Genomic DNA, 224,758 nt, shown 5'->3' on the forward strand with positions numbered 1-224,758 from the left:
GCCACCCCGAAATCCTGATCGTTTCCAACATCATCGAGAACGGCCAGAACATCGGCCTGGGTGATGCCGGCAAGTTCTGGCACTCGGACCTGTCGTACAAGGAACTGCCCAGCCTCGGTTCCATGCTGCATGCCCAGGAACTGCCCGACGAGGGCGGCGATACCTTGTTCGCCGATATGCACAAAGCCTGGGAGGTCGTACCCGCGGCCCTGCGCAAGGTGGTCGAGGGCCGCAGTGCCGCTCACTCCTACACCGCCCGTTACGCCGAGACCAAGTTCGAAGGCAACTGGCGCCCGACCCTGACCGCCGAGCAGCTGGCGCAGGTACGGGAAGTCATCCATCCGGTGGTGCGTACCCACCCGGAAAACGGCCGCAAGGCGCTGTTCGTCAGCGAAGGCTTCACCACCCGTATCGTCGGCCTGCCAAGTGACGAAAGCCGCGACGTGCTGCAACAGCTGTATGCCCTGAGCGTGCTGGAGCAGAACATCTATCGCCACCAGTGGCAGCCTCACGACCTGGTGTTCTGGGACAACCGCTCGCTGATCCACCTGGCCACCGGCTGCCCCGCACACCTGCGGCGCAAGCTTTACCGCACCACCATCCAGGGCGATGCCCCGTTCTGACGACTGAGGAAACCCATCATGCGTAAATCCATCAGCCGCCTGGCGGCAAGCATCGGCCTGGGCGCAAGCCTTGTCGTCGGCAGCCTGGCAGCCCCCGCCGCGGCGCAAGCAGAAGGCAAGATTCGCATCGCCGAACAGTTCGGCATTGTCTACCTGCTGCTGAACGTAGTGCGTGACCAGCATCTGATCGAAAAACATGGCAAGGAGCAGGGCATCGACATCGAAGTCGATTGGGCCCAGCTGTCGGGTGGTTCGGCTATCAACGACGCACTGCTGTCCGGTTCGGTGGACATCGCCGGCGCTGGCGTCGGCCCGCTGTTGACCGTGTGGGACCGCACCAAGGGCCGACAGAACGTCAAGGCCGTGGCCTCGCTGGGCAACTTCCCGTACTACCTGGTCAGCAGCAACCCCAATGTGAAGACCATTGCCGACCTCTCCGACAAGGACCGCATCGCCGTACCGGCGGTAGGTGTATCGGTGCAGTCGCGCTTCCTGCAGTACGCCGCCGCCCAGCAATGGGGCGACAAGGAATACAACCGCCTCGACAAGTACACCCTGGCCGTGCCGCACCCGGATGCCACTGCCGCGCTGCTGGCCGGCGGCACCGAACTCAACGGACACTTCTCCAACCCGCCGTTCCAGGACCAGGTGCTCGCCAACAAGAACGTGCACGTTGTACTCAACAGCTACGACCTGCTCGGCCCCAACTCGCCGACCTTGCTGTTCGCCACTGAAAAATTCCGCAAGGACAACCCCAAGACTTACAAGGCCTTCGTTGATGCGCTGGCCGAAGCCGCGGACTTCGCCCAGAAGGACAAGGCGGCCGCCGCCGACACCTATATCCGCGTGACCAAGGCCAAGATCGACCGCGACACGTTGATCAGACTGATCGACAACCCGCAGTACGAATTCACCGTCACGCCAAAGAACACCTACAAGTTGGCCGACTTCCTCTATCGGGTAGGCGCCATCAAGCACAAGCCGGAATCGTGGAAGGACTACTTCTTCCAGGATGAACGCCCGCTGCAGGGGAGCTGACCAATCATGACTGCCCCATTGCCAGGCCACACGGCCAGCAACCTGAGCCGTGTCGCAACGCCGCCTTTGCTCAAGGTGGATAACCTCAGCCTCGAATACCGCACCGCGCAACGCGTGGTGCGGGCCACCCACCAGGTCAGCTTCGAAGTCGACCGTGCCGACCGCTTCGTGCTGCTCGGCCCCTCCGGCTGCGGCAAGTCCACCTTGCTCAAGGCCGTGGCCGGGTTCATCTCGCCCCAGGAGGGGCAGATTCTGCTGCAAGGTCAGCCAGTCAGCGGTCCGGGCCCCGACCGCATCGTGGTGTTCCAGGAGTTCGACCAGCTGCCGCCATGGAAGACGGTGAAACAGAACGTCATGTTCCCTCTGCTGGTGTCGGGCCAGCTGAAACGCGCCGAGGCCGAGGAGCGGGCACTGCACTACCTGGAAAAAGTCGGCCTGGCCGCCTTCGCCGATGCCTACCCACACACCCTGTCGGGCGGTATGAAGGCGCGCGTGGCGATTGCCCGGGCCTTGGCCACGCAGCCGAAGATCCTGCTGATGGACGAACCGTTCGCGGCACTTGATGCGCTGACCCGGCGCAAGATGCAGGAAGAACTGCTGCTGCTATGGGAGGAGGTGCGTTTTACCCTGCTGTTCGTTACCCACTCCATCGAAGAAGCGCTGGTGGTCGGCAACCGCATCCTGCTGCTGTCGCCCCACCCGGGGCGGGTGCGTGCCGAAGTGCACAGCCACCAGTACGACCTGGGCAGCCTGGGTGGTAGCGACTTCCAGGCCAGTACCCGGCGCATCCATCGTTTGCTGTTCGATGAGGTGGATGCCCCCGAACAGCCCGACGATCTTGGTTTCAACGATATCCGTATCGCCTACTGACAGGAGCTTCAGCCATGACCACTACACCTGTACGCCAGGAATACGAGGTGCAGCTGGAGCCTTTGCTCAGTGTGCCTGTGGAGCGCAACCTGCCGTTGGCTCAGCGCCTGTGGCAGCACGGCTGGTTGCGCAAGGCGGTCATCCTGCTGGTGATCGCCGTGCTGTGGGAGGCCATTGCCCGCTACCAGGGCAACGATCTGCTGCTACCGACCTTCCTGCAGACGGCCACGGCGCTGTGGGACGGCATGGTCAGCGGTGAGTTGCCGGCCAAGGTTGGCGTGTCGCTGGTGATTCTGCTCAAGGGTTACCTGCTGGGAATCATCCTGGCCTTCGGCCTCACCAGCTTGGCGGTGTCGACCCAGCTTGGGCGCGATCTGCTGGGCACCCTGACCTCGATGTTCAACCCGTTGCCGGCGATTGCCCTGCTGCCCCTGGCTTTGCTGTGGTTCGGGCTGGGCGACAACAGCCTGATCTTCGTGCTGGTGCACTCGGTGCTCTGGGCGCTGGCGCTGAACACCTATGCGGGCTTTCTCGGCGTGTCGGAGACCCTGCGCATGGCCGGGCGCAATTACGGCCTGAAAGGGCTGCGGCTGGTGCTGCATATCCTGGTGCCGGCGGCGCTGCCGTCGATCCTGTCGGGGCTGAAGATCGGCTGGGCGTTCGCCTGGCGCACACTGATCGCTGCCGAGCTGGTGTTCGGGGCCAGCAGTGGCAAAGGCGGGCTGGGTTGGTACATCTTCCAGAACCGCAACGAGCTGTACACCGACAAGGTGTTTGCCGGGTTGGCGGTGGTGATCCTGATCGGCTTGCTGGTGGAAGGGCTGGTGTTCAATACCCTGGAGCGGTTGACCGTTCGCCGCTGGGGGATGCAGCGCTGACGCGCATGTGCTTGGTTGGCCCGATCGTCGGCTTGCCGGTGATCGGGCTGATGTTGTCCGCCCAAATGGCGTAGCTCTGAAACACTTTCAAATATTTTCAAGCCGACTTGTCGTATAACTTGTAAGAAAATTCCTAAATTAGCATCGATCTCCGCAGAACGATTGCGTTGGAGTTTTTCCGTGCCTAGCCTGTTCCGCTCAATTGTTTACAAGGAACAGTAACCATGGCTTTCGACGCTTATATTCAAATCGCGGAAATCGCTGGCGAAGCAAAGGACGAGCAATACAGCAACTGGATCGAGATCCTTGGCTACACGTTCGGCAGCAGCCAAAGCGCCTCCGCCACCGCCAGTTCCGCAGGCGGCGCCACTTCCGGGCGTACCACCCTGAGCAACCTCACCTTCACCAAGTACCTGGACAACGCCAGTTGCAAACTGCTCGAAGCCAGTTGCGCCGGGCAGCACCTGAAGGAGGTGAGGCTGGTTGTCTGCCGCGCCGGTGGGGACAAGCTCAAATACTACGAAGTGGTGCTCGAAGAAGTGATCATCGCCGACTATGCACAAAGCGCGCATGCCGGCGTGCCGACTGAAATCATCCAGCTCGACTACGGCCGTATCAAGACCACCTACACCCGGCAGCAACGCGCCGATGGCCGTGCCGGCGGCAATGTGACCGGTGGCTGGGACCGGATTGCCAACAAGAAGTTTGCGTGAGGAACGACCATGTCCGAGGCACGCAGCTTTATAAATCCCAAGGCGCAGAATTACGCGACCCTGAAGAACGGTACACCGATGAACGCCAACCAGCAGGCCAAGTTCGATGTGCTCAATGGGCATATCGTCAACACCGTGGTCTTGGCCGGCGAACTGGTGATCGTCGGTGACCCCGATACTTCTTCCTGCACCAGCCATGAAGCCTTTCTCATGGGCAAGGCGGCTGGCATCCACCGCGACATCATGCTCAACGGGGGCGGTGTTGACGGTTTCATGCTGGATAACTTCGAGATGCTGCAAAGTCTACTGGCCCATGCATCGATGGGGGCAGGGGCAGCGAGCGATGGCTGGGCCAGGTATCTGGATGCAATCAAGAAGACGCTGGAACAGATCGAGCTACTGCACCGCGAGCATATGAGTGGTGGTGTGTTCAGGGCGCGGGAAGAGTTCTATGCCAAGCGTGTGGAGCTGTTCAGGACGTTGGACGAACAGCTGGGGAGGACGGCCGCCTATGGCTCGGGTCTACGAAATCAGGGATCGATCAAGCGAATGCTGCAGCTTTCCACCAAGCGTTATCTGAATGCTGGGGAGATATCCGGGTATGCAGAGAAGGTAACGGGAGTGGCGAAGGCTGCGAGTCTGATCAAGAAAGGGGCCTACATCGGGGTTGCGTTGGATGTAGCCGCTACTGGGCTGGAAATTAAAAAAGCTTGTACTCTGGGGCGGGAGGAGGAGTGTGCCAGAGCTAAGTACGTAGAGGGTGGTTCTCTGTTATTAGGTTTGACTGGAAGTAGTATTGTGGGCGCTTATGGCGGTGCAATCGCCACCGGGGCATGCGCGTTTGTGCTAGGAATTACAACAGGTCCTGGCTCTTTGGTTTGCGGAGTGGTCGGCGGGGCGGTTGGGGGAGCAGTCGGCGGCGAGATCTTTGGGGGATGGGGTGAAATTGCAGGTGATTTCCTATATCGCAAGGTTTCAGAATGACTATGTTTGAGCCTGGCCTGATTGTCTTGATGATCTTTGGCTTGGGAGTAATAACTCTGCTTGTCCTGGTTTATGTTGCTTATGCATGTTTAGATAGGGCTGAATCCCTTTTGGAGAAGTCTAGATATATACAGGGCGTTAAGGAAGGCTTTTTTCATGCTGGTATGCCGGGTAAGGTTTTACGTGTGTGCAGTATTGCCTTTCTTTTGACAATGCCAGGCCCCTACGTACAGCGTGGACTAGCAAACTCCGACGAGATAAAGAGATTTCCGAGGTCGCTGAGATTTTTGTTAATTGGGCTATGGCTAGCATTGACGATTGAAGTCTTAGCTATGCTGGCGTTTCAGGCTTGGCTTTATTATGTTTGAATTGCCTTGGGTGGCAGTCGTAAGCTCTTTGGGCCTGAGAGACTTTGTGAGGGGAAAAGGGCTGGTTGATGTTCCAGAGGTACGAGCAGTAACTGAGTACATCGAAAGGCTACTGATTTCGCTGTGGCTCACGAACCTTGTCGTTGTCAGCATTTTGCATATGGGGTAGGGGCTTTACGAAACTGATTGCCAGGTGACCACTCCTACGGCGATTTGCAATAATTTACGGTGAGTAATAAAGCGTGAGCAGTCTTGAGATGAATGTGGTCGCGATTTGTTTTTTCTGCTTGGGTATGGTTGCGCTTTTAGTGAAAATATATGTCGCCATAAGATATCTTGATGAGATTGAAGGTCTGCTATCAAAAAGCAGTTTTGTATCGGGGAATAGGAAGCTTTATTTGCACGCAGGCATCATCGGTAAGATTATGCGTATCTGTACCATATCAGCACTTCTGAGCACGCCATACCTATTTGCTCGCAAGGGATTGGTTGACGAGGCGCAACTGCAGAACTTTCCGACGCGTATGAAAAGACTGCTTATAGTAACGTGGTGCACAATGTGTATTTCTTCAGTCGCATTCCTCGCGCTCGGGTCTTTTTAAGAAAGTGTTTGGAGGAAGCGCGCAGGCTGCAGTGTGATGCGCGGTGCTCCATTGCACCTTGTCTGAAGAAGCTTGCCGAGATGATGGGGGAACACTGTTGTTGGTTTGATCCGCTTGGGAGGCGAGTGTGTGGAAAGAGGATTGAATGAAATCGACAGTTGAAGTAATAGGAATGTCCATGTTGTTATTCTGGATAATGATCAGTGTGGGTATTATGATTTACCTAGCCTGCCGATATCTTGATTTGGTTGAATCGAACCTGTCGGGATGCAGTTATGTACGAGATAATCGGTTAAGTTTCTCATCGGCGGGTTTGCTAGGTAAAGTGTTGCGCATCTGCCTGGCCGCAAATATGCTTATGATGCCCGGTGTCTTTGTTAGCAAAGGTGTTGCGGATGCTTCCGAAATATTGCGCTTTCCAAAGGATCTGAAAATTAAAATTCTAGTTTCGTGGGGAGGGCTAATGATTTCTACGGTTGTTTTTGTTGTTGCCCATAATGTTCTGAAGCTTTTAAGCTTGCCCAGTTGATTATATCGGCTTAATTTATTATTAATTGGAGGGGTAAAGTGCCACTTTGCTATAAGCGGCTTGTGCTCTACTTTCATCTCGCAATTGCAGGCCAGGTTATTAGCCATGGGAAATCGAGACTTGCTGGTGGGTGAGCCTTGAGCTCAATGGCCATCCTGATACTGTGCCGCCGCTTCAACGAGTGTCCTGGCAATCTCCATGCGTAGCTGGCTGGGCTGCTCGATCACCACGCCTGCTCCCTGGCTCAGCACCCACCAGCGCAACCCCCAGCCATCCTCCACGGTGGCCCGCAGCCGATGGCCCTGCTCCAGCGCTGTCAGCTGCATATCGACACTCAACGGCGCTTCACGCAACTGTCGGGCCAGCAGGTCGCTGACCCAGGCCTGTAGCTCGACCCCTTCACCTTGCGCCGGCTGCAGCGAACCACCGCGCAAAAAACCCTGCAGATCGAAATTCCCACGCAACTCGCCAGCAACGTTCGCCGACCAGTGCCAGCCAAACGGAATGCTCTTGTCATTGCGCTCCAGCGGAAATATCAGCGACAGCTCATTGAGATCACGCTCGACAGTGCGTTTGCTGACGGTGAAGCCCACGTCACGCAGGCGCCAGACCAATTCGGCGCTGGTAATGCCTGGGGAACGGCTGGGCAGCTGGCGCAGCAGCGCCCACTGTCGGCTGAGGGTGGCGCGAGTGGTGGCGAACGGCAAAAGATAACGTCCTTGTCTAGGCTTGCCGCAATAGGATGGCGGCAGGCGTGGGTCATGGCAATTGGCCACAGCCTGCTCAGATCAAGGAAGTCGCATTTGGTTGCCTGGTGCCGAATCGTTCGCGACAGGTTTTGACGTTACGTCACGCAGAATCACGCCTCATCACAGCCGAAGGTTGGGGTTGTGTGTCGTTCAATGAGGATGAACATGTCTGCTGCCAGCAATATCCATTCGCTGCTTGCCCGCCTTCTGCCCGAGCGGGTCATTGCCCCACCGGCCGCTGTCGGGAGGCGACAGCGACTGTTTGCCGGGATAGGGTTGCCCAGCCAGCGCTCGCTGCTGGTCAGTCGCCTGGACGAAGCCAGCGACTTGCAGATGGTTTACGTCGACCTGCGCCGCCAGGCCTTGCAAGGCAATGTGGCGGCGCTCAACGACCTTGGCTGGATCTGGCTCAACGGCAAATACTGGCGTGCTGACACCGTGTTGGCCGGCCACCTGTTGCGCATGGCGGCCCTGCAAGGCAATGCCGCGGCGTGGTTCAACCTTGGGCAGCAACATTACTTTGGCAAAGGTATCGAACCCTCTTACCTACAGGCGGCGGAGTGCTACCGGCAGGCTTTCGAGCGGGGCATGCTGCATGCCGCTGCTGCCCTGGGTGACCTGTACGAGGAAGAAGTGTGCGATGGCAGCTTGCAGTGGCAGGTAGATCTTGTACAGGCCTACCAGTGGTTCCTGCGCGGGGCCGAGCAGGGCGAGGCACGCTGCCGTTTCGAGGTGGGCTACCGGTTGATGCACGGGCTGTACGTGGAGGCTGATCTCAAGGCCGCACTGTACTGGCTGGAACTGGCGGCAGCTGCGGGGGTGGTGCAGGCGGCTGAAGAGCTGGCGGTGCACTTCAGCAGCCGTGACGAGGGCCGCTACCAGGAGTGGCGTGACCGGGCGGTGCAGATGGGCAGTACATTGGCCTTGACCATGAAGCTGGAAGACCAGATACAGCCCTGAATGCTCTGTTGCCTGTCCGGGCCTCTTCGCGGGTAAACCCGCTCCCACAGGTACCGCGCATGGCTTGAATCCTATGCAGCACCTGTGGGAGCGGGTTTACCCGCGAAGAGGCCGGCACAGGCAGACCAAAACCCCAGCATGAACAACAATTCATCCGTCACCCCCGGTTGACGACAGGGGGAGGCACAGGCGTATATTGATAGTTAGCAAACTATGAATATCCTTGGTTCCTGTCATGTCCCTTGATCTCCTGCGCCTGCAAGTCAGCAGCGGCATGGTGGTTGCCGCCCGCCATTGGCGGCGTATCTGCCATACCGCCCTGACCGGTTACGGAATTTCCGAGGCTTGTGCCGTGCCGTTGCTGATGATCGTGCGCCTGGGTGACGGCGTGCATCAGGTGGCCGTGGCCCAGGCCGCCGGCCTGGAAAGCCCGTCGCTGGTGCGCCTGCTCGACCAGCTGTGCAAGGCCGGCCTTGTATGCCGCAGCGAGGACCCGTTGGACCGCCGCGCCAAGGCCCTGAGCCTGACCGCCGAAGGCCGCACCCTGGCCGAGTCTATCGAAGCCGAGCTGGTGCGCCTGCGCCGCGAGGTGCTGCATGGCATCGACCAGGCCGACCTGGAAGCCGCCTTGCGCGTGCTGCGTGCCTTCGAAGCCGCCGGCCTGGGCAACACAGGCGGGGCAGCATGAACGGTTTCTTCAGCTCGGTGCCCCCGGCCCGCGACTGGTTCTATGGCGTGCGTACCTTTGCCGCCTCCATGATCGCCCTGTACATCGCCCTGCTCATGCAGCTGCCGCGCCCCTATTGGGCCATGGCCACGGTGTACATCGTTTCCAGCCCGTTCCTTGGCCCCACCAGCTCCAAGGCCCTGTACCGTGCCGTGGGCACGCTGCTCGGCGCCGGCGGGGCGATTTTCCTGGTCCCACCGCTGGTGCAGTCGCCGTTGCTGCTGAGCATCGCCATCGCCCTGTGGACCGGCACCTTGCTGTTCCTTTCGCTGAACCTGCGCACCGCCAACAACTACGTGTTGATGCTGGCCGGCTACACCTTGCCGATGATTGCCCTGGCGGTGGTCGACAACCCGCTTGCTGTGTTCGACGTGGCGTCTTCCCGCGCCCAGGAAATCTGCCTGGGGATCGTCTGCGCGGCGGTGGTCGGAGCGATCTTCTGGCCACGCCGGCTGGCGCCGGTTGTAGTCGGTGCCACTGGTAGCTGGTTCACCGAGGCGATCCGCTATAGCGACACCTACCTGGCCCGCCAAGCCAGCGCAGACCAGGTTGGCGGCATGCGCGGGGCGATGGTTGCCATCTTCAACTCGCTGGAGCTGATGATCGGCCAGCTCGGCCATGAAGGCGCCGGTCCGCACACCCTGAAGAATGCCCGCGAGTTGCGCGGGCGCATGATCCACCTGCTGCCCGTGATCGATGCCCTCGACGACGCCCTGGTCGCCCTCGAAGGCCGCGCCCCGGCACAGTTCGCCCAGTTGCAACCGTTGCTCAATGCCGCCCGCGAATGGCTCAAGGGCACTGTCGACAGCGCCTCGGTGGCCCGCTGGACGGCCCTGCACGAACAGATCGAGCGCCTGCAGCCGGGCGCCGCTGCCCTCGACCAGCGCGCCGAATTGCTACTGTCCAACGCTCTGTACCGCCTGACCGAATGGGCCGACCTGTGGCAGGACTGCTGCAGCCTGCAGCATGCCCTGCGCAGCGACGATTCCAAACCCTGGCGCGCGGTGTACCGCCACTGGCGCCTGGGCCGCCTGACGGCGTTCTTCGACCGTGGCCTGATGCTGTATTCGGTGGCCTCAACCGTACTGGCGATCGTTGTCGCCTGCGGCCTGTGGATTGGCCTGGGTTGGAACGACGGCGCCAGTGCAGTGATCCTCGCCGCCGTGTCGTGCAGCTTCTTCGCCGCCATGGACGACCCGGCGCCGCAGATCTACAGGTTCTTCTTCTGGACGCTGATGTCGGTCATCTTCTCCAGCCTGTACCTGTTCCTGGTGCTGCCCAACCTGCACGACTTCCCGATGCTGGTGCTGGCCTTCGCCGTGCCATTCATCTGCGTTGGCACCCTGACCGTGCAGCCGCGTTTCTACCTGGGTACCTTGCTGACCATCGTCAACACCTCGACCTTCATCAGCATCCAGGGCGCCTACGATGCTGACTTCTTCACTTTCCTCAATTCCAACCTCGCCGGCCCCGTGGGGCTGCTGTTCGCCTTCATCTGGACCTTGGTGATGCGCCCGTTCGGTGTGGAGCTGGCGGCAAAGCGCATGACCCGCTTCGCCTGGCGCGACATCGTTGAAATGACCGAGCCGGCCACCCTGGCCGAGCACCGCCAGGTCGGTGTGCAGATGCTCGACCGCCTGATGCAGCACCTGCCGCGCTTGTCGCAAACCGGGCAGGACAGCGGCGTGGCACTGCGCGACCTGCGGGTGGGGTTGAACCTGCTCGACCTGCTGGCCTACATGCCGCGTGCCGGGCAGCAGGCTCGTGAGCGGCTGAACACGGTAGTCGAGGAAGTCGGCGCGCACTACGCCGCCTGCCTGCATGCCGGCGAGCGCCTGCACGCCCCGGCCGCGCTGCTGCGCAACATGGAGCGCGCGCGCCTGGCGCTGAACCTGGATGAGCTGTACGAGCGCGGCGATGCCCGCACCCACCTGCTGCACGCACTGAGCGGCCTGCGCCTGGCACTGCTGCCGGGCGTGGAGGTGATGCTCGAGCCAGCCGAACAACCGCAACTGCCCCCCGGCCTCGACGGAGCACCCCTGTGATTGGTGAACTGGATATCAGCGGGGTATTCCTGCCCACGCTGCTGGTGATGATGTTTGGCACCTACCTGCTGTTCCTCGGGGTGCACGCGGTGCTGGTGCGCCTGCATTTCTACCGCCTGGTCTGGCACCGGGCGTTGTTCAACGTTGCCCTGTATGCCGTGCTGCTTGGTGCGGTGGACCACTTTTGCCGAAACCTGATGCTGCCATGAAAAAACCTTTGCTGACCTTGGGCCGCGTGGTCCTGACCTTGCTGGTAGTGACCTTCGCCGCCGTGCTCGTGTGGCAGATGGTGGTGTACTACATGTTCGCCCCCTGGACCCGCGACGGGCACATCCGCGCCGACGTGATCCAGATTGCTCCGGACGTGTCCGGGCTGATCCAGAAGGTCGAGGTGCGTGACAACCAGACCGTCAAGCGCGGCGATGTGCTGTTCACCATCGATCAGGACCGTTTCACCCTGGCCCTGCGCCAGGCCAAGGCGACCCTGGGCGAGCGCCAGGAAACCCTGGCCCAGGCCACCCGCGAAGCGCAGCGCAACCGCAAGCTTGGCAATCTGGTGGCCGCCGAACAGCTGGAAGAAAGCCAGTCCCGCGAGGCCCGTGCCCGCTCTGCCGTCAGCGAGGCGCAGGTGGCCGTCGATACCGCCCAGCTCAACCTCGACCGCTCGGTGGTGCGCAGCCCGGTGGACGGTTACCTGAACGACCGAGCACCGCGTAATCACGAATTCGTCACCGCCGGCCGCCCGGTGCTGTCCGTCGTCGACAGCGCCTCGTACCACGTCGATGGCTACTTCGAGGAAACCAAGCTTGGCGGTATCCACATCGGCGATGCCGTGGACATTCGCGTCATGGGCGACAACACCCGCCTGCGTGGCCATGTGCAAAGCTTCGCCGCCGGCATCGAAGACCGTGACCGCAGCAGTGGCGCCAACCTGTTGCCCAACGTCAACCCCGCATTCAGCTGGGTGCGCCTGGCCCAGCGTATTCCGGTGCGCATCGCCTTTGATGAAGTGCCGCAAGACTTCCGCATGATTGCCGGGCGAACCGCCACGGTGTCGATCATCGAGGGCCAGCGCCCATGAAACAGCTGATCCTGGCGGGGCTGTGCCTGTCGTTGGGGGCCTGCATGATGGTCGGCCCCGACTATGAGGTGCCGAAGGACGCGGCGGTGCAACGCAGCGACCTCAACGGCCCGCTGCGCCAGGATGCCGACAGCGTGGTATCGGCACCGGTGCCTGAGGACTGGTGGCAGCTGTATCAGGATCAACGGCTGAACGAGCTGGTGCGCCAGGCCCTGAGTGCCAACACCGACCTGCGCGTGGCTGCCGCCAACATTGCCAAGGCGCGCGCCCAGGTCGAAGTGGCTGAGTCGCAAGGTGGCTTCAACGGCGGCGTCAAACTTGGCGCCCAGCGCCTGCAGGAATCGGGCGAGGCCTTCCTGCTGCCAGAGAAAGTGCCGGTGGCCAACATCGGCGAAGCCATCATCAGTGCTTCGTACCAGTTCGACCTGTGGGGTACTTTCAAGCGTGGCACCGAGGCGGCCAAGGCCAATGCCGACGCAGTGCAGGCCGCCGCCGATACCGCCCGCATCACCCTGGTGGCGGATGTGGTCAAGGCCTACACCCAGGTGTGCTCGGCCAACGAGGAATACCACATTGCCCGCGAGTCGCTCGACCTGCAGGAGCAGAGCGTGAAGCTTAACCAGCGCCTGCGTGATGCCGGGCGTGGCGACGAAACCCAGGTCACCCGCTCGCAGACCCAGTTCAAATCCTTGCGCGCCGAACTGCCACGCTTCAAGGCGGAGCGCGAGACCGGCATGTACACACTGGCCGCTTTGTTGGCCAAACCGGTCGATCAGCTGCCTGCCGGCACTGCCGATTGTGCCGAGCTGCCGCACCTGAACCAGCTGGTCCCGGTGGGCGATGGCGCGGCGCTGCTCAAGCGCCGTCCCGACGTGCGCCAGGCCGAACGGCAGCTGGCCGCTGCCACTGCCTACATCGGCGTGGCCACCGGCGCCCTGTACCCCGACATCAGCATTGGCGCCCAGGTTGGCACCATCGGTATCCTCGAGAACCTTGGCGAGCCGGCGACCAACCGCTGGGGCTTTGGACCGCAGATCAGCTGGACCATCCCCACCAACGGCACCCGCGCCCGCATTCGCATGGCCGAAGCCTCGACCCAGGCAGCCCTGGCGAATTTTGACGGGGTAGTGTTGAACGCCATTCGCGAGACCCAGACCCGCCTGGCGCAGTACAGCGCCCTGCTGGACCGGCGTGACGCGCTGGCCGAGGCGGAGAAGTCGGCCAAGGAAGCGGCGGACCAGACGCACCGGTATTACCAGGCGGGGCGTGAATCGTTCCTGGCCGACCTGCAGGCGACGCGGACCTATACCGACATGCGCGCGCAGCTGGCGGCGGCCAATAGTCAGGTGGCTCAGGGGCAGATTGGTGTGTTCCTGGCGTTGGGTGGGGGGTGGAAGGACACCGCCAAGCCTTGAGGCCCAATCGCCGGCAAGCCAGCTCCCACAGGTACCCCACCGCTTTTGAGGCCTGTGGCGCACCTGTGATAGCCGGCTTGTGCATGCCTCGAAGTTGGTGCGTACCCTGTGGGAGCTGGCTTGTTGGCGATCGAGGGCAAAGCCCTCGCCTAGGTTCTAGAGCTGTAAGACATTTCCGAACCAGAAACCAAATGCTTCAGTTCGGACGCCCTGTCGAATTATCCTACAGCACCTGTCGGAAGGTGCTGTCTTGGCTGGAAAGTGTTCCCGGAATACTGTCGCGGGGTCGCCTCGCAAGGCGATCGGGATTGAGACCCCCGGACTCACAGAACGCACCGCTTAATGGTGGTCGTGCGCGGGCAGGCTTTCGCCTGGTCGGGTTTTCCTGTGAGCCCGGGTCTCACCCCTCGCACGACTGCCACCCAATTCTGTGAGACGAAGAGGATTGCAGTTCATAGTTATTCACAGGGAATGCAATTATGAACAAGCTCGTCCCCGATCCACCAGTTACCGATCTGCTTCTGCTCGACCCTCCCGCGCTCTCGCTAATCGATCCACTCAGCCCCAAAGACTGCGAAGAGCTGATCAGCGCCATCACCCTGACCATCGACCACACCACCACAGTCCTGCTCGACAACCCTCCCGGCGACATGCGCAATGCCATGGGCATGAATATTCGATTGCTCTGCCGCCTGATCAATGCCGTGTGCGACCGCACCCATGCAACCCGCCACGATCAAGGAGCGACCCGATGAGCAATGACCCCAGAGACTCTGCAACCGCAGGAGTGGAAACCTTCGACTTGTTCCGCCTGCAGCCCAATGTGCCGTTCAACCATGCCTTTTCTCAGTTATCGGTGTTGCTCGGCTGTATCCGCCACCTGACCACCGAAGCGGAAATGGAAAATGACCGTATTGCTGGTAGTGCTGCGCGGATACTCAGTGAGATGGCCAAGGCGCTGATTGATGATATGGAGCGAGGAATGAGCAAGGTTCTTCAATAGCCTTCAAGCGCTTGGGGCCGCTATGCGGCCTCATCTTTTAGCCTGAATGGTCTTCCACATCTGAAATCAAATATTTCCGCTGGGTGGCGAAAGCCCGATTCAGGTCGCTGGACTGAGAGGTGATCAACCATGGCGAATGAACGCTCGGCATCTGTATGGGACGCGCTGGCTGATACGCCAGAGGAGGCAGACAACCTTCGGCTGCGCTCGCAGCTGATGCGGATTTTGGTCAAGACGGTGCGTGCCTGGGATCTACCTAAGAAGGATGCGGCGCGTCGGCTACATGTCACTCAACCGCGCTTGAGTGAGCTATTGAATGGGAAGATTGACAAGTTTTCCCTGGATGCCTTGGTAAATCTGCTGGCCAATGCCGATCTGGAAGTGGATTTCACGGTGAAGGAAAAGCTCGCCTGAATCGGTGGTTGGACCATGAGGGCCAGGCCTTGCCGTTTTCAACCCGCACCGAACTGAGGCGTCGTAAGATATTTCCGAGCCTGAAACCAAATGCTTGAAAATAAATTTCTAAAGTCAGTTGCTCCCACCTCGATCGCATCTCCCTCAAGCCATGTGCAATACCTGTGGGAGTCTGGCTTGCCAGCGATGAGGCCAGAAAAGGCACAAGACAGAATCTCCCACAGGTTCAGCGCATTCCCCCTCTTCATCTGATTTGTAGCAAGATTTTTCATGAAATCCGCCCAGCACCCTTGAGTGAAGCAAAGTGGAAGTGAACAATGTTCTCTTTCGCATTCCCTTCGAGACTGGCCATGAAAACCCGTTCCCGTCTGCTTGCCTGGCTGCCGGTTATTTTGCTCGGCCCGGTGCTGGCGCTGTGCAGCACCCTGGCGCTGGCCGAAGCCCCCGCCGAGGCCACCAAGGCCCTGCACCTGCTGGACTACATTGGCGCCGACTACCCGCCCACCGTGCAAGACGGCAAGGTGATCGACGATGGTGAATACCGCGAGCAGCAGGAGTTCAGCGCGGTATTGGCCGACTTGGTCAAAGGCCTGCCTGCGCATGCTGAACAAGCAGCCCTGGAGCAGGGCGTCCAGGCGCTGCGCCAGGCCATCGACCAGCGCCAGGACGGCCCGGCTGTTGCCAAGCAGGCCCGCCAGCTGGGTGCTCGCCTGGCGGTAGCCTATGAGGTCAGTCAGGCTCCGGTGATTACCCCGGACCCGGCCCGTGGCGCTTCGCTGTATGCGCAAAACTGCTCGATCTGCCACGGCGAAACTGGCGCCGGCGACGGCCCGGCCGGCGTGGGCCTGGAGCCTGCACCCGCCAACCTGCGCGATGTTTCGCGCCTCGACCAGTTGAGCCTGTTCGACCTCTACAACACCCTGGCCCTAGGCATCGATGGCACTGAGATGCCTTCGTTTGCCGACCAGCTGGACGACCGCCAGCGTTGGGATGTGGCTGCCTACATCGCCAGCTTCACCGCCAAACCAGAAGCCGGCAAAGGCGACAAGACCTGGAACATCGCCGACCTGGCCCGCCAGACCCCGGCCGAAGTCGCCGCCAGCGAAGGTGCCACGGCCGTGGAGGCGTTCCGCGCCCAGCGCGCCCAGCCGCCGCAGGTCAAGCGTGGCCCGGCGCAATTGCTCGAATACACCGCCAGCACTCTGGACAAGAGCCTGGCGGCCTACCGCGCAGGTGATCACGACCAGGCCTATGACCTGTCAGTGGCGGCCTACCTGGAGGGCTTCGAGCTGGTGGAAAGCTCGCTGGACAACATCGACACCCAGGCGCGCAAGGACACCGAAAAATCGCTGATGGCCTACCGTCAGTCGCTGCAGGACGGCTTGCCCGTGGCCCAGGCCGAGCAACGCCTGAGCGAAGCCAAGGCCAAGCTCGAGCAGTCTTCCAAACTGCTGGGCAGCGATGGCCTGAGCTGGTCGCTGAGCTTTGTATCCGGCTTGCTGATCCTGCTGCGCGAAGGCCTGGAGGCGATTCTGGTACTGGCGGCGATCCTGGCCTTCCTGCGTAATACTGGCCAGCAGTCGGCGGTGCGCAGCGTCAACATCGGCTGGGGCCTGGCGCTGGTGGCTGGTTTCGCCACCTGGGCCCTGGCAGCCTACGTGATCGACGTTGGTGGCGCCCAGCGCGAGCTGCTGGAAGGCTGCACGGCGCTTTTCGCTGCAGTGATGGTGCTGTGGCTTGGCGTGTGGATGCACGACCGCCGCCATGCCGCCGCCTGGCAGGACTACATCAAGAGCAGCCTGGTCAGTGGTGGTGGACGTTTCGGTTTTGCCGTGCTGGCGTTCTTCTCGGTTTACCGCGAACTGTTCGAAGTGATCCTGTTCTACGAAACCCTGTGGCTGCAGGCCGGCCAAGCCGGGCACCATGCGGTGCTGGCGGGTGGTGCCACGGCGCTGGTGCTGCTGGTGGGGTTGGCCTGGGTGATCCTGCGTGGCTCGGCCAAGCTGCCGCTGTCGCTGTTCTTCAGTATCAACGCCGCGCTGCTATGTGCCTTGTCGGTGGTGTTCGCAGGGCATGGCGTGAAGGCGCTGCAAGAGGCAGGGGTGCTGGGCACGCGCCCAGTGGCGCTCTTCGAATTCGACTGGCTGGGGATCCACGCCGACGCCTACTCGCTGTCAGCGCAGGCGGTGGCCTTGCTGGCCATCGTGTTCTTGTACGGGCGCTCGCGCCTGGCGGAAAGGCGCAGGGCAGCGGCCAATTGATCGCCTGACAGGCTGGCGCGGCCCCCTGTAGGAGCGGGTTTACCCGCGAAGCAAGCGGCGCGGTGTATGGCACCGGCTTCGCCGGTGTTCGCGGCTAAAGCCGCTCCCACAGGGACCGCGCGAGTTTCAAAGTTTGAGCAAGACCGCCATTCAAGCCGGCTGTGGCGCTTTGAGAATGTTCTGCAGCAACTGGACACTTTCGACAGCGTCATGACCCAGGCTGGTCAGGTAGCCGCCATCAGGTTGATCGGTCAGCCCCTTTTCATGCAGGCGTTGCGCGGCGGCTACCAGGGCAGGGGAAGCGTTCTTGTGAATCTTGATGCCTTCCTGGCTGCTGTCGTGCTTGAACAGCGAAAGTACTTCCAGTTCAGCGATCAGATCGGGGGTAAAAGGCATGGCGACTCCTGACTTCCAGACAAGGATGACGGCACCGTTCTACGGTGCCTGATCTTCGAGTGTAGCCGGGTTATTCGTCCTCGCCTTGATCCATCTCAGGCGGCAGCTCGGGCAGCGCACGCAGGGCGTTCTCGTACCACTCGCGGTCGAACTCGCGTTCTTCCACCAGCATGTTGTCAATTTCGAAGGCCAGTACATGGGCCATCAGGTTGAGAATGTCTTCGCGCTCGTAACCGACCAGGGTCAGTTTGTTGAACGTGGCTTTCGCCGCCGCCGGGTCGCCGCTTTCGATCTGGTTCTCGATGGCCTGGGTCAGCGTTGCCTCGGCGAAGGCTTCGTCGTCGTCATAGTCGATGTCGGTGGGCTCGCTCATGGCGGTACTCCTGTGATGGGATGCACAGTGTGCCACGCCTGTGGCGGCAATGCCCGGGCATTGACGGGGCGCATGACGCTGGTCAGCGGCGGGCGTACGGTCTATAAAAGCCGGGCCAACCCCTTACGGCCTGGAGGCTGTTACCTCATGCTCAAGCTTCATGGATTCTCGGTCAGCAACTACTACAACATGGTCAAGCTGGCCCTGCTGGAAAAAGGCCTGCCCTTCGAGGAAGTCACCTTCTATGGCGGCCAGGCGCCACAGGCGCTGCAAGTGAGCCCGCGAGGCAAGGTGCCGGTGCTGCAGACCGAACACGGCTTCCTCAGCGAAACCAGCGTGATTCTCGACTATATCGAGCAGACCCAGGGCGGCAAGGCGCTGCTGCCGGCCGACCCGTTCGGGCAGGCCAAGGTGCGTGAGCTGCTCAAGGAAATCGAGCTCTACATCGAGCTGCCGGCGCGTACCTGCTATGCCGAGTCTTTCTTTGGCATGCAGGTCGAGCCACTGATAAAGGAAAAAGCTCGCGCGGATCTGCTGGCCGGTTTTGCCACGCTCAAGCGTAACGGCCGCTTCGCACCCTACGTGGCGGGTGAGCAACTGACCCTGGCAGACCTGATGTTCTGCTTCTCGGTCGACCTGGCCTACGCGGTGGGCAAGAAGGTGCTGAACATCGACTTCCTGGCGGACTTCCCGCAAGCCAAGGCGTTGCTGCAGCTGATGGGTGACAACCCGCACATGGCGCGGATCGTGGCGGACAAGGAGGCGGCGATGCCGGCCTTCATGGAGATGATTCGCAGCGGTAAACGCTGAGAATAGTGTTGGGGCATTCGCGGGCACGCCCGCTCCCACAGAGAAACGCTGTACCTGTGGGAGCGGGCGTGCCCGCGAACGAGGGCGAAGCCCTCGCAATGGGCCTTAACGCGAAGCCAGCAGCGCCTTGCCGCGGGCGACGGCCGCACGCACCTGCGCCGGTGCGGTACCACCAATGTGGTTACGGGCATTCACCGAGCCTTCCAGGGTCAGCACGGCAAACACGTCCTGCTCGATCTGGTCGCTGAACTGGCGCAGTTCGTCCAGGCTCATTTCGGCCAGGTCCTTGCCGGTGTCCACGCCATACTTCACCGCGTGACCCACGATCTCGTGGCAGTCACGGAACGGCAGGCCGCGGCGTACCAGGTAGTCGGCCAGGTCGGTAGCGGTGGAGAAGCCGCGCAGGGCCGCTTCACGCATGATGGCGTGCTTGGGCTTGATGGCCGGGATCATGTCGGCAAAGGCACGCAGCGAGTCGCGCAGGGTGTCGGCGGCGTCGAACAGCGGTTCCTTGTCTTCCTGGTTGTCCTTGTTGTAGGCCAGTGGCTGGCCTTTCATCAGGGTCAGCAGGCCGGTCAGGGCGCCGAACACACGGCCGCTCTTGCCACGTACCAGTTCCGGCACGTCCGGGTTCTTTTTCTGCGGCATGATCGAGCTGCCGGTGCAGAAGCGGTCTGGCAGGTCGATGAACTGGAACTGCGCGCTGGTCCACAGCACCAGCTCTTCGGAGAAGCGCGACAGGTGCATCATCGCCACGCTGGCGGCGGCGCAGAATTCGATGGCGAAGTCGCGGTCCGACACACCGTCCAGCGAGTTGCCGGCCACGGCTTCGAAGCCCAGCAGCTTGCAGGTGAGTTCGCGGTCGATCGGGTAGGTGGTGCCTGCCAGCGCGGCGCTGCCCAGGGGCATGCGGTTGGCACGCTTGCGGCAGTCGACCAGGCGCTCGTAGTCGCGGCTGAGCATTTCGAACCAGGCCAGCAGGTGGTGGCCGAAGGTGACCGGCTGGGCAGTTTGCAGGTGGGTGAAGCCGGGCATGATGGTTTCGGCTTCACGCTCGGCCTGCTCCAGCAGGCCCTGCTGCAGGCGGGTGATTTCGGCCAGGATCAGGTCGATTTCGTCGCGCAGCCAAAGGCGAATGTCGGTGGCCACCTGGTCGTTGCGGCTACGGCCGGTGTGCAGCTTCTTGCCAGTGATGCCGATACGGTCGGTCAGGCGTGCCTCGATGTTCATGTGCACGTCTTCGAGGTCGACACGCCAGTCGAAGGTGCCAGCCTCGATCTCGCCCTGGATGGTCTTCAGGCCATCGATGATGGTGTCGCGCTCGGCATCGCTGAGCACGCCGACCTGCGCCAGCATGGTGGCATGGGCGATCGAACCCATGATGTCGTGGCGGTACAGGCGCTTGTCGAAATCGACCGAGGCGGTGAAACGGGCGACGAAGGCGTCGACGGGCTCACTGAAGCGGCCGCCCCAGGACTGATTGGTCTTGTCGGTGCTCATGGATTCACTCATTGCAGGCGTGAACGAAAAAGTGGCGCCGATGATAGCAGGGTTTGGGCCGGCCGCCGCAGGGCGCTGGTCGACAGAAATGCGCGGAAAACGATAGAGAAGGATTTGCAGGAATGAACGGCAGTGTTCCACGGACCGTCTACAGTTGGACAGAGGACTGGCAGTGAATCTGCCGGCCGAGTGAATCTTTGGCCTTCGCACCGGTCTAGAGCGTGACCTTAGTGTCGCTCGAACCATACCTGTCTACGCTATACCTGTGCGAGACTCATTCAGGAATCCAGCGCAATTATGAATGTCCTGATCGTTGATGACGAACCCCAAGGCCGTGAGCGCCTTAGCCGGCTGCTCGGCGAACTGGAGGGTTACACCGTGCTGGAGCCTAGCGCCACCAACGGCGAGGAGGCCTTGGCGCTGATCGAAAGCCTCAAGCCCGATGTGGTCCTGCTGGACATCGGCATGCCAGGCCTGGATGGCCTGCAGGTTGCTGCTCGCCTGTGCGAGCGCGAGGCGCCTCCGGCGGTGGTGTTTTGCACCGGGGACGATGAATACGGTGCCGAGGCTTTCAAGGACAGTACCCTCAGCCATGTGACCAAACCTTTCCAGGCCCAGGCCTTGCGAGATGCCCTGCGCAAGGCCGAAAAGCCCAACCGCGCCCAGTTGGCGGCGCTCACCAGGCCCGCCAATGAAGGCGGCGGCCCGCGTAGCCACATCAGTGCCCGCACGCGCAAAGGCATCGAGCTGATCCCTTTGCCCCAGGTGATCTATTTCATTGCCGACCACAAGTACGTGACCTTGCGCCACGAGGCCGGGGAAGTGTTGCTCGACGAGCCGCTCAAGGCCCTGGAAGACGAGTTTGGCGAACGCTTCGTGCGTATCCACCGCAATGCCCTGGTCGCCCGTGAGCGTATCGAACGCTTGCAGCGCACGCCGCTGGGGCATTTTCAGCTATACCTGAAAGGCCTGGACGGTGACGCCCTGACCGTCAGCCGGCGCCATGTGGCCGGTGTGCGCAAGATGATGCAAACCCTCTGAGCCTGTACCGGCCCAATCGCCGGCAAGCCAGCTCCCACAGGTATAGCGTCAGCCTTGAGCCTTGCACGGCTTCTGTGGGAGCTGGCATGCCGGCGATTGGGCGGTACAGGTAAGCACAGGATCCTGATCCACATCTGCTAGCGATACCGGCGATGCTGTTATCATCGACAGCATTTCTCTGGATCGGGGCGTTCCATGTCCACTCGCGAAATCCGCATTGCCACCCGTAAAAGTGCCTTGGCCCTATGGCAGGCCGAATACGTCAAAGCCCGCCTCGAGCAGGCCCACCCCGGTCTGCTGGTAACCCTGGTGCCCATGGTCAGCCGTGGCGACAAGCTGCTCGACGCGCCGCTGGCAAAGATCGGTGGCAAGGGCCTGTTCGTCAAGGAACTGGAAACCGCCCTGCTGGACAACGAAGCCGACATCGCCGTGCATTCGATGAAGGACGTGCCCATGGACTTCCCCGAAGGCCTGGGCCTGTACTGCATCTGCGAGCGCGAAGACCCGCGCGATGCCTTCGTTTCCAATACCTTTGACAGCCTCGATGCGCTGCCTGCCGGCAGCATCGTCGGTACCTCCAGCCTGCGTCGCCAGGCCCAGTTGCTGGCGCGTCGCCCGGACCTGCAGATCCGCTTCCTGCGCGGCAACGTCAACACCCGCCTGGCCAAGCTGGATGCCGGTGAGTACGACGCCATCATCCTCGCCGCCGCCGGTTTGATCCGCCTGGGCTTCGAAGACCGCATCACCTCCACCATCAGCGTCGATGACAGCCTGCCGGCTGGCGGCCAGGGCGCGGTGGGCATCGAATGCCGCAGCGCCGACCAGCAAATCCACGCGCTGCTGGCGCCGCTGCATCATGCCGATACCGCCGACCGGGTGGTGGCCGAGCGCGCCCTGAACAAACGCCTGAATGGCGGCTGCCAGGTACCGATTGCCTGCTATGCGGTACTGGAAGGTGACCAGTTGTGGCTGCGTGGCCTGGTCGGCCAGCCCAGCGGCGGTACCCTGCTGGTGGCCGATGCCCGCGCTCCACGTACTGCCGCCGAAACCCTGGGCGTGCAGGTGGCCGAGGACCTGCTGGGGCAGGGCGCCGAGGCCATCCTCAAGGAAGTCTACGGCGAGGCCGGCCACCCGTGAGTTCGTGGCGCCTGTTGCTGACCCGGCCTGCCGAGGACTGTGCGGCACTGGCGCAAAGCCTGGCAGCGGCGGGGGTAGCCAGCAGCTGCCTGCCGCTGCTGGCAATCGAGCCCGTCGCTGTGGACAACCAGCAACGCCTGTTGCTGGAAGGCCTGCAGGGCTTCCAGGCGATCATCGTGGTCAGCAAGCCGGCAGCCCGGTTGTTGCTTGAGCAACTGGCCGATGCCGGCCTGCAGCCACCCGTGCAAGGCTGGTTCACTGTGGGCGAGGCAACCGCCGCCGTGCTGCAGGGCGCGGGCCTGGCGGTGAGCTTCCCCCCACGTGGCGATGACAGCGAAGCGTTGCTGGTGCTGCCGGCCCTGCGCCAGGCAGTTGCCGTGCCGGCACCGCGGATCTTGATCGTTCGTGGTGTCGGAGGTCGCGAACTGCTGGCAGAGCGTCTTGCAGAGCAAGGTGCTAGTGTCGATTATCTGGAACTGTATCGTCGCTGCCTGCCGGCTTACCCGGCGGGCACCCTGATGCGCCGCATCGAAGCGGAACGCCTCAATGGCCTGGTGGTCAGCAGTGGGCAGGGTTTTGAACACTTGCAGCAGATGGCCGGCGCCGATTGGCCGCAGCTGGCGCGTCTGCCGCTGTTCGTGCCCAGCCCTCGGGTTGCCGATCAGGCCAGGGCCGCCGGGGCCCAACAGGTTGTGGATTGCCGTGGCGCCAGTGCCACGGCCTTGCTGGCAGCCGTGCAGCGCAGCGCTGCACCTGCCTCTTAAGGCGCTAAGCTGAACGCGATGCGCCCCCATGCAAAGGATGGATACGTGAGCGAGACTGTCTTGTCCAATAACGATCAGCCGTCGGCACAGGCGCCGGCGGAACCCGTCACCACCCCACCTGCCAAGCGCTCCGGCAGTGGCCTGGCAACGCTGGCCCTGCTGTTGGGTGCGGCCGGGGTGGCGGTAGGTGGCTGGGGTGTCTGGCAGGTGCGTCAACTGCAAGGCAGCGAATTCAACCAGGGCCAGCACATCGAGGCGCTGAACCAGCGCGCCGAGGCCCTGCAGCAGCGTGAGCAGCAGATCAGCGCGCAACTGGCCAGCCTGCCGGCAGCCAGCGAGCTGGAAGACCGCCGCCGCCTGGTGGCACAGTTGCAGGGCGACCAGCAACGTCTCAGCCAGCGCCTGGAAACCATACTGGGCGAAAGCCGCAAGGAATGGCGCCTGGCCGAGGCCGAGCACCTGCTGCGCCTGGCCACCCTGCGTCTGTCTGCGCTGCAGGACATCACCAGTGCCAAGGCCTTGGTCGAGGGGGCGGACGAGATCCTGCGCGAGCAGAGCGATCCGGGTGCCTTCGCCGCCCGTGAGCAACTGGCGCGCAGCCTGGCCACGCTCAACAGCACCCAGCAACCGGACCGTACCGGCCTGTTCCTGAAACTGGCCGCTCAGCGCGAGCTGGTGCAGCAACTCAGCGCCCAGTCGCCGGAGTTCGACACCAATGCCGATGCCTTGGGCGCGCTCACCGCCGATGGTGACGGCGCCAGTCGCCTGTCCCAGTGGTGGGCCGAAATCTCCAAGTACTTCCAGATCGACTTCAACGCCGATGACAACGTGCGTCCGCTGCTGGCCGGGCAGCAACTGAACCAGCTGCGCCTGGCCCTGAGCCTGACCATCGAGCAGGCCCAGTGGGCAGCGCTCAATGGCGATAGCAAGGTCTACACCCAGGCGCTGGACGACGCCCGCAGCGTGCTGCTGGCCAACTTCAACGCCGACAACCCGCAAAGCAAGGCCATGCTTGACAGCCTCAACGCCCTGGCCGAACAGCCGGTGTCGGTGGTTACCCCTGACCTCAGCGAAAGTCTGGCCGCAGTGCAGGCCTATATCCAGCGCCGCCACCTGCCGGCCGATGCTGAAGGGGGCAAGCCATGAAGCGTGTCTACCTGCTGGCCGTGCTGGCGATCGTGGTCGCCGCGGCGCTAGGTATCGCGGTCGCCAAGCACAGCGGCTACGTGCTGATTTCCTATGGCAGCTTCCGCTACCAGTCGGGGCTGTGGGCGGCCTTGGCCGGCTTGCTGGTTGTGGTGCTGTTGCTGTGGCTGGTGCGCTACCTGGTCGGCCTGGTGCTGACTTCCAGTGGCGTGGTCAACCCGTGGTCGCGGCGTAATCGCAGCCGGCGTGTTCGTCTGGCCATCGAGCAGGGCCAGCTGGACCTCGCCGAGGGCCGTTGGGCCAGTGCCCAGCGCCATCTGCACCGTGCCGCCGAGGCCGAGCGCCAGCCGTTGCTGTATTACCTCGGTGCCGCGCGTGCAGCCAACGAGCAAGGCCGAACCGAAGACAGCGACAACCTGCTGGAACGTGCCCTGGAGCGCCAGCCGCAAGCGGAACTGGCTATCGCCCTGACCCATGCGCAATTGCAGATGGACCGTGGCGAAAGCGACGGCGCGCTGGAAACCCTGCTGGCCATGCAGGAGCGCCACCCGCACAACGGCCAGGTGCTGCGCCTACTGCAGCGCCTGCACCTGGAACGCGGCGACTGGTCTGCCCTGATCCGCCTGCTGCCTGACCTGCGCAAGGGCAAGGTGCTGCCGGCCGCCGAGCTGGCTGCCCTGGAGCAACGTGCCTGGGGCCAGAACCTGAGCCTGGCCACCACCCGTGGCGAGGATGCGCAAAGCGCCCGTCAGGCTCTGGAGCGCGCCTGGCAGCAACTGACCGCGGCCCAGCGCCAGGAGCCACAGCTGGTGCTGGCCTATGCCGAGCAATTGCGCCAGGTGGGTGCCCAGAGCGAAGCGGAACAAGTGCTTCGCACCGCCCTCAAGCGTGAATACGAAAGCCACCTGGCCCGCCTGTACGGCCTGGTGCGCGGCGATGACCCGGCGCGCCAGCTGCAAACAGCCGAAGGTTGGCTCAAGGCCCACCCGCAAGATGCCAGCCTGCTGCTAACCCTGGGCCGTCTGAGCCTGCAGAACCGCTTGTGGGGCAAGGCGCGGGACTACCTGGAAAGCAGCCTGCGCATGGAACGCAACCCCGAGGCCTGTGCCGAGCTGGCGCGCCTGCTCGCCGGCCTTGGCGAGACCGAGCGCAGCAACCAGCTGTTCCAGGAGGGCCTCGGCCTGCTGGATGAGCGCCTGCTGGCCCTGCCTTTGCCCGAAGGCGTACGCGCCTGACCTACCCCAGGGCCCGCGCAAAGGTGCGGGCTTCGGGGGCGGGTAACTTTTCTCTCTGCGTAAGTTAAATCTGCAGTCCATTTCTTCAGACGTTTCCTACCGCATGGTTGGAAATTTCCTTCGCGATTCAGCGACTTGTCATTGCTGTCGCGCCTTGAAACAAAGCGCGTCTTTCCTCTACCGTTTCAAGCCACTTCATTATCCCGGGACCTTCACCACCCATGCTGCCGGCCCGTTTGCGCACCTTTTTCCTACCTGCCTGCCTTGCTGCACTGGCGGTACTGGCCGCGTCCTTCCACCTGGAAAGCGTCCTCGGGCTGGTGCCCTGCCCGTTGTGTTTCAGCCAGCGCCTGCTGCTTGGCCTGTACGCGCTGCTGTGCCTGGCGGCGGTGCTGCAGGCACCGGGTACGGCGGGCATTCGCTGTTACGCGCGGGCGACGCTGGGCTGTTCGCTGGCCGGGGCGCTGCTGGCAGCGCGACATGTCTGGTTGCAAGGGGATGACGGGGCCATTCCAGTCTGCCCGGTGCCGCTCGGGCGGCTGTTCGAGCAATCCTGGGGCGAGGCAGCCCGGCAATTGTTGTTCGGCGGCCCGGATTGCAACTCGCTCACCTGGAGCTTCCTCGACCTGACTCTGCCCGAGTGGAGCCTGTTGGCGTTCCTGCTGCTGGCAATGCTGCCCTTGAGTTGCCTGCTGGCGTATCGTTTCCGCACCCTGGCGAGAACATGACCTGGCGCAAGGTTGCGCCATTGGCACGACCAATGGCCGTGTAACAGGGTATTAAACACTTGTATGAACTTTGTCCGCTGCGTACCTTGAAGGGCAGCACGCGCGGGAATAATCTCCCAGCACGCATACCGAAAACACAACTGCTCGATGCCGCCTGCTGATGTCACCTTTGTGCTGCAAGGTCGTGGTGCGAGGTGCAGCGGCATCTACCCAGAAGGGAAGAGATTGCCATGCTCGATAGTTGTCAGAACGCTCAGGAACGCTGGGGTGGGGTTCACAAACTGATCGACCGCTGGCTGGAGGAGCGCCAGGAACTGGTGCAGGCTTTCCGCGCGCTGCGCGATGCCAAGCCGGCCTTCGCCGACAAGGACACGAACGGGGACTTTTGCGCGCTCCTCGTTGACTACGTTTCGGCGTGGCATTTCGAAGTCTGCGAGCAGTTGGTCAGTGAGGCCAAAGCCTTCGGCGACGAGAAGGCGCTGAAGCTGGCCGAAGAGATCAACCCACGGATCAACGACAGTACTCAGGTCGCATTAGCCTTCAATGACCATTGCGCCAAGGGTGAGTGCAAGGACACCGAACGCTTTGCCGAAAAGCTGGGCAAGCTGGGTGGCCTGCTGCACGAGCGCTTCGAACTTGAAGACTGCCTGATCGAAGTGTTGCACAACGCGCACAAGGAAGAAGGCGCATTACCGGCGTGAGTGTTGGCGTCAGTCGCCAACCGCCAGCAGTTCTATCTCGAACACCAGGGGGGTGTAGGGTGCAATCAGGTCGCCCGCACCCTCGGCGCCATACGCTAGCGCCGACGGGATCACCAGGCGCCATTTGGCGCCAGCGTGCATCTTTGGCAAGGCCACCTGCCACCCTTCGATGACTGAGTCCAGGCTGAACCACTGGGGCGTCTGGTTCTGGTCGAACACCGAGCCGTCTGGCAGCCTGCCCACATAGCGCACCTGCACCTTGCCACCGGCTTTGGGCTGCGCGCCCGTGCCTGCTTGCAGTTCGCTGTAGAGCACACCCTCCGGTAGTTCATGCACGCCATAACGACCACGCTCGTTGGCCATGAAGCGTGTTTCGGCAGCTTGCAGCTTCTGCATGGCGGCATCGCCTTCCCGTGCTTCCTGCTGCTGGAGCAAAGCCTGCATGCGTGCCTTGTCGAGTTTCAGCGGTTGCCCTTGATAGGACTGGCGCAGGCCTTCTACCAGCGCATCCAACTGCAGGCCCGGCATATCCTGGCGCAGCCGCTCACCCAGGCTGGCGCCGATGCTGTAGGCGAGGTCATGTTCTTCGCTGTCGGCCAGGGCGATGGGTGCCAGCAGGCATAAACCTAAAAGAAGATATCGAGGCATGGTCAGTTCCTGCGCCAATGAGCGGGGAAGTATGCCAGTGTTCCGTTTTGTATTGTGTGCTCGCGGTCCTTGTAGGAGCGGCCTTGTGTCGCGACAGGGCTGCAAAGCAGCCCCGGCAATATCTGCGGTGGTGCCGAAATCCAGGGGCTGCTCCGCAGCCCATCGCGACACAAGGCCGCTCCTGCAGGAGTGCTGTGCAATACAGATAACTGCCAAATATCAGCAATGATTTATTCAGCAACTACACTTGCTCGGAGCTGCAAGATAACAACTTTGCCCAGGCATGCAACGCGGCGTAAACAATACTGTCAACATGCCCTAGCGGCGGTAGCAGCAGAAGCATAGTATGAGCCGCAATCTCGTCAGCCAGGAGGTAAACCATGTCGGCTAAAAAGAAGCCAGTAAGCACGCCGTTACACCTGCTCCAGCAACTTTCGGGCAGCTTGCTCGAACACTTGGAAGATGCCTGCTCGCAAGCGCTGGCTGATGCGGAAAAACTGCTGGCCAAGTTGGAAAAGCAGCGTGGCAAGGCCCAGGAAAAACTGCACAACGGTCGCCTGAAACTGCAAGACGCGGCCAAGGCAGGTAAAGCCAAGGCGCAGACCAAGGCGCAAAAAGTCATTGGAGAACTTGAAGAACTGCTCGACTCCCTCAAAGAACGTCAAACCCAGACTCGTTCTTATATTCAGCAACTCAAGCGCGATGCCCAGGACAGCCTCAAGCTGGCCCAAGGTGTAGGCAAGGTTCGCGAAGCTGCAGCCAAGGCGCTTGACCAGCGTGCTGCCAAGACCTCCAAACCGGCAGCCGCCAAACCCGTCACCAAGGCTGCTGCGGCCAAACCTGCAGCCAAGCCGGCCGCCAAGGCCACTGCTGCTGCCAAACCTGCAGCCAAGCCGGCCGCCAAGGCCACTGCTGCTGCCAAACCTGCAGCCAAGCCAGCCGCCAAGGCCACTGCTGCTGCCAAACCTGCGGCCAAGCCAGCCGCCAAGGCCGCTGCTGCAGCCAAACCAGCTGCCAAAGCCACTGCTGCTGCCAAGCCTGCAGCGAAGCCAGCCGCCAAGGCCACTGCTGCTGCCAAGCCTGCAGCGAAGCCAGCCGCCAAGGCCACTGCTGCTGCCAAACCTGCAGCCAAGCCAACTGCCAAGGCAACTGCTGCTGCCAAACCTGCGGCCAAGCCAGCCGCCAAGGCCACTGCTGCTGCCAAACCTGCTGCCAAGCCAGCAGCCAAAGCCACCGCAGCCGCTAAACCTGCAGCCAAGCCAGCGGCGGCCAAAACGCCAGCCAAAGCCGCTGCTGCCAAGCCGGCCGCGAAACCAGCTGCCGCCAAGGCTCCAGCACGTACGGCCGCCAAACCCGCCGCCAAGCCAGCAGCTGCCAAGCCTGTTGCCAGCAAGCCAGCCGAAGCCAAACCGGCTACGCCAGCCGCCAGCACTCCGGCCGCCGCGACCAACTCGGCCACCCCGGCAGCTTCGGTAGCGCCATCGGCACCTGCCAGCACCCCGGCTCAGGCACCGTCTTCGGCGTCCTGAAGCGCTGCCGCCGCGACGCGCAACCGAACCAGCGCGTCGTGGTGGCGGGCCTGGTCCGGCGCCAGCCGGTCCAGCCAGTCTTCCATGGGCTCATGGGCGCCCACCGGCCACTGTTGCGAACGCTCCTGCAAGCGTTCCAGCAAGGTTTTCTCGGCCTGTAACTCCAACCCCTTCACCTGCTCACGCAACGCCGCCAGCTGCGCATCACTTTGCGCTGCTGCTCGCCACTGTTGGCGCAAACTACGTAATGGGTTGACCACTTCGCGCTGCCAGGGCTCGGTAACCTCGCGCAATGCCTGTACGCGTTCGTCCCGCACGGCCACGCCACGCGCCTGCAGCCAGGTTGCGCACAGCAGCAGACAGACATCGCCACCCAGCGCCTGAAGTTCAAGGCAGGCGGCTTCCACGCCGGGCCTGGCGTACAGGGCCAGGGCGTGATTCCACAGGTCGGTGTGCATGGTTCCACTCGCGCTATGGGCCGAGGAAGCTGGTAGACTCCGCGACCATCATGATCAGACTATCCAACCTCACTTTACAGCGTGGTCCGCAGCGCTTGCTAGAAGGCGCCGAGATGACCCTGCACACCGGTCACAAGGCCGGCCTGATCGGCGCCAACGGCGCCGGAAAATCCAGCCTGTTCGCCTTGCTGCGCGGTGAGCTGTCGCCCGATGCCGGCGATTGCCAGCTGCCCGGTGACTGGCGCATCGCCCACATGCGCCAGGAGGTCGATACCCTCGACCGCCTGGCCGTGGACTATGTGCTCGACGGTGACGTGCGCCTGCGCAAGGTCCAGGCCGAACTCGCTGCGGCCGAGCAGGCCCACGACGGTACCGCCCTGGCGCGCCTGCACATTGAGCTGGATAGCGCCGACGGCTATACCGCCGACGCCCGCGCACGCAAGCTGCTGGCCGGCCTTGGTTTCACCAACGAACAGATGGACCGCCGCGTCGGCGACTTCTCCGGTGGCTGGCGGATGCGCCTGAACCTGGCCCAAGCCCTGATGTGCCCCTCCGACCTGCTGCTGCTCGACGAGCCCACCAACCACCTGGACCTGGACGCTATCCTGTGGCTGGAGGACTGGCTCAAGGGCTACCCCGGCACGTTGTTGCTGATCTCCCACGACCGCGACTTCCTCGATGCCGTGGTCGACCATGTGCTGCACGTCGAGCAGCGCAAGCTGAATCTGTACAAGGGCGGCTACACGGCCTTCGAACGCACCCGGGCCGAGCGCCTGGCGCAACAGCAGCAGGCCTACGAGAAACAGCAGGCCCAGCGTGCGCACATGGAAAAGTACATTGCCCGCTTCAAGGCCCAGGCCACCAAGGCCCGCCAGGCACAGAGCCGGATCAAGGCCCTGGAGCGCATGGAGGAGCTATCGGCGGCGCATGTCGATTCGCCGTTCGACTTCGTTTTCCGCGAGTCGCAGAAAATCTCCAGCCCGCTGCTGAGCCTGTCCGAAGGCCGCCTGGGCTACGGTGACAAGGCGATCCTCGACAAGGTCAAGCTGCAGCTCACCCCCGGTGCGCGCATTGGCCTGCTCGGCCCCAACGGCGCTGGCAAGTCGACCCTGATCAAGAACCTCGCTGGCGAGCTCGAGCCACTATCGGGCCGCCTAGTGCGGGGTGAGAACCTGGCCGTGGGCTACTTCGCCCAGCACCAGTTGGACTCTCTGGACGACAAGGCCAGCCCGCTGCTGCACCTGCAGCGCATTGCCCCCACCGAACGTGAGCAGACCTTGCGCGACTTCCTGGGCGGCTTCGACTTCCATGGCGACCGCGTCGACGAGCCGGTGGTGAACTTTTCCGGTGGTGAAAAGGCTCGCCTGGCACTGGCCCTGATCGCATGGGAAAGACCGAACCTGTTGCTGCTCGACGAACCGACCAACCACCTCGACCTGGAAATGCGCCTGGCGCTGACCATGGCCCTGCAGGAGTTTGCCGGTGCCGTGGTGGTGGTGTCGCACGACCGTCACCTGCTCAAGAGCACCACCGACGACTTCCTGCTGGTGGCCGACGGCAAGGTCGACATCTTCGATGGTGACCTGGACGACTACAGCCGCTGGCTGGTCGAGTACCGCCAGCGCAGCGCGCCAGCCAGTACCACCCCGGTCAACCCGGACAAGACCGACAAGAAGGCCCAACGCCAGGCTGCCGCAGCCTTGCGTCAGCAACTGGCCCCGCACAAGAAGGCTGCCGACAAGCTGGAAGCCGAGCTCAACCAGGTGCACGCGCAACTAGCCGAGATCGAGACCGCGCTGGGTGATGGTGGCCTCTACGACGCTTCGCGCAAGGACGAGTTGCGTGACCTGCTGGCGCGCCAGACCAAGCTGAAGCAGCGCGAAGGCGAACTGGAAGAGGCCTGGATGGAAGCGCTGGAAACCCTCGAAGGCATGCAGGCCGAGCTCGAGGCGCTGTCCTGATGGAGGAACTGCGTTCGCTGCTGCCAGGGCAATGGATGGACACCTTCTGGCTGGGCTTGCAGATACTGTTGATCCTGGTAGTGGCCTTCGTCCTGCAGCGCATCGTTGCACGCGGGCTGAGCCGCCTGAGCCAGCGTTACCCGTTGCCGCCGGAGCTGTTGGTGCCGGTGCGTGGCGGCCTGCGCTGGCTGATCATGGGCAGCGCGTTGCTGTTCGTGCTGGAGCGCCTGGGTGTGTCGGCGACTGTGCTGTGGACAGCACTGTCCGGCTTCGTCGCGGTGGCAGCAGTGGCTTTCTTCGCCATGTGGAGCGTGCTGTCCAACCTGCTGTGCGCGGTGCTGATCTTCACCGTCGGGCCGTTTCGTATTGGTGATGTGGTCGAACTGGTCGACACCCTCGACAAGCCGGGCGTCAAGGGCCGGGTGATTGCCATCAACCTGCTGTTCACCACGCTGATGGAAATGCCCGAGGCGGGCGGGGCGCTGGTGCAGGTGCCCAATAGCCAGTTCTTCCAGAAGTCAGTACGGCGCTGGCGCGGGGCTGAGGTGCAGACGATGCACAAAGAGGCGCCCGCCGAAGCGGACTGATTAATCCTGTACCGTCCTCTTCGCAGCACAAGGCTGCTCCTACAGCGACCGCGTAACTCTGTAGGAGCAGCCTTGTGCTGCGAAGAGGACAGTACAGGTAGAACAAATCCTGCAAAATTTACTGGTTATTTTTTCACCAACACCTTAGCTTAACGTTTTGCAACAAATGTCCGAGCGAGGTGTGTGATGTCGATGGAAGTGTGGTTGGGCTTCTTTGCCGCCTGTTGGGTGATCAGCCTTTCACCCGGCGCCGGGGCGATTGCCTCGATGTCCAGTGGCTTGCAATACGGTTTTTGGCGTGGTTACTGGAACGCCCTGGGCCTGCAACTGGGCCTGATCCTGCAGATCGCCATCATCGCCGCCGGCGTCGGCGCTGTTCTGGCTGCCTCGGCCACAGCGTTCCAGATCATCAAGTGGTTCGGTGTCGCCTACCTCGTCTACCTGGCCTACAAACAGTGGCGTGCGCTGCCCTTGGACATGAGCGATGAATCCGCCGTGCGTCCGATCGGAAAACCGCTTAGCCTGGTGTTCCGTGGTTTCCTGGTCAACGTCAGCAACCCCAAGGCGCTGGTGTTCATGCTGGCGGTGCTGCCGCAGTTCATCAATCCGCATGAACCGCTGTTGCCCCAGTATGTGGCGATCACCGTGACCATGGTCGCCGTGGATATGCTGGTGATGGCGGGGTATACCGGGTTGGCTGCGCGGGTGTTGCGCCTGCTGCGTACGCCCAAACAGCAGAAGCGTTTGAACCGGACTTTCGCCGGGTTGTTCATTGGCGCGGCCACCTTCCTGGCGACTCTGCGTCGCGCGCCAGTCTGACAGACCGTATGTAGGCCATTCGCGGGCTTGCCCGCGAATGGGCCACCTCTATTTCTGCTTGTCCACCAACCCCTTGAGCAAATCCACCGGCAGTGGAAAGACGATGGTCGAGCTCTTGTCCCCGGCAATCGTCCCCAGCGTCTGCATGTAGCGCAACTGCATCGCCCCTGGCTCCTTGCTCAGCATCTGCGCCGCCTGCATCAACTTCTCCGACGCCTGCAACTCACCCTCGGCATGGATCACCTTGGCCCGCCGTTCACGCTCGGCCTCGGCCTGGCGGGCAATGGCGCGCACCATCGATTCGTTGAGGTCTACGTGCTTGATCTCGACGTTGGCCACCTTGATACCCCAGGCATCGGTCTGTGCATCAAGCACCTGGCGAATGTCCGAGTTCAGTTGCTCGCGTTCGGCCAACAGTTCATCCAGTTCGTGCTTGCCGAGCACCGCGCGCAGCGTGGTCTGGGCCAGCTGGCTGGTCGCGACGAGGAAATCTTCGACCTGGATGATCGCCTTCTGCGGGTCGAGCACTCGGAAGTAGAGCACGGCGTTGACCTTGACCGAGACGTTGTCGCGGGTGATCACATCCTGAGGTGGTACATCCAGCACCACGGTGCGCAGGTCAACCCGCACCATTTGCTGGATTACCGGGATCAGCAGGATCAGCCCCGGCCCCTTCACCTGCCAGAAGCGCCCCAGTTGGAACACCACGCCGCGCTCGTATTCACGCAGGATGCGGAACGCCGACAGCAACAGCATCGCCAGCACGATCAGCACCGCGCCGAAGCCCAATTGCATGAACATGGTCATTCTCCTTGCGCCGCGGGCGCGGCGGCGCTCACTTCCAGCATGACGCCATGGCGCGCGGTTACCCGCACGTTCTGGCCCGCTTGCAGTGGCGTTGCACACTGCGCCTGCCATTGCTCGCCCTGGGCCAGCACAAAGCCACAGAACGGGTTGCCCGCCATCACTTGGGTGACGGTGACCAGGCTGCCGACCAGGCCGGCGTCACCGCTGACCAGCGCCCGTCGGCGGGCTTTGAGGGCCATGCCCAGCACGCCGCCGATCAGCAGCGCCGAGAGCACCGCCAGGATGCCGATCAGGGTCAACGGGATACCGAAACCAGGGGCGTCAGTGTCGATCAGGATCAGCGCGCCGACCACGAAGGCGACAATGCCGCCAAAGCCGACCACGCCGAAACTGGGCAGAAAGGCTTCGGCAATCATGAAGGCGATGCCGAGCAATATCAGCGCCACCCCGGCGAAGCTCACCGGCAACAGCTGCAGGGCATATAGCGCCAGCAGCAGGCATATACCGCCGACCACGCCGCCGACCGTCGAGCCGGGGTTCATGAATTCGAACAGCAGGCCGTACACACCGATCATGATCAGAATCAGCGCCACGCTGGGGTTGGTGATGACCGCCAACACCCGTGTGCGCCAGTCCGGCAGGTGCTCGACCAGGTTGGCGCCGGCGGTCTGCAGTTGCAGGGGCTGGCCAGCGACAGTGAGCGTTTTGCCATCGAGCTTGTGCAGCAGGTCACTCAGGTCATCGGCCATCAGGTCGATAACGTCAAGCCTCAAGGCCTCGCTGGCGGACAGGCTGACCGCCTCGCGCACGGCCTTCTCCGCCCAGTCGGCATTGCGCCCGCGCAGCTGCGCCAGGCCACGGATGTAGGCTGCCGCATCGTTGACCTGCTTGCGCGCGAGGGTATCGTCATCGCTGCCTTTGGCCTTGTCATCCTTGGGCGTGCCTGGCGGAGCACCGACCTGCACGGGGGTTGCGGCCCCCAGGTTGGTACCGGGCGCCATAGCCGCGACATGGCTGGCATAGAGGATGTAAGTGCCGGCGCTGGCGGCGCGGGCTCCGCTGGGGGCGACGAAGGTTGCGACCGGCACTGGGCTGGCGAGAATCGCCTTGATCATCTGGCGCATGGCGCTGTCCAGCCCGCCCGGGGTGTCCATGCGGATAACCACCAGTTGTGCACCCTGTGCCTTGGCCTGGTCGAGGCTGCGCACCAGGTAGTCGACGCTGGCAGGGCCGATGGCGTCATCGACACCCAGTACCCAGACTGCACCAGGCGCTGCCTGACCGCCTGGCGTGATACCAAGCAGCAACAGCAGCAATAGCCAGCGCCAGCAGCGGGCGATCACCTGTCGTCACCTCGTTTGCCTCTATTGCACAAGTTTAGCCCTGCCTGCTGGTACCCGGCCTAAAATTGGAAATTGGGGGGCGAAACCGGAGGTGCATCATGCGTATGGCAAAGACCCTGCAGGATCGCCTGGACAAGGCCAACTGCGATTACGACATCATTCCCCATCCACATTCGGCCACCAGCCTGGAGTCGGCCCGTACGGCCGGCGTGCCCGCCGAGCGGGTCGCCAAGTCGGTGATGCTCGATGACCGTCATGGCAACTACATCATGGCCGTGCTACCGGCCAACCGGCATCTGGACATGACCAAGGTGCGCATGTCCGGGGCCTGGCAACTGACCCGTGAAAGCGGCCTGCCGAGCCTGTTCGGCGACTGCGAGCGCGGTGCCGTACCGGCGCTGGGCGATGCCTACCAGATAAAGATGCTGCTTGATTCGAGTCTTACCCGCCAAGGCGATGTCTATCTGGAGGCGGGTGATCACGATCACCTGATCCACATGAGCATGGAGCAATATCTGAAGCTGGTGCCGCGCGCCGAAGTGCGTGAGCTCAGCTGATGCTCTCAACCCATGCCGGGCCGGCATCGTCGACGACCGGTCTGGCGACGAGGAGGAACCATGGATAATACGATTCATCCTTTGTCTGAGATTTTCAAACAGCTGGGGCTGTCTGACGATCCGGTCGATATCGACCGTTTCATCACCACCCATTCGCCGCTCGATGACGATATAAAGCTGGTTGATGCGCCTTTCTGGAGCGATTCCCAGCGCGATTTCCTGAAAGAGAAGTACATCGCTGATGACGACTGGATTCCGATGATCGACCAACTGAACGAGGCGCTGCACCTGCGCAAAAAATAAAGCGCCGAGTGGTGCCTGACGAGTGATTGGCCGTTGCTATGCTCAGGAAAACAACAAGGGGATAGCGCGATGAAAGATCCCTACGCACCGGGCTTCTGGTGCTCCGTGACGATCCTGGGCACATTGACGGCCAGTTATTTCTACGGCATACGGCAAACGCAACAGATGAACCAGGCAGTGCACTTCCTGTATGCCGCTGCCGCCGTCACCGTGGCGGTTGCACTGGTGGCGCTGACCTGGATCGCCTGGCAGCAATTGCACCTGAACAAGCGCGAGGTGGTGCAGGGGCGAACGTTGCTGACCATCTGGAACACCAAAGTTGCGCTGCGCCGCGTCGAGACGGTGTTCGACCGCTACTTCTGGGGCAGCTACTGGCATTCGGGGCGCACCTTCGAAGAGGTCATGGGCGAGCTCAAGGGCACGCCGCTGGAGCAGAGCCTGGATGCCCTGAAACGCCAGTGCCGTTTGCTCGACCGCGAAATTCATGACCACCACCACCACTGGCTGGCCAATGCCCGCGACCTGTCCAGCGTGGCCCAGGCCATGGCCCGTGAACGCTACCAGCTGGATCTGGGCGAACCAACCCGCAGCGGCAATGGCAACACTGCCGTGCTCAATCGGGATCTGGAAGTGCTGGTGTACACCTGGTCGGCGCGCCTGCGCAGCTTCGACCATCAGCTGGACGAACTGGAGCGCGCCTACCATTGAGGCGCTTCATTCACCGCGGATGTATTGCTCCAGTTTCAGGATCAGGTTTGCCTGTTCGGCGATGGTTTCCTTGACCAGGTCACCGATCGACAGCAGGCCGAGCAGCTCGCCATTGCTGACCACCGGCAGGTGGCGCAGGTGGCGGTTGGTCATCAGGTTCATGCAGTACTCGAGGTTCTGCTTCGGTTCCACGGTGACCACCGGCGCACTCATGATCTCGCGCACAGGGGTGGCGGCGGACGAGCGGCCCTTGAGTACCAGCTTGCGCGCATAGTCCCGTTCACTGACGATACCCACCACCTGGTTGGCCTCGACCACCGGGAGTGCACCGACGTTTTTTTCCGCCAGCATTTTCAGTGCGTCGAGTACCGAGTCATCCGGGCCGATGGTGTACACGGTCTGATGCTGGGACTTGGTCTTGAGGATTTGTTCGACGGTCTTCATACGGGCCTCTGCTGGGAAAAAGCGATGTCTCGGAGTAAATAAAGCATCCGGCACGGCGCTCTGCACGGCAATGCAGGAAACGGCATCGAGTCGATTGAAAAACGTCATGAGTTGTCGCCTGTGCCGGCCTCTTCGCGGCTAAAGCCGCTCCTACAGGAATACGCTGTACCTGTGGGAGCGGCTTTAGCCGCGAAGAGGCCGGTACAGCCAATCAGAGCTTCGGCATCTGCCCGATCCGCGCCACCATCTCGCTCACCACCTGCAAGTCCAGCATGAACTGCTCCACGGTCTTGAACTCGTTGTCGTTGTGCCCGGTGTACTTCACATCCGGCATGGCCAGGCCGAACTGCACGCCGTTAGGCAGGTCGTGTACCGAGGTGGCGCCCGCCGAGGTACCGAACTCGTGCTTCATGCCCAGGTTCTCGGTGGCCACGTCAAGCAAGGCCTTGACCCATTCGCCCTCGGGGTTGCGGTACATCGGCTCGTCCAGGCTGTATTCGAAGGCCACCGAGGTATGGCTCTGCCGGGTCCATTTGCCCAGCTTGTCAGCCAGTTCGTCCTTGATCGTGGCGATTGGCTTGCCTTTCGGAATGCGCAGGTTCACCGCCAGTTTCAGGCCTTTTTCATCCACCCCGACAAAGGTCAGCGAGGCGGTCAGAGGGCCCATGAACGAATCCTTGAAGGCCACGCCGAGCTTGTTGCCCAGGTAGTCCAGGCCCCAGTTGTCGGCGGCGTAGCGGGCGGCATCGGTGAAGTGGTTGTGCTTGAGCGGCACATCCTTGCCCAGGCCGTTGATGAAACCGAGCATGCGCGCCACTGGGTTGACCCCGGACTCCGGTTCCGAAGAGTGGGCGGAAACGCCGGTCACGGTGAGCAACACCTGCTTGCCATCGGCCTTGGCGGCGATGCTGAAGTCGCCGCCATTGCGCTTCACGTAATCGGCGCCGGCTTTTTCCAGCTGGCTGGCCAGCTTCGCCGGGTTGTCGGTGACCAGGGTCGCGACCGAGGTTGTCGGGATCTGGTTGGTGGCCAGGCCGCCGGTCAGGTTGACGATCTCGGCACCCTTGCCACTGGCCTGGCGCTTGCTGAAGCTGGCCATGATCGTGCCGTAGCCTTTCTCGGCGATGACCACCGGGTAGCCGCCATCGAGGGCCAGGTTGTAGTCGGGCGTGGGGTTACGCTCGAAGTAGTAGGGGATGGCATCACCGCTGGTTTCTTCAGTGGTGTCGATCAGCAGCTTGAACTGGCGGGCCAGCGGCAGGTTTTCGTCCTTGGCCACTTTCAGCGCGTACATCGCCACGACAATGCCGTTCTTGTCGTCTTCGGTGCCGCGGCCGTACATGCGGTCACCGACCAGGGTGACCTTGAACGGGTCCAGGCGCGTGCCATCGGCCAGCTTCCAGTTGTCCGGGTTGACCGGCACCACGTCGGCGTGGGCATGGATGCCGACCACTTCCTTGCCGCTGCCCAGCGAAATCTCGTACACCCGGTTGTCGATATTGCGGAAAGCCAGGCCGAAGCTGTCGGCCAGGGCCTTGATCTTGTCGGCGATCCTGAGGAACTCGGGGTTCTCGTGCTGCGGCGTGCCTTCGACGTTGAAGGTGGGGATGGCCACCAGTTCACGCAGGGTTTCGCTGGCAGCCTTGCCGTACTTGATGCGGGTATACAGGCCGAGCAGGCGGTTGATCTCGTTCTGCTGCTCGGCGGTCAATGGCTTGCCGGCCAGGTAGGCATCCAGGGTTGCCGCGAGGTTGTCGGCCTTGGCCAGGTCGCTGCCTTTGAGCTTGCCGAGGAACTGCTTGAAGTCGCTTGGGTCGCTGCCGTCGAAGGCTTTGACGATGGCCGCGGACTGCTGCTGGGTAAGGTTGGCCTGTGCCGGTTGGGTGAACAGGCCGATGCTGGCCAGCAGCAGGGTGGTGGCGGTAAGTTTTTTCAGGTGCATGGTTGTGCGCATTCCTTCGCCAATCATTGTTGTGGGTTACCCGTCGGGAAACGGGAAGACGCCCACGCTAACACCAATGACCCGTGGCACGGGAGTGCCAGAAACGCGACATGTCGCACAAACGAAAAAGCCCCGGGCGCGTTGCCGGGGCCTTTCCAGTGCTTCCAACGGTGATTACAGCCCGTTGGGCAGGAACCTCGTGGCACCGCTGACATCGTCGATCTTCTTGATGCGGAAGGCCTTGATGCAGGTTTCGTTGCGGGTATTGCTGTCCGGGCAGTATTGCTGGACGAAGTCGTTGAAGGCCATGTCCTGGCCATTCACGCTGAGGACGCGCTTGAAGTACTCGCCCTGGATGCCCTGCGCCTGACGCGATGCGGTCATTTCCTGGTCTACGACCAGGCGACCGTGCAGGTCGACGGTGGGGAACTTGGCTTCTTCCTGCAGGCAGCCGCTCAGCAGCAGGCCGGCCGTGGCCAGCATGATCAGACGTAGCATGATGTTGTCTCTGCAACGGGCGGTCACGGCCTGCGGGCCGGGACCGCACCTGGATGGTTACTCGCCGAACAGGCTGCCGGCGCGTTTTACTTCCGCCTTGCCGGCGTCCTCGAGCAGCGACTTGGCGCCCGAGGTGACGTTGCGTGCGGAGTCTGCATTGGACTGGATCACGTCGGTGCGTGCAGCGCTGTCGCGCAATTCGGCATCGATGTAGTCGTTGGCGCGGGCGACCTTTGCCTTTTTCGCTTGCAGGGCCAGGCGACGCTCTTCCAGCTCCAGCGCACGCAGGTCGTCCTCGTAGGCTTCTTCGCGGGTCTGCACGCGCTTGCGCTCGGCTGCTTGCGCCTGCTGTTTCTCGGCGGCACGCTGCGCGGAGGCACGTTGGGCCGCTGCGCGCTGCTGGCGGGCAGCAGCTTCGCGAGCTTCGGCGCGCTGCTCGGCGGCGGCGGCCTGGCGCAGGCGTTCGGTTTCCAGAGCGGCTTCGGATTGCTTGGTCTGCTGTTCGATCTGGTAGAGCTGATCGAACTGGCCCGCCATGGCAGTGGCGGCAGACAGTGCGAGGGCGGTGCCCAGAACAATGTGCTTCATGTGCTCAGGCCTCAGCTCTTTTTCGGATCTGGGCAGGTCGCATTTGGCTGGATGCGGGTTTCGTTGGAGATGGTCATGACCATCAGGGAGATGCCCCCCACTTCGAAATCGCACGGGCGGCCAACCTGGGCGGAGGTGTAGATCTTGCCGTTTTCCGAGTAGCCGATCAGTACGCCAGGCACCAGCGAGGTATCGCTTACCAGAGAACCTGCCAGTGCGCCGGCGCCACCGCCTGCCACGCCGCCGATGATCGCGGTGTCTTTGTTGTGGCCTGCACCCAGCGCCGCGCCACCCAGCGCACCCAGTACACCACCCACCATCATTGCGGCTTTCTGGTTCTTCTCGTTGCTGACCTTGATCTTGGTCGGCGAGACCGTGATGATTTTCACGGTCTTGGCTTCCTGCTGGGTGTTTACCTGGCTGGCATCGAACACATCGGATTGGTATTGCTCACCGGTCGCCTGGCAACCCACGAGGGTGGCGACGATGGTCAAGGCCAGACAGTGTTTCAGCATTTTCATTCCTGATTCCCTGGAGGGTATGGTTAACCTTGCGACGATCCATCTGAAGGATGAGGCATAATGCCACTATTCTAAGCAGATGGATCCAACCAGGTAAAGCCATCAGGACTAAAGCCGGCTTCAGTAAGCGCCAAACGAAATAACGCGAGCAGGCCGACACTGTCTTGCAGAAACGACAAAGCCCGCGCAAGGCGGGCTTTGTGAGGAGTATGGCGCACTCGGCGGGATTCGAACCCACGACCCCTGCCTTCGGAGGGCAGTACTCTATCCAGCTGAGCTACGAGTGCAACGCGCACGCATGATACCCATCTGATCCGATGGCGTCCATCGCCTTGATCTGTAGCTGTTTTTACTTTCTGCCACGAAGAGGGCGAAGTGCGGCGCGGGAGCCTGGAGGGGAGGTGCTGGTGGCGCTGAGGGTGCACAGTCGACAACCAGGTAGCATGGGTTACCGGGCCCTGCTAATCGACAAGGCGTTCTGATTCATCCCTTCCTGCAAGGCCGTCGGTCCTCCCATCTCATTTCCAGCAGCTCGGTCGTCTAACCTGTATTGGCCTCTTCTTCGTGGGCAGGCCGCGAAGAGGCCGGTTGCCATTATGCAAATGATGAAATTTCCGCCAGGGTGTTCAACCATTCGTTCTTTTTTTCGAACAGCCTATTGTCCAACACCCCAGCAGCCGCTTAGCATTCGTTTGAGATTTCAAACGCTCGATGCCCTGCCTTGGGCGCTTTTCAACAATCAACAATTCGGGAAGCCGACATGCAGCTCAAAGACGCTCAGTTGTTCCGCCAGCAAGCCTACATCAATGGTGAGTGGCTGGATGCGGACAACGGCCAGACCATCAAGGTCACCAACCCGGCCACTGGTGAAGTCATCGGTACCGTGCCGAAGATGGGCACCGCGGAAACCCGCCGCGCCATCGAAGCCGCCGACAAGGCCCTGCCGGCCTGGCGTGCCCTGACCGCCAAGGAGCGTTCGGCCAAGCTGCGTCGCTGGTTCGAACTGATGATCGAGAACCAGGACGACCTGGCTCGCCTGATGACCACCGAACAAGGCAAGCCGCTGGCCGAAGCCAAGGGCGAAATCGCCTACGCTGCCTCGTTCATCGAGTGGTTCGCCGAAGAAGCCAAGCGCGTCTACGGTGACACCATCCCGGGCCACCAGCCAGACAAGCGCCTGATCGTCATCAAGCAGCCAATCGGTGTTACCGCGGCCATCACCCCGTGGAACTTCCCGGCCGCCATGATCACCCGTAAAGCCGGCCCGGCCCTGGCCGCTGGCTGCACCATGGTGCTCAAGCCTGCCTCGCAGACCCCATACTCCGCCCTGGCCCTGGTCGAGCTGGCCCACCGTGCCGGCATCCCGGCTGGCGTGCTGAGCGTGGTTACCGGCAGCGCTGGCGAAGTTGGCGGCGAACTGACCGGCAACTCCCTGGTCCGCAAGCTGTCCTTCACCGGCTCGACCGAAATCGGTCGCCAGCTGATGGAAGAATGCGCCAAGGACATCAAGAAGGTTTCCCTGGAGCTGGGTGGCAACGCCCCGTTCATCGTGTTCGACGACGCCGACCTGGACAAGGCGGTCGAGGGCGCGATCATCTCCAAGTACCGCAACAACGGCCAGACCTGCGTCTGCGCCAACCGTATCTACGTGCAGGACGGCGTCTACGACGCGTTCGCCCAGAAGCTGGCCGCCGCTGTTGCCAAGCTGAAGATCGGTAACGGCCTGGAAGAAGGCACCACCACTGGCCCGCTGATCGACGGCAAGGCTGTCGCCAAGGTCCAGGAACACATCGAAGACGCCGTTGGCAAAGGCGCCAAGGTACTGTCCGGTGGCAAGATCATCGAAGGCAACTTCTTCGAGCCGACCATTCTGGTCGACGTACCGAAGACCGCTGCCGTCGCCAAGGAAGAGACCTTCGGCCCGCTGGCGCCGCTGTTCCGCTTCAAGGACGAGGCCGAAGTGATCGCCATGTCCAACGACACCGAGTTCGGCCTGGCCTCGTACTTCTACGCCCGCGACATGAGCCGTGTGTTCCGTGTTGCCGAAGCCCTGGAATACGGCATGGTAGGTATCAACACCGGCCTGATCTCCAACGAAGTGGCACCGTTCGGTGGCATCAAGGCTTCGGGCCTGGGCCGCGAAGGTTCCAAGTACGGTATCGAGGACTACCTCGAAATCAAATACCTGTGCATCAGCGTCTGATAGCACGGTAAAGGCTTTACCTCTGCCAGCGGGGCGCGAGAGCGACGTCTCGCTGGCCTTTTTTACATCGCTGTACCTGGTGGCCAGGGCGTTCACGGCAGTCGATCAACGAATACTGTTCGCGAGCACTCCCAGCCACCCCCGAATAAAAGCGCCACTCCAAACCGGCGCAATGAGGGCATTATGAGCAAGACCAACGAATCTTTGATGCAACGTCGTGTCGCCGCCGTCCCACGTGGCGTTGGCCAGATCCACCCGATCTTCGTCGATACCGCGAAGAACTCGACCGTGATCGACGTTGAAGGCCGCGAACTGATCGACTTCGCCGGCGGCATCGCAGTACTGAACACCGGCCACCTGCACCCGAAAGTGGTTGCGGCCGTGCAAGAGCAGCTGACCAAGGTCAGCCACACCTGCTTCCAGGTGCTGGCCTACGAACCCTATGTAGAGCTGTGCGAAAAGATCAACAAGCTGGTCCCAGGCGACTTCGACAAAAAGACCCTGCTGGTCACCACCGGCTCCGAAGCCGTTGAAAACGCCGTCAAGATCGCCCGTGCCGCCACTGGCCGCGCTGGCGTAATCGCCTTCACCGGCGGCTACCACGGCCGTACCATGATGACCCTGGGCCTGACCGGCAAGGTCGTGCCGTACTCCGCTGGCATGGGCCTGATGCCAGGTGGCATCTTCCGCGCTCTGTTCCCTAGCGAACTGCACGGTATCAGCGTTGACGACGCCATCGCCTCGGTCGAGCGCATCTTCAAGAACGACGCCGAGCCGCGCGACATCGCCGCGATCATCCTCGAGCCGGTACAAGGCGAAGGCGGCTTCCTGCCAGCGCCGAAAGAGCTGATGAAGCGCCTGCGCGCCCTGTGCGACCAGCACGGCATCCTGCTGATCGCCGACGAAGTACAGACCGGCGCTGGCCGTACCGGCACCTTCTTCGCCATGGAACAGATGGGCGTTGCGCCTGACCTGACCACCTTCGCCAAATCCATCGCTGGCGGCTTCCCGCTGGCCGGTGTGTGCGGCAAGGCCGAATACATGGACGCCATTGCTCCTGGCGGCCTGGGTGGCACCTACGCCGGTTCGCCGATCGCTTGCGCCGCGGCCCTGGCCGTGATCGAAGTGTTCGAAGAAGAGAAACTGCTGGACCGCAGCAAAGCTGTGGGTGAGCGCCTGACCACCGGCCTGCGCGAAATTCAGAAGAAGTACCCGATCATCGGCGACGTCCGTGGTCTGGGCTCGATGATCGCTGTCGAAGTCTTCGAGAAAGGCACTCACACCCCGAACGCAGCTGCCGTTGGCCAGGTTATCGCCAAGGCTCGCGAGAAGGGCCTGATCCTGCTGTCCTGCGGTACCTACGGCAACGTTCTGCGTATCCTGGTTCCGCTGACCGCAGAAGATGCTCTGCTGGACAAAGGCCTGGCTATCATCGAAGAGTGCTTCGCTGAAATCGCCTGATGTGACGTGCTTCAGAAAAAACCCGCTTCGGCGGGTTTTTTTTGTGCCCAGGAAAGCCTTGGGGCGCTATCGTTGTCGAAGGATTTGCTCAGGAAGCTGCGATGGACTGTGTGGCAGGGCTATTCAGGAGTTGGCGATGAACGCTGCAGACCCCACCCCACCAAGCGTACTTATTGTCGAGGGCGACCCCTGGGTACGTGACATGCTCAGCGAAATGCTGCTGAGCGTGCGCTGTGATGCCCGCCTGCAGCTCTGCGCCGACGGCTCGCAGGCCTTGAGCGCGCTGTCGAGCAAGCCCGACCTGATCATTGCCGCGCGCGAACTGGCAGGTGTCGATGGGCTCGACCTGTTGCGCAAGGTACGCGCGAAAGGCTCGAGGTTGCCGTTCATCCTCATGAGCAACCGCATTGACAGTGCCAGTGTGCATGAGGCGTTGCCCCTGCACCCCACTGCCTACCTGAGCAAGCCGCTGAACCTGGAAACTCTTCGCAAGCGCCTGGAAGAGCTGCTGCTGGCGGTTGGCGAAGAAATCGCCTGCCCGGTGCCGGCCTTGCAGCCAGGTGCCAGCCTGCCGGCCTACCTCGAGCAGCGTCGCGCTACCGCCGATGGCGGGCCGCTGCTGGCCGATGTGCAGGTGGCGATCAAGCGCGCGCTCAACCCCCAGGGCCTGAACCTGAGAGTGCTCGAAGAGGAAGTGCAGGGCGACCCGCAGATCACCGCTGTGCTGATTGCGGCGGCCAACAGCGCAGCGCTGCACCGCGAAGCACCAGTGCAGACGCTGCTGCAGGCCTTGAACAAGCTTGGCAGCACCCAGAGCATGAACCTGATCCTTGGCATGACCCTCAAGCGCAGCGCTCGCCTCAGCGACCCGCTGCTGGCGGAGCATGCTGCCCGCTACTGGGAGTTGTCGCTGCACGCTGCCGAATATGGCCGCACCTTGGCACGCATGCTCGAGCTGGACGAAGGGCGTTGTTATTGCGCGGGGTTGCTGCATTGCCTGGGCGACCTGGCGGTGCTGCGCTGCCTGCAGGAATGGCGGCTGGCCGGGGGCGAGCTGGATGAGGACCAGGTGCAGCTGTCGCTCAATGAGTTCGGTGCGGCGTTCGGCTCGGCGCTGCGTACGCGCTGGCGGTTGCCGCTGGGGTTGCGCGAGTTGATCGCGGCGATCTACCAGCTGGGCGGCGGGGTGTACTCGCGGGAGATCCTGGCCATGAACCTGGCCGGGCAGTTGTCGCGGCTGTCGGCCGAGCAGGGGCTGGAGAAGGTGGCCAGCAGCAAGACCGCGCGCCTGCTCAAGCTTGGCCTGCCGGAGCTGAGGCGGTTGCGTAAGGTGGAGAACCCGGAGGTGAAGCCGCAGCAGGAAGAACCGCCTTTAGCTGAGGGTGAAGTTTCGGGCTGAGGTCTTGGGGCCGCTTTGCGGCCCATCGCGACACAAGGCCGCTCCTACACGGGTACGCGGTTGCCGGTAGGAGCGGCCTTGTGTCGCGATAGGGGGGCAAAGCCCCCCCCAAGGCTCAGCCGCGGACGATCTGGTTCTTGCCCTGGCGCTTGGCCTGGTACATCGCCGCATCGGCCCGGGCATACAGGCTGTCCAGCGCCACATCCTCGTCAGTCAGCCCGGTCACCCCCTGGCTCACCGTCACCCCGTAGGTCTGCTCCCCATGGCTGAAGCTCAGCCGCTGGATCTGCCGCTGCAAGCGCTCGGCAATCTGCTCCGCGACCTGGGCACTACAGCCGGGGAACACTGCCGCAAATTCCTCGCCACCAATGCGCCCGAACAGGTCACCTCGGCGTAGTACGGCCTTGCCGCTGTCGGCGATCTGCTGCAGCACCTGGTCGCCTTCCTGGTGACCGTAGCTGTCGTTGATGCGCTTGAAGTCGTCGATGTCCAGCAGCAGGAAGGCCAGTGGTGTACCGTCTTCGCGGGCGCTGTCGAAGGCTTGCTGGGCGCATTCGAAAAAGTGCCGGCGGTTGCTGCTCTGGGTCAGCACGTCGGTGGTGGCGAGGCGCTGCAGTTCACCTTCGAGCTGCTTCTTCTCGGTGATGTCTTCTGCGATGCCGACGATGATCACCCGGTCACCATCGCGTTGCTGGTTGATGTAGCACTTGTCGCTCAGCCAGCGCAACTGGCCGTCGGCATTGAGGATGCGGTACTCGCGGTCTTCCACCGAGCCCTTGAGCAGTACCTGGGCCAGGCTGCGTTCGGCGAACTCCAGGTCGTCGGGGTAGATGCTGTCTCGCCACTCGTTGTAGTCGGCCAGCACCAGGCTGGCCGAGCGGCCGAAGATGCGTTCGTAGGCGGGGCTGACGTACAGCACCTGACGGGTTTCCCAGTCGAAGGCCCATAGCACCGCATTGACGCTATCGAGCAGCGAGCTGAACAGCTGTTCGCGCTCGCTCAGGCGGGCAACCTCGCCTTGGGCGTGGAGCAGCGCAAGCAAGGTCTGGGCGGCTTCCGGAGGCGGGGTGCCGGGCAGTGTCGTCGGAATGTTCTTGGCCATGTGCACGGAGCAGATCTCGGCGTGAAAGCGTGCGGCCAGCATCTGGCCCGCCACGCGGGCGATGTGCCAGATATGAGTGTAAACGAGAGGGCGAAGTTCCGGGCGGCACGCCCAGCCAAAGGGGCGTGCCGATCAACGGCGGTCAGGCGCCGGTCGGGCGCAGGGAGTACGTCTTCAGCTGTGCCGCGAAGTCCCGCAGGGCGTGGATGCCGCTGGTTTCCGCCTCGTGTACCCAGTCCTTCATGGCGGCCAGCATGTCGTGGCCGTTGGCGCTGGTGCGCGCCCAGATCTGCTGCAGGGCCAGGCGTTTTTCGTAGATGGTCTTCAGCGCCTGGCTGTGGGCGAGCATCGACTCGATGCGCACATGGTGACGGTCTTCCAGCAGGCTGGTCTCGCGCGACAACAGGCGCTTGGCGCGGCGGAAGTGGTGACGCAGCGAAGCATCGACGCGGGCCAGCTCCTGCTTGACCAACGGGCCGATCACCAGCTTGCGGTACTGGGCCATGATCTGGAAGCGGTTGTTGAGGATGGCCATGGCGGTGTCCATGTCCAGGCTGGCCTTGCCTGCCACCCGGTGGGCGATGGGCGCCACGCGCTGTACCTTGGCCAGGCGCAGCAGGCAGAACAGGCGGATCCACGCCCAACCCATGTCGAACTCCCAGCGCTTGACCGACAGCTTGGCCGAGTTGGGGTAGGTGTGGTGGTTGTTGTGCAGCTCTTCGCCACCGATGACGATGCCCCACGGCACCAGGTTGGTCGCGGCGTCGCGGCACTCGAAGTTGCGGTAGCCGAGAGCGTGGCCCAGGCCGTTGACCACACCGGCGGCCCAGAACGGAATCCACATCATCTGCACTGCCCAGATGGTGATGCCGATGGTGCCGAACAGCAGCAGGTCGATTACCGCCATCAGCGCGATGCCGCCCAGCTTGTAGCGCGAGTAGAGGTTGCGCTCGATCCAGTCGTCCGGGCAGTTCTTGCCATAGATGCGCAGGGTTTCAGGGTTGCGCGCCTCTTCCCGGTAAAGCTCGGCACCCTTGCGCAGCACCGTGCCCAGGCCCTTGTACAGCGGGCTGTGCGGGTCGTCGGGGGTTTCGCATTTGGCGTGGTGCTTGCGGTGGACGGCGGTCCATTCGCGGGTGTTCTGCGCCGTGGTCAGCCACAGCCAGAAACGGAAGAAGTGCTTGAGCGCGCCATTGAGCTCCAAGGCCCGGTGCGCGGAGTAACGGTGCAGGTAGACCGTGACGCTGACGATGGTCACGTGGGTCATCAGCAGGGTAATGCCGACCAGTTGCCAGGCCGACAAGTCGAGCAGGCCGTTGTACCACATAGGTGTAAATACCCTCGGAATGCAGGAGGAGGGGCTGATTATCCCTTGTGCAGGAAATAAATGCAGTCACCCGTTCAGATAGGAAGTCACGACATGTTTCAGCCTTTATAATGCCCCATCATTTTTCATGGGCAATTGCACCCGACATGTCTGTTTCCGTTCGCGACGCCTTGCGCATGGCTGCGCTGTATGTGGTGCTCTCGATCCTCTGGCTGACGCTGGCCGAGGTGGTGTTGCACGGCATGACCGACGACCCCCTGGCACTCACCGTGGGCCGGCAGATCAACGTGGTGGTCTGGGTGCTGCTCAGCGCCTTTCTGATCTATGTGTCGCGGGTGCGGCTGCTTGACTTCATCGGTGTTGGCGCGCGTATGCGTGGTGAAGACCGTGAACGCCTGCGCATGGCTGCGGCAGTGTTCGACAGCACCCTCGAAGGCGTGCTGGTGACCGACCGCCATGGCCTGATCGTGCACGTCAACCGTGCCTTCATGCGTATCACCGGCTACCAGCAGGACGAGGTCATCGGCCAGCGCCCGAACAAGTTCAAGTCGGGCCGCCATGGCCTGGCGTTCTACCAGCAGATTTTCGCCACTCTGGCGGAAAAGGGCGAGTGGAGCGGCGAAATATGGAACCGGCGCAAGAGCGGTGAAATCTACCCGCAATGGCAGACCATTTGCGCCATCCGCGACGATCAAGGCGAGCTCAGCCATTACGTGGCGGTGTTCAGCGACATCAGCGCGATCAAGCATTCTGAACAGGAGCTGGCCTACCTGGCCCACCATGACCCGCTGACGGGCCTGCCCAACCGCCTGCTGTTCAACGACCGGGTCGAGCAGGCGCTGGCCGCAGCCCAGGCCAACAAGCGTGGTTGTGCCCTGCTGTTGCTGGACCTGGACCATTTCCAGAGCATCAACGACGGCCTCGGCCACACCATTGGCGACCAGTTGCTGAAGCTGGTGGGCGAGCGCCTGGCAGAGGTGCTGCGCAGCGGCGTGACCTTGGCGCGCCTGGGGGGCGACGAATTTGGCGTGCTGGCGGAAAACTGCCATGAGGTTGGCCAGGCGGGCAAGCTGGCGCAGGGCATCATCGAGCGCATGCGCGAGCCGTTCCAGTTCGACGGTCACCGCCTGTTCATCAGCGTCAGCGTGGGCATCAGCCTGTTTCCCAGCGATGCCTTGAGTGCCGAGCAGTTGCTTCGCAATGCCGACTCGGCGTTGTACAAGGCCAAGAGCAATGGGCGGGCCTGCTATGCGCTGTACACCGAAGAACTGACCGCTCACGCCCAACACCGGGTCGAAACCGCCGGCGAGCTGCGCCGAGCCTTGGAGCAGGACGAGCTGCGGGTGTTCTACCAGCCGGTGCACGACCTGGCGACCGGCCGCCAGGTCGGCGTCGAAGCCTTGGTGCGTTGGCAGCACCCTCAGCGCGGCCTGGTGCCACCGGGCGAGTTCATCCCGATTGCCGAGCGTACCGGGCTGATTGCCGAGATCGACGCCTGGGTATTACGCCAGGCGTGTCGGCAGATGGTGCGATGGCAGGGTGAAGGGCGGCAGTTGGCATTCGTGGCGGTGAACATCTCCAGCCGCCTGTTTGGCCAGCACGAGTTGTACCAGCAGGTGGCCGAGGTGCTGGACGAAACCGGCCTGGCCCCGGCCTTGCTGGAGCTGGAGGTGACCGAGAGCGCGGTGATGGAGGACCCGGAGGTGGCGCTGGAGCAGTTGCATCGCCTGCGCGAGCTGGGGGTGACCTTGGCTATCGACGACTTTGGCACCGGTTATTCATCGCTGCTGCGGCTCAAGCGCTTGCCGGTGCAGAAGCTGAAGATCGACCAAGGCTTCGTTGCCGGGTTGCCGCTGGATGAGGACGACATCGCGATCGTTCGGGTGATCATCGCCCTGGCCCGCAGCATGGGCATGCAAGTGCATGCAGAGGGCATCGAGCAGGCCGAGCAGGCCAGCTTCCTGCTGCATGAGCTGTGTCAGCTTGGGCAGGGGTACTGGTTCGGGCGGCCGGTGCCTGCCGGGGATTTGTGCTGGGGTTGAGATCGCCGGGGCCGCTTTGCGGCCCCCGAACTATCGTTTGTTCAAGCCTTTCGCCAACCGGTCGCCACCCAACTGGATCAACGCCACCAACGCCACCAGCATGGCAATCACGGTCAGCATGATCTGGCTGTCGAAGCGCTGGTAGCCATAGCGGTAGGCGATATCCCCCAAGCCCCCGGCACCGATCGCTCCGGCCATGGCCGAGGAGTTGATCAGGGTCACCAGGGTAATGGTGAAGCCCCCGACAATTCCCGGCAGCGCCTCGGGCAGCAGCACGTGCCAGACGATGTGCCAGCGCCGGCAGCCCATGGCCTGTGCAGCCTCCACCAGGCCGTGGTCGACTTCGCGCAGGCTGACCTCGGCAATCCGCGCGAAGAACGGAGTGGCGGCAATGGTCAGTGGCACCACTGCCGCCCACACGCCATACGTGGTACCCACTACCAAGCGGGTGAAGGGGATCAGCGCGACCATCAGGATCAGGAACGGGATCGAGCGGAACAGGTTGACGAATGCACCCAGCACCCGGTTCAGCAGCGGCGCCTCGAAGATCCCGCCCTTGTCGCTGGTGACCAGCAGCACCGCCATCGGTACCCCCACCAGCAGGGCGATCAGCGACGACACACCGACCATCAGCAGGGTATCGAGCAAACCTTCCAGCAGGCGATCAAACCACATGGCCCAGTACCTCCACGTCCTCAGCCCAGCGACGGGCGCGCTCCAGCAATTGATGGGTGTCGTGCGGTGAGTGCTGCACCGACAGGATCAGCTGCCCCAGGGCATGCTCGCCAATGGTTTCCACACCACCCTGCAGCAGGCGTACGCGGCCGCCAAGGTCGTTGAACAGGGCAGACAGTTCGGGCTCGCCGAGCAGGGTCAGCCTCAGCACTACGGCACTGTCGCGGCTTGCCGGGTTGGCCCGCAGGCTGGCTTGCAGCGCGGCTGGCAACCTGGCTTGCAACGGTGCCAGCAGGGTACGGGTGACTTCGTGGAGTGGTGAGCCAAACACCCGCCAGACCTCACCCTGCTCGACCACTTCTCCACGTTCAAGCACCACCACCCGGTGGCAGATATCGCGGATTACCGCCATCTCGTGGGTGATCAGCACGATGGTCAGGCCCAGGCGCTGGTTGATGTCGCGCAGCAGTTCGAGAATGGAAGCAGTGGTCTCCGGGTCCAGCGCAGAGGTGGCCTCGTCGCACAGCAGGATCTCGGGGTCATGCACCAACGCCCTGGCAATGCCCACGCGCTGCTTCTGCCCGCCGGACAGCTGCGCCGGGTACACGTGGTGCTTTTCCCGCAGGCCCACCAGCTCCAGCAGTTCGCGTACCTTGCGCTGGCGTTCGGCCTTGGCCACGCCGGCCACCTTGAGGGGCAGCTCGACGTTCTGCCACACGGTCTTGGCCGACATCAGGTTGAAGTGCTGGAAAATCATGCCGATACGCCGGCGCAGGGCTACCAGGTGCTCCTCGTCGAAGGGCGCGATGTCCACCTGGTCGATCAGCACCCGCCCCTGGCTGGGTTGCTCCAGGCGGTTGATGGTACGCAGCAGCGATGACTTACCGGCGCCGCTGCGGCCGATGATGCCGAAGATCTCGCCATGGCGGATGTTCAGGTCGATGCCTTGCAAGGCCGGTTGCGCCTGGCCCGGGTAGGTCTTGCCCAGGCCGATGAAGCGCACATGGGCTTCATTGACCTCCGGGCGCAAGGCCTGCTCCCTGGCCGTTGGCGGCAGTGGTTGTGCGGTGGGCGCCCGCAGCGCGCTGGCCTGGCTCATGTCAGCCCTCCCAACCGGCCTGGTAGAGCTTGCCGTGGGCTTTGTCCAAGGCTGCGCGCACCACTGGCGAGTGCTGGTAGATGTCGACGAACTTGGCCAGGCGTGGGTCGTCCTTGCTTTGCGGTCGAATGACGAACTGGATCACGTATTACTTGTTCTCCAGGCCGTCGAACAGTAGTGCGGAGCCGGCGTCGAAGCTGTTGGCCAGGCGGATGTAGGCCGGGTAGCCCTGCACCAGGTCGGCGTCGTCATAGGCGCGAACCAGCTGTACGGCCTCGACCTGAAGGATCTTCAGCTTTTTCGGGTTGGCGACGATGTCGTCCTCGGTGGCCTTGTAGCCGACCCCCGGCTTGAGGGTGATCAGCCCGGCCTTGGCCAGCAGCTGCAGGCCACGGCCGCTGTTGATCGGGTCGTTGGCGATGGCCACGCTGGCGCCTTCGGGCAGGTCGGCGAAGCTCTTGTACTTTTTCGAGTACAGGCCGACGTTGTTGATGATGCCCGGGGCGTAGGGCACCAGGTTGAAGCCTGCAGCCGTCTTGGCGTTTTCCAGGAACGGGATGTGCTGGAAGTAGTTCGCGTCGATGTCGCCGCTGTTGAGGCTGACGTTGGGTGCGATCCAGTCGCTGAACTCGATCAGCTTCACTTCCAGACCTTGCTTGTGCGCTTCTTCCAATGCGGCTTCCAGCGGGATGGCAAAGGCCGAAGTTGTACCGATCTTCAGCGGTTCGGCAGCCAGCGCGCTGGCGGACAGGCCGAGGGTGAGGGCAATGGCCGCGACGGGCCGGAACAGTTTATCAAGCATGGTGCAGGGCTCCAGTCGGGGCAGGGGTAGAGGTAAAGCGGTAAGCCGAGCCAGGGTGGTCGGCGGGCAAATGCGGGTGGTCGGCCTGGAACAGTTTCTCGCGCAGGGTGCCTTCGGCGTAGGCGGTCTTGTAGCGGCCACGCTGTTGCAACTGCGGGATGACCAGGTCGATGAAGTCCTCGAAGCTTTCCGGGGTTACGGTGCGGGTCAGGTTGAAACCGTCCAGGCCGGTTTCATCGACCCAGGCGATCAGCTGTTCGGCCACCTGCTCGGGCGCGCCGACCAGGGTCACGTAACGGCCACCCAGGGCGTGCTGCTGCAGCAGGCGCCGGCGGGTCCAGGCGTTGTCCTGCAACTGGCGCGTGGCCGACTGGATGGCGTTGCCCTGGCTGAAGGTAATCGGCTCGTCCAGGGCGTAGGCGGCGAAGTCGATGCCGGTGGACGCTGCGAAGTGCGCGACCCCGGCCTCGGCGCTGGCATGGCGCAGGTACTCGGCATGCTTGGCCTGGGCCTGCTGCTCGGTGGCGGCGACGATCACCGTGATGCCCATGAACACCTTGACCGCTTGCGGGTCGCGGCCAGCGGCCTGGGCGGCGGCGCGCACCTTGTCGACCTGGGCGCGGGTGGCGGCCTTGTCCTGGCCACTGATGAACACGCATTCGGCGTGGTTGCCGGCGAAGGCCAGGCCACGCTGCGAGCTGCCGGCCTGGAACAGTACCGGAGTACGTTGCGGCGAGGGCTCGGACAAGTGGTAGCCGTCGACCTTGTAGAACTCGCCCTGGTGGTTGACCTTGCGCACCCTGTCGGGCCTGGCATAGACGCGCTGCTGGCGGTCGGCGACCACGGCATCGTCAGCCCAGCTGCCTTCCAGCAGCTTGTACAGCACCTGCAGGTACTCGTCGGCCTGGTCGTAGCGGCGGTCATGCTCGGGTTGCTGCGCCAGGCCCATGGCCCGGGCGGCGCTGTCGAGGTAGCCGGTGACGATGTTCCAGCCCACCCGGCCATGGCTCAGGTGGTCCAGGGTGGAAAGGCGCCGGGCGAACAGGTACGGCGCTTCGTAGGTGAGGTTGGCGGTAAGGCCGAAGCCCAGGTGGCGGGTGACGGCGGCCATGGCCGAGACCAGCAGCAGCGGGTCGTTGACCGGCAGCTGGATCGACTCCTTGAGGGTGACGTCCAGCGACTGGCCGTAGATGTCGTAGGTGCCGACGATGTCGGCGATGAAAAGCCCGTCGAACAAGCCGCGCTCCAGCAGCCGCGCCAGACTGGTCCAGTAGTCCAGGGTCTTGTACTGGGTCGAGGTGTCTCGTGGGTGGGTCCACAGGCCGTGGTTGATGTGCCCGATGCAGTTCATGTTGAAAGCATTGAGCAGGATCTGCTTGGCCATCAGATGGTCCCCCGGCGTGGTGGGTTGGCATCATTGAGGTAGTAGTTGCCGATGGCGTGGTACTTCCAGCGCACCGGGTCGTGCAGGGTGTGCACGCGGGCGTTGCGCCAGTGGCGGTCAAGGTTGTGTTCGGCCAGGGTGGCCTGGCTGCCGCCCAGTTCGAACAGGGTGGTGCCGGCCGCGAGGGAAATCTCGGTGCTGATGGCGCGGGCCTCGGCCACCGCGATGGACGCGGCGGCCACGTTTTCGGCAGTGCTGTCGTCGCGGGCGCGGTCCAGATATTCGCCCGCGCGCTCCAGCAAGGCTTCGGCGGCGTGCAGACGGATCGCCAGATGGCCGAAACTCTTCAGCGTCAGCGGGTCATCGCTGGCCTTGTCCAGGCCGGAGTCGACCCAGGGGCGGCTGCGGGTGCGCACGAAGTGCAGGGCATCTTCGTATGCGGCGCGGGCGATGCCGGTGTCGATGGCGGCATGAAGGATCTGCGCCAGCGGGCCGACCGGGGTGGGGCGTTCGAAAGCGCTCTGGAACGGCACCACGTGAGCGGCGCTGACGTACACGTTGTCGAACACCACCGAGCCACTGCCGGTGGTGCGCTGGCCGAAGCCGCTCCAGTCGTCGATCACCTGCAGGCCCTGGCTGTCGGCCGGGACGAAGGCCAGGTGCTGCACGCCCTGTTCATCGACCACCGAGGTGGGAATGCGCTGGGCGTAGATGGCGCCGGTGGAGTAGAACTTGCGGCCGTTGATGCGAAAACCATCGCCGTCGCGGGTCAGGCGAGTGGTGCGGTCGTTGGCGGTCTTGGTGCCCAGTTCGGCCAGGGCATTGCCGAAGCGGCTGCCGGCCAGTACTTCGGCGTACAGGCGCTGTTGCTGTTCGGGTGTGCCGTTTACCCGCAGCACTTCCAGGCCGTAGAAATGGTTTTGCGGGATTTGCCCGAGCGAGCCGTCAGCCTGGGCGATGCGGGCGATGACCTTGGCCAGGGTGACGTTGGACACGCCGGCGCCGCCGAAGGCCTTGGGTACGCTGATGGCCCACAGGCCGGAGCGAGTAAACAGTTCCAGTTCGGCGTGCGGCAGACGGCGCTCGCGGTCGCGCAGGGCGCTGTCGCGGCGCAGGTGTCGGGCGACTTCTTCGGCGACGTTCAGGGCCTGGGTGTCGCTGGTGATGATGTTTGTAGTCATGGTGTTTCTCCGGGGCCTCGGGGCCGCTCTGCGGCCCATCGCGACACAAGGCCGCTCCTACAGGAGGTACGCGATCCCTTGTAGGAGCGGCCTTGTGTCGCGATGGGCTGCAAAGCAGCCCCAAGGCCCTTAAATCAGATCCAGGAATGCCGTGCAGGCAAGGTGCCGTTGAGGTGGTAAGCGCCAACCGCGTGGTACTTCCAGCGCACCGGGTCATGCAGGGTGTGCACCCGGGCATTGCGCCAGTGGCGGTCGAGGTTGAACTCGGCGAGGGTGGCGCGGCTACCGGCCAGCTCGAACAGCTTTTCGCTGGCCTGCAGGGCAATCTCGGTGGTCAGTACCTTGGCCTCGGCCACAGCGATCGAGGCCCGCGCTGCGCTTTCTGCATCGATCGGCTCGGCGTTGACCTCGTCGAGGACCCGCGCGGCCTTGCGCAGCAGGGCTTCGGCGGCGTGCAGCTCGAGCTTCAGGCGGCCGATGTCGGCGATTACGTAAGGGTCGTCGCTGGCGCGGTCGACCTTGGCTTCGATCCATGGCCGGGCCTTTTCGCGCACGAAGCTGATGGCGTCCTCGATCGCTGCTTCGGCAATGCCAGCATCGATCGCCGCCTGGATCAGCTGCGAGGCAGCGCCCTGGATGTTGGGAATGTCGCGCTGGCGCCAGTTGTCGATCACCAGGTCGGCATCCACCGGGACCTGGTCGAGCAGCACGGTGCCGCTTGCAGTGGTGCGCTGCCCGAAACCGGACCAGTCATCGACGATGCGCAGCCCCGGGCTGCCTCGGCGGACGAATGCCAGGCGCTGGCGACCTTCGTCGTCCAGTGCCTTGACCGCCACCCAGTGGGCGAACAGGGCGCCGGTGGAATAGAACTTCTCGCCGCTGATGCGATAGCTGTCGCCGACGCGGGTGAGCCTGGCCTTGAGGGTCAGGGTGTCCTTGGTGCCGCGTTCGGGGCCGGCATTGCCGATGCGCCAGCCATCGAGCACGCTGCGGAAGATCACCGCCTGCTGCGCCTCGGTGGCAGTCAGGCGCAGCAGTTGCAGCATGCCGAACTGGTTCTGCGGGATTTGCCCCAGGGCCGGGTCGGCGGCGCTGATGAGGCGGAACACTTCAGCCACGGTCTCGAACGACACCTCCGGGCCGCCATGTGCCTTGGGTACGCTGATGCTGCCAAGGCCGCTGCGGGTGAACAGTTCGATCTCGGCCCATGGCAGTTTGCGTTGCTGGTCGCGGCGGGCGGCCTGCTCGCGGGCGACCTCGGCCAGTTCGCGGGCTGCTTGCAAGGCTTCGGCGTCGTTGCGTAGAACCTTGGCCGGCAGCAGCAGGGGCGAGCTGTCGAGATCGCTGTGGAATTGGGTATCGGGTTGGCTGGACATCAGTACCGCTCCTTGGCTGCACTCAATGCCCTGGCGTTCCGCACTGGGGTGATCGTGATCCTGACCATTCCTGACCTCGCAAATGAATTATGTCGCTAACAGCTGATCGCGACAGATGTGTGCTGGTCCGGTGGTCCGGTTTATATACCCTAATGCTTTATAAAAAGTTTATGAACTAACTCTTTGGAATATGTATAGAAGGGGGATTTTGCTGCGGATGTGCCGGCCTCTTCGCGGGCACGCCCGCTCCCACAGGTACAGCACAGATCTTGAAATCGGTGCCACACCTGTGGGAGCGGGCGTGCCCGCGAAAAGGCCGCAACAGGTTTACTCGGAGGCAGCAGTCCCCAGGAACTTGCGCAAGAACTGCCGGGTACGCTCTTCCTTCGGCGCCGCAAACAGCGCCTTGGCCTCGCCCTGCTCCACGATCACGCCCTTGTCGAAGAAGATCACCCGGTTCGCCACATCCCGGGCAAAGCTCATCTCGTGGGTAACGATGATCATGGTGCGCTTCTCCTCGGCCAGGCCGCGGATGGTCGCCAGCACTTCACCCACCAGTTCGGGGTCCAGCGCCGAGGTCGGCTCGTCGAACAGGATCACCTCCGGCTCCATTGCCAAGGCGCGGGCGATGGCCACCCGTTGCTGCTGGCCACCGGACAGGCGCCGCGGGTAGGCGTCTTCCTTGCCGGCCAGGCCGACCTTGGCCAGCAGGCGCCGGCCCAGTTCGATCGCCTGCTCGCGGGGTGTCTTCTTGACGATCACCGGCCCCTCGATCACGTTTTCCAGGGCGGTGCGATGAGGGAACAGGTTGAAGTTCTGGAACACGAACCCGGCCTGCTGGCGCAAGCGGCGAATCGCACTTTGCTGCCCACCCAGCGGGCGGTTGGCGTCGATGCTGATATCGCCAATCTGGATCTGCCCGGCATCGGGTGTTTCCAGCAGGTTCAGGCAACGCAGGAAGGTTGTCTTGCCCGAGCCGCTGGGGCCGATGATGGCCACCACTTCGCCGGGTTGTACGGTCAGGTCGATACCGTTGAGCACGGTCTGGCCTTTGAACCGCTTGGTCAGGCCTTTGACTTCAATCATGCTCAATGCTCCTGGTCATGCTGGTTGACTCGCGCTTCCATGCGGTTCTGGAAGTGCGCGAGGATGCTGCACAACACCCAGTAGATGACCGCCACCGCCACGTACATGGTGAACACTTCGAAGGTGCGTGCGGTGATCAGCTGGGCCTGGCGGAACAGCTCGGGCACCTGGATGGTTGCCGCCAGGGCAGTGTCCTTGACCAGCGAGATGAAGCTGTTGCCCAACGGCGGCAGTGCGGTGCGCAAGGCCTGGGGCAGGATCGCCCGGCGCATGGCCTGGACGCGGGTCATGCCGATACTGGCGGCGGCTTCCCACTGGCCACGGTCGATCGAGGAAATCGCCGCGCGCAGGATTTCGCAGATGTAGGCGGCCATGTTCAGCGACAGGCCGATCAGCGAAGCCGGGATCGGGTCGAGTTCGATGCCGATCTGCGGCATGCCGAAGTAGATGACGAACAGCTGCACCAGCAGCGGCGTGCCGCGGAAGAACGACACGTAGACCCGCGCCAGCCAGTTCAGGGGCAATATCTTCGACAACCGCATCAGTGCCAGGGCAAAGCCCAGCACCAGGCCGAAGAACATGCCGCCAACACTGAGCAGCACTGTATAGCCCGCGCCCTTCAGCAGGAAGGGCGCGGAGTCGACAACGAGTTGCAGGCTTTCAGCGATCATTTGGTGACATCGGCACCGAAGTATTTCTCGGACAGCTTGGCCAGCGTGCCGTCAGCCTTGAGCTTGTCCAGCGCCTTGTTGATCGCTGCCAGCAGTTCCGGTTCACCCTTGCGCAGGGCCACGCCGCTTTCCAGGCGCGAGAAGGCATCGCCGGCCAGTTCGGTGTCCTTGGCTTTTTGCGCGTATTCCAACGCGGCCAGGCGGTCGATCAGGATGGCGTCGATACGGCCGTTGCGCAGGTCGGCGAACTTGCTCGGGTCGTCTTCATAGGTGCGCACATCGGCTTGCGGCACGTCCTTCTTGACCCATTGCTCGTAGTTGGTGCCCAGGCCTACACCGACCTTCTTGCCTGCCAGGTCTGCGGCCTTGTGGATGTTCAGCTGCTCGGCCTTCTTCTTCAGGATCAGCGCCTGGATGCCGGAGATAGTGTAAGGCTCGGAGAAGTCATACTTCTTCTTGCGCTCTTCGGAAATGGTCACCTGGTTGATCACCACGTCCAGGCGCTTGGATTCCAGTGCGGCGAGGATGCCGTCCCACTTGGTCGGCTGCACCTTGGCCTTTACCCCGAGCTCCTTGGCCAGCAGCTCGGACAGTTCCACTTCGAAGCCGGTCAGCTTGCCGTTTTCGTCCTGGAAGCTGAACGGTGGGTAGGTGCCTTCGAGGCCGACGTTGATCACGCCTTTTTCCTGGATGGTCTTCAGCTGCTCGCCAGCGAAGGCCTGACTGAGCAGGCCGGCACCCAGCAGGAGTGCCAGGCTGGCGTTGAGTAGCGGTTTGGCGAATTTCGACATTTCAGAGCCCCGCGCTTGTTGTGTAAGTAGTGGGTGGCGACTATAGGGTCGGCTGCTTAGGTCAGGAAATACTAAAAAATTATTTTGTTATTTCCTTTTGGTTTTTGCCAGGTGCTGGCTGCATTGAGGGTAGGCGAGGTTGCCTGCTCCGTCATCGCGGCTTATGCCTGACTTAGCGCAGGATGGAATAAAGCGTTGTTTTTTCCAAGGGATGGATTTGCCGTAGAGTGGATTGCATGTAGGCAGGTCCGGCCTCTTCGCGGGTAAACCCGCTCCTACAGAGACCGCACAGGCATCGAAACCTGTGCAGTCCCTGTAGGAGCGGGTTTACCCGCGAAGAGGCCTGGCCTGGCGATAAAAATAGTTGGCCTCTTCAGGCAGGAGAAAACCGTGAGCGAACAACCTTCATCCGGGCACTGGCAGTTGCAGAGCATCGTCACCGGCCTGCGCGGCGCCCGTGAACAATGGCGCACCCGCAATGGCCGCAGCAGCGGCGAGCAGGGCGGGCGTGAGCTGCCTTCACGCGAAGCGATGCGGCACATCCTGGAGCAACTGTGCGGCGCACTGTTCCCCATGCGCCTTGGCCCAGTCGACCTGCGCGAAGAAAGCGAAGACTTCTACGTCGGCCATACGCTGGATGCCGCCCTGACCGCCCTGCTGGCCCAGGCCCGCCTGGAGCTGCGCTACGCCGCACGGCAAAGCAAGGGCGAACTGGCCGGCGTCGATGCCCATGCGCTGAGCCTGGTGCAGGGATTCGCCGCCGCCCTGCCGGGCCTGCGCGTACTGCTGGACACAGACGTGCTGGCCGCCTATCACGGCGACCCGGCTGCGCGCAGTGTTGATGAAGTGCTGCTGTGCTACCCGGGCATCCTGGCGATCATCCACCACCGTCTGGCGCACCATCTGTACAAGGCCGGCCTGCCGCTGCTGGCGCGCATCAGCTCGGAGCTGGCGCATTCGGCCACGGGGATCGACATTCACCCCGGGGCGCAGATCGGCCCGAGCTTCTTCATCGACCATGGTACCGGCGTGGTTATCGGCGAAACCGCGATCATCGGCGAGCGTGTGCGCATCTACCAGGCGGTGACCCTGGGCGCCAAGCGCTTCCCCAGCGATGAATCGGGCACCCTGCACAAGGGCCTGCCACGCCACCCGATCGTCGAGGACGATGTGGTGATCTATGCGGGGGCCACGGTGCTGGGGCGGATCACCATCGGCAAAGGCTCGACCATTGGCGGTAATGTGTGGCTGACCCGCAGTGTGCCGGCCGAGAGCAACATTACCCAGGCCAACCTGCAGCTGGATTGCCAGGACAAGAACTGATCTGGCATTTCCTTGGCCTGTACCGGCCCTTTCGCGGGTAAACCCGCTCCCACAGGGACCCCACAGATCTTGAATCTTGTGCAGTACCTGTAGGAGCGGGTTTACCCGCGAAGAGGCCCGTGCAGGAGGGCACCAATCAGCGCCCCAATTCGCATTGAAATCCGATCCATGTTTAACTTGAACGCTTGTTCAATGAAAAAACGCTGGTCCGCTGCCGGTGTTCAACAGGAGGATTCCTTTGCTGAACCCGTTCATTCCGAGCCTTACGTCATTCGACGAGGTGCGCCCCCGATGAGTGCACCGACCCCTTCCCTTGCCAATGGCAAGATCCGCATGAACCCCCCGGTGTTCTATTTCGCGGCAAGTTTCATCCTCATCTTCGGCCTCGTGGTCATTTCCTATCCGCAAGCAGCAGGCGACTGGTTGCTGGCGGCGCAGAACTGGGCGGCCAACACGGTCGGCTGGTACTACATGCTGGCGATGACGCTGTACCTGGTCTTCGTGGTGGTCACCGCCTTGTCCGGCTACGGCAAGATCAAGCTCGGTGCCGACCACGACGAACCCGAGTTCAGCTACCTGTCGTGGGCCGGCATGCTGTTCGCCGCCGGCATCAGCATCACCTTGTTCTTCTTCTGCGTGTCCGAACCCCTGACCCACATGCTGCAGCCGCCCCAGGGCGAAGCGGGCACGGCCGAGGCCGGGCGCCAGGCGATGCAGATCCTGTTCCTGCACTGGGGCCTGCATGGCTGGGGCGTGTTCGCCTTCGTCGGCATGGCCCTGGCCTACTTCGCCTACCGGCACAACCTGCCGCTGGCCCTGCGTTCGGCGTTGTACCCGTTGATCGGCAAGCGCATCAACGGGCCGATCGGTTATGCGGTGGACGGTTTCGGCATCATCGCCACGGTGTTCGGCCTGGGGGCCGACATGGGTTTTGGCGTGCTGCACCTGAACGCCGGCCTCGACTACCTGTTCGGCATCGACCACAGCCAGTGGGTGCAAGTGCTGCTCATCACCCTGATGATGGGCGCGGCGGTGGCCGTGGCGGTCGCCGGGGTGGAGAAGGGCGTGCGGGTGATGAGCGACATCAACCTGTTCCTGGCCTGCGCGCTGTTGCTGTTCGTGTTGTTCGCCGGGCCTACCCAGCACCTGTTCAACACGCTGATCCAGAACCTCGGCGACTACCTGGGTGCCTTGCCGCGCAAGAGCTTCGACGTTTATGCCTACGGCGAGAACCGCGACTGGCTGGGCGGTTGGACGGTGTTCTACTGGGCCTGGTGGATTGCCTGGGCGCCGTTCGTGGGCCTGTTCATCGCCCGCATCTCCCGTGGCCGCACCATCCGCGAATTCGTCTTTGGTGTGCTGTTGATTCCGCTGGGCTTCACCTTGGCTTGGATGTCGATCTTCGGCAACAGTGCCCTGGACCAAGTCATCAACCACGGCATGACAGCTTTGGGCCAGTCGGCGCTGGATAACCCGTCGATGAGCCTGTACCTGCTGCTAGAGACATACCCCTGGAGCAAGACGGTGATCGCCGTGACGGTGTTCATCAGCTTTGTGTTCTTCGTCACCTCGGCCGACTCGGGCACCGTGGTGCTGTCGACCTTGTCGGCCAAGGGTGGTGATGCCGACGAGGATGGGCCGAACTGGCTGCGCATCTTCTGGGGCGCGATGACGGCGCTGATCACCAGTGCGCTGTTGTTCGCCGGCAGCATCGACTCGCTGAAGTCGGCGGTGGTGCTGACCTCGTTGCCGTTCTCGCTGATCCTGCTGTGCATGATGTGGGGGCTGCACAAGGCGTTCTACCTGGAGTCGCAACGGCAGATCGCACAGATGCATTCGCTTGCCCCGTTCGCCCAGTCACGCCGCGGCCGTGGCGGCTGGCGCCAGCGCCTGAGCCAGGCGGTGCACTTCCCGTCGCGAGATGAGGTGTACCGCTTCATGGACGACGTGGTGCGCCCGGCAATTGCCGATGTGCGTGAAGTGTTCGAGCAGAAGGGCCTGGTGCTGATTACCCAGGACGACCCGAGCCACGACAACGTCAGCCTGAAGATTGGCCATGGCGAGGAACAGCCGTTCATTTACCAGGTGCAGATGCGTGGTTACTTCACGCCATCGTTCGCCCTGGGTGGGCTGGGTACGCAGGAATTGAAGAACCGCCGCTACTACCGGGCGGAGGTGCACCTGAGCGAAGGCAGCCAGAACTATGACCTGGTCGGCTACAGCAAGGAGCAGATCATCAACGACATCCTCGACCAGTACGAACGGCACATGCAGTACCTGCATCTGGTCCGCTAGATCGCTGGGGCCGCTTTGCGGCCCATTCGCAGCACAAGGCTGCTCCTACAAGGGATCGCGCTTCCCTGTAGGAGCAGCCTTGTGCTGCGAATGGAGGCCAAAGGCCTCCCAGTTTCAGAAGGGCGCATCCCCGAGGATGGTCGCCCGATGCATCACCCGCCGGTTCGGCCGGTAGTCATCCACCGCAAAATGCTGGGTCACGCGGTTGTCCCAGAACGCCACGTCATTCTCCTGCCACCGCCAGCGAATGCTGAACTCCGGCCGCGTCGCATGGGCGAACAGCAGTTTCAACAGTGCCTCGCTTTCCAGTTCGCTCAGCTCATTGATGCGCGTGGTGAACCCTTCATTGACGAACAACGCCTTGCGCCCGCTCACCGGATGCGTGCGCACCACCGGGTGCGACAGCGGCGGGTTGTTGCGCCGGGTTGCTTCCCAGCGCGCCAGGTCTTCCGGCGTGGTACCAAAGCGCTCCAGCGGGAACGACTTGGTGAAGTCATGGGTGGCTGTCAGCCCGTCGAGCATCTCGCGCAGCGGCGCCGACAGGGCTTCGAAGGCAGCGATGCCGCTGGCCCAAAGGGTGTCGCCGCCGTAGGCCGGCAACTGCTTGGCGCTGAGTACCGCGCCCAGGGCCGGGGTCGGCAGGAAGGTCACATCGGTGTGCCACACTGCGTTGTCGCGCACATCGGTCACCGCCGTGTCGAGGATAAGCACCTGCGGGGTTTCCGGCACGTTGGGGTAGATCGGGTGGATGTGCAGGTCGCCGAAACGGGCGGCAAACCGCGCCTGCTGCTGCGGGTTGATCGGCTGGTCGCGGAAGAACAGCACCTGGTGCTGCAGCAGCGCCTGCTCGATGGCGTCTCGTTCTTCGACGGTGATATCGCGGCTGATGTCCACGCCGCTGATCTGGGCGCCGAGCGCCGGGCTGAGGGGGGTGATGGTCAGGCTCATGTCGGTCTCTTCAATCAGGCGCCAGGCTGCTGGCGTGGTCAACAGGATTCAGTGGCTCTGCCCGTGCCAAGGCACCAGTTTGCGTTGCAGGGCACGCAGGCTCATTTCCAGTGCGAAGGCGATCAGGGCGATCAGCAAAATCCCCAGCACCACCACATCGGTAACCAGGAACTGCGCCGCCGACTGCACCATGAAGCCCAGGCCGCTGGTGGCGGCGATCAGCTCGGCGGCCACCAGGGTCGACCAGCCAACCCCCAGACCAATGCGGATGCCGGTGAGGATGTCGGGCAGGGCGCTGGGCAGGATCACGTGGCGGATCAGCTGGGCCTTGGTCGCGCCGAGCGACTGCGCTGCACGCAGCTTGGCCGGGTCGACCGTGCGCACGCCGGTGGCAGTGGCAATGGCGATAGGAGCGAAGATTGCCAGGTAGATCAGCAGCACCTTGGACAGCTCGCCGATGCCGCACCAGATGACGATCAGCGGCAGGTAGGCCAGCGGCGGGATCGGCCGGTAGAACTCGATCAGCGGGTCGAGAATGCCGCGGGCCACGCGGTTGTAGCCGATGGCGATACCCACCGGGATGGCGGTGAGGGTGGCGGCAAGCAGGGCCACGCCGATGCGCCCCAGGCTGGCACCCAGGTGCTGCCACAGGCTGGCATCCATATAGCCTTGGGTCAGCAGGGTCCCTGCCTTGGCCAGGATGTCGGCGGGCGAGGGCAGGAATAGCGGCTCGATCCAGCCGGCCGCGGTCACCAGCCACCAGGCCAACAGCAGGCTGGCCAGGGCCAGGGTGCTGATCCAGCGGGTGGGCAGGGGGCGGCGCAGCTTGGTGGCTGGCCGGGGTTGGGTGTTGCGCTTGCCGGTGACCGGCAGGTCCAGGCTGCTCATGCGCGCTCCTGCAGGCTTTGGCGTTGAGAGAACACCCGCGCAAGTACGTGCTCGCGGGTTTCGATAAAAGCCGGGTCGGACTTGATAGCCCGCGCCGATTCACCCGCTGCGTAGCGCTGGCCGAAGTCCAGTTGCAGGCGCTCCACCACGCGCCCCGGGTTGGGCGCCAGCAGTACCAGTTCACTGGCGAGGAACACGGCTTCTTCGATGTCGTGGGTAATCAGGAACACCGGCTTGGCGGTGCGTTGCCATACCTGCAGCAACAACTCCTGCATCTGCTCGCGGGTGAAGGCATCAAGTGCGCCGAACGGTTCGTCCATCAGCAACACTCGTGGATCGGCTGCCAACGCCCGGGCCAGGCCAACACGCTGCTTCTGGCCACCGGACAATTGCCAGATACGCCGTTCGCCAAAGCCGTCGAGGTCGACCAGGGCCAGCATTTCGCGGGCCTTGGCCTCACGCTCGGCGCGTGGCACGCCGGCCAGTTCCAGGCCGAATGCGACGTTGCCCAGCACGTTCTGCCAAGGCAGCAGCGCATCGTCCTGGAACACTACGCCGCGCTCGGCGCCGGGGCCCTGGACGGGCACGCCGTCCAGGGTGATGCGCCCGCCGCTGGGGGCGACGAAGCCTGCGATGAGGTTGAGCAGCGAGGTCTTGCCACTGCCGGAAGGGCCCAGGGCCACCAGCAGCTGGCGTGGCCCCAGGCTCAGGTTGATGTCGGCCAGCACCGGGGTTTCGGCGCCGGGGTACTGTGCGCTGATGCGCTCCAGTTCGAGCAAGGCCATGGCAGGCTCCGGTCGGTTTCTACAGGCTTAGTTGGGGAGGTACTTGGCGCTGACGTAGGGCGAGTAGTCCGGCAGCACCGCGTCGACCTTGCCTTGCTGCTTGAGGAAGGTGGCCGTGTCGGTCAGCGCTTGGGTGGTCGGTGTGCCCAATGCATTGGCCTGGTCGACGGCCAGTGGGTACACGTTGCCCTGCAGCAGCACCGGGATGTCGGCAGGCTTGGCGCCCGAAAGTTTGGCCAGCTTGCTCACGTTGTCGGGGTTGGCCAGCCAGGCTTGTGGGTTCTTGCGGTAGTCGGCGTAGGCGTCGAGAGTGACCTTGGCAAAGGCCTTGACCACGTCGGGGTGCTTGGCGGCGAAGTCCTTGCGCACGATCCATGCGTCGAAGGTTGGTGCGCCTTTCTCGGCCAGCTCGCCGGAGGTGATCAGCACCTTGCCGTTTTCCTTGGCCACACCCAGGGCCGGGTCCCAGACGTAGGTGGCATCGATGTCGCCGCGCTTCCAGGCGGCAATGATTGCCGGTGGCGCCAGGTTGAGGATCTGCACCTTGGCCGGGTCGATGTTCCAGCTCTTCAGCGCGGCCAGCAGGCTGTAGTGGCCGGTGGAGACGAAAGGCACGGCGACTTTCTTGCCGACCAGGTCTTGCGGAGTCTTGATGCTGTCGCGGGCGACCAGTGCTTCACCGGCGCCAATCTGCGTGGCGATCAGGAAGGTCTCGACCGGCAGCTTGCGGGAGGCTGCTGCGGCCAGCGGGCTGGAGCCCAGGTAGCCGATCTGTACATCGCCGCTGGCTACGGCGGTGATCACGTCGGCGCCGTTATCGAATTTGCGCCAGTCGATGCTGGCCTTGCTGGCTTTTTCGTAATCGCCATCGACCTGCGCCACCTTGGCCGGGTCGACGGTGGTCTGGTAGGCCACGGTCAGGTCAGCAGCCTGGGCCAACCAGCTGGCGCTGGCGAGGGTCAGGGCGGCGAACAGGCGCAGCGGGGCGTGCGGGATCATGGTGAACCTCTCGTCAGGCAATCGGTGTGGTGGATGACGAGAAGGCTAATTGATCTAAGAAATGTAAAATAAATAACTTTTTTGCATTAGCTTAGGAGCCAATGGTTTGAGACGCGTTAACAGGGAAACGCTGTGATTTCGCTCAATGGTGAAATCCGAGAGTGCTGCTAGGCTTTTTCGTCCCGATAGAACGATACGGAATTAGGTTATGAGCAAACGTTTGCAAATAACTATTGGTTATGAAAAGCATGCTGCTTCTAACGAATAGCAGTAATAATTCCTAACATATTCCTTAAAAATCTTACCAATTCATAAAACGGTCATTTTGGATTTATAGGATTGTCATTATCCTGTAGCGCAGCTGGCGTCTTAGACCAAAGTCGCGAAACGTTTAGAAACGATTGACTTTACGGTCACGCTTTGGGACTAAATCGCCAATCCACGGTGAGCGGGGCAGCAGATCCCGCCACCAGAGATACACAAGAATTAGAACGTAGAGGAGCAAAACATGTACAAGTCCAGCCTGGCCCTGGCCGTGGCACTGGGGGTTCTCGCCCAACAAGCAGGCGCTGCCGGTTTCGTTGAAGACAGCAAGCTGTCGCTCAGCTCGCGCACCATGTATTACGACAACAACAACCGTGAAGCTCACGGAGCTGTTCGCCCGGATCAGCGTGAAACTGGCCAAGGTTTCAAGCTTGACTACATCTCGGGTTTCACAGAAGGAACTGTTGGTTTCGGTGTTGATGCCCAAGCACTGTGGGGTATCCACCTGGATGGCGGCCGTGGCTATCACAAAAGTGGCTTCATGCCGGATGACAGCGATGGTTCTTCTGTGAGCCAGTGGGCCCGTTTCGGCGCTAACGCCAAGGCGCGCTTCTCCAAAACCGAAGCTCATTTTGGTAGTGCGTTGGCGCCTAACCTGCCGATCCTGGTCGCAAACGATGGCCGGGTGCTGCCGCAAACCTTCGAGGGTGGCACCATTCAGTCGAAGGAAATCGACAACCTCACCATCAACGCCGGTCAGCTGACTCACGCTATGGGTCGTGCCTCCAGCAACCGTACTGGCCTGTCGGTTTCCGGTGCTACTGCTGACAGCAACAAGTTCCGCTACGGTGGACTGGACTACAAGCTCACTCCAGACCTGACCCTGCAGTACTACTATTCGAACCTGGAGGACTTCTACAAGCAGCACTTCCTGGGCGCGACCCACGTGTTCAAGATTGCTGACGATCAGTCCTTCAAGACCGACCTGCGCTACTTCGACAGCAGCAGCGACGGCAAGAATGGTAGCGGCGGTGGTTACAACTTCGACAACAACAGGGGTTACGCCAAAAGCAATGGTGAGGTCGATAACAAGACCTGGAGCGCCATGTTCACCTACACCCTGGGTGGTCACGCGCTGATGCTCGGCCACCAGCAAGTGGGTGATGATGGTGGTTTCGTCTGGCTGAACCAAGGCAGTGTCGTAGATGGTAACGGCCGTAACGAAGGCGCTGGCGGTTCCAGCTTCTACCTGTTCACCGATAGCATGATCAACCAGTTCGCCCGTGCTGGCGAAAACACCACCTTCGGTCAGTACTCCTATGACTTCGCGGCTCTGGGTGTTCCAGGTTTGAAAGCATCGGTTGCTTACCTGCGTGGTGATGACATCCGCAACCGTTCGGGTGATGGGACCTACAACGAATGGGAACGTGACGCCCGCGTTGACTACACCATTCAACAGGGCACCCTTAAAGGTCTGGGCTTCAGTCTGCGCCAAGGTGTCTACCGTGGTAGCGGTGAAAGCATTGACGACGCGGACCAGACTCGCTTTATCGTGAACTACACTTACAACTTCCTGTAAGCCGTAGCTGAACAAGAAGCCTCGCCTAGTGCGAGGCTTTTTTGTGCCTGCAATTTTGTATGTATAATGGTTATAAACAAATCAGTATTTATTCTTTTTGTTTTTAATCGAATGCAGGCACATTGAACCCACACGGTAAAGAACCCAGCACAGGAGCCGCAGCCCATGAGCCTAAAACTCGGCGATATCGCCCCCGATTTCGAACAGGATTCCAGCGAAGGCAAGATCCGCTTCCATGAGTGGCTGGGCAACAGCTGGGGGGTGTTGTTCTCCCACCCAGCCGACTTCACTCCGGTGTGCACCACCGAGCTGGGCCTGACCGCCAAGCTGAAGGACGATTTCGCCAAACGTGGGGTCAAGGCCATCGCCCTGTCGGTGGACCCGGTCGATTCGCACCACCGCTGGATCGATGACATCAACGAGACCCAGAACACCGTCGTCAACTTCCCGATCATTGCCGACGCCGACCGCAAGGTGTCTGACCTGTACGACCTGATCCACCCAAATGCCAGTGACACCCTGACCGTGCGCTCGCTGTTCGTCATCGACCCGAACAAGAAGGTGCGCCTGACCATCACCTACCCGGCCAGTACCGGGCGCAACTTCAACGAAATCTTGCGGGTGATCGACTCGCTGCAGCTGACCGACAACCACAAGGTCGCCACGCCAGGTAACTGGCAGGACGGTGACGACGTGGTAATCGTGCCCTCGCTGAAGGACGAGGAAGAGATCAGGCAGCGTTTCCCCAAAGGTTACCGGGCGGTCAAACCCTATCTGCGGCTGACCCCGCAGCCCAATCGTTAAAGGATTCCTCGTTGCATTGCTCTTAGCCAAAGCAGGGATATTCGGGCCGTTTCGACGGCCCTTTTTTATGCCTGCTGAAACTGCGTTGGCTTCTTCGCGGGTAAACCCCCGAAAGTGCCAAAACAGGCTTTTGATAAAAATGGAATAAACAAATGAATAAATATGATTTCTAGATATATGCGACGACTGCTAATGTCACCTCCAACAAAACACAAGGAAGCGCTGCAATGCTGGTCGTCTCAATCGGTGGTAGCCCCAGTACCCGTTCACGCTCCGGCGTGCTGCTGGAGCGTTCTCGCCAGTGGCTGCAGGACCGTGGCGTCGAGGTAGTGACGTTCCAGGTACGTGACTTTCCCGCCGAAGACCTGCTGCACGCCCGATTCGACAGCCCGCAGGTGCAGCACTTCCAGCAGCTGGTGGCCCAGGCCGATGGCCTGATCGTCGCCACGCCGGTGTACAAGGCCTCGTTCGCCGGTGCCCTGAAAACCTTGCTCGACCTGCTGCCCGAACGCGCCCTGGCACACAAGATCGTGTTGCCGATCGCCACCGGCGGCAGCATCGCCCACATGCTGGCGGTGGATTACGCACTGAAACCCGTGCTGTCGGCACTCAAGGCGCAAGAGACCCTGCAAGGGATCTTTGCCGACGACAGCCAGGTCGCCTACGCAGAAGGCTCCAGGCCCGCGCAACTGGCAGCGGCGCTGGAAGAACGCCTGCAGGACGCGCTGGAAACCTTCCACGTTGCACTGGCCCGCCGGCCACGCCCCGTGGCCCCCGGCGTATTGAACGAACGCCTGATCAGCGCTCGCTGGAGCATCTGACCGGCCCAACCCGCTTCACCACCTTACTCGCCCGACAACGAGGCAAGCAGGTGCAACCCGAACCCATTCGCACAGGAGAGCGCCATGCGCACAGTCTTCTTGCGTCGCGGTCTGGTCGCCCTGTTTGCGGCGGCTGTGTCCTTCGGCGCCATCACCCAAGCCCAGGCCGAGAGCCTGCGTATCGGTTACCAGAAATACGGCACCCTGGTGCTGCTCAAGGCCAAGGGCACGCTGGAAAAGCGCCTGGCCGAGCAGGGCGTGCAGGTGCAATGGACCGAGTTCCCCGGCGGCCCGCAACTGCTTGAGGGGCTGAACGTCGGCTCCATCGATTTTGGCGTCACCGGTGAAACCCCGCCGGTGTTCGCCCAGGCCGCCGGTGCCGACCTGCTGTACGTCGCCTACGAGCCGCCAGCGCCGCACAGCGAGGCGATCCTGGTGCCGAAGGGCTCGCCGATCCAGTCGGTCAAAGACCTCAAGGGCAAGAAAGTCGCCCTCAACAAAGGCTCCAACGTTCACTACCTGCTTGTTCGCGCCCTGGAAGACGCCGGCCTGAAATACAGCGACATCCAGCCGGTGTACCTGCCCCCGGCCGACGCCCGCGCGGCCTTCGAGCGCGGCAGCGTGGACGCCTGGGTGATCTGGGACCCGTACCAGGCTGCCGCCGAGAAACAGCTGCAGGCTCATGCCCTGCGTGACGGCAAGGGCCTGGTCGACAACCATCAGTTCTACCTGGCCACCCGCAACTACGCGACCCAGCACCCGGCGGTGATCAACACCCTGATCGAAGAAGTGCGTGCCGTAGGTGAATGGTCCCAGGCCAACCCGCAGGAAGTGACCGACCAGGTCGCGCCGCTGCTCGGCCTGCCCGCCGATATCACCCTGACTTCGGTCAAGCGCCAAGGCTACGGTGCCGCGCCGCTCACCCCGGAAGTGGTGGCCGCGCAACAGAAGATCGCCGACACGTTCCAGGCACTGAAGCTGATTCCCAAGCCGCTGAGCATCAAGGACGTGATCTGGACACCCCCGGCCAAGGTCGCCAGTGCGCCTTGATTGATTCGCCTGCGCCGGGGCGCCGCCCTGGCTGAGCCCCCTTGAGGAGACAACTCCAATGAGCCTTGACATCTTCTGGTTTCTTCCTACCCACGGTGACGGCAAGTACCTGGGCACCTCCGATGGCGCGCGCGCCGTCGACCATGGCTACCTGCAGCAGATCGCCCAGGCGGCCGACCGGCTCGGCTTTGGCGGCGTGCTGATCCCTACCGGGCGCTCCTGCGAGGACTCCTGGCTGGTCGCGGCATCGCTGATCCCGGTGACCCAGCGGCTGAAGTTCCTGGTCGCCCTGCGCCCCGGGATCATTTCGCCGACCGTGGCGGCACGCCAGGCAGCAACCCTTGATCGGCTGTCCAACGGCCGCGCGCTGTTCAACCTGGTGACCGGTGGTGACCCGGACGAGTTGGCCGGTGACGGCCTGCACCTGAACCATCAGGAACGTTATGAAGCCTCTGTAGAGTTCACCCGTATCTGGCGCAAGGTGCTGGAAGGCGAGGTGGTCGACTACAACGGCAAGCACATCCAGGTGAAGGGCGCCAAGCTGCTCTACCCGCCGATCCAGCAACCACGCCCGCCACTGTATTTCGGTGGTTCCTCCGAAGCCGCACAGGACCTGGCCGCCGAGCAGGTCGAGCTGTACCTGACCTGGGGCGAGCCGCCGAGTGCTGTCGCTGAAAAAATCGCCCAGGTGCGTGCGAAAGCCGCTGCTCAGGGTCGCGAAGTGCGCTTCGGCATCCGCCTGCACGTGATCGTGCGGGAAACCAACGAAGAAGCCTGGGCCGCTGCCGACAAGCTCATCTCGCACCTGGACGACGACACCATCGCTCGCGCCCAGGCCTCGCTGGCGCGCTTCGACTCGGTCGGCCAGCAACGCATGGCCGCCCTGCACAACGGCAACCGTGACAAGCTGGAGGTCAGCCCCAACCTGTGGGCCGGTGTCGGCCTGGTGCGTGGCGGTGCCGGTACCGCGCTGGTGGGGGATGGCCCGACCGTCGCGGCACGCGTCAAGGAATACGCCGAGCTGGGCATCGATACCTTCATCTTCTCCGGCTACCCGCATCTGGAAGAGTCGTACCGGGTGGCCGAGCTGCTGTTCCCGCACCTGGATGTGCAACGCCCGGACCAAGCCAAGGCCGGCGGCTATGTGAGCCCGTTTGGCGAAATGGTGGCCAACGACATCCTGCCCAAGTCCGTTGCACAGAGCTGAGGGCCAGGCCATGAGTCGTGCAACTTCCAACAACCTTGGCCAGCGCCTGGCGCCATGAGCGCTGCCGGTACTGCTGCTGGCTGCCTGGCAACTGGCGGTCAGCGCCGGCTGGCTGTCGACGCGCATTCTGCCCGCGCCCAGCGCCGTGGTCAGCGCCGGCGTCGAGCTGGTGCGCAGCGGCGAGATCTGGACCCACCTGGCCATCAGTGGCTGGCGTGCCGGGCTGGGCTTCGTCATCGGTGGCAGCATCGGCTTGGTGCTGGGCTTCATCACCGGCCTGTCGAACTGGGGCGAACGCCTGCTCGACAGCTCGGTGCAGATGATCCGCAACGTGCCGCACCTGGCGCTGATCCCGCTGGTGATCCTGTGGTTCGGTATCGACGAGTCGGCAAAGATCTTCCTGGTGGCGCTGGGCACGCTGTTCCCGATCTACCTGAACACCTACCACGGCATCCGCAACGTCGACCCGGCGCTGGTGGAAATGGCGCGTAGCTATGGCTTGTCCGGCTTCAGCCTGTTCCGCCAGGTGATCCTGCCCGGAGCATTGCCTTCGATCCTGGTAGGCGTGCGCTTTGCCCTGGGCTTCATGTGGCTGACCTTGATCGTTGCCGAAACCATTTCGGCCAATGCCGGCATTGGTTACCTGGCGATGAACGCCCGCGAGTTCCTGCAGACCGACGTGGTGGTGCTGGCCATCGTCCTGTATGCCGTGCTCGGCAAGCTTGCCGACATCGCAGCCCGGGGCCTGGAGCGAGTGTGGCTGCGCTGGCACCCGGCCTATCAAGCGGCGAAGAAGGAGGGCGCATGACCGTACTCAAGGAACAGCCGCCACGCCTGCTGCGTGGCATCCCGCTGGCTTCCAGCGGCCTGCGCAAGACCTTTGGCCAGCGCGAAGTGCTGAAGGGGATCGAGCTGCATATTCCTGCCGGCCAGTTCGTCGCGATCGTCGGCCGTAGTGGCTGCGGCAAGAGCACCTTGCTGCGCCTGCTGGCCGGTCTCGACCAGCCCACTGCAGGCCAGTTGCTGGCCGGTGCCGCGCCGCTGGAACAGGCCCGCGAAGAAACCCGCCTGATGTTCCAGGATGCGCGCCTGCTGCCATGGAAGAAGGTGATCGACAACGTTGGCCTGGGCCTGTCTGGCGACTGGCGCCCGCGCGCGCTGGAAGCGTTGGAGTCGGTTGGCCTGGCCGATCGCGCCAATGAATGGCCGGCGGCTCTGTCAGGTGGCCAGAAGCAGCGTGTGGCCCTGGCCCGGGCGCTGATTCACCAGCCGCGCCTGCTGCTGCTGGACGAGCCGCTCGGTGCGCTGGATGCATTGACCCGTATCGAGATGCAGCAACTGATCGAACGCCTGTGGCGTCAGCACGGCTTCACCGTGTTGCTGGTTACCCACGATGTCAGCGAGGCAGTCGCCGTGGCTGACCGGGTGATCCTGATCGAGGACGGCGAAGTCGGGCTCGACCTCACTGTCGACCTGGCACGGCCTCGGGCGCGTGGTTCGCACCGCCTGGCCGCGCTGGAAAGCGAAGTGCTCAACCGTGTTCTGTCGGCCCCGGGCGCTGCGCCCGAGCCGGATCCTGTAGCCCCTTTGCCCACGCAACTGCGCTGGGCGCACTGACTCACTTACCAGACTGAAGCCATAGAGAAGGAATCAAATCATGACCATCAAAGCCATCAACGTTCGCAACCAGTTCAAAGGCACCGTGAAGGAAATTCTGGAAGGCCCGGTACTGTCGGAAATCGACGTGCAGACCGCCTCGGGCATCGTCACTTCGGTCATCACCACCCGCTCCGTGCGTGAGCTGGAGCTGCAGGTGGGCAGTGAAGTGATTGCCTTCGTGAAATCGACTGAAGTGTCCATCGCGAAGCTGTGATGGGTGTGGACCATGGGGCTGCTGTGCAGCCCTTCGCGGGCACGCCCGCTCCCACAGGTACTGCGCAGGTTTCAGGTTTTGCGCGGACCCTGTGGGAGCGGGCGTGCCCGCGAAGGGCCGCACAGCGGCCCCAATGATCTCAGCTGGAACGCTTCGCCAGAAATGGCGGTAGATACAACCCCAGATACGCCTCGAACACTCGCTTGCCTTCCTCGGCCATGCGCGGGGTGATCGATTCATGCAACTGCACCGACCGCGCATACACCCGGTCGCTCAATTCCATGGCCAGGGCAAACACGTCCACATCCGCCGGCATCACGGGCAGATGAAAATGCTGGTCGAACAACTTGTGCATCAAGTCGCCCAGTTCCATGTCGTGCTGCCGGTCGGCCTGCACCACTTCGCTCAGGCCATGCTGGGCCAGGATCAGCTGCCGCGCCGCCGCGTCCTCGTTGTAGATATCCAGCATCCGCTGCTCGATCAGCCGTGACAGCTCGTGCCAGGTGTTGAACGCACTGCTGTCGATCGGCGCGCTCAGCGCTTCCCGAAAGGCCCGGTGCACATCGGCCGTCAACGCCTCCAGCAGCGCCGGCACACTGGCGAAGAAGTGGTACACCGACGACGGTGGTATCTGTGCGCGCTCGGCCACGCTGTAGATCGACAGGCTCGCCACCCCCAGCTCGGCCAGCAACTCGCGTGCAGCAGCCAGGATCGCCTCGATCCTGGCCTGGCTGCTGGCGCGCGGCTTGCGCGGGGTGGTAGTGCGGGTCATCAGTTGCTGATCGCCAGGATGCTGGCCTGGTAGGCGCCGACGAACAGGTCGAAGTCGCCGACTTCCTGCTGTTCCAGGCGCGACTGCTCGGCCAGCGAGTCGCGGGCGAGGGTTTCGAAGGCCTGCTGGCGTTCGACCGGCAGTGGCTGCTCGCGGAAGGTTTCGGCGTGAATACGACTCTGGCGCAGGGCGAACTTGACGAAGCTTTCGTTATGCTCGGTCATGCGCGCCAGCACTTGGGCCGACGGGGTCAGCGAGGCGTCGTCGACCTTGGCCTGCTGGGCATCCAGGGCATTGCCGTGCTCTGCACCGCCTTGCGCCTGGTCGAGCAGATCGGCCAGTGGCCGGATACGCTCGATCAGCTCGCTGGCCCAGGCCTTCAGGCCGATCGGCTGGCCATTGCGGCGCAGTTCCAGGCCCGGGCGACGGCCTTCCTTGACCACGGTCAGGAAGTTGTTGGTGCACTGGCCGCATTCGCCGTTGTCCAGTTGCGGGCTGTCTTCCAGCGCGCAGAACAGCAGGAACGCGTCGAGGAAGCGCGCCTCGGTCAGGTCGATGCCCACCGGCAGGAACGGGTTGATGTCCAGGCAACGCACTTCCACGTACTGCACGCCGCGCGAGGTCAGGGCCTGGATCGGCCGCTCGCCGGTGTAGGTGACGCGCTTGGGGCGAATGTTCGAGTAGTACTCGTTTTCGATCTGCAGGATGTTGGTGTTCAGCTGTACCCACTCGCCATCCACGTGCGTGCCGACTTCGACGTAAGGCGGGTAGGGCGTGCCCACCGCCTTGCGCAGGCTGTCGGTGTAGCTGGCCAGGTTGTTGTAGCACGGCGTGAGGCCGGCCTGGGCGTTGCTCTGGTAGCCCAGGTCGCTCATGCGCAGGCTGGTGGCGTAGGGCAGGTACAGGGTTTCGGCGTCCAGCTCTTCGAGCTGGTGCGGGCGACCACGCAGGAAGCCTTTGTCCAGGGCCGGGGAGGCGCCGAACAGGTACATCAGCAGCCAGCTGTAGCGGCGGAAATTGCGGATCAGCGCGATATAGGCCGACGACTGGTAGTCGCGGTCGCTCTCGTTGCCGCCTTCTGCGGCGCGCAGCAACGGCCACAGCGCTTCGGGCAGCGAGAAGTTGTAATGGATACCGGCGATGCACTGCATGGTGCGGCCGTAGCGCAGGGCCAGGCCCTTGCGGTAGACGTGCTTGAGCTTGCCGATGTTCGAGCTGCCGTACTCGGCGATCGGGATGTCCTCCTCGGCCGGCAGCGTGCAAGGCATCGACGGGCTCCACAGGTATTCGTCGCCCAGCTTGCTGTAGACGAAACGGTGGGTCTCTTCGAGGCTTTCCAGCACCTTGGCCGGGTCGGGAAGGGCCGGGGTGATGAACTCCAGCAGCGACTCGGAATAATCGGTGGTGATCTGCTCGTTGGTCAGCGCCGATCCCAGGGCTTGCGGATGCGGGGTCTGGGCCAGGCGACCTTCGTCGGTCACGCGCAGACATTCGCGCTCAATACCGTGCAGGCACTGCTTGAGCAGGGGAAGATTGGCGCCGAGCAGGCTCAGGCGGCGGTTGAGGAGGTCGCTCAAGATGTATTCCTTCACGCGTCAGTCGCCCCAATATGGGGGTAGAGATAACGGTCTACAAGGGTAGGAAGAAAGGAACTGGCGTTGTCGCCTGGTTAACGCGGATCCAGCAGTGCCAGCGCACTGCTGAAAATACCGCAGATAATGCTTGGTGAGCTAGAGAACCGCGAAGGTTCCTTGCGCTTTCGCCACCAGCTTGTCGCCCTGAACTACGTCGGCGTCGACCACCAGGGTTCGCCGCCCGGCGTGCAGCACGCGGGCGGTGCACAGCACCTCGCCGTCACTGACGGCGCGCATGTAGTTGATCTTGCACTCGATGGTGACGCTTTGCTGGTCGAAGCCATGGCTGGCCGAGCAGGCCAGGCCCATGGCGATGTCCACCAGGCTGAAGATCGCCCCGCCGTGCAGCTTCTGGCCACGGTTGCGCAAGTGCGGCTCGAGCGCCAGGGCTACCTCGGCAACACCTGTCTCCAGGCGTTGCAGGCGGCAGCCGAGGAGCTGGCTGAAGGCGCTTTCGACGTATTCGCGTGGAACGTCCATCACTTCTTCTTCAGCTGCTTGGCGTTGGCGAACAGGGCTGCCATGGCGTTGTTGGCCGGTGCTGCGGTGGCGGTTTCGCGCTGGCGCGGCGCCTGCTGCTGGCGGTTGCCGCCATTGCCACGGTTACCGCCGCGGTTGCCATCGACCTTCTCGCCAGGGGTGTCGCTCATGCGCATGGACAGGCCGACACGCTTGCGCGGGATGTCCACTTCCATGACCTTGACCTTGACCACGTCGCCGGCCTTGACCGCTTCACGCGGGTCCTTGATGAACTTCTCCGACAGCGCCGAAATGTGCACCAGGCCGTCCTGGTGCACGCCGATGTCGACGAAGGCGCCGAAGTTGGTGACGTTGGTCACCACGCCTTCGAGGATCATGCCCGGTTCCAGGTCCTTGAGGTCTTCGACGCCGTCCTGGAAGGTGGCGGTCTTGAATTCGGGGCGTGGGTCGCGGCCAGGCTTGTCCAGTTCCTGCAGGATGTCGGTGACGGTCGGCAGGCCGAAGGTTTCATCGGTAAATTTCTTCGGGTCCAGGCGCTTGAGGAAGCTGCTGTCACCGATCAGCGAGCGGATGTCACGGCCGGTATCGGCGGCAATCCGTTGCACCAGCGGGTAGGCCTCGGGGTGCACCGCGGAGGCATCCAGCGGGTTGTCGCCGTTCATCACACGCAGGAAGCCGGCGGCCTGTTCGAAGGTTTTCTCACCCAGGCGGCTGACCTTTTTCAGTGCCGCGCGAGTGGCGAACGGGCCGTTGGCATCGCGGTGGGCGACGATGTTCTGCGCCAGGGTAGCGTTAAGGCCGGAGATGCGCGTCAGCAGGGCCACCGAGGCGGTGTTGACGTCCACGCCCACGGCGTTCACGCAGTCCTCGACCACGGCGTCCAGGCCGCGCGCCAGTTTCAGCTGCGACACGTCATGCTGGTACTGGCCGACACCGATGGATTTCGGGTCGATCTTCACCAGCTCGGCCAGCGGGTCCTGCAGGCGGCGGGCAATCGACACGGCGCCACGGATCGACACGTCCAGGTCCGGGAATTCGCGGGCGGCCAGTTCCGATGCGGAATACACCGAAGCGCCGGCCTCGGAAACCATGATCTTGGTGATCTTCAGCGCTGGGTACTTCTTGACCAGCTCCGCCACCAGCTTGTCGCTTTCGCGGCTGGCGGTGCCGTTGCCGATGGCGATCAGCTCCACCGAGTGCTTGGCGCACAGCGCAGCCATGATCGAAATGGTGCGGTCCCAGTCGTTCTTCGGCGCGTGCGGGTAGACCGTGGTGTGGTCCAGCAACTTGCCTGTGGCATCGACCACGGCGATCTTGCAGCCGGTACGCAGGCCCGGGTCGAAGCCCAGGGTGGCGCGCGGGCCGGCCGGGGCGGCCAGCAGCAGGTCGTGCAGGTTGTGGGCGAACACATTGATCGCCTCGCCTTCCGCGTTGTCGCGCAGCTCGCCGAACAGGTCGGTTTCCAGGTGGGTGTAGAGCTTGACCTTCCAGGTCCAGCGCACCACTTCACCCAGCCACTTGTCGGCCGGGCGGTTGCGGTTCTCGATGCCGACGTGGTTGCCGATCATCAATTCGCACGGGTGCAAGGTGCCGGGCAGTTCTTCGCCCACCTTCAGCGAGGCGCTCAGCACGCCTTCGTTACGCCCGCGGAAAATTGCCAGGGCGCGGTGCGACGGGGCGTTGCGCAGCAGTTCGTCATGGGCGAAGTAGTCACGGAACTTGGCGCCTTCCTCTTCCTTGCCAGGCACGACGCGGGCGCTGAGCACCGACTCCTGCTTGAGGAAGCTGCGCAGCTTGTCGAGCAGGGCGGCGTCCTCGGCGAAGCGCTCCATGAGGATGTACTTGGCGCCTTCCAGCGCGGCCTTGACGTCGGCCACGCCCTTGTCGGCGTTGACGAAGCGTGCGGCTTCGCTTTCCGGGGCAAGGTCTGGGTTGTTGAACAGGCCGTCAGCCAGCTCGCCGAGGCCGGCTTCCAGGGCGATCTGGCCCTTGGTGCGGCGCTTCTGCTTGTACGGCAGGTACAGGTCTTCGAGGCGGGTCTTGGTATCGGCCAGCTTGATCTCGCGGGCCAGTTCCGGGGTCAGCTTGCCCTGCTCCTCGATGCTGGCCAGGATGCTGGCACGGCGCTCGTCGAGTTCGCGCAGGTAGCGCAGGCGCTCTTCCAGATGGCGCAGCTGGGTGTCGTCCAGGCTACCGGTCACTTCCTTGCGGTAGCGGGCGATGAAGGGCACGGTCGAGCCTTCGTCCAACAGGCCCACGGCCGCCTCGACCTGCTGGGGGCGTACGCCCAGTTCCTCGGCGATACGGCTGTTGATGCTGTCCATGTAAACCACCTGACATTTGTGAATACGGGGGTCGCCTGTGGGCCTGTCGCCCGGCGGCGCTGGATGAAAGCCGCGCATTATACCCATCGCAAACGGCTTGCGGTGATGGCGCCCGGCCAGCCGGAACTGGCGCCGGGGGAAAAATCTGCTAACAATGCTCACGCAACGTGCAGCAATGGCTACGCCATAATGCGCGGCGATATCAGAGGAGTTATTCATGACCGGCACGCCAAACACCGCTGAAGGTGACAAGATTCTCATCGTCGACGACGACCCGGGGCTGAGCAGCCTGCTGGAACGTTTCTTCACCAGCAAGGGCTACCGTGCCCGTGCGGTGCCCAACACCGAGCAGATGGACCGCCTGCTGCAGCGTGAGGTGTTCAACCTGGTGGTGCTCGACCTGATGCTGCCCGGCGAGGATGGCCTGTCGGCGTGCAAGCGCCTGCGCCAGCAGAACAACCAGATCCCGATCATCATGCTCACCGCCAAGGGTGACGAGCTCAGCCGTATCAAGGGCCTGGAGCTGGGCGCAGACGACTACCTGGGCAAGCCGTTCAACCCGGACGAGCTGATGGCCCGGGTCAAGGCCGTGCTGCGCCGCCAGGCACCGAGCGTGCCGGGTGCGCCGGGTAGCGAAGACGAGTCGGTCACCTTCGGCGATTACGAGCTGTCGCTGGCCACCCGCGAACTCAAGCGTGGCGATGAAGTGCACATGCTTACTACCGGCGAGTTCGCCGTGCTCAAGGCGCTGGTGATGCACGCGCGCGAGCCGCTGACCCGCGACAAGCTGATGAACCTGGCGCGTGGCCGTGAATGGGATGCGCTGGAACGCTCCATCGACGTGCAGATCTCGCGTCTGCGCCGCATGATCGAGCCGGACCCGTCCAAGCCGCGTTATATCCAGACCGTGTGGGGCGTGGGCTACGTGTTCGTGCCGGACGGAAACGCCGGTAAATGATGCCGCGCCGTCGATGAAAACACCGCTCTGGTTTCCGCAAAGTTTCTTCGCCCGCACCCTGTGGCTGGTGTTGATCGTCGTCCTGTTCTCCAAGGCCTTGACCCTGGTCTACCTGCTGATGAACGAGGACGTGCTGGTCGACCGTCAGTACAGCCACGGTGTTGCGCTGACCCTGCGCGCCTATTGGGCGGCCGACGAAGAAAACCGCGACAAGATCGCCGAAGCGGCAGGCCTTATCCGGGTCACCGGCTCGGGCGTGCCCGAGGGTGAGCAGCACTGGCCCTACAGCGAAATCTACCAACGGCAGATGCAGGCCGAGTTGGGTGAAGACACCGAGGTACGGCTGCGCATTCATGCGCCGCCGGCGTTGTGGGTCAATGCGCCAAGCCTGGGGCCGGGCTGGTTGAAGGTACCGCTGTACCCGCACCCGCTGCGAGGGCAGAAGATCTGGAACGTGCTGGGTTGGTTCCTGGCCATCGGCCTGTTGTCCACAGCTTCGGCCTGGATCTTCGTGCGCCAGCTGAACCAGCCGCTCAAGCGCCTGGTGTTCGCCGCCCGGCAGCTGGGCCAGGGGCGCAGCGTGCGCCTGCCGATCAGCGATACGCCCAGCGAGATGACCGAGGTGTACAAGGCCTTCAACCAGATGGCCGAGGATGTCGAGCAGGCCGGGCGCGAGCGCGAGCTGATGCTGGCCGGGGTTTCCCACGACCTGCGTACACCGCTGACGCGCCTGCGCCTGTCGTTGTCGTTGCTGGACAGCGACAGCGAACTGAGTGATGACATGGTCCGCGATATCGAGGACATGGACGCGATCCTCGACCAGTTCCTGGCCTTTATCCGCGATGGGCGTGACGAGCCGGTTGAGGAGGTCGACCTGGCCGACCTGGTGCGCGAAGTGGTGGCGCCGTACAACCAGCCGGAAGAACGGGTGCGGTTGTGCCTGGAGCCGATCCCACCGTTCCCGCTGCGCCGGGTTTCGCTCAAACGCATGCTGGGCAACCTGATCGGCAATGCCCTGCACCACGCCGGCAAAGGGGTCGAGGTGGCCGCCTATGTGTCGGGCGACGAGAGTGCGCCGTATGTGGTGCTGAGCGTGCTGGACCGCGGGACGGGGATCGACGAGTCGGAGCTGGAGACCATCTTCAACCCGTTCATTCGTGGTGACCGGGCCCGGGGGGGCAAGGGCACCGGGCTGGGGCTGGCGATCGTCAAGCGGATCGCGGCGCAGCATGGCGGGAATGTGGAGTTGCGCAATCGGTCCGGGGGTGGGATCGAGGCGCGGGTACGGTTGCCTTTGGGGCTGTTGCTACCGCGTAATGCCGTGTGATTGCCGGGGCCGCTTTGCGGCCCTTTCGCGACACAAGGCCGCTCCTACAGGGGGGCGAGATCCCTTGTAGGAGCAGCCTTGTGCTGCGAATGGGCTGCGCAGCAGCCCCAAAATCTCAGCCCTTACCCTTGGTCCGAGTCTGATTAGGCCCGCCATTCTTCTCCAGATGCTCGATGATCATGGCGGCCACGTTCTTGCCGGTGGTCACTTCGATGCCTTCCAGCCCCGGCGATGAGTTCACCTCCATCACCAGCGGCCCGTGGTTGGAGCGCAGGATATCCACACCCGCCACACTCAAGCCCATCACCTTGGCCGCGCGAATGGCGGTCATGCGTTCTTCCGGGGTGATCTTGATCAGGCTGGCCACCCCACCGCGGTGCAGGTTGGAGCGGAATTCGCCCGGCTTGGCCTGGCGCTTCATCGACGCGATGACCTTGTCGCCGACCACGAAGCAGCGGATATCCGCGCCACCCGCTTCCTTGATGTATTCCTGCACCATGATGTTCTGCTTCAACCCCATGAACGCCTCGATCACCGATTCGGCGGCCTTGGTGGTTTCGCACAGCACCACGCCGATGCCCTGTGTACCTTCCAGTACCTTGATCACCAGCGGGGCGCCGTTGACCATCTGGATCAGGTCGGGGATGTCGTCCGGCGAGTGGGCGAAACCGGTAATCGGCAGGCCGATGCCGCGCCGCGACAGCAATTGCAGTGAACGCAGCTTGTCGCGGGAGCGGGCTATCGCTACCGACTCGTTGAGCGGATACACACCCATCATCTCGAACTGGCGCAGCACTGCGCAGCCATAGAAGGTCACCGATGCACCGATGCGCGGGATCACCGCGTCGAAGCCTTCCAGCGGCTTGCCGCGGTAGTGGATCTGCGGTTTGTGGCTGGCAATGTTCATGTAGGCCCGCAGGGTGTCGATCACCACCATTTCGTGGCCCCGCTGGGTACCGGCTTCGACCAGGCGGCGGGTGGAATACAGACGCGGATTGCGCGACAGCACAGCGATCTTCATGCAGCACCTGTGGCAGTAGAAAGGGTGGCCGGGAAGGCCGGTTTGTCTTGTACGTATTTGAGGCCAGGGTTGACCACCAGCTGACCATGGATCAGGGCCTTGGAACCCAGCAACAGGCGATAACGCATGTTCTTGCGGCAGGCCAGGGTGAACTCCACTTCCCACACACCATCGCCCAGGGCCAGTGACGTGCGGATGACATAGCGGGTCTGGGCCTGGCCGTTGGAGCTCTTGATGGTTTTCATGGTCACCAGCGGTGCCTCGCAGCGGCGGTGGCGCAACTGCACCACCGAGCCAAGATGTGCGGTAAAGCGGACCCAGGGCTGGCCGTCGCGCTCGAACGGTTCCACCTCGGTGGCGTGCAGGCTGGAGGTGCTGGCACCAGTGTCGATCTTGGCGCGCAGCCCGGCCACGCCGAGGTCGGGCAGGGCGACCCACTCGCGCAGGCCGATCACAGTCAAATGGTCAAATGTCTTCACGAAACGCACCCTGCGGATGAGGTGGTGAACTGTAAGCACGGCGGGGATTTTTTGCATCCGATCGTTACGGTAGTACAGTTCGATGAAACACAGCGTTCGAGGTAACGGGATGGCACAAAAAGCCGAAGACGACGACAAGGTCCGCCTGGACAAATGGCTGTGGGCGGCACGCTTCTACAAGACTCGCGCGCTGGCCAAGGCGGCGATCGAGAGCGGCAAGGTGCATTGCCGGGGTGAGCGCTGCAAGCCGGGCAAGGAGCCGCGGGTGGGTGACGAGTTCGTGCTGCGCACCGGGTTCGACGAGCGCACCGTGGTGGTGAAGGCTCTGTCGGTGGTGCGGCGTGGGGCGCCAGAGGCGCAGACGTTGTACGAAGAGACCGAGGACAGCGTGCGCCGGCGTGAACAGGCGGCGGAACTGCGCAAGGCCGGGGCGATGGGCGTGACCACCGATGGGCGGCCGACCAAGAAGCAGCGGCGGCAGATTCACCAGTTGTATGGGAGCTTCGAATAGCCGGGGCCGCTTTGCGGCTCATCGCCGGCAAGCCAGCTCCCACAGGTACTGCGCAAGCCCTGAAACTTGTGCAATCCCTGTGGGAGCTGGCTTGCCGGCGATGAGGCAACGGCAGCCAGCACAAGGCCTAAGGCCTGCGCCCCTGTAGGAGCGGCCTTGTGCCGCGATGGGCTACGCAGTAGCCCCAAGGATCTAGCGGGTCACCGTCAAGCGCCCGACCAGCGGTACCTTGGCCATGATCGCGAACACCGGCGCCGTCCAGCGCAGCAGCACCGCACTCCCTTTGGCCGCCAGCGGCGTGAAACAACTCCAGCCCAACGCCAGCACCGCCATCAGCAGCCCGCCGATGTAGTCATCCTGCCCCCAGTGGGCACCGGCCACCAGGCGCGGCAACATGAACAAAACCGCCAACCCCCAGACCACCAGGTACTGCACCAGGCGGCGGCTGAACACGCTCATGAACAGCGCCCAGACCAGCAGCACCGAGGCATGATCCCCCGGGAAACTCTTGCTGGAACGGTCCTTGAGCTCCCAGGCCGCCTCCAGGTTCGGATAGTAGTCGCTGAGGTGCACCACCTCGTCGAACATCATCGAAGGGCTCTTGTGCTGCCAGCCGGCTGCATCCACCCACTTGGAAAACAGCGCGCGAATCACCACTAAGAGGATTAGCGTGACCAGGAAGCCGAAAAAGGCCTGGCGGACCTGGGTTGCCTTGAACACCCAGTCGCCACGGATAAGCACTGCCAGAAGGATCAGGCCGACGACGATGTCGAATGGCCGCAGGCTACCGACGGTCCAGATGTAGCGCCAGGTGGTGTTGTCGGCCAGCGGCGCATTCAGGCTGTGGAACAGCCACTCGTCGAAAGTCAGGCACAAGATCTGGCCAATGGGCCATAACCAGAAACACAGTAGAGCGATAGGAAGCAGCGTACAGGCTGCCAATGGCCCCCAGGACCACCTTGCTTGGAACAGTGGTCGATTGTCCATAAAATACCTCTATTGCAAACAGGAATCGGAGCGCCTTGTGAGCGCTCTGTCACGGGGTTCTCGCATGTTTTTCCGACAACCCTTGTAACCATTTTGTCATCATTTTTCAGATAGCCAAAACCTATGAGCGACTTGCCTGATACCGATTTCACCCAACGTTTCATCTTCGACGAGCGCGATGTGCGCGGCGAGTGGGTGTCTCTCGATGACAGCTACGCCGCGGTGCTGGCGCGTCATGAGTACCCGCAGCCGGTGCAGGCACTGCTGGGCGAGCTGATGGCCGCCACCGCCTTGCTGGTGGGGGCGCTGAAGTTCGACGGCCTGCTGATTCTGCAGGCGCGTTCCGCAGGGCCGATCCCGCTGTTGATGGTCGAATGTTCCGGTGACCGGGACATCCGTGGCATGGCCCGTTACGAAGCGGACCAGATCCCGGCGGATGCGACCCTGTCGCAGCTGATGCCCGACGGCCACCTGACCCTGACCATCGATCCGGTCAAGGGCCAGCGCTACCAAGGCACCGTCGACCTCGACGGCGCCACCCTGTCGGAGTGCTTCACCAACTACTTCGTCCAGTCGCAACAGCTCAACACGCGCTTCTGGCTCAACGCCGAAGGCGGCAAGGCCCGTGGCCTGCTGCTGCAGCAACTGCCGCGCGATCGCCAGCCGGACGATGAAGAGCGTGAAGAAAGCTGGCAGCACGTTGTGGCATTGGCCACCACGCTCAAGGCTGATGAGTGGGCGCTGGACAACGAAACTCTGCTGCACCGCCTGTACCACGAAGATGCCGTGCGCCTGTTCGATATCCAGCCGCTGCGCTTCAACTGCAGCTGCTCTCGCGAACGTTCCGGCAATGCGCTGGTCAGTTTGGGCGAGCACGATGCCAAGGCGCTGGTTGAAGAATGCGGCGGGCAGGTGGAGATCGATTGCCAGTTCTGCAACGAGCGCTATTTCTTCGACGCCAGCGATGTGGCGCAACTGTTTGCCGGTGGCGGCACTGACGTAGCCTCAGAAACTCGTCACTGAAACGTTTAACTACAGGACAATCTCCTGTCGAATTGCGCAAAAGCGCAGTTCTGACAGGAGGGGCCTACTTTTTTTGGGCGTTTCTGGCATAATCCGGCCACTTTTTTCGCTGTAGTAGTTTTTTCAAGACAACTACAAAACGTTTGGAGCACTCGGCCTCGGGCCGGATGGGGTATCTCATGACGCAAGCCAACAACACCGTGTACACCGACCTGAGCGTCGATGAGCTGGTAAAAGAAGCGCTGCAACGCGGTGAAGGCGTACTAGCCGATACTGGCGCACTGGTCGTGGAGACCGGTCACCGTACTGGCCGTTCGCCGGCTGACCGTTTCATCGTCGAAGAGCCTTCCACCCAGGACGCCATTTCCTGGGGCCCGATCAACCGCAAGTTCCCGGCCGACAAGTTCGATGCCCTGTGGGACCGCGTCGAGGCGTTCAACAACGCCCAGGATCACTTCGTTTCCTACGTTCACGTAGGGGCGGCCGCCGAGCACTACCTGCCGGTGAAGATGACCACCCAGACTGCCTGGCAGAACCTGTTCGGTCGTTGCCTGTTCATCAACCCGGAACAGTACAACCCGGCTGGCCGTGGCGAGTGGCAAGTCCTCAACGTCGCCAACTTCGTGTGCGAGCCTGAGCGTGACGGCACCAACTCCGATGGTTGCGTGATCATCAACTTCGCCCAGAAGAAGGTGCTGATCGCTGGCATGCGCTACGCCGGTGAAATGAAGAAAGCCATGTTCTCGGTGCAGAACTTCCTGCTGCCGGCTGCCGACGTGCTGCCAATGCACTGCGCCGCCAACATCGGCGAAGCAGGCGATGTGACCCTGTTCTTCGGCCTGTCCGGCACCGGCAAGACCACCCTGTCGGCCGACGAAAGCCGTTACCTGATCGGTGACGACGAGCACGGCTGGGGCGAGGGCGTGGTCTTCAACATCGAAGGCGGCTGCTACGCCAAGTGCATCGACTTGTCCGAGAAGAACGAGCCGGTCATCTGGAAAGCCATCAAGCATGGCGCCGTGCTGGAAAACGTCGTCCTCGACGCCAACAAGCACGCCGACTACACCGATGTCAGCCTGACCCAGAACAGCCGTGCGGCCTACCCGCTGGAGCACGTTGCCAAGCGTTCCGCAGCGAACCTGGGTGGCGAGCCGAACGCAGTCATCTTCCTGACCTGCGACCTGACTGGTGTTCTGCCTCCGGTTTCGATCCTGAACAACGAGCAGGCGGCCTACCACTTCCTGTCCGGCTACACCGCGCTGGTCGGTTCCACCGAAATGGGTTCGGGCAGCGGTATCAAGTCGACTTTCTCCACCTGCTTCGGCGCCCCGTTCTTCCCGCGCCCGGCTGGCGAGTACGCCGAGCTGCTGATCAAGCGTATCAAGGGCTTCGACTCGAAGGTCTACCTGGTCAACACCGGCTGGACCGGCGGTGGCTACGGCGTTGGCAAGCGCTTCAGCATCCCGACCACCCGTGCCGTGATCGCTGCGATCCAGAGCGGCGCGCTGATCGGTGCCGAAACCGAGCACCTGGACATCATCAACCTGGACGTGCCTAAGGCCGTTCCGGGCGTTGATACCGAGCTGCTCAACCCGCGCACCAACTGGGCTGACAAGGCTGCCTACGACGAGGCCGCCAAAGGCCTGGCCAAGCTGTTCATCGAAAACTTCAAGAAGTTCGAAGTTTCCGACGCCATCAAGGCCGCTGGCCCGCAGCTGTAAGCTGAGCTTGCCGGTAACGAAAAGGCCGCCCCAACGGGCGGCCTTTTCGTTTTCTACTGCCTGCACCGGCCTCTTCGCGGCTAAAGCCGCTCCTACAGGTACTGCACTGCATTCAACGTTGGTGGTGTACCTGTGGGAGCGGCTTTAGCCGCGAAGAGGCCGGCACAAGCAGCGGGAAACCGGTTTTTCTGTTTCACTGTCAGCATTCATTGCGAAGACAAGAGCCAGCCAGATGACCGAATCCCCTCAGCGCACTGCCTTCTCCCACTTCCACCCCATCCTCACTCGCCCCCAGGACAATGACCTGAATGGCCACGTCGCCGGTGCTACCGTGCACGGCTTTTTCGAAACCGCCATCCAGGCGTTCCTCGTCGAACAGGCCGAACTGGACCTGCGTGACGGCGAGCTGGCGGCCTTCGTGGTCAGTTCGGCGGCGGATTTCTACGCGCTGCCCGGCTTCCCGGATGTGCTGGAAGTGGGGCTGGGGGTGATGCGCCTGGCGGGCAGCACGGTGGAGTACCGCCTGGCCCTGTTCCGCCCAGGGGAGCCGGAGGCGTGTGCGGCAGGCACGGTGGTGCAGGTGTTCATCGAACGCGCCAGTGGCCGGCCAGTGGCATTGCCAGAGACGCTGCAGGTGATCCTGTCTGGTGTAGTGCTGGAACAGCAGGCATAAAAAAGCCCCGCTGGCAGGGGCGGGGCTTTTGTTGCCGGGGCAGGGCCCTCAGGCGTTAGTCGCGCCAGTGGCGCTTGTGCTTGCGATGGCCGTAATGATGGCCACGGTCCCAGTGGCGGCGGTCGTCGTCATAGCCACGACGGTAGCGGCGGCCTTCGTGGTAATCGTCTCTGTCGGCCTCCTTACCCATGTAGTTACCCAGTGCGCCACCGGCACCACCGCCGGCTGCCGCGCCAATGTAGCTACCGGTAGTGCCGCCCACGGAGCGGCCGACCACGTTACCGCCTGCTGCGCCCAGCGCGCCGCCGATTGCGGCTTCCCCACGCTGATGCTTGTCGGCACCCAAGGCACCGCCAGCCGCGCCGCCCAGGCCGGCACCAATGGCGCCGCCGGTGCTACCACCGATGGAGTTGCCCACCACGGAGCCCAGTACCCCACCCAATGCGCCGCCAATGCCGGCCTCGGTGGTGCCGCCTGCCATGGCAACGCCGCTGAGCAAGCTGAAAGACAACAACAGTATCGAGGAGTACTTCTTCATCAAGAGAGCCTCATTAGGATGACGGGGCGATTTTTGAGCCTTACAGGCGCGGCTGGCAACGGAAATCCGACGAGTAACACGAGTTGTACACAATTCTCTAACTTACTGTATTTACTGTGAAACTTTATCGTTTTTTCGCTGTCTGAGACCTTTATGACGAAGCCCTGAACCTTGATGGAACAGGGCTTTTTTCGTTTTTGGCGGCACGGCTTCCGGCCTCTTCGCGGGTGAACCCGCTCCTACAGGGATACCACCGCTCTCAGACCTTGAGTTACCTCTGTGGGAGCGGGTTTACCCGCGAAAAGGCCAACACCATTCTTACAGGATGCGCCCGTCATCCCGCGCCCGCTCCAGTTTGATGGCAATGAACTTCGACGTCGGCGTATGGCTGCCATCGCCAATGCTTTCCAGCGGCACCAGCGGGTTCACCTCCGGGTAGTACGCCGCCGCCTGCCCGGCCGGGATGTCGAAGGCCAGCAGGGTGAAGCCGTGCACACGGCGCACATGCTCATCCCCCCACAACGACACGATGTCGACTTGCTGCCCCGGCTGGAAGCCCAGGCGGATGATGTCGGCTTCGTTGGCGAACAGCACCTCGCGCTGGCCACGCACGCCACGGTAGCGGTCGTCCAGGCCGTAGATGGTGGTGTTGTACTGATCGTGCGAGCGCATCGACTGCATGATCAGGTCTGGCACCTGGCCGCTGGCGCGTACACGCTCGTCGAGCAGCGTGTCGGGCAGCAGGTTGGCCTTGAAGTTCGCGCGGCCGGTGCTGGTATTCCATTCGCGGCTGGCGGCGCTGTTGCCCAGGTAGAAACCGCCCGGCTCGCGCAGGCGCTGGTTGAAGCCGCTGAAGCCGGCGATGGTGTCGCCGATCAGCTCGCGGATACGGTCGTAGTCAGCCACCAGCCAGTGCCAGTCCACGGGCTTCTTGCCCAGGGTGGCGGCGGCGATACCAGCGATGACCGCCGGCTCCGAGCGCATCTGCGTCGACAGCGGCTTCAGCTGGCCATTGGAGGCGTGGACCATGCTGAACGAGTCCTCTACCGTTACCGCCTGTGGCCCTTCTGCCTGCAGGTCGATGTCAGTGCGCCCCAGGCAAGGCAGGATCAGTGCCTGCTTGCCGTGCACCAGGTGGCTGCGGTTGAGCTTGGTGCTGATATGCACGGTCAGCTCGCAGTTGCGCAGTGCCTGGGCGGTGCGCTCGGTGTCCGGCGTGGCTTGGGCGAAGTTGCCGCCCAGGCCGATGAATACCTTGGCCCGGCCGTCGAGCATGGCGTGGATCGCCTCGACGGTGTTGTGGCCATTGTGCCGGGGCACGGGGAAGCCGAAGCGCTGCTCGATGGCGTCCAGCAGGGCCACCGGCGGGCGCTCGTTGATGCCCATGGTGCGGTCACCCTGCACGTTGCTGTGGCCACGCACCGGGCACAGGCCTGCGCCTGGCACGCCGATATTGCCGCGCAGCATCTGCAGGTTGACGATTTCCTGGATGGTCGGCACCGAGTGGCGGTGCTGGGTAATGCCCATCGCCCAGCACATGATCACCCGCTTGCCACGGCAGTACATACGCGCGGCCAGTTCGATATCGGCCAGCGCCAGGCCGGACTGGGTCTGGATGTGCTCCCACGGGGTGGCATCCACTACCGCCAGGTAGTCGTCGACGCCATGGCCATGTTCGGCGATGAAGGCGTGGTCGAAGACTGCCGGTTCGCCGTTGGCCTGGGCTTCGCGTTCCCATTGCAGGACGAACTTGGCCATGCCGCGCAGCAGCGCCATGTCGCCGCCCAAGGCCGGGCGGAAGAATGCGGTGTTGGTCGGCCGGTCGCTGTTGGTCAGCATTTCCAGCGGGTTCTGCGGGTGCTGGAAGCGCTCCAGGCCACGTTCCTTGAGCGGGTTGATGCACACCACCTGGGCGCCGCGTTTTACCGCATCGCGCAGCGGGTCAAGCATGCGCGGGTGGTTGGTACCAGGGTTCTGGCCCCAGACGAAAATCGCATCGGCGTGCTCGAAGTCGTCGAAGGTGACGGTGCCCTTGCCGACCCCGACGCTTTGCCCCAGGGCCACGCCGCTGGCCTCGTGGCACATGTTCGAGCAGTCGGGGAAGTTGTTGGTGCCGTAGGCCCGCACGAAAAGCTGGTACAGGTACGCTGCTTCGTTGCTGGCGCGCCCCGAAGTGTAGAACTCGGCCTGGTCAGGGCTGGCCAGCTTGTTCAGCTCGCGAGCGATCAGGGTGAACGCGGCGTCCCAGCTGATCGGCTGGTAGCGGTCGCTGGACGCGTCATAGACCATCGGCTCGGTCAGGCGCCCCTGGTACTCCAGCCAGTAGTCGCTCTGCTGCAGCAGCGAAGTGACGCTGTAGCGGGCGAAAAAGGCGGCATCGACGCGGCGCTTGGTCGCCTCCCAGTTCACTGCCTTGGCACCGTTCTCGCAGAACTTGACCATGCCGCTTTCCGGCGAGTCGCCCCAGGCGCAGCCGGGGCAATCGAAGCCGCCGTTCTGGTTGGTCTTGAGCAGCGCGCGAATGTTCTTCAGCGCGTTATCGCTGCCAACCCAGGCCTTGGCCACGCTGCGCAGCGCGCCCCAACCACCGGCGGGGCCGTGGTAGGGCTTGTAACGAGGTGGAGAGGCTGGGGCGTTGTCCGGGAGGTGTTGGTACGAGGTCACGACTGTTACGACTCCGCCGCTGGGCTGTAGACCCGCGGTGCGCTGTGCTTGGGCAAATGAATAAGGTTGAGGTTGTGTTTGCGCGCCCATTGCAAGGCAAGGCCGGTGGGCGCCGACAGGCTGACCAGGGTCTGGATACCGGCCCGCAGCACCTTCTGGATCAGCTCCAGGCTGCAGCGGCTGGTGACGATGGCCAGGCCACCCTGGCTGTCGATGTCTTGGCGAAGCAAGGCGCCGATCAGCTTGTCGAGGGCGTTGTGTCGGCCGATGTCTTCACGGCCTAGCAGCAGCTCGCCATGGCGGTCCATGAACAGCGCCGCATGCACCGCGCCGCAGTGTTGGCCGAGGGGCTGGAAGGCATCGATGCGCTCACGCAGGCCGACCAACCATTGCGCGGGTGGCAAAGGTGCGCCAGGCAGCTTGGCCAGCTCTGGCAGTGCCTGCTCCAGCGCTTCGACCCCGCACAGGCCGCAACCACTGGTGCCGGCCATTTGGCGGCGCTGGTTTTTCAGGTTCCAGAACGCACGGCTGGAAATCTCCAGGTCGGCGTACATTGCCGAGCCGCTGCCGGAGAGTTTCAGGTCGTAGATTTCCGTTGTGCCTTCGACTATGCCGCTGCCGACACTGAAGCCGACGGCGAAGTCTTCCAGGTCGGTGGGGCTGACCAGCATCACCGCCTGGTTCAGGCCGTTGTAGGCAATGGCCAGAGCCACTTCTTCGGCCAGGGGCGTGCTGTCGCGTCTGGCATCGTTGAGCTGGACGTAATCGTAGGTGTTGCTGGCGGCGGGCATGGTCAAGGGCGATGAGGCCGCGCAGACCGGAGGCTTGCTGTTCATCGGGGCTGACTGTTCATCGGGCTATCGGCAACTTTCAGATAGCACAAGCCTAGGCGTGCGGGCCGGCGGCGTCTAATCGCTAGGGTCTATGCCTTGATAGACCGCGTCGATTGGTCGCATGGGGCGCCAGGGGAAAAGCTGGCCTAGACTGCTGTGTCCGAGGCTTCGTCAACAAGGAGAGCGTTATGAGCTTGTTCAGTTTCGTCAAGGAAGCGGGCGAGAAGTTGATCGACCTGCTGACCCCCGGCAATGCCAATGCCGAAGAGCAACTGAAGAAACACGTGGAAAGTGTCGGCCTGGGCAACCCGAATATCACGGCCACTGTAGAGGGAGACACGATCATCCTCAAGGGTGAGGTGGCCAGCCAGGAGGAGAAGGAGAAGATCATCCTGGCGGCGGGTAACGTCGCAGGCGTTGCCAGTGTGGATGACCAGATCACCGTGACCGGGCCGGTGGCCCAGGCCGCGCGGTTCGTGACGGTGGAGAAGGGGGATACGTTGAGCGCGATTTCGAAGAAGGTGTATGGCGACCCCAACAAGTACCAGAAGATCTTCGAGGCCAACAAACCGATGCTCAAGCACCCGGACAAGATCTATCCGGGGCAGGTGTTGCGCATTCCTGACTGATCTCTGCAGCCTGTACCGGCCTCTTCGCGGGTAAACCCGCTCCCACAGGGATCGCACACAGTTCAGACCTGTGGTGATCCTGTGGGAGCGGGTTTACCCGCGAAAGGGCCCTCACAGGCCTACCAATAATTCCCGGTAATCCTCGACCGCCGCAAACTCTTCGGTATCGCGCGGCCCGGCCTGGCTATCCGGCTGGCGCACCGCCAGCAGATGCCCCACGCCAAACCGTCGCGCACTGCGCAGAATCGCCAAGGTGTCATCGATGAACAGGCTGCGCTCCGGTTCAAAGCCGATGTCCGCCTGCAATGCGTCCCAGAACTGCGGGCTTTCCTTCGGGTAGCCGTAGTCATGCGAGCTGATCAGCCGTTCGAAGTACGGCGCCAGCTCCACCCGCTCCAGCTTCAGTGACAGCGAATCCCGGTGCGCATTGGTGATCATCACCACGCGCTTGCCCGCGTCGCGGATCGCTGCAAGGAAAGTGTCGGCATCCGGGCGCAGGGCGATCAGGTCGGCGATTTCCTGTTTCAGCTCACGGATCGGCAGCCGAAGTTCGCGGCTCCAGAAGTCCAGGCAATACCAGTTAAGCGTGCCGGCATTGCGTTCGAACAGCGGCTGCAGTTCCATTTCCGCCATGGCCCGGCTCACCCCGTGCAGCTCGGCATAGCGCTGGGGCAGGTGGTCCAGCCAGAAGCGGTTGTCGTAATGCAGGTCGAGCAGGGTGCCATCCATGTCCAGCAGGACGGTATCGATGGCGGACCAGGGAAGAACAGGCATGGGAAACTCTCGATCAGTCGGCAAGCCACGGTATAGTAACCCGTTCACGCCAAGGAGCCGCCCCATGCGCCAGAAACCCACCGTCCTCAGCCGCGAAATAGTCGCCAGCAGCCGCCTGTTTCGCGTCGAAGCCGTGCAATTGCGCTTCAGCAATGGCAACGAGCGTACCTACGAGCGCCTGGTGGGCCGGGGTAATGGTTACGGCGCGGTGATGATCGTGGCCATGCTCGATGCCGAGCACGCGGTGCTGGTGGAGGAATACTGCGGCGGCACCGACGAATACGAGCTGTCGTTGCCCAAAGGCCTGATCGAGCCGGGCGAGGACGTGCTGGCGGCAGCCGACCGGGAGCTCAAGGAAGAGGCCGGTTTTGGCGCGCGCCAGCTGGAGCACCTGACCGAGCTGTCGCTGTCGCCGGGCTACATGAGCCAGAAGATCCAGGTGGTGCTGGCCAGCGACCTGTACGAGGAGCGCCTGGAGGGCGATGAGCCGGAGCCGATGCGGGTCGACAAGGTTAACCTGCGCGAGCTCTCGGCCCTGGCCATGCACCCACAGTTCACCGAGGGGCGTGCCTTGGCGGCGCTGTACCTGGCGCGTGACCTGCTGATTCAGCGGGGGCTGCTGGAAGCATGAACGACCTGCAACTGATGCACGAAGTGGTCAAGCTGGCCCTGTTGGCGGGCGAGGCGATCTTGCCGTTCTGGCGCGCCGATGTGGCCGTGACCAACAAGGCCGACGATTCGCCGGTCACCGCCGCCGACCTGGCGGCGCACCGGGTGATTGCCGATGGCCTGCTGGCGCTGGCGCCGCAGATCCCGGTGCTGTCCGAAGAGGACTGCAACATTCCGCTGGCCGAGCGTCAGGGCTGGAGCCGCTGGTGGCTGGTCGACCCGCTGGATGGCACCAAGGAATTCATCGCCGGCAGCGAGGAGTTCACGGTCAACATCGCCCTGGTCGAAAACGGCGAGGTGGTGTTTGGCGTGGTATCCATGCCGACCAACGGGCGCTGCTACTTCGGTGGGCGTGGGTTGGGCGCCTGGCGTGCGGAAGCGGGTGAGGCTTCGCAGCCGATCCAGGTTCGCGACGAGCCGCCGGCAGGTGGGCGTTTCACCGTGGTTGCCAGCCGTCGCCATTCCAGCCCGGAACAGGAAGCGCTGTTGGCCGGGTTGGGGGCTGCGTTGGGGGAACTGGAGCTGGCCAATATCGGCAGTTCGTTGAAATTCTGCCTGTTGGCCGAGGGCAGCGCCGATTGCTATCCCCGCCTGGCACCGACCTCGCAGTGGGATACCGCGGCGGCGCAGGGGGTGGTGGAAGGGGCTGGTGGGGAGGTAATCGGGTTGGATGGCTTGCCGTTCCGGTACCCGGCGCGGGAGTCGTTGCTCAACCCGCATTTCCTGGCGTTGCCGGCAAATGCTGTGTGGCGTCAAGCCTTCCTGAGCCTGATCTGACAGGCGGACATGATCGTGTAGGAGCGGCCTTGTGTCGCGATCGGGCCGCAGCGCGGCCCCAGGGTTTCAGCATTGCCGCATTAATTGCCGGGGCCGCTTCGCGGCCCGATCGCGACACAAGGCCGCTCCTACAGGAGTCGCGACAGTCCATTGGTTTCAGCGGTGCAGCACGTATTGGCCGCTGAAGGTAACAGCAGGCTCGTCACTACCGGCATTGCTCACCGTGGTCTCCAGCGTCAACCGTGCCCGCCCGCGCCGCTGGTACATGGTCAGGAACCGCTCCCAGGTCTTCTCATCCGGCGGCGCACAGCGCGCCACCGCCGCCCCGGTAACCGGCAGCGGATAACTGATCTGCCCTTCCTGGATGACGATATGCCCGTCATCGATACCCGACTCGCGCAGGCGCAGGTGCAGCCAGCCCCAGCCCACCAGCACTGCGGCGCAGTACAGGCTACCGCCGAACATGGTGCTCTTGTGGTTGACGTTGGCCGCCAGCGGCAATTGCAGGCGCAGGGTGTGCTGCTGCCAATCGAGCACTTCCAGGCCCATTTCGCGGGTCAGGGGGATGTCGCCGTGCAGGACGGTCTGCAGGTACTGGCTATCGGTGTTCATTAACGGTTGTCCTCTTGATCGTCATGCCCGCCGCTACCGCCATCGAAGCTCAAGCCATGCTTGCGCAGCTTGTCGTGCAAGGTTTTGCGGGGGATACCCAGCGCCTCGGCCAGGCTGCGCATGGAGCTGTGTGGCTGGGCCAGTTCGGCAGCGATCAGCGAGCGTTCGAACTGCTCGACCTGTTCGCTGAGGTTGCCGCTCGGCATCGGTGCCGAAGGCATTGCCGCCGGCGGCGCCTGGCCGTCCAGAGCCAGTTCCAGGCCAAGGGCGAAACGCTCGGCGGCGTTCTGCAGCTCGCGTACGTTACCGGGCCAGTCGTGACGCAGCAGCATGGCGCGCTGGGCCGGCTGCAGGGAGTGTGGCGGCAGACCATGGCGCTCGCTGGCGGCGTCGGCGAAGTGCTGGAAAAGCACCAGGATGTCATCGCCGCGTTCGCGCAGCGGTGGAATACGCAGCGGCGCCACGTTCAGGCGGTAATACAAATCGGCGCGGAACCGCCCTTGGTCAGCGGACTGGCGCAGGTCCTCCTTGGTCGCGGCGATGATGCGGATGTCCAGCGGGATCAGCTGGTTGCCACCCAAGCGCTCGACCACCCGTTCCTGAAGCATGCGCAGCAGTTTCACCTGCACATCCAGGCTCATGCTCTCGATTTCGTCGAGGAACAGCGTGCCGCCGTTGGCGAACTCGAACTTGCCGATGCGGCGTTTCTGCGCGCCGGTGAACGCCCCGGGCTCATGGCCGAACAGCTCGCTTTCGACCACCGACTCGGCCAGTGCGCCGGCGTTGATCGCCACGAACGGCCCGTCGCGGCGGCTGGACAGGTCGTGCAGGGCGCGGGCCACCACCTCTTTGCCGGCACCGGTCTCACCCAGGATCAGCACGTCGGCGCGAGTGCCGGCCAAGGCGCCGATCTGCTCGCGCAAGCGCTGCATGGACGGCGACTGGCCCACCAGTCGGGTGGCCAGTTGCTGGCGGTCGCTCAGGGCCAGGCGCAAGCTGCGGTTGTCCAGCACCAGGCGGCGCAGGGCCAGGGCGCGGCGCACGCTGTCCAGCAGGGCGTCGCTGGCAAAGGGTTTTTCCAGGAAGTCATAAGCCCCGGCGCGCATTGCCTGCACCGCCAGCGGCACATCACCGTGGCCGGTGATCAGCAATACCGGCAGCTCGTTGTCACGGCCGTGCAGTTGTTCCAGCAGCTGCAGGCCATCGATACCCGGCATGCGGATGTCGCTGACCACCACGCCGGGCCAGTCGGCCTCGATGCGTTCGGCCAGGCCCTGGGCGTCGGCCAGGGCGACCACCTTGAGCCCGGCCAGGTCCAGGGTCTGGCTCAGGGCCTGGCGAAGGTGCGGGTCATCATCGACCAGGATGACCTGGGCTCGGCTGTCGATCAGTGTCTCGGTGGTCATGCCGAGGGGTCCTCCGAATTGGGCAAAGTAGCGCCAGGCGCGGCCACACGCAGCTGCAGGGTCAGCAGTGCGCCACCCTCCGGGTGGTTGGCCAACAGCAGTTCACCGCCCAGGGCGCGCATCAGGCTTTCGCAGATGGCCAGGCCCAGGCCCAGGCCCTGGGTGCGGGTCTTGGTGGTGAAGAACGGCTCCTTGGCGTGCTCCAGGGCCTGGCGGCTGAAGCCGGGGCCGTTGTCGCGAATGTACAGGTAGACGCAGTCATCGCGCTGTTCGGCACTTAGCCACAGGCGGCGCGGGTTGGCTTTTTCGGTCAGGGCGTCGAGGGCATTGGCCAGCAGGTTGCCGAGCACCTGGCGCAGGCGGGTCTCGCCGGCCTGTACCCACAAGGTGGCTTCCGGCAGGTCGCGGATCAGCTCCACGGCCATCGCCCGGCGGCGCTTGGCCAGCAGCGCCAGGGCGTCGTCCAGGGCCGGCTGCAAGGCCACGCTCTCCGGGGCATGGCGGTCACGGCGGGCGAAGGCGCGCAGGTGGGCGATGATCGAGGCCATGCGCCCGGTCAGCTCGCCAATCAGCTTGAGGTTGCCGCGGGCTTCTTCGGTTCGCTGGTGGTCGAGCAGGATCTCGGCGTTTTCCGCGTAGCTGCGGATGGCGGCCAGCGGCTGGTTGAGTTCGTGGCTGATGCTGGCCGACATGGTGCCGAGCACCGACAGCTTGCCGGCCTGTACCAGTTCGTCCTGGGCGCGCACCGCCTCCTGTTGGGCGTTCTCACGCTCCAGTACGGCGCTCTTGAGCCGGGTGTTCAGGCCTTCGAGGTCGGCGGTGCGCTCGGCCACGCGTTTTTCCAGTTCCTGGCGGCCGCGTGCCTCGAAGTCGATGCGGTCGATGTAGTGACGGCGCCGCTGCATCACCAGGCCGGCCAGCAGTATCAGCACCAGCAGGGTGCCCGCGCCGATGGCCATGACGGTTTGCACCGAACGGTCGACCAGCATGCGCGGGGCGAGGATGCTGACCTGCCAGCCGGTTTCCTTGATGTCGCGGGTCTGGCTGATCCAGGCGTCCTGGTTGAGCACCAGCGGCTGCGGGGCTTGGGTCGGGTAGGGCTGGATGGCGATGATCGCCTGACGCTCGGCCTCGGTCAGCGCGCGGGTCGCGCGGAAGCGCCAGTCGGGCCGCGAGGTCAGGATGACCACGCCATTGTGGTCGGTCAGCAACAGCTGCTCTGGGGTGCGGCCCCACAGGGTTTCGGTGTGGTCGAGGTCGACCTTGACCACCAGTACGCCAACGATGCGTTCACGGTCTCGCACGGCGGCGGCGAAGAAGTAACCGCGCTTGGCCGATGTGGTGCCCTGGCCAAAGAAGCGCCCCAGGCGGCCGGCCATGGCTTCGTTGAAGTAGGGGCGGAAGGCGAAGTTGCGGCCGACGAAGCTGTCGCGCTTGTCCCAGTTGGAGGCAGCCAGGGTATTGCCGCTGACGTCCATCAGGTACATCACCTCGGCGCCGGTCTGCTGGACGATGTCCTTGAGCAGGCGGTTGGCATTGGTCACTGCCTCCAGGCGGAGCGGGTCGGCCAGCACACCGCGCAGCGCCGGCAGGTCGCCGAGTATCTGCGGCAAGGTTTCGTAGCGGTGCAGGGTACCGAGCAGGTTGGCGACGTACAGGTCGAGGGTCTGTCGGTTCTGCGAGGCCAGTTCTTCCTGATAGTAACGTTCGGCCAGGTGATGCAGGGGCCACAACAACGGAACCAGGCACACGGCCAACAGGGCCAGGCTGCGCCAGCGGGGACGGCGTGGGGGCGTGGGTTTTGCAATCATCAGGTAAATGCGCCAGAAAGGTCTGCCGCAATTATGCGCTAGTTAAGGCAGCAGTTCCGCCTCTGCCAGCGGCAGGCCGAGCTTGTCCTTGTCCGAGAGCACGGGTGGCTGCTGCAACCCCCAGTCTATGGCCAGCGTCGGGTCATCCCAGCGGATGCAGCGGTCGGCGCCCGGGTTGTAGTAGTCGGTGGTCTTGTAGAGGAACTCGGCCGACTCGCTCATCACCGCAAAGCCATGGGCGAAGCCGGGGGGAATCCATAACTGGCGATGATTGTCGGCCGACAGCTGCACCGCGACCCATTGGCCGAAGGTTGGCGAGCTCTTGCGCACGTCCACGGCAATATCACGGATTTCCCCCTGCACCACGCGCACCAGCTTGCCTTGGGTGTTTTCCACCTGGTAGTGCAGGCCACGCAGCACACCCTTGATGGAGCGCGAGTGGTTGTCCTGGACGAACTGGACATTCACGCCGGTTTGCCGGGCGAACTCACGGGCGTTGAATGCCTCGAAGAAAAAACCACGGCTATCACCGAAAACCTTCGGCTCGATGATCAGTACTTCAGGGATCGCGGTAGGGATGATGTTCATGGCGGTTCGCTGGCCCGTTCTGCTCATGTATTGACCCTAGCCGGTCTGGCCGTTTTTTCCGCCTCGGGCTTCAACGGCGTTCACAAGGGCTGGCTATGGTAGATGTCGTGCCGTTTTGCTTCTCGTTCAAGGTTGGGGGTGTATCGATTGTTATCGATTTAATTCCCTTGCATTCTCATGATTTTCCCGATTATCGGGCTTCAAATATCGATATATATCGGTTATAAATTGACAAACGCCCCAGCACAGTCCGGCTCAGGGCCATCACAGAGGTCAATCATGAAAACCCTCAACTCCACTCCCCGTGCCGATGGTTTCCACATGCCCGCCGAGTGGGCCCCGCAAACCCAGGTGTGGATGGTCTGGCCGGAGCGCCCGGACAACTGGCGCCTTGGCGGCAAGCCGGCGCAGGCTGCCCATGTGACCCTGGCCAAGGCCATTGCCCGCTTCGAGCCGGTAACCGTCGCGGTTTCCGCTGGCCAGTACGAAAATGCCCGCCGCCAGCTCGACCAGCCGAACATTCGCGTGGTCGAGATCAGCAATGACGATGCCTGGGTGCGTGACACCGGCCCGACCTTCGTCATCAACGACCAGGGTGAAGTGCGTGGTGTGGACTGGGGCTTCAATGCCTGGGGCGGCTTCGACGGCGGCCTGTACGCACCGTGGAACCGTGACGAGGAGCTGGCGGCCAAGGTCCTGGAAATGGAGCGCTGCCAGCGCTACCACACCGAAGGCTTCGTGCTCGAGGGCGGCTCGATCCACGTGGACGGCGAAGGCACGGTGATTACTACCGAAGAATGCCTGCTCAATCGCAACCGCAACCCGCACCTGAACCGCGAGCAGATCGAAGCGGTGCTGCGCGATCATCTGGCGGTGGACACCGTGGTCTGGTTGCCGGATGGCCTGTACAACGACGAGACCGATGGCCATGTCGACAACTTCTGCTGTTACGTGCGCCCGGGCGAAGTGTTACTGGCCTGGACCGATGATTCCAACGACCCCAACTATGCACGCTGCCATGCCGCCATGGAGGTGCTGAAGAACACTCGCGATGCCAAGGGCCGCGAGTTCATCGTGCACAAAATGCCGATCCCGGGCCCGCTGTTCGCTACTGCCGAAGAGTGCGCCGGGGTCGATCAGGTGGCAGGCAGCCAGGAGCGTGACCCATCGGTGCGCCTGGCCGGCTCGTACGTGAACTTCCTGATCGTCAACGGCGGCATCATCGCGCCTAGCTTCGACGACCCGGCAGATGCCGAGGCCAGAGCGATCCTGGCTAAGATCTTCCCCGACCATGAGGTGGTGATGATCCCTGGTCGTGAGCTGCTGTTGGGCGGTGGCAACATCCACTGCCTGACCCAGCAGCAACCGGCACCGGTCAAGCGTTGAGCGCACGGTGAATCAAGAGGCCCGTCACATGACGGGCCTTTTTTGTTTCCGGGGCCGTCCGCAGGTCCGTGCTGGCATATGTTTTGTATTGTTTTCAGTCAGATAGCTCGGCCATGCCGAGCTCTCGGATCTGTAACAATCCTTACGTAGATTAGCCGCTCACGGGCCAGGGAGTACGTGTAGAAATGAACGCAGCAAGTGAGTCGGCTTTGCGCCCATCGGCAGTGAATCACCAATCGCTCAGGCTTGTGGCGAAGTGGTTGAAACACCATGGAAGCATCAGGGTCAGGACGACCGACCCACGACGTCTGCTTGCCGGACGATACCCCCAAGGGCTGATCAGCGAAGCAGAAATGCAGGCGCTGATGGCGGTGTGGCACTGATCGATTGCTTCAACCTGTGCTGGCCCCTTCGCGGCTAAAGCCGCTCCCACAGGTACCCCACTGGGCTCGATACATGTGGGGTACCTGTGGGAGCGGCTTTAGCCGCGAAGAGGCCGGCACAGGCATTAAAGATCAGAAGCTGTAGCTGCCAGTCACCACCAGGCTGCGCGGGTCACCCACCTGTATCTGCGCCGCACTGGTTGCCGAGCTGTAATAGGTCTTGTCGGCGATATTGCTCAGCGCCGCCCGCACATCCCAGTCATGCGTGCGGTACCCCGCCAGTGCATCCCAGCGGCCATACCCCGGCAGCACCGTGGTGTTCTGGTTGTCCGCATAACGCTCGCCTACCAACGTCAGGCCGGTTTCGGCGTACCAGCCCAGTTCCGGTTTCCAGGTCACGAACAGGCTGCCGTTGCGCTTGGCCACGTCATTGATACGGTTGCCTTCCTGGCCGTTGTTGTCCTTGACGATGGTCGCGTCCTGCAGGCCGATGCCACCGCGCACGTACCAGTTGCCAACGATGTTGCCGGTGGCGGTCAGCTCGATACCGCGCGAACGCTGCATGCCGCTGAGCAAGATGTTTTCCGGGACAAGCGGGTCGCGGGTGCGGCGGTTGTACAGCTCCAGCTCGTAGATGGCCAGGGTGGTGGTCAGGCGCTGGTCGAGCCAGTCGCTCTTCACGCCGATTTCCTTCTGGCGGGTTTCTTCCGGCTTGGCATCGTTACCGTTGCCTTTTGCGCCTGGGGTGATGCCGATCAGCCCGCCGCCAACCGGCGAGAAGGTCTTGCTCCATGAGGCGTAGAACGAATGGTCGCGCCACGGTGTATAGACCACACCCAAGCGTGGGCTGGTGCTGTTGCTGTCCTGTGTTTCGCGCACGCCATCCTTGTTGGTGGTCTGCACGTCGAACTGGTCGAAGCGTACGCCGGCAAGAACCTGCCACTGATCGTTCAGGCGGATCTGGTCTTGCAGATAAAGGCCGCGGCTATCGACCACGGTATGGTTGTCACTAAACAACGTCATTGGGCCATTGAGCTGCTGGTTGCGGCCGGGCTTGCCCAGGCCCTGGAGTTTCTGGTCGACCGCTTTGTACAGCACCGGGTCGCGCTTCTGGTTGCCGAACTCCAGGCCCAGCAACAGCTTGTGCTCCAGGCCTAAGGTGTCGAAGTCGCCCTCGGCCTCCAGGGTGTTGAACAGGTTTCTGGTGTTCAGGTCTTGCTGCCAGCGCTGGCGGGTCAAGGTGTCGGTGCTGGCGTCGTAGCCCGTGACGTAGGTGTTGTCGAACTCACTGTCGAGCTTGAACAGGCCAAGGGTATGGCGCAACTGCCAGGTTTCGTTCAGCTGATAGTTCAGGCGCGAGCGCAGCGACTGGGCGCGGTCGTCGATATAGTCGCGCTGTGTGTCGCCATAAGTGGTGCTGCGGCCGACATCGGCCGGGCGGCCGTTGACCCCGGGGATGCCACGGTCTGGGGTGCGGTTGTAGCGGCTGTATTCGTATTGCACCAGCCAGTTCAGGTCGGGGGTAACCTGCCAGCTGATCGACGGGGCGAACAGCTGGCGGTTGCCGTCGATGCCGTCGCGGAAGCTGTTGTTGTCCTGGTTGCCCATGTTCAGGCGCAGGCTGACGGTGTCGCTGGGGTCGGCACTGAGGTCGGCATACAGGCTGCGCAGGTCTTCGCTGCCGGCCTGCGCCTCGATGCTCGAACGGCGGCCGTGCTCCGGCGCCTTGCTCACCCGGTTGACGATACCGCCCTGGCTGCCACGGCCATAAAGCACCGCTGCCGGCCCCTTGAGCACTTCGACCCGCTCGATGTTATGCAGGTCGCGGATGTACTGGCTGTCGTCGCGAATGCCGTCCAGGTAGAAGTCGTTGCTGGCTTCGAAGCCGCGGATACGCACGCTGTCGAAGCGGGTGTCGGCACCGCTGCTGACGTTGGGGATGCCTTCCAGCGCCTTGCCCAGGGTGTTGCTGCCGTAATCCAGCACGTTGACGGTCTTTACCGTGTCGATGGCCTGCGGCACATAGCGTACTGGCGTCGAGGTGCGGGTCGCGGTGCTTACCTCCTTGACCCGCGGGTTGTCCTCTTCGCGTTCACTGTCGGCGGTTACCGACAGTTCTGGCAGGGTGGTGGTGGCGGCACTGGCCAGGCCGGCGCCGAACAGCAGCGACAGGCCAAGCGTCAGGGGTGAAAGACGGCAGGGTACAAGCATGGGCACATCCGGATCGAGCAGGTGAAAAAGAGCTGCGGATGGTAATGCTTGTTATTTGCTATTGCTTGAGTATTTGTAAAGGCTTGTCATTACATCTGTGTCAGTTTGTTACGGTCTCTGCCGCCCCGCGTTTCCTTGTAGGAGCAGCCTTGCGCTGCGAAGGCGCCCTGACAGGAAAATTGTCCGTTCGATCAAAAGGCTATTTCTCACACAAGATAAATTGTCCGCTGATAGCGCAAACCTGCATGGAAATGCACCAGGCAAGCGCGCGATTTTGGTTATATCAACCTGCATTTCACGACTTTTTGACATTTGTAATCGCACACGGCTAGGATTCGGCCAACGCCTGCTGGCCATGATCTTGGCCATGCTGCTGCCAGAGGCCGCCGTGTGATTACCGGCAGGCCTTCCAGTCTGGATCCGCATAGCGTCGAACCTACGAAGGGGCGTTGGTTCCTGGCGTCATATTGCAGAGCGTTTTTGATTAAGAAATAAGGAAAACAACATGTTGAAAACCAGGATCAGCCTGGTCGCCCTGGCGATGATCGCCGCGACCCAGGCACAGGCCAATGATCAGGCCGACAGCAAAGGCTTCATCGAGGACAGCCACGCCAACGTCCTGCTGCGCAACGCCTACATCAATCGTGACAAGAAGCACGGCACCGACGACCAGATCGAATGGGGCCAGGGCGTCATCGCCAACTTCTCCTCCGGCTTCACCCAGGGCACCGTCGGTGTCGGCGTCGATGCATTCGGCCTGTACGCCGTGCGTCTGGACGGCGGCAAGGGCCACAACGGTGGCGCCGGTGTCGACTTCTTCAAGCCTTCGGACTTCAAGGACGAGAACGGCAACGCCAACTCGCCGCACAACCTGGCCCGTGGTGGCGCTGCAGTGAAGTTCCGCATCTCCAACACCGTGCTCAAGTACGGTGACCAGATGCCGGCACTGCCAGTGCTGCAGTACGACGACGCCCGTCTGCTGCCAGAAAGCTTCACCGGTACCCTGATCACCTCCAAAGAGATCCAGGGCCTGGAACTGAACGCCGGCCGCTTCACCCAGGAAGCGCGCAAGAGCGCCGAGCGCCGTGACGGTGGTGGCCTGAAGTCGATCAACGTCCTTGGTGGTAGCTACAAGTTCACCGACAACTTCACCGCTTCGCTGTACACCGCCGACAACGAAGACGTGATGAAGAAGCACTACCTGGGCCTGAACTACGTCTTCCCGATTGCCAACGACCAGTCCCTGACCCTGGACTTCAACGGCTACAAGTCGGACATCGACAACAAGTTCGTCAAGAGCGCCAAACTCAACGGCGACTCCAACACCATCTGGAGCCTGGCAGCGACCTACGCGTTCGGTGCGCACTCGTTCACCATCGCCCACCAGCGCAGCACCGGCAGCACCGGCTACAACTACGGGTGGTACCAGAACGAGGGTGGCGTGGGTGACGGTGGTTCGACCATCTACCTGGCCAACTCGTACTGGTCCGACTTCAACGCCGAAGACGAGCGCTCCTGGCAGCTGGGCTACGGCCTGGACTTCGGTGCCTACGGCATCCCGGGCCTGACCTACAAGCTGGCCTACGTGGTGGGTGACAACATCAACACCCGCAACGTCGACAACCCGCAGGGCTTCGGTGAAGGTAAAGAGCGCGAGATCTTCAACCAGATCCGTTACGTGGTGCAGGACGGCCCGGCCAAGGACCTGTCGATCAAGCTGCGTAGCTCGTTCGTGCGTACCAACAACGCCGTGCAGCAGAACGGTTACAACGACGACGGCAACGAAGTCCGCGTATTCGTCGAGTACCCGATCAGCATCTTCTGATCCTGATCTGATGGCCTAGGGGCTGCTTTGCAGCCCATCGCGACACAAGGCCGCTCCCACACGATTCTGTAGGAGCGGCCTTGTGTCGCGAAAGGGCCGCAACCCGGCCCCCGGCTTTCACGCCGTCTCCACCACTTCCCTGCGCCGCACCCCAGCAACCTTCACCTCTCCCTCCCCAGTCTCCGGCGCAAAGCTGTCACTACGCGCCATCCGCCACATCCGCGCATAAAACTCGCTTTCAATCGAGCCACTGAGCAATTCGCCCGGTTTAAGGAACGTGTGCAGGTCCGAGAACAGCCCGATTTCGCTAGGGCTGATACGCCGCGCCAGGTGCTTGGGCTTGAGTTCCGAAGGGTGTTCCAGGCCCGCGGCAGCCAACATTTCGGCCAACGTATGCAGCGTGTTGCGGTGGAAGCTGGCCACCCGCTCGGCCTTGTCCGGCACCACCAAGGCGCGCTGGCGCAGCGGGTCTTGCGTGGCCACCCCGGTCGGGCATTTGTTGGTATGGCAGCTCTGCGACTGGATGCAGCCAATGGCGAACATGAAGCCGCGCGCGGAGTTGACCCAGTCCGCCCCGATGGCCAGCACGCTGGCGATGTCGAAGGCGCTGACGATCTTGCCCGCCGCGCCAATGCGGATGCCGGCGCGCAGGTTCAGGCCGACCAGGGTGTTGTGCACGAACATCAGGCCCTCGCGCATCGGCACGCCCATGTTGTCGCTGAACTCGCGTGGCGCCGCCCCGGTGCCGCCTTCCTTGCCATCGACGACGATGAAGTCCGGAGTGATGCCAGTGGCCAGCATGGCCTTGGCAATGCCCATGAACTCCCAAGGGTGGCCCAGGCAGAATTTGAACCCCACCGGCTTGCCGCCCGACAGCTCGCGCAGGCTGGCCACGAACTGCAGCAACTCGACCGGCGTGCGGAAGGCACTGTGCGCCGCCGGCGAGATGCAATCCTCGCCCACGCGCACGCCACGGGTTGCGGCAATTTCGGGGCTGACCTTGTGCCCCGGCAGGATGCCGCCGTGGCCCGGCTTGGCGCCCTGGCTGAGCTTGATCTCGATCATCTTCACCTGCGGCGAGCGCGCCTGCTCGGCGAAGCGCTGCGGGTCGAAGCGGCCGTCCTCGGTGCGGCAGCCGAAGTAGCCACTGCCGATTTCCCAGATCAGGTCACCGCCATGTTCGCGGTGGTACGGGCTGATGCTGCCTTCGCCGGTGTCATGGGCAAAACGGCCCATGCGTGCACCGCGGTTGAGAGCAGCGATGGCGTTGGCGCTGAGGGCGCCGAAGCTCATGGCCGAGATGTTGAAGATAGATGCCGAATAGGGCAGGCGGCATTGCGGCCCGCCAATGGCGATGCGGAACGATGCCGGGTCTGGCGTGGCCACTGGCAGCATGGAATGGCTGATGAACTCGAAGCCGGGCTTGTAGGCATCGTTGAGGGTGCCAAAGGCTTTCTCGGCGCTTTCGTTCTTGGCCCGTGCGTAAACCAGCGAACGTTGCGAGCGGGAGAACGGCAGCTTGTCGTCGTCGCCCTCGATCAGGTACTGGCGGATTTCCGGGCGGATGGTTTCGATCAGGTAGCGGATGTTGCCCAGGATCGGGTAATTGCGACGCACGGCGTGGTGGCTTTGTCGCAGGTCGTTCAGGCCGACCAGGCTGAGCAGCGCGGTGATCAGTGTCAACGGCCACAGCCAGGCATGCTGGGGTAGCAGCGGCAGGCTGGCGAAGGTGAACAGCAGGCAGAGGGCGAGGCAGGCGTAGCGGCTGGGTAGAGAGTGTTTCATGGGTCCATCGCAGGCAGGATGACCGGGCATAGGATAGGCAAAGGCGGGGAGGGGAAAACCTGGGTAATCGGTAAAAGACTGTTACCTGATTGTGGTTGTGTTGCCTGTGCTGGCCTCATCGCCGGCAAGCCTGCTCCCACCTCGACCGCACCGATTGCAAGCCATGCGCAGTTCCGGTGGGAGCTGGCTTGCCGGCGATGAGGCCAGCACAGGCGGTACAGTTCCTCCCCCCCACAAAAGTGTTAGCGAGGCAACAACACGCTGACCCGCAACCCACCCCCCTCGCGGTTCGCCAACAGCAACTCGCCCCCATGGCTGGCAGCAATCCGCTGGGCAATGCTCAACCCCAACCCATACCCCCCGGACGCCTGGTTGCGCGACCCTTCACCACGCACGAACGGGTCGATGATGCTCGCCAGCAGGCTCGGCGCAATCCCCGGCCCGCGGTCATCGATATGAATGAACACCCCCGTGGTCGCGCGCTCCAGCGTGACCGAAACCTCCTTGGCATAACGCAATGCATTGACCAGCAGGTTCTGCAGGCAGCGCTGCAGCAGCAGGGCATCGACCCGCAGGCTGCCCGCCTGGCCATGCACCGGCAACGGCTCTTCGGCAGTGGCTAGCTCCGCGCACTGGCGCACCACCAGCCGGTCCAGGTCTACCTGTTGCAAGTTCTGCTGCTCCCCCGCGCGCAGGTAATCGAGCACCTGGCCGATCATGTTGTCCATCTGCGCGATGTTCTGCCGCAGGCGTTGCCGGTTTTCGTCGTCCGGCAAGCGCTCCAGGCGCAGGCGCATGCGCGTCAGCGGGGTGCGCAGGTCGTGGGACACGGCGGCCAGGAAGTAGGCCTTGTCGTTGACCATCGCGATCAGCCGCTGCTGCATGGCGTTGAAGGCCTGGGCCGCCTGGCGCACTTCCTCCGGGCCATCCAGCGCCAAGGGCGGCTGCTCGAGGTTGCTACCCAGGCCGCGCGCGGCATCGGCCAGGCGCCGAAGCGGGCGCAGGCACAGGCGCACGGCTATCAGGCACACCAGCAATACCGCGACGATGCGCAGCGCGTACACCCGCAACAGGTAATCGCTGATCAGCACCCAGGCCGACTCGCCGCTCCAGCCTTGCAGTTCCTGGCCCTCGATGGTCAGCCAGTGCCCACCGGCCAACGGCACCGCGAACTGCAGATGCGCCTGGGCCGTGCGCAGGCCGAACAGGCTGCGCCAGACGATCGGCTGGCCCTGTTCGTCGGTCAACTGCACTTTCATCAGGCGCACGTCCTGGGCATGCCCCAACTCGTACTCGAGGGCCTGGTGCAGCAACAGCTCGACACGCCTGCGCCCGCGGCGCTCGTCCTGCACCGGCGTGGGCAGGGCTTCGCTGCAACGCAGTTGGTAATGCGCTGGCGCCTGCAGTGAACCGGCACGGCAGTCGGCCTGGGCGATCAACGGAGCGCTGCGTGCGGCAATCAGCCGGACAGGGGCCTCGAGAACCTGGGCAAAACGCACATCGAACCAGATGCTGCTGGACATCAACTGAATCAGCACGGTGCCGCTGACCATTATCAGCAGCAACTGGCCGAACAACGTGCGTGGCCACAGCCGCCGCAGCCAGCGCATGTCAGGCATCGGCCCCGTTGGCGGCGATGCTCAGCAAATAGCCTTCGTTGCGGATGGTGAGAATTTGCGCGGCACCCGCCGGCGCGTGGCGCAGGTGCTGGCGCAGGCGGCTGACGCACATGTCCACCGAACGGTCGTCGGGCAGGTGGTCGCGGCCGAACGCACTGCGCGTCAGCTGGTCGCGGGACACCACGCGGTTGTTGGCTTCCAGCAGCTCGCGCAGTACGCGGTAGTCGGAGCGGGGCAGGGTCAGGGTCTCGCCATCGGGGCGGGTGAGCAGGCGCTTCACGTGTTCCAGGCGGAAGCCGGCGAACAGCTGGGCATCTTCTACCGGCTCTTCGGCGGGGGCATCCAGGCGTTGCGGACGACGCAGCACGGCCTTGATCCGGGCGATCAGCTCGCGTGGCTCGAAGGGCTTGGCCAGGTAGTCATCGGCACCCACCTCCAGGCCGATGATACGGTCCAGCGTGCTGCCCTTGGCCGACAGCATGATCACCGCGAGCCCCGGCGTGGCTTGCAGCTGGCGGCACAGGCTCAAGCCGTCTTCGCCCGGCAGCATCAGGTCCAGCACCACCAGCTCCACCTTGTGCCGGGCCAGGTGCTCGCGCATCTGCTCGCCGTCAGCCGCTGCCAGCACGTTATAGCCGGCATCTGTCAGGTAATCACAAAGAAGTTCGCGGATCTCGTCGTCATCATCGACAACAAGCAAAGTTGTGCTCATGCAGAAAAACACCTGTTCGGTGAGGGCCGGTGGCGCTCGTTACGTTCGATTACATCCCCGTACAAGCCGGGTCTGGAGCTCGGGGGGCCGATCCCTAGAATCCTAACAAAAAATCATCTGCAAATACGAAGCCTTCCCAAATGAACTCCGAGAGCACCCCGAACGCCTTCCCCTCCATCAGCCGAGGCGGCACGCGCCTCAAACCGCTGGCCCTGTTCATTGCCGTGGCCGTCAGCGGTGGCGCGATGGCTGCCGACAGCAAGCCCCTGGAACTGGAGGCCACGCAGATCGAAGACAGCGCCCTGCTGCCTGCCGACGAAGCCGGTCAGCTGGGTTACACCGTCGAAAGCACCCGCAGCTCCACCGGCCTGGCCCTGACGCCGCGCCAGACGCCGCAGTCGGTCACCACCATTACCCGCCAGCAAATGGATGACCGCGACATCCACACCATCGAGCAAGCGCTGGAAACCACCCCAGGCGTGACCGCGAGCAAGTCGGAAGTGGGCGGGCGTACCGACTACCGTGCCCGTGGTTACTCGATCAGCAACTGGAAGGTCGATGGCCTGCAGTTCCAGGGCGGGTCCGATTTCAGTGGCGGCGGCAACGCACTGAACATGGACCTGTACGAGCGCATCGACATCGTGCGCGGCGCCAACGGCCTGCTGGGCGGTACCGGCGACCCGTCGGCCACGGTCAACCTGATCCGCAAGGCACCGACCAGGACGTTCGGCGGTAGCGCCTATGCCACCTACGGCAGCTGGGACAAGCGCCGCCTGGGCGCCGACCTCAACCTGCCGCTGTCCGAAGACGGCCGCCTGCGTTCGCGCTTCGTGATGACCCAGCAGGACGCCAACTCATTTCGCGACAACCAGTCCGAACGCTCCCGCGCCGCGCTGGCCAACTTCGAGTTCGACCTGGACGACGCCACCACCCTTGGTGCCGGCTACCAGTACGAGTACAACAAGATTGTTGGCGGTGGCTGGGGTGCGAACATCCCGATCTGGTACCGCGATGGCAGCAAGACCGACCTGCCACGCAGCACCAACGTGGTACCCAGCTGGAGCTTTGGCGAGTACACCACCCGCACCGCGTTCGGCTCGCTGGAGCACCGCTTCGACAACGACTGGACGCTGGACCTGAAAGCCGCCCAGAGCACCGCCGAAACCCTCAACCACCGCGGCCTGGCCAAGGTCAACTCGGCGGGCCGTGGCAGCTACGGCGGCTACTGGGACCAGGATGGCAGCGGCGCCGTGCTCAACGGCCTGCACAGCTCCACCGACACCACCCAGCAGTCGGCGCAGATCGACCTGTCCGGCCCGTTCCAGTTGTTCGGCCGTACCCACCAGGCGATGGTTGGCTACAACGACAGCCGCACCGTGGCCTGGTCACCGGAATACACCTGCACCATGGTTGGCGACGGCATGGCCAGTGCGCCTGCGCTGGGTTGCCAGTTCCGCGCCAACAACGGCTTCCCGCTGACCGACTGGCGCAATGGTGTGGATGACGACTACAACATCATCGCCTCGCGCACCGGCCGCCACAGCAAGACCACCACCCGCCTGCAGGGCATGTACGCGGCAACCCGCCTGAGCATCACCGACCCACTGTCGGTCATCCTCGGCGTGCGCACCAGCAACTACTCGGCCACCACCCGCAGCGTGGCTGGCGCACGTACCAGCCAGGAAGAGAACGGCATCGTCACCCCGTACCTGGGCGCCGTGTATGACCTCAACGACAACTACTCGCTGTATGCCAGCTACACCGACATCTTCACCCCGCAAACCGCTGAAACCAGCAGCGGCAGCAAGGTCGAGCCGATTCGCGGGCAAAGCTACGAGACGGGTATCAAGGGAGAGTGGTTCGATGGCCGCCTGAACGCCTCGGCGGCGTACTTCCGCACCAAGCAGGAAAACAAGGCAGTGCTCGACGGCGACCTCACCACCCCCACCGGTGGCGACGCCTACAAGGCCGGTTCCGGCCAGGAAACCGACGGTATCGACCTGGAAATCGCCGGCGCCCTGACCCCCAGCTGGAACGTGTACGCCGGCTACACCTACCTGCACTTCCGCCGCGTCGACAGCGACGGCCGCAGCGACCCGTCGCACCTGTTCAAGGCCTCGACCACCTACCGCCTTTCCGGCCCGCTCGACCGCCTGACTCTAGGCGCCGGGGTTACTGCGCAGAGCAACATCCGCGCAATCTCCAGCCCGGCGGGCCAGCCGAGCAATGGTGTGAGCACCGGTGCCACTGACGTGAATTGGTCCGGTTATGCCATCTGGAATGCCATGGCCAAGTACCAGCTGACCGACGACACCAGCGTCAGCCTTAACGCCAATAACCTGTTCGACAAGCACTACTACACCCGCTACGGGTTCTATGCCGGGGCGATTTATGGTGACCCACGCAACCTGTCGCTGACGGTCAGCACAGCGTTCTGACCAACCGCACCTGGGGCTGCTGCGCAGCCCATCGCCGGCAAGCCGGGCTCCCACAGGTATTTTGGTAGCAACTGCCTTGCTCCATTTCTAACAGGTGGCGCGATCCCTGTGGGAGCGGGCGCGCCCGCGAACACGGGCGAAGCCCGTGCCATCCACCGCAGCACCTGATTCGCTGGGTCGGCGCCAGGCTCAAACCATGCGCTGTACCTGTGGTAGATGGCCCAGCCCTTTGGGCTGCGCTGTCGCGTAGATAACTGAAATTGCAAGCAATCCGCGTACCCTGTGGGAGCGGCTTTAGCCGCGAAGAATCCAACGCGGTGTATGGCACCGGCTGCGCCGGTGTTTGCGGCTAAAGCCCACAGGGCCCCTGCTAATTCAATGAGTTATCTGCAGTTCTATGAGAGCGCGGCTTGCCGGCTATGGGCCACAAAGCTGCCCTATTTCACCTAGGGCCAGTCTCTTGCTGGCGATCAACCGACTTCTCCAGCCGGTCTTCGAAACTATCCCAGTCCTCACCAAACAGTTCCACCGGGTGCATGGTCCGGCTCGCGCCATTGCCACAGGCCAACGCCTTGGCCGGGCAATACAGGTCGCAGCCCCAGCAAATGCGCTCCGGGTGGCTGGGGTTTGTGGGGAATTTCTTGGCCATGGTCAGCTTCCCTCAGGACTATGTCCCCAACCTATACCTCGGCCCGCTACTCAGCTTGATCGACATCAATATCCAGGTGACCCTCAGCGGAGCGTATATTCCGGATCAAGATATCTGCTTGACAGATATCTGGATCCGGAATAATTTGTAGGCACCTTGGTACGCCGGGACAACACAATGCGGGTGATAACGAAAGCGGCGGTTACCAAAGCCATCGAAGCTCACGCCCAGTGGAAAGCCCCCCTGAGCCTGTGGCTCACGACCTTTGATAGGGCGACGCTGCGCTTCGAGTCTTTTGAGCAGCTAAGGAATACGTGGTCTACCGCCTCTGGCTGGAACGTTGACCGCATTCCTTGTTCAAAACTCAGACCCTCCAGCCGAAAAGGGCCGCTTGATGTCTATGTGTTCGATATCAAGAAAAACGAATGCCGTCTGATCGCATGGCTCAACACACGAACGGGCACCCTCTATATCAAGGCCATTCTGTCGCACGCGGAGTACGACAAGTGGTGCAAGAGCGATGTCAGGTAGCCGCCTGGCACTTGCCCAAAACCTACCGATTCGACAGGTGACAACCATGAAGCGGGATAAAATCGAAGCCAATGGACTAGATGCCTTCATCGCTAATATTTCACCCATGCTGGATGGCCTGAACGCCCAGATGGCAACCATGGCCCAGCTTCTTGCTGCCTGCCATGACCCTATCAAGGACGATGCAGAGCTCCAGGCGCGGATGGCATTGATCGATGAACTCTACTCGCATGCCGACAGCGAAGGTCACGCAGCAGCGCGCTTTGCGGAGATGGTGGCGGATCGTGTCTACGAGTATGAGAGTGAGTCGGTACTCGTGCCGTTTGCGAGCCAGGCCGAAGCGTTGGCCTTCCTGCTGTCGGACAGGGGCGTGAAGCAGAAGGACCTTGCCTCGATAGCGACCCAGAGTGCGGTTTCAGAGATTCTGAACAACAAGCGGAAGATGACGGTTGCCCAGATAAAGGGCTTTGCTGAGTTTTTCAGCGTGCCGGTCGAGTTTTTCATGCATGGGGTGGTTTGAAATCGGTAGGGGGCGCCGGGATCGCGGGGCACTGAAAACAAAAAAGGCCCACCTTTCGGTGAGCCTTTTTTGATACTGCGTATGGTGCCGGCACCAGGAATCGAACCCGGGACCTACTGATTACAAGTCCAACATTACGACCAATGGTTATTGGCAAAACCCAGCATGGCGCTGTTTTTGCTGAATATTTGGGGATATATGGGTTCCATATTCGTCTGCAGTGTGGACACTTTGTGGACGCTCCAGGCTGCACGAGGCTTCACATCCCTTCAAATCTTTGCATAGCGTGCAATGCACTGGTTCTCTACGCGGCCCGCGCCGGGCCTGCTCCGGGGGTAACCTGCACCTGGGCTGGCCTTTGCACTATTTCGCGACGTAGAGCGCGTCGGCGGGAGGGGGATAAGTGATTTTCTCGGCCAATTTTTTTGGGGCTGAGGATTTTTATCTGAAGGTCAAAGGTAAGCGGAGGCGATATGATCGAATGAATTTCGATGTGGCCGTCTTGGCCTGACTGGGAGGGGGAATGGACGATTATTTAATGCTAGCGCTGCTAGTTGTTACACCCATGATATTTGTGGGGGTAATCTCGGCTGCGATTATTAAGAAATTTCGACGGGATGAAAATTGGAAAGAGAGGCTCTCACTTAATCCGGATTACGGTTTAGATAAGCAACCTCTATTCTGGTTGTCTATAGCGGTACCCGTCATGTACTTCTTGGAGTTCGGTTGCTTTGCTTGGAAGGAATATACTATATCCTTAACAGAGGCTGGCTTCAGAGAGTTTATTCGGGTTAGTGCTCTTCCATTGGGTTTGCTTGGCCTCTCACTCCCTCTGGCTGCGTTAATAACAAAGCTGCATTCAACTTCTCAAGCCGCAAGGCAAATTGAAAAAAGCAAACACGAATTATTTTACCTTCACAGAAAAGAATTTGCCGCTTATTATGAGCAAATTGGCCCGACTAAGTTCTCGCCAGACTTCACTGCCAACTTCACTATTAATCCTCGCATCCATGCAAAGCTGTTCGATGGCGCAGCATCGAAAGGCACGCCCACGCTACGCTTGGACGTTATAGATGAACTGATAAAAAAGGTTCAGAGTGCCAGACGTAGTTTTGAGCTTATGTTGTCGGCTTCTGATCAGCCGAAGTTTTACACTGAATATACTGAGTTCTGCAAAAAAATCATCAATCTCGTTCAGTATTTGAATATAAGGGATGCTGAGGATTTTATAAATGAATATGGTGTCGCCCTACCAATTGAAGGTGAATACCGAACTATTGGACGAACGATTCGGCACGGCTATGATATATTTACTTGCGTCGAAAACTATGTGATAGCCGCTGTAGAGTTTGCAGGGCTTGGACGAGAAGCATTAAAATTCGACAGACCTGCATTGAGGCTGCTGGTCGCAGAAAAAAATTGTAACCGTAGGTTTTTCCATATGTACGCAAATGTATCCAGCAATGGCGATCCAAAGAGAGAGCCCGCAATTTCGAAGGGCAAATGATAGGGGCGCATAGCGCCCCTCTTTATGACATTTGGATCGCAGAAATTATATGGGATGCGATTACTGCATGACCCTTTACATTAGGGTGGCTGCCGTCATTCATATAATATTTAATGTCAAGATTCTCAAATAATGCGTAGTTATCAATAAAATCTACGCCAGTGTTTTTTGCGGCGACGCTGACTGCGTCCCTGACGGTCCTCATGTCAAACAAGTAGCGACCAGACGACTCCACAGTCGACGGGTTCGCACACATCAGTATTACCTCGGAGCTTTCGCTGATTTGCGCTACCAGTCGCTCAAGATTTGCAGTAAGTTCGTGAGCGTTTTTAGGGTTTCTTCGGTCGATTATTCGATCATTTGTCCCGAGTTGGACGAACACAAATTCATCATCAGGTAGCAGAGCGTAGCTATCCTTGTCTGATGAAACTAGGTTACGTGCCATATAGCTAGTGGTGCTCGCTCCGTTGATGCCTTGATTACTAATTCTTACAGTCTTGCGAGTGCTGCTCCGAGAAAATTCGACTACTGATTGCCCGGATGGCGAGGTACGCCAGTTCGAGTGACTTACGGACGCACCAGGCATGTAAGCCTCACCAATATACCGCTTCACGTTATTAACGAAACTTTCGCTCGAAAAGTTATCGCGAGGGTCGGCCAGCGTACCGTTTCGAGGGTCGGGATTCGGGCCCTGCCTCGTACCAGTGCCCCAGGTAATCGAGTCGCCAACAAAGGCTATGCCTGTCATCTGACGGTTCGGATCAGCAAGAGCTGCCTTTAGCCTTCCGAGCTGGCCGCCATTGGACTGGATCAATTGGTTATCTACCAACGATGCGAAGCCGCGATATGCCGGATACGCTGCTGCTATCGCCGCAAACGTTAGAAACTTTCTCCTGTTCACTTGTAGATCCTTGTGAAAATCGGCGATTGTAAAGTGATACACCGAAGAAAAAAACAAGAAAACCCGTCGTCCGGTGGGTTTGATCAAGCTACTTCTAATGAGCCGATCACATTCCTGGAGTACAGGTAATAGCCAAGCGCATTCGGGTGAAGACCGTCGTTCGCGATGAGGCTCATGTCTGGAATCGACAGGGCTGCATAGTTGTCGATCATGTCCAGGCTTCGCGCCCGGGCGGTGCGGTAGATCTCGCCCCGGACGTCCTGCATCGTAAACGCGTAGGTCTCCGGATTTTCGTTGTTCGACGGGTTCGAGCACATTAGGATCACGTTGGCCATCGGCTGGACGATGTCCAAGAGCGCGCCCAGGTTGGCGCTGAACTCGTTCACGCTCTGCGGCTGCGACGGGTTGCGGATCCGGTCATTCGTGCCCAGGGCGACGATCACATAGTTGTCCTGCGGCCCGACAGCGTTGCCGTGGCCAAACGTGTTGCCCGGCAGGTTGTACATCCGATAGCTGCGCGTGGTCGCGCCGTTGATCGCCTGGTTGGTGAGGCGGATCGTCTTTTTGACCCGGATCGCCTCCATCCGCAACGCTTTGGTCCCTGTCGTCTGGCTGGCACGGCGCTTGGTCCGGATTTCCACGGTCTTGTTCCGGACGTAGCCAAAGGTGTGGTTCCGGATCCGGTTGTTGCCGTAGGTCAGTCCTTCCTCGCCTGCCGATGTGGTGAACACGCCCTGGGAGACGCCATCCACGAACAGCTCATAGTCCAGACCGCCAGTGAGTTCATCACCTACTACACCGAAGTGCAGCGCGAAGGTGGTCCCGGTGAACTGGAAGCTGACCGAGTGGTACGAGGTGCCGTTGGAGTTGCCGTCGGCGAAAACTCGCTGGCAGTTGGTCACCGATCCCGAGGTGAGCGCGTCGGTGACGCTCACCGATGGCCCCACCGATTGGACGTTGAACCTCCCTCCTCGGGGGTACAGATCATGGGTCACGGTGTATTCAACGATGCACTCGCCCGATGGGCTGGCCGGCCAGTTGGACAGGACCGGAGGTGCCTTGAAGGCGTATCGCTCGCCAATGTGGCGGGCGAATTCGTTGAACCAGGACGGGGCACCGAAGTTGTTCCGGGGGTCTGCCAGCGTGCCATTGCGCGGATCAGTCACCGCCTGCTCGCCTGGTGTGCCGCTACCCCAGCCGATGGAGTCGGCAATTACGACAAGCGAAGTCAGTTGCTCGAGCGGGTTGGACAGCGACTCTTTGAGCATGGCCAGTTGACCGCCAATACGGTGGAAGCGTGGCGGCTGGGCTGACAGGTTGTCGTTCAGCGCAGTAATGCGGGTGAATCCGCCGACCTTGAACGCCCCGTTCAGGTACGAGTTCTTTATAGGCAGTTCATCGAGCACGAACACCGAGCCGCCCAGGTCGACACGGCGACCCTTCACGACAGCTTCGAACGCGGCAAATGCGGCCGTGTCGTTGGTTACCCCGTCGCCTTTGGCCAGCCATGGCGAGTCCTTGGGGGTTGGGTTGCCTGCGAGCCGGTTCAGGTGGTCGGTGAGGTCCAGGCACTGCACGCGGATTCGGCTATCCCGGGCGCCTTTGGTGATACGCAGGTCATACAGTCCGTTGGGCGCGGCAAACACGACCATGCCTTTGTCGTCAGCCGTGAACGGGTTAACCAACGCGGTACCGTCAGCAGCCTGCAGATTTTTTACCAGGATCTCGGTGCCGCGCTCGTACAGATAGCAGATCGCGTTCGGCAGGATGTTGCCGGCGTCGTCCTGGGCGAAGTAGTTCTTCAGTTCCATTCAAGCTCCTGTGATGGGCTTCAGTTGCCCAGAAAGTTGTGCGCCAGTGCCGGCGTGCCCGGCGAAGGCGCCGGCATTGGAAGGGACAGGGCTCGGCCCGTGGGTGTGGCCGGCCAGGTCGGTGTTCATCAGCACCACCAGGTCGATCAGGTCGCACAGCACCTGCAGGACGTTGACCGACTCAGACCCGAGCCAAGTGGTCTTGGCGATGCTCTTGCGTGCCTTCTGGACGCGCTCGATCAGGTCGCCACCCACGGCCAGGTTGAGCTTCTGAGCAACCACCTGGTTGAGATCGCGGCCGGTGGCCAGACTGAGGTCGTCCACCGCTGCCAAGTTGGCGGTACCGCCGGACAGCAGCTGGAGCGCGCCCAGCGCCTCGATCTTTTTGGTACCGCCCACCGATTCGGTGGAGTGGTCATCAATGGTGCGGCTGTCGCTCTGGTACCGCTCGGCATTGGTCAGGCTTTCCACCTGGCGATCGGTCGACTTGTCCGTGATCCCGCCGTCTGTCTGGCGGGTCCAACTGCCATCCGACTCGACGCGCTGTTGCGAGGCCTCGCTGTGCTGCCAGACCTGGTCGCCCTTGGGTACCCGGGGTAAGGACAGGCCATGGGGCAGGATGCACTGGATAAACGGCTTGTGCGGCAGGCCTTGGGTGAACCCGACGACTACGGTGGTGCCTTCCTCGGGGAAGCTGAAGAAGCCCATTTCATCACCGCCCGTGGGCACCGGCAGCGGCACGCCGGCCAGCGTTGGTAGGGCCTCGTCCGGCTCGCCGTTCTCGTCCAGGACCTGCAGGTCGACCGCGAAGCGCGGCCGGAAGTCGTCGCAGATGGTTGCGCCGGCGGGCGCATCGGCCACACCGACGACCCGGGCCATGCGCGGCAGGTGATAGCCGCCGCTCAGCTCCGGATACATGCGCTCTACGCAGCGCCGGATTGCGTCTTCCATTTGATCGCCATTTCGGTACCGACAAGGGCCACGGAGGTGACGCGCTCGCCTTGGTTGATGGTTGCACCAGGACGCAGGCCAGGCAGCGCCGCAATCACGGCGCTCTGGTTGCCCTGGTAGTTGTTGAACAGCTCGACCGGCAGCTGCAGGGGCGATCGGGCGCCGAAGAAGCTGTGTTCCCAGCTCCCCACGAACACCTCGCCATCGCCCTGCTGCTGCCAGATCAGGTCGGGGATTGAGAAAACCCGGGCCAGGCTGTCCATGGCCTGGAAGCCGGACGCCAGGCTGTAGAAGAACGGCGCCTTGATCGATGCGTAGGCCTGCGCCGGCACACGGAAACGCAGGCCGGTCTGTTCACCGATCGCGGCCAGCACGGTGCGCAGATCGGCATGGCGCAGGTTCAGCGGGAGCGGCTTGGCGAGGATGGCGGCCAGCTCGCGGCAGTAAAGGACCTGCTCCACCTGGTTGACCGAGGTCGACCGCTCGACGTAGCCGATGAAGTGCCGCTGCAGGGGCGAGTCGTTGTAGCCGATGTCGAGCGTGACCAGGCCCGACACGGGCACGGTGGACTTGATGGTGAACTGGGCGCGGCCGGGGGTGGCGAGGTCCAGTCGGACATCATCTTTGACCAGGTCGTGCACGGCGCCGCCGATGCTCAGGACTTTATGGAGCTTCACGATTTGCTCCCCAGCCAGTCATCGAGCTTTTTGAGGGTGGATTCGAAGCCCGTCAGGCCTTGGCCGGTACCGCTGTCATCGGCGCCGCCGGCGCCACTGCTGGTACCGCTCACGCCTTGGCCCGGGGCGCTCTGGGTCTTGACCGCATTGCCGGTCCTGCGCTTTTCCACGCGCTCAGGGTTCGACAGCTTCTCGGTGAGGGTGAACTGGATCCGCCAGGCCAGCAGCGAGTCGTCTTCCCGGGCGCTGACCCCGTCCGAGAACTGCACCTGCCTCATGCCCATGGCCGTCGCGGTGTCGTTGACGATTCGGTACGTCTTGAGCTGGCCACCGCTTTCCGTGGCCTCGGCCAGGCGCATCAGTGCGCGCAGATGCTCCGCGTCGACAAAGGCGATCAGCAGCGTGACGGTCAAGGTCTTGGGCTTGAAGCCCTTGTGCGCCGTGTCGGTGTTGCTGGTCTGCCCCGACATATCGCCGCTCTCGATACGCAGGTCTCCGGTGACCTTCATGCTGCGGCCGCGGATTCGTTCGCCGTCCAGGAGCAAGGTCATAGGCCCACCAGCTCGCGCACGAAACTGAGGCCCTTGAGCGAGCCCACCAGCATGACGCCGGCGGACAGCGGCCATTCGTGCCCGGGTGCGTCGCCGGTCAGCAGCTGACGGCGCAGCTCTGCGGCGTTGCCCGGGCCGATCAGGCGGGCGCTGATGGTCGTTTCTGCGGTGGCCCCGTCGAACTGGGCCTTGAGATCAGCGAGCTGCTGGGCCTGCGCGGCTGCGCGCTCAGCTTTGCGGGCTGCCATCGCCTGCAGGTCGGCCATGGGCGAGCTGGCCGCGAAACTCTCCAGTGCGGCCAGCTGGCCGGCCATGGCCTGGCTCGCGGCCCGGGTGATGGTGGAGCGCTTCAGCGGCAGGCCACCCCAGCGCGGCAGCGTGCCGGCGCTCGGTAGCTCCCACTTGGAGGTTTCCAGTTCGAACAGGCGCCCGGCGCGGTTCTGCGCCCGCTGCAGTTCGGGCAGGGGCAGCACGGCATTGAAGCGGCCCAGCGTCGACGCGAAACGGTCGTAGCGGGTGCCGAGGAACAGGACGACCAGGGCGTACTGCTCGCCGCCTGGGCGGCTCTGGTCGCTGGAATCCTCCAGTTTGGCGCCCAGATGGCGCACCAGGTTCGGCGCCGACAGGTAGCGCTGCAGGCCTCGGCCCTGGCCAACCCCACTTTGGAATGGGGTCACGACCAGGCACGCCGGCACCTCGCCCAGGGCGTCGGCCAAGGCGCTGCGGCCAGCGGCTACCGCTGCGGCCGCCATTTCGCCCACCAGGCTCGGCGCAGTGCTGACCAGGTCTTTAAGCGCGGTGATCCGTTCGCCGGTGCTGGCCAGCTCGCTGGTGGCCAGCGATTTCGCGGCATCGAGGTCGGCCAGCCAGCTGGTGGTCTCGCTGGGCCAGCGCATGGTGACGGGGCTCCAGGTCATACCGCGACGTTCTCCCAGGTGATAGCGGTCAGGGCGTCGATGTCTTGGGCGTCGCGGGCTTCTTTCAGCTGCAGCTTGAGCTGGTAAGCCAGCTCCTGTCGGCCCAAGCGGAACACGGTGAAATCACCGGACAGCTGACGGAGCTGGTCGGCGGTGTGGGGCCGAAACGCCTTGATTCCGTCGACATCGAGGCAGGGATAGTTCAGGTCAGCGCCGCTGAGCACGGCACCGGTGAGGTTCATCTGTTCCTCGAGCGTGCTCCCGTAGCAATGCCGATCGCCCAGGACCGACGACCAGAACCCGCCGGTGATCTCCTGTGCACAGGCTGCATCCACAGCCTGGACGCGCTCCTGGTACAGGGCCTCGACCACGGCGGGGATGTCATCCACCCACTGGCCGAACTCCCAGACTTGCCCCGGGCCTGGCTGTTCCAGGGTGTAGCCGGCCGGGAGAGGCCCCAGGCGATCGATCAGCATGGGTTCCCGGGTGGCGGTGTTGTAGGCGGTCAGGCCTCGGTAGCAGTCGATCAGCTTCCAGCTCAGCCCGTCCCACAGCGCGGCCTGGCCTTCCGGGGCGCTCGGCGGCTCCTGCTCCACGCACCGGGCGGGGATCAGCCACACGCCGGGCTCCAGCGGCGATGCGTCGGCCACAGCCGGGCCGACATAGATGCCCAGCTCGTCGGTTTGATAAACGGTCTTGGTGGTCATGACAGCCTCAATACTTGATGAACAGCGGATAGGCGGCGTTCACTGGGCGGGTTTCGGTACCGCCGGCCGCGTTCACGGTGATGGTGTGGGTGTGGTCCGTAACGCCGTTCACCGTGACGGCGTGGATGTGATCCGCCACGGCGTTCACGGTGACGTTGTGCGCGTGACTGCCAGCGCTGGAGGTGGTCGAGTAGTTGTTGATGCCAGTGGTGAGGTCGTCACCTGAGGTCAGGGTTTCGCCCTGGCCGAGAACGACCCCGACCGTGCCTTCCTTGACGGTGTGGGTATGCGCGCCTTGGTTATCGGTGCTCGCCGTATGGGTGTGTCCGCCAGCTGCTGCAGCGGAGGCGGTGTGGGTGTGTCCACCGCCTGCAGCTGACGACGCGGTGTGCGCGTGGCTTCTCAGTTCATCCGCCTGCAGGCTGCCCAGGACACGGCCGATATCGAGGCCTTGGCCGTCGTCCAGGACGCGCAGGAAGCGGCCCCGTGGGTTGGGCAGGTTGAACGTGGTCACGCCATCGCCGGCGCCGTAGAAGGTGCCGATCTGGGCGAACAGTCGGGCGTAGGCCGTCCTGGACACGGCGGCGCCGTTGCAGCGCAGGAAGCCCGCCGGCGTGGTGCTGGTTGGGAAAAACACCATCATGCCCACCAGGGCGCTCTCGACCTGGGCCATGGCTGCCTTGAGGGCGGCAGTTGTCGCCAGAATCTCGCTGCTGGCGGTGCCCGGGTCGTCACTTTTCTCGTTCGGCAGGTTGCCCAGCCCTACGTCTTCTTTGGTCGTGCCGCGTGCGCGCAGCAGCTCGTAATCGCCGTCCTTGGCGGCGAAGTGCTCGACCAGGGCGCCGGCGATGGACTTGGTGGTGCGCAGGTCAGTGATATTGCCGCTGGCATCGATGCCGGCGATCTGGACCAGGTAGTGACGGACACCCGCCGAATCGGTGCGATCGCCCTCGGCGTTGGCGATCACCACTTTGCAGGTGGCCACCACATCGCTTTCGCTGCGCTCCAGGGCGACGTTCAGCCAGACCTTGGCCGGGAACGCCGGAACGGTGAACTGCAGGGCGTCGACCAGCTCCAGGCGAATGCCCTCGATGTAGGCCCGCCCGGGCTTGAGCTGGAACACGCCGAAACTGCGCTCTACGGCCAGGCCGTCACCGACGAACAGGGCGCGCCCGTAGATATCGCGGTTGCTCTGCCGCTCGCGCTGGTCGATTCCGCTCAGGCGCACGGTGAAGTCGTGCTGCCAGGTGCTCGCGTCGACGGTGATGCCCGTCATCTGCTGGGCACCGTCGAACTTGAGCAGCATGTTGCGCGTGAGGTTGTTACCGATCTGCAGCGGCGGGATGTTCTTGCGCTTCTGCTGCAGGGGCACGTAGGCCACGGCCAGCAGGACGTTGTCGGCAGTTTCCAGGCCGATCCAGTTGAAGTCCCAGTCACCGATATCGGACCCCAGCATGATGCTGTAGATCACCTGGTTCGGGTTGACGTAGCCCTTACGGGTGTAGTCCTGGGTGTGGACGATCTGTGCCGCCGGCGGCTTACCGGCCGAGCGATTGACCGGCGTGGCGGGGTTCAGCCCGGGCACGTTGGCAAAGATGAACCGAGCGATGTCCAGGCCTTCGTTGGCCGCCTCTTTCTGAGCTATCAGGCGCTCGCCGGCGAGGGTAATGCTTGCTCCCATGGATTCCTCTCAGGGCTAGTTGGCCACGGTGGCCAGCTCGTTGATAACGACCAGGCGGCTCGCGCTGGTGTCCAGGACGGCGCTCAGGGTCACCTGGTCGTCGTTGAACTCCGCCAGGCAGACGGCCATGGATACGGGGGTGATGGTCGAGAACTCGTAGCGCCTGCAGGTGCGGCCGTACTGCTGGATCAGCACGCGCAGCAGCACGGGGTTTTCGCTCAGCTGGGAGTCGGAAAGGAGCAGGGACACGATGTCCCAGTCCTGGTCGGGCAGGCGCTCCTGGATCTCGACGTAGCCAATGCCCAAGCGCTGGAAGATCCGGATCATGCCGGCGGTGCTGCCGGCCTCGACCGCGTTGATGAAGGCGTACTTCACGCGCAGGCGATACAGGGCCTCCGGCTCGCCCTGGAAGCGCTGGATGTCGCGCTGCCACGCCAGGAGATCGAGCACGGTCAGGTGGCAGGTTTCAGCATCGATCTGCAGCAGCGGCCACTTCAGCCACTGTTCGACCTTTTCCCACCAGGACTGCGCGGCGTTCTTGAGCTTGGTCAGCTCGGTGCCTTCCAGCCAGAACGGCAGCTTGAGCTTAATCACCGAGCACCACCTGGACCCCGGACAGGCGGGGAATGGTCAGCTCCGACAGGATGTCCTCGTTGTCGAACTGCAGCGACTCGATGCCGGCGAACTGCTCGTGCAGCTCCTCGCCCAGACGGCTGAAGGAAAAGCGGGACTGTGGGTAGGTCAGTGTCGGCTGATAGTCGCGGTCCGAGCTTTCTCGGAAAGCTGCACGGATGAACAGCTCGATGTCATCGAGCAGCGCCTGGTGCCGATCGGCGCCGACCGTGGCCCGGGGCCAGACCACCACCCGCACCGTGTGCAGGGTCGGGGGCATTTCCTGCACCAGGAGGTCATCGCCGTGGCCGTGCTGGCCCTGGTCGCGGATGTAGGCATTGATGGTGGCCAGGTAGCTTTCGGCCGGCGAGCCCGCTTCGAACAGGACAAAGGCGTTGGCACTGCCAGGCCCGCGTGGGGCATTGTGCTCGAAGTACACGCCATCGGGCTCCACGCCCGGGAACGAGGCGATGATTGCCCGGTACACGGCGTCCGTGTGCCACTGGTTCACGGCGCTGAACTGGTTGCGGGTGCGCAGGCGCAGGTCGTCGTCGTGCTCGGTATCGGCGCCCGGGATGGTCAGCCAGCCATCGGCGTTCACGACCTGGATCACGCCGGGGATCGGCTCGGGCAGGATCGAGTAGTAGCCCGGGGCGAGGTTGTAGCCGCTGCCGGCCTCGGTGGCCTCGGCCGCGACCAGCACCTGGGCGTCACCGTCCAGGAACTGGGCGGCGGCGGTGGTGACCAGGACATAGACGTTGCCGTTGATGGCCACCGACTGGACGCGGGTTCCCGCTGGGATCTCCAGCACGCCGGCGACCGCGCTGCGGGTGAACAGCAGTTGCCCCTGGGCCTTGGTCGACGGCTTGCGGGTGACGTTCACCGCCCAGGCCAGCATGTCCAGCCAGGCCCCGGTCGCGGTCTTCACGAAAAAGTTGGGGAGAACGGTGCCGGCGATGAACTCGATCAGCCACAGCACGGGCTGCGTGACGATGGCGGTCACCAGGCGCCAGAACGGCGACCAGGAGCTGGTGTTGCTCAGCTTGCTGCCCTGGGCGGCTACCTCTTTCTCCCAAGCAGCACGCAGGCCTGCCTCGGTCGTCGGCACGCCGGCATCCTGCAGGGCTTTTTTGAAATCAACGTCACTCACAGGGCTACCTCGGTGGTTCCGAATTCAACAGTGGTTGCAGTGACCAGGTACTTGCCGCTGCCGGTCTCGATGATCTGGACGGTGCCCGGTACCAGGCGCTCGTCCTCCTCCACCAGCAGCTCCAGCTGCTTGATGCAGTCGGTACGGCGGAAGCGGTCGCGCTCGGCCATCAGCGTCACCAGCAGGCCGCTCTCGCGGATCATGTGGGCGATGTCCTGGGCGATGCTGGCCCGGTCGTCCACCAGGACGGGCTGGTTGGACGGGTCCAGAGTCAGGTCGTTGTTGGTGATGAGCAGATCGATGTAGAGCGTCATCAGCCGGCCGCCATTGCCATCATGTTTTCCAGCTCAAGCGGACTCATTGGCTTGGCGGTGTTGATCTCCACCTTTTCCACATGGGTTCCACGGTTCTGGTTCTGGGTGTTCTGGATGCTTGTCATCAGGCCGCCGGCGGGCACGGACGTAGCGCGGGTCGGGCTCAGGCTGCCGACAGGCTTGTACTCGGCCTGGGAGCCCAGGCTGGATACACCGACGGCGTTATCAGTTGCGTTGCCCCCGGCCGGCGTGCCGAGACTGGCGATGTCCGGCATTGCGCCCAGGTTGGCCTCGATCTCGACGCCCGGGATCTTGTTGAGCATGGCGATCACCTGGTCGAGCGCCGATCGGAACACGCCGACGATGCCGTCCCATGCGGCTTTGGCCATGCCCGTCCAGCCGCCCATGGTGTTGAACCAGGCGCTGAGCGCATCCAGCTGCTCCATCACCCACTGGAAGGCGGCGGTGTCCATCAGGGCACCGGTCCACTGGTCCCAGTAGGCAATCGCTGCGACCACCACCGCGACCAGGGCGAGCACACCCAGGACAACCAGGCCGACCGGGTTGGCGGACAGTGCCGCGTTCACCAGCCAGATGGCGCCCTGCCAGACCAGCATCGAGGCCTTGGCCAGGCCGATCGCTGCGATCATGCCCAGGATCCTGACGATGAACAGCGCGCCCTGGACAGTGTGGGCGATGAACATGGCGATGCTTTTCCAGCCTGACCAGGTCAAAAGGGTCCAGACCACGTTCAAGCCCATCATGGCCATCTTGCTCAGGCCGACGATCACTGTCAGGGCGCTGATAGCAGCGGTGATGCCGAGCACGGCCAAGGTGGCGATGCCCATAACCCGGGTGATGTTGGGGAACAGCTGCGTCCACCTGGTCATGGTCTTGCCGATGCTGACCAGCTTCTCCATCAACGGCTGCAGCATCGGGATCAGGGCCTGGCCGAACGCGATGCGCAGCGCCTGCACAGCTGCGCCGAACTGCTGCCACGGGTCGACCATGGCCGCTGCCATCTTCTCGGCCTGCTCCAGGCCGCGCACTTTGCCCAGCGAATCGATGCCGCTTCGCAGTCGATCGGTGTCCTGGGCCAGGGCGCCGATCACCTGGGCGCCTTCGCCACCGAACGCCTCGACCAGTTTGCTGTTGGCCGCAGCGTTGCGCAGGTCCCCGAATTTGCCCTGCAGCTTGCTGATGATGTCCAGCATCGGCAGGACCTTGCCGTTGGTGTCGGTGAACTTGATCCCCAACTTGTCCGAGGCGTTGCCGATGTTTTCGAAGAACGCCTTGTAGCGGCCGCCTGCGTCGCCGCCTTCCATGGTGCTGGACAGGCTACCGATCACTGCCATCTGCTCGGCCAGGTCGATGCCGGACGCCGAGGCGATTGCCCCGGCTTCCTTGAAGCCTTCCTTCATCTGCTCGCCACCGGTGCGGAACAGCTGCACAGCCAGGGCGGTCTGGCCGCCCAGCTTCTCGACCCACTGGCTTTTACCCATGGCGTCGGCTTGCTGCTTCTGCAGGTTGTAGAGCGTGCCCACGTACTCGCTCATCACGTCCTGGTCGGACTTGGTGGCCTTGGCCAGCACGGCACTGGTGTTGGTAAAGGTGGCCAGCTGGGTGCCGGCCAGGCCTTTGATGGCGCCCTCGATCTTGTACGCGGAGGCAACAAAGGATTCGGCGCTGCCGCCGTAGGAGACCGAAAAGTCGAGGGCCTGGGCGTTGAGCGACGCCAGGGCATCCTCGGCCACGCCGAGCGAACGGACGTCACCCAGGGCGCGGTTCACATCCAGCGCTGGAGCCATCGACGCCTCGATCCCGGTCAGGGCACCCCAGACGCCGGCGACACCGGTACCGATCTGCCTGATGTTGGCCTCGCCCTGGGTGGCCAGGTTGTCGAAGCCCTTGGTCACCTTGGCCAAGGGAGCCGATACCTTGTCGGTCAGGCTCAGAATGAAGTCCAGGCGGCTGGAAGCGTTCGCGCTCATGGGTCAGTTACCGTTGAATGCTCTTGAAATGCCGTTGGCTATGGCGATCTCCATTCGCCGCCAGTGCTCGTCCTCCAGCCATTTGGCTGTGCCCAGGGTCTCGGGCGATCGATCTGCACCAGGTAGCCAGCGATCGGCCAGGGCCAGCAGCTGGCCCAGTCCGTCCTCGGTCAAGCGTTCAGCGTGGCCGAGCGCTTTTTTACGGTGACTTCAACAGTTGGCGAGTACTCCTCGATCAGCGCGCCAGCGATCTGGATGGCGGTCATCGGGTTGGCCAGCAGCGGCTTGAGGCTGGCTTTCTGATCCTGGCTCACGGAGGTCATCAGCAGGTTGTGCGCTGGGGCGACCTTGTTGGCCGGGGTCAGGCTGTTGATGTATTTGGTCATCAGGGCTGCATCCATGACGAAGTCAAAGTCTTGGCCAGCGACGTCCAGGGTGATTTCGGTGCGTTCAGTCATTTTTCGGTTCCAGTGGTAGCGGGTTGGGTGGTGCAGAAGCTGCGGATGTGGTCCTGCAGCCCCAGGATCATTTGCTTGCTGAGGGCGAGCTGGTCGCGGAGGGTGAAATAATCCGGTCGAGCGTTTGCTGCGAGTTCGGGGGCGCCTGCATCAGCCACGCCGGCGCCGGCGGAATCGGCGCGCACATTGGCGGCGGGGCAGCTGGCCTGGATGAACAACCGCTGATCGCCAGTGCCGACAGAAGCGCGCAGATCCTGGTTGGCCTTGAGGTCATTGCTCAGTTCCTTGGTGTGTTTTGCGTCGTTGGCAGCAGCAATAGCCAGGCGTTCGCCGGTGATCCTGGCGGCCTCGCGCAAGCCTGATGCCTCTTTCTGCGCGCTGTCGCGCTCCGATCGGGCGGAGTCGCGCTGCTCCAGCACGCGGTCGAACAGAAACCAGGTGCTGCCGGCGAACAGCAGCGCGGCCAGCACTTGCACGATCAGGAGGCGCATAACTTCGCCTCCGCCAGCCGACGCGCGTGCAGCCCAGGAACGAAAACCTTTTTGCCCTTGGCATCAGTGACAAAGGCCCAGACCGGTTTGCCATCGGCGCCCCAGGCCAGTGCGCGACAGCCCTCAGCGATGCGGCCGGCGTTGATGAGCACCACGGCGCGGCTTGCGCAGGTGTTGGGCTCGCCAAAGTTGTGGCCATGGCTCGACAGCGCGTCGAAAGTGTTCTGGGTGATCTTGTCGTTGGTCAGGCAGTCGGCCAGGGCCAGCTGGCCCCGCTCGACCACCAGCTGCTCCACCTCGGCACACCGCGCCGGCGACCAGTAGTCGCCGACCACCACCGGGTATGGGCTGGTGTAGCGGGTGATGCCCTTGCACACGGTCGGCAGACCCCGGGCCAGTTGGTCGGCGTAGACGACGTTCTGGCCGTCGCCTTCCCACTCGCCCAGGAACGCCATCAGCGAGCTGCTGCCCAGCACAAGCGCGACGGCGCCGGTCAGGATCTTGTTGCGCAGGCTCATAGCTTGCCCTTCCAGTCGCGCAGCATCTGGCGGTACTTGGGGGCCAGGAGCAGGATCTGCAGCACCATGTAAAGAGCGGTCAGCATGTAGGCGACCGCCGACCAATCGACGGTGCCAGTCACCCCGGTTGCGGCCACGCCGATCGCGGGCGAGGCCTTGGCCAGGGCAACAGCGGTGTCTTGAGCTGCCTGATTAGCGCTCATCGGTGACCTCTGTTCTCAAAAGTGGACTGGCAAGGGACGCAGCGAGTCATGCCGCCAAGGACGCGACGCGCCTCGGGGATTTCCTCGTCGCAGTCCTCGCAGTGGGTCAGGCTCGGCCCGGTCGAGCGCGCACGGGCTAGTGCGGCAGTGATCGCCTGGTCACGCTGACGCTGTTCCAGGGCCTGGGCGCGATCGAACGGGCAGGTCATCAGCGCAGGCCCTCGATCTCGGTCGCGGCCAGGTACGGCACGCCGTTGATGCGGATGAAGTCCGGACTGGTGACGTCGAACGGCACCTTGTGCTTGTGCTTCTCGCCGCCCTTGGAGTCGATGTTCAGCAGGCTGGAGATCTTCGGCTTGCAGCCGAACGCCTCCACGCGCATCTCATCTGTCGGGGTTTTGGCGTAGAACAGCGAGTCGAACGGCTCCAGCTGGCGGAAGCTGCCCGCAGCGCGTGCCGCCTCGATCAGCAGGTTGAAGTTGGCGCTGTCCAGCTCGAATTCGCCGCTCGCAGCCACGTCGCCATCGACGTAGCCATCTGGCACGCCTCGGCTTTGAGCAACTGCGCTGTTGTCGGTGATGTCGAGAGTGACGGTTTCAACGTGGATCAAGGTATCGCCCACGGTGATGTCGAAGTTCTTGCCGCCGATCTTGGACATGGTTACTCCTCGTCGCTCAGGTCAAGAGCGATGTTTGCGGTGAGGTCTTTGGGGCAGTTGTAGGGGCGCAGCTTGAGATACGCGACAACGGCGGTTTTGCTGGTCCAGACCAGGGTGATGGCGTCGTCGGCCGGCGACTCGATGTCGCCCGGGAACTGGACGCCGGCGAACACGACCGAACGCGACATATCGCGCAGAGGCTTCATCAGGGCGGTCTTGTTCTGCGCCATGGAGGTTGCCGAGCTGTTCAGCTTGCGGTCGGCGACGCGTTGGATCAGCAGGACGCGAACACGACGAGCGGCCTTGTCGGCAATGCGCAAGTACTCGACTACCTGGTAGTCACTGCCCGGGGCGTCGAGCATGTTGCCGTCGCCCCAGAAAGTGCCGGGGTAGTCCGGGTAGGTTTGCGGTACCGACAGCCGCGCCTTGTCCAGCTCGGCCAAGATCGCGGAGGGCAGCGGGATACCGTCCTTGTCCACTGGTACAGGGCCGAGACCGACCAGGGCACCGGTGGCCACCCGCATAGGGCTGTCCGCGATGCTCACGTCTGCCCGGGCCAGGCGCCCGGCCAGCACGCCCAGGTTGTTGCCGTGCAGCTGTGGCACAGGCAGTACGCGCGGGGCGGCCACGCTGGCCACCTTGGCTTTGGCTTCGGAAAGGTAGGTAGCCCAGTCCTGGGCGGCGCTGATGCCAGCGATCGCCGCCATGATGAACACCCGACGACCATAGACGGAACTGATCTCCAGGGCCTTGGCGTTCATGGCGTCGAAGGTGGCCTTGTCCGTCACAGGTACGGTGATGACAATAGCCTCGACCGAGACGTTATCTTGCTGCGCCTTATCCACAGCCGCCGCCCAGTCGCCGTTGACGGCGATCGGGGCAGCCATGCACGCCCACTTGTCGCCGCCGTTCTGGCGTGCAGCCAGGATCTGGGTTTTCAGGTCGGACGCAGTGGCGCCCAGCTCGTTATCCAGATCGCTTTGGGTATTGAGGGCCAGCAGCTTGCCGGTGTTCTTGCTCGCTGGACCGATGAAAAGGAAATAGCGCTCGATCTCGGTCACGGCGCCCTGGCCGAGGTTGAGATTGTTGACGCCGACAGTGCCGAGTGCCATGGGATGCCTCTTAGCGTTGAGAGTTGAGGATTTGTTGCAGTACCAGGCGCACCAGCTCGGTGGTGTCGTGGTTGCTGTTTGCGCCGAGGAACTGGCGCTTGGGCAGCTTGATTTCCCAGCTGTCGGCGCCGGTGGTCTCGCCCCGGGTTTCGTCCAGGACGCGGATCAAGACACCGGCCTGCATGTAGCTGACGTGCTCCAGGATCCAGGCCACGGACGGGCGGGACAGCCGCTTCTTGCCGGCCTGGCGCACCTTGAAGCCCAGGCGGCGGAGCCGCTTGGCTTGCTTGGGCGTCGACATCGATCCCTCGTCGACCTTGTTCCAACGGCGCATTTGCTGGGCGGTGCGGCGCTCCGAGGTACCGTTGTGCTGCTGGGCAGCCACCCAGGAGGTCAGGCTGTTCTTCCAGCCCAGGACGGCCTCGTCGGCCGTCACGCTGGTGACCTGCATCAGCTTGCCCAGTCCGGCCTCCATCTTTTTCTGGCCAGGCTCCGGGTTCTTGCGGGCGGCAAAGGGGGAGCCGTCCAGGTTCTCCTGGCTGCGGATCCGCTTGCGGCTCATGGTGCGGACGCGCTTCGACACGTTGTTCAGCAGGCGCCGGCGCAGACGCGGCTCCAGCTGCAGGAGCGCCAGTTGCTCGCGGACGTCCAGGACGCCCCGGGCATCGAGGTCGAACAGACGGCTAGCCACGGGCCACCGCCTCGCCTTCCTCGGCTATCCACAGGTCATAGGGGACGAATGCCCAGGTCTTGCCGAACGCCTGGAACTCGCCATCGTCGTCTTCGGCCAGGTACTGGGGCTCCACGAACTGCAGGGTCAGCTCGACGTCGAACAGCTCGTTGTCCAGGTCGATCGGCTCAATCACGAACGCCGGCGCCGGCAGGTCTTCGCGGTCTGGGTCGTTCGCTTCCAGCCAAGTGCCGACTAGGGCCAGCAGGCGGGACGGGGAGCCAGTGAAGCGCTCCAGATCGAAGATCGCCCGATAGGTCATGTCGCCCATGTGCAGGCCGCGCTCGGTTTCCTTCCAGATCAGTTCGGAATCCATCTGCTCGACCCAGCTCTGCAGCTGCTCGGGCAGCACCAGCTGCCGATCGAGCAGGTACGCGGTCAGGGCCTGGATCTTTCTCATAGCAAGGCCGCCGTGATGCGGCTGCGGCCCTGCAGAGCGCGCACGGCCTGTTGGCTGAATGACAGGTAGGTTTCAGCGCGCTCTGGTGCCTCCTTGCCGGTGTTCTCAGCCACCTCGCGACGGGTGACGGTCGCAAAGTCAGTCAGGGCAGTGGCCTTGGCTCTGCAGTACACGGCTCGCTTGTACAGCGTCACCTTGTAAGCCCGCTCCTCGAGGAGCAGCGAGTCGGCGGTGGCCACCTCGGTGATGCCCAGGTCACGCCAGCTGGCCATCAGCTTGGTCAGGTCCTGGTTCACCTCGCCCATGGCGATGTTGAGGTGAGTGACCAGCGTGTCGCTCAGGTACTCACCGGGCAGGCGGTAAGCCTTCTGGTACTCAGCCAGGGAGAGGTCCGGCCAAAAGCCGTTGTTCTCGATGGTCTGGTCCACCACGGTCGAGGGTTTGCCTGAAAAACTCATCGCTGGTCACTCGAAAAGGGCGGGAGACACCGTTTCGGCGGGGGCTGGCCATAAATGGCCGACTCCGCTTCACGGGTTCCCGCTGGGGGGGTAGTTGGTTATTCGGTACCGCCGGCGGCGGCTTCCTGGCGTGACAGGGCTCGCCGGCACTTCTCAATGCGCGTACTGCAGCCCGCCTTCGGGTACAGCTCGGTGGCACGCTCCAAGTGCTTGAGGGCGACAGCCCACTGCTCGCCATCCATGGCACGCATACCGATCAGCTTGTGGAACTTGCTCGGGATCTGTTCCGGCAGGTTCCATTCGCCATCCACACGAGGCAGCAGATCCGACAGGTAGGGCTCGGGGCTGCGGCCGGCGTCGTACTCGGCATAAGCCCAGTCGCCCACGGCATCAGCGACAAAGGTCTGGATGTCGCGGCGCTTGAAGCGCTCCGGCATCAGCTGCCCCTGCACCATCGCGATCTCGGCCAGTTCCAGCGCGTCATCGAACTGGGTGGTGTCGAACAGCCAGACCATCACCTGAACCAGGACGCGGTTCTGCATGACCTGGCCTGACTCGATGTAGCGCTGGATGTATTCCTGATACTTGGGCAGCAGCTCGGTACGCTTGAGGTCCTGCTTGCCGGCCAGGCTCGGGATCGCCTTCAGGCGAGTCAGATCCTCGTCCAGGCTGGCCTCCATCAGCTTGAGGTGCTTGCGAGCATTCGCCGGGCTGCTCAGGGCCTCGCCTGGGGAGTACGGCAGGGCCGCTGCAGCGGCCACCTGGGCCACTGCAGCGGTGCCTTGCTCCAGCACACGGCGCTTGTGCGCTAGTGCGAGGCTCATACGGTTTCCACCCCGTCGGATTCCAGGTAGGCGAACTTACCCAGCTGCTCGATCACGTAACCTTCGTTGCGGCCGTTGTAGTCCTCGACGCGGGAGCGCTTCGGGTTTTCGAGCAGGTGGCGACGCCAGCTCGAGTCTTGGAAGTAGATCGAGAGGTTGTCCCAGGAGGTAACCAGGATGCCCTTGGCCGGGAAGAACGGAACCAGGAAAGAGGGCAGGCCGCCGTAGGTCTCGATCACCTGGGCATTCTCGATGCGCTCTTTCTCGGTCGGGGTCTGCCCCTGCGCGGCGTACAGCTTGCCCTTGTCGTGGGCCAGCAGGTCCGAGCCGATGATGGCGATCAGGTCGCCCTCGTCACGGAACACCGGGTCGATCATCTGCTTGACGTCGTGCACCGCGGCGTCGAGGTTTTCGTAGTCGCCGCCTTTGCCGATCTTGATCTTGACGGCCGGATCAGCGGGTTTCAGGACCTGCTCGGGGATCTGCTCACGCGCGATCTGCAGCCAGCCCTTGTTCACATCCTGGAGCAGCGGGTAGTTGGTGATGTTGGTCTGCTTGGCGACGTGGGTGCCGTTCCAGCCGATCAGGATGCGGTCCAGGGCGATGCGCTTCTGCACGGCCTCCAGGTACTTGCGGGCGAACTCCGGGAATTTGGCCCAGGCATCGATGGTGGCGAATTTCAAAGCCACATCGGTTTCGGTGTGGAACAGCTCGTAGACGTTGTTTTGTAGATCGAGCAGGTGACGCGGCTCGCGATCGTTCAAGTCGGTATCGGTGCGGCTGGTTGCCGGACCGCTCAGGCCCAGCAGGACCTTCTCGCCCTTGATCTCGGTCACGCCGATTACGTTGATGCGACCCAGGAAGTCCACGCGCTCGGTGATCTGGTCGTTCAGTTCCTGGGCGTGGGTCGGTTCCACGGCAAAGGTGCGGGTGGCGTCATCGATGCTGTACGCCTCGGCCAGGTCGTCCTGAAGCTGCAGATACTCCGCTGCAGCGCGTTTCGACAGGGCGCCCATTAGCGCAGACCCCCGCCGCGTTTCTTCTCGCCAGCTGCGCCAGTGGTGCGTTTGACCTGGCGGCGGTTCTGGGTCGAGTTGAACATCTGGGTCATGGTCTGGGTCAGCTCCTCAACGCGGGCGCTGAGTTCCTTGACCTCATCCTTGCCCTTGCCGCCTTTGCCGCCCTTGCGGTTGAACTCGCGGTTTTCATCCGCTTCGTCCACCACATCCTGGACGGCTGCGCCCACGGCATCGACCTGTTCCTTGTTGTCGGCGTCATCGACGTCTTCAACTACAGGTTCCAGGACAGCCTGCAGGCCGGCCAGCAGGATCACGAATTGGTCATACAGCGCCTTGAGCGCCTTGGCTGTTGCTTCATCCATCGGTTTGGTCTCGTCGGGTGAGGGGGTTGTGGTTTCGGCGAAGCTCTTGAACAGGCCGGTCAAAGCAGAGAACAGACGGCGCAGCTCGCTTTGTTGCCGGCCACCCTCGCGCAGCCCGCCCAGCTCAACGGCAGCGCAGAAGTAGGAGGTCTTGTGGTAGCGATGGCCCTTGCGGGCGCCCCGGGAGAAATACAGCTCCTGGGTGCCCAAGCTGGCAGGGGAGTCGGTGACAGCCAGGCCGGTCAGGTAATGGCGCCCGCTGTTGGCGAAATTCGGGGTGATTTCCACGCTGGTGAACAGCTTCTCGCCCTGGTCGTTCAGGCTCAGCAGCTTGTCGTTTGGCTTCAACTGGGCTTCCAGGGCCACCTGGCCAGGCTCCAGCTCTGGATCGTCGTTCTCGTCCAAGAGGCGTACGGCAAAGACGGTGCCGTGGGAGCCTGGCCAGCGTTCGTGCTCACTCCAGATCACAGCGGTATAGCGGGACAACTTGTAGGTGTCCGCGCAGTCGCGCAGCTCCTGGACTGTGATTTCGCGGCCGTCTGCGGTCGGGCCGCTGACAGCTACGCGTTTCCAGTAGGAGACAAGGGATCTGGGCATCGTTTGAAGCGCTCGGTGGGGGTCGATGAGCGCCACGATAGGGAGCCGATCGGCACCGGCCAATCGGTTTGCTTGAGCAGAATTCCTATTCGTTAATTCTAGGAATTTCGCTCACTTCTACACCGCGTTTGGGGCTGTTTCGGCGCATAGACTCCTCCCCATGAACTACTCGATCGAAGTCAAAGAGGCCGCCAAGCGGCTGTACCTGCGCCGTGCCTCGGTGAAGGAAATCCAGGCTCAACTGAAGCTGCCGAACGTGCGGATCATCTATTACTGGATCCGCCAAGGCAGCTGGGACGAGATGTTGACCGATGAGGAACCGCTGACAGCGATCAGCCGGCGGATCACGCTCATCTGCGAAAAACAGGACACGCTGACCAAGGGCGACCTGGACGAGCTGGACCGGCTGACTGCTGTGCGGGAAAAGCTGATTAAGCAGGCGAGCAAGCCAGCCGCACCAGCACCGGCGGCGAGCGAGCCAGCGCGGGAGCAGGGCGATCGGGACCAGGGCCAGCGCCGAGAGCGTCGCGGTGGCGGTGGCAAGAAGCGGGAGAAACCCGCGAAGAACGATGTCAGTGGCCTGACCGAGGTGGACTTCCTCGACAAGTTCATTTCCAAAATGTACCGGTACCAGCAGGAGCTGTTCGCGGCGAAACAGAATCCGCTGACCTGCAGGCTGCGCAACATCCTAAAAAGTCGGCAGGTCGGTCTGACCTACTACTTCGCCGGCGAGGCCTTCATGGATGCCGTGCTGACTGGGGACAACCAGGTGTTCCTGTCGGCCAGCCGTGCCCAGTCCGAGATCTTCCGTAGCTACATTATCCAGTTTGCCCAGAAGTGGTTCGGCATTGAGCTGACCGGCAACCCGATCGTCCTCAGCAACGGCGCCGAGCTGCGTTTCCTCTCGACCAACAGCAGCACAGCCCAGGGCTATCACGGGCATGTTTATGTGGACGAATACTTCTGGATCCGCGACTTCGAGAAGCTGAGCACCGTGGCCAGTGCCATGGGCACACACAAGAAATGGCGCAAGACCTATTTCTCCACGCCCAGCGCTGTCAGCCACCAGGCGTACCCGTTCTGGACGGGCGAGACCTTCCGCAACGACAAACGCCGGAAGAAAGCGGCCGGCGAGTGGCCAGCGGAGGCCGCATACACCCAGGGCGCGCTGTGCCCAGACGGTCAATGGCGCAAGACGATCACCCTGGACGACGCTATTGCCGGTGGCTGTGATCTGTTCGATGTAGCCCAACTGGAGCTGGAGTACGACGAGGACAAGTTCCAGCAGCTGTTCTACTGCAAGTTCATCGACAGCACGCAGAGCGCGTTCGGCCTAAAGGATCTGGAAGGTTGCTACTCCGACCTGATGCTATGGGACGACTACGACCAAGACGCGGATCGACCATTCGGCAACAGCCCGGTCTGGATCGGCTACGACCCGAGCCGTACCCGCGACGATGCCACTTGCGTTGTCGTCGCGCCGCCGGCGGATCCGGGCGGCAATTTCCGGATCCTGGAGAAATACAGCTGGCGTGGACAGTCGTTCACGTACCAGGCGGCACAGATCAAGAAACTGACCGAGCGCTTCAACGTCCAGCACATCGGCATCGACACCACTGGCGTCGGCATCGGGGTGTACGACGTGGTTTGCGACTTCTACCCGCGTGCGCAGCGGATCCACTACAGCTTGGAAACGAAAACGACCCTGGTGCTGAAAGCCCAGGACGTTATCCGCGCAGGCCGGATCGAGTGGGACGCGGGCTGGACCGATATCGCGCAGGCCTTCCTGACCATCAAGCGCGGCACCACCGGCGGCGGGCAAATCACCTTCAGCGCGTCCAGGACCGAGGCCACCGGCCACGCCGACATCGCATGGGCTGTGATGCACGCCCTGCACAACGAACCCTTGAACACCAACAAGCGGCGCAAGAGCCGTTACCTCACGAGCGGAAGCCATGCCCAAACGACAGACAAAACCCCACGCCAGACAGCGACAGGCACAGCAGCCCACGCGGGTGTTCACGTTCGGGGAGCCAGAGCAGGTGCTGACGTCCAACATCGGCGAGTACCTGGGCATCTTTCCCAGCGACGACGGACGCCTGTACAAACCGCCGGTCTCCCGCGCCGGCCTGGCCAAGCTGCTGCGGGCCAACGCGCATCACGGCGCCATTCCCAAGTTCAAGCGCAACTTGCTGCTGCGTGAGTTCATCGCGTCGGAAGGTTGCAGTGCTCACACGATGAGCTGCGCCGCATTGGACTACATGGTGTTCGGGGAGGCCTATTTCCTGGCGCACGAAAACTTCCTGGGGCACGTCCTGGAGCTGGAGCACCTGCCGGCGATCAACATGCGCGTAAAGGTGGATGGCGGCTTTGTCCAGTTGCTGCAGAACGGCGAGGAGGAGGAGTACGACCAGGACGAGATTGTCCACATCAAGGACTACGACGTCGAGCAGAACATCTACGGGATTCCGGACTACCTCGGCGGCCTGCAGGCGCTGCTGCTGAATGAAGCGGCCACGCTGTTCCGTCGGCGCTACTACAGCAACGGTGCCCACGCGGGCTACATCTTCTATACCAATGATCCGAACTTGTCCGAGGAGGACGAAGACAACCTGCGCTCGCAAATCAGCGCAAGTAAGGGGGTGGGTAACTTCCGTTCGATGTTCGTGAACATTCCAGGCGGGCATGAGAACGCGATCAAGATCATCCCAGTGGGTGATTTCCAGGCGAAGGACGAGCTGGAGAAAGTGAAGAACATCACCAGGAACGACATCATCGCCGCCTGGCGCATGAATCCGGCACTGGCGGGCATCATTCCGGAGAACAGCGGTGGGTTCGGGGACATCGAGAAAATCGACAGGGTATATACCAGCAACGAGATTTTGCCGATCTGTCAGTTGTTCGAGCAGGCGAATGAAGTTCTGCGGGAAGATCGCAGGTTCAATTGGAGGGAGCAGGTTGCGGCTGAGTCTTGAAATGAACTATCGGCGCATTGAGCACTTTTGTGTGGCAAAATAGTACCCATACAGGAACCCTGGGGAGGGGATATGCGAGTTTACTGCAAGGAATGTAACGGGAAGGGGCGGATATCATCTAGGAACGACATATCACGGGAGTTTTCTTCCTTGTACTGCACTTGTCTGGATTGCGGCCACCGCTGGGTCGCGCACCTGACTTTCTCGCATACCCTGACGCCTTCTGCGCAGATGATGGACCGACTTGTGTTCGATCAACTGCGGGCGTTACCCAGAGCACGACAGCAAGAAATATTTCAACAGCTCGGTGCAATTGATGCTCGATAGCGCTTAAATTGCTTTTCGATCTTTTCGAAGTCCCTCATCAGGGAGTGTGAAAACTGGATAAGGCCTATGCGTCCACGATCAGTAAGTTCGTCTGCTGGGACTTCATTCAATAGGGCAAGCAAATTGCCGTGACTTTCAAGATCGTCAGCAAGCTGGATCAGGCAAGGCGCAGGGTGTGTCATGGCGTAACTCCGTTTTTGCATGATGGCACATGGCTAATATTCTGTGCGCCACAATGCGACGCGTCAAGATCTTGAATTTTCCTTTGAAGTGTGGAATTAAATTCTTGAAGGAGTCTTGTCAATATATGCAATATACAATACGTGTATATTGACACTTAATGTGTATGTTGTGGGCATCTTGCAGTTTAGTAATCCGAAGATACGAAAAACGGGCGCATATGCGCCCGTTTTTATTGGGTCGTGCAAGACCTATATAGGTGTCAGCTTGACGGCTCCATATTTTCGGTCCCCGTTCGTGTTCTCGAATGCCATCACAAAGACGTCAGCGGGCAGAGGGATGATGGCCAGTCCGTTGTCGGTGTCGTGGTAAAGCTGCTGTGTTGCGTCGACAATGTAGAAGTCCAGGGGCAGGCCCAACTGCTGCCGGGCATTTGCCACATCCTGCTCACACAGAGCCACCAAGCGACCATCTATCAGCATTACGCGGCCTCCGTGTCAGACTGCAGCTTTTCCTCAAGTTCGGTAATGCGTTGCAGGAGCATGCCGATCAGCTTGGTTTGTTCCTCGTTCAACTGGTCTTGGGTGATCGAGCGCTTCAGGCGATTGACGATCTCCGAATTCATGCTGCGATCATTGTCCTCGGCCAGCACGGCGATGTCAGCGCGCAGACCGTCTGGCAACCGAACGACGAACTTATCAGCAGTGCGGGAGTTGGGGGTGGTGTATTGCTGTTGCATAGTCTTTCCCTCAGTTCAATACAGTGCGTGGGTGCTGTGCCAGCAGCTGGCGAACGATGGCGGTGTCCTGAGCGCTCAGATCGCCCAGGCGGCAGGCCATGTCGGCTACGCTTTCCAGTTGTGTGCGGGCTTCTGATGTCTTGGTTACCAAGAAACCAATCAAGGCCCCGCCGACGATGGCGGTAGCCTGCAGGTGGCGCGGCGTTGTGGTAGCCTTCGAACCGCTGCTGCTTGGGTTGGGTGCTTGCATGTCTCTTCTCCTGGTAGTGGTTGGTGCCGAGGAGCTGCAACTCCTTGGCACTGTCCCTTCTGCTCTACTTCATCGCCTTCGCCGTGAATACCGGGCGCGTCACACTTCGAACCTCAAAGCTCCCCAGGTCCGTGTTGTCTACGCTGTGCAGGTGCACTACGCAGCGCTCGGGTGGGGTCTGGTGATTGCGCCAAAAGTCGCTTGTCACCAGCTCAGCCAAGTCCTCTGGCCGGGCAACCAGCAGATAGGTCGCGGGCATCAGCATCGACCCGGCCTGTCCATCGATTGTGTAGAGCACATTCATTCCAACGTCTCCGGCGCCCACTGCTCGATCAGGCGCTGCCAGATCTGGCTGCCATTCGCGATCCGCTCATGCACCTCCAGGTCAGGCGTGTAATCCATCATCAGCACCTTCAGGCAGTCCTCGAACAACGTCAGGTCCAGACTGCGCAGATCGCTCATGACAAAGGGGAAGTCTTCGCCGTTGTAAACGCTCAGCAGGAAGCGGCCCAAGACACGGCTCTGGCCGCTGTCACGCAGTGCGATCGGTACCAGTCGGTTTAGTGCCTGAGTGCCTGCGATGCGGATAGCTGGGACTTGTGCCTGATGCGCCTGGATGGCGGCCAGTGCAGAAGCCATGGTGCGGAGTCCGTTGCTCATTTCCATTTTCCCCCTTCCTCGACGCGGTACAGCTCGCACTGCTGCAGTTCAGGATTAAGTTCTTGTCGCATGGATTGCCTCTCCTTAAATCGCCTGGTGGCGGAACAAACTTGTGGGTGCCCCCGTTTTGTCCGGAACATCCGGAACATCGTCAGGGGCGAAACTGGGAGCCCGCGAAATACGCGGCCTCCAGCCTTGCCAGAATGTTCTGGCAGTACCGGAACATTCCGGAACAGGGTTTTCTCTCAAAGTTGCTGCAGGCCGCGTGATTCGTGGCCTCCAGCCATGTTCCGGTGAGAAGTCACGGGTGGAACATTGCCGGAACATGGTAGAACGGAATTTGTTCCGGTCTGTTCTGGTAAGTTCTGGTGCTACCGGAACATGTTTACCTCTCTCAACTACCTGTATTTATTGATTTTTTTCTTATCTATTTACCAATGTTCTGGATATTCCAGATAAAACAGGGGGCTTCACACAAATTCCCTATCCCCCTTGGATCACCCCGGCCCAGGTTGACCCCATACGTTTTAGGCCCCTCCACGTTTGCTGAAGAACCAGAGGTTCAGGGACCGCTTCTCGATGCGGGAACGGGCTTTGCGTATCTCGATGAACTTGTGCGTGGTGCTGCTATAGAGGGCGCGGCGCAGCTGGACGTCGGGGATGACCTCCTGGCCGGCCATCCTGCAGCGCTGCTGGAAGTGCTCGATGTTGATAGCGATCAGCTCTTTGTCGATGCTGTGGTTCAGCGTCTCCCGGATTTCCTCGCGCTCACCATCGCCATCGATCGTCGTCACTACGTCTTCGTTGAGGTAGTGGTAGATCTGCCAGAACTTCGCCGCAGTAGGGTCTTCCGACTTGCAACGCTGCTGCCGATCGACAGCACGGGACTCGACATGGGCAGCGAGCTGATCCAGGTCCTGGTTGCTCCAGTCAGGGAAGAACATCTGTGTGGCATAGGCCGCTGCCAACACCTGGGCGTGGGATTGGTAGATCCGCATTTCGGTGATGGCCGGGTTTTCCATCAGCTTGCTCTCGTAGCGTGGAAAGGCTTCGAAGTAGCGTTCCAACCACACTTTTTCATTGGACAGGCAGCGGCGGAGGTAGCCGCCCAGTTGCTTGGCTCGCAGGGCTTTGAGGCGTTCGGCTTTTGGTTTCAGTGCGAGGCTGTGGCCATCCTTCGTGAAGTGGAAATGGACGATCCGGGACAGCGTGGCCTCGTCACCGGTTACGCTCGCGTTCTGTGCGATGGCCAGCGCGCCCCGCCAGAGGTCTACACGCTTTTCGTTGCCGGTCGTCTTTGCGCCGGTCACACGCAGCTGTGCGTGGTAGTCGAACATCGGTTTGACGTCATCCCAGGTGAACTGGATGGTGACCGTGCGCCCTTGGGCATCGATGTAGGTCCGATCGGACTCGATCAGTACCAGCGGTAGGTTGCTGACCTCAGCGAATGACCGGAGCAGGCCGACGGCACTTGCCCCCGAGCCGCTTGGTTTGATGCCTTCAGTATTTTCCCGACCGAGCAGGCGCCAGAGCAGGCGGAGCAACATGGACTTACCAGAGCCTGGTTCGCCGCTCAGCTCCAGGAAGCCGAACGATGCCTGCTGGCTTGCGATCTGCTGCACGAAGAGGGAGGCGGTCCACCACGCCAGCGCGCCAAGGCCATTCATACCAGTGACGTCCACGAAGTCGCGGAACCAGGACGGGTCGAACTCTTCGCCGCGTTCGAATTTGACGGTGGCCAGCGCCGTCTTGATCCCTCGACCTTTCACCTCGATGAAACCGTGGCTGTTCACCTGCAGCTCGCGGCCACCCTGAAAACCAAATTCAGGGAAGCAATAGGTGCCTGTCTCTTCGTCGTATCCAAGGAACGGCAGACTGCGCACGGTGCGAACAGGTCGGTATTCGTCATTCAGCCATTTGGCTTTGAGCCAGGCCAACTCGCGCGCGCCACCTTCGAAGTTACCGCCAGGTGTGAAGTCCAGCATGCCCTTCACGAAGCCACGGGGATCAGCGATCGATCCCGAGGAAAGTGCGGCTTGGCAGTTGCGGCTTTGGTCAGGGAAGGCAAAGCTGAAGTGATAGCGCTGCTCGCCGGTGATGACATCCTTTTCCAGGTAGTCCAGGTCCGGTACGCAGTTGGATACCTGCTCCACCCGTGATGCGCCGTAGAAGATGTCGCGGTTGCCTTCCAGCTTCTGGTCGTCCAGGGCCTTGGTCAGCTCGGCCTGGTTGACCCGAACAGAGAACAACTGGTTGTTGAACTCAACCAGGTAGAAGCCGGCCGGCCGGCGCAGGTAGACCAGGTAGGCCAGTTTGCGCGCACTCTCGGCGGTGAACAGCCGGCCCCTGTAGCAGGCATCATCGATGAAGGCCTGGTCAAGTTTGCCGTCACGGTAGACGTCGTCCCAATCCAGTTCGCCAGCCAGGGCAACCCACCCGATCTCTTTCATCGAGCGCAGTTGTTTGAGGTGCTTGCGGATATAGGTCCGGCCTGCCTTGTCGTCGTCCAGGGCGACTACCCAGGTGACCATCTTGCCTTCGTTGGCCTCGACGATGTCCCAAGGGAAGTTCACGCAGCTGATCGCGGCGATTGCCTTGAAGCCGGCCAGGTGGAGAGCGATAGCGTGGAAAATGCCTTCGACGATGTACACCCGATCATGTTTCTCGATCGTCTGCCCAGGCGGCACCCATCCGGAATTTGTGTACTTCATACCGGCCTTAATCCCGGCCTTCTGGTTCTCGTTACCCGCGATGGCTCGCGCATCGATGATGCGCTCCCAGTAGCCGTCGCAGAGCGGGAAACGGACAGTGTCAGCCCACTCCCCGGACGGCTTCATCTGGCGACGCCCTTGGGTGTACCAGCCCTGCAGCTTGCTGATGTCGAAGCCGCGGGCTCGGCTCAAGTAAGCGTCTGCGGTTGCGGTAGGGTTCTCCGGGGTCGACGGAAAACGCTCACTCAGGTTCTCGAACAGGTGCTGGTAGCGATCGCGGGTGCGTTCCTCATAGCCGCAGTTGTTCAGCCTGTTGCATTTGAGTTGGTATGGCTTCTCTTTCTTGACGAACACAGAACGCTTACCGCAACTCGGGCATACGCCCTTGTTCAGGTATTCCTTCGTCTCGTCCTTGGCTTGGAAACCCAGTTCCGGGTCGCGCTCAAGGGCGGGAATGACGTCCTCAAGGTAGATCCGGTCAAAGTGTTCCGGTGTGATCCGTGCGTTCATTTCAGTCCCTTACCGCTTCGCTGCCAAACGAACGCGCTCTGCCTGCTCTGCGGCTTCCAGAGTCATGTGGACCATGTTGATAAGCACTGCGCTTTTGGACCCGATTTCCTTCGGCCGGGTCAGGTAGTGCCCTGCCTTGATTTCGTTCTCGACGGCGCTTTTGGACTGGCCGGAACGCTTCACGAACTCAGCGATGGTCACGTATGGCGTGTCGATAGCAATCTGCATTCTGTTAACCTCTGCACCGGATATTTAGGGATATTTGGGTTAAAAGTACCCATATGGAACCTAGGTTAAGTACCCATACGGAACCATGTCAAGAGGGAGATGCAGTTAATGGAGCTAGCTGAGAAGCTGAAGGCGATCCGGATCAAGGAAGGTCTGACCCAGTCTGAGCTTTGCGAAGCGACCGGACTGAGCCTGAGCAGCTACAAAAAGTACGAGCTGGCACTGCGCACCGAAGTGAGTTCTGTAGCGCTGCTCAAGATCACGAATCACGAGCGCTTCAAGAAATACACGCTGTGGCTGATGACTGGCGACGTGGCTCCCACATGTGGCCAGGTGAGCCCGGTTTAACCCATGTCGATCAAGAAACTGGATTCAGGCGAATGGCTGGTCGATTGCAGGCCAGAGGGCCGTGATGGGCCTCGCGTGCGTCGCAAACTGAAATCCAAGAGTGAGGCGATTCACGCCGAGCGGATGCTGATGGGGGATGGAGCTCGAGGAGAATTCGAGAAGAAATCCAAGCGTGACGATCGACGTCTGACCGACTTGGTAGACCTCTGGCACAAGCTGCATGGCCAAACCTTGAAGCGAGGTGAGGAGCGTCAGCGGGCTCTGCAGGCTATGGCCGAACGCATGGGAAATCCTCGCGCAGCCGACTTTACAGCTGCGCACTTCACGAAGTACCGCGCCGAGCGTTTGGCTGGTGAGCATGGCCGCACTTCACCTGGGAATGGGATGAAGAAAGGGCAGAAGGCCAAGCCTGTGAGCCCCAACACCCTGAACCATGAACTGGCCTATCTCAGTGCGGTTTTCAACGAGCTGGATCGACTAGGAGAGTGGTCGGGGGGAAATCCCCTGGAGAAGGTTCGCCGGCTCAAGTTCGACGAAACGGAAATGGCTTACCTGGAGAAGGGCGAGATCCCATCACTGCTCAAGGCGTTGGATGCAATCTCGGACAAGGCCGGGGTGGTTGCAAGAGTTTGCCTCGCCACAGGTGCACGTTGGTCTGAGGCAGAAGGGTTGACCCCTAAGCAGGTTCGGGGCCAGCGAATCAGTTATCACCGCACCAAAAATTCCAAAAGTCGGGTAGTACCGATAACCCAGGCGCTGGAAGACCAGGTCAAGGCTGCTTTGCCATTTGGTGACTGCTACAAGAAGTTTGGCGAAGCGATCGAGGCCGCCGGCATCGAGTTACCAGATGGCCAGCTCACGCACGTTCTGCGGCACACCTTCGCCAGCCACTACATGGCCAATGGAGGCGATATCCTGACCTTGCAGCGGGTTCTTGGTCACTCCTCCCTGACCATGACGATGCGCTATGCCCACTTCAGTCCTGGCCATCTCGCTGAAGTAGTAGCTTTGAATCCGATTGCAGCCTTGGCAGGTGAACGATGAAGGCAGGTTTAGAGTGGTGCACCGTGGTCTGGCAGATCACAGGTGACAACGCAGGTAGCGGAAACAGCGGATATACGCCTTTAATTGTCGCCGTGCTCGCTGGCTGTTTCACCATTGCTTCAGTCATCTTTGGGCGCCTATATCAAGAGAGATGCGATAAGCGCAGTGTTAGGGCATCTCTCCTGGCGGAGGTCGCAGCCCTTAGAGATGTAGTCCGGATGCGGGGGTATTTAGACGATCTTCGAGAAACTGCAGTTGAGCTTAAAGGCTCGCTCGGCGAGCAGATGCGAGCGAAAGGCACCGTCTGGAAGTTCGAAATACCAATCTCCACAGACTACAACCAAATCTATAAGGCGAATCTCGGTCGATTGGGGGTACTGTCAGAGCATGAAGCGGTCTCTATTGTCCGATTCCACATCCTCGCTGAAAGCGTCCGAGCAGACGTTTCTGAGGGTGGCATTCTCGCCCAAGGTAGTGATGAGGCAGAAGATTTTGACGATGCTGCGGATTTATTGGAGGAGGCGATGCTTTTGGCTGATGAGCTTGTCGCCAAGCGCTCTTCGTGGCTGAAGAGGCTAGCTAACCGCATGTGGACATTTTGTGGACGCTGAGGCCATGTGAAAATCGCTTTCACGGAACCCCAGAAAGGCGAAAGCCCCGCATTGCGGGGCCTCTAAGGTGGTGCCGGCACCAGGAATCGAACCCGGGACCTACTGATTACAAGTCAGTTGCTCTACCATCTGAGCTATACCGGCAATGGGGCGTCATTATAACGATCGGTTGGCGCCTGTAAACCACTTCGTTGCGAATGTTCGCAAATGACCTAAGTCACCGACCTGAAAGAAGAATTTTCCTACCAGCCGCGATGGATGGTGGTGACGCTCGGCTCGGTTTTGCCCGGGTTGAAGAACAGCTTGTCGTTGTCGCAGCCGCGCTTGCGGCAGGGGCTTTCGGTGCGCAGGGGCAGGCCGTTGTCGCCGCCCAGCTGCATGCCGGGGTGGTTCCAGCCCAGGCTGCTGGTGGGGTGGGGAGCGGTGCCGCTGGTGCAGGCGGTCAGAGCCAGGGTGAGGGTCAGCAGGGCGAGGGGCTTGGCTTGGGTCACGATGGTCGGGTCCGTTAGTCCATTGTCGGTTCTGGCGCAACGCCAGAAGGTCGCGGGGCTGGCGGGCAGCGCGCGACGTCACTTTTTAATCATTTGGGGGGCGGATGATACACCGTTGGGCGGGATCAGCGGTGAGGCTTTAGCTTTTTGTTGCCTGTTCTGGCCTCTTCGCGGGTGAACCCGCTCCCACAGAGATATCACTGTTCTCAAGCCTTGTGAGATTCCTGTGGGAGCGGGTTTACCCGCGAAAGGGCCCTCAGCCGTACGAAAATTCTGAACCAGGGGGCTAATGGCTTCAGGGTTTGGTGGCTTCGGAACTATCCTACGCGCGCCGCCGAAGTATCGCTGTTGTCGGGGAAATGGCTCACGGATACCGTTTTCGGGTCGCTCTGGCGACCGGGTGTGAGAACCCTGATCGAATAAGCGCTACCCATTTATGGTGGCCGTACGCGGGCAGACTTCGGTCTGGCCGGGCTTCCTTATTCGACCGGTTTCTCACCCCGCGTACGGCTGCCACCCAAATCCGTGAGAAAGATTTCTGGCAGTCCCCTCCCCGAGTAAGGATTTATGCCATGAAGAAAACCATCATCGAACCCATCACCACCGCAGGCGTGGAAACCTTCCTCGCAGCCGGTAACCCATCCCTCAATCTGCTACGCGTCGAGCCTGGCGTCCCCGTCGATGCTGCCTATGAGCATGTCTCGATCCTGATGGGTTACATCAAGCATCTGGTGCGCGAGGGGGATATGGAGGATGACCATAAATTCCTGGGCGCCGCCGATTATCTGTGCGACATGGCCAAGGCGCTGATGAACGATATCGAGATTGCCAAGAACAAGGCGCATTGAGCCCTGATGCGGTCAGTGTGGGAGCGGCCTTGTGTCGCGATGGGCCGCAAAGCGGCCCCCGTTTTTGGCGTATTTGCAGAGATCGCTGGGGCTGCGTTGCAGCCCTTTCGCGACACAAGGCCGCTCCTACAAGGGACCGCGTAAATCAGGCCATTCTGGGTAAGGCTTTAGACGCAGTCGCCAACCACAAGAGATGTTTATGCACAAGTGGCATCGGCGACTTGCGCGAAAGGCATGCCGGATCGATACACCGCCGGTCTTTGCGCAAACGCCTGTTTTTACTGGCCTTGACGCGCAAGCCGGAATAAGCCAAACGCTTGAAATAGCGCTTGGATCCAACAGGTAATCACAAGCTTGTTCACAGAGTTATCCACAGGTTGTGCTGCGGCTAACGGTCGCGTTCGGCAAGGATTAGCAGGTTGCGCGGGGTGAGTGGGTAGTCGCAGAACAGGCCAAGGCGCACGTTGTAGCCTTGTTCTTCGAGGAACAGGGCGCGATCGAGTACCAGCCACAGCTCCAGCGGCCGGCGGAACAGGTTGCGCACGCGCTCCAGGTTGCGGACCTCGGCCAGGCGTTGCCAGCCTGCGGCTTCCAGGGCAGCCCAGTCAGGGTTGCCAGTCAGCTGCAATTGCTTGAGTTCGGCCAGGTCGCGGCAGTACTGCTCGAAGGGCTTCTCCAGCCAGGCCACAGGTAGCGATGGCGTCGGCAGGTACTCGTCGGTCTGGCGCTGCTGGCGTTGCAGCAGGTCGAAGCCCAGGCGCCGGGCCATCGAGGTGTCGCGCTGGCGCCGCACGCGGGCGCCGGCGGTAACGGTTTCGCTCAAGGGCAGGCCCAGGTCGTCCAGTGACAGCCGCAGGCTGGAGGCTTGGGCGGCTGTGGATAACGCCTGGTAATGCTGCGCCGCGATGCGGTTGTAGCAGCAGGGGGCCACGGCCAGTTGTCGGCAACCTTGCTGGCTGGCCAGTTGCATCAGGCGCACATGCAGGTCGCCACAGGCGTGCAGGGCAACCACGCTTTTGTCGCCAGCCAGGTGGCGGGCGCTGTCGTTGGCCATCACATCCTGGTGCACATGCTGCGCCGGCAAGTGGTGGTGCGTGCTCAGGGCCTGGCCGGCGGCGACCAGTTCGGCGTCGTATTCCAGGCAGGTCAGGTGTTGGCCGGGTTGCAGCAGGCGGCGGCCCAGGTGGCCTTTGCCGGAGCACCAGTCCAGCCAGTGACGGGGCTGTTCGCGGAAGGCCAGGTGGCTGGCGAAGGCTTCGATCTGCTGCCATTTGCGGCCGGGGACGGCTACGTCGAGGCGGTGCGCGGCGGGGGGCAGGTCGGTTTCCGGGAGGTTGCCGAGTGCCGAAAGCTGTCGGGCTTGCTGGGCCAGTTGCGGGAACGGGGCGGGCAACGGGGCAGCGGTGGTGTCGGTTTCGGCGTCTTCCAGGGAGCATTGGCGCAGGTGGGCGGCAAGCTCGGGGTGGGCGGTTTCCCAAGCCAGCTGCAGGCTGGTGAAGGGGCGGGGTTTCCACAGTTGCTGGTGCTCGATCAGGAACTGGTCGAGGGCCTGGAAGCGGGTGCTTAGGTGGGGGCTGTGGAGGTGGTTGGGCATGGGATGTGTGTTGGTTTTCAGGGCCTCTTCGCGGGTGAACCCGCTCCCACAGGTATAGTGCACAGCTTGAGGGCTGTGGGGTCCCTGTGGGAGCGGGCGTGCCCGCGAAGCAGTCAGTGAGGTCTCAGCGGCCCTGGCACGCATCCACGCGCAACCAGCGCTCCAGCAGCTTGAAGCCCTGCACCAGCACGAACGAGATCACCAGGTAGAACACCCCGGCGGCAAAGAAGATCTCTACCGGCAGGTAGGTACGGGCGATGATGGTACGGGCCATGCCGGTCAGTTCCAGCAGGGTCACGGTACTGGCCAGGGCGCTGGCCTTGAGCATCAGGATCACTTCGTTGCTGTACGCCGGCAGGCCGATGCGCGCGGCGCGTGGCAGCATGATGTAGAACAGAGTCTTAGCCCGAGACATGCCCAGCGCCCGCGCCGCCTCGATCTCCCCCTTGGGGATCGACTGCAGCGCGCCGCGCAGGATCTCGGCGATGTAGGCAGCAGTGTGCAGGGTCATGGTCAGCACGGTGCACCAGAACGGGTCGCGCAGGTACGGCCACAGCGAACTCGAACGCACCGCGTCGAACTGCGCCAGGCCGTAGTAGACCAGGAACAGCTGCACCAGCAGCGGTGTGCCACGGAAGAAGAAGATGTAGCTGAACGGCACCGCGCGCACATACCAGTGGCGCGAGGAGCGGGCGATGCCCAGCGGGATGGCCAGGATCAACCCGGCAACCACCGCGATGGCCACCAGCTCCAGGGTCAGGGTCGCACCCTGGGCCAGGCGTGGCAGCCATTTGATGATGACTTCCCAATTCATTATTCGGCCCTCGCAAAGCCGCGAGCGGCGCGTTTTTCCATGAAGTGCATACCGGTCATGGCAATGATGGTCAGGCTCAGGTAGATGCAGGCCGCGACCATGTAGAAGGTGAACGGCTCTTTGGTCACGGTCACGCCGATTTGTGCGTGGCGCATGATTTCTTCCAGGCCGATCACCGACACCAGGGCGGTGTCCTTCATCAGGATCATGAACAGGTTGCCAAGGCCGGGCAGGGCGATGCGCCACATCTGCGGCAGGATGATCCGCGACAGGATGCGGCCTTTGGACAGGCCAAGCGCCAGGCCGGCTTCACGGTGGCCCTTGGGGATTGCCAGGATGGCGCCACGGAACACTTCGGTGGCGTAGGCGCCGAAGCACAGGCCCAGGGCGATCACGCCCGCAGCGAAGGCGCTGAGCTCCAGGCCTGGCATGTTCAGGGCTTCACCGAGGGCGTTCATCAAGCCGACGGTGCCGAAATAGATAAGCAGTACCCACAGCAGTTCGGGCACGCCGCGAACCAGGGTCGAATAGAAGCCACCAAGCCATTGCAGCGGCTTGATTGCGGAAGTCTTGGCCAGGGCGCCGAGCAGGCCCAGGACCAGGCCCAGCAGCAAGGCGCAAAGCGCCAGTTTTACGGTCATCAGAGTGCCGGCCATCATGGCCGGACCGAATCCGTGCAGGTCGATATTCATGGGCAGGTCATTCTAGGGACTGGCGCGCCGCAAGGGCGCGCCGGTCGGGGCGGATCATTCGATGCTGAACGGGAAGTACTTGTCGTTGATCTTCTTGTACGTGCCGTCGGCCTTGATTTCTGCCAGGGCCTTGTTCAGGTCGTCGCGCAGCTTGGTGTCACCCTTGCGCACGGCAATGCCGATCTTGTCGCTGTCCATCACCGGCTCGCCCTTGAACTCGAAGTTCGAGCCGTCTTTGCTCTTCAGCCACTCGTACTGCACGTACTTGTCGGCCAGGATTCCGTCGATGCGGCCGGAAACCAGGTCGAGGTAGGCGTTTTCCTGGGTGTCGTAGAGTTTGATCTCTACGTCGTCACCGTAGTTGTCCTCCAGCCAGGTGCCAGCCAGGGTGGCGCGCTGGGTGCCGATTACCTTGCCCTTGAGCGAAGCCTTGTCGGTCTTGAAGTCGACGTTCTTCGGTGCGATGAACTGCAGTTTGTTGGAGTAGTAGGGGTCAGTGAAGTCGACGGCCTGCTTGCGCTCGTCGGTGATCGACAGCGACGACACCAGGAAGTCGAACTTCTTGGCGTTCAGGGCCGGGATGATGCCGTCCCAGTCGGAGGTGACGACCGAGCACTCGACTTTCATCTTGGCGCACAGGGCGTCGCCGATGTCTTTGTCGAAGCCGACCACGTTACCGCTGGCATCCTTGTTGTTGAACGGTGGGTAGGCGGCTTCGATACCCATGCGCAGTTTTTCTGCGGCCAGGGCGTTGGCCGACATCACCAGCGTGGCAGCAGCTGCCAGGAGGAACTTCTTGTAAGTGTGCATGTATTGCTCCGTTAGCGGTGGCTGGACATGAATTGCTTGCAACGCGCCGAGGTCGGGTTCTCGAAGACCTGCTGCGGCGATCCCTGCTCTTCGACCAGGCCCTGGTGCAGGAAGACGACTTCACTGGACACATGGCGGGCAAAGCTCATCTCGTGCGTCACCAGCAGCATGGTACGGCCTTCTTCGGCCAATGCGCGGATAACGTTTAGCACTTCCTGGACCATTTCCGGATCGAGCGCCGAAGTTGGCTCGTCGAACAGGATGACCTTGGGCTTCATGGCCAGGGTACGGGCAATGGCGGCGCGCTGCTGCTGGCCACCGGAAAGCTGGGCGGGGTAGCTGTGACGCTTGTCGTAGATGCCCACCTTGTTCAACAGGGCTTCGGCGGCTTCGATGGCCTCGGCCTTGCTCTGGCCGAGCACGCGGCGCGGCGCCTCGATGATGTTGTCGAGGATCGACATGTGCGGCCACAGGTTGAAGTTCTGGAAGACGAAACCGATCTCGCTGCGCAGGCGGTTGATCTGGCGGTTGTCGGCGGCGACCAGGTCGCCGTTCTTGGCGGCCTTGAGCTTGAGGGCTTCACCGGCAACCAGGATTTCGCCCTGGTGCGGGTTTTCGAGCAGGTTGATGCAGCGCAGCAGGGTGGACTTGCCGGAGCCGGACGACCCCAGGATGGAGATCACGTCACCGTCGCGTGCGGTCAGCGAAATGCCCTTGAGAATTTCCTGCTCGCCGTAGCGTTTGTGCAGATTGCGGATTTCCAGCGCGGGCGTGGCCTGAGCCATGTGCGGTCCTCATGTGTACGGGTGCGTTCCCAGCTGTTGGCGGCCTTCCTGGCGTGCGCCACGCTAGCATAGCGGCATTATCACGGCCAACAGGGTCGCTGGGGACTCGGGGCGCTGGTGGGGCAGTTTGTCGCATCGTTGCAGCGCAACGTCGCGCGGATGTCCGCGAAGGTGTCGCCCAGCACCAGAGCCTTGATGAAAAAAGGCGCGATGGTGCCAGCTTTGGCCCGCTCATGGAAGCGGTTTTAGACCTTTCGCGGGCACGCCCGCTCCCACAGGTTCTTTAAAAGGGCTCAAATGGTTGCACCTGACCTGTGGGAGCGGGCATGCCCGCGAACGGGGGCGGCCAGGTCTTTAGGTTGTACCTCTAGGTTGCACTTTTTTGCATTGCAGCGGTGCACAGGTGTTACCGGGGAGCACCTTTGGTGCGTTTGTAAGTGGGTATTTCAGTAATCCGATGATTTGATGGTCTTTCGGTCAGCCGTTGGCCGAAAGCCCTCCAAACCGCATGCTAAAAGGGCTACCGACTTTTCTGACGAATGCATTCAGCACATGGCGCGCTTATTGCCAGTAGGAAACCGCCGATTGCAGCGACGCCCAGGTCAACCCCGGGCGCGCTCCGTAACCGCAGTCGGAGTGGTCCACTCCTTACAAAGGTAGTTTCAATGAGCGGTAACAATTCCAATGACCTCGCTCAGGGGCTCAAACAACGGCATGTGACCATGCTGTCCATCGCTGGCGTCATCGGTGCCGGCCTTTTCGTTGGCTCCGGCCACGCCATTGCTGCTGCCGGCCCTGCCGTGCTGCTGGCTTACGCTGCCGCCGGTACGCTGGTCGTGCTGGTCATGCGCATGCTGGGTGAAATGGCTGTCGCCTCGCCTGACACCGGTTCGTTCTCTACCTATGCCGACCGCGCCATCGGGCGCTGGGCCGGTTTCACCATTGGCTGGCTGTACTGGTGGTTCTGGGTACTGGTAATTCCGCTGGAGGCCAACGCCGCCGCAGCCATCCTGCATGCCTGGTTCCCTGCGGTCGACCTGTGGGCGTTCTCCCTGGTCATCACCTTGGCGCTGACCCTGACCAACCTGTGCAGCGTGAAGAACTACGGCGAGTTCGAGTTCTGGTTCGCCCTGCTCAAGGTGCTGGCGATCATCGGCTTCATCGCTGTGGGTTGTGCTGCCATGTTCGGCTTTGTGCCGAGCAGCCAGGTAAGCGGTGCCAGCCACCTGTTCGACACCCAGGGCTTCATGCCTAACGGCCTGGGCGCGGTGCTGGCAGCCATGCTGACCACCATGTTCTCGTTCATGGGTACCGAAATCGTTACCATCGCCGCTGCCGAGTCGAAGGACCCGGGCAAGCAGATCAGCCGCGCCACCAACTCGGTGATCTGGCGTATCTGCCTGTTCTACCTGGTGTCGATCTTCCTGGTCGTGGCCCTGGTGCCGTGGAACGACCCGGCCCTGGCCGAGACCGGTTCCTACCAGACCGTGCTGAGCCGCATCGGCGTGCCGAATGCCAAGCTGATCGTCGACATCGTCGTGCTGATCGCCGTGACCAGCTGCCTGAACTCGGCGCTGTACACCTCGTCGCGCATGCTGTTCTCGCTGAGCAAGCGTGGTGACGCCCCGGCCATTGCCCAGCGCACCACCAAGTCGGCTACCCCGCATGTGGCGGTTCTGCTGTCCACTGCAGCGGCCTTCCTCTGTGTGTTCGCCAACTTCGTGGCCCCGGCCCAGGTGTTCGAGTTCCTGCTGGCCAGCTCTGGTGCCATTGCGCTGCTGGTGTACCTGGTGATTGCCGTGTCGCAGCTGCGCATGCGTGCCCAGCGTGAGGCCCGCGGCGAGAAGATCACCTTCAAGATGTGGCTGTTCCCGGGCCTGACCTGGGCGACCATTGCCTTCATCATTGCCATTCTGGTGGTAATGGCGCTTCGTGAGGACCACCGCGCCGAAATCATCGCGACAGCATTGCTGAGCATTGGTGTGGTGGCGGCTGGCTTGCTGGTGCACCGCAAGCGTGAAGCTGCCGGGCGGGTGGCGCTGGACAACTGATCCGCGCTGGCTGAAATGAAAAGGCCGCGTCCTGTGAAGGGCGCGGCCTTTTTTGTTGCCTGTTCCGGCCCTTTCGCGGGCTTGCCCACAGGGACGGCATTGCCTTCGGGCCTGTGGTGTTCATGTGGGAGCCGGCTTGCCGGCGATAGGGCCCGGGCAGGTTATCCAGCCCTGTCAGCCAAACTGCTTCTGCTGCTGTTGCTGCTTGGCAACCAGCTCCGAAGCCGCCACATAGGCTGCCTGGAACTCATCGCTCTCCAGCCAGGCCATGGTGGCCTCTTCGTCGGCCCCGTCCAGCCATTTGCGGTAGGCATTGAACACCAGCACGATGTAGTCGGTGGCGTGTTCTTCCTTGTGCCCCTTGAGCACCAGGGCCAGCAGCGGGTCTACCAGGAACACCGAAATCATCGGCACCAGGCCGCCTTCCTGGGCTTCCTTCATTTTCTTGAACAGCGGGTCGTAGCTGCCCGATTCCATGGCCTTGTTGTACACCTGCTCGATGCTGGCGCTGTCGCCAGCGCTGGCCTTGACTGCCTGGCCGCTGCGTACCATGCGGTTCTGCTTGGCCTTGCTGGCGGCGCGCTTGGCGCGTTTCTGTTGCTTGGTGGGGGTGGCCATGGGGTGAATCCTTGGTGGGGCGGAAATTGCGCGTATTGAAGCGCAGCAGGCACGCCGATTCAACTGGCCTGCGGCTCTGCCTCATCTTCCTCGAAACCTCGCGACGCCCGACCGACCAGCAACTCATCCGGCGCATGCGCCACACTGTGGTTCTTCCCCGGATAATCCAGCGAATGCAGGAAGTGCCGGATGCAATTGATCCGCGCACGCTTCTTGTCATCGGACTTGATCACCGTCCATGGCGCATCGGCAGTATCGGTATGGAAGAACATCGCCTCCTTGGCTGCGGTGTAATCTTCCCACTTGTCCAGCGACTTGATGTCGATGGGCGACAGCTTCCAGTGCTTGAGCGGGTCGTCCCGGCGCGAGATGAAGCGGCGCAGCTGCTCTTCGCGGTTCACCGAGAACCAGTACTTGAACAGCAGGATGCCGCTGTTGCACAGCATGCGCTCCAGCTCCGGCGCCTGGCGCATGAACTCCAGGTACTGCAGTGGCGAGCAGAAATCCATCACCTTTTCGACGCCGGCGCGGTTGTACCAGGAGCGGTCGAAGAACACCATTTCACCTGCCGTGGGCAGATGCTGGATATAGCGCTGGAAGTACCACTGGCCTTTTTCCTGCTCGGAAGGCTTTTCCAGGGCAACGATGCGAGCACCACGAGGGTTGAGGTGCTCCATGAACCGCTTGATGGTGCCGCCCTTGCCTGCGGCATCGCGCCCTTCGAACAGGATCACCACGCGCTGGCCGGTTTCCTTCACCCAGCTCTGTACCTTCAGCAACTCGATCTGCAGCGCGTGCTTGGCCTTTTCGTAGTCCTGGCGACGCATGCGGGTGCGGTAGGGGTAGCTGGCCGGCAGGTGGGCCGAGGTGCTGTCTTCGTTGCTGCCCTTGGGGGCGGTGGCGACTTCCAGTGCAGCAGGTTGCTGGCTGATGCTGGTGATCGTCGGCTCCGGCTTGCGCTGGCGTGGGCGACGCGTGCGGGCTGGGGTGATGGCGGGCTCGCTGGGGGCGGGGAGCAGGAGGGGGGATTCTTCGCTCATGGAGGTCCTTGCGGGTCGAGTCGGATGTCCATCTGGCATTTTAAGTCGAGCGATCGGCGGCACTTTGATATCGGTCAACGGCGCGTCCACAAACAGTTTGAAACAGCTACAAATTGAATGTAGTGTGAACTGCGGTTTACATTTTTCTCATGCGCACACTAATTCAAACCGAAACCTTCCGAAGGTGGTTCGCTGCTTTACGGGATCCGCGGGCAAAGGCCCGGATAAACGTCAGGCTGCGTCGAGTGGAGCTTGGAGTGATGGGGGACTGTAAACCGGTTGCCGAGGGAGTATCCGAGCTTCGGATCGACTATGGTCCGGGTTATCGGGTGTATTTTGTTCAACGAGGCTATGAAGTGATCATCCTCCTGGCGGGTGGCGATAAAACCAGCCAGGCCAGAGATATCAAATCTGCCCTCAAGCTGGCACGCGACCTTTAGGAGGCCGCCATGACAAATATCAAGCTGACCAAATGGGACGCTGTAGACCATTTGAAGACAGAGGAAGACATGGCCCTCTACCTTGAGGCCTGTCTTGAAGAAAACGATCCAGCACTGCTTGCTGCTGCCCTGGGTGATATCGCTCGTGCCCGGGGTATGGCTCAGTTGGCGCGTGATACCGGCCTGACACGAGAAGGGTTGTATAAGGCGTTGTCTGCAGAGGGTAACCCGAGTTTGGCGACCATCATGAAAGTGATGGCGGCCCTCGGGGTCAGGCTTCATGCCGAGGTGCTGCCGCGCGCGGCGGGGTAAGGTTTAGCGATCGGGAGGGGCAGTAACGGCAGGTAACTGCCGAGCCTCCAGCAAAAATGACAGACAACAAAAAACCCGCACTAGGCGGGTTTCTTGTTGTCGCTTCGGGTAACTTTGCAACCACCAGAAGCTTGAAGGTGGTGCCCAGAGACGGAGTCGAACCGCCGACACGAGGATTTTCAATCCTCTGCTCTACCGACTGAGCTATCTGGGCGACGAGGTGAATTAAATAGACTTTCAGACCGCTCGTCAACGACTTTTTGAAAAAATTTTAAATTAATTCCGTCGCTTACGTTCCGTGGGGTCATTCCGAGGGTGGAACGTAGCCTTCCGCCTGGGCGTATTCTTCGCCGGCGAAAAACTTGTCCATCTCGCCCTGGAGGAATTTGCGGTCCTCGGCGTTCATCATGTTCAGGCGCTTTTCGTTGATCAGCATGGTCTGGTGCTTCTGCCAGTCAGCCCAGGCTTTCTGCGAGATGTGTTCGAAGATGTCCTGGCCCTTGGCGCCGGGGTAGGGCGGGCGCTCCAGGCCTGGCAGTTCTTCTTTGTACTTGCGGCACATCACGGTGCGGGTCATCGGGCGTCTCCTGCAATCAGTTCGTCGGCCGCGCGTTTGAGCAGCTTTTTCACCGGGGCGGCGAGGCCCAGGCGCGGCGGGGTGGCGAGGTTATACCAGAGCCAGTCGGCCTCGGCCACGTGCTGGCCGACCGGGTCGACGCGCACCAGCCAGGGCTCGATCGCCAGCTGGAAGTGGCTGAAGGTATGGGTCAGGCCGTCCATGGCGCGGCTGTCAGCCAGGCGCAGGCCGTGCTGGTAGGCCAGGTCGTCGAGCTGGGCAATGTCGTCCAGTTCCGGCAGGCTCCACAAACCACCCCACAGGCCGCTGGACGGGCGGCGGTAAAGCAAGATGGCGCCTTCGTGGTTGGCCAGCAGCGGCATCAGCGTGCGGCGCTGCGGCAGTGCCTTGCGCGGCTTGGGCTCGGGGTAGCGGGTTTCTTCACCGTGCAGGTGCGCTTCGCAGCCGCGCTGCAGCGGGCAGATCAGGCAGCTGGGCTTGCTGCGGGTGCACAGCGTGGCACCCATGTCCATCATCGCCTGGGTGTAGTGGTTGGCTCGCTGCCGTGGGGTAAAGCGTTCGGCCGTGGCCCACAGCTGGTTGGCCACCTTGGGTTCGCCGGGGTAGCCGGCCTGGGCGGTGTAGCGGGCCAGCACGCGCTTGACGTTGCCGTCGAGGATCGGTGCGCGGATGCCCATGCTGATGCTGGCGATGGCGCCGGCGGTGGAGCGGCCGATGCCAGGCAGCTCGGTGAGCTGCTCGACACTGCGCGGGAATTCGCCGCCATGCTGTTCGACCACGATCTTCGCGGCCTTTTGCAGGTTGCGTGCCCGGGTGTAGTAACCCAGGCCTGTCCACAGGTGCAGCACTTCGTCCTCCGGCGCCTCGGCAAGGGCCTGCACGGTCGGCAGGGCCTGCATGAAGCGGTCGAAGTAGTTGAGTACGGTGCTGACCTGGGTCTGCTGCAACATGATTTCCGACACCCACACCCGGTACGGGTTGATGCCCTGTTGCCAGGGCAGGTCGTGCCGACCGTGTTCGTCATACCAATCCAGCACTGCGCTGGAGAACTGCTCGGGGCTCATCGCTTGAACAGCCCCTTGAGCGCGTCTTTCAATTCCGGGCTCACTTTGTCTCCGAGTTTTTCATCGATCTTGTCTTGCAGACGATTGCCGGCCACCTTGGCGGCAACCTTGCCCAGGCCGTCCTGGTCCAGGCGGCAGGCTTTGGCGCCCAGCTCCAGCGGGCCGCGGCAACGCAGCGGTATTTCGACACCGACATAGCGTTCGTTGACCTGGCAGGCCGGGTCCGGCATGGCGCGCTGGTCGCCTTCGACGACCACGCCAACGTTGTAATCCATGCCCAGTACACGCAGGTCGAGGTCACCATGGCCATTGACGGTCAGGCCCGGAATGCGCGCCTTGAGGTCCGGGTTGTTGGCGACGCCATTGCGTACTACCAGGCTGCCACGCAGTTCCTGGAACGGGGTGTCCTTGCCACGCGGCTCGCCGCTGAGCGACTTGCGGTTCAGCGTGGCGATGGCCTTGCACAGTTGCTGTTCCAGATTGGCATTGACCAGCACGCCATCGTTGATGACGAAGTTGGCGTTGCCGTTGAGGGTGTCGACCAGGGCCTTCTGGCTGTTGCCGGTGGCGGTCAGGTCGCTGGTCAGGGTCAGCAGGCCTTTGACCGGTGGCGTCTGTTCCTTGCCCTCGGTCTTGATGAAGTGTTCCACCGGCACCCGCTGGATGCTGGTGTTGACGCCCAGTTGCGGCACGGCAGGGCGCACATCGACGGTGCCTTTGGCCTCGAAGGTGCCGTTGTACAGCTCACCGCGCAGGGTTTGCAGGGTCAGCAGGCCGCCCTGGCCAATGGCCTTGAGCTGGGCGTCCTCAATCGGCAGTTTGTCCAGGGTCAGCGAGCCGAAGGCCAGGTCGGCCTGTAGGTCGAGGGCGCGCAGGCGGTCGACCGGCAGCAGCTTGTCGTCGCTCCAGGCGACCTGGGTCGGGGCGTTGGGGAGCGGCGTGGTGCCAGGGCCGGCGACCGCGGTGGCTTCCTGTTGCTTGACCTCGGCCTGACGCGCGGCGGTGGCGCCTTTGGCCTCTTCACTCTTGGCCGGCAGGTAGCGGTCGGCGTTGAAGGTGTCACCCTTGAGCTGCAGGCGCAGGGCCTGTTTGGCGAAGTCTTCGACGGCCACGCGGCCAGTGAAGGTGCTGTCGTCCAGCTTCACCGCCAGGTCTTCCAGGGCCAGGCTGTTCGGCGTGCCCTGCAGGCGGGTGACCAGTTCCAGCTTGGCGAAGGCCGCCGGGTCGTTGGTGGCCGGCAGCGGGCGGCCGATGCTGTCGAGGAAGGTGCGCAGGTCGAACTGGGCGATGGACAGGCCGCCGCTCAGCTGCGGTGCCTTGTCCAGGTCTCGCAGGTTCAGCTCGCCCAGGGCGCGCAGCTGGTTGGCCGAGACTTTCAGGCCGTTCCACGAGGCGACATTGGCGGCCAGGTCGACCAGCAACTGGCCTTGGGCGGCGAAGGTCACGGTCTTGCCGCCGGTGGGCTCACCCGAGGTTTCGCCCGACAGGCGCATGTCTTCGAAGTTGTAGCGCTTGAGCTTGCGGTCGAAGCGCAGCTCGCCGGCCAGTTCGGTGCGGGCCTTGATGTTCGGCTGGCTGGCGCTGAGGAAAGCGCTGGCCTTGAGCGGAATGTTCGCCCCTTCGTGGACCGGGCCGGTGCTCAGCTGGATGCTTTCGGCGCTGTAGCTCTGGCCGGTCTTGGCATCGGTGTACTGTACGCGGGCGTTGTTCACGGTCAGGCTGTCGATGTCAAGCTTGACGGCGCGTTCGTTGCTGGCGACCGGTGGCGACGCCTGTTCGGCCGGTGCCTGGGCTGGAGCACTGGCCTGCTCATCGGCACTGGCGCCGTTCTGCGCGGGCAGCGGTTTACCGATGTCTTCCCAGTTGCCATGGCCCTCTTCGTCACGGGCCAGGGTCAGGTTCAGGCCCTCGACGCGCACGTCGCTCATCTGCACTTCGCGGCGCAGCAGTGGCAGCACACGTACAGAAAGCCCGAGCATCTGCAGGTCGGCGAACGGCTCCTTGGGTTTGTTCAAGGTGGCGATGCTCGCATCGTGCAACTCCAGGCCCAGCCACGGGAACAGACTCCAGCCTATGTCACCGTTGAGGGTCAGCTCGACGTGAGCCTTGTCACGTGCCAGCTGGCGAATCTCGTCTTTGTAGTCGTTGGGATCGAAGAGGTGGGTCAGGGCGAAGCCCAGCGCCACGATGATCAGCAGCAACCCGAGAAGCCCAAGTCCCAGGATTTTGCCGAACGCTTTCATGGGCGAGTCCTTGTAGTCCGTTTTTGAAATTCAAGCGCCAGAGTATAGCGCCGCAGTGGTTACCCCTGCGTATTCGACTAGAGATACGGGGCATTTCCTACGCGTACAGCAGATGGTACGGCTTTCGACAGCCATGATTTTGTCAGTTCCGAATGTGTGGCCTGTACTGGCCCTATCGCCGGCAAGCCAGCTCCCACAGGGATCCCGCTGTCCCCGAGGTCGGTGGGATCCCTGTGGGAGCTGGCTTGCCGGCGATAGGGCCGGTATAGGCAACATGACCGTTTCAGCCGAGCAAAAATTAACGATATCAGATTGCTTTCACGCTACTTGATACTGCTACCCTTGCGCCGCTTTGCCTGCACCCTCCCTATAAGAAGGATCTGATCCATGAGCAGTACCGTCGCGGCGGGGACCTTGGCCAGTGCGCCAGGCTTCCTGTCGAAGGAGCGCATCATCGCCCGTCCGGGCTTCAACCGCTGGCTGGTCCCACCGGCCGCCCTTGCCATTCATCTGTGCATCGGCATGGCCTATGGTTTCTCGGTGTTCTGGCTGCCGCTGTCGCAAGCCCTAGGCATCACCGCCCCGGTCGCCTGCGCGGCGGACATGGGCTTCATGGCCCGTATGTTCAGCGCCGAATGCGATTGGCCGATTTCCATGCTGAGCTGGATCTACACCCTGTTCTTCGTCTTCCTCGGTTGCTCGGCGGCCGTGCTGGGTGGTTGGCTGGAACACGCCGGCCCGCGCAAGGCTGGCCTGGTGTCGGCGCTGTGCTGGTGCGGTGGCATGCTGATTTCGGCGATTGGCGTGAAAACCCATCAGCTGTGGCTGATGTGGCTGGGTTCCGGCGTAATCGGCGGTATCGGCCTGGGCCTGGGCTACATCTCGCCGGTGTCGACCTTGATCAAGTGGTTCCCGGACAAGCGCGGCATGGCCACCGGCATGGCGATCATGGGCTTCGGTGGCGGGGCCATGGTCGGTGCACCGCTGGCCACCGCGCTGATGGGCCATTTCGGCAATGCGCAGGAAGTGGGCGTGTGGCAGAGCTTCGTCGTCATGGCGGCGATCTACTTCGTGTTCATGACCGCTGGTGCCCTGGCGTATCGCGTACCGCCAACCGGCTGGAAGCCCGAAGGCTGGAGCGCCCCAGTGAAGAAAGCTGGCAACACCATGGTCACCGACCGCCACGTTCACGTCAGCGTGGCCTGGAAGACCCCGCAGTTCGCGCTGATCTGGCTGGTGCTGTGCCTGAACGTGTCGGCGGGTATCGGCATCCTCGGCATGGCTTCGCCGTTGCTGCAGGAAGTGTTCGCCGGCAAGCTGCTGGGCAACGGGCTGAGCTTCAGCGAGCTGAACAGCGCCCAGTTGGCGCAGATTGCCGCGATCGCCGCCGGCTTCACCGGCCTGCTGAGCCTGTTCAACATCGGCGGGCGGTTCTTCTGGGCGTCGTTCTCGGACTACATTGGCCGCAAGAATACCTATTTCGCCTTCTTTGCCTTGGGCGTGGGCTTGTACAGCCTGGTGCCGAACATGGGGCACCTGGGTAACGTGGCGCTGTTCGTGGCGGCGTTCTGCATCATCCTGTCGATGTACGGTGGTGGTTTTGCCACGGTACCGGCCTACCTGGCCGACCTCTTCGGTACGCAGATGGTCGGCGCAATTCATGGCCGCCTGCTGACTGCCTGGGCGGCGGCGGGGGTGCTGGGGCCGGTGCTTATCACCTACCTGCGCGAGTACCAATTGGCGGCCGGGGTGGAGCGTGCGGCTGCTTATGACATGACCCTGTACATCCTCGCCGGCCTGCTGGTGCTGGGCTTTGTCTGCAACATGCTGGTACGACCGGTGGCCGACAAGCACTTCATGAGCGATGCCGAACTGGCTGCCGAGCGAGCTTTGAGCCATGACAAGGGCGCCGATGGGGCGCGCTCGCTGGAGTGGAAAGCGGCGCCGGGTAGCCTGCCGCTGGTGCTGCTGGCCTGGGCAGTGGTGGTGGTGCCGTTGGCCTGGGGCGTTTGGATTACCCTGCAGAAGACGGCTGTGCTGTTCCATTGATTGGGGGCGCTTTGCGCCCCTTTCGCGACACAAGGCCGCTCCCACAGGTGACCGCATGCCTCTGTGTGTGTGGGCCTTGGGTCGCGATAGGGCTGCAAAGCAGCCCCAGGCCACCCGGTTGTATAGACCTGTAACGGTATCCAGCCTACGTAATTCCTCGTTCTGCCATATGTCATCCGCGTTTCAAGCCGGCGCGTTCTAGGCCTATAATGAAGCCCTTTTCGCCTAATGATTTTGCGGAGCTGGTGATGGTCGAACGTAAGGCTTCCGTCGAGCGCAATACCCTGGAAACCCAGGTCAAGTGCTCGATCAACCTCGATGGCAGTGGCAAGGCCCGATTCGATATCGGTGTGCCTTTCCTTGAACACATGCTGGACCAGATTGCCCGCCATGGGCTGATCGATCTGGATATCGAGTGCAAGGGTGACACGCATATCGACGATCACCATACCGTCGAAGACGTCGGCATCACCTTGGGCATGGCATTTGCCCAGGCCATCGGTGACAAGAAGGGCATCTTCCGCTACGGCCACGCCTATGTGCCGCTGGACGAAGCGCTGTCGCGCGTGGTCATCGACTTCTCCGGTCGCCCGGGCCTGCAGATGCATGTGCCGTACACCCGCGCCAGCGTCGGCGGCTTCGATGTCGACCTGTTCCAGGAGTTCTTCCAGGGCTTCGTCAACCACGCCCTGGTCACCCTGCACATCGACAACCTGCGTGGCCACAACACCCACCACCAGATCGAGACCGTGTTCAAGGCTTTCGGCCGCGCCCTGCGCATGGCCATTACCCTCGACGAGCGCATGGCCGGGCAGATGCCTTCCACCAAAGGGTGCCTGTAAATGCAGACGGTAGCCGTAATCGACTATGGCATGGGCAACCTGCACTCGGTGGCCAAGGCGCTCGAGCATGTAGGTGCCGGCAAGGTGCTGGTCACCAGTGATGCCACGGTCATCCGCGAAGCCGACCGCGTGGTATTCCCGGGCGTGGGCGCGATTCGCGACTGCATGGCAGAAATCCGCCGCCTGGGCTTCGACAGCCTGGTGCGTGAAGTCAGCCAGGACCGCCCGTTCCTCGGCATCTGCGTGGGTATGCAGGCACTGCTCGACCACAGCGAAGAAAACGACGGTGTCGACTGTATCGGCCTGTTCCCCGGCCAGGTTCGCTTCTTCGGCAAAGACCTGCAGGAAGACGGCGAGCACCTGAAGGTGCCGCACATGGGCTGGAACGAAGTCGGCCAGACCAACGACCACCCGCTGTGGCACGACATCCCCGATCGTGCGCGGTTCTACTTCGTGCACAGCTATTACATCAATGCCGGCAAGCCGGCCCAGGTGGTCGGTCGCGGCCATTACGGTGTCGATTTCGCCGCTGCACTGGCCGATGGCTCGCGCTTTGCCGTGCAGTTCCACCCGGAGAAGAGCCATACCCATGGCCTGCAGCTGCTGCAGAACTTCGTCGCCTGGGACGGGCGCTGGTAAATGAGCAGGTCGAAGACCAAGGCCCCGGTCATCACCCTGGCCCCTGAGCAGGAGCGCGAAGCGCTACACACGCTCAAGCGCTTCCTCGAAGACCGTTTCGAGCTGGAGCTGGGGTCGTTCGAAGTGGCCGAAGTCCTCGAACTGTTCAGCAAAGAAATTGCACCCCTTTACTACAACAGGGCGATTGCCGATGTTCAGCTGCACCTCAAGGAGCGGTTCGAGAGCATCGAAAGCGATCTGTGGGCGCTCGAGAAGCCCTGAAACCCCAAGAACAGACAGGTTCCCAAGATGCTGATTATCCCCGCTATCGATCTGAAGGACGGTGCCTGCGTGCGCCTGCGCCAGGGCCGCATGGAAGACTCCACGGTATTTTCCGACGACCCGGTGAGCATGGCCGCCAAGTGGGTCGAGGGTGGCTGCCGCCGCCTGCACCTGGTCGACCTCAACGGCGCCTTCGAAGGCCAGCCGGTCAATGGTGAAGTGGTCACTGCCATTGCCAAGCGCTACCCGACTTTGCCGATCCAGATTGGCGGCGGTATTCGCTCGCTGGAAACCATCGAGCACTACGTCAAGGCCGGCGTCAGCTATGTGATCATCGGCACCAAGGCGGTCAAGCAGCCGGAGTTCGTTGCCGAAGCGTGCAAGGCCTTCCCAGGCAAGGTCATCGTCGGCCTGGACGCCAAGGACGGCTTTGTCGCCACCGACGGCTGGGCTGAAGTGAGCTCGGTTCAGGTCATCGACCTGGCCAAGCGTTTCGAGGCCGATGGCGTCTCGGCGATCGTCTACACCGACATCGCCAAGGACGGCATGATGCAAGGCTGCAACGTGCCGTTCACCAAGGCGCTGGCAGAAGCCACTTCGATCCCGGTGATCGCCTCGGGCGGCATCCACAATCTGGGCGACATCAAGGCCCTGCTGGACGCCAAGGCCCCGGGCATCATCGGCGCCATCACCGGCCGTGCCATCTACGAAGGCACCCTCGATGTCGCCGAGGCCCAGGCCTTCTGCGACAACTACCAAGGCTGAGGACTGAACCATGGCACTGGCCAAGCGCATCATCCCTTGCCTGGACGTGGACAACGGCCGGGTGGTCAAGGGCGTCAAGTTCGAGAACATCCGTGATGCCGGCGACCCGGTGGAAATCGCCCGTCGCTACGACGAGCAAGGTGCCGACGAAATCACCTTCCTCGACATCACTGCCAGCGTCGACGGCCGCGACACTACCCTGCATACCGTCGAGCGCATGGCCAGCCAGGTGTTCATCCCGCTCACCGTGGGCGGTGGCGTGCGCACCGTGCAGGACATCCGCAACCTGCTCAATGCCGGTGCCGACAAGGTCTCGATCAACACGGCCGCGGTGTTCAACCCAGAGTTCGTCGGCGAGGCCGCGGACCGTTTCGGTTCGCAGTGCATCGTCGTCGCCATTGATGCCAAGAAGGTGTCCGGGCCGGGCGAAGAACCACGCTGGGAAATCTTCACCCACGGCGGGCGCAAGCCGACCGGGCTGGATGCCGTTGAATGGGCGAAGAAGATGGAAGGCCTGGGTGCTGGCGAGATCCTGCTGACCAGCATGGATCAGGACGGCATGAAGAACGGCTTCGACCTGGGTGTTACCCGTGCGATCAGTGATGCGCTGGGTATTCCGGTGATTGCCTCGGGCGGTGTGGGTAACCTGCAGCACTTGGCTGACGGCATTCTGGAAGGGCATGCCAGTGCGGTGCTGGCTGCCAGTATCTTCCACTTTGGTGAGTACACGGTGCCGGAAGCCAAGGCCTACATGGCTTCGCGCGGGATCGTCGTTCGCTGACCCATTGTTGGGAGGGCTTTGCCCTCCTTTCGCGACACAAGGCCGCTCCTACAGGGATATGCGTTCCCCTGTAGGAGCGGCCTTGTGTCGCGAAAGGGCCGCAACGCGGCCCCAATGGCATCAACCGTGGTTCTTGCCGAGCAATGCGTGATAAAGCTCGGTATCCCCAAGTATCCCCACCACCTTGTCGTTATCCTGCAACACCAGCTTGTTGCCGGTCTGATAACGAATCTGTAGCGCCTCGCGCATTCCGATGTCGGCATTTACCAACGTTGGGCGGCGGCCCAGCAGCTCCACATCCTGCCCTGGTGCCCAGTTCTGCAGGTCAAGCCCGTTCTGCCCCTGGCGTGCGCGCTTGATCGAGCCGCCTTCGCCAAGGTCCAGCCACGAGTCAATGCCGGGGTCCAGGCACACCGAACCGTTCACCCGCTTGCAGTTGTCCAGGCTGCGCATCAGGCTGCGCCCGCACAGCACGTTCAGTGGGTTGGTATGGGCGACAAAGGTACGCACATACTCGTCGGCCGGGTTGAGCACGATCTCTTCCGGCTTGCTGTACTGGATGATCCGCCCGTCCTTCATGATGGCGATGCGGCTACCCAGTTTCAGTGCCTCGTCCAGGTCGTGGCTGACGAACACGATGGTCTTGCTCAGCTTGGCCTGCAGGCCAAGCAACTCGTCCTGCAGGCCCTGGCGGATCAGCGGGTCCAGTGCCGAGAACGGTTCGTCCATCAGCAGGATGTCGGCATCCATCGCCAGCGCCCGGGCCAGGCCCACGCGCTGCTGCATGCCGCCAGACAGTTCGTCCGGCTTCTTGTTGCGCCACTGGGTCAGGCCCACCAGTTCGAGCTTCTCGTCTACCAGCTTGCGCCGTTCCTTCTCGGGGCGGCCCTGCATTTCCAGGCCAAAGCTGATGTTCTCGCGCACCGTCAGCCAGGGCATCAGGGCGAATTTCTGGAACACCATGGCAATGCGCTTGGTGCGCATCATCTTCAGTTCGGCCGGGGTGCAGTGGGCAATATCGATGTGCTTGCCTTCGTGCTCGACGAACAGCTTGCCGCGGCTGACGGTGTTCAGGCCGTTGATGCAGCGCAGCAAACTCGACTTGCCCGAGCCGGACAGGCCCATCAGCACGCAGATCTCGCCCTTCTGGATATCCAGGTTGGCCTTCTCGACACCCACAACCAGGCCGGTCTGTTTGAGAATCTGCTCGCGGGTCTGGCCTTGGTCGAGCAGCGCCAGCGCTTCGCGCGGCTTGTTGGAGAAGATGACGTCGACGTCTTCGAAACGAATGATGCTCATGCTTCACCCCTTACCGGCAGGTCCGGTTGCTTGCAGATACGGTCGAGCATGATCGCCAGCAGCACGATCGCCAGGCCCGCTTCGAAGCCCAGGGAAATATCGGCGGTGTTCAGTGCGTTGACCACAGGTTTGCCCAGGCCGTCAGCGCCGACCAGGGCGGCGATCACCACCATCGATAGCGACAGCATGATGCACTGGGTAACGCCGGCGGCGATGCTTGGCATCGCGTGCGGCAGTTCGATACGGGTGAGCAGCTGGCGCCGTGAGCAGCCAAAGGCCTTGCCGGCGTCCATCAGCTCCTGCGGGACGTCGCAGATGCCCAGATAGGTGAGACGGATCGGCGCGGCGATGGCGAACACCACTGTCGAGATCAGCCCCGGCACCACACCCAGGCCGAACAGGGTCAAGGTGGGGATCAGGTAGACGAAGGTAGGTACCGTCTGCATCAGGTCGAGTACCGGGCGCATGGCGGTATAGAACATCGGTTTGTGCGCGGCGACGATGCCCAGTGGCACGCCGATGGCCACGCAAACCACCGTGGCGAAGGTGACCTGCGCCAGGGTTTCCATGGTTTCCTGCCAGTAACCCAGGTTGAGGATCAGCAGGAACGACAGGGCGACGAATGCGGTCAGCGCCCACTTGCGCTGGATGAAATGCGCCAGGGCGGCGAACAGAGCGATGAGCACGAACGGATTGAAGAAAGTCAGGGCACTGGTTACGCCATGGATCATGAACTCCAGGCCTTGCGCGATGGCGTCGAAGTAATTCGCGCCGTTCTGGGTCAGCCACTCGACGAACGACGCGATGTACTGGCCCAGGGGTATTTTCTGATCGATAAGCATGATAGCGAGCTTCCACCTGCATAGATTGAACTCAACCCGGGGCAGGCACGGTCCTGCCCCGAGGTAGCGCTATTGCGTATTTCGTTATTGCGTCAGCTTGGCCTTGGCCGCCTCAAGGCCGGGTTTGCCATCCACGGTGGTTACGCCGGCCAGCCAGGCATCCAGTTTGCCAGGGTTGTCCTTGAGCCACTTCTTGGCAGCCGCCTCGGGTTTCATCTTGTCGTCCAGGACATAGCCCATCATGGTGCTTTCATCCTTGAGCTCGAACGACAGGTTCTTCAACAGCTGGCCAACGTTGCTGCATTCCTGCACATAGCCCTTGCGGGTGTTGGTCAATACGGTCGCCTTGCCGAAGTCGGGGCCGAAGAATTCGTCTCCGCCGGTCAAGTACTGCATCTTGAAGCGGGTGTTCATCGGGTGCGGTTCCCAGCCGAGGAACACGATGGCCTCGCCGCGTTTCTGCGCTCGGTCGACCTGCGACAGCATGCCGGCCTCGCTGGACTGAACGATCTTGAATCCGGCGTCCTTCAGGCCGAAGGCGTTCTTGTCGATCATGCTCTGGATGGTGCGGTTGCCATCGTTGCCGGGCTCGATGCCGTAGATCTTGCCGTCCAGTTCCTGCTTGAACTTGGGAATGTCGCTGAAATCCTTCAGGCCCTTGTCATACAGCGCCTGGGGCACTGCCAGGGTGTACTTGGCGTTTTCCAGGTTGGCGCGCACGGTTTCCACGGTGCCGGCGTCGCGATACTGCTTGATGTCGTTCTCCATGGTCGGCATCCAGTTGCCGAGAAACACGTCCAGGTCCTTGCCGGTGGCCAGCGACTTGTAGGTCACCGGTACCGAGATCATGGTGGTGTGGGTCTTGTAACCCAGTGCTTCGAGCACAACGCTGGTGGTCGCGGTAGTGACCGTGATGTCGGTCCAGCCGACATCCGAGAACCGTACCGTCTGGCATTGCTCGGGTTCGGCGGCCTGGGCCAGCAAAGGCGCGGACAGCAACGCAACCAGCAACAGCGAGGGTGAACCTTTCATGGATGGACTCCTGTGATTTTGTCTTCGGGTTCGCGTGGGTCGCCGGGCTTTCTCAGGGTCCGGTCGACCAGGCCTGCAGAGGGCAGGATGCGTGGCCGTGCTTTACGAGTCGCTTTCGATAATCCTCCAGCGCCGGGCAATCGCCTACTGGTGGGGTCGTAACCAGTACGGAACGGGTCGTATCCAGTATGGGCGATGTCGTTTATGGATTTTTCCACCCCCTCAGCCGCATTTTTACGTCACCAGGCCGCCGTAAAGCGGCGTGGCAAGGGCAGCTCCCCGGTTGAAAACAGCGCGGCGCTGCTGGACAAAAGTACGTCGGTTGCAGACGGCGAGGGGGTTGGTAAAAGCCCGATGATGCGTGCATTCAAGGCGGCCCGCTGCTTCAGCCTAGCAGTTGCCCCGCCCTGCGCATGGCGCGCAGAGACAAGCCCAGCAAGAGGTGATTCGACAATGGCCATCAGCGTGTTCGACCTGTTCAAGATCGGTGTCGGGCCCTCCAGCTCCCACACCGTAGGCCCCATGCGTGCTGGCGCCCTGTTCGTCCAGGGCCTGCGCGAACGCGGCGAGCTGGAACGTGTGAAGCGGATCGAAGTGCGCCTGTATGGCTCGCTGTCGGCCACAGGTGTGGGGCACGGCACCGACAATGCCACCATCATGGGCTTGATGGGTGAATGGCCTGACGCCATCGACCCGACCCAGATCGTGCCGCGTATAGCCGACCTGCGCGAAACCAACACCCTGCAGCTGGACAGCCGCCTGCCCATCGAATTCGTCTGGGCCCGCGACATGCTGTTGCTGGACGAGAATTTGCCGTACCACCCCAACGCCATGACCCTGGTTGCCGAAGGCGAACAGGGCGAGCTGCACCGCGACACCTACTACTCGGTGGGTGGCGGCTTCGTGGTCGATGCCGCCCAGGCCGCCAGCGGCGTGCTGGATGCTGACCAGACGGTGCTGCCTTACGATTTCAATAGCGCTGCCGAACTGCTGCGCCTGTGCAAGCAAAACGACCTCAGCGTGTCGCAATTGATGATGGCCAACGAGAAGGTCTGGCGCAGCGAGGAAGAGATCCGCGCCGGCCTGCACAAGCTCTGGGAAGCCATGCAGGAATGCGTCAACAACGGCCTCAAGTACGAAGGCACGCTGCCCGGCGGATTGAACGTGCGCCGCCGCGCCGCCAAGCTGCACCGCAGCCTGCAGGAAATCGGCAAACCCAACGTGATCGGCTCGACCATGAGCGCCATGGAGTGGGTCAACCTGTTCGCCTTGGCGGTCAATGAAGAAAACGCTGCCGGCGGGCGTATGGTTACCGCACCGACCAACGGTGCGGCGGGCATCATCCCGGCGGTGTTGCACTACTACATGCGCTTCAGCGATGCGGTGGACGAGTCCAGCGTGGTCGACTTCTTCCTCGGTGCTGCCGCGGTGGGCATCCTGTGCAAGAAGAACGCCTCGATCTCTGGTGCCGAAGTGGGTTGCCAAGGGGAAGTCGGTTCGGCTTGCGCCATGGCAGCGGCGGGGCTTGCCGAAGTGCTGGGCGCGACCCCGCCACAGGTGGAGAACGCTGCCGAGATCGCCCTGGAGCACAACCTGGGCCTGACCTGCGACCCGGTCGGTGGGTTGGTGCAGGTTCCGTGCATCGAGCGCAACGCGATTGCCGCGGTCAAGGCCATCAACGCTGTGCAGATGGCCCTGCGTGGTGACGGCGAGCACTTCATTTCCCTCGACCAGGTGATCCGCACCATGCGCGATACCGGGGCCGACATGCACGACAAGTATAAAGAGACTTCGCGCGGTGGTTTGGCGGTCAGCGCGATCGAGTGCTGATAGCTTGACCGGACCTCAAGGGCCTCTTCGCGGGTGAAACCGTGAAGAGGCCCTTGAGTTTGACGCAGGTGCAGCACAGCCCCCCAATGCATCCTTATGGTGCAGTGCGACGCATACCAATCGTCGGGTGTCGTAATCAGTGCGGGCATTGTCGGTGACACTCAAGAGTGTCGTTTCTGGGCATCCTACACTGCGCGTGTCACCAAATTGCTCAGCCATTCCACGCACACCGCCTAGCACGCCCGTTCTACGATGATTGACCAACTCGATCAAAGCACCTGATTTGCCTAACAAAGGCGTCGTTTTCAGGTTTTTTTGGATGGCCGTTCAACTTCAGGCACGGCGTTTGCGTAGAGATTGGTACCAAGGCCCCCACACATGAAACCGGGGCCATACATAACAAGAAATCAGTGCTCGCCTGAGGCACCCCCTGCATTTGTGTGAGGAGAAATCGCGATGACGTCGTACACCTCCGGGAACCCAACCCAGAACCGCACAGCCCCCCAGTCCATCGGGTTTCTCCTATTGGACAATTTCACCCTGATTTCCCTGGCGTCGGCCGTCGAGCCGCTGCGCATGGCCAACCAGCTGTCCGGCCGCGAGCTGTACCGCTGGCACACCCTCACCGCCGATGGTGGACAGGTGTGGGCCAGCGATGGCTTGCAGATAACCCCTGACGCCGCGATGCACAGTGCGCCTCCCATCGATACCGTGATTGTTTGCGGCGGCGTGGGCATCCAGCGCAGTGTCACCCGCGAGCATGTCACCTGGTTGCAAACCCAGGCCCGCCAGTCGCGCCGCCTGGGCGCGGTATGCACCGGCAGCTGGGCCTTGGCCTGTGCCGGGTTGCTGGATGGTTTCGATTGCAGTGTGCACTGGGAGTGCCTGGCCGCGATGCAAGAGGCTTTCCCGCGCGTCAACATGAGCACCCGCCTGTTCACCCTCGACCGTAACCGCTTCACCAGCTCCGGCGGTACTGCGCCGCTGGACATGATGCTGCACCTGATCAGCCGCGACCACGGCCGTGAACTGTCGGCGGCGATCTCCGAAATGTTCGTCTATGAGCGCATCCGCAACGAGCAGGATCACCAGCGCGTGCCGCTCAAGCACATGCTTGGCACCAACCAGCCGAAGCTGCAGGAAATCGTTGCGCTGATGGAGGCCAACCTCGAAGAGCCGATCGACCTGGACGAACTGGCGGTATACGTGTCGGTATCGCGCCGGCAGCTCGAGCGCCTGTTCCAGAAGTACCTGCACTGTTCGCCGTCGCGTTACTACCTGAAGCTGCGCCTGATCCGCGCCCGGCAGCTGCTGAAGCAGACGCCGATGTCGATCATCGAAGTGGCGTCGGTGTGCGGCTTCGTGTCTACCCCGCACTTCTCCAAATGCTACCGCGAGTATTTCGGCATTCCGCCGCGTGACGAGCGCGTGGGCTCCAACACCGCGCAGCAGGTGGCGATGATGCCGATCCCGCAGGCCATGACCCTGTCGCCGCACAGCGGGCCGATGGCGGCCCTGAGCCAGGCGCGCAACGAGTCGACCTTTGCCAGTGTAAGGCTCTGAAACAGCACTGGCCTCTTCGCGGGTAAACCCGCTCCCACAGGTACTGCACTGCTTTTGAATTCAGTGCAGTACCTGTGGGAGCGGGTTTACCCGCGAAGAGGCCAGTACAGGAAAACGAATCAGCCGCGCTTGTTGAACTGCGCCAACGCCGGCAACAGCTGTTTGTCGATGGCCTGGCGCACCGCCGGCAGGATCGTCGCACTACCGGTATACATCTGCTCCACCATCCCCTTCAGCGCCCGTGCATTGGGCTCGGTCAGCCCACGCACCACCGCTTCGCACGCCTGCTCGGCAGTAGCGCCGGCCGGAATCTCGAACCCGCGCGCGCGCAGGTGGCCTGCCAGATCGTCCTGGTCAATCAAATCCGCATGCATCATGGCTGTTGTCCCTTTTATCGCTAAGAGAGTGCTGCTGTGATTTACGACCGATTCTGTGACGCCGGCGACATGCCCGCAACAACAGAATGGCGCCATGGCTGCTTTGGCTAAGAACAGGTCGTTTACGGCTAAATCCAGTGTTCGGGAAATGCGCAAACTCAAGCCATCTGCCGCAACGGAGGGTTTGGTCACCCTCGTTCGTGTACAGTGGATGTTGCTCGCTCTTGGCCCCGGATGCTCACGGCTTTCCGGGGTTATTTTTTTGCCCGGAGCAACACCGCCACCGCTGTTGGCTCACTGTCTTGCTCAATACTTGCAGGCATGCATGCCTCTGTGGGAGCGGGTTCACCCGCGAATGCGTCGGTAGCTTCACCATCGCATTCGCGGGTGAACCCGCTCCCACAGGGTACGCAGTTTTGTTCAGGATCGGGTGTTCAAACCCATCACCCGTCCGACGAACTCAGCCGGGGGCACATCCTGCTGCTCATCCACCAACCCTTGCAGCAACTCGACACTACGCTCACTGAACGGTGCCGACCTCGGCCCCGCCAGGTCCACATGCAGCAGCATCTGCTCACTGGCCGCCAGCGCTTCGGCGAACCCTGCCCGGTGCAGGCTGTGGTAGACATGCAGGCGCTTGCGATCAAAGCCGATGATCTGCGTCTGCACCCATACCTCGGTGCCCAGCTTCACTTCGTGCAGGTAGTTGATGTGCGCCTCCAGGGTGAACAGCGAGTTACCGCTCTGGCCGCGGCTGTCGGCATCCAGGCCGATGCGCTCCATCAGCGCGTCGGTGGCGTAGCTGAAGATCAGCAGGTAGTAGGCATCGCGCAGGTGCCCGTTGTAGTCGACCCAGTCCTCCTGGACCGGGGTGCGGTAGGTGATCAGTGCGGGCATCGCGGTCTCCTCAGTCGCCGAAAGCCATACCGTGGCTGGCCTTGCTGGTCTTTACCGCTTCCAGCACTGCCAACAGGGTGTCATCACGATAGCGCTCCAGCGCGGCGATGCTGCGATCCGCCAGTTGCTCGGAGGTCCCTTCGACCACATCGTCGATCAACTTGTCGGTGAGTTCCGGCGCCGGCAGGTAGGTCCAGGGCAGTTTCAACGCCGGGCCGAACTGGGCCATGAAGTGACGCATGCCCGCATCACCACCGGCCAGGGTGTAGGTGAGGAACGTGCCCATGAACGACCAGCGCAAGCCGGCACCGAAACGGATGGCATCGTCGATCTCGCCGGTACTGGCCACGCCGTCGTTGACCAAGTGCAGTGCTTCGCGCCACAGCGCTTCGAGCAGGCGGTCGGCGATGAACCCGGGCACTTCCTTGCGTACGTGTAGCGGGCGCATGCCCAGGGCGGTGTAGATGGTCCGGGCCGCTTCGATGGCTTCGGGGGCGGTGCGGTTGCCACCGACGATTTCCACCAGCGGCAGCAGGTACACCGGATTGAACGGGTGGCCGACCACGCAGCGCTCGGGGTGGGTGGCCGACTCGTAGAACTCGCTGGGCAGCAGGCCCGAGGTGCTGGAACCGATGATCGCGTCGGGTTTGGCGGCGGCGCTGATCTTTGCGTGCAGGTCGAGCTTCAGGTCCAGGCGTTCAGGGGCGCTTTCCTGGATGAAATCGGCATCGCGGACGCATTCCTCGATGGTGGCGACGAACTTCAGGCGGTCCTGTGATGCGCCTGGTGCCAGGCCTTGTTTTTCCAGTGCCGGCCAGGCGTTGGCGATGCGCTTGCGCAAGGCCTGCTCGGCGCCTGGCGCCGGGTCCCAGGCGACCACGTCCAGCCCGTGGGCCAGGGCGCGCGCGACCCAGCCGCTGCCGATCACGCCACTACCCAGCGCGGCGAAGGTCTTGATCTCGGTGATGAAGGTCATGTTGGGCTCCTGAAAGTGTCAGCGGCGTTTGAGGTTCATCTTTTCCCGGCCTTCGGCCGGGGTCAGCACACGGGCGCCAAGGCGCGAAATGATTTCCACCGCGCGCTCGACCAACTGGCCGTTGCTGGCCAGCACGCCACGGTCCAGGTAAAGGTTGTCCTCCAGGCCCACCCGCACGTTGCCGCCCAGCAGCACCGCCTGTGCGGCCATCGGCATCTGCATGCGACCGATACCGAACCCGGCCCAGGTGACGTTTGGCGGCAAGTTGTCGGCCATCGCCTTCATGGTGGTGGTATCGGCCGGAGCGCCCCACGGGATACCCAGGCACAGCTGGAACAGCGGGTCTTCGAGCAGGCCTTCCTTCATCATCTGCTTGGCGAACCACAGGTGGCCGGTGTCGAAGATTTCCAGCTCGGCTTTTACCCCTAGCTCGGTAATGCGCTTGGCGCCGGCGCGTAGTTGTGCCGGGGTGGAGACGTAGATCGAGTTGCCGTCGCCGAAGTTGAGGGTGCCGCAGTCGAGGGTGCAGATTTCCGGCAGCAGCGCTTCGACATGGGCCAGACGCTCCAGTGGGCCGATCAGGTCGGTACCCTGGCCGAACTCCAGTGGTGTTTCACCCGGGCCGATTTCCAGGTCGCCACCCATGCCCGCGGTAAGGTTGACGATGATGTCCACGTCGGCTTCGCGGATGCGCTCCATGACTTCTCGATACAGCGCCACGTCACGGCTGAAGCGGCCGGTTTGCGGGTCGCGCACGTGGCAGTGGACCACGGTGGCGCCGGCTTTGGCGGCCTCTACGGCAGACTCGGCGATCTGCTTGGGGGTGACTGGAACAAGGTGGCTTTTAGAGGCGGTGTCGCCGGCGCCGGTGAGGGCGCAGGTGATGATGACGTCGTGGTTCATGGCGGGGTTCCTTGTGGTGTCTGGTGGCCTTTTCGCGGGTAAACCCGCTCCCACAGGGGACGATGTTGCCCCTGGCATGTGCATGACTTGTGGGAGCGGGTTTACCCGCGAATGGGCCGGATCAGTTGGCAGTGAGGTTTAGGTTGTCAGCAGCCGGCTTGCCATCGAAGGTGGTCACACCCTCCAGCCAGCGGGCCTTGTCCTCGGGGTGGTCCTTGAGCCACTGGCGGGCCGACTCCAGCGCATCCTTGTGGTCGAGCAGCGGCTGCATCATGCGGCTCTCGTCCTCGGCACTGAAATTCAGGTTGGCCAGCAGGCGGTGGGCGTTGGGGCAGCGTTCGGCGTAGTCCGGCGCGGTCACCGTCCACACTGTCGCGCGGCCTTCGTCCGGGCCCAGTGCGTCCTGGCTGTCGCCCAGGTAGACCATGTCGATATTCACGTTCATCGGGTGCGGTGCCCAGCCGAAGAACACCACAGCCTCGTTGCGCCGCACCGCGCGGTCGACGGCGGCGAGCATGCCGGCCTCGCTGGACTCGACCAGCTGGAACTTGCCCAGGCCGAACTGATTCTTGGCGATCATCGCCTTGATCTGGGTATTGGCGCCGGAGCCTGGTTCGATGCCGTAGATTTTCCCACCCAGTTCCTTCTCGAATTTGTGGATGTCGGCGAAGGTCTTCAGGCCCTTGTCGGCCAGGTACTTGGGCACCGCCAGGGTGGCGCGGGCGTCTTCCAGGCTCGGCTTGTCGAGCACCTTGACCTGTTTGGCGTCGACGAACGGTGTGATGGTCTGGGTCATGATAGGGTTCCAGTAACCCAGGAACATGTCCAGGCGCTTGTCGCGGATGCCGGCGAAGATGATCTGCTGTGAAGCGCTGGTCTGCTTGGTCTGGTAGCCAAGGCCATCGAGCAGCACCTGCGCCATGGCGCTGGTGGCGATGACGTCGGTCCAGTTGACCACGCCCAGACGGACGTTCTTGCAAGCCGCGGGCTCGGCGGCGAATAGTGGGGAAGTGGCGATGCTGCTCAGGGCAAGGGTCAACAGGCTGCGGCGGATCAAGCTGTGCATGGTGGCTCTCCATCGGCAGTGCATATTGTTATTGGGGTTCGACCTCTCTGGGTCGTATGAAGAAGCTACGCTGCTGTCAGGGTGGAAAATCGCACCCTGGCGACCAACATTTGCACGGAGGCGACCACCTTTGCCGTGGAGCATGCAATGCCGCAAATCATTCACTTCCTGTTGTTGCCCGGGTTCTCGGCCATCGGTTTCATCAGTGCCCTGGAACCACTGCGGGTGGCCAACCGCTTCAAGGGCCCGTTGTATCGCTGGCAGGTATTGAGCCTGGACGGCGGGGCGGTGCAGGCCAGCAATGGCATGTCGGTGAACGCCGATGCAGCGCTGGCGGCGGACGAGCCTGGTGGCATCCTGCTGATCGTCGCCGGTTTCGAGCCATTGGCTTGTTATGGGCCGGCGCTGCAGCAGGCGCTACGCCGCCTGGACCATGAGGGGGTGGTTCTGGGTGGCATCGATACCGGCGCGGTGGTGCTGGCCGAGGCCGGCCTGCTCGACGGCCACCGCGCCACCGTGCACTGGGAGGCGCTGGAGGCGTTCAAGGAGCGCTATCCACGCTTGCAGGTGACCCAGGAGCTGTTCGAGATTGATCGGCGTCGCATCACCTGCGCAGGCGGTACCGCGTCGATCGATCTGATGCTCGACCTGATCGGCCAGGCCCATGGCAGCGAGCTGGCGGTGCAGGTGTCCGAGCAGTTCGTGCTCGGGCGCATTCGCCAGCGCCAGGACCACCAGCGCATGCAGATCGCGAGCCGTTACGGCATCAGCAACAAGAAGCTCGTGAAGGTGATCGGAGAAATGGAGCGAAATATCGAGCAGCCGCTCAACACCCAGGTGCTGGCCGATGCAGTGCAGGTGACCCGGCGGCAACTGGAGCGCCTGTTCCGCTTGCATCTGGACGACACGCCCAGTGGCTTCTATCTGCGATTGCGACTGGACAAGGCTCGGCAGCTATTGCGCCAGACCGACATGAGTGTGCTGGAGGTGGCGGTGGCGTGCGGGTTCGAGTCGGCGTCGTATTTCACACGCAGCTACCGGGCACGGTTCGAGCGGTGTCCGCGGGAGGATCGGTTGGCCCGGGTGGTGTGACTGGTCCTCGTGAGCCATCGAGGTTCAACTCTCGCCTCCTTGGAAACTTGTTTGGTTAGACGAGGTGGGAGCCCCGATCAGTTTTTTGATCGGCGGACACATATTAAGGTTGAGCAAACCCTGGTTTGCCGTTTGCAGCACGCCAAGCCTTCACCTCGGCCACAATTTGCTCAGGGCTATCTTTCCCTTCCTCTGGGTAAAAAAGAAGGTCTGATCCAGCGGGGTGCTCTGACAGTTTCTCAAACTTCTCCACAGCGCTACGGTGAGCTTCGTCGCTAGGGTAGTCAACTAGGTAAATTTTGTTCACAAACTCCAAAAATTCTATTTCTTTAATATTGTTAATCGAATCATTCATCTTTAATCACCTTGGTGATTCAACGTCCCAGACATGTATCAGGAGCATCCGCTGCCTAAGGGGCTGAGCATGGCGCAATCGGTAGGAGGTATCGAGCGAATCGGCCAAGTTGTCTACCGAGCAGAAGCCAAACAGGGTGAAAAAGTAACTGAAATCCTTTGCGCGGCCCATGCTCTGGGCCATGCGTTCTGGCGACCAATATTTGCACGGTGGCGACCACCCTCGGCCGTGGAGCGTGCAATGCCGCCTGGTTAGAACTGATCGAGGTCAGAAAGCGCCTGGAGGCGGTTTTCGACCTGTACTCGTCGGGCCTCGAAAGCCCGGGCGTCGAGTTTCGCGCCCATGTGGTCCAGTTGCAGGGTAAGGCGCGTACGTGGGGCATCCGGGTCGGTCGAACAGCACAGGTTGAAGACGATCGCCAGCGGGCTGCCGCTGTCATCCAGGTCAAACTCGATGCGCAGGTGCGAGCTGGCCGAGGTGCTGCGCAGCAGGGCGAGGTCTGGCTGTTTCAAGCCATTAAGTATGTCGTTGGCAACCCGCTCGAACTTGAGGTTGCGACGTTGGGGCGCTGGAATCCAGCCGTTGAAGACGTCTTGAAACACAGCATCCGTGGGTACGCAGTTGATGCTTTTCGTTGTCCGCTCGATCAGTTCGACACCGCTGTTTTCCAGGCCCTGCAGAAAACGGTTGAACCAGCGCTGGCCATCCTGTTGGCGATCGTGAACCTGGTTGGCTTCCAGTTGCGCCAGGCGCAAGCAGGCATGAAGGTCTTCCCAGGGTTGGGTGGCAGGTTTGGTGGGCATGCTTCTGGCCCTCGCCGTAGGCGTAGGAAGGGGAACCTGGCGCCGCATGGCGGCGCCAGGCGCAGGTCAGATGTCCAGCGCCAGGATGTCGAACGCCTGGCTGGCCAGCTTCATCCTGACGGCTTCGCGCATGGCGTCGAAGTGGCGAACACTGAACGAGCCCTGCTGCGAGGCCCGGTATACCCTGGTGTTCGACTTGTCGATGATGCGGCCAGCGGAACCTGCGGTTTTCTCGGCCTTGTCATAGCTCAGCTGAACGCTGGTCATGTGCATGATCGGCAGGCCTTGCGGTGTCATCTCGCAAGCCGAAATCTGAATGGTGCTGGATTTGCCCGAAACGCTCACGCTGCTTTCTTCGAGCAGTTGCTGCGCCTTGGGTGTTTGCACGATCACTTCGAAGGAACGTTTTACACAGCGGCTCAGGCGGTGGCTGGCGCCGATCTGGACGGTGACGATCTGCGGCACCAGGGTGGCCAGCGTGTGGGTGTCCTTGTCGATTGCTTCCTCGACATGGGCGGCGCCGGTCAGCGTCCAGCCGAACTTGCCCAGGCCGTCGTTGTAGAAGTTGTACCACTCGCGCTGCTGGGTTTCCTTGTCGAACTTCTTGTTTGCCGACAGGTTCATCAAGCGCATGCCATCGAGCACGTCTTCGGCAACGCTGGCAGGTACATCCGGGGCAAAGATGCAGACGGTGTTGGCAACCATGACGGCGCGTTCTTCGCCTTCTTTCTTCAGGGCGGCAATGGCGCTGTTCATGTCGGTCTTGCTGATAGTAGAGGTCATGTCTTGGTTTCCGATCGAGTTCATCATCGGCACCTCGGGTGAGGCGCCGGGGACGCACTTTGGTTCGGATCGTCAAGACAGATAAGCCGAAAGCCTTTCCTGCCGAGGAACTCCCTTACTGCTGGCCGATGGACTGCAGGTACTCCGAGCGGTCATCGCTGCGTTGTGCCACGCAGGTGTTCCACGCTGCTTCGAACGCCTTGCTGCCCGGTTTCTCGGCATAGGTTTCGACCTTGCAGTCGGCATCGCGCAGTTGCGTCCACAGTTTCTCGGCCGCCTCCATACGCCCGGCCAAGGCGTCTGCCTTGTCGTCTTCGTCGGCGTACTGGTCGCGAATGCGCTGTATCAGGTCGTCATAGGCCGACTTAAGTTCACGTTCGGCCGTCTGCTTGTTGAACGCCGCGCAAGCGAATGTCTGCTGGTCGGTCTCGACGTTGTCGCACGGGGTGCTTTCTTCCTCGCCGGCCTGGGCGCCCGATACGACAGCCAGCAGTACCAGCCATGCCATTGATTTCATCCGTTTTCTCCTCAACAAGGCTGACGAATCGGCTGGATTCTCGCTCAGCCGCCGACAAGACGATAGCTCCCTGAAGAAATGTTCATGAAACGGCCGGAAATGTCGTTATCGAGACTGCCTCTCATCGCCAGACGGCGCGCCAGAGGGCGCGATGTCGCGCATTGACGCTTTCGGCAAACCCCCTGTCGTTTTTGCATCGGGGCGCCTTTGGGCACAGGCATATGCTGGCCCCAAAGCGCCGGCAATAAGGTTTGGCGCAAACCCATTCAATAAAAGGGGACAGCCTGATGAGCCCAGCCGAACTTCACGCCGACAGCATCGTCATCGACGGCCTGATCATTGCCAAGTGGAACCGCGAGCTGTTCGAAGACATGCGCAAAGGCGGGCTGACTGCGGCCAACTGCACGGTGTCGGTCTGGGAAGGCTTCAAGGCTACCGTCGACAACATCGCCGCCAGCCAGAAGCTGATCCGCGATAACAGCGACCTGGTGATGCCGGTACGCACCACCGCCGACATCCGCAAGGCCAAGGAACTGGGCAAGACCGGCATTCTCTTCGGCTTCCAGAACGCCCACGCCTTCGAAGACCAGATCGCCTACGTCGACGTGTTCAAGCAGCTGGGCGTGGGTATCGTGCAGATGTGCTACAACACCCAGAACCTGGTCGGTACCGGTTGCTACGAGCGAGACGGCGGCCTGTCGGGCTTCGGTCGCGAGATCGTTGCCGAAATGAACCGCGTCGGCATCATGTGCGACCTGTCCCACGTGGGCTCCAAGACTTCCGAAGAAGTCATCCTCGAGTCGAAAAAGCCGGTCTGCTACTCGCACTGCCTGCCTTCGGGCCTGAAAGAGCACCCGCGCAACAAGTCGGACGAAGAGCTGAAGTTCATCGCCGACCACGGCGGTTTCGTCGGCGTGACCATGTTCGCGCCGTTCCTGGCCAAGGGCATCGACTCGACCATCGACGACTACGCCGAAGCCATCGAGTACACCATGAACATCGTCGGTGAAGACGCCATCGGTATCGGTACCGACTTCACCCAGGGCCACGGCCAGGACTTCTTCGAATACCTGACCCACGACAAGGGTTACGCCCGTCGCCTGACCAACTTCGGCAAGATCATCAACCCGCTGGGCATCCGCACTGTGGGCGAATTCCCCAACCTCACCGAAACCTTGCTCAAGCGCGGCCACTCCGAGCGCGTGGTGCGCAAGATCATGGGTGAGAACTGGGTCAACGTCCTCAAGGACGTGTGGGGCGAATAAGCCGCTCTCCAAGCCTGAAAGCCCCTGCCAGCAACGCCGGGGCATCCCGATAAAAAATTTTATGGAGTTGAGTTTCCATGGCCAAGATCGCCCCGCAATTGCCAATCGAAGTAGACAGCGAGACCGGTGTCTGGACCAGCGACGCCTTGCCGATGCTGTATGTGCCGCGCCATTTCTTCGTCAACAACCACATGGGAATCGAAGAAGTCCTGGGCGCCGACAAGTACGCCGAGATCCTCTACAAGGCCGGCTACAAGTCCGCTTGGCACTGGTGTGAAAAAGAAGCCGAGTGCCATGGCCTGGAAGGCGTGGCGGTGTTCGAGCACTACATGAAGCGCCTGAGCCAGCGTGGCTGGGGCCTGTTCGAAATCCAGGACATCGACCTCGACAAAGGCACCTGCAGCGTCAAGCTCAAGCACTCCGCATTCGTGTACGTCTATGGCAAGTGCGGCCGCAAGGTCGATTACATGTTCACCGGCTGGTTCGCCGGCGCCATGGACCAGATTCTCGCTGCCCGCGGCAGCTCGATCCGCACCGTGGCCGAACAGGTCTATGGCGGGTCGGAAGAAGGCCACGAAGATGGCCTGTTCGTTACAAAGCCGTTGTAAGCCGGAGATAGCGTCATGGCATTCGAAGCAATGTTCCAGCCGATCCAGATCGGCAAACTGACCATCCGCAACCGTGTGCTCAGCACCGCGCACGCTGAGGTCTACGCCACTGACGGCGGCATGACTACCGACCGCTACGTGAAGTACTACGAAGAAAAGGCCAAGGGCGGTATCGGCCTGGCGATCTGCGGTGGCTCGTCGGTAGTGGCAATCGACAGCCCGCAGGAGTGGTGGTCGTCGGTCAACCTGTCGACCGACCGCATCATTCCGCACTTCCAGAACCTGGCCGACGCCATGCACAAGCATGGCGCCAAGATCATGATCCAGATTACCCACATGGGCCGTCGCTCGCGCTGGGACGGCTTCAACTGGCCGACCCTGATGTCGCCGTCGGGTATCCGTGAACCCGTGCACCGCGCCACCTGCAAGACCATCGAGGTGGAAGAGATCTGGCGCGTGATCGGCAACTATGCGCAAGCTGCCCGCCGTGCGAAGGAAGGCGGCCTGGACGGCGTGGAACTGTCGGCCGTGCACCAGCACATGATCGACCAGTTCTGGAGCCCACGGGTCAACAAGCGTACCGACGAATGGGGCGGCACCTTCGAAGGCCGCATGAAGTTCGGCCTGGAAGTACTGAAGGCCGTGCGCGCCGAAGTCGGTGACGACTTCTGCGTGGGCATGCGTATCTGTGGCGACGAATTCCACCCCGATGGCCTCAGCCACGAGGACATGAAGCAGATCGCTGCCTACTACGACGCCACCGGCATGCTCGACTTCATCGGCGTGGTCGGCTCGGGTTGCGACACCCACAACACCCTGGCCAACGTCATCCCGAACATGAGCTACCCGCCGGAGCCGTTCCTGCACCTGGCGGCCGGCATCAAGGAAGTGGTCAAGGTACCGGTGCTGCACGCGCAGAACATCAAGGACCCGAACCAGGCTACCCGTATCCTCGAAGGTGGCTACGTGGACATGGTCGGCATGACCCGTGCGCACATGGCCGACCCGCACCTGATCGCCAAGATCAAGATGGGCCAGATCGACCAGATCAAGCAGTGCGTCGGTGCCAACTACTGCATCGACCGCCAGTACCAGGGCCTGGATGTGCTGTGCATCCAGAACGCCGCGACCTCCCGTGAATACATGGGCGTGCCGCACATCATCGAGAAGACCACCGGCGCCAAGCGCAAGGTGGTGGTGGTTGGTGCCGGCCCGGCCGGCATGGAAGCGGCCCGTGTGGCTGCCGAACGTGGCCACGACGTGACCCTGTTCGAGAAGAAGGAGCAGATTGGCGGGCAGATCACCATCGCCGCCAAGGCGCCGCAGCGTGACCAGATCGCCGGTATCACCCGTTGGTACCAGCTGGAGCTGGCGCGCCTGAAGGTCGACCTGCGCCTGGGCACCGCCGCCGACGTGGCTGCCATCCAGGACCTGCGCCCCGACATCATCGTGCTGGCGGTAGGTGGGCATTCCTTCCTGGAGCAGAACGAGCACTGGGGCGCCGCCGAAGGGCTGGTAGTCAGCAGCTGGGACGTGCTCGACGGCAAGGTTGCGCCGGGCAAGAACGTGCTGGTGTACGACACCATCTGCGAGTTCACTGGCATGTCGGTGGCTGACTTCATCGCCGACAAGGGCAGCCAGGTCGAGATCGTCACCGACGATATCAAGCCAGGCGTGGCCATGGGCGGTACTACCTTCCCGACCTACTACCGCAGCATGTATCCGAAAGAAGTGATCATGACCGGCGACATGATGCTGGAAAAGGTCTACCGCGAAGGCGACAAGCTGGTGGCGGTGCTGGAAAACGAATACACCGGCGCCAAGGAAGAGCGCGTGGTCGACCAGGTGGTGGTGGAGAACGGCGTGCGTCCTGACGAGCAGCTGTACTACGCACTGAAGGAAGGTTCGCGCAACAAAGGCCAGATCGACGTGGAGGCGCTGTTCGCCATCAAGCCACAGCCGATCCTCAGCCAGCCGGGCGAAGGCTACCTGCTGTACCGCATCGGCGACTGCGTGGCCCAGCGCAACGTGCATGCGGCGATCTACGACGCCTTGCGCCTGTGCAAGGACTTCTGATCGAGAAAAATCGTCGCCACCGGGCGCGGTCCCTGTGGGAGCGGGTTCACCCGCGAAAGCGTCAGCACAAGCAACAGAGTTGTCTGATCTGACGCATTCGCGGGTAAACCCGCTCCTACAAGGGGCCAATCCCATCTTCAGAGTGGCGCAAGAATCCAGCTGTTGTGGGAGCCTCCCATGTTGAACACCCTTCTACCAATCCTGCTGTTCGCTGCCCTTGGCCTGGCAGTGCTCGGCGCCCTGCGCCGGGTGCGCATGTGGCGGCGTGGCCGGCCGTCCAAGGTCAACCTGATCGGCGGCCTGCTGGCCATGCCGCGCCGCTACCTGGTGGACCTGCACCATGTGGTCGAGCGCGACAAGTACATGTCCAAGACCCACGTGGCCACCGCTGGCGGCTTCGTGCTGTCGGCCGTACTGGCGATCCTGGTGCACGGCTTCGGCCTGCAGAGCAAGATCCTCGGCTACGCGTTGCTGGTGGCCACGGTGATCATGTTCAGCGGCGCCATCTTCGTCTTCAAGCGCCGCCTCAACCCGCCTTCGCGCCTGTCCAAGGGCCCGTGGATGCGCCTGCCGAAGAGCTTGCTGGCGTTTGCCGTTAGCTTCTTCATCGCCACCTTGCCGGTTGCCGGCATCCTGCCGGCCAACACCGGTGGCTGGGTGATGGTGGGTATTCTCGGCCTGGGCGTGCTGTGGGGCGTGTCGGAGCTGTTCTTCGGCATGACCTGGGGCGGTCCGATGAAACACGCCTTCGCCGGTGCCCTGCACCTGGCCTGGCACCGCCGCGCCGAACGCTTTGGCGGCGGCCGTTCCACCGGCCTCAAGCCGCTGGACCTGGAAGACCCGAACGCGCCGCTGGGCGTGGAAAAGCCGGTGGACTTCACCTGGAACCAGCTGCTGGGCTTCGACGCCTGCGTGCAGTGCGGTAAATGCGAAGCCATGTGCCCGGCCTTTGCCGCCGGCCAGCCGCTGAACCCGAAAAAGCTCATCCAGGACATGGTCATCGGCCTGGCCGGTGGTACTGACGCGCAGTTTGCCGGCAGCCCATACCCGGGCAAACCGATCGGTGAGCATGGCGGCCACCCGCACCAGCCGATCGTCAATGGCCTGGTCGACGCCGAAACGCTGTGGTCGTGCACCACCTGCCGTGCCTGCGTCGAGGAGTGCCCGATGATGATCGAGCACGTCGATGCCATCGTCGACATGCGCCGTCACCTCACCCTGGAAAAAGGCGCCACCCCGAACAAGGGCGCCGAAGTGCTGGACAACCTGATCGCTACCGACAACCCGGGCGGCTTCGCCCCAGGCGGGCGCATGAACTGGGCCGCCGACCTCAACCTGCAACTGCTGTCGGAGGTGAAAACCACCGAGGTGCTGTTCTGGGTCGGTGACGGTGCCTTCGACATGCGCAACCAGCGCACCCTGCGCTCGTTCGTCAAAGTGCTCAAGGCGTCGGGTGTGGACTTTGCCGTGCTCGGCCTGGAAGAGCGCGACAGCGGCGACGTGGCGCGCCGTCTGGGCGATGAAGCGACCTTCCAGCAACTGGCCAAACGCAATATCCAGACCCTGGCCAAGTACAAGTTCCAGCGCATCGTCACCTGCGACCCGCACAGCTTCCATGTGCTGAAGAACGAGTACGGCGCCCTGGGCGGCGACTACCAGGTGCAGCACCACAGCACCTACATCGCCGAACTGATCGCGGCCAACAAGCTCAACCTCGGCCAGCACAAGGGCGGCAGCGTCACCTACCACGACCCGTGCTACCTGGGCCGTTACAACGGTGAGTACGAAGCTCCGCGTGCCGTGCTCAAGGCCCTGGGTATCGAAGTGCGCGAGATGCAGCGCTCGGGCTTCCGTTCCCGTTGCTGCGGCGGTGGTGGCGGTGCGCCGATCACCGACATCCCCGGCAAGCAGCGTATCCCGGACATGCGCATGGACGACATCCGCGAGACCGAGGCCGAGCTGGTAGCTGTGGGTTGCCCACAGTGCACCGCCATGCTCGAAGGTGTGGTCGAACCGCGCCCGCAGATCAAGGACCTGGCCGAACTGGTGGCCGACGTGCTGATCGAAGAGGACGCGCCCTATGCCCCAAAGCCGCAAACGGCCAAACGTGAACCTGCGGAGGTGCACTGATGAGCGACATTATCCGCCGCGACCCACGCGCCGAGTGGATCGCCCGTAACCGTCTGCACCCGCTGCATGCAGCGATGCAGACGCAGCAGACCAGCTGGATGGGGCCCAACGGCCTCATCCGCAAGAACCCCCACGCGATTGCCGCAGGCTTCATCGGCCCGGCCGGCATCAAGCGCATCGACCGCAGCGGCGCCCAGCAGGGCACCGCCGTGGGCGGGCGACGCACGGCGGCGGCCGAAGTCAAGCTGCCGCTGCACCAGGTGCCGGCGCCGGCGTTCTACATCGCCGTGGTGCCGGATATGGTCGGTGGCCGCCTGAGCAGCCACGACCGCGATCTGCTCGGCCTGGCCCACAGCCTGGCCGGCAGCGACGGTGCGGTGCTGGCAGTGGTGTTTGGCGAGCACAAGGAAAGCAACTTTTCCACAGCCGGGGTCGACCGCCTGCTGGTCATCGAAGGCGAGGCTTTCGAAGGTTATGCACCGGAGCAACTCGTTCAAGGCCTGCGGGCTGTGGATAACCAGTTCACCCCGCGCCACTGGCTGCTGCCCGACAGCCGCACCGGTGGTGGCGAACTGGGCCGGCGCCTGGGCGCGGCACTGGGCGAGCGCCCGGCGACGCGGGTATGGCAGGTCAAGGACGGCCAGTGCATCGGCCGTGCCGGTGCCGGCCAGCAAGACCTGCAGCGCGCCGTACCACGCTTGATCCTGGCGGCGGCCGAGTGCGCCGAGCCGGTCAGCGAAACCCGTCACGAAGCGCTGCCGGTGGAGTTGTCCACAAGCGTGGCGCGCAGCCTGTCGCGCATCGAAGACCTCGGCTCGGTGGCCGTGGACCCGGCCACCATTGCCATGGCCGAAGCCGAGTTCATCGTCTCGGGCGGCAACGGGGTCAAGGACTGGGACCTGTATCACAGGGCCACTGCGGCCCTTGGCGCCACCGAAGGCGCCTCGCGGGTGGCGGTGGACGACGGCTTCATGCCGCGCAACCGCCAGGTGGGTGCCACCGGTACCTGGGTTACCGCGCGGGTCTACGTGGCTGTGGGTATCTCGGGCGCGATCCAGCACCTGCAGGGCATCGGCGCCTGCGACAAGGTGGTGGCGATCAACATGGACCCGGGCTGCGACATGATCAAACGGGCCGACCTGTCGGTGATTGGCGACAGTTCGGCGATTCTCCAGGCACTGATCGAGGCTGTGGACAACTACCGCAGCGGCGGCCAGCGCGACGCGGCATAAGGGCACGAGCATGAGTACGAAAGTGATCAGCCTGGTTTCCATCGGTGCCCACCCCAGCTCCGGCCGCGCTCGCCGCGCCGAGCAGGATGCGCGCGCCGTGGAGCTGGGTTTGCAGCTGGCTGGGGATAACTTGCAGGTGGTGCATGCCGGCGACCCACGGGAAGAGGCGCTGCGCGCCTACCTGGGGATGGGCCTGGACCATCTGGATGTGCTGGAGCAGCCGGCCGGTGCCGACGTGCTGGGCGTGCTCGGGGATTACCTGCGCGATGCCGGGGCACAGCTGGTGCTGACCGGCAGCCAGGCCGAGACTGGCGAAGGGTCGGGCATGTTGCCGTTCCTGTTGGCCGAAAAGCTCGGCTGGCCACTGATTGTGGGGTTGGCTGAAGTGGAGTCGATCGACAACGGCACCGCCCAGGTATTGCAGGCGCTGCCGCGCGGTCAGCGGCGTCGACTGAAGGTACGCCTGCCGCTGCTGGCGACTGTGGATAACGCTGCGCCCAAGCCACGCCAGAGCGCTTTCGGGCCGGCGCGTCGGGGTGTGTTGGCGGCACGCAACGTGGCTATCGTCGAGGACGAACTGCTGGCCGAAGCCGAACTGCAGCCAGCCCGCCCACGGCCCAAGCGGCTTAAGGTGATCAAGGCCAAGAGCGGTGCCGACCGGATGAAGGCGGCGACGGCCAAGGCCAGTGGCGGCGGTGGCAAGGTGTTGAAGGACGTTTCTCCACAGGAAGGCGCCGAGGCCATTCTCAAGCTGCTGGTGGAAGAGGGCGTGCTGCGCTAGAGCCTCACGCGGTCCCGGTGTAGGAGCGGCCTTGTGTCGCGATGGGCTGCGCAGCAGCCCCAGCAATCTTGACTCGTAGTCGAGATCCTGGGGCCGCGCTGCGGCCCATCGCGACACAAGGCCGCTCCTACATTCCATACACAGCCTCGATCGGTCGCTTTTGCCCACCAAATCTGTTCGCCAAGGTGTGGATAAAGTGTTGGCGCATGGCCGCAGCCCTTGTATGACGTGGCCTCCAAGCTTTTGATCAAAAAGCGATCAATCTTATCCCTGCCTTCGCATGCCAAGCACGGCAGCACCCTCCTGATTTTGCCCACAATCGCTGTTAGCCGGTCTGTGGATAATCTGTTCGGTATCTCCTGTAAGCGGCGTAGTAAAAGGCTTTGACAGATTTGTTCAAAAATTGATCAACCCCGCCTGAATCCTACGCGATGCCTGAAAATCAAGCCTTTAAGGCACTTATCAACAGGGCGATTGCAGAAAATTCATCGGTTGCCCACAAACTCTGTTGGTGTCTCTGTGGACAAGGTGTATGAAGTCCGCTGTAGCCCAATAGAAATGCGGCTTTGGCTGATGTGATCAAATAATGACCAGGTGTCTGACTGACATTTTTGTCAGTACACAGACACACGATTAATAGTTACCGTGCCCGCAAGCGCGCAAAATTGTGGATAAGTCATGGCGACATTCTTGTTGAATACTGATCAGCAGCATTCTGTATTGGGTCGGTCTCCCTTCGACCCGCAGGCCTATTCACCCTACGGTTTCATGCAAGCTGGCTTAGAACCAGTGCTGGGTTTTTGTGGCCTACCTCGGAGTTCTTTGACAGGTCAATACTTGTGCGGAAATGGACATCGCTCCTATAGCCCGGTCCTTATGCGTTTTTTGAGCGCTGACAGATGCAGCCCGTTCGACGAAGGTGGATTGAATACCTACGCCTACTGCAGCGGTGATCCAATCAACAGGATCGATCTGGACGGACAGAGTTGGCGGACTTTCTTTGGGGCGGGGTCAAGTGCAGTTACCGCCACCGGCGCGATTGTGAGAACTGCAAGAAACGAGGCATTACGGCTTCAACACCGGCACCGCACTTCTCGAGGCCTGCCCTCCACCTACGCCGAACCGCCGCTGTCGAGCCGCATTGGCAACACTGCGTTTGCTGCAACCGGTGCAGCAGGAGTTGTAGCCAACGTGCTGTCGAGTGCCGAGAGCGGTTGGGCAGAAGGTTCATTGATACCACTCAGCACTAAATTCGGCTTGGCCAATACCGGAGGTAACATTGCGGGGGGCGTTACGTCCAATTTTAATGCTGCGCGGGAGACCTGGGCATTGATGGGACAGCCAGGCATACCGTCGAGCAGCGTCGTATTTGGTACGTTCGTGGAGGTGATTGGCCTCAGGATGGCGGGCGAGGCGGTGAGATTCGTTGGTCGCAAGAGCTGGGAGCTGGCAGACAGAATCGCCCATACGGCTCAGGGCGCTTATCAAGCTTGGCGACAGTGGGGGAGGGGCACGACTCGGTCTGAAACCGAAATGCGTGATGTGCGCAGGCCCTGACGCCTCCTGGCACGTGTGATAACGCGCCAGGAGGTGGGGCGAGTTACTGCGCCTGAACCTCTTTCAGATACGGCGCCGGCTCCGCTCCCAGGTTGTTCAGCAGCCGCTGGCTGTACCAGTCAATGAAGTTGACCACGCCAAACTCGTAGGTCTTCGAGTATGGCCCAGGCTGGTACGCAGTGGAGTTGATACCACGCTGGTTCTCTTCGGCCAGGCGGCGGTCCTGATCGTTGGTCGCGTCCCAGACCTTGCGCATCTGCTCAGGGTCGTAGTCCACGCCTTCCACGGCATCCTTGTGCACCAGCCACTTGGTGGTGACCATGGTTTCCTGGGCGCTGATCGGCCACACGGTGAACACGATCATGTGGTCGCCCATGCAGTGGTTCCAGGAGTGTGGCAGGTGCAGGATGCGCATCGAGCCCAGGTCCGGGTTCTTGATGCGGCCCATCAGCTTCTTGCACGCCTGCTTGCCATCCATGGTCATCGACACGGTCCCCTTGAGCAGCGGCATGCGCACGATACGGTTACGCAGGCCATGGCTCTTGTGCAGGTACGGGATCTTCTCGGCTTCCCAGGCAGCGGCGGAGGCGGCTACGTGGTCCTTGAAGGCCTGGTCGGCGCGTGGGTCGTTGGTGTCATCCCACTCCAGCAGGGTTTTCAGCAGCTCAGGGTGCGAACCGTTGCAGTGGTAGCACTCGCGGTTGTTTTCCAGCACCAGCTTCCAGTTGGCCTTTTCCATCAAGGTGGTTTGTACCGCCACCTTGGTGTTTTCCATGTCGTACGGTTCCATGTAGTGGTCCAGGGTGGCCAGGAACTCGTCGATGGCGGGCGGGTTTTCCGCCAGGCTGATGAAGATGTAGCCGCCAGCGACCTTCACGTTCACCGGCTTCAGGCCATACTGGTTCATGTCGAAGTCGGCGCCCATTTCGGTGCCGGCGAACAGCAAGCGGCCGTCCAGCTCGTAGGTCCACTGGTGGTAAGGGCAGACCAGCTTGGCCACCTTGCCTTTTTCGCTGGTGCACAGACGCGAGCCGCGGTGGCGGCACACGTTATGGAATGCATGCACCCTGCCCTCGGCGCCACGGATCACGATGATCGGGTTTTTGCCGATCTGCAGGGTCAGGAAGTTGCCCTTTGTCGGAATCTCGCTTACCAGCCCCGCAATCAGCCACTCCTTGTGGAAGATCTCCTGCATGTCGATCTGGAACAGACGCTCGTCGGTGTAGAAAGGCTGGGGCAGCGAGTAGGTGCGCTCGCGGGTCTGCAGCATCTCGGCGGTGGCCTTGCGTGCAGGTTCCAGTGGATCGCCCAGGCTCAGGGTTGCGGTGACGTCCATCGTGTATTCCTCGGGGCCGTGTGCGGCCGGCAAAAGGTGGCTAATCGTTGTTGTGGTGCCGCAAGGCTGCTCATCAGAAACAGCTAGTTGTTTTGCCGTGGAGTGTGCGTCCGAAGGCGTCATGAACCGTATCCATGGGCGACATGGCCGATTTGAATTACGACGCGCCAGCCCTTGCAGTGCGGGGCTGGTCGCGATAAGCACGCCGATGTCGCTGGCAGGAATGTACGTCGTCTTCAGCTTGCGCATTATCCAAGCCATAAAACGGCCAATAGTCGGCTGCTGGAGATGAACATGTCCGATACCTTCCTCAATCCGGTCACTACCCAGACCTGGGCCAACGGCCGCCACATCGTGCGCTGCGTCAAGGTCATCCAGGAGACCTGGGACGTGCGCACCTTCTGCTTCATGGCCGATCAACCGATCATGTTCTTCTTCAAGCCGGGGCAGTTCGTCACCCTGGAGCTGGAGATCGAAGGCAAGCCGGTGATGCGTTCCTACACCATCTCCAGTTCACCGTCGGTGCCCTACAGCTTCTCGATCACCGTCAAGCGTGTACCGGGCGGCCTGGTGTCCAACTTCCTCCACGACACCATGCACGAAGGCGCCGAGCTGCCGGTGCATGGCCCGGTGGGGCTGTTCAACGCCATCGATTTCCCGGCGCAGAAGGTGCTGTACCTCTCGGGCGGTGTCGGGATCACCCCGGTCATGTCGATGGCGCGCTGGTTCTACGACACCAACGGCAATGTCGACATGGTGTTCGTGCACAGCGCCCGTTCGCCGAAGGACATCATCTACCATCGTGAACTGGAGCAGATGGCCTCGCGCATCCCCAATTTCAGCTTGCACATCATTTGTGAAAAGCATGGCCTGGGTGAGCCGTGGGCGGGTTATCGCGGTTACCTCAACCAGCGCCTGATGGAGCTGATCGCGCCGGACTACATGGACCGTGTGGTGTTCTGCTGTGGCCCGACGCCATACATGACTGCGGTCAAGCGCATGCTCGAAGCGGTCGGCTTCGACATGAAGAACTATCACGAGGAATCGTTCGGTGCGACGCCGCCTGAGGCCAAGGCCGATGCGGTGGAGCATGCCGAGCAGGCTGCCGACGCGCCGGAACTGGATGCGGCCGACCTTAACCTGGTGGAGTTCATCGGCAGCGAGAAGAGCATCCGCATCGCCCCGGGCGAGACCGTGCACGCGGCGGCGGCCAAGGTTGGCCTGATGATCCCGAAAGCCTGCGGTATGGGCATTTGCGGCACCTGCAAGGTGCTCAAGCTGGGTGGCGAAGTGGAGATGGAGCACAACGGCGGCATTACCGAAGAGGACGAAGCCGAGGGCTACATCCTGTCGTGCTGCAGCGTGCCGAAAGGGGATGTGCGGATCGATTACTGATCCGGGAATGCAGGGGGCTGCCTTGCAGCCCATCGCCGGCAAGCCAGCTCCCACAGGTTTTGCACAAGGCAGAAATCCCCAGCAAGCCAGCTCCTAAAGATACTGCACAAGGCAGAAGAGGTGCGCGGTCGGTGTAGGAGCTGGCTTGCCTGCGATGGGCCACAAAGTGGCCCCGCTTTATAAAAGAACTAGTAAATCTATCAGTTCCAGAGTATCCGGCGGTGAAGTAGCTTTTCTTCAAAACCTCTGGAGGCTTTGTATGATTCAACCCATTTCAGCTTCTGGGAGCCTATGCCGTTCAGTACGGTACGACCCTTACGGCATTCAGCCTGGTCGATCTGCCTCATTACTTGCTTTCAATGGAGAGTGCCAGGATCGTCTAACTGGCAGTTACCTGCTCGGCAACGGTAGAAGAGCATACAGTCCAGCGCTAAGGCGATTTCTCAGCGCAGATCGGCTAAGCCCTTTCTCGCAGGGAGGCATCAATGGATACGCATACTGCCTAGGGGATCCCGTCAATCGTGTGGACCCGAGCGGCGAATTCAGCGTCCTGGGCGCGCTCAAAGCGTTTAAACAAGTGCTTTGGGTTGCCGCGCGAATAAAAAATTTTGGCTTGAGAAATGGCACGCTGAAGACCGTGAGTGAGCTTGCCAAATATGGGGACAGGGTAGGTGCCGCAATGATCGGTGCTGGCATACCCGGTGGCCAAGAAGTGCTCACCGTCTCGCTTGGCGTAACTGTTGCTGTCAAGACAATCAAGTTTCTCCCGACAATCAGGCCGCCGATATCGATGCTTCGTGCAGTTGGCAGGATGCCCAATTAAATGTGAGCATGAATGCTTGCCGATAAATTGAGTTATTAATGATTTTTTGCTGGGGTCGCATTGCGACCCCGATCTCGCATAATTAGGTACGGAAGCGTGCTACCAGACCATTCAAGTCAACCGCCAACCGCGACAACTCCGCACTCGCCGCACTGGTCTGGTGCGCCCCGGTAGCACTCTGCACCGACAGGTCATTGATGTTCACCAGGTTGCGGTCCACTTCCCGCGCCACCTGCGCCTGCTCTTCCGCCGCGCTGGCAATTACCAGGTTACGCTCGTTGATCTGCGCCACTGCCCCGGCAATGGTGTCCAGCGCCATGCCTGCGCCACGGGCAATGTTCAGGGTGGATTCGGCGCGCTCGGTGCTGGTGCGCATCGATTCCACCGCTTCTTCCGTACCGCCCTGAATACTGCCGATCATCCGCTCGATCTCACTGGTCGACTGCTGGGTACGATGAGCCAGCGCTCGCACCTCATCAGCCACCACGGCAAAGCCCCGGCCCGCCTCACCGGCACGTGCCGCCTCGATCGCGGCGTTCAGCGCCAGCAGGTTGGTCTGGTCGGCCAGGCCACGGATCACGTCCAGCACCTTGCCGATATCGCGCGACTGTTCGGCCAGGTGAGTGATCAGTTTGGCAGTGGCCTGCACATCGCCACTCATGCGCTCGATGGCACCCACGGTTTCCATGACTAGGTCGCGGCCGTCGCCCGCCGAACGGCTGGCTTCGCTGGAGGCTTCCGAGGTGCTGACTGCATTGCGCGCTACTTCTTCGACGGCGCTGGTCATCTCGGTCACCGCCGTGGCGGCCTGTTCGATTTCGTTGTTCTGCTGCTGCAGGCCGCGGGCGCTTTCGTCAGTGACGGCGTTCAGCTCTTCGGCAGCCGAGGCCAGCTGTGTCGCCGACCCGGCGATCAGCTGCAAGGTGTCGCGCAGTTTGTCTTGCATGCGGGCCATGGCGCGCAGCAGGCGGGCAGCTTCGTCGGTACCCTCGGCATGGATGACATGGGTCAGGTCGCCGTCGGCAATCTGTTCGGCACATCTAAGCGCCTCGTCGATCGGCTTGACGATGCTGCGGGTCAACAGCAGGGCACAGACAAAAGTCAGCACGGTGGCGGCGACCAGCAGGCCGATCACCAGAGAGAAGGCCGCGTCATACTGGCTGGCGGCTTTCGCGTTGGTGTCACGGGTCTGCTCGGTATTGATGCTCACCAGGGTCTCCATGATCTTGTTGATCTGCTCGGAGTTGGCCTGCAAGTCACGGTTGAGAACATCTCTCAGCTCGTCGAGGCGGCCGGCCTGGTTGAGGCTGCGCATTTGCGCCTCCAGCTGGCGATACTGGTTGAGCAACTGAACGTACTGGTCGTACGCAGCCTGTTCGTCGGCGGCAGTGATCAGCGGCACGTAGGCCTCGCGCGCGCGGTCGATCTGCTGGTTGCGCTGGTCCATCAGGTTGAGGATTTCCTGCTGGTTTTGCGGGTCGCGGTTCACCAGCAGGCGGTAGGAGAGGCTGCGCAGGCGCAGGTTCAGCGCGCTGATCTCATCCAGTGTCTTGATGGCGGGGACGCTGATTTGCTCGATGACCAGGCCGGCCTGGCGGATGTTGCCCATCTGCATCAGAGAGAATATACCGAGGCCGAGCATCAGCAGGCCGATGAGCGCAAAGCCCAGCAAGGCGCGTGGGGCAATATTGATGTTGCGTAATGACATGGTGGGCAGATCCAGGCAAGTGAAGGAGACGCATCCAGTGCGACAGAATGTGTCTCTCTGAGTATCGGTCGTGACCCGTCAGCCTTGAGTGTGCGCCTGGCAAAACTCCGAGTTGGCCCGGTTGTTCCTGACCGGCGGTTGACCCAGGTCGGAACAAGGGGCCGGTTACCCTGTCAATCTGCGGGTTAGACACTTTGTGAATCCGATATTTAATGGCGATGGGCCGCACTTTTCTTTATCGTGTGCGCCCCTCGCAACAACCTGAGATAGACCCATGCTGGAAGCTTCCCTGAATCAAATCGAGCAACTGGTCAGCGACCTGATGCAGAAGAACGCTCAACTCACCGAGCAGAACGCCGCCCTCGGTCAGGAACTGGCCCAGGCCAAGGAAGAGAACGAAACCCTGCAGCTGTCGCTGATGGAGCAGGAAGAGAAGAACGGCAGCACCGCCGCACGCCTGCAGGCCCTGCTCGAGCGCGCCAACGCCGGCGTCGTAGGCGCATGACACTGCGAGCGCAGCCGATCAATGTCGTGTCGATCCTCGGCAACGACTATTCGATCAAGGCGCCTGAAGGCCAGGAAGCGACCCTGACCCAGGCGGTGCAGATGCTCAACACCGCCCTGGCCCAGACCAAGCGTCAGTACCCGACCCTGATCGGCGACAAGCTGCTGGTGCTGGCCGCGCTGAACCTGTGTTCGCGGCAGATCGAGCTGCAGGATGAGCACCGCAAGACGCTGGAGCGTACCCAGGCGCAGATCGATGCCACGGTGGACGCCATCGTGCGGACCATAGCCGAACAATAAGGCCTTGCATCGACCTCTGTGGGAGCGGATTCACCCGCGAATGCGTCAGTGCATTCAGCATCGCATTCGCGGGTAAACCCGCTCCCACAGGGTATCTGATTGCCTCAGATCACTGGATTAACTGGATACGCAAGTGTATACACTTTCCGCAAAACAATAATTATGCGGGGAGTAGGGCATGCGTATCTGGCGCAAGAGCATCCAGTGGCAGTTGATCACCAGCATGGGCGCCGCCCTGCTGGCGAGCATCCTGGTGGTGGTCATCATTTTCACGGTGGCGCTCAACCGCCTCACCGAACGCTATCTGGTCGATACCGCGCTGCCCGCCAGCATCGAGGCCATCCGCAACGACATCGAGCGCATGCTCGGCCAGCCGCTGGTGGCGGCGGCGGATATTGCCGGCAACACCCTGCTGCGCGACTGGCTTGCCGCCGGTGAAGACTCCGCCCAGGTTGCTCCATTCATCGAATACCTGACCGCTGCCAAGCAGCGCAACCAGGCCTTCACCACCTTGTTCGTCTCGACCGAAACCGGCCACTACTACAACGAGAATGGACTGGACCGTACCCTCAGCCGCAGCAACCCCAAGGACAAATGGTTCTACGGCTACATCGACAGCGGTGCCGAACGCCTGATCAACATCGACATCGACGGTGCCACCGGCGAGCTCGCGCTGTTCATCGACTATCGCGTGGAAAAGAATGGCCAACTGGTCGGTGTGGCTGGCATGGGCCTGCGCATGACCGAACTGTCGAAGCTGATTCATGACTTCAAATTTGGCGAGCACGGCAAGGTGTTCCTGGTGCGTAACGATGGCCTGATCCAGGTTCATCCGGACGCTGCCTTCAGCGGCAAACGCCAGCTCACCGAACAGCTCGGCGCGGATGCCGCCAAGGCGCTGATGACCGGCGGCGAGGGCCTGCGCAGCAGCCGCTTCAGCCGTGACGGCGAAAGCTACCTGGCGCTCGGCCTGCCCTTGCGCGACCTCAACTGGGCCCTGGTGGCCGAGGTGCCGGAGGAGGAAATCTACGCGCCAATGCACCAGGCGGTATGGCTGACCAGCCTGATCGGTGGTGCCGTGGCCCTGGTGTCGCTGCTGCTGGTGGTGCTGCTGGCGCGTGGCCTGGTGCGGCCGATCCGCCGCGTCACAGCGGCGTTGGTGCAGATTGGCAGTGGCGCGGGCGACCTCAGCCACCGGCTGGACGACTCACGCCAGGACGAACTGGGTGACCTGGCGCGTGGCTTCAACCGCTTCCTCGACAGCCAGCGCCGGTTGATCGGCGAGGTATTGCACACTTCCGAGCGGCTGCACCTGGCGGTCGGGCAGGTGACACAGGTGGTGGACAACACCGCCGAGCGTTCCGGGCGCCAGCAGGAAATGACCGAAATGGTCGCTACCGCCGTGCACGAAATGGGTTTGACCGTGCAGGACATTGCCCGCAATGCCGGTGATGCGGCCCAGGCCTCGCAATCGGCGAGGGACGAAGCCCTGCAGGCGCGTGAAGTGGTGCAACGCTCGATCCGTGGTATCGAGGGGATGTCGGGTGATATCGGCAAGGCGGCCGATGCAGTCAGCCAGCTGGCCGAGGAAGTAGCTTCGATCGACGAAGTTCTGGCGGTGATCCGTAGTATTTCCGAGCAAACCAACCTGCTGGCGCTGAATGCCGCCATCGAGGCGGCCAGGGCAGGGGAGATGGGCCGTGGGTTTGCCGTGGTGGCCGATGAGGTGCGTACCTTGGCCCGGCGCACGCAGCTGTCCACCGACGAAGTGCAGCAGATGATCCAGCGCTTGAAGCAGGGCGCGGGTTCGGCTGTGAGTTCGATGCAGGCTGGGCAGCAGGCGACGGGTAGCGGGGTGGAGTCGAGCCAGCGCACCGGAGCGTCATTGGGGGCGATCACTGACCAGGTCGAGCACATCAGCGACATGAACCATCAGGTAGCTACTGCGACCGAAGAGCAGTCGGCGGTGACCGAGGAGATCAATCGTACGGTGCAGGGGATTTCCGACCTGGCGCGGGAGACCGCGGCGGAGGTGCAGGGCTGTCGTGAAGAGTGCCAGGCGCTGCGTGGCTTGGCGGATGACTTGGCGCGGCAGATGGGTGGGTTCAGGCTTTAGATGAGTGTTGGCTTCTTCGCGGGCTTGCCCGCTCCCACAGGTACTGCACAGCTCTCGACGGCTGCGATATTCCTGTGGGAGCGGGCGTGCCCGTGAATGCGGCCTGTCAGGCGCCGATGATGGCGCGGATATCCGCCGCCAGCTCGCGCACCCGCTCTTCCTCGGTATCCCACGAGCACATGAACCGCGCCCCGCCGCTACCAATGAAGGTATAGAACCGCCATCCCCTGCTGCGCAGTGCCTCGATCGCATGCTCCGGCATCTGCAGGAACACCCCATTGGCCTCAACCGGGAACATCAGCTCCACCCCCGGCAAGTCACTCACCAGCGAGGCGAGCAACTGCGCGCAATGGTTGGCATGCGCGCCATGGCGCAACCAGGCGCCATCTTCCAGCAGGCCCACCCAAGGCGCCGACAGGAAGCGCATCTTCGATGCCAGTTGCCCGGCCTGCTTGCAGCGGTAGTCGAAGTCCTCGGCCAGTTGGCGGTTGAAGAACAGGATCGCCTCGCCCACCGCCATGCCGTTCTTGGTGCCGCCAAAGCACAGTACATCGACACCGGCCTTCCAGGTCAGCTCTGCCGGGCTGCAGCCCAGGAACGAGCAGGCATTGCTGAAGCGTGCGCCGTCCATGTGCAGGTTCAGCCCCAGCTCTTTGCAGGTGGCGCTGATCGCCTTCAGCTCGTCGGGGCGATAGACGGTGCCCACCTCGGTGGCCTGGGTAATGGTCACCACCCGTGGCTTGGGGTAGTGGATGTCCTGACGCTTCAGCGCCACTTCGCGGATCGACTGTGGTGTCAGCTTGCCGTTGACGCTGGGCGCGGTCAGCAGCTTGGAGCCGTTGGAGAAGAACTCCGGCGCACCGCACTCGTCGGTTTCGACGTGGGCGGTCTCGGAGCAGATCACGCTATGGTAGCTCTGGCACAGCGAGGCCAGGGCCAGGGAGTTGGCGGCGGTGCCGTTGAAGGCGAAGAACACCTCGCAGTCGGTTTCGAACAGCTTGCGGAAGTATTCCGCGGCGCGTTCGGTCCACTGGTCGTCGCCGTAGGCGCGGTCGTGGCCATGGTTGGCCTTTTCCATCGCTGCCCAGGCTTCGGGGCAGATGCCGGAATAGTTGTCGCTGGCGAATTGTTGGCTCTTATCTGTCATGACACTGTCCTGTGAACGACGCAGAACAGCACTCTAAACCATCATTTGGTCGGTTGCCTATACAAGCTCGGTGGTTCGAATGGGCTGCCTGAGCATGCGCCAAGCAGAGTGGTGCATGCCAGTAAGGGAGCGGGGCGGTGGCATAGCGTAGCCCCACTTCTCTACAACTTAACCTCAACGCTCAATCAAGTGGATTTCCCAGTAGATGTCTTCAATGATGCCGGCGACTTCATAGTAAGTAGCATCAATATAGCGAAAATCAATTTTGTAGTTCTTGCCATTGAATTTTAAGTTTCCATTGTTGGCTAATGCGGCGTAGCCGAGATCACTCTGATCTTCAGAGAAATTTCCGATAAGGTCGCCGTTTGTGTAGAGCTGAACGTGAGCATATATTTTTTCAGTAACATTTTTCCGGCGTGAGTGGCTTGATCTCTCGGCTTTCCTGGCTTGCTGGCATTGCGTGTAGATTTTTTCTGAAGGTTCGGACGTCTTTAATTCGGCGCCAGTGATGCGTACCAATTGCTGCTTATCAGATAAATCTGATTCAAATAAACTGAGTTTTGCGGTTGATCGCCGCAAATCAAAAGACTTGATATCAAGAATATCTCCGGCGCGCAAATGCACCAGTGAGCCATAGGCTTGAGGCTCCAGTGGGAATGTAAAAAGTCCGAAGTTGGCTTTAATTTCCATAGCGTTGCTCCTCATGCTTCGGCAGAAATTGGCGCCGTCGCTGACAAGATCTTCAAGCTCCCAGATCAATCTCGGCAACTGGTAGAAATGCCAGGCCTGGCTGTACCTGGTCAACGCTCAACTCAACCAGGTGCAGCTGCCTCGAACACGACAATGTCGTAAACGCGCCATTGCAAGGCGTGCGCAGGCATCTGACCCGCCCCGGCCAGTCATAACATCGCCACAAAGGGCCACAGTGCCCCACGACAAAAAACGATCGCTGCCGGGAGATACACGATGTTCAGCAAGCAAGACCAGATTCAGGGTTACGACGATGCACTGCTGGCGGCGATGAATGCCGAAGAGCAGCGCCAGGAAGACCACATCGAGCTGATCGCCTCGGAAAACTACACCTCCAAGCGCGTGATGCAGGCCCAAGGCAGCGGCCTGACCAACAAGTACGCCGAAGGCTACCCGGGCAAGCGCTACTACGGTGGCTGCGAGCACGTGGACAAGGTCGAGGCCCTGGCCATCGAGCGCGCCAAGCAGCTGTTCGGTGCCGACTACGCCAACGTCCAGCCGCACTCCGGCTCCTCGGCCAACGGTGCCGTCTACCTGGCCCTGCTGCAGGCTGGTGACACCATCCTCGGCATGAGCCTGGCCCACGGCGGCCACCTGACCCACGGCGCCAAGGTGTCGTCCTCGGGCAAGCTGTACAACGCTGTGCAATACGGCATCGACACCAACACCGGCCTGATCGACTACGACGAAGTCGAGCGCCTGGCTGTCGAGCACAAGCCAAAAATGATCGTTGCCGGCTTCTCGGCCTACTCCAAGACCCTCGACTTTCCACGCTTCCGCGCCATCGCCGACAAGGTCGGTGCGCTGCTGTTCGTCGACATGGCCCACGTAGCCGGCCTGGTTGCCGCTGGCCTGTACCCGAACCCGATTCCGTTCGCCGATGTGGTTACCACCACCACTCACAAGACCCTGCGCGGCCCACGCGGCGGCCTGATCCTGGCCAAGTCGAACGAAGAGATCGAGAAGAAGCTGAACGCCGCGGTGTTCCCCGGCGCCCAGGGCGGCCCGCTGATGCACGTGATCGCCGCCAAGGCCGTTTGCTTCAAGGAAGCGCTGGAGCCTGAATTCAAGGCCTACCAGCAACAAGTGATCGAAAACGCCCAGGCCATGGCCCAGGTGTTCATCGACCGCGGCTACGACGTGGTTTCCGGCGGCACCGACAACCACCTGTTCCTGGTCAGCCTGATCCGCCAGGGCCTCACCGGCAAAGATGCCGACGCCGCCCTGGGCCGCGCGCACATCACCGTCAACAAGAACGCCGTGCCGAATGACCCGCAGTCGCCATTCGTCACCTCGGGCCTGCGCATCGGCACCCCGGCCGTCACCACCCGCGGCTTCAAGGTCGCTCAGTGCGTGGCCCTGGCCGGCTGGATCTGCGACATCCTCGACAACCTCGGTGACGCAGACGTCGAAGCCGATGTGGCGAAGAACGTCGCGGCCCTGTGCGCAGATTTCCCTGTTTACCGCTGAGTGGAGTCACACACCATGCAACGTTACTCGGGCTTCGGCCTTTTCAAGCACTCCCTCAGCCACCACGAGAACTGGCAGCGCATGTGGCGCACGCCAACCCCTAAAAAGGTCTACGACGTGGTTATCGTCGGCGGTGGCGGCCATGGCCTGGCCACGGCCTATTACCTGGCCAAGGAGCACGGCATCACCAACGTCGCCGTGATCGAGAAGGGTTACCTGGGCGGCGGCAACACCGCCCGTAACACCACCATCGTGCGTTCCAACTATCTGTGGGATGAGTCGGCGCACCTGTACGAGCACGCCATGAAGCTGTGGGAGGGCCTGTCCCAGGACCTCAACTACAACGTGATGTTCTCCCAGCGCGGTGTGTACAACCTGTGCCACACCCTGCAGGACATGCGTGACTCCGAGCGCCGGGTCAGCGCCAACCGCCTGAACGGCGTGGATGGCGAGCTGCTCAACACCGCCCAGGTCGCGGCCGAGATCCCGTACTTGGACTGCTCGAAGAACACCCGCTACCCGATCCTCGGTGCCACCGTGCAGCGCCGTGGCGGCGTGGCGCGTCACGACGCCGTGGCCTGGGGCTTTGCCCGTGCCGCCGACGCCCTGGGCGTGGACCTGATCCAGCAGACCGAAGTGATCGGCTTCCGCAAGGAAAACGGCGCGGTCATCGGTGTGGAAACCAACAAAGGCTTCATCGGCGCCAAGCGCGTCGGCGTGGTCACCGCCGGTAACTCCGGGCACATGGCCAAACTGGCCGGCTTCCGCCTGCCGCTGGAATCGCACCCGCTGCAAGCACTGGTATCCGAGCCGATCAAGCCGATCATCGACAGCGTGATCATGTCCAACGCCGTGCACGGCTACATCAGCCAGTCCGACAAGGGCGACCTGGTGATCGGTGCCGGTATCGACGGCTGGGTCGGCTACGGCCAGCGCGGTTCGTACCCGGTGATCGAGCACACCCTGCAGGCCATCGTCGAGATGTTCCCCAACCTCTCGCGCGTGCGCATGAACCGCCAGTGGGGTGGCATCGTCGATACCTCGCCGGACGCTTGCCCGATCATCACCAAGACCCCGGTCAAGAACATGTTCTTCAACTGCGGTTGGGGTACTGGCGGCTTCAAGGCGACCCCGGGTTCGGGCAACGTCTTCGCCGCGAGCCTGGCCAAGGGCGAAATGCACCCACTGGCCGCGCCGTTCTCCATGGACCGTTTCTACAACGGCGCACTGATCGACGAACACGGCGCCGCCGCCGTCGCCCACTAACCGGAGACACCGTCATGTTGCATATTTTCTGTCCCCACTGCGGCGAGCTGCGCTCCGAAGAAGAGTTCCACGCCTCTGGCCAGGCGCACATCGCCCGCCCGCTGGACCCTAACGCCTGCTCCGACGAGGAATGGGGTACCTACATGTTCTACCGTGACAACCCACGCGGTATTCACCACGAACTGTGGGACCACGTTGCCGGCTGCCGCCAGTATTTCAACGTCACCCGCGACACCGTGACCTACGAAATTCTGGAAACCTACAAGATTGGCGAGAAGCCGCAAGTGACCGCCAGCGGCAAGCAGAGCAGCGCCGCGTCGACCGTCAAAGGCCAAGGGGAAAAAGTATGAGCCAGACCTATCGCCTCGCCAGCGGCGGCCGTATCGACCGCAGCAAGGTCCTGAACTTCACTTTCAACGGCAAGACCTACCAAGGTTATGCCGGTGACAGCCTGGCCGCCGCATTGCTGGCCAACGGCGTCGACATCGTCGGCCGCAGCTTCAAGTATTCGCGCCCACGCGGCATCATCGCCGCTGGTACCGAAGAGCCGAACGCCATCCTGCAGATCGGCTCCAGCGAAGCCACCCAGATCCCCAACGTGCGTGCCACCCAGCAGGCGCTGTACGCAGGTCTTGTAGCTACCAGCACCAACGGCTGGCCGAACGTCAACAATGACGTCATGGGCATCCTGGGCAAGGTTGGCGGCAGCATGATGCCGCCGGGCTTCTACTACAAAACCTTCATGTACCCGAAATCGTTCTGGATGACTTACGAGAAGTACATCCGCAAAGCCGCAGGCCTTGGCCGCGCGCCACTGCAGAACGACCCGGACAGCTACGACTACATGAACCAGCACTGCGACGTGCTGATCGTCGGTGCCGGCCCTGCCGGCCTGGCCGCTGCCCTGGCCGCTGGCCGCAGCGGTGCCCGCGTGATCCTGGCTGACGAGCAGGAAGAGTTCGGCGGCAGTCTGCTCGACACCCGCGAAACCCTCGACGGCAAGCCTGCTGCCGATTGGGTCAGCGCCGTGGTCAAAGAGCTGGAAAGCCTGCCGGAAGTGACCCTGCTGCCACGTGCCACGGTCAACGGCTACCACGACCATAACTTCCTGACCATCCACGAGCGCCTCACCGACCACCTCGGCGACCGCGCCCCGATCGGCCAGGTACGCCACCGCGTGCACCGCGTCCGCGCCAAGCGCGTGGTGCTGGCTGCCGGCGCCCACGAGCGCCCGCTGGTGTACGGCAACAACGACCTGCCGGGCAACATGCTGGCCGGTGCTGTGTCCACCTACGTACGCCGCTACGGCGTGGCCCCGGGCCGCAAGCTGGTGCTGTCGACCAACAACGACCACGCCTACCGCGCCGCGCTGGACTGGCACGACGCCGGCCTGCAAGTGGTCGCCATTGCCGACGCCCGCCACAACCCACGTGGCTCGCTGGTTGAAGAAGCACGTGCCAAAGGCATCCGCATCCTCACCTCCAGCGCCGTGATCGAGGCCAAGGGCAGCAAGCACGTCACCGGCGCCCGTGTGGCCGCTATCGATGTGCAGGCACACAAGGTCACCAGCCCTGGCGAAACCCTCGAGTGCGACCTGATCGCCACCTCCGGCGGCTACAGCCCGATCGTGCACCTGGCTTCGCACCTGGGCGGTCGCCCGGTATGGCGTGAAGACATCCTCGGCTTCGTGCCGGGCGATGCTCCGCAGAAACGCGAATGCGTGGGTGGTATCAACGGCGTCTACGCCCTGGGCGACGTGATCGCCGATGGCTTCGAAGGCGGCGTTCGCGCAGCCACCGAAGCGGGCTTCAAGGCCACCGTCGGCAGCCTGCCGAAAACCGTTGCGCGCAAGGAAGAGGCCACCGTGGCACTGTTCCAGGTGCCGCACGACAAGGGCACTGCCCGCGCACCCAAGCAGTTCGTCGACCAGCAGAACGACGTCACCGCGGCCGCAATCGAACTGGCCACCCGCGAAGGCTTCGAGTCGGTCGAGCACGTAAAACGCTACACCGCGCTGGGCTTTGGTACCGACCAGGGCAAACTGGGCAACATCAACGGCCTGGCCATCGCCGCCCGTTCGATCGGCATTACCATCCCGGAAATGGGCACCACCATGTTCCGCCCCAACTACACGCCGGTTACCTTCGGTGCAGTAGCGGGCCGTCACTGTGGTCACCTGTTCGAGCCCGTACGCTTCACCGCCCTGCATGCCTGGCACGTGAAGAACGGCGCCGAGTTCGAAGACGTCGGCCAGTGGAAACGCCCGTGGTACTTCCCGAAAGCCGGTGAAGACATCCACGCCGCCGTGACCCGTGAATGCAAGGCCGTGCGCGACAGCGTGGGCCTGCTGGACGCCTCGACCCTGGGCAAGATCGACATTCAGGGCCCGGATGCTCGTGAGTTCCTCAACCGCATCTACACCAACGCCTGGACCAAGCTCGACGTGGGCAAGGCCCGCTATGGCCTGATGTGCAAGGAAGACGGCATGGTCTTCGACGACGGCGTGACCGCCTGCGTCGGCGACAACCACTTCATCATGACCACCACCACTGGCGGCGCCGCCCGTGTGCTGCAGTGGATGGAGCTGTACCACCAGACCGAATGGCCGGAACTGAAGGTGTACTTCACCTCGGTCACCGACCACTGGGCCACCATGACCCTGTCCGGCCCCAACAGCCGCAAGCTGCTGAGCGAGCTGACCGACATCGACATGGACAAGGAAGCCTTCCCGTTCATGACCTGGAAGGAAGGCAACGTCGGCGGCGTACCGGCCCGGGTGTTCCGTATCTCGTTCACCGGTGAGCTGTCGTACGAAGTCAACGTGCAGGCCAACTACGCCATGGGCGTGCTGGAACAGATCATCGAGGCAGGCAAGAAGTACAACCTGACCCCGTACGGTACCGAGACCATGCACGTACTGCGTGCCGAGAAGGGCTTCATCATCGTTGGCCAGGATACCGACGGCTCGATGACCCCGGACGACCTGAACATGAGCTGGTGCGTAGGCCGCAACAAGCCGTACTCGTGGATCGGCCTGCGTGGCATGAACCGCGAAGACTGCGTGCGCGAGAACCGCAAGCAGCTGGTAGGCCTGAAGCCGGTCGACCCGAACCAGTGGCTGCCGGAAGGCGCCCAGCTGGTGTTCGACCCGAAACAGCCGATCCCGATGGACATGGTTGGCCACGTCACCTCCAGCTACGCGTCCAACTCCCTGGGCTACTCGTTCGCCATGGGTGTGGTCAAAGGCGGCCTCAAGCGCATGGGCGAGCGCGTCTACTCGCCGCAGGCGGATGGCAGCGTGATCGAGGCGGAGATCGTGTCTTCGGTGTTCTTCGATCCGAAGGGTGAGCGGCAGAACGTTTGAGGCTTCACCGGTAGCTCTGATTGGAATGCGACCTCTGTGGGAGCGGGTTCACCCGCGAATGCGATGGTGGATTCACCGCCCTCTTCGCGGGTAAACCCGCTCCCACACTGGGTCTCCTCAGTCTGTGACTACAGGTTCTACCTCAGGTCTTCGCGATCAACAGAATTCAAGGCAGGTAAGAAATGAGCGCTATCAACGTCTTCCAGCAAAACCCCGGCGCCGAGGCCAAGGCCCAGTCGCCACTGCACCACGCCGACCTGGCCAGCCTGGTTGGCAAAGGCCGCAAGAACGCAGGCGTGACCCTGCGTGAACGCAGGTTCCTCGGCCACCTGACCATCCGTGGCGATGGCCACGACCCGGAATTCGCTGCCGGTGTGCACAAGGCCCTGGGCCTGGAGCTGCCAGTGGCCCTGACCGTGGTCGCCAACAACGAAATGTCGCTGCAATGGATGGGCCCCGACGAGTGGTTGCTGATCGTCCCCGGCGGCCAGGAGTTTGCCGTTGAGCAAAAGCTGCGCGCAGCCCTCGAAGGCCAGCACATCCAGGTGGTCAATGTCAGCGGCGGCCAGAGCCTGCTGGAACTGCGCGGCCCGAACGTGCGCGAAGTGCTGATGAAGTCCACCAGCTATGATGTTCATCCGAACAACTTCCCGGTGGGCAAGGCAGTCGGCACCGTCTTCGCCAAGTCGCAACTGGTGATCCGCCGCACCGCCGAAGATACCTGGGAGCTGGTGATTCTCCGCAGCTTCGCCGACTACTGGTGGCTGTGGCTGCAGGACGCTTCGGCCGAGTACGGCCTGAGCATCGAGGCTTAAGGAGAACAGAACATGAGTCGGGCACCGGATACCTGGATTCTCACCGCCGACTGCCCGAGTATGCTCGGCACCGTCGACGTGGTGACGCGTTACCTCTTCGAGCAGCGCTGCTACGTGACGGAGCACCACTCCTTCGATGACCGGCTGTCGGGGCGTTTCTTCATTCGCGTGGAGTTCCGCCAGCCGGATGATTTCGACGAAGCCGGCTTCCGGGCCGGCCTTGCCGAGCGCAGCGAGGCGTTCGGCATGACCTTCGAGCTGACCGCACCTAACCATCGCCCCAAGGTGGTGATCATGGTGTCCAAGGCCGACCACTGCCTTAACGACCTGCTGTATCGCCAGCGTATCGGTCAGCTGGCCATGGACGTGGTCGCGGTGGTGTCCAACCACCCTGATCTCGAACCACTGGCACACTGGCACAAGATTCCTTACTACCACTTTGCCCTCGACCCCAAGGACAAGCCCGGGCAAGAGCGCAAGGTACTTCAGGTGATCGAGGAAACCGGTGCCGAACTGGTGATTCTTGCGCGCTACATGCAGGTGCTGTCACCGGAGCTGTGCCGGCGCCTGGATGGTTGGGCGATCAACATTCACCACTCGTTGCTGCCAGGGTTCAAAGGCGCCAAGCCTTATCACCAGGCGTACAACAAGGGCGTGAAGATGGTTGGCGCTACGGCGCACTACATCAACAACGACCTGGACGAAGGCCCGATCATCGCCCAGGGCGTGGAGGTGGTCGACCACAGTCATTACCCCGAAGACCTGATTGCCAAAGGGCGCGACATCGAGTGCCTGACCTTGGCGCGAGCGGTGGGGTATCACATCGAGCGACGAGTGTTCCTCAATGCGAACAGGACTGTGGTGCTCTGACCGCGTCTAGCTTTTATCGCGGGCATGGGCTTTCAGGGTTTCGCGGATGGCTGTAACGAACCTCTGGCGCATGTCCGCACCCAGTTTGTTACCTGGGATTGGATCGCCGTCGCGGTCCACCCAGCCTGCTTTGAACTCGTGAAGGTCCATGCCTTCGGCTTCTTCGTCGAAGTCGTAGCCTGGACTATAAGCCGCGTAATAGAAGATCTTATCGGCGTCCAGAAAGTACCGTTGTTTGCCGAACAATGCTGCTTCGATTTCTGGGTCGAAGCCCTGCTGCCTGGCAGCCTCGACCCAGTATGGCCAGAAGGTGTCCTCGGGGCGCTCAGTATCCGTCATGGTGGTTCTCCAGTTTGATAGACGATGGGTTACTGCATCCCTATCGAAACACTCGGTCGCCGACGTATTGCGGTAGATATTCATCGTCCCGGGCATGCGCGCGACCACCACCTGGCCGATTGCCGTTCAGAGGCATTTGCCTGTCGTTTCCAGTCAGCGCATCCGTCCCCATCAGGCCCACAATTCCCTGCATTCCAGTAACACATGCCGCCCATGGATGGCGGCGCGTTCAACCACCGCTGCATAAATATAAATCAAGCGAGGTAAGAGCATGTCTGGCAATCGTGGAGTGGTATATCTCGGCGCCGGCAAGGTCGAGGTGCAGAAGATCGACTACCCGAAAATGCAGGACCCACGCGGCAAGAAGATCGAGCACGGCGTGATCCTGAAGGTGGTCTCCACCAACATCTGCGGCTCCGACCAGCACATGGTCCGTGGCCGCACCACTGCCCAGGTCGGCTTGGTCCTGGGCCACGAAATCACCGGCGAGATCGTCGAGAAGGGCCGTGACGTCGAGCGCATGCAGATTGGCGACCTGGTCTCGGTGCCATTCAACGTCGCCTGTGGCCGCTGCCGCTCCTGCAAGGAAATGCACACCGGTGTCTGCCTCACCGTCAACCCTGCCCGCGCTGGCGGTGCCTATGGTTACGTCGACATGGGCGACTGGACCGGCGGCCAGGCCGAGTACGTGCTGGTGCCGTACGCCGACTTCAACCTGCTGAAACTGCCCGAGCGCGACAAGGCCATGGAAAAGATCCGTGACCTGACCTGCCTGTCTGACATCCTGCCTACTGGTTACCACGGTGCCGTGACTGCCGGCGTTGGCCCAGGCAGCACCGTCTACGTTGCCGGTGCCGGCCCGGTCGGTTTGGCTGCCGCTGCCTCGGCACGTCTGCTGGGCGCTGCTTGCGTCATCGTTGGCGACCTCAACCCAGCCCGCCTGGCTCACGCCAAGTCCCAGGGTTTCGAAGTGGTCGACCTGTCCAAGGACACCCCGCTGCACGAGCAGATCGTCGATATCCTCGGCGAGCCTGAAGTGGACTGCGCCATCGACGCCGTTGGCTTCGAGGCCCGCGGCCATGGCCACGAAGGTGCCAAGCATGAAGCGCCAGCTACCGTGCTGAACTCGCTGATGCAGGTTACCCGCGTTGCCGGCAACATCGGTATCCCGGGCCTGTACGTGACCGAAGACCCGGGTGCGGTGGATGCTGCCGCCAAGATCGGTGCGCTGAGCATCCGCTTCGGCCTGGGCTGGGCCAAGTCGCACAGCTTCCACACCGGCCAGACTCCGACCATGAAGTACAACCGCCAGCTGATGCAGGCGATCATGTGGGACCGTATCAACATTGCCGAAGTGGTGGGTGTGCAGGTGATCAACCTCGACCAGGCGCCGGAAGGTTATGGCGAGTTCGATGCGGGTGTGCCGAAGAAGTTCGTTATTGACCCGCACAAGATGTGGGGGGCGGCGTAATCAGCGCCGATTAACGAGAGCCCCTCGAATCGAGGGGCTTTTTTGTGGCTGTTGCGCTGATCTCAAGCCTGCACTGCCCTGTAGGAGCGGCCTTGTGTCGCGAAAGGGCTGCGCAGCAGCCCCGGCAATTTGTGCATTTGCGCCAAAACCCTGGGGCTGCTTGGCAGCCCATTCGCGACACAAGGCCGCTCCTACAGCTGACCGCGTTAACCGGCCAAGCTATACAAGGCTCAGCGCATCATCCCCAACTCGGCATCATCCATCAGCGCCTTGGCCAACGCGCTCAGGTAATGTGAAGCCCAAAGCAACTGCGGCTTGTTGTCCATCAGTCCGTCAATGGTCATATCCCGCACATATCCCATCAGCTCGGAAGCCTGGTCACGGGCATCCTGGCAAGGAATACCAGGGGCGATACAGAACAGCGCGTGGGTCTTGTTCTCCCCCTGATAAAACATGGTCTTGCCGACGGTGGTGTTGGGTTCTCTTTCGTCTGTTGTCAATCAAGCCTCAGTGCACATCCATGCCTCGGCCGGCATCTGCACCTGTACCAACGCAGCCTCAAGCAGCCCCGCAGCGCTTCCAGCTCATGCACCGAAGCCATCATCAGCATCGCAACCGGCGCTTCGGCCGCAGCCCAATCGCCTGCTGCGCCACAACCTAGGCGCACTGGGTGTACTCCGTGGCCTGGAGGATGGTGTCCTCAAGGGAATGGAAATTGTGGGGTGGATCAGAAACGGTTTTCAGCATGGTGTAACCCTCTGTCGGTTGTGCCGGCACCCTCTGCTGTCAAACAAATGGGTGGCAGCTGTACGCGGGTTGACAGACCGGTCGACAGAGTGAACCCGGCGCAAACAAGGTGCCCCACGCACAGCCACCATTGAGGTAAGCCATAACGTATCTGTCGGTATCGGCCTGTCAAAGCCGATCGCTGATTGGCAGCGACAGCCCGAGACTAGGATGCAATCCAGAGAACTGCAATGGCTTGGAGGGGGTGGTGAGTATGTTTGGGAAATGGACTACAAGGAAGAGGTTAAATCTTAAAAAATCTGAGAAAGGCTTGGTTCGAAGGAATGGGATAGAATTAATTTCATCACGAAAGGATATTCATATTAAACATCCAGAGCCGCTTGTAAAAGGCGGCTTTGGAGTGTTCTGGCTCATATTTAATAATCATCGGCCATGAGGTCGTCAATACTACCGCGCCGGGCTATGCGTGCATGTGTACGGGTTTCTCGTTGGCCATGTCTGATTAACCTTAAAAAATTGACAGGGCCTCCAAGATTCTGTATGCGGCCTATATCATTCAAGTGTTCTGGTCGTGGTAAGTTTAGGCTTTGAGCAAAGGTTTTGGGTACGCCTGGAAGTATGCCTGCTCTAGCGGCGCCTATTGTTGCATTGCTTTCGAAAATCTTTGTTAGGTAGCGGTCAATAATCGGCGCGGCCTCGTGGTGCTTGGCGGTACGATGGCGGAGTCGCGGAAGTATAAATTATACTAACTTCATCTATGTTGATTCTGCTACTGGCAAATTTGACAGTTGCTTTTCTGGAGCGACATGGCTCTCCGGCCCTTCTCTGAGGAAATGTCCGATTGCGCTGTGAGTAGCGCCATCAACTGATATTTTTGCTAGTAGACGGCATAACCTGATTGGGCGAGTGTATGGATAGAGGTGATCATGCTGCTGGAGGTGATATCTATGCCTATTAAACCTGTGCCTGAACAAGGAATGTCTGAGAAATATGATGCCAAGTTGGAACTGGCCTTCGCTCAGTATTTCTATCAAGGTGATAATCTACATGCAAAAATCCAAAGCTATAAATGCCAATCGATTTATAGGTTCGAGCACGGCGTGCTTGCCCAGCGTGAAATTCATGACGGTCGATACGAGATAGGACTGCTTTATCATGATGAAAAACTATCTGTTTCGCGTGTGCCGAAATATGGAGCGAAATTTGGAGTCGCCTACGCGCCCTATGGTTGTGCATCCTTAGAAAATTTAAAGGATGCTTTGCTTGGGTTCAGTGGTGAGCGATTTGATGAAGTCGCAGTTCGTTACTTATTAGGTAATGGATATCGTGCGTATAGTCCCAGTCTGATGCGATTTACCAGTCCGGATAACTTGAGCCCATTTGGTAGAGGGGGAGCGAATTCGTACGTGTACTGCATTAGTGACCCTGTAAACTTTACCGATCCGACAGGTCATGGGCGGATTTTCAACTTTTTTAGGAGTCTTCTTTGGTCCTCTAAAAGCCCTGGCGGAAAGCAGGCAGACCAAAACGTCCGGATTGGTTATCATGGTACAAGTAAGGCCGCAGCAAAGAAAATTTTGAAGAAAGGTTTTAAAAGCCCAACTGGCACATTGTTTGTGACCGATACGTACGAGAATGCGCTCAACTATGCACGTTTAAAGAAAAAAGGTGCTGTGTTAGCGGTAAGTACAGTTGATTTTGCAGTGGTTAATAAAGAATCCTCACGGGGAGTGGTACGGAGCAAAGGTATAAATGAACTTAGGATTCCCAGGGCGGCGCACCACTTGCTTACGTTCACGCGAGTTTCAAGTCCAGGCGAGCCTACAGATTTTGGCAGGTTTATAACTCTGGAAGAGCAAATGGCGCGCGATTTCCAAGCGTTCCAGCAAAGGCTGAGGGAAAGCTGACTGTGCGGTGTCGTCTCCTCCTTCACTGTGGGCAAAGCCGGCGCCTTTGGTTCAGCCTTCAGTCTGAAATTTTAGGACGCGTAGTGCTGGCCCTATCACCGGCGGCCAGCAGTTTTATCAGGTAGCGGGTGATTAGGGGCCGACTCCTTTGAGTATCTGGGTATCTGCTTTAAAAGTGAAACCATCGGAGTTGATCAGTGTGGTCTGGAGGATGCCGTCTTCAAGGGAGTGGGGATTATGGGGCGGATCAGAAACAGTTTTCAGCATGGTGTAACCCTCTGTCGGTTCTGCTGACACCCGCTGCTGTCAAACAAATGGGTGGCAGCTGTACGCGGGTCGACAGAGTGAACCCGGCGCACACAAGGTGCCCCACGCACAGCCACCATTGAGGTAAGCCATAACGTATCTATTTATGTCGGCCTGTCAAAGTCGATCGCTGATTTGCAGCGACCGCCTGAGACTAGGACGCAACCCAGATCGCCGCAATGGCCTGGACTGCGGACGCTGAATGCTATTGATAGGAGTAAAAAACAGAGCATCCGCATCGGTCGAACCGAGGTAGACAGCTCCCGCATCGAGCAGTTTTCAGGTGATATCTACAATCTGCTAACTGGCATTTACGATCATCTATAGTGATTTTCGCAATTCCCTGAACTGTTTTTAAAGATTCGTTAGCAGGATTGCGCCGCGACGCCCACTAGGCCCCCTAATACCTTGCATAGATATTTGATCTGCTACCTGGCGGATCCGTTCCCGTATTTCTTGTGGTGTTAGCTCAACGGTGTCGAGTGAATGTTGGGAGCCTATGCTGGGCGTTCTTGATGGGCGAGACTGCATGCGCGCTATCGCAGTCTCATAATCTGGTGGTTCGCCTTTAGTTTCAGCGTATGTCGGTAGAGATAACTTATTCCGTCCATCTATCGGGTGGGGGGCGCGCGTGTCGTCAAATGCAGTGAAAGATGAGCGAGGTGTGTCTACAGGAGTTAGTTGGATTCCAATTGTCTCTGAGTTTTGGCTCCGTGAACGAGAAACCATGTTAGCTTGCGTTTCTGCCAACTGGGGTGGACTTTGTGTACGTCTGGCCGAGGGCGTTCTAAGATGCAGCCTGTTTGCTATGCCTTTTGCAACGCTGCGCATAAAATGTGGAACGTGGCCAGAAGGATCATTAAAGTTCACCGGGTCTCCAAGGCAGTAGACATATGCATTTAGTCCGCCTATGCCAAAAGGGCTGAAAGAGTCTGGGCTAAGAAAGCGATGCAAGACTGTACTCAATGCTCTGTATCCGTTACCTAGCGGATACCCTTTAATTACTTGGTCAAACCATTGCCCATTGAACGAAAGTAGTGTTGTCGCCTTGTTGCTATCCAGATATCCGTAAGGTGAATAAGCCATTGATTCTGTAGGTGTGCCGAGAATGGAGTTGGTGCGGTCGCTTTTTAGAATTTTGACCGACGTCCTCTGGTCGCCTTGAGCTACTGGTATGTCTTGTGCCCACAGTACATGACGAATGCCTTGTGCAGATATCTCTGTTGTTACGTGATGACTTTTATAGAAATGAAGGGCTCCGCCATTGGCTATCCTTTTCAACCTCCTCATAGACTCGGAGGGAGCCTGTCCTTTTATGCATTTCGAATTGGTAGTCATGACGTTCTATCTCAGAGAGTGCTTTATGGCTAACTCTGCGCATTCTTGCTAGCGCCAGCAACTAGCAGTTTTACTAGGTAATTAACGGTCAGGAACAAACCTTCAAATGTTTTGTCAAACCCCTCGTTTCCCACGCCATCCCGGCCGACGAGGTCCCCTCCCGATGAGAGCATTCACCCTGGCAACCCTGATGACCCTGGCCGCAAGCCCGGTGTTCGCCTTCAACCTCAGCGACGCCGCCAACGCCGTGTCGGCCATGCAGAACCAGAATCAGAGCCAGCAAGGCCAGTTACAGGCACCCGAGGCGCAGGCAAACCTGCTCAATACCTTGGGCAGCCAATTGAATATCACCCCGGAGCAAGCCGTGGGCGGGGCAGGGGCCATGCTTGGGCTGGCGCGCAACAACCTGAGCAGCGACGACTATGGCCAATTGACCAAGGCCGTGCCAGGGCTGGACCTGCTTGCCGGGGCCAATGTGCTGGGTGGCTTGAGTGGCCTGGGTGAGCTGCTGGGCAAGAACAGCGAGAGCCAGTCGGCCTTGAGCAATGCGCTGGGCAACAATGTGGAAAACCGCAGCGACCTGGACAATGCGTTCAAGGCGCTGGGGATGGATACCGGGATGATCGGGCAGTTTGCGCCGTTGCTGCTGCAGTACCTGGGGCAGCAGGGGATTGCCGGGTCGTTGTTACAGAGCCTGGGTAGCCTGTGGGCAAAGCCGGCGCCTTTGGTTCAGCCTTCAGTCTGAAATTTTAGTACGCGTAGTACTGGCCCTATCACCAGCGGCCAGCAGTTTAATAAGGTAGCGGGTGATTAGGGGCCGACTTCTTTGAGTATCTGGGTATCGGCTTTAAAAGTGAAACCATCGGAGTTGATCAGTCCCGAGTTGTGGACGGATCTCCTCCGCTCTCCTTCCAATACGCTCAATATCATTGCGGTATTGCTGAAATAGCTCGGAGCCCGGCTCGAGGTAACCTAGGTTTCTATTGAAGGTTTGAATATGCCCGTCGGCGATCACCAACTCATTGTAGAGACTTAGAGCATTATCCAGCGTTATTGCCTGCGGTGCCTGCTCCGCACGCGGTATGTTGTTGAGAGGTAGCGCTGCATTGCGTTCGTGGTTCGGGGCAGCTGCGGCATCAAGCCCGCCGCGGTGTGCATACCTTTGCTGACCTCTGGGTTGAGCAAGAGGGTTTCTTGGCGGATTCAAAGCGGCCTGTTGTTGCCTGCGCTGCAGTCGCCGAATCAACATAGCGTTTTCTTGGCCAACTTCGTCAGGTTGCAGCAGCGGTACACGTCGGTTGATAAAACTAGGTATGCGCTGCGGTTTAGACCCGGCATGTCCGTCTGGGTCTGACTTATTCACTGGGTCGTTAACGCAGTAACTATATGCATTTAGCCCTCCCGCCCCAAACGGACTCCAACTGTCAGGCGCAAGAAACCGCATGAGTAACGTGCTGTACGGCCGGTAACCATTGCCAAGCAGGTATGTTCCAGAGTGGCTTTCTTGCAGTTCGCCATTGAAGCCGAGCAGGGACGCAAGGCCGGCTTCGGTGGGGCTGTATCCGTATGGGGTATAGGCAGGTAGGACGATTTGCATCGGTAATGACCTCGCGCAAGTCTGGACCGCTTCAGCTTGGGTCAACGCGAGGCCATGTACAACTGGAAGAAATGACAGTACTTGCGGCGGACCTCAGCCCGCTTCGGAGAAGTCAGCCAGCAGAACCGGACGGCGGAAACCCGAAGTCAGAACGGCCAAGTACGCAAGACCCAGCGCAAACCAGCACAGGCCAATCACCAAGGTAAGCGCCGACAGGCTGGTCCACAGCCACAGTGTCAGCCCCAACCCCACCAGCGGCACCAGGCCATAGCTCAGCAGCCCTTTGAGGCTGCGCTGCGAGGCATCGTCCACCAGGTGGGTCTTCACCACCGCCAGGTTCACCGCCGAAAACGCCACCAGCGCACCAAAGCTGATCAGCGAGGCAAGGGTCGCCAGGTCGATCACCAACGCCAGCAACGAGAACGCCGAAACCAGCAGAATGGCGAACACCGGCGTGCCAAAGCGCGGTGACAGGTAGCCGAACGTTCGCTGCGGCAGCACCTTGTCACGACCCATGGTGAACAGAATGCGCGACACAGCCGCCTGCGAGGCCAGCGCCGAGCCCAAGCTGCCAGCCACATAGGCCGCAGTGAAGAAGTTGGCCAGGAACTGCCCGCCCGCCTTGAACATCACCTCGTTGGCCGCCGCATCGGCATTGGCAAAGGTGGTGCCCGGCAGTACCAGTTGGCTGACATAGGCCAGCACGGTGAACAGCACCCCGGCGAACAGGGTGGTGAGGATGATTGCCCGTGGCACATCGCGGCGGGCATCGCGGCATTCTTCGGCCAAGGTCGAGACAGCGTCAAAACCGAGGAACGACAGGCACAGCACCGCCGCACCGGCCATCAGCGCGCCGAAGCCCGGCTGCGAACCGTCGCCCAGCAGTGGTGAAAGCAGGTCGAGCGGCTGGCCGGCCAGGGACTGGCAGGACAGGGCGACGAACACCACGATGAAGACGATCTGTGCACCGACGATCAGGTTGCTGGTCTTGGCCACAGAGTGAATACCGACCACGTTGAGCACCGTGACCAGGGCGATAGAGGCCAGCGCGATCGACCACGCGGGGATGGCCGGAAAGGCGATGTTCAGGAACAGGCCGATCAGCAGGTAGTTGATCATCGGCAGGAACAGGTAGTCGAGCAGCAGCGACCAGCCGGCCAGGAAGCCTACGTTCGGGCCGAAGGCCATGTTGGTGTAGGAGTACGCCGAGCCCGCGACCGGGAAGCGTTTGACCATGAAGCTGTAGGAGGTGGCGGTGAACAGCATGGCCACCAGGGTGACGATATAGGCGCCGGCCGTGCGGCCACCAGTAAGTTCGGTGACGATGCCGTAAGTGGTGAAAATGGTCAGCGGGACCATGTACACCAGGCCGAAGAACACCAGGGCGGGCAGGCCGAGGACACGGCGGAGCTGGACGGGGGTGGAGCTGGGTGGGTTGGCCATCGTTCGATCCAGAGCATTTTTGTAGTTGTGCTTTGGTCGATTTTTATCCACTTAGGTGGGGTGTGACAAAGAAGTAATCCTAATGCTGATTATTAGCCAGGTTTTTAATCGGATTCTTGTAATGCCTGTACCGGCCTTTTCGCGGGTAAACCCGCTGCCACAGGGGGCTTACAGGTCTTGAGTACTGCGCAGTACCTGTGGGAGCGGGTTTACCCGCGAAGAGGCCTGGTCAGGCAATGGAAATCTCAGCCCATCTCCACCCGCAGCTGCTCGATCCGCAAGTCCTTCTCCACCCACAACTGGTTCACCCAGCCCTGCACGGTCTGCCTGAACTCAGCATCATTCTCGTAATCCCCCGCCCACAGCATCGGGTCCAGTTCACGCACACGAATGTCGATAATCACCCGGCTGATGCTGCCATTGAGCAAATCCCAGAAACCAGGCGCCTTGTTGCCGGGGTAGACGATGGTCACATCCAGCAAGGCATCCAGTTGCTCGCCCAATGCCGCCAGCACGAACGCCACGCCACCAGCCTTGGGCTTGAGCAGGTAGCGGTACGGCGATTGCTGCTGCTGACGCTTGGCTTCGGTGAAGCGTGTGCCTTCCAGGTAGTTCACCACGGTCACCGGCTGGCGCTTGAACAGTTCACAAGCAGCCTTGGTGATTTCCAGGTCCTTGCCCTTCAGCTCGGGGTGCTTTTCCAGAAACGCCTTGCTGTAGCGCTTCATGAACGGGTAATCCAGCCCCCACCAGGCCAGGCCCAGCAGTGGTACCCAGATCAGCTCCTTCTTCAGGAAGAACTTGAAGAACGGTGTACGGCGGTTGAGGCTCTCGATCAGCGCTGGAATATCGACCCAGGTCTGGTGGTTGCTGACGGCCAGGTACGAAGTGTCCTTGCGCAGGTTCTCGACGCCGCGGATATCCCACTGGGTAGGAATGCACAGGGCAAAGATGGCCTTGTCGATCTCCGACCAGGTCTCGGCCACCCACATCACCGCCCACGAGGCATAGTCACGCCCACGCCCCGGCAGCACCAGTTTGAGCAGGGCGAAGACCAGCAGCGGGCAGATCAACACCAGGGTGTTGAGCAGCAGCAGGGTGGTAGTGAGGATGCCGGTCAGCAGGCGACGCATAAAGAGACTCTTGTTGTGGGAGATAAACGGTTGGCAATGATAAGCAGGGCAGTGGCCTACGCCAAATTTCCAGTGCCCTGCGGCGAGGACAAATGTTTCACATTATGTTGGATAGGCTTGTGACAGCGAACCTATCCTGCCAGTGCAGTCTAAGCACTGACCATCCTCAAGGAAGCTTGCCTGTGAAACCTCTGCTTGCCCTGTTGTCGTTGTTGGCGCTGCCGGTCATGGCCGCCGAGCCCACAATCTATGGCCGTTACGAGAACATAGCCCTGCCCGAACTGGGCGAAACCCTGAAAGCCAAGATGGATACCGGTGCCTTCACCGCGTCGCTGTCGGCCAAGGACATCGAGCTGTTCACCCGTGATGGCGACGAGTGGGTGCGCTTCCGCCTGGCTACCAAGGACTCGGACGGCAAGGTTTACGAGCACAAGGTCTCGCGCATCAGCAAGATCAAGGGCCGTGCCGATGAGGAGGAGGAAGGCGATGCGCCGGAAATCTCCAAGCGCCCGGTGGTCGACCTGGAGCTGTGCCTGGGGGACGTGAAGCGCACCGTCGAGGTCAACCTGGTGGACCGCAGCAGCTTCAACTACCCGTTGCTGGTGGGCTCCAAGGCTTTGCGCGAGTTCAAGGCGGCGGTCAATCCGGCCAAGAAGTTCACTGCTGGCAAGCCTGACTGCTGATTCAAAACCGCATTGGTCCCTCCATTGTAGGAGCGGCCTTGTGTCGCGATCGGGCCGCAAAGCGGCCCCTCGATTCCAGCGTTGATGCAGACATTGTCGGGGCCGCTCTGCGGCCCTTTCGCGACACAAGGCCGCTCCTACACAATAGTGCGTCGCCATAGATATCTGCACAGGCCTGGACGCCATGCCCCACATCCTCATCGTCGAAGACGAAGCCGCCATCGCCGACACCTTGGTCTATGCCCTGCAGGCCGACGGCCATAGCACCGAATGGGTAACCCTGGGCAGCGCCGCCCTCGACCAGCAGCGCCAGCGCCCGGCCGACCTGGTCATCCTCGATATCGGCCTGCCCGATATCAGTGGCTTCGAAACCTGCCGTCAGCTGCGCCGCTTCAGCGAAGTACCGGTAATGTTTCTCAGCGCCCGCGACGGCGAAATCGACCGGGTGGTGGGACTGGAAATCGGCGCAGACGACTATGTGGTCAAACCCTTCAGCCCGCGTGAAGTGGCGGCGCGAGTACGGGCGATCCTCAAGCGCATGGGCCCCAGGGTCGAGCCAGCTGTCGAGACCACGCTGTTCCAGCTCGATACCTTGCGCATGCAGATCACCTACCGCGGCCAGCCTCTTCCCCTTACCCGCCACGAATTCCGCCTGCTGCAATGCCTGCTCGAGCAACCGCACCGGGTATTCAGCCGCGAACAGCTGCTCGACGCCGTGGGCGTGGCCTCTGACGTGGGGTACGAGCGCACCATCGACAGCCATATCAAGAGCCTGCGCGCCAAGCTGCGCCAGGTGGCCAGCGACGCCGAACCGATCCAGACCCACCGCGGCCTCGGCTACAGCTACAGCCCGGACCATGCCTGATGCGCCTGGGCATCCGGATCTTCCTGGTGTACTTCCTGTTCGTCGGGCTGGCGGGCTACTTTCTGCTCAACACGGTGCGTGAACAGATCCGTCCGGTAGTGCGGCAGTCCTCGGAAGAAACGCTGGTGGACACCGCCAACCTGCTGGCCGAGATCCTGCACGATGACGTCAAGGCCGGCACCCTGAACCAGAGCCGCTTGCCCGAAGTGCTCAAGGCCTACGGCTCGCGCAGCCCGGGTGCGCAGATCTGGGGTCTGGCCAAGAACCAGGTCAGCCACCGCATCTACGTCACCAATGCCAAGGGCACTGTGCTGCTGGACTCCAGCGGCGAGGACCTGGGCAAGGACTACTCGAAGTGGAATGACGTGTACCTGACCTTGCGTGGCCAGTACGGCGCCCGCTCCACCCGCAGCGACCCCGACGATGAAAGCACCTCGGTGATGCACGTGGGCGCACCGATCATCGACGAGGGCAAGATCATCGGCGTGGTCACCGTGGCCAAGCCCAACAGCTCGCTGCAACCGTACATCGACCGCTCCGAACGGCGCTTGCTGACCCTGGGCCTGGGGCTGATTGGCCTGGGCCTGCTGATCGGTGCCGCGTTGTCGTGGTGGCTGGCGCGCTCGCTGCGCCGGCTGGCCCGCTACGCCCAGGCGGTCAGCGAGGGCGAGCGCGCCGCCCTGCCGCATTACAAGGGTGGCGAACTGGCGCACCTGGCCCAGGCGGTCGAGCGTATGCGCACGCAACTGGAGGGCAAGGCCTATGTCGAGCGGTATGTGCATACCCTGACACACGAGCTGAAAAGCCCACTGGCGGCCATTCGTGGCGCTTCCGAGCTGTTGCAGGGCGATGATATGCCGGCTGACCAGCGGGCGCGTTTTGCCGGCAACATCGAGCGCGAGAGCGAGCGTTTGCAGCAGATGATCGAACGCCTGCTCAACCTGGCCCGGGTCGAGCAGATGCAGGCGCTGGAGGATGAGCAGCAGGTGGCGCTGGCGGCATTGGTGGACGAGTTGCTGTTGGCCCATGCGGCGCGTATCGAAGGTGCCGATTTACAGGTGCGCCAGCGGGTGCCGGCTGGTTTGCGCTTGTTGTGTGACCCATTCCTGATGCGCCAGGCGCTGGCCAACCTGCTCGACAACGCGTTGGACTTCACCCCGGAGGGCGGCGCGCTGCTGTTCGACCTGGAGCGCGATGGCGAGCGGGTGGCGCTGAGTGTGTTCAACCAGGGGCAGGCGATACCTGCCTACGCCATTGGGCGGGTGAGCGAGCGGTTCTACTCGCTGCCGCGGCCGGGGAGTGGGCGCAAGAGTACCGGGCTGGGGCTGAATTTCGTGGCCGAGGTGATGCAGCTGCATGGCGGGGCGTTGGCGGTGGATAACGTCGATGGTGGGGTGCGGGTGAGGTTGTGGCTGCCGGTGCGGCGTATCAGCTGACATTGCCGGGGCTGCTGCGCAGCCCAATCGCCGGCAAGCCAGCTCCCACAGGTTGTCGCAGGCCTCAGGCAATGTGCATAACCTGTGTGAGCTGGCTTGCCGGCGATTGGGCCCTTGAAAAACACACAATCTCCATACCATCTCCCCGAAGCCTCCACGCAAGGCGCAGACACTGCGCCCACTGCCACAGGAGGCCCCATGAACAAGACCCTCGGTTTCAAACTCGGCATGATCGCCGTATTGATGTTGCTGCTGCTCGTCCCGCTACTGCTGATCAGCGGCCTGATCGGTGAACGCCAGGCACTGCGCGACAATGTGCTGCGTGATATAGCCCAGAGCGCCAGCTTCGATCAGCAACTCAGCGGCCCGCTGCTGGTGGTGCCCTACCGCAAATACCAGCGCCGCTGGATCGAAAAGGACGGCGAGCGCACGCAAGAAACCAGCACCATTGCCGGTCACCTGTACTTCCTGCCGGAAACCTTCGACGCCGACCTGGGCGTGGACACCGAACTGCGCGCCCGTGGCATCTACCAGGCCCGGCTGTTCCACGCCAAGGGCCGTATCAGTGGGCGCTTCAAGCTCCCGGAACGCTGGGGCATCGACAAGGATTTCGACGACTACCGCTTCGACAAGCCGTTCCTGGTGGTGGGCATCAGCGATATCCGCGGCATCGAGAACGGCCTTGAGCTGAGCATCGGCGAGCAGAAAGTGCCGTTCGAAGCCGGTACCCGGCTCGACTGGATGCGCGGCGGCGTGCACGCCAGCCTGCCGGGGCTGGACGGCCTGCAGGCGCGTGAATTCAGCTATGGTTTCGATCTCGCACTGCAAGGCACCGGCCAGCTGCACGTAGTGCCGGTGGGCCGCACCAGTGCCGTGGACCTGCGTGCCAACTGGCCGCACCCGAGCTTCGTCGGCAACTACCTGCCCAGTCGCCGCGATATCGACGCCCAAGGCTTCAGTGCCCACTGGCAGACCTCGTTCTTTGCCACCAACCTCGAAGACGCCCTGCGCCAGTGCGCTGCCGCCGGGCAGTGTGCGGACTTCAGCGAGCGCAGCTTCGGTGTCAGCTTCGTCGACCCGGTAGACCAGTACCTGAAGAGCGAGCGGGCGATCAAGTATGCCTTGCTGTTCATCGCCCTGACCTTCGCCGGCTTCTTCCTGTTCGAAGTGCTGAAGAACCTCAGCGTGCACCCGGTGCAGTACATCCTGGTGGGGGTGGCGCTGGCGTTCTTCTACCTGCTGTTGCTGTCGTTGTCCGAGCACATCGGCTTTGGTTTGGCGTATGGGCTGTCAGCTTCGGCGTGTGTGCTGCTGATCGGCTTCTACCTGAGCCATGTGCTGCGCAGCCTGGGGCGTGGGGTGGGCTTTGCGGTGGGGTTGGCGGCGTTGTATGCGCTGCTGTACGGGCTGCTGAGTGCCGAGGACTATGCGCTGTTGATGGGCTCGTTGCTGTGCTTTGGCCTGCTGGGGGTATTCATGGTGTTGACCCGGCGGCTGGATTGGGCCCGGGTGGGGAGGGCGGCATGAGGGAGGACAGGGAGATCGGGCGGTGGTTGGCCCTCAGGATCGGGCAGTTGTTCCCTGTGATACCGAGGTGAGGCATTCGCAGCACAAGGCTGCTCCTACAGGGGAGCGCGAGTGCCTGTAGGAGCAGCCTTGTGCTGCGAATGGGCCTGTCAGGCTGCCGGTGCTGTTGCCACCATCGACGGCCGCTTGACCACCTCGGCATACCACGCAGCCAAGCCAGGCTGGTGCTCGCGCCAGCCAAACTCGGGCTGGCGCAAATCCAGATACCCCAGCGCACAGGCCACGCCAATCGCTGCCAGGTCGAACCCGGACATCAACTCGGGCAAATGCTCCTGCTCCAGATTGGCCAGGCTACGGCGGATCTTGTCGCCCTGTGCCTGCAGCCAACCATCCCAGCGCTTGTCTACAGGGCGCAGAAAACTCTCGTAGCGGCTCGACACCGCCGCATCCATGATGGCATCGGCCTGCGACACCAGCGTCATGCGCCGCCAACGCGCCGAGCCTTCGCGCGGCAGCAGCGGCAGGCCGACGTGCTGCAGGTCGAGGTACTCGCAGATCACCCGGCTGTCATGCAGCACGGTGCCGTCTTCCAGGCGCAGGGCCGGGATCTTGCCGATCGGATTGTCCTGGTTGAGCTGTGGGTCGCCGCTGACCGGGCTGATGTTCACCGGCTGCAGCTGCACGCGCTCAAGTTGGCCGGTCTCGTGCAACACCACCATGACCTTGCGCACGAAAGGCGACAACGGCGAGTGGAACAGGGTCATCGTGCTCATGCTTCAGTTACCCTGCAGGCTCGGTGGAAGGCACACGCCGGTACCGCCGATACCGCAGTAGCCCCCCGGGTTCTTGGCCAGGTACTGCTGGTGGTAGGCCTCGGCGAAGTACACGGTCGGTGCCTGATCGATTTCGGTGGTGATCTCACCGAAGCCGGCCTTGCTCAATTCGGCCTGGAAGGCGTCGCGGCTGGCCTTGGCCTGTTCCAGCTGTTCAGGGCTGGTGCAGTAGATGGCCGAACGGTACTGGGTGCCGATGTCGTTGCCCTGGCGCATGCCCTGGGTCGGGTTGTGCAGTTCCCAGAACATCGCCAGCAGCTCGCGGTAGCTGACCTTGTCCTTGTCGAACACCACCAGCACCACTTCGGTGTGGCCGGTCAGGCCCGAGCAGACTTCTTCGTAAGTGGGGTGGGGGGTGAAGCCGCCTGCGTAGCCGACCACTGTGCTGACTACGCCTTCACGTTGCCAGAAGCGGCGCTCGGCGCCCCAGAAGCAACCGAGGCCGAAGATGGCGAAGTCGATGGCGCCTTCGAAGAAAGGGCCGAGCAGCGGCGTGTCTTTGAACACATAGTGGAACTCGGGCAGGCTCATTGGCGTTTCGCGGCCAGGCAGGGCCTGTTCCGCGGTTGGCATGACGTTTTTGTTCACCAGGATTTCCGAACGCAGGACCATGGCCGTTCCTCTGTAGATCTTTGAGATGGGGGCTGGGGGCATTCGCGGGTAAACCCGCTCCCACAGGTCCTGCACAGATTTCGAATATTGTGATGTACCTGTGGGAGCGGGTTCACCCGCGAAGGGGCCCGTATGGGCTCTATAGTGCCCGAGGTTTGCGCGGCTGTCAGGCCACCGGGCCACGCGGATAGCGCTTCAGCCGTTCAGCCAGCTCGCGCCCCGGAATCGGCCGGTCGAACAGGTAGCCCTGGCCCACGTCGCAGCGGTGCCGACGCAGGAACGCCAGCTGCTCCGGTGTCTCGATACCCTCGGCCACCACCTTCAGCTTGAGGTTGTGAGCCATGGCCACCACCGCTGATGTGATTTCCATGTCGTCCTGGTTGTCCGGGATCTCGTTGATGAAGCTGCGGTCGATCTTGAGGATGTCGATCGGAAACTTCTTCAGGTAGCTCAGCGACGAATAACCGGTGCCGAAATCGTCCATGGCCAGGGTCAGGCCCAGGGCCTTCAGTTCATCCAGCTGGCGGTGGGTATCTTCGGTGGCTTCCAGCAGCAGGCCTTCGGTCAGCTCCAGCTCCAGCAGGTGCGGGGGCAGGGCTTCTTCCTCGAGGATCGTGCTGATCGATGCCACCAGGTCCGGGTCGGAGAACTGCTTGGGGGACAGGTTGATGGCCACATGCAGGTTGCCCATGCCGGCTTCGCGCAGTTGCTGGCTCATGCGGCACGACTGTCGCACCACCCATTTGCCGATGGGGATGATCAGGCCGGTTTCTTCCGCCACGCTGATGAACTGGTCCGGGCGGATCATGCCGCGTTCAGGGTGGTTCCAGCGCAGCAGCGCTTCCAGCCCCAACAGGCGACCGCTGCGCAGGCACAGCTTGGGCTGGTAGAACACCTCCAGCTCGTTCTGGGTCAGGGCACGACGGAGGTTGTTCTCGACGAACAGCTTGTAGCTGGCTTCGGCATTGAGCACTTCGGTAAACACCTGCACCTGATGCTTGCCGTTGGCCTTGGCCTTGTGCAGCGCCAGGCCGGCGTTCTTCATCAGGCTGGCCGGGTCGGCGCCATGCAGTGGCGCGCAGGCCAGGCCCACCGAGGCGGTGACGTTGATCAGCTGGTTGTCGACGAACATCGGTTTGTCGAGGGTGCGCAGCAATTGCTGGGCGACGCCCTGGCCATCTTCAAGGCTTGTATCGTCGAGCAGTACCGCGAACTCGTTACTGGCAAAGCGCGCGAGGATACCGCCGGAGTGCAAGCTGTTGCGC

General features: G+C 62.1%; 223 protein-coding genes, 3 tRNA genes and 3 pseudogenes (2 of these 229 cut by a window edge). 107 read left to right on the forward strand and 122 right to left on the reverse strand.

The genetic code is table 11. The annotated features are described in order from the left end of the window. The 8 genes from E5221_RS01020 to E5221_RS01055 all read left to right on the forward strand — a co-directional run. Positions 1-623: the 3' portion of a TauD/TfdA family dioxygenase gene (locus tag E5221_RS01020; protein WP_247846774.1), read on the forward strand. The gene continues 277 nt to the left of window position 1, outside the view; the window shows 623 of its 900 coding nt (coding positions 278-900); its start codon lies beyond the left edge, outside the window; it ends in the stop codon at positions 621-623. Positions 624-641: 18 nt separating this feature from the next. Further along, complete coding sequence (locus tag E5221_RS01025) at positions 642-1,661, forward strand: ABC transporter substrate-binding protein (protein ID WP_102083316.1); 1,020 nt, start codon at positions 642-644, stop codon at positions 1,659-1,661. Positions 1,662-1,667: 6 nt separating this feature from the next. Next, entirely contained in the window at positions 1,668-2,531 is an 864-nt protein-coding gene (locus E5221_RS01030; RefSeq protein WP_061552073.1) for an ABC transporter ATP-binding protein, read from the forward strand. Positions 2,532-2,545: 14 nt separating this feature from the next. Then, positions 2,546-3,409, forward strand: a complete 864-nt coding sequence (locus E5221_RS01035; RefSeq protein WP_015268522.1) for an ABC transporter permease — start codon at positions 2,546-2,548, stop codon at positions 3,407-3,409. Between the two features lie 224 nt (positions 3,410-3,633). Continuing rightward, positions 3,634-4,122 (forward strand): type VI secretion system tube protein Hcp, encoded by a 489-nt coding sequence (locus tag E5221_RS01040; RefSeq protein WP_015268523.1) that lies wholly within the window; start codon positions 3,634-3,636, stop codon positions 4,120-4,122. 9 nt (positions 4,123-4,131) lie between these two features. Further along, a complete protein-coding gene (locus E5221_RS01045; protein ID WP_102083317.1) occupies positions 4,132-5,106 on the forward strand; it encodes a hypothetical protein in 975 nt (324 codons plus the stop codon). Continuing rightward, positions 5,103-5,474: a hypothetical protein gene (locus E5221_RS01050; RefSeq protein WP_054573363.1), complete on the forward strand. Its 372-nt coding sequence runs from the start codon at positions 5,103-5,105 to the stop codon at positions 5,472-5,474. The genes E5221_RS01045 and E5221_RS01050 overlap by 4 nt, the downstream gene beginning before the upstream one ends. Before the next feature lie 747 nt (positions 5,475-6,221). Further along, positions 6,222-6,605 carry a hypothetical protein gene (locus E5221_RS01055; RefSeq protein ID WP_182330230.1) on the forward strand — a complete coding sequence of 128 codons (384 nt, stop codon included), beginning with the start codon at positions 6,222-6,224 and terminating at the stop codon, positions 6,603-6,605. A gap of 143 nt (positions 6,606-6,748) precedes the next feature. On the opposite strand, the gene E5221_RS01060 is transcribed toward E5221_RS01055, so the two are convergent. Continuing rightward, the gene (locus E5221_RS01060; RefSeq protein ID WP_015268527.1) at positions 6,749-7,312 is read right to left on the reverse strand and encodes a WYL domain-containing protein; all 564 of its coding nucleotides are present in this window, start codon (positions 7,310-7,312) and stop codon (positions 6,749-6,751) included. Between the two features lie 207 nt (positions 7,313-7,519). On the opposite strand from E5221_RS01060, the gene E5221_RS01065 reads away from it, so the two are divergent. The 10 genes from E5221_RS01065 (at position 7,520) to E5221_RS01110 (ending at position 17,260) form a co-directional block, all read left to right on the forward strand. After that, positions 7,520-8,314 carry a tetratricopeptide repeat protein gene (locus E5221_RS01065; protein ID WP_102083319.1) on the forward strand — a complete coding sequence of 265 codons (795 nt, stop codon included), beginning with the start codon at positions 7,520-7,522 and terminating at the stop codon, positions 8,312-8,314. Between the two features lie 235 nt (positions 8,315-8,549). After that, a complete protein-coding gene (locus E5221_RS01070; RefSeq protein ID WP_123085384.1) occupies positions 8,550-9,002 on the forward strand; it encodes a MarR family transcriptional regulator in 453 nt (150 codons plus the stop codon). After that, positions 8,999-11,086: an FUSC family protein gene (locus E5221_RS01075; RefSeq protein ID WP_247846775.1), complete on the forward strand. Its 2,088-nt coding sequence runs from the start codon at positions 8,999-9,001 to the stop codon at positions 11,084-11,086. The genes E5221_RS01070 and E5221_RS01075 overlap by 4 nt, the downstream gene beginning before the upstream one ends. Further along, a complete protein-coding gene (locus E5221_RS01080; RefSeq protein ID WP_003255905.1) occupies positions 11,083-11,295 on the forward strand; it encodes a DUF1656 domain-containing protein in 213 nt (70 codons plus the stop codon). Before E5221_RS01075 ends, E5221_RS01080 begins: the two co-directional genes overlap by 4 nt. Further along, positions 11,292-12,167, forward strand: coding sequence for an HlyD family secretion protein (locus E5221_RS01085; RefSeq protein ID WP_039614279.1), 876 nt, complete (start codon positions 11,292-11,294; stop codon positions 12,165-12,167). The genes E5221_RS01080 and E5221_RS01085 overlap by 4 nt, the downstream gene beginning before the upstream one ends. After that, positions 12,164-13,582, forward strand: a complete 1,419-nt coding sequence (locus tag E5221_RS01090) for a TolC family protein (RefSeq protein ID WP_025337268.1) — start codon at positions 12,164-12,166, stop codon at positions 13,580-13,582. The genes E5221_RS01085 and E5221_RS01090 overlap by 4 nt, the downstream gene beginning before the upstream one ends. 479 nt (positions 13,583-14,061) lie before the next feature. Further along, complete coding sequence (locus E5221_RS01095) at positions 14,062-14,337, forward strand: hypothetical protein (RefSeq protein ID WP_003260202.1); 276 nt, start codon at positions 14,062-14,064, stop codon at positions 14,335-14,337. After that, on the forward strand, positions 14,334-14,585 hold the full coding sequence (locus tag E5221_RS01100) for a DUF3077 domain-containing protein (RefSeq protein WP_038408518.1): 252 nt from the start codon (positions 14,334-14,336) through the stop codon (positions 14,583-14,585). Before E5221_RS01095 ends, E5221_RS01100 begins: the two co-directional genes overlap by 4 nt. Before the next feature lie 129 nt (positions 14,586-14,714). Continuing rightward, positions 14,715-14,999 (forward strand): XRE family transcriptional regulator, encoded by a 285-nt coding sequence (locus tag E5221_RS01105; protein ID WP_247846776.1) that lies wholly within the window; start codon positions 14,715-14,717, stop codon positions 14,997-14,999. A 317-nt stretch (positions 15,000-15,316) separates the two neighbouring features. Next, the gene (locus E5221_RS01110; protein WP_247846777.1) at positions 15,317-17,260 is read left to right on the forward strand and encodes an FTR1 family protein; all 1,944 of its coding nucleotides are present in this window, start codon (positions 15,317-15,319) and stop codon (positions 17,258-17,260) included. A 150-nt stretch (positions 17,261-17,410) separates the two neighbouring features. On the opposite strand, the gene E5221_RS01115 is transcribed toward E5221_RS01110, so the two are convergent. Further along, a complete protein-coding gene (locus E5221_RS01115) occupies positions 17,411-17,656 on the reverse strand; it encodes a TIGR02647 family protein (protein ID WP_015268535.1) in 246 nt (81 codons plus the stop codon). Positions 17,657-17,726: 70 nt separating this feature from the next. After that, complete coding sequence (locus E5221_RS01120; protein ID WP_039614276.1) at positions 17,727-18,029, reverse strand: hypothetical protein; 303 nt, start codon at positions 18,027-18,029, stop codon at positions 17,727-17,729. A gap of 147 nt (positions 18,030-18,176) precedes the next feature. Here E5221_RS01120 and E5221_RS01125 point away from each other — a divergent pair, with 147 nt between their 5' ends. Further along, the gene (locus tag E5221_RS01125) at positions 18,177-18,839 is read left to right on the forward strand and encodes a glutathione S-transferase (RefSeq protein ID WP_123085110.1); all 663 of its coding nucleotides are present in this window, start codon (positions 18,177-18,179) and stop codon (positions 18,837-18,839) included. 105 nt (positions 18,840-18,944) lie between these two features. Here E5221_RS01125 and argH read toward each other — a convergent pair whose 3' ends face one another. Then, a complete protein-coding gene (argH, locus tag E5221_RS01130) occupies positions 18,945-20,339 on the reverse strand; it encodes an argininosuccinate lyase (RefSeq protein WP_025337274.1) in 1,395 nt (464 codons plus the stop codon). 297 nt (positions 20,340-20,636) lie between these two features. Here argH and E5221_RS01135 point away from each other — a divergent pair, with 297 nt between their 5' ends. The 7 genes from E5221_RS01135 to E5221_RS01165 all read left to right on the forward strand — a co-directional run bounded on the left by E5221_RS01135 (position 20,637) and on the right by E5221_RS01165 (position 27,091). Beyond that, on the forward strand, positions 20,637-21,380 hold the full coding sequence (locus tag E5221_RS01135) for a LytTR family DNA-binding domain-containing protein (protein WP_015268539.1): 744 nt from the start codon (positions 20,637-20,639) through the stop codon (positions 21,378-21,380). 195 nt (positions 21,381-21,575) lie between these two features. Continuing rightward, a complete protein-coding gene (hemC, locus tag E5221_RS01140; RefSeq protein WP_025337275.1) occupies positions 21,576-22,517 on the forward strand; it encodes a hydroxymethylbilane synthase in 942 nt (313 codons plus the stop codon). Then, positions 22,514-23,281: a uroporphyrinogen-III synthase gene (locus E5221_RS01145; protein ID WP_061550659.1), complete on the forward strand. Its 768-nt coding sequence runs from the start codon at positions 22,514-22,516 to the stop codon at positions 23,279-23,281. The genes hemC and E5221_RS01145 overlap by 4 nt, the downstream gene beginning before the upstream one ends. A gap of 45 nt (positions 23,282-23,326) precedes the next feature. Next, positions 23,327-24,427, forward strand: coding sequence for a uroporphyrinogen-III C-methyltransferase (locus E5221_RS01150; protein ID WP_015268542.1), 1,101 nt, complete (start codon positions 23,327-23,329; stop codon positions 24,425-24,427). Then, positions 24,424-25,662 carry a heme biosynthesis protein HemY gene (locus tag E5221_RS01155; RefSeq protein WP_015268543.1) on the forward strand — a complete coding sequence of 413 codons (1,239 nt, stop codon included), beginning with the start codon at positions 24,424-24,426 and terminating at the stop codon, positions 25,660-25,662. Before E5221_RS01150 ends, E5221_RS01155 begins: the two co-directional genes overlap by 4 nt. A gap of 221 nt (positions 25,663-25,883) precedes the next feature. Then, positions 25,884-26,390: a disulfide bond formation protein B gene (locus E5221_RS01160; RefSeq protein ID WP_039614273.1), complete on the forward strand. Its 507-nt coding sequence runs from the start codon at positions 25,884-25,886 to the stop codon at positions 26,388-26,390. A gap of 230 nt (positions 26,391-26,620) precedes the next feature. Further along, complete coding sequence (locus E5221_RS01165; protein ID WP_023662697.1) at positions 26,621-27,091, forward strand: Rsd/AlgQ family anti-sigma factor; 471 nt, start codon at positions 26,621-26,623, stop codon at positions 27,089-27,091. Between the two features lie 9 nt (positions 27,092-27,100). Here the strand turns inward: E5221_RS01165 and E5221_RS01170 are convergent, their stop codons facing one another. Next, positions 27,101-27,739, reverse strand: coding sequence for an FKBP-type peptidyl-prolyl cis-trans isomerase (locus E5221_RS01170; RefSeq protein WP_003260216.1), 639 nt, complete (start codon positions 27,737-27,739; stop codon positions 27,101-27,103). A 380-nt stretch (positions 27,740-28,119) separates the two neighbouring features. On the opposite strand from E5221_RS01170, the gene E5221_RS01175 reads away from it, so the two are divergent. Next, the gene (locus E5221_RS01175) at positions 28,120-29,268 is read left to right on the forward strand and encodes an AlgP family protein (RefSeq protein WP_247846778.1); all 1,149 of its coding nucleotides are present in this window, start codon (positions 28,120-28,122) and stop codon (positions 29,266-29,268) included. Here the strand turns inward: E5221_RS01175 and E5221_RS01180 are convergent. Then, the gene (locus E5221_RS01180; RefSeq protein ID WP_182330242.1) at positions 29,244-29,726 is read right to left on the reverse strand and encodes a TIGR02444 family protein; all 483 of its coding nucleotides are present in this window, start codon (positions 29,724-29,726) and stop codon (positions 29,244-29,246) included. The genes E5221_RS01175 and E5221_RS01180 overlap by 25 nt on opposite strands. A 50-nt stretch (positions 29,727-29,776) precedes the next feature. Here E5221_RS01180 and E5221_RS01185 point away from each other — a divergent pair, with 50 nt between their 5' ends. The 3 genes from E5221_RS01185 (at position 29,777) to E5221_RS01195 (ending at position 33,093) form a co-directional block, all read left to right on the forward strand. Further along, positions 29,777-31,687 carry an ATP-binding cassette domain-containing protein gene (locus E5221_RS01185; RefSeq protein WP_182330244.1) on the forward strand — a complete coding sequence of 637 codons (1,911 nt, stop codon included), beginning with the start codon at positions 29,777-29,779 and terminating at the stop codon, positions 31,685-31,687. Continuing rightward, complete coding sequence (locus E5221_RS01190) at positions 31,687-32,274, forward strand: mechanosensitive ion channel family protein (protein ID WP_061303786.1); 588 nt, start codon at positions 31,687-31,689, stop codon at positions 32,272-32,274. Before E5221_RS01185 ends, E5221_RS01190 begins: the two co-directional genes overlap by 1 nt. 186 nt (positions 32,275-32,460) lie before the next feature. Beyond that, positions 32,461-33,093, forward strand: a complete 633-nt coding sequence (locus E5221_RS01195) for a LysE family transporter (RefSeq protein ID WP_015268551.1) — start codon at positions 32,461-32,463, stop codon at positions 33,091-33,093. Between the two features lie 48 nt (positions 33,094-33,141). On the opposite strand, the gene E5221_RS01200 is transcribed toward E5221_RS01195, so the two are convergent. Together E5221_RS01200 and E5221_RS01205 are read right to left on the reverse strand one after the other, a co-directional pair. Next, positions 33,142-33,894 carry a slipin family protein gene (locus E5221_RS01200; RefSeq protein WP_015268552.1) on the reverse strand — a complete coding sequence of 251 codons (753 nt, stop codon included), beginning with the start codon at positions 33,892-33,894 and terminating at the stop codon, positions 33,142-33,144. A 2-nt stretch (positions 33,895-33,896) separates the two neighbouring features. Further along, a complete protein-coding gene (locus E5221_RS01205) occupies positions 33,897-35,243 on the reverse strand; it encodes a nodulation protein NfeD (RefSeq protein WP_247846779.1) in 1,347 nt (448 codons plus the stop codon). Between the two features lie 98 nt (positions 35,244-35,341). Here E5221_RS01205 and E5221_RS01210 point away from each other — a divergent pair, with 98 nt between their 5' ends. The 3 genes from E5221_RS01210 to E5221_RS01220 all read left to right on the forward strand — a co-directional run bounded on the left by E5221_RS01210 (position 35,342) and on the right by E5221_RS01220 (position 36,811). Beyond that, on the forward strand, positions 35,342-35,800 hold the full coding sequence (locus E5221_RS01210) for a YbaK/EbsC family protein (RefSeq protein WP_003260230.1): 459 nt from the start codon (positions 35,342-35,344) through the stop codon (positions 35,798-35,800). A 60-nt stretch (positions 35,801-35,860) separates the two neighbouring features. Next, a complete protein-coding gene (locus tag E5221_RS01215; RefSeq protein WP_003260231.1) occupies positions 35,861-36,103 on the forward strand; it encodes a DUF2789 domain-containing protein in 243 nt (80 codons plus the stop codon). A 69-nt stretch (positions 36,104-36,172) separates the two neighbouring features. After that, complete coding sequence (locus E5221_RS01220) at positions 36,173-36,811, forward strand: NADH:ubiquinone oxidoreductase subunit N (RefSeq protein ID WP_102083332.1); 639 nt, start codon at positions 36,173-36,175, stop codon at positions 36,809-36,811. 6 nt (positions 36,812-36,817) lie between these two features. Here E5221_RS01220 and E5221_RS01225 read toward each other — a convergent pair whose 3' ends face one another. The 6 genes from E5221_RS01225 to E5221_RS01250 all read right to left on the reverse strand — a co-directional run bounded on the left by E5221_RS01225 (position 36,818) and on the right by E5221_RS01250 (position 41,091). Next, the gene (locus E5221_RS01225) at positions 36,818-37,255 is read right to left on the reverse strand and encodes a CBS domain-containing protein (protein WP_003260233.1); all 438 of its coding nucleotides are present in this window, start codon (positions 37,253-37,255) and stop codon (positions 36,818-36,820) included. A 211-nt stretch (positions 37,256-37,466) separates the two neighbouring features. Further along, a complete protein-coding gene (locus E5221_RS01230; protein ID WP_182330248.1) occupies positions 37,467-39,197 on the reverse strand; it encodes a dipeptidase in 1,731 nt (576 codons plus the stop codon). Between the two features lie 174 nt (positions 39,198-39,371). Further along, the gene (locus E5221_RS01235; protein WP_015268559.1) at positions 39,372-39,695 is read right to left on the reverse strand and encodes a hypothetical protein; all 324 of its coding nucleotides are present in this window, start codon (positions 39,693-39,695) and stop codon (positions 39,372-39,374) included. Positions 39,696-39,752: 57 nt separating this feature from the next. Further along, the gene (locus E5221_RS01240; RefSeq protein ID WP_015268560.1) at positions 39,753-40,283 is read right to left on the reverse strand and encodes a DUF5384 family protein; all 531 of its coding nucleotides are present in this window, start codon (positions 40,281-40,283) and stop codon (positions 39,753-39,755) included. Positions 40,284-40,294: 11 nt separating this feature from the next. After that, positions 40,295-40,804, reverse strand: coding sequence for a hypothetical protein (locus tag E5221_RS01245; protein ID WP_123085106.1), 510 nt, complete (start codon positions 40,802-40,804; stop codon positions 40,295-40,297). Between the two features lie 210 nt (positions 40,805-41,014). After that, positions 41,015-41,091 (reverse strand) — tRNA-Arg (locus E5221_RS01250). A gap of 473 nt (positions 41,092-41,564) precedes the next feature. Here E5221_RS01250 and gabD point away from each other — a divergent pair. The 3 genes from gabD to E5221_RS01265 all read left to right on the forward strand — a co-directional run bounded on the left by gabD (position 41,565) and on the right by E5221_RS01265 (position 45,867). Next, the gene (gabD, locus tag E5221_RS01255) at positions 41,565-43,007 is read left to right on the forward strand and encodes an NADP-dependent succinate-semialdehyde dehydrogenase (protein WP_015268576.1); all 1,443 of its coding nucleotides are present in this window, start codon (positions 41,565-41,567) and stop codon (positions 43,005-43,007) included. Between the two features lie 183 nt (positions 43,008-43,190). Further along, on the forward strand, positions 43,191-44,468 hold the full coding sequence (gabT, locus tag E5221_RS01260) for a 4-aminobutyrate--2-oxoglutarate transaminase (protein ID WP_247846780.1): 1,278 nt from the start codon (positions 43,191-43,193) through the stop codon (positions 44,466-44,468). Positions 44,469-44,604: 136 nt separating this feature from the next. Beyond that, a complete protein-coding gene (locus E5221_RS01265) occupies positions 44,605-45,867 on the forward strand; it encodes a response regulator (protein ID WP_023662095.1) in 1,263 nt (420 codons plus the stop codon). Between the two features lie 115 nt (positions 45,868-45,982). Here the strand turns inward: E5221_RS01265 and E5221_RS01270 are convergent, their stop codons facing one another. Both E5221_RS01270 and desA read right to left on the reverse strand, forming a co-directional pair. Continuing rightward, positions 45,983-47,011 (reverse strand): sensor domain-containing diguanylate cyclase, encoded by a 1,029-nt coding sequence (locus tag E5221_RS01270; RefSeq protein ID WP_015268579.1) that lies wholly within the window; start codon positions 47,009-47,011, stop codon positions 45,983-45,985. A gap of 100 nt (positions 47,012-47,111) precedes the next feature. After that, positions 47,112-48,296: a delta-9 fatty acid desaturase DesA gene (gene desA / locus E5221_RS01275; RefSeq protein WP_039614263.1), complete on the reverse strand. Its 1,185-nt coding sequence runs from the start codon at positions 48,294-48,296 to the stop codon at positions 47,112-47,114. A gap of 146 nt (positions 48,297-48,442) precedes the next feature. Between desA and dibA the strand changes: the two genes are divergently transcribed. Continuing rightward, complete coding sequence (dibA, locus tag E5221_RS01280; RefSeq protein WP_247846781.1) at positions 48,443-50,338, forward strand: phosphodiesterase DibA; 1,896 nt, start codon at positions 48,443-48,445, stop codon at positions 50,336-50,338. Positions 50,339-50,368: 30 nt separating this feature from the next. Here dibA and E5221_RS01285 read toward each other — a convergent pair whose 3' ends face one another. From E5221_RS01285 to tcyJ, 9 genes and pseudogenes are all read right to left on the reverse strand, one after another. Then, the gene (locus tag E5221_RS01285) at positions 50,369-51,013 is read right to left on the reverse strand and encodes a methionine ABC transporter permease (protein WP_008096606.1); all 645 of its coding nucleotides are present in this window, start codon (positions 51,011-51,013) and stop codon (positions 50,369-50,371) included. After that, positions 51,003-52,112 (reverse strand): methionine ABC transporter ATP-binding protein, encoded by a 1,110-nt coding sequence (locus E5221_RS01290; RefSeq protein ID WP_247846782.1) that lies wholly within the window; start codon positions 52,110-52,112, stop codon positions 51,003-51,005. Before E5221_RS01290 ends, E5221_RS01285 begins: the two co-directional genes overlap by 11 nt. A 1-nt stretch (position 52,113) precedes the next feature. Continuing rightward, positions 52,114-52,914 (reverse strand): annotated as a pseudogene (locus E5221_RS01295) (MetQ/NlpA family ABC transporter substrate-binding protein). Continuing rightward, on the reverse strand, positions 52,907-54,298 hold the full coding sequence (locus tag E5221_RS01300) for an LLM class flavin-dependent oxidoreductase (protein ID WP_247846783.1): 1,392 nt from the start codon (positions 54,296-54,298) through the stop codon (positions 52,907-52,909). Before E5221_RS01300 ends, E5221_RS01295 begins: the two are co-directional and overlap by 8 nt. Next, positions 54,298-55,479, reverse strand: a complete 1,182-nt coding sequence (locus E5221_RS01305; RefSeq protein ID WP_247846784.1) for an SfnB family sulfur acquisition oxidoreductase — start codon at positions 55,477-55,479, stop codon at positions 54,298-54,300. The genes E5221_RS01300 and E5221_RS01305 overlap by 1 nt, the downstream gene beginning before the upstream one ends. 134 nt (positions 55,480-55,613) lie before the next feature. After that, positions 55,614-56,855, reverse strand: coding sequence for an SfnB family sulfur acquisition oxidoreductase (locus E5221_RS01310; protein WP_182329353.1), 1,242 nt, complete (start codon positions 56,853-56,855; stop codon positions 55,614-55,616). Between the two features lie 327 nt (positions 56,856-57,182). Then, positions 57,183-57,941 carry an L-cystine ABC transporter ATP-binding protein TcyN gene (tcyN, locus tag E5221_RS01315; protein ID WP_013970435.1) on the reverse strand — a complete coding sequence of 253 codons (759 nt, stop codon included), beginning with the start codon at positions 57,939-57,941 and terminating at the stop codon, positions 57,183-57,185. A 2-nt stretch (positions 57,942-57,943) separates the two neighbouring features. Continuing rightward, complete coding sequence (gene tcyL, locus E5221_RS01320) at positions 57,944-58,612, reverse strand: cystine ABC transporter permease (protein WP_003255849.1); 669 nt, start codon at positions 58,610-58,612, stop codon at positions 57,944-57,946. Beyond that, on the reverse strand, positions 58,609-59,403 hold the full coding sequence (gene tcyJ, locus E5221_RS01325) for a cystine ABC transporter substrate-binding protein (RefSeq protein ID WP_015268587.1): 795 nt from the start codon (positions 59,401-59,403) through the stop codon (positions 58,609-58,611). Before tcyJ ends, tcyL begins: the two co-directional genes overlap by 4 nt. Before the next feature lie 390 nt (positions 59,404-59,793). On the opposite strand from tcyJ, the gene epsC reads away from it, so the two are divergent. Together epsC and betT are read left to right on the forward strand one after the other, a co-directional pair. Then, a complete protein-coding gene (gene epsC, locus E5221_RS01330; RefSeq protein WP_061550674.1) occupies positions 59,794-60,726 on the forward strand; it encodes a serine O-acetyltransferase EpsC in 933 nt (310 codons plus the stop codon). A gap of 333 nt (positions 60,727-61,059) precedes the next feature. Then, the gene (gene betT, locus E5221_RS01335) at positions 61,060-63,021 is read left to right on the forward strand and encodes a choline transporter BetT (RefSeq protein ID WP_167506610.1); all 1,962 of its coding nucleotides are present in this window, start codon (positions 61,060-61,062) and stop codon (positions 63,019-63,021) included. Positions 63,022-63,135: 114 nt separating this feature from the next. Here betT and tauD read toward each other — a convergent pair whose 3' ends face one another. The 4 genes from tauD to tauA are packed head-to-tail and all read right to left on the reverse strand — an operon-like array spanning position 63,136 to position 66,641. Further along, entirely contained in the window at positions 63,136-63,969 is an 834-nt protein-coding gene (gene tauD, locus E5221_RS01340) for a taurine dioxygenase (RefSeq protein ID WP_112251288.1), read from the reverse strand. Positions 63,970-64,017: 48 nt separating this feature from the next. Further along, a complete protein-coding gene (gene tauC, locus E5221_RS01345) occupies positions 64,018-64,857 on the reverse strand; it encodes a taurine ABC transporter permease TauC (RefSeq protein ID WP_247846785.1) in 840 nt (279 codons plus the stop codon). Continuing rightward, a complete protein-coding gene (gene tauB, locus E5221_RS01350) occupies positions 64,854-65,642 on the reverse strand; it encodes a taurine ABC transporter ATP-binding subunit (RefSeq protein ID WP_023660883.1) in 789 nt (262 codons plus the stop codon). Before tauB ends, tauC begins: the two co-directional genes overlap by 4 nt. Positions 65,643-65,669: 27 nt before the next feature. Then, positions 65,670-66,641: a taurine ABC transporter substrate-binding protein gene (tauA, locus tag E5221_RS01355; protein WP_102083337.1), complete on the reverse strand. Its 972-nt coding sequence runs from the start codon at positions 66,639-66,641 to the stop codon at positions 65,670-65,672. A 508-nt stretch (positions 66,642-67,149) separates the two neighbouring features. Here tauA and E5221_RS01360 point away from each other — a divergent pair. From E5221_RS01360 to E5221_RS01395, 8 genes are all read left to right on the forward strand, one after another. Next, on the forward strand, positions 67,150-68,484 hold the full coding sequence (locus E5221_RS01360; protein WP_100413093.1) for an OprD family porin: 1,335 nt from the start codon (positions 67,150-67,152) through the stop codon (positions 68,482-68,484). A 165-nt stretch (positions 68,485-68,649) separates the two neighbouring features. Next, complete coding sequence (locus E5221_RS01365; protein WP_015268594.1) at positions 68,650-69,288, forward strand: peroxiredoxin; 639 nt, start codon at positions 68,650-68,652, stop codon at positions 69,286-69,288. A gap of 227 nt (positions 69,289-69,515) precedes the next feature. Continuing rightward, entirely contained in the window at positions 69,516-70,109 is a 594-nt protein-coding gene (gene ssuE, locus E5221_RS01370) for an NADPH-dependent FMN reductase (RefSeq protein WP_039614253.1), read from the forward strand. Between the two features lie 84 nt (positions 70,110-70,193). After that, positions 70,194-71,159: a sulfonate ABC transporter substrate-binding protein gene (locus E5221_RS01375; protein ID WP_039614252.1), complete on the forward strand. Its 966-nt coding sequence runs from the start codon at positions 70,194-70,196 to the stop codon at positions 71,157-71,159. Between the two features lie 58 nt (positions 71,160-71,217). Continuing rightward, complete coding sequence (gene ssuD / locus E5221_RS01380; protein ID WP_182329357.1) at positions 71,218-72,366, forward strand: FMNH2-dependent alkanesulfonate monooxygenase; 1,149 nt, start codon at positions 71,218-71,220, stop codon at positions 72,364-72,366. A gap of 61 nt (positions 72,367-72,427) precedes the next feature. Continuing rightward, positions 72,428-73,174: an aliphatic sulfonate ABC transporter permease SsuC gene (gene ssuC, locus E5221_RS01385; RefSeq protein WP_247847716.1), complete on the forward strand. Its 747-nt coding sequence runs from the start codon at positions 72,428-72,430 to the stop codon at positions 73,172-73,174. Further along, complete coding sequence (ssuB, locus tag E5221_RS01390) at positions 73,171-73,983, forward strand: aliphatic sulfonates ABC transporter ATP-binding protein (RefSeq protein WP_013970450.1); 813 nt, start codon at positions 73,171-73,173, stop codon at positions 73,981-73,983. The genes ssuC and ssuB overlap by 4 nt, the downstream gene beginning before the upstream one ends. 40 nt (positions 73,984-74,023) lie before the next feature. Next, complete coding sequence (locus tag E5221_RS01395; RefSeq protein WP_003255829.1) at positions 74,024-74,239, forward strand: molybdopterin-binding protein; 216 nt, start codon at positions 74,024-74,026, stop codon at positions 74,237-74,239. A 139-nt stretch (positions 74,240-74,378) separates the two neighbouring features. On the opposite strand, the gene E5221_RS01400 is transcribed toward E5221_RS01395, so the two are convergent. The 4 genes from E5221_RS01400 to E5221_RS01415 all read right to left on the reverse strand — a co-directional run bounded on the left by E5221_RS01400 (position 74,379) and on the right by E5221_RS01415 (position 79,449). After that, positions 74,379-75,011, reverse strand: a complete 633-nt coding sequence (locus tag E5221_RS01400; RefSeq protein WP_247846786.1) for a TetR/AcrR family transcriptional regulator — start codon at positions 75,009-75,011, stop codon at positions 74,379-74,381. After that, on the reverse strand, positions 75,011-76,588 hold the full coding sequence (gene gshA, locus E5221_RS01405; protein WP_247846787.1) for a glutamate--cysteine ligase: 1,578 nt from the start codon (positions 76,586-76,588) through the stop codon (positions 75,011-75,013). Before gshA ends, E5221_RS01400 begins: the two co-directional genes overlap by 1 nt. A 153-nt stretch (positions 76,589-76,741) precedes the next feature. Further along, positions 76,742-77,125: a PaaI family thioesterase gene (locus tag E5221_RS01410; protein ID WP_003257433.1), complete on the reverse strand. Its 384-nt coding sequence runs from the start codon at positions 77,123-77,125 to the stop codon at positions 76,742-76,744. Further along, positions 77,125-79,449, reverse strand: a complete 2,325-nt coding sequence (locus E5221_RS01415; RefSeq protein ID WP_015268601.1) for a Tex family protein — start codon at positions 79,447-79,449, stop codon at positions 77,125-77,127. The genes E5221_RS01410 and E5221_RS01415 overlap by 1 nt, the downstream gene beginning before the upstream one ends. A 217-nt stretch (positions 79,450-79,666) precedes the next feature. On the opposite strand from E5221_RS01415, the gene ompR reads away from it, so the two are divergent. Together ompR and E5221_RS01425 are read left to right on the forward strand one after the other, a co-directional pair. Next, complete coding sequence (ompR, locus tag E5221_RS01420) at positions 79,667-80,407, forward strand: two-component system response regulator OmpR (RefSeq protein WP_012270052.1); 741 nt, start codon at positions 79,667-79,669, stop codon at positions 80,405-80,407. 13 nt (positions 80,408-80,420) lie between these two features. After that, positions 80,421-81,734, forward strand: coding sequence for an ATP-binding protein (locus E5221_RS01425; RefSeq protein WP_013970454.1), 1,314 nt, complete (start codon positions 80,421-80,423; stop codon positions 81,732-81,734). A 115-nt stretch (positions 81,735-81,849) separates the two neighbouring features. On the opposite strand, the gene rimK is transcribed toward E5221_RS01425, so the two are convergent. Both rimK and E5221_RS01435 read right to left on the reverse strand, forming a co-directional pair. Next, entirely contained in the window at positions 81,850-82,755 is a 906-nt protein-coding gene (rimK, locus tag E5221_RS01430) for a 30S ribosomal protein S6--L-glutamate ligase (protein WP_013970455.1), read from the reverse strand. Next, entirely contained in the window at positions 82,752-83,201 is a 450-nt protein-coding gene (locus E5221_RS01435; protein ID WP_169774668.1) for an ATP-dependent zinc protease, read from the reverse strand. Before E5221_RS01435 ends, rimK begins: the two co-directional genes overlap by 4 nt. A gap of 142 nt (positions 83,202-83,343) precedes the next feature. Here E5221_RS01435 and E5221_RS01440 point away from each other — a divergent pair, with 142 nt between their 5' ends. Further along, entirely contained in the window at positions 83,344-83,745 is a 402-nt protein-coding gene (locus E5221_RS01440) for a S4 domain-containing protein (protein ID WP_247846788.1), read from the forward strand. Positions 83,746-83,937: 192 nt separating this feature from the next. Here the strand turns inward: E5221_RS01440 and E5221_RS01445 are convergent, their stop codons facing one another. Then, positions 83,938-84,732 carry a phosphatase PAP2 family protein gene (locus tag E5221_RS01445; protein ID WP_247846789.1) on the reverse strand — a complete coding sequence of 265 codons (795 nt, stop codon included), beginning with the start codon at positions 84,730-84,732 and terminating at the stop codon, positions 83,938-83,940. Positions 84,733-84,855: 123 nt separating this feature from the next. Here E5221_RS01445 and hslO point away from each other — a divergent pair, with 123 nt between their 5' ends. From hslO to E5221_RS01460, 3 genes are all read left to right on the forward strand, one after another. Continuing rightward, positions 84,856-85,755: an Hsp33 family molecular chaperone HslO gene (gene hslO, locus E5221_RS01450; protein ID WP_015268604.1), complete on the forward strand. Its 900-nt coding sequence runs from the start codon at positions 84,856-84,858 to the stop codon at positions 85,753-85,755. A 179-nt stretch (positions 85,756-85,934) separates the two neighbouring features. Then, entirely contained in the window at positions 85,935-87,476 is a 1,542-nt protein-coding gene (locus tag E5221_RS01455) for a phosphoenolpyruvate carboxykinase (RefSeq protein WP_061550685.1), read from the forward strand. A gap of 232 nt (positions 87,477-87,708) precedes the next feature. Further along, on the forward strand, positions 87,709-88,149 hold the full coding sequence (locus E5221_RS01460; RefSeq protein WP_061550686.1) for a thioesterase family protein: 441 nt from the start codon (positions 87,709-87,711) through the stop codon (positions 88,147-88,149). 55 nt (positions 88,150-88,204) lie between these two features. Here E5221_RS01460 and E5221_RS01465 read toward each other — a convergent pair whose 3' ends face one another. The 3 genes from E5221_RS01465 to fdhD all read right to left on the reverse strand — a co-directional run bounded on the left by E5221_RS01465 (position 88,205) and on the right by fdhD (position 92,187). Next, positions 88,205-88,687: a glycine zipper domain-containing protein gene (locus E5221_RS01465; RefSeq protein WP_041506304.1), complete on the reverse strand. Its 483-nt coding sequence runs from the start codon at positions 88,685-88,687 to the stop codon at positions 88,205-88,207. Between the two features lie 318 nt (positions 88,688-89,005). Continuing rightward, a complete protein-coding gene (locus tag E5221_RS01470; RefSeq protein ID WP_182329361.1) occupies positions 89,006-91,351 on the reverse strand; it encodes an FdhF/YdeP family oxidoreductase in 2,346 nt (781 codons plus the stop codon). Positions 91,352-91,356: 5 nt separating this feature from the next. Next, a complete protein-coding gene (gene fdhD, locus E5221_RS01475) occupies positions 91,357-92,187 on the reverse strand; it encodes a formate dehydrogenase accessory sulfurtransferase FdhD (protein WP_013970464.1) in 831 nt (276 codons plus the stop codon). 185 nt (positions 92,188-92,372) lie between these two features. On the opposite strand from fdhD, the gene lysM reads away from it, so the two are divergent. Next, entirely contained in the window at positions 92,373-92,813 is a 441-nt protein-coding gene (gene lysM / locus E5221_RS01480) for a peptidoglycan-binding protein LysM (protein WP_023661080.1), read from the forward strand. A 111-nt stretch (positions 92,814-92,924) separates the two neighbouring features. Here the strand turns inward: lysM and yrfG are convergent, their stop codons facing one another. Beyond that, entirely contained in the window at positions 92,925-93,587 is a 663-nt protein-coding gene (gene yrfG / locus E5221_RS01485) for a GMP/IMP nucleotidase (protein ID WP_003257447.1), read from the reverse strand. A gap of 64 nt (positions 93,588-93,651) precedes the next feature. On the opposite strand from yrfG, the gene nudE reads away from it, so the two are divergent. Continuing rightward, on the forward strand, positions 93,652-94,218 hold the full coding sequence (gene nudE / locus E5221_RS01490) for an ADP compounds hydrolase NudE (RefSeq protein ID WP_015268611.1): 567 nt from the start codon (positions 93,652-93,654) through the stop codon (positions 94,216-94,218). Further along, a complete protein-coding gene (gene cysQ / locus E5221_RS01495; RefSeq protein WP_102083345.1) occupies positions 94,215-95,033 on the forward strand; it encodes a 3'(2'),5'-bisphosphate nucleotidase CysQ in 819 nt (272 codons plus the stop codon). Before nudE ends, cysQ begins: the two co-directional genes overlap by 4 nt. A 156-nt stretch (positions 95,034-95,189) precedes the next feature. Here cysQ and E5221_RS01500 read toward each other — a convergent pair whose 3' ends face one another. Genes E5221_RS01500 through rfbC form a run of 4 tightly spaced genes read right to left on the reverse strand, consistent with a single transcriptional unit; the run spans position 95,190 to position 99,450 of the window. After that, positions 95,190-95,645 (reverse strand): YiiD C-terminal domain-containing protein, encoded by a 456-nt coding sequence (locus E5221_RS01500; RefSeq protein ID WP_015268613.1) that lies wholly within the window; start codon positions 95,643-95,645, stop codon positions 95,190-95,192. Next, complete coding sequence (locus tag E5221_RS01505) at positions 95,645-97,051, reverse strand: sigma-54 dependent transcriptional regulator (RefSeq protein ID WP_013970469.1); 1,407 nt, start codon at positions 97,049-97,051, stop codon at positions 95,645-95,647. The genes E5221_RS01500 and E5221_RS01505 overlap by 1 nt, the downstream gene beginning before the upstream one ends. Further along, the gene (locus E5221_RS01510) at positions 97,048-98,862 is read right to left on the reverse strand and encodes an ATP-binding protein (protein WP_247846790.1); all 1,815 of its coding nucleotides are present in this window, start codon (positions 98,860-98,862) and stop codon (positions 97,048-97,050) included. The genes E5221_RS01505 and E5221_RS01510 overlap by 4 nt, the downstream gene beginning before the upstream one ends. A gap of 42 nt (positions 98,863-98,904) precedes the next feature. Next, on the reverse strand, positions 98,905-99,450 hold the full coding sequence (gene rfbC / locus E5221_RS01515; RefSeq protein ID WP_013970471.1) for a dTDP-4-dehydrorhamnose 3,5-epimerase: 546 nt from the start codon (positions 99,448-99,450) through the stop codon (positions 98,905-98,907). A gap of 279 nt (positions 99,451-99,729) precedes the next feature. On the opposite strand from rfbC, the gene aguA reads away from it, so the two are divergent. After that, complete coding sequence (aguA, locus tag E5221_RS01520; RefSeq protein ID WP_039614238.1) at positions 99,730-100,836, forward strand: agmatine deiminase; 1,107 nt, start codon at positions 99,730-99,732, stop codon at positions 100,834-100,836. A gap of 185 nt (positions 100,837-101,021) precedes the next feature. Then, complete coding sequence (locus tag E5221_RS01525; protein ID WP_080563721.1) at positions 101,022-101,219, forward strand: hypothetical protein; 198 nt, start codon at positions 101,022-101,024, stop codon at positions 101,217-101,219. A gap of 132 nt (positions 101,220-101,351) precedes the next feature. Here E5221_RS01525 and E5221_RS01530 read toward each other — a convergent pair whose 3' ends face one another. Then, the gene (locus E5221_RS01530) at positions 101,352-103,430 is read right to left on the reverse strand and encodes a TonB-dependent siderophore receptor (RefSeq protein ID WP_247846791.1); all 2,079 of its coding nucleotides are present in this window, start codon (positions 103,428-103,430) and stop codon (positions 101,352-101,354) included. A gap of 505 nt (positions 103,431-103,935) precedes the next feature. Between E5221_RS01530 and E5221_RS01535 the strand changes: the two genes are divergently transcribed. Next, positions 103,936-105,255 carry an OprD family porin gene (locus E5221_RS01535; RefSeq protein WP_015268619.1) on the forward strand — a complete coding sequence of 440 codons (1,320 nt, stop codon included), beginning with the start codon at positions 103,936-103,938 and terminating at the stop codon, positions 105,253-105,255. A gap of 117 nt (positions 105,256-105,372) precedes the next feature. Here E5221_RS01535 and E5221_RS01540 read toward each other — a convergent pair whose 3' ends face one another. The 3 genes from E5221_RS01540 to E5221_RS01550 form a co-directional block, all read right to left on the reverse strand. Further along, the gene (locus E5221_RS01540) at positions 105,373-107,040 is read right to left on the reverse strand and encodes an FMN-binding glutamate synthase family protein (RefSeq protein ID WP_039613178.1); all 1,668 of its coding nucleotides are present in this window, start codon (positions 107,038-107,040) and stop codon (positions 105,373-105,375) included. A 242-nt stretch (positions 107,041-107,282) separates the two neighbouring features. After that, complete coding sequence (locus E5221_RS01545) at positions 107,283-108,650, reverse strand: ATP-binding protein (RefSeq protein ID WP_247847717.1); 1,368 nt, start codon at positions 108,648-108,650, stop codon at positions 107,283-107,285. Between the two features lies 1 nt (position 108,651). Continuing rightward, the gene (locus tag E5221_RS01550; RefSeq protein ID WP_015268622.1) at positions 108,652-109,371 is read right to left on the reverse strand and encodes a response regulator; all 720 of its coding nucleotides are present in this window, start codon (positions 109,369-109,371) and stop codon (positions 108,652-108,654) included. Between the two features lie 140 nt (positions 109,372-109,511). Between E5221_RS01550 and E5221_RS01555 the strand changes: the two genes are divergently transcribed. Next, positions 109,512-111,809: a TonB-dependent siderophore receptor gene (locus tag E5221_RS01555; protein ID WP_247846792.1), complete on the forward strand. Its 2,298-nt coding sequence runs from the start codon at positions 109,512-109,514 to the stop codon at positions 111,807-111,809. A gap of 442 nt (positions 111,810-112,251) precedes the next feature. On the opposite strand, the gene E5221_RS01560 is transcribed toward E5221_RS01555, so the two are convergent. Continuing rightward, a complete protein-coding gene (locus E5221_RS01560; protein WP_082810501.1) occupies positions 112,252-112,458 on the reverse strand; it encodes a DUF3079 domain-containing protein in 207 nt (68 codons plus the stop codon). Between the two features lie 177 nt (positions 112,459-112,635). Between E5221_RS01560 and E5221_RS01565 the strand changes: the two genes are divergently transcribed. The 3 genes from E5221_RS01565 (at position 112,636) to E5221_RS01575 (ending at position 115,016) form a co-directional block, all read left to right on the forward strand. Beyond that, positions 112,636-112,989: a type II toxin-antitoxin system HigB family toxin gene (locus E5221_RS01565; RefSeq protein WP_102083354.1), complete on the forward strand. Its 354-nt coding sequence runs from the start codon at positions 112,636-112,638 to the stop codon at positions 112,987-112,989. A 46-nt stretch (positions 112,990-113,035) separates the two neighbouring features. Continuing rightward, a complete protein-coding gene (locus E5221_RS01570; RefSeq protein ID WP_061550697.1) occupies positions 113,036-113,509 on the forward strand; it encodes a transcriptional regulator in 474 nt (157 codons plus the stop codon). A gap of 523 nt (positions 113,510-114,032) precedes the next feature. Beyond that, complete coding sequence (locus E5221_RS01575) at positions 114,033-115,016, forward strand: hypothetical protein (RefSeq protein ID WP_122048507.1); 984 nt, start codon at positions 114,033-114,035, stop codon at positions 115,014-115,016. A 22-nt stretch (positions 115,017-115,038) separates the two neighbouring features. On the opposite strand, the gene E5221_RS01580 is transcribed toward E5221_RS01575, so the two are convergent. The 26 genes from E5221_RS01580 to E5221_RS01705 form a co-directional block, all read right to left on the reverse strand. Next, positions 115,039-116,004 (reverse strand): SGNH/GDSL hydrolase family protein, encoded by a 966-nt coding sequence (locus E5221_RS01580; RefSeq protein ID WP_163002516.1) that lies wholly within the window; start codon positions 116,002-116,004, stop codon positions 115,039-115,041. Further along, positions 116,001-117,728: an SGNH/GDSL hydrolase family protein gene (locus tag E5221_RS01585; RefSeq protein ID WP_122048505.1), complete on the reverse strand. Its 1,728-nt coding sequence runs from the start codon at positions 117,726-117,728 to the stop codon at positions 116,001-116,003. The genes E5221_RS01580 and E5221_RS01585 overlap by 4 nt, the downstream gene beginning before the upstream one ends. Next, complete coding sequence (locus E5221_RS01590; protein WP_122048504.1) at positions 117,729-118,679, reverse strand: phage baseplate assembly protein V; 951 nt, start codon at positions 118,677-118,679, stop codon at positions 117,729-117,731. Then, positions 118,652-119,356: a hypothetical protein gene (locus E5221_RS01595; RefSeq protein WP_122048503.1), complete on the reverse strand. Its 705-nt coding sequence runs from the start codon at positions 119,354-119,356 to the stop codon at positions 118,652-118,654. The genes E5221_RS01590 and E5221_RS01595 overlap by 28 nt, the downstream gene beginning before the upstream one ends. Beyond that, positions 119,353-119,907: a DNA-binding protein gene (locus E5221_RS01600; protein WP_122048502.1), complete on the reverse strand. Its 555-nt coding sequence runs from the start codon at positions 119,905-119,907 to the stop codon at positions 119,353-119,355. Before E5221_RS01600 ends, E5221_RS01595 begins: the two co-directional genes overlap by 4 nt. Then, positions 119,904-120,824, reverse strand: coding sequence for a hypothetical protein (locus E5221_RS01605; protein WP_122048501.1), 921 nt, complete (start codon positions 120,822-120,824; stop codon positions 119,904-119,906). Before E5221_RS01605 ends, E5221_RS01600 begins: the two co-directional genes overlap by 4 nt. Beyond that, positions 120,821-121,531, reverse strand: a complete 711-nt coding sequence (locus E5221_RS01610) for a phage tail protein (RefSeq protein ID WP_122048500.1) — start codon at positions 121,529-121,531, stop codon at positions 120,821-120,823. The genes E5221_RS01605 and E5221_RS01610 overlap by 4 nt, the downstream gene beginning before the upstream one ends. A 7-nt stretch (positions 121,532-121,538) precedes the next feature. Continuing rightward, positions 121,539-123,212 (reverse strand): phage tail protein, encoded by a 1,674-nt coding sequence (locus E5221_RS01615; protein WP_122048499.1) that lies wholly within the window; start codon positions 123,210-123,212, stop codon positions 121,539-121,541. 15 nt (positions 123,213-123,227) lie between these two features. Continuing rightward, positions 123,228-123,806, reverse strand: a complete 579-nt coding sequence (locus tag E5221_RS01620) for a phage tail protein (RefSeq protein ID WP_063977344.1) — start codon at positions 123,804-123,806, stop codon at positions 123,228-123,230. After that, the gene (locus tag E5221_RS01625) at positions 123,799-124,974 is read right to left on the reverse strand and encodes a baseplate J/gp47 family protein (protein ID WP_122048498.1); all 1,176 of its coding nucleotides are present in this window, start codon (positions 124,972-124,974) and stop codon (positions 123,799-123,801) included. The genes E5221_RS01620 and E5221_RS01625 overlap by 8 nt, the downstream gene beginning before the upstream one ends. After that, entirely contained in the window at positions 124,971-125,288 is a 318-nt protein-coding gene (locus tag E5221_RS01630) for a DUF2590 family protein (RefSeq protein WP_063977342.1), read from the reverse strand. Before E5221_RS01630 ends, E5221_RS01625 begins: the two co-directional genes overlap by 4 nt. Continuing rightward, positions 125,288-127,279 carry a phage tail tape measure protein gene (locus E5221_RS01635; RefSeq protein ID WP_122048497.1) on the reverse strand — a complete coding sequence of 664 codons (1,992 nt, stop codon included), beginning with the start codon at positions 127,277-127,279 and terminating at the stop codon, positions 125,288-125,290. The genes E5221_RS01630 and E5221_RS01635 overlap by 1 nt, the downstream gene beginning before the upstream one ends. A gap of 3 nt (positions 127,280-127,282) precedes the next feature. Continuing rightward, entirely contained in the window at positions 127,283-127,453 is a 171-nt protein-coding gene (locus E5221_RS01640; protein WP_163002503.1) for a hypothetical protein, read from the reverse strand. Beyond that, positions 127,450-127,737: a putative phage tail assembly chaperone gene (locus E5221_RS01645; RefSeq protein ID WP_122048496.1), complete on the reverse strand. Its 288-nt coding sequence runs from the start codon at positions 127,735-127,737 to the stop codon at positions 127,450-127,452. Before E5221_RS01645 ends, E5221_RS01640 begins: the two co-directional genes overlap by 4 nt. Then, positions 127,734-128,228: a lysis system i-spanin subunit Rz gene (locus tag E5221_RS01650; RefSeq protein WP_122048495.1), complete on the reverse strand. Its 495-nt coding sequence runs from the start codon at positions 128,226-128,228 to the stop codon at positions 127,734-127,736. The genes E5221_RS01645 and E5221_RS01650 overlap by 4 nt, the downstream gene beginning before the upstream one ends. Beyond that, positions 128,216-128,746 carry a lysozyme gene (locus E5221_RS01655; protein WP_122048494.1) on the reverse strand — a complete coding sequence of 177 codons (531 nt, stop codon included), beginning with the start codon at positions 128,744-128,746 and terminating at the stop codon, positions 128,216-128,218. The genes E5221_RS01650 and E5221_RS01655 overlap by 13 nt, the downstream gene beginning before the upstream one ends. Further along, positions 128,743-128,949: a hypothetical protein gene (locus E5221_RS01660; protein WP_122048493.1), complete on the reverse strand. Its 207-nt coding sequence runs from the start codon at positions 128,947-128,949 to the stop codon at positions 128,743-128,745. The genes E5221_RS01655 and E5221_RS01660 overlap by 4 nt, the downstream gene beginning before the upstream one ends. Next, on the reverse strand, positions 128,946-129,158 hold the full coding sequence (locus E5221_RS01665) for a TraR/DksA C4-type zinc finger protein (protein WP_122048492.1): 213 nt from the start codon (positions 129,156-129,158) through the stop codon (positions 128,946-128,948). Before E5221_RS01665 ends, E5221_RS01660 begins: the two co-directional genes overlap by 4 nt. After that, a complete protein-coding gene (locus E5221_RS01670) occupies positions 129,158-129,607 on the reverse strand; it encodes a DUF2597 family protein (RefSeq protein WP_063977335.1) in 450 nt (149 codons plus the stop codon). Before E5221_RS01670 ends, E5221_RS01665 begins: the two co-directional genes overlap by 1 nt. A gap of 2 nt (positions 129,608-129,609) precedes the next feature. After that, positions 129,610-130,719 (reverse strand): DUF2586 domain-containing protein, encoded by a 1,110-nt coding sequence (locus tag E5221_RS01675; protein ID WP_122048491.1) that lies wholly within the window; start codon positions 130,717-130,719, stop codon positions 129,610-129,612. Positions 130,720-130,729: 10 nt separating this feature from the next. After that, positions 130,730-131,410: a phage virion morphogenesis protein gene (locus tag E5221_RS01680; protein WP_122048490.1), complete on the reverse strand. Its 681-nt coding sequence runs from the start codon at positions 131,408-131,410 to the stop codon at positions 130,730-130,732. Beyond that, complete coding sequence (locus E5221_RS01685) at positions 131,403-131,849, reverse strand: phage tail protein (RefSeq protein ID WP_122048489.1); 447 nt, start codon at positions 131,847-131,849, stop codon at positions 131,403-131,405. The genes E5221_RS01680 and E5221_RS01685 overlap by 8 nt, the downstream gene beginning before the upstream one ends. Beyond that, positions 131,846-132,307: a head completion/stabilization protein gene (locus E5221_RS01690; protein ID WP_122048488.1), complete on the reverse strand. Its 462-nt coding sequence runs from the start codon at positions 132,305-132,307 to the stop codon at positions 131,846-131,848. The genes E5221_RS01685 and E5221_RS01690 overlap by 4 nt, the downstream gene beginning before the upstream one ends. A 98-nt stretch (positions 132,308-132,405) precedes the next feature. Then, positions 132,406-133,131, reverse strand: a complete 726-nt coding sequence (gene gpM, locus E5221_RS01695; RefSeq protein WP_122048487.1) for a phage terminase small subunit — start codon at positions 133,129-133,131, stop codon at positions 132,406-132,408. Further along, positions 133,128-134,147, reverse strand: coding sequence for a phage major capsid protein, P2 family (locus tag E5221_RS01700; protein ID WP_122048486.1), 1,020 nt, complete (start codon positions 134,145-134,147; stop codon positions 133,128-133,130). The genes gpM and E5221_RS01700 overlap by 4 nt, the downstream gene beginning before the upstream one ends. Further along, positions 134,147-135,109, reverse strand: coding sequence for a GPO family capsid scaffolding protein (locus E5221_RS01705; RefSeq protein ID WP_063977328.1), 963 nt, complete (start codon positions 135,107-135,109; stop codon positions 134,147-134,149). The genes E5221_RS01700 and E5221_RS01705 overlap by 1 nt, the downstream gene beginning before the upstream one ends. Positions 135,110-135,269: 160 nt before the next feature. On the opposite strand from E5221_RS01705, the gene E5221_RS01710 reads away from it, so the two are divergent. The 3 genes from E5221_RS01710 (at position 135,270) to E5221_RS01720 (ending at position 138,411) form a co-directional block, all read left to right on the forward strand. After that, positions 135,270-137,312 carry a terminase family protein gene (locus E5221_RS01710; protein ID WP_232889830.1) on the forward strand — a complete coding sequence of 681 codons (2,043 nt, stop codon included), beginning with the start codon at positions 135,270-135,272 and terminating at the stop codon, positions 137,310-137,312. Beyond that, positions 137,239-138,084 (forward strand): phage portal protein, encoded by an 846-nt coding sequence (locus E5221_RS01715; RefSeq protein ID WP_247847718.1) that lies wholly within the window; start codon positions 137,239-137,241, stop codon positions 138,082-138,084. The genes E5221_RS01710 and E5221_RS01715 overlap by 74 nt, the downstream gene beginning before the upstream one ends. A gap of 72 nt (positions 138,085-138,156) precedes the next feature. After that, positions 138,157-138,411 carry an ogr/Delta-like zinc finger family protein gene (locus E5221_RS01720; RefSeq protein WP_081259025.1) on the forward strand — a complete coding sequence of 85 codons (255 nt, stop codon included), beginning with the start codon at positions 138,157-138,159 and terminating at the stop codon, positions 138,409-138,411. Here E5221_RS01720 and E5221_RS01725 read toward each other — a convergent pair. The 8 genes from E5221_RS01725 to E5221_RS01760 form a co-directional block, all read right to left on the reverse strand. Next, the gene (locus E5221_RS01725) at positions 138,381-138,593 is read right to left on the reverse strand and encodes a hypothetical protein (RefSeq protein WP_163002502.1); all 213 of its coding nucleotides are present in this window, start codon (positions 138,591-138,593) and stop codon (positions 138,381-138,383) included. The genes E5221_RS01720 and E5221_RS01725 overlap by 31 nt on opposite strands. Positions 138,594-138,842: 249 nt before the next feature. Beyond that, the gene (locus E5221_RS01730) at positions 138,843-139,073 is read right to left on the reverse strand and encodes a hypothetical protein (RefSeq protein WP_122048484.1); all 231 of its coding nucleotides are present in this window, start codon (positions 139,071-139,073) and stop codon (positions 138,843-138,845) included. Beyond that, on the reverse strand, positions 139,073-139,330 hold the full coding sequence (locus tag E5221_RS01735; RefSeq protein ID WP_122048483.1) for an Arc family DNA-binding protein: 258 nt from the start codon (positions 139,328-139,330) through the stop codon (positions 139,073-139,075). Before E5221_RS01735 ends, E5221_RS01730 begins: the two co-directional genes overlap by 1 nt. 10 nt (positions 139,331-139,340) lie before the next feature. Continuing rightward, positions 139,341-139,580, reverse strand: coding sequence for a hypothetical protein (locus E5221_RS01740; RefSeq protein WP_122048482.1), 240 nt, complete (start codon positions 139,578-139,580; stop codon positions 139,341-139,343). A gap of 64 nt (positions 139,581-139,644) precedes the next feature. Then, on the reverse strand, positions 139,645-139,884 hold the full coding sequence (locus E5221_RS01745) for a hypothetical protein (protein WP_103443342.1): 240 nt from the start codon (positions 139,882-139,884) through the stop codon (positions 139,645-139,647). Further along, positions 139,881-140,246 carry a hypothetical protein gene (locus tag E5221_RS01750; RefSeq protein WP_232896817.1) on the reverse strand — a complete coding sequence of 122 codons (366 nt, stop codon included), beginning with the start codon at positions 140,244-140,246 and terminating at the stop codon, positions 139,881-139,883. Before E5221_RS01750 ends, E5221_RS01745 begins: the two co-directional genes overlap by 4 nt. A 521-nt stretch (positions 140,247-140,767) precedes the next feature. After that, the gene (locus E5221_RS01755; protein ID WP_122048481.1) at positions 140,768-143,461 is read right to left on the reverse strand and encodes a toprim domain-containing protein; all 2,694 of its coding nucleotides are present in this window, start codon (positions 143,459-143,461) and stop codon (positions 140,768-140,770) included. A gap of 9 nt (positions 143,462-143,470) precedes the next feature. Continuing rightward, positions 143,471-143,689 carry a hypothetical protein gene (locus tag E5221_RS01760; RefSeq protein WP_103443345.1) on the reverse strand — a complete coding sequence of 73 codons (219 nt, stop codon included), beginning with the start codon at positions 143,687-143,689 and terminating at the stop codon, positions 143,471-143,473. 108 nt (positions 143,690-143,797) lie between these two features. Between E5221_RS01760 and E5221_RS01765 the strand changes: the two genes are divergently transcribed. Genes E5221_RS01765 through E5221_RS01775 form a run of 3 tightly spaced genes read left to right on the forward strand, consistent with a single transcriptional unit; the run spans position 143,798 to position 145,692 of the window. After that, positions 143,798-144,037, forward strand: a complete 240-nt coding sequence (locus tag E5221_RS01765; protein WP_103443346.1) for a helix-turn-helix domain-containing protein — start codon at positions 143,798-143,800, stop codon at positions 144,035-144,037. A 3-nt stretch (positions 144,038-144,040) separates the two neighbouring features. Next, positions 144,041-145,081, forward strand: coding sequence for a tyrosine-type recombinase/integrase (locus tag E5221_RS01770; protein WP_122048480.1), 1,041 nt, complete (start codon positions 144,041-144,043; stop codon positions 145,079-145,081). Beyond that, positions 145,078-145,692, forward strand: a complete 615-nt coding sequence (locus E5221_RS01775; RefSeq protein ID WP_122048479.1) for a hypothetical protein — start codon at positions 145,078-145,080, stop codon at positions 145,690-145,692. Before E5221_RS01770 ends, E5221_RS01775 begins: the two co-directional genes overlap by 4 nt. 68 nt (positions 145,693-145,760) lie before the next feature. Here the strand turns inward: E5221_RS01775 and E5221_RS01780 are convergent. Beyond that, positions 145,761-145,836: transfer RNA gene (locus E5221_RS01780), tRNA-Thr, on the reverse strand. A 98-nt stretch (positions 145,837-145,934) separates the two neighbouring features. Beyond that, on the reverse strand, positions 145,935-146,183 hold the full coding sequence (locus E5221_RS01785; RefSeq protein ID WP_061550698.1) for a hypothetical protein: 249 nt from the start codon (positions 146,181-146,183) through the stop codon (positions 145,935-145,937). Between the two features lie 572 nt (positions 146,184-146,755). On the opposite strand from E5221_RS01785, the gene E5221_RS01790 reads away from it, so the two are divergent. Then, positions 146,756-147,031: a DUF3077 domain-containing protein gene (locus tag E5221_RS01790; protein WP_013970482.1), complete on the forward strand. Its 276-nt coding sequence runs from the start codon at positions 146,756-146,758 to the stop codon at positions 147,029-147,031. 388 nt (positions 147,032-147,419) lie between these two features. Here E5221_RS01790 and E5221_RS01795 read toward each other — a convergent pair whose 3' ends face one another. The 5 genes from E5221_RS01795 to E5221_RS01815 form a co-directional block, all read right to left on the reverse strand. Further along, a complete protein-coding gene (locus E5221_RS01795; protein WP_247846793.1) occupies positions 147,420-148,625 on the reverse strand; it encodes a methyltransferase in 1,206 nt (401 codons plus the stop codon). Between the two features lie 124 nt (positions 148,626-148,749). Continuing rightward, a complete protein-coding gene (locus E5221_RS01800; RefSeq protein ID WP_123085525.1) occupies positions 148,750-149,439 on the reverse strand; it encodes an ABC transporter permease in 690 nt (229 codons plus the stop codon). Continuing rightward, positions 149,439-150,131, reverse strand: a complete 693-nt coding sequence (locus tag E5221_RS01805) for an ABC transporter permease (protein WP_013970485.1) — start codon at positions 150,129-150,131, stop codon at positions 149,439-149,441. The genes E5221_RS01800 and E5221_RS01805 overlap by 1 nt, the downstream gene beginning before the upstream one ends. Positions 150,132-150,185: 54 nt before the next feature. Then, positions 150,186-150,941 (reverse strand): ABC transporter substrate-binding protein, encoded by a 756-nt coding sequence (locus E5221_RS01810; protein ID WP_046614504.1) that lies wholly within the window; start codon positions 150,939-150,941, stop codon positions 150,186-150,188. 11 nt (positions 150,942-150,952) lie between these two features. After that, entirely contained in the window at positions 150,953-151,726 is a 774-nt protein-coding gene (locus E5221_RS01815) for an ABC transporter ATP-binding protein (RefSeq protein ID WP_003257472.1), read from the reverse strand. A gap of 665 nt (positions 151,727-152,391) precedes the next feature. Here E5221_RS01815 and gabP point away from each other — a divergent pair. After that, positions 152,392-153,777: a GABA permease gene (gabP, locus tag E5221_RS01820; protein ID WP_025337364.1), complete on the forward strand. Its 1,386-nt coding sequence runs from the start codon at positions 152,392-152,394 to the stop codon at positions 153,775-153,777. Between the two features lie 174 nt (positions 153,778-153,951). On the opposite strand, the gene E5221_RS01825 is transcribed toward gabP, so the two are convergent. Together E5221_RS01825 and ppk2 are read right to left on the reverse strand one after the other, a co-directional pair. Continuing rightward, positions 153,952-154,395: a hypothetical protein gene (locus tag E5221_RS01825; protein ID WP_013970488.1), complete on the reverse strand. Its 444-nt coding sequence runs from the start codon at positions 154,393-154,395 to the stop codon at positions 153,952-153,954. A 59-nt stretch (positions 154,396-154,454) separates the two neighbouring features. Continuing rightward, the gene (gene ppk2 / locus E5221_RS01830; protein ID WP_061550701.1) at positions 154,455-155,435 is read right to left on the reverse strand and encodes a polyphosphate kinase 2; all 981 of its coding nucleotides are present in this window, start codon (positions 155,433-155,435) and stop codon (positions 154,455-154,457) included. Positions 155,436-155,584: 149 nt separating this feature from the next. Between ppk2 and E5221_RS01835 the strand changes: the two genes are divergently transcribed. Together E5221_RS01835 and E5221_RS01840 are read left to right on the forward strand one after the other, a co-directional pair. Next, positions 155,585-155,875 carry a type II toxin-antitoxin system RelE/ParE family toxin gene (locus E5221_RS01835; RefSeq protein WP_061550702.1) on the forward strand — a complete coding sequence of 97 codons (291 nt, stop codon included), beginning with the start codon at positions 155,585-155,587 and terminating at the stop codon, positions 155,873-155,875. A gap of 9 nt (positions 155,876-155,884) precedes the next feature. Further along, positions 155,885-156,187 (forward strand): addiction module antidote protein, encoded by a 303-nt coding sequence (locus E5221_RS01840; RefSeq protein ID WP_015268632.1) that lies wholly within the window; start codon positions 155,885-155,887, stop codon positions 156,185-156,187. 138 nt (positions 156,188-156,325) lie between these two features. On the opposite strand, the gene E5221_RS01845 is transcribed toward E5221_RS01840, so the two are convergent. The 4 genes from E5221_RS01845 to E5221_RS01860 form a co-directional block, all read right to left on the reverse strand. Then, positions 156,326-156,401: transfer RNA gene (locus tag E5221_RS01845), tRNA-Phe, on the reverse strand. Between the two features lie 90 nt (positions 156,402-156,491). Next, a complete protein-coding gene (locus E5221_RS01850; RefSeq protein WP_003257478.1) occupies positions 156,492-156,764 on the reverse strand; it encodes an oxidative damage protection protein in 273 nt (90 codons plus the stop codon). Next, a complete protein-coding gene (gene mutY / locus E5221_RS01855; RefSeq protein ID WP_182329366.1) occupies positions 156,761-157,828 on the reverse strand; it encodes an A/G-specific adenine glycosylase in 1,068 nt (355 codons plus the stop codon). Before mutY ends, E5221_RS01850 begins: the two co-directional genes overlap by 4 nt. After that, positions 157,825-160,071, reverse strand: a complete 2,247-nt coding sequence (locus E5221_RS01860) for an AsmA family protein (RefSeq protein ID WP_232880988.1) — start codon at positions 160,069-160,071, stop codon at positions 157,825-157,827. The genes mutY and E5221_RS01860 overlap by 4 nt, the downstream gene beginning before the upstream one ends. A 387-nt stretch (positions 160,072-160,458) precedes the next feature. On the opposite strand from E5221_RS01860, the gene E5221_RS01865 reads away from it, so the two are divergent. The 6 genes from E5221_RS01865 (at position 160,459) to hisF (ending at position 165,408) form a co-directional block, all read left to right on the forward strand. Continuing rightward, positions 160,459-162,120, forward strand: a complete 1,662-nt coding sequence (locus tag E5221_RS01865) for an OFA family MFS transporter (protein WP_015268635.1) — start codon at positions 160,459-160,461, stop codon at positions 162,118-162,120. 248 nt (positions 162,121-162,368) lie between these two features. After that, positions 162,369-162,962, forward strand: a complete 594-nt coding sequence (gene hisB, locus E5221_RS01870; RefSeq protein WP_003255736.1) for an imidazoleglycerol-phosphate dehydratase HisB — start codon at positions 162,369-162,371, stop codon at positions 162,960-162,962. After that, a complete protein-coding gene (gene hisH / locus E5221_RS01875; protein WP_013970493.1) occupies positions 162,963-163,601 on the forward strand; it encodes an imidazole glycerol phosphate synthase subunit HisH in 639 nt (212 codons plus the stop codon). Continuing rightward, the gene (locus E5221_RS01880) at positions 163,602-163,862 is read left to right on the forward strand and encodes a DUF2164 domain-containing protein (RefSeq protein WP_003257483.1); all 261 of its coding nucleotides are present in this window, start codon (positions 163,602-163,604) and stop codon (positions 163,860-163,862) included. 27 nt (positions 163,863-163,889) lie between these two features. Continuing rightward, positions 163,890-164,627 (forward strand): 1-(5-phosphoribosyl)-5-[(5-phosphoribosylamino)methylideneamino]imidazole-4-carboxamide isomerase, encoded by a 738-nt coding sequence (gene hisA, locus E5221_RS01885; protein ID WP_003257484.1) that lies wholly within the window; start codon positions 163,890-163,892, stop codon positions 164,625-164,627. 10 nt (positions 164,628-164,637) lie between these two features. Further along, positions 164,638-165,408: an imidazole glycerol phosphate synthase subunit HisF gene (hisF, locus tag E5221_RS01890; protein WP_013970495.1), complete on the forward strand. Its 771-nt coding sequence runs from the start codon at positions 164,638-164,640 to the stop codon at positions 165,406-165,408. Between the two features lie 120 nt (positions 165,409-165,528). On the opposite strand, the gene choV is transcribed toward hisF, so the two are convergent. The 3 genes from choV to E5221_RS01905 form a co-directional block, all read right to left on the reverse strand. Next, the gene (gene choV / locus E5221_RS01895) at positions 165,529-166,707 is read right to left on the reverse strand and encodes a choline ABC transporter ATP-binding protein (RefSeq protein ID WP_003257485.1); all 1,179 of its coding nucleotides are present in this window, start codon (positions 166,705-166,707) and stop codon (positions 165,529-165,531) included. Next, entirely contained in the window at positions 166,704-167,552 is an 849-nt protein-coding gene (gene choW, locus E5221_RS01900) for a choline ABC transporter permease subunit (RefSeq protein WP_169774667.1), read from the reverse strand. The genes choV and choW overlap by 4 nt, the downstream gene beginning before the upstream one ends. Before the next feature lie 81 nt (positions 167,553-167,633). After that, positions 167,634-168,581, reverse strand: coding sequence for a choline ABC transporter substrate-binding protein (locus E5221_RS01905; RefSeq protein WP_003257486.1), 948 nt, complete (start codon positions 168,579-168,581; stop codon positions 167,634-167,636). 453 nt (positions 168,582-169,034) lie between these two features. Here E5221_RS01905 and E5221_RS01910 point away from each other — a divergent pair, with 453 nt between their 5' ends. Both E5221_RS01910 and E5221_RS01915 read left to right on the forward strand, forming a co-directional pair. Next, the gene (locus E5221_RS01910; protein ID WP_039613186.1) at positions 169,035-170,411 is read left to right on the forward strand and encodes an L-serine ammonia-lyase; all 1,377 of its coding nucleotides are present in this window, start codon (positions 169,035-169,037) and stop codon (positions 170,409-170,411) included. Between the two features lie 456 nt (positions 170,412-170,867). Next, on the forward strand, positions 170,868-171,974 hold the full coding sequence (locus E5221_RS01915) for a GlxA family transcriptional regulator (protein WP_015268639.1): 1,107 nt from the start codon (positions 170,868-170,870) through the stop codon (positions 171,972-171,974). Between the two features lie 119 nt (positions 171,975-172,093). Here the strand turns inward: E5221_RS01915 and E5221_RS01920 are convergent, their stop codons facing one another. From E5221_RS01920 to choX, 5 genes are all read right to left on the reverse strand, one after another. After that, on the reverse strand, positions 172,094-172,351 hold the full coding sequence (locus tag E5221_RS01920) for a hypothetical protein (RefSeq protein ID WP_003257487.1): 258 nt from the start codon (positions 172,349-172,351) through the stop codon (positions 172,094-172,096). A 420-nt stretch (positions 172,352-172,771) separates the two neighbouring features. Continuing rightward, complete coding sequence (locus tag E5221_RS01925; protein WP_102083358.1) at positions 172,772-173,248, reverse strand: thioesterase family protein; 477 nt, start codon at positions 173,246-173,248, stop codon at positions 172,772-172,774. Positions 173,249-173,258: 10 nt separating this feature from the next. Continuing rightward, on the reverse strand, positions 173,259-174,224 hold the full coding sequence (locus tag E5221_RS01930; RefSeq protein WP_015268641.1) for an L-carnitine dehydrogenase: 966 nt from the start codon (positions 174,222-174,224) through the stop codon (positions 173,259-173,261). 18 nt (positions 174,225-174,242) lie between these two features. Continuing rightward, complete coding sequence (locus E5221_RS01935) at positions 174,243-175,127, reverse strand: 3-keto-5-aminohexanoate cleavage protein (protein ID WP_247846794.1); 885 nt, start codon at positions 175,125-175,127, stop codon at positions 174,243-174,245. Positions 175,128-175,248: 121 nt separating this feature from the next. Then, complete coding sequence (gene choX, locus E5221_RS01940) at positions 175,249-176,193, reverse strand: choline ABC transporter substrate-binding protein (protein ID WP_013970502.1); 945 nt, start codon at positions 176,191-176,193, stop codon at positions 175,249-175,251. Between the two features lie 147 nt (positions 176,194-176,340). On the opposite strand from choX, the gene E5221_RS01945 reads away from it, so the two are divergent. Next, the gene (locus E5221_RS01945) at positions 176,341-177,285 is read left to right on the forward strand and encodes a GlxA family transcriptional regulator (RefSeq protein WP_247846795.1); all 945 of its coding nucleotides are present in this window, start codon (positions 176,341-176,343) and stop codon (positions 177,283-177,285) included. 103 nt (positions 177,286-177,388) lie between these two features. Here the strand turns inward: E5221_RS01945 and E5221_RS01950 are convergent, their stop codons facing one another. From E5221_RS01950 to E5221_RS01965, 4 genes are all read right to left on the reverse strand, one after another. Continuing rightward, the gene (locus E5221_RS01950; protein ID WP_123085402.1) at positions 177,389-177,640 is read right to left on the reverse strand and encodes a bacteriocin immunity protein; all 252 of its coding nucleotides are present in this window, start codon (positions 177,638-177,640) and stop codon (positions 177,389-177,391) included. A gap of 251 nt (positions 177,641-177,891) precedes the next feature. After that, on the reverse strand, positions 177,892-178,443 hold the full coding sequence (locus E5221_RS01955; RefSeq protein ID WP_061550709.1) for a hypothetical protein: 552 nt from the start codon (positions 178,441-178,443) through the stop codon (positions 177,892-177,894). A 66-nt stretch (positions 178,444-178,509) separates the two neighbouring features. Next, entirely contained in the window at positions 178,510-179,226 is a 717-nt protein-coding gene (locus tag E5221_RS01960) for a hypothetical protein (RefSeq protein WP_080958440.1), read from the reverse strand. Positions 179,227-179,341: 115 nt separating this feature from the next. Beyond that, the gene (locus tag E5221_RS01965; protein WP_061550710.1) at positions 179,342-179,743 is read right to left on the reverse strand and encodes a lysozyme inhibitor LprI family protein; all 402 of its coding nucleotides are present in this window, start codon (positions 179,741-179,743) and stop codon (positions 179,342-179,344) included. Between the two features lie 287 nt (positions 179,744-180,030). On the opposite strand from E5221_RS01965, the gene E5221_RS01970 reads away from it, so the two are divergent. From E5221_RS01970 to E5221_RS02005, 7 genes are all read left to right on the forward strand, one after another. Then, entirely contained in the window at positions 180,031-181,008 is a 978-nt protein-coding gene (locus E5221_RS01970; RefSeq protein ID WP_003257506.1) for a dipeptidase, read from the forward strand. Between the two features lie 77 nt (positions 181,009-181,085). Beyond that, a complete protein-coding gene (locus E5221_RS01975) occupies positions 181,086-181,616 on the forward strand; it encodes a DUF5943 domain-containing protein (protein WP_013970507.1) in 531 nt (176 codons plus the stop codon). Between the two features lie 15 nt (positions 181,617-181,631). Further along, a complete protein-coding gene (gene dgcA / locus E5221_RS01980; RefSeq protein WP_013970508.1) occupies positions 181,632-183,692 on the forward strand; it encodes a dimethylglycine demethylation protein DgcA in 2,061 nt (686 codons plus the stop codon). Positions 183,693-183,869: 177 nt separating this feature from the next. Further along, positions 183,870-185,822 carry a dimethylglycine demethylation protein DgcB gene (gene dgcB / locus E5221_RS01985; RefSeq protein ID WP_247846796.1) on the forward strand — a complete coding sequence of 651 codons (1,953 nt, stop codon included), beginning with the start codon at positions 183,870-183,872 and terminating at the stop codon, positions 185,820-185,822. Beyond that, on the forward strand, positions 185,822-187,054 hold the full coding sequence (locus tag E5221_RS01990) for an electron transfer flavoprotein subunit alpha/FixB family protein (RefSeq protein ID WP_247846797.1): 1,233 nt from the start codon (positions 185,822-185,824) through the stop codon (positions 187,052-187,054). Before dgcB ends, E5221_RS01990 begins: the two co-directional genes overlap by 1 nt. Before the next feature lie 10 nt (positions 187,055-187,064). Continuing rightward, a complete protein-coding gene (locus E5221_RS01995) occupies positions 187,065-187,835 on the forward strand; it encodes an electron transfer flavoprotein subunit beta (protein ID WP_003257512.1) in 771 nt (256 codons plus the stop codon). Between the two features lie 678 nt (positions 187,836-188,513). After that, complete coding sequence (locus E5221_RS02005; protein WP_282189723.1) at positions 188,514-189,392, forward strand: RHS repeat-associated core domain-containing protein; 879 nt, start codon at positions 188,514-188,516, stop codon at positions 189,390-189,392. Positions 189,393-189,435: 43 nt separating this feature from the next. On the opposite strand, the gene gbcA is transcribed toward E5221_RS02005, so the two are convergent. After that, complete coding sequence (gene gbcA, locus E5221_RS02010) at positions 189,436-190,728, reverse strand: glycine-betaine demethylase subunit GbcA (protein ID WP_247846798.1); 1,293 nt, start codon at positions 190,726-190,728, stop codon at positions 189,436-189,438. A 294-nt stretch (positions 190,729-191,022) separates the two neighbouring features. Here gbcA and gbcB point away from each other — a divergent pair, with 294 nt between their 5' ends. Both gbcB and E5221_RS02020 read left to right on the forward strand, forming a co-directional pair. After that, the gene (gene gbcB / locus E5221_RS02015; protein ID WP_015268654.1) at positions 191,023-192,123 is read left to right on the forward strand and encodes a glycine-betaine demethylase subunit GbcB; all 1,101 of its coding nucleotides are present in this window, start codon (positions 191,023-191,025) and stop codon (positions 192,121-192,123) included. Positions 192,124-192,382: 259 nt separating this feature from the next. Then, positions 192,383-192,667, forward strand: a pseudogene (locus tag E5221_RS02020) (RHS repeat-associated core domain-containing protein); the annotation flags it as partial. A gap of 361 nt (positions 192,668-193,028) precedes the next feature. Here E5221_RS02020 and E5221_RS02025 read toward each other — a convergent pair. Further along, positions 193,029-194,654, reverse strand: a complete 1,626-nt coding sequence (locus E5221_RS02025) for a methyl-accepting chemotaxis protein (protein ID WP_247846799.1) — start codon at positions 194,652-194,654, stop codon at positions 193,029-193,031. Positions 194,655-194,928: 274 nt separating this feature from the next. Between E5221_RS02025 and E5221_RS02030 the strand changes: the two genes are divergently transcribed. The 3 genes from E5221_RS02030 (at position 194,929) to mcpH (ending at position 197,574) form a co-directional block, all read left to right on the forward strand. Further along, positions 194,929-195,159: a hypothetical protein gene (locus E5221_RS02030; protein ID WP_003257514.1), complete on the forward strand. Its 231-nt coding sequence runs from the start codon at positions 194,929-194,931 to the stop codon at positions 195,157-195,159. Then, positions 195,156-195,458 (forward strand): cell division protein ZapA, encoded by a 303-nt coding sequence (locus E5221_RS02035; protein WP_247846800.1) that lies wholly within the window; start codon positions 195,156-195,158, stop codon positions 195,456-195,458. Before E5221_RS02030 ends, E5221_RS02035 begins: the two co-directional genes overlap by 4 nt. A 178-nt stretch (positions 195,459-195,636) precedes the next feature. Beyond that, positions 195,637-197,574, forward strand: a complete 1,938-nt coding sequence (gene mcpH / locus E5221_RS02040) for a methyl-accepting chemotaxis protein McpH (protein ID WP_247846801.1) — start codon at positions 195,637-195,639, stop codon at positions 197,572-197,574. A 106-nt stretch (positions 197,575-197,680) separates the two neighbouring features. On the opposite strand, the gene E5221_RS02045 is transcribed toward mcpH, so the two are convergent. After that, positions 197,681-198,721, reverse strand: a complete 1,041-nt coding sequence (locus E5221_RS02045) for a low specificity L-threonine aldolase (protein WP_247846802.1) — start codon at positions 198,719-198,721, stop codon at positions 197,681-197,683. A 174-nt stretch (positions 198,722-198,895) separates the two neighbouring features. After that, on the reverse strand, positions 198,896-199,411 hold the full coding sequence (locus E5221_RS02050; protein WP_137138433.1) for a hypothetical protein: 516 nt from the start codon (positions 199,409-199,411) through the stop codon (positions 198,896-198,898). Between the two features lie 276 nt (positions 199,412-199,687). Between E5221_RS02050 and E5221_RS02055 the strand changes: the two genes are divergently transcribed. The 6 genes from E5221_RS02055 to purU all read left to right on the forward strand — a co-directional run bounded on the left by E5221_RS02055 (position 199,688) and on the right by purU (position 207,256). After that, complete coding sequence (locus tag E5221_RS02055) at positions 199,688-200,941, forward strand: serine hydroxymethyltransferase (protein ID WP_025337394.1); 1,254 nt, start codon at positions 199,688-199,690, stop codon at positions 200,939-200,941. A gap of 15 nt (positions 200,942-200,956) precedes the next feature. Next, on the forward strand, positions 200,957-202,207 hold the full coding sequence (locus E5221_RS02060) for a sarcosine oxidase subunit beta family protein (protein WP_003255680.1): 1,251 nt from the start codon (positions 200,957-200,959) through the stop codon (positions 202,205-202,207). A 14-nt stretch (positions 202,208-202,221) separates the two neighbouring features. Then, entirely contained in the window at positions 202,222-202,557 is a 336-nt protein-coding gene (locus E5221_RS02065) for a sarcosine oxidase subunit delta (protein ID WP_039613194.1), read from the forward strand. Further along, positions 202,554-205,571, forward strand: a complete 3,018-nt coding sequence (locus E5221_RS02070; RefSeq protein WP_061550717.1) for a sarcosine oxidase subunit alpha — start codon at positions 202,554-202,556, stop codon at positions 205,569-205,571. Before E5221_RS02065 ends, E5221_RS02070 begins: the two co-directional genes overlap by 4 nt. 182 nt (positions 205,572-205,753) lie before the next feature. After that, the gene (gene soxG / locus E5221_RS02075; protein WP_247846803.1) at positions 205,754-206,386 is read left to right on the forward strand and encodes a sarcosine oxidase subunit gamma family protein; all 633 of its coding nucleotides are present in this window, start codon (positions 205,754-205,756) and stop codon (positions 206,384-206,386) included. 12 nt (positions 206,387-206,398) lie between these two features. Continuing rightward, entirely contained in the window at positions 206,399-207,256 is an 858-nt protein-coding gene (purU, locus tag E5221_RS02080; protein WP_013970522.1) for a formyltetrahydrofolate deformylase, read from the forward strand. A gap of 6 nt (positions 207,257-207,262) precedes the next feature. Here purU and E5221_RS02085 read toward each other — a convergent pair whose 3' ends face one another. Then, the gene (locus E5221_RS02085; protein ID WP_247846804.1) at positions 207,263-207,595 is read right to left on the reverse strand and encodes a hypothetical protein; all 333 of its coding nucleotides are present in this window, start codon (positions 207,593-207,595) and stop codon (positions 207,263-207,265) included. A 271-nt stretch (positions 207,596-207,866) separates the two neighbouring features. Between E5221_RS02085 and fdhA the strand changes: the two genes are divergently transcribed. Then, positions 207,867-209,066 (forward strand): formaldehyde dehydrogenase, glutathione-independent, encoded by a 1,200-nt coding sequence (gene fdhA / locus E5221_RS02090; RefSeq protein ID WP_015268662.1) that lies wholly within the window; start codon positions 207,867-207,869, stop codon positions 209,064-209,066. A gap of 230 nt (positions 209,067-209,296) precedes the next feature. Here fdhA and E5221_RS02095 read toward each other — a convergent pair whose 3' ends face one another. Then, entirely contained in the window at positions 209,297-209,566 is a 270-nt protein-coding gene (locus E5221_RS02095) for a DUF3077 domain-containing protein (RefSeq protein ID WP_061550719.1), read from the reverse strand. Continuing rightward, positions 209,567-209,813 (reverse strand): annotated as a pseudogene (locus E5221_RS02100) (hypothetical protein). Positions 209,814-210,739: 926 nt separating this feature from the next. Between E5221_RS02100 and E5221_RS02105 the strand changes: the two are divergent. Then, positions 210,740-211,720 carry an RHS repeat-associated core domain-containing protein gene (locus E5221_RS02105; protein ID WP_247847719.1) on the forward strand — a complete coding sequence of 327 codons (981 nt, stop codon included), beginning with the start codon at positions 210,740-210,742 and terminating at the stop codon, positions 211,718-211,720. A gap of 660 nt (positions 211,721-212,380) precedes the next feature. Here the strand turns inward: E5221_RS02105 and E5221_RS02110 are convergent. Then, positions 212,381-213,364, reverse strand: a complete 984-nt coding sequence (locus tag E5221_RS02110; RefSeq protein ID WP_348984755.1) for an RHS repeat-associated core domain-containing protein — start codon at positions 213,362-213,364, stop codon at positions 212,381-212,383. 163 nt (positions 213,365-213,527) lie between these two features. On the opposite strand from E5221_RS02110, the gene E5221_RS02115 reads away from it, so the two are divergent. Next, positions 213,528-214,109 (forward strand): DUF2780 domain-containing protein, encoded by a 582-nt coding sequence (locus E5221_RS02115; protein ID WP_061550865.1) that lies wholly within the window; start codon positions 213,528-213,530, stop codon positions 214,107-214,109. Positions 214,110-214,211: 102 nt separating this feature from the next. On the opposite strand, the gene E5221_RS02120 is transcribed toward E5221_RS02115, so the two are convergent. The 3 genes from E5221_RS02120 to E5221_RS02130 all read right to left on the reverse strand — a co-directional run bounded on the left by E5221_RS02120 (position 214,212) and on the right by E5221_RS02130 (position 217,537). Beyond that, entirely contained in the window at positions 214,212-214,961 is a 750-nt protein-coding gene (locus E5221_RS02120; RefSeq protein WP_247846805.1) for an RHS repeat-associated core domain-containing protein, read from the reverse strand. A gap of 93 nt (positions 214,962-215,054) precedes the next feature. After that, the gene (locus E5221_RS02125; protein WP_061550867.1) at positions 215,055-216,404 is read right to left on the reverse strand and encodes an APC family permease; all 1,350 of its coding nucleotides are present in this window, start codon (positions 216,402-216,404) and stop codon (positions 215,055-215,057) included. Between the two features lie 245 nt (positions 216,405-216,649). Beyond that, complete coding sequence (locus tag E5221_RS02130; protein WP_039613201.1) at positions 216,650-217,537, reverse strand: acyltransferase; 888 nt, start codon at positions 217,535-217,537, stop codon at positions 216,650-216,652. 182 nt (positions 217,538-217,719) lie between these two features. Here E5221_RS02130 and E5221_RS02135 point away from each other — a divergent pair, with 182 nt between their 5' ends. The 4 genes from E5221_RS02135 to creD all read left to right on the forward strand — a co-directional run bounded on the left by E5221_RS02135 (position 217,720) and on the right by creD (position 222,048). Beyond that, positions 217,720-218,220 carry an ATP-dependent zinc protease gene (locus tag E5221_RS02135; RefSeq protein ID WP_003257529.1) on the forward strand — a complete coding sequence of 167 codons (501 nt, stop codon included), beginning with the start codon at positions 217,720-217,722 and terminating at the stop codon, positions 218,218-218,220. A gap of 184 nt (positions 218,221-218,404) precedes the next feature. Then, entirely contained in the window at positions 218,405-219,085 is a 681-nt protein-coding gene (gene creB / locus E5221_RS02140; RefSeq protein WP_039613202.1) for a two-component system response regulator CreB, read from the forward strand. Next, on the forward strand, positions 219,085-220,521 hold the full coding sequence (creC, locus tag E5221_RS02145; protein WP_182329370.1) for a two-component system sensor histidine kinase CreC: 1,437 nt from the start codon (positions 219,085-219,087) through the stop codon (positions 220,519-220,521). Before creB ends, creC begins: the two co-directional genes overlap by 1 nt. A 198-nt stretch (positions 220,522-220,719) precedes the next feature. After that, positions 220,720-222,048 (forward strand): cell envelope integrity protein CreD, encoded by a 1,329-nt coding sequence (gene creD, locus E5221_RS02150; protein ID WP_182329371.1) that lies wholly within the window; start codon positions 220,720-220,722, stop codon positions 222,046-222,048. A 149-nt stretch (positions 222,049-222,197) separates the two neighbouring features. Here the strand turns inward: creD and E5221_RS02155 are convergent, their stop codons facing one another. From E5221_RS02155 to E5221_RS02165, 3 genes are all read right to left on the reverse strand, one after another. Beyond that, a complete protein-coding gene (locus tag E5221_RS02155) occupies positions 222,198-222,821 on the reverse strand; it encodes a glutathione S-transferase (protein ID WP_123084633.1) in 624 nt (207 codons plus the stop codon). A gap of 3 nt (positions 222,822-222,824) precedes the next feature. After that, positions 222,825-223,493, reverse strand: coding sequence for a peptide-methionine (S)-S-oxide reductase MsrA (msrA, locus tag E5221_RS02160; RefSeq protein WP_232880980.1), 669 nt, complete (start codon positions 223,491-223,493; stop codon positions 222,825-222,827). 166 nt (positions 223,494-223,659) lie between these two features. Continuing rightward, positions 223,660-224,758 carry the final stretch of a GGDEF and EAL domain-containing protein gene (locus tag E5221_RS02165; protein ID WP_123084631.1) on the reverse strand. 1,592 nt of this gene lie beyond the right edge of the window, so the window shows 1,099 of its 2,691 coding nt (coding positions 1,593-2,691); its start codon lies off the right edge, out of view; the stop codon is at positions 223,660-223,662.

The organism is Pseudomonas sp. A2, assembly GCF_023100865.1.
In the GTDB taxonomy this organism is placed as follows: Bacteria; Pseudomonadota; Gammaproteobacteria; order Pseudomonadales; family Pseudomonadaceae; genus Aquipseudomonas; species Aquipseudomonas asiatica.

Coding starts and splice junctions, on each gene's coding strand:
- tauD (WP_112251288.1), bottom strand. CDS start 63,969: ATGAGCCTGACCATCACCCCCCTCAGCCCGGCGCTCGGCGCCCAGATC.
- E5221_RS01360 (WP_100413093.1), top strand. CDS start 67,150: ATGTACAAGTCCAGCCTGGCCCTGGCCGTGGCACTGGGGGTTCTCGCC.
- E5221_RS01605 (WP_122048501.1), bottom strand. CDS start 120,824: ATGACCTGGAGCCCCGTCACCATGCGCTGGCCCAGCGAGACCACCAGC.
- hemC (WP_025337275.1), top strand. CDS start 21,576: ATGTCCACTCGCGAAATCCGCATTGCCACCCGTAAAAGTGCCTTGGCC.
- E5221_RS01995 (WP_003257512.1), top strand. CDS start 187,065: ATGAGTACGAAAGTGATCAGCCTGGTTTCCATCGGTGCCCACCCCAGC.
- E5221_RS01290 (WP_247846782.1), bottom strand. CDS start 52,112: ATGAGCCAGGCCAGCGCGCTGCGGGCGCCCACCGCACAACCACTGCCG.
- E5221_RS01395 (WP_003255829.1), top strand. CDS start 74,024: ATGACCATCAAAGCCATCAACGTTCGCAACCAGTTCAAAGGCACCGTG.
- E5221_RS01540 (WP_039613178.1), bottom strand. CDS start 107,040: ATGAAACACTCTCTACCCAGCCGCTACGCCTGCCTCGCCCTCTGCCTG.
- E5221_RS01735 (WP_122048483.1), bottom strand. CDS start 139,330: ATGCAACAGCAATACACCACCCCCAACTCCCGCACTGCTGATAAGTTC.
- E5221_RS02045 (WP_247846802.1), bottom strand. CDS start 198,721: ATGACAGATAAGAGCCAACAATTCGCCAGCGACAACTATTCCGGCATC.
- yrfG (WP_003257447.1), bottom strand. CDS start 93,587: ATGCCTGTTCTTCCCTGGTCCGCCATCGATACCGTCCTGCTGGACATG.
- E5221_RS01065 (WP_102083319.1), top strand. CDS start 7,520: ATGTCTGCTGCCAGCAATATCCATTCGCTGCTTGCCCGCCTTCTGCCC.
- E5221_RS01195 (WP_015268551.1), top strand. CDS start 32,461: ATGTCGATGGAAGTGTGGTTGGGCTTCTTTGCCGCCTGTTGGGTGATC.
- E5221_RS01945 (WP_247846795.1), top strand. CDS start 176,341: ATGCCGCAAATCATTCACTTCCTGTTGTTGCCCGGGTTCTCGGCCATC.
- hisB (WP_003255736.1), top strand. CDS start 162,369: ATGGTCGAACGTAAGGCTTCCGTCGAGCGCAATACCCTGGAAACCCAG.
- E5221_RS01665 (WP_122048492.1), bottom strand. CDS start 129,158: ATGACCTGCCCGTTCGATCGCGCCCAGGCCCTGGAACAGCGTCAGCGT.
- E5221_RS01200 (WP_015268552.1), bottom strand. CDS start 33,894: ATGTTCATGCAATTGGGCTTCGGCGCGGTGCTGATCGTGCTGGCGATG.
- E5221_RS02105 (WP_247847719.1), top strand. CDS start 210,740: ATGCTGCTGGAGGTGATATCTATGCCTATTAAACCTGTGCCTGAACAA.
- E5221_RS01590 (WP_122048504.1), bottom strand. CDS start 118,679: ATGGAAGACGCAATCCGGCGCTGCGTAGAGCGCATGTATCCGGAGCTG.
- E5221_RS01775 (WP_122048479.1), top strand. CDS start 145,078: ATGAAGGCAGGTTTAGAGTGGTGCACCGTGGTCTGGCAGATCACAGGT.
- E5221_RS01840 (WP_015268632.1), top strand. CDS start 155,885: ATGACAAATATCAAGCTGACCAAATGGGACGCTGTAGACCATTTGAAG.
- E5221_RS02030 (WP_003257514.1), top strand. CDS start 194,929: ATGCTGGAAGCTTCCCTGAATCAAATCGAGCAACTGGTCAGCGACCTG.
- ompR (WP_012270052.1), top strand. CDS start 79,667: ATGACCGGCACGCCAAACACCGCTGAAGGTGACAAGATTCTCATCGTC.
- E5221_RS01120 (WP_039614276.1), bottom strand. CDS start 18,029: ATGAGCGAGCCCACCGACATCGACTATGACGACGACGAAGCCTTCGCC.
- E5221_RS01155 (WP_015268543.1), top strand. CDS start 24,424: ATGAAGCGTGTCTACCTGCTGGCCGTGCTGGCGATCGTGGTCGCCGCG.
- E5221_RS01555 (WP_247846792.1), top strand. CDS start 109,512: ATGAACTCCGAGAGCACCCCGAACGCCTTCCCCTCCATCAGCCGAGGC.
- E5221_RS01610 (WP_122048500.1), bottom strand. CDS start 121,531: ATGACCACCAAGACCGTTTATCAAACCGACGAGCTGGGCATCTATGTC.
- E5221_RS01795 (WP_247846793.1), bottom strand. CDS start 148,625: ATGCCCAACCACCTCCACAGCCCCCACCTAAGCACCCGCTTCCAGGCC.
- E5221_RS01600 (WP_122048502.1), bottom strand. CDS start 119,907: ATGACCTTGCTCCTGGACGGCGAACGAATCCGCGGCCGCAGCATGAAG.
- E5221_RS01745 (WP_103443342.1), bottom strand. CDS start 139,884: ATGAATGTGCTCTACACAATCGATGGACAGGCCGGGTCGATGCTGATG.
- tcyN (WP_013970435.1), bottom strand. CDS start 57,941: ATGATTGAAGTCAAAGGCCTGACCAAGCGGTTCAAAGGCCAGACCGTG.
- E5221_RS01270 (WP_015268579.1), bottom strand. CDS start 47,011: ATGCTGGCCGCACGCTTTCACGCCGAGATCTGCTCCGTGCACATGGCC.
- E5221_RS01175 (WP_247846778.1), top strand. CDS start 28,120: ATGTCGGCTAAAAAGAAGCCAGTAAGCACGCCGTTACACCTGCTCCAG.
- E5221_RS01760 (WP_103443345.1), bottom strand. CDS start 143,689: ATGCAGATTGCTATCGACACGCCATACGTGACCATCGCTGAGTTCGTG.
- E5221_RS01460 (WP_061550686.1), top strand. CDS start 87,709: ATGACCGAATCCCCTCAGCGCACTGCCTTCTCCCACTTCCACCCCATC.
- hisF (WP_013970495.1), top strand. CDS start 164,638: ATGGCACTGGCCAAGCGCATCATCCCTTGCCTGGACGTGGACAACGGC.
- E5221_RS01445 (WP_247846789.1), bottom strand. CDS start 84,732: ATGGACAATCGACCACTGTTCCAAGCAAGGTGGTCCTGGGGGCCATTG.
- argH (WP_025337274.1), bottom strand. CDS start 20,339: ATGAGCACCGACAAGACCAATCAGTCCTGGGGCGGCCGCTTCAGTGAG.
- E5221_RS01505 (WP_013970469.1), bottom strand. CDS start 97,051: ATGACCACCGAGACACTGATCGACAGCCGAGCCCAGGTCATCCTGGTC.
- E5221_RS01215 (WP_003260231.1), top strand. CDS start 35,861: ATGGATAATACGATTCATCCTTTGTCTGAGATTTTCAAACAGCTGGGG.
- E5221_RS02060 (WP_003255680.1), top strand. CDS start 200,957: ATGCAACGTTACTCGGGCTTCGGCCTTTTCAAGCACTCCCTCAGCCAC.
- dibA (WP_247846781.1), top strand. CDS start 48,443: ATGTCTGTTTCCGTTCGCGACGCCTTGCGCATGGCTGCGCTGTATGTG.
- E5221_RS01040 (WP_015268523.1), top strand. CDS start 3,634: ATGGCTTTCGACGCTTATATTCAAATCGCGGAAATCGCTGGCGAAGCA.
- E5221_RS01240 (WP_015268560.1), bottom strand. CDS start 40,283: ATGAAGCACATTGTTCTGGGCACCGCCCTCGCACTGTCTGCCGCCACT.
- E5221_RS01100 (WP_038408518.1), top strand. CDS start 14,334: ATGAGCAATGACCCCAGAGACTCTGCAACCGCAGGAGTGGAAACCTTC.
- creD (WP_182329371.1), top strand. CDS start 220,720: ATGAACAAGACCCTCGGTTTCAAACTCGGCATGATCGCCGTATTGATG.
- ssuE (WP_039614253.1), top strand. CDS start 69,516: ATGCTGGTCGTCTCAATCGGTGGTAGCCCCAGTACCCGTTCACGCTCC.
- E5221_RS01135 (WP_015268539.1), top strand. CDS start 20,637: ATGAATGTCCTGATCGTTGATGACGAACCCCAAGGCCGTGAGCGCCTT.
- E5221_RS01880 (WP_003257483.1), top strand. CDS start 163,602: ATGAGCAGGTCGAAGACCAAGGCCCCGGTCATCACCCTGGCCCCTGAG.
- dgcA (WP_013970508.1), top strand. CDS start 181,632: ATGGCATTCGAAGCAATGTTCCAGCCGATCCAGATCGGCAAACTGACC.
- mcpH (WP_247846801.1), top strand. CDS start 195,637: ATGCGTATCTGGCGCAAGAGCATCCAGTGGCAGTTGATCACCAGCATG.
- E5221_RS02070 (WP_061550717.1), top strand. CDS start 202,554: ATGAGCCAGACCTATCGCCTCGCCAGCGGCGGCCGTATCGACCGCAGC.
- E5221_RS01045 (WP_102083317.1), top strand. CDS start 4,132: ATGTCCGAGGCACGCAGCTTTATAAATCCCAAGGCGCAGAATTACGCG.
- E5221_RS01630 (WP_063977342.1), bottom strand. CDS start 125,288: ATGACGCTCTACATCGATCTGCTCATCACCAACAACGACCTGACTCTG.
- E5221_RS01030 (WP_061552073.1), top strand. CDS start 1,668: ATGACTGCCCCATTGCCAGGCCACACGGCCAGCAACCTGAGCCGTGTC.
- E5221_RS01105 (WP_247846776.1), top strand. CDS start 14,715: ATGGCGAATGAACGCTCGGCATCTGTATGGGACGCGCTGGCTGATACG.
- tauA (WP_102083337.1), bottom strand. CDS start 66,641: ATGATCCCGCACGCCCCGCTGCGCCTGTTCGCCGCCCTGACCCTCGCC.
- E5221_RS01115 (WP_015268535.1), bottom strand. CDS start 17,656: ATGCCTTTTACCCCCGATCTGATCGCTGAACTGGAAGTACTTTCGCTG.
- ssuD (WP_182329357.1), top strand. CDS start 71,218: ATGAGCCTTGACATCTTCTGGTTTCTTCCTACCCACGGTGACGGCAAG.
- lysM (WP_023661080.1), top strand. CDS start 92,373: ATGAGCTTGTTCAGTTTCGTCAAGGAAGCGGGCGAGAAGTTGATCGAC.
- E5221_RS01075 (WP_247846775.1), top strand. CDS start 8,999: ATGAACGGTTTCTTCAGCTCGGTGCCCCCGGCCCGCGACTGGTTCTAT.
- E5221_RS01955 (WP_061550709.1), bottom strand. CDS start 178,443: ATGCCCACCAAACCTGCCACCCAACCCTGGGAAGACCTTCATGCCTGC.
- E5221_RS01570 (WP_061550697.1), top strand. CDS start 113,036: ATGAAGCGGGATAAAATCGAAGCCAATGGACTAGATGCCTTCATCGCT.
- E5221_RS01730 (WP_122048484.1), bottom strand. CDS start 139,073: ATGCTGATAGATGGTCGCTTGGTGGCTCTGTGTGAGCAGGATGTGGCA.
- desA (WP_039614263.1), bottom strand. CDS start 48,296: ATGTGGTACAACGGCCTGCTCGACTTGTCGGCCTGGCAACTGGTCGGC.
- dgcB (WP_247846796.1), top strand. CDS start 183,870: ATGTTGAACACCCTTCTACCAATCCTGCTGTTCGCTGCCCTTGGCCTG.
- soxG (WP_247846803.1), top strand. CDS start 205,754: ATGAGCGCTATCAACGTCTTCCAGCAAAACCCCGGCGCCGAGGCCAAG.
- E5221_RS01720 (WP_081259025.1), top strand. CDS start 138,157: ATGCGAGTTTACTGCAAGGAATGTAACGGGAAGGGGCGGATATCATCT.
- rfbC (WP_013970471.1), bottom strand. CDS start 99,450: ATGAACATCATCCCTACCGCGATCCCTGAAGTACTGATCATCGAGCCG.
- cysQ (WP_102083345.1), top strand. CDS start 94,215: ATGAACGACCTGCAACTGATGCACGAAGTGGTCAAGCTGGCCCTGTTG.
- rimK (WP_013970455.1), bottom strand. CDS start 82,755: ATGAAGATCGCTGTGCTGTCGCGCAATCCGCGTCTGTATTCCACCCGC.
- E5221_RS01185 (WP_182330244.1), top strand. CDS start 29,777: ATGATCAGACTATCCAACCTCACTTTACAGCGTGGTCCGCAGCGCTTG.
- E5221_RS01025 (WP_102083316.1), top strand. CDS start 642: ATGCGTAAATCCATCAGCCGCCTGGCGGCAAGCATCGGCCTGGGCGCA.
- tcyJ (WP_015268587.1), bottom strand. CDS start 59,403: ATGTCGAAATTCGCCAAACCGCTACTCAACGCCAGCCTGGCACTCCTG.
- E5221_RS02110 (WP_348984755.1), bottom strand. CDS start 213,364: ATGACTACCAATTCGAAATGCATAAAAGGACAGGCTCCCTCCGAGTCT.
- E5221_RS01925 (WP_102083358.1), bottom strand. CDS start 173,248: ATGCCCGCACTGATCACCTACCGCACCCCGGTCCAGGAGGACTGGGTC.
- E5221_RS01685 (WP_122048489.1), bottom strand. CDS start 131,849: ATGAGAAAGATCCAGGCCCTGACCGCGTACCTGCTCGATCGGCAGCTG.
- E5221_RS01305 (WP_247846784.1), bottom strand. CDS start 55,479: ATGACTACAAACATCATCACCAGCGACACCCAGGCCCTGAACGTCGCC.
- E5221_RS01465 (WP_041506304.1), bottom strand. CDS start 88,687: ATGAAGAAGTACTCCTCGATACTGTTGTTGTCTTTCAGCTTGCTCAGC.
- E5221_RS01365 (WP_015268594.1), top strand. CDS start 68,650: ATGAGCCTAAAACTCGGCGATATCGCCCCCGATTTCGAACAGGATTCC.
- E5221_RS01400 (WP_247846786.1), bottom strand. CDS start 75,011: ATGACCCGCACTACCACCCCGCGCAAGCCGCGCGCCAGCAGCCAGGCC.
- E5221_RS01740 (WP_122048482.1), bottom strand. CDS start 139,580: ATGCAAGCACCCAACCCAAGCAGCAGCGGTTCGAAGGCTACCACAACG.
- E5221_RS01910 (WP_039613186.1), top strand. CDS start 169,035: ATGGCCATCAGCGTGTTCGACCTGTTCAAGATCGGTGTCGGGCCCTCC.
- E5221_RS01070 (WP_123085384.1), top strand. CDS start 8,550: ATGTCCCTTGATCTCCTGCGCCTGCAAGTCAGCAGCGGCATGGTGGTT.
- E5221_RS01265 (WP_023662095.1), top strand. CDS start 44,605: ATGAACGCTGCAGACCCCACCCCACCAAGCGTACTTATTGTCGAGGGC.
- E5221_RS01615 (WP_122048499.1), bottom strand. CDS start 123,212: ATGGGAGCAAGCATTACCCTCGCCGGCGAGCGCCTGATAGCTCAGAAA.
- E5221_RS02035 (WP_247846800.1), top strand. CDS start 195,156: ATGACACTGCGAGCGCAGCCGATCAATGTCGTGTCGATCCTCGGCAAC.
- E5221_RS01165 (WP_023662697.1), top strand. CDS start 26,621: ATGCTCGATAGTTGTCAGAACGCTCAGGAACGCTGGGGTGGGGTTCAC.
- E5221_RS01800 (WP_123085525.1), bottom strand. CDS start 149,439: ATGAATTGGGAAGTCATCATCAAATGGCTGCCACGCCTGGCCCAGGGT.
- E5221_RS01950 (WP_123085402.1), bottom strand. CDS start 177,640: ATGAATGATTCGATTAACAATATTAAAGAAATAGAATTTTTGGAGTTT.
- E5221_RS01235 (WP_015268559.1), bottom strand. CDS start 39,695: ATGCTACGTCTGATCATGCTGGCCACGGCCGGCCTGCTGCTGAGCGGC.
- E5221_RS01865 (WP_015268635.1), top strand. CDS start 160,459: ATGAGCAGTACCGTCGCGGCGGGGACCTTGGCCAGTGCGCCAGGCTTC.
- E5221_RS01920 (WP_003257487.1), bottom strand. CDS start 172,351: ATGATGCATGCGGATTTGATTGACCAGGACGATCTGGCAGGCCACCTG.
- E5221_RS01970 (WP_003257506.1), top strand. CDS start 180,031: ATGAGCCCAGCCGAACTTCACGCCGACAGCATCGTCATCGACGGCCTG.
- E5221_RS01585 (WP_122048505.1), bottom strand. CDS start 117,728: ATGGAACTGAAGAACTACTTCGCCCAGGACGACGCCGGCAACATCCTG.
- E5221_RS01310 (WP_182329353.1), bottom strand. CDS start 56,855: ATGTCCAGCCAACCCGATACCCAATTCCACAGCGATCTCGACAGCTCG.
- E5221_RS02120 (WP_247846805.1), bottom strand. CDS start 214,961: ATGCAAATCGTCCTACCTGCCTATACCCCATACGGATACAGCCCCACC.
- E5221_RS01675 (WP_122048491.1), bottom strand. CDS start 130,719: ATGGCACTCGGCACTGTCGGCGTCAACAATCTCAACCTCGGCCAGGGC.
- nudE (WP_015268611.1), top strand. CDS start 93,652: ATGCGCCAGAAACCCACCGTCCTCAGCCGCGAAATAGTCGCCAGCAGC.
- E5221_RS01805 (WP_013970485.1), bottom strand. CDS start 150,131: ATGAATATCGACCTGCACGGATTCGGTCCGGCCATGATGGCCGGCACT.
- E5221_RS01565 (WP_102083354.1), top strand. CDS start 112,636: ATGCGGGTGATAACGAAAGCGGCGGTTACCAAAGCCATCGAAGCTCAC.
- E5221_RS02125 (WP_061550867.1), bottom strand. CDS start 216,404: ATGGCCAACCCACCCAGCTCCACCCCCGTCCAGCTCCGCCGTGTCCTC.
- E5221_RS01410 (WP_003257433.1), bottom strand. CDS start 77,125: ATGGACGTTCCACGCGAATACGTCGAAAGCGCCTTCAGCCAGCTCCTC.
- E5221_RS01170 (WP_003260216.1), bottom strand. CDS start 27,739: ATGCCTCGATATCTTCTTTTAGGTTTATGCCTGCTGGCACCCATCGCC.
- msrA (WP_232880980.1), bottom strand. CDS start 223,493: ATGGTCCTGCGTTCGGAAATCCTGGTGAACAAAAACGTCATGCCAACC.
- E5221_RS01050 (WP_054573363.1), top strand. CDS start 5,103: ATGACTATGTTTGAGCCTGGCCTGATTGTCTTGATGATCTTTGGCTTG.
- ppk2 (WP_061550701.1), bottom strand. CDS start 155,435: ATGAGCGAAGAATCCCCCCTCCTGCTCCCCGCCCCCAGCGAGCCCGCC.
- E5221_RS01975 (WP_013970507.1), top strand. CDS start 181,086: ATGGCCAAGATCGCCCCGCAATTGCCAATCGAAGTAGACAGCGAGACC.
- E5221_RS02050 (WP_137138433.1), bottom strand. CDS start 199,411: ATGGAAATTAAAGCCAACTTCGGACTTTTTACATTCCCACTGGAGCCT.
- E5221_RS01125 (WP_123085110.1), top strand. CDS start 18,177: ATGCTCAAGCTTCATGGATTCTCGGTCAGCAACTACTACAACATGGTC.
- E5221_RS01790 (WP_013970482.1), top strand. CDS start 146,756: ATGAAGAAAACCATCATCGAACCCATCACCACCGCAGGCGTGGAAACC.
- E5221_RS01755 (WP_122048481.1), bottom strand. CDS start 143,461: ATGAACGCACGGATCACACCGGAACACTTTGACCGGATCTACCTTGAG.
- gabD (WP_015268576.1), top strand. CDS start 41,565: ATGCAGCTCAAAGACGCTCAGTTGTTCCGCCAGCAAGCCTACATCAAT.
- E5221_RS01285 (WP_008096606.1), bottom strand. CDS start 51,013: ATGTGGTTTGATCGCCTGCTGGAAGGTTTGCTCGATACCCTGCTGATG.
- E5221_RS01560 (WP_082810501.1), bottom strand. CDS start 112,458: ATGGCCAAGAAATTCCCCACAAACCCCAGCCACCCGGAGCGCATTTGC.
- E5221_RS02055 (WP_025337394.1), top strand. CDS start 199,688: ATGTTCAGCAAGCAAGACCAGATTCAGGGTTACGACGATGCACTGCTG.
- E5221_RS01225 (WP_003260233.1), bottom strand. CDS start 37,255: ATGAAGACCGTCGAACAAATCCTCAAGACCAAGTCCCAGCATCAGACC.
- E5221_RS01095 (WP_003260202.1), top strand. CDS start 14,062: ATGAACAAGCTCGTCCCCGATCCACCAGTTACCGATCTGCTTCTGCTC.
- E5221_RS01635 (WP_122048497.1), bottom strand. CDS start 127,279: ATGAGCGCGAACGCTTCCAGCCGCCTGGACTTCATTCTGAGCCTGACC.
- E5221_RS01210 (WP_003260230.1), top strand. CDS start 35,342: ATGCGTATGGCAAAGACCCTGCAGGATCGCCTGGACAAGGCCAACTGC.
- E5221_RS01545 (WP_247847717.1), bottom strand. CDS start 108,650: ATGCGCTGGCTGCGGCGGCTGTGGCCACGCACGTTGTTCGGCCAGTTG.
- E5221_RS01440 (WP_247846788.1), top strand. CDS start 83,344: ATGGCACAAAAAGCCGAAGACGACGACAAGGTCCGCCTGGACAAATGG.
- choV (WP_003257485.1), bottom strand. CDS start 166,707: ATGAGCATCATTCGTTTCGAAGACGTCGACGTCATCTTCTCCAACAAG.
- ssuB (WP_013970450.1), top strand. CDS start 73,171: ATGACCGTACTCAAGGAACAGCCGCCACGCCTGCTGCGTGGCATCCCG.
- E5221_RS01535 (WP_015268619.1), top strand. CDS start 103,936: ATGTTGAAAACCAGGATCAGCCTGGTCGCCCTGGCGATGATCGCCGCG.
- E5221_RS01655 (WP_122048494.1), bottom strand. CDS start 128,746: ATGAGCCTGCGCAACAAGATCCTGACCGGCGCCGTCGCGCTTGTGCTG.
- gabP (WP_025337364.1), top strand. CDS start 152,392: ATGAGCGGTAACAATTCCAATGACCTCGCTCAGGGGCTCAAACAACGG.
- E5221_RS01180 (WP_182330242.1), bottom strand. CDS start 29,726: ATGCACACCGACCTGTGGAATCACGCCCTGGCCCTGTACGCCAGGCCC.
- E5221_RS02155 (WP_123084633.1), bottom strand. CDS start 222,821: ATGAGCACGATGACCCTGTTCCACTCGCCGTTGTCGCCTTTCGTGCGC.
- E5221_RS02005 (WP_282189723.1), top strand. CDS start 188,514: ATGGCGACATTCTTGTTGAATACTGATCAGCAGCATTCTGTATTGGGT.
- E5221_RS01860 (WP_232880988.1), bottom strand. CDS start 160,071: ATGAAAGCGTTCGGCAAAATCCTGGGACTTGGGCTTCTCGGGTTGCTG.
- E5221_RS01220 (WP_102083332.1), top strand. CDS start 36,173: ATGAAAGATCCCTACGCACCGGGCTTCTGGTGCTCCGTGACGATCCTG.
- mutY (WP_182329366.1), bottom strand. CDS start 157,828: ATGAGCCCCGAGCAGTTCTCCAGCGCAGTGCTGGATTGGTATGACGAA.
- E5221_RS01935 (WP_247846794.1), bottom strand. CDS start 175,127: ATGAACCACGACGTCATCATCACCTGCGCCCTCACCGGCGCCGGCGAC.
- E5221_RS01550 (WP_015268622.1), bottom strand. CDS start 109,371: ATGAGCACAACTTTGCTTGTTGTCGATGATGACGACGAGATCCGCGAA.
- choX (WP_013970502.1), bottom strand. CDS start 176,193: ATGCACAGCTTGATCCGCCGCAGCCTGTTGACCCTTGCCCTGAGCAGC.
- E5221_RS01765 (WP_103443346.1), top strand. CDS start 143,798: ATGGAGCTAGCTGAGAAGCTGAAGGCGATCCGGATCAAGGAAGGTCTG.
- E5221_RS01110 (WP_247846777.1), top strand. CDS start 15,317: ATGTTCTCTTTCGCATTCCCTTCGAGACTGGCCATGAAAACCCGTTCC.
- betT (WP_167506610.1), top strand. CDS start 61,060: ATGAACCCCCCGGTGTTCTATTTCGCGGCAAGTTTCATCCTCATCTTC.
- E5221_RS02130 (WP_039613201.1), bottom strand. CDS start 217,537: ATGCGTCGCCTGCTGACCGGCATCCTCACTACCACCCTGCTGCTGCTC.
- tauB (WP_023660883.1), bottom strand. CDS start 65,642: ATGGCCTTGCTCGAACTGGAGCGCATCAGCGCACAGTACCCCGGCGCC.
- E5221_RS01300 (WP_247846783.1), bottom strand. CDS start 54,298: ATGGCCAAGCAGATCCTGCTCAATGCTTTCAACATGAACTGCATCGGG.
- E5221_RS01915 (WP_015268639.1), top strand. CDS start 170,868: ATGACGTCGTACACCTCCGGGAACCCAACCCAGAACCGCACAGCCCCC.
- E5221_RS01770 (WP_122048480.1), top strand. CDS start 144,041: ATGTCGATCAAGAAACTGGATTCAGGCGAATGGCTGGTCGATTGCAGG.
- hslO (WP_015268604.1), top strand. CDS start 84,856: ATGAGCGACTTGCCTGATACCGATTTCACCCAACGTTTCATCTTCGAC.
- fdhD (WP_013970464.1), bottom strand. CDS start 92,187: ATGAACAGCAAGCCTCCGGTCTGCGCGGCCTCATCGCCCTTGACCATG.
- E5221_RS01700 (WP_122048486.1), bottom strand. CDS start 134,147: ATGGGCGCCCTGTCGAAACGCGCTGCAGCGGAGTATCTGCAGCTTCAG.
- E5221_RS01930 (WP_015268641.1), bottom strand. CDS start 174,224: ATGACCTTCATCACCGAGATCAAGACCTTCGCCGCGCTGGGTAGTGGC.
- E5221_RS01575 (WP_122048507.1), top strand. CDS start 114,033: ATGGACGATTATTTAATGCTAGCGCTGCTAGTTGTTACACCCATGATA.
- E5221_RS01245 (WP_123085106.1), bottom strand. CDS start 40,804: ATGAAAATGCTGAAACACTGTCTGGCCTTGACCATCGTCGCCACCCTC.
- E5221_RS01510 (WP_247846790.1), bottom strand. CDS start 98,862: ATGATTGCAAAACCCACGCCCCCACGCCGTCCCCGCTGGCGCAGCCTG.
- gbcB (WP_015268654.1), top strand. CDS start 191,023: ATGTCCGATACCTTCCTCAATCCGGTCACTACCCAGACCTGGGCCAAC.
- E5221_RS01645 (WP_122048496.1), bottom strand. CDS start 127,737: ATGACTGAACGCACCGAAATCACCCTGGACGTCGCTGGCCAAGACTTT.
- creC (WP_182329370.1), top strand. CDS start 219,085: ATGCGCCTGGGCATCCGGATCTTCCTGGTGTACTTCCTGTTCGTCGGG.
- E5221_RS01965 (WP_061550710.1), bottom strand. CDS start 179,743: ATGAAATCAATGGCATGGCTGGTACTGCTGGCTGTCGTATCGGGCGCC.
- E5221_RS01850 (WP_003257478.1), bottom strand. CDS start 156,764: ATGACCCGCACCGTGATGTGCCGCAAGTACAAAGAAGAACTGCCAGGC.
- purU (WP_013970522.1), top strand. CDS start 206,399: ATGAGTCGGGCACCGGATACCTGGATTCTCACCGCCGACTGCCCGAGT.
- E5221_RS01035 (WP_015268522.1), top strand. CDS start 2,546: ATGACCACTACACCTGTACGCCAGGAATACGAGGTGCAGCTGGAGCCT.
- E5221_RS01530 (WP_247846791.1), bottom strand. CDS start 103,430: ATGCTTGTACCCTGCCGTCTTTCACCCCTGACGCTTGGCCTGTCGCTG.
- E5221_RS01190 (WP_061303786.1), top strand. CDS start 31,687: ATGGAGGAACTGCGTTCGCTGCTGCCAGGGCAATGGATGGACACCTTC.
- gbcA (WP_247846798.1), bottom strand. CDS start 190,728: ATGGACGTCACCGCAACCCTGAGCCTGGGCGATCCACTGGAACCTGCA.
- aguA (WP_039614238.1), top strand. CDS start 99,730: ATGAAAACCCTCAACTCCACTCCCCGTGCCGATGGTTTCCACATGCCC.
- E5221_RS01710 (WP_232889830.1), top strand. CDS start 135,270: ATGAACTACTCGATCGAAGTCAAAGAGGCCGCCAAGCGGCTGTACCTG.
- fdhA (WP_015268662.1), top strand. CDS start 207,867: ATGTCTGGCAATCGTGGAGTGGTATATCTCGGCGCCGGCAAGGTCGAG.
- E5221_RS01425 (WP_013970454.1), top strand. CDS start 80,421: ATGAAAACACCGCTCTGGTTTCCGCAAAGTTTCTTCGCCCGCACCCTG.
- E5221_RS01415 (WP_015268601.1), bottom strand. CDS start 79,449: ATGGACAGCATCAACAGCCGTATCGCCGAGGAACTGGGCGTACGCCCC.
- gabT (WP_247846780.1), top strand. CDS start 43,191: ATGAGCAAGACCAACGAATCTTTGATGCAACGTCGTGTCGCCGCCGTC.
- E5221_RS01690 (WP_122048488.1), bottom strand. CDS start 132,307: ATGAGTTTTTCAGGCAAACCCTCGACCGTGGTGGACCAGACCATCGAG.
- tcyL (WP_003255849.1), bottom strand. CDS start 58,612: ATGATCGCTGAAAGCCTGCAACTCGTTGTCGACTCCGCGCCCTTCCTG.
- E5221_RS01500 (WP_015268613.1), bottom strand. CDS start 95,645: ATGAACACCGATAGCCAGTACCTGCAGACCGTCCTGCACGGCGACATC.
- E5221_RS01705 (WP_063977328.1), bottom strand. CDS start 135,109: ATGCCCAGATCCCTTGTCTCCTACTGGAAACGCGTAGCTGTCAGCGGC.
- E5221_RS01825 (WP_013970488.1), bottom strand. CDS start 154,395: ATGGCCACCCCCACCAAGCAACAGAAACGCGCCAAGCGCGCCGCCAGC.
- E5221_RS01090 (WP_025337268.1), top strand. CDS start 12,164: ATGAAACAGCTGATCCTGGCGGGGCTGTGCCTGTCGTTGGGGGCCTGC.
- E5221_RS01670 (WP_063977335.1), bottom strand. CDS start 129,607: ATGTCCAAGATCGGCGGCAAGAACTTCGACATCACCGTGGGCGATACC.
- hisA (WP_003257484.1), top strand. CDS start 163,890: ATGCTGATTATCCCCGCTATCGATCTGAAGGACGGTGCCTGCGTGCGC.
- gpM (WP_122048487.1), bottom strand. CDS start 133,131: ATGAGCCTCGCACTAGCGCACAAGCGCCGTGTGCTGGAGCAAGGCACC.
- E5221_RS01085 (WP_039614279.1), top strand. CDS start 11,292: ATGAAAAAACCTTTGCTGACCTTGGGCCGCGTGGTCCTGACCTTGCTG.
- creB (WP_039613202.1), top strand. CDS start 218,405: ATGCCCCACATCCTCATCGTCGAAGACGAAGCCGCCATCGCCGACACC.
- E5221_RS01660 (WP_122048493.1), bottom strand. CDS start 128,949: ATGAGCGCTAATCAGGCAGCTCAAGACACCGCTGTTGCCCTGGCCAAG.
- E5221_RS01525 (WP_080563721.1), top strand. CDS start 101,022: ATGAACGCAGCAAGTGAGTCGGCTTTGCGCCCATCGGCAGTGAATCAC.
- E5221_RS01055 (WP_182330230.1), top strand. CDS start 6,222: ATGAAATCGACAGTTGAAGTAATAGGAATGTCCATGTTGTTATTCTGG.
- E5221_RS01160 (WP_039614273.1), top strand. CDS start 25,884: ATGCTGCCGGCCCGTTTGCGCACCTTTTTCCTACCTGCCTGCCTTGCT.
- E5221_RS02115 (WP_061550865.1), top strand. CDS start 213,528: ATGAGAGCATTCACCCTGGCAACCCTGATGACCCTGGCCGCAAGCCCG.
- E5221_RS02065 (WP_039613194.1), top strand. CDS start 202,222: ATGTTGCATATTTTCTGTCCCCACTGCGGCGAGCTGCGCTCCGAAGAA.
- E5221_RS01810 (WP_046614504.1), bottom strand. CDS start 150,941: ATGCACACTTACAAGAAGTTCCTCCTGGCAGCTGCTGCCACGCTGGTG.
- E5221_RS01230 (WP_182330248.1), bottom strand. CDS start 39,197: ATGCACCTGAAAAAACTTACCGCCACCACCCTGCTGCTGGCCAGCATC.
- E5221_RS01750 (WP_232896817.1), bottom strand. CDS start 140,246: ATGGAAATGAGCAACGGACTCCGCACCATGGCTTCTGCACTGGCCGCC.
- E5221_RS02025 (WP_247846799.1), bottom strand. CDS start 194,654: ATGTCATTACGCAACATCAATATTGCCCCACGCGCCTTGCTGGGCTTT.
- hisH (WP_013970493.1), top strand. CDS start 162,963: ATGCAGACGGTAGCCGTAATCGACTATGGCATGGGCAACCTGCACTCG.
- E5221_RS01905 (WP_003257486.1), bottom strand. CDS start 168,581: ATGAAAGGTTCACCCTCGCTGTTGCTGGTTGCGTTGCTGTCCGCGCCT.
- E5221_RS01455 (WP_061550685.1), top strand. CDS start 85,935: ATGACGCAAGCCAACAACACCGTGTACACCGACCTGAGCGTCGATGAG.
- E5221_RS01650 (WP_122048495.1), bottom strand. CDS start 128,228: ATGCGCCTCCTGATCGTGCAAGTGCTGGCCGCGCTGCTGTTCGCCGGC.
- E5221_RS01960 (WP_080958440.1), bottom strand. CDS start 179,226: ATGACCTCTACTATCAGCAAGACCGACATGAACAGCGCCATTGCCGCC.
- E5221_RS01815 (WP_003257472.1), bottom strand. CDS start 151,726: ATGGCTCAGGCCACGCCCGCGCTGGAAATCCGCAATCTGCACAAACGC.
- E5221_RS01725 (WP_163002502.1), bottom strand. CDS start 138,593: ATGACACACCCTGCGCCTTGCCTGATCCAGCTTGCTGACGATCTTGAA.
- E5221_RS01375 (WP_039614252.1), top strand. CDS start 70,194: ATGCGCACAGTCTTCTTGCGTCGCGGTCTGGTCGCCCTGTTTGCGGCG.
- E5221_RS01835 (WP_061550702.1), top strand. CDS start 155,585: ATGCGCACACTAATTCAAACCGAAACCTTCCGAAGGTGGTTCGCTGCT.
- E5221_RS02085 (WP_247846804.1), bottom strand. CDS start 207,595: ATGACGGATACTGAGCGCCCCGAGGACACCTTCTGGCCATACTGGGTC.
- tauC (WP_247846785.1), bottom strand. CDS start 64,857: ATGAGCAGCCTGGACCTGCCGGTCACCGGCAAGCGCAACACCCAACCC.
- E5221_RS01990 (WP_247846797.1), top strand. CDS start 185,822: ATGAGCGACATTATCCGCCGCGACCCACGCGCCGAGTGGATCGCCCGT.